This window comes from Cryobacterium sp. TMT1-66-1, from assembly GCF_004403435.1.
GTDB classification, from domain to species: domain Bacteria; phylum Actinomycetota; class Actinomycetes; order Actinomycetales; family Microbacteriaceae; genus Cryobacterium; species Cryobacterium flavum.
Map to the genome: position 1 here is coordinate 57672 of NZ_SOGP01000022.1, position 173176 is coordinate 230847.

A 173176-nucleotide genomic window follows, 5' to 3' on the forward strand; every position below is an offset into this window, starting at 1 on the left:
CGATCGCGTCGGCCAGGGTGCCGGTGCCGTCGGGCGAAGCGTCGTCGACGACCAAAATGTGCACCTCGGGCACGCTGGAGCGCAGTCGATCCACGATCGAGGCGATGTTTTCGGCCTCGTTATAGGTCGGTACGAGTACCAGCGTGGTGGTGGTGGTGGGCACGACGTTACCTCGTCATTTCGATGATGCGGGTGCGGTTGACCAGTGTCGTGTCGACGACGCGGAAACCCTGGAGTTGAAGCGTGTGGACATCCGTTTCTTTCCGCGAATCTGCACTCCCCGAGTATTGCAGCAGCCACACCGTGTTGAGGTTCACTACGCTCGGCAGCACGTCGGTCAGAGGTGCGACCTCGTCCCACAGCCAGGTCGTGTCAGCGTACGGGCGGGTCAGGGTCACGTCGCGCAGTCCGGCGAAAGCGTTGGGGTAGAGATGCATGGCTAACCGGGGCAGGCGTGACGGGCGCACGCTCTGGTCGAAGACCACACCGTCGTCCGGCGTTGCCCGGGCGGCGATGATGTCGGCTGCCTGGCGCCAGTCACTGCCCTCATTCTTGCCGTAGTCACCGCGTTGCACCGCATAGGCGGGCACGATCACGGCCACGAGGGCCAGGACACTCGCGACGCGCAACCAATTGCTGGCCAGTGCCGCCACGCCCACGGCGATCACAATGCCCACCGCCGGGGCGCAGAGCGAGAGGTAGCGCAACGAATACATCGGCGCGATCAGGTGGGTACCGATGAGCAGAATCGCGCTCGGCACCAGCATCCAGGCCAGAAAAATCGTCAGTCCGGCCGGGCCCGGCAGGCTGCCCGACCGATGCGTGCCGCGGCGCGGCAGGAATACCGCGATCACCGCTATGAAAATGAGCGACCAGGCCATGATCGCCACCGGAATGGTGTCGAACCACTGCATGACGGCCGCTTCGCTCACGCTGACCTGGGGTCGTCGGCCGATGAAAGCGATTTGTTCCCGCTGCGCTGAGCCCGCCAGCACTATGGGGGCGGCCAGCAGCAGCCCGATCGCGCTTGCACCGGCCCAGAAGAAAACGCTGCGCCACAGCGGATGCCGGCCGCCAAGAACGAGGACCGCCACCGCGTGTACCGGCAGCAGCAGCGCCAGGAACAGGAAGACGTAGATGCCGAGCGCGAGCAGCACGGAATAGGAACCCCAGAGCAGGATCTGCCGGCGCCGACTCCCGGCGCTGCTTCGGACAGCGTGCACGAGAAGCACGGTCAGCCAGACCCCGATGGCCGTGGCGATGGCGGTGGATCGCGCCTCGGAGCCCATATAGGTCACCCGCGGAATGATCGCGAAGACCAGTCCGCCGGCGATGGCAACCCGAGACCCCATGAAGAATCGCGCCAGAACCACCGTTCCCGCAGCCGCGACGCCGATCGCGATCGCGCTCGGCAGCCGGGTGGCGAGCTCGGACGCACCGAACAGGTCGATCCAGCCGTGCAGAAACAGGTAGTAGAGGCCGTGCACGGCATCGACGTTCTCGAGCATGCCGAACAGCGAGGGGAGCGATCGTTCGGCCGACATGACGCTGGCCGCCTCATCGCCCCAATACGACGGCTGCCAGGACCAGGCGAACGATACCAAAAAGGCCACGAGGCCCACGAGACCCGCCGACCAGGCGGGTGAAAGCCGTCGCCACAGGCGTCGTCCGGGCACCGGAGGGGCCGCAAGATGCGGAGCGATAACGGAAGTCACCCTATGAACCTACCCAGCAAATGTTAACGGGAGCCTTCGATAACCCCTCAGTTGACTGCGAAGATCAAACCTTTCGCCGGTTGGCATCGGTATCGGCATGCTGATCGAGCGGCCAGCTAGGCTTTCGCCATGACTCCAGGCGCCGCAACGCATGAATCCGCAACGATCGATTCCGATGCGGTCGGCGTGGCCGTTGCCCAGTTCGCCCCTGGGCCAGATCGGGCGCTTAACCTCGGCACCATGCGGCAGCTGGCCGAAACGGCCGCCGGTCGTGGCGCCCAACTCGTCGTTTTTCCCGAGTACTCGGCATTCTTCGAACCGAAACTCGGGCCGTCGTTTGTGGCGGCCGCCGAACCGCTCGACGGAGAATTCGTGACCGCGCTGGCCGCGCTCGCCGCCGAACTCGGCATCCACATCGTGGCCGGCATGCTCGAAACGACCGTGGACCCGGCCAGGTTCTCGAACACGCTCGTCACTCTCGATGACACCGGGCACCTCGTGGCGACCTACCGCAAGCTGCACCTGTACGACGCGTTCGGCGACCGTGAATCGGAGTGGGTGCTGCCCGGCACCGTGACCGACCCCGAGACCTTCGATGTCGGCGGCCTGCGGGTGGGGCTGCAGACCTGCTACGACATCCGCTTTCCCGAGGTCACGCGTCGACTCGTCGACGCGGGAGTCACCCTCGTGCTCGTGCCGTCCGAGTGGGTGCGTGGCCCGCTCAAAGAACACCACTGGCGTACCCTGCTGACGGCCCGGGCGCTGGAGAACACCGTTTTTGTGGCGGCCGCCGATCAGACCCCGCCGATCGGCGTTGGTACCAGCCTCATCATTGACCCGATGGGCGTTGCGCTGGTCAGCCTCGGCGAGGCAGCGGATGTCGCCGTCGCCTACCTCACACCGGCCAGAGTCACCGCCGTGCGCGCTCTCAATCCGGCCCTCGCACTCCGACGCTTCACCGTCGTGCCGCGCGAAGCGGCACCTATGAGAATCAGCGTTCGGTGACGCTGGCCTTGGTCGCGCGGGTCTGCGCGGCCGCTCGAATGCCGATGGCCGGTTCTAGCTTCGGGGTCGCATTGGCGTCAACGGCGGCGCTTTCTTCCGCGGTCACCACGAGCCCCTGCGAGCTGTTAGCCGAGCGGGTCAGCTGGGCGACCCAGTTCGGGTTGATGCTCGGTGCGTGGCCGCCGGCAAACTTGAAATAGAGCGGAATCGCCGGGTGCAGCCAGGCAGAGCTGCGGCCGTCGCCGACGACGGCGGCATCACGCCAGGACAACAGAAAACTTTCGCCGCGGCGAAGCTTTTGAATGATTACGAGCTGCAGGTGTGCCAGCATGCGATCTTCGAATTCCACGACGACACGGTCGTACGTGAGAGAACCCATGATTGCCACTTCCATTTCGCTGCGATCGGTTGCGCTCACTGAGAGCCGGGAGCCGGAACGAATGAAAGCGAAGAATGTACTTTGGAGTTGAACCGGGCACTGCTAACAACTGTCCTCCGTTTGGGGGGTAAAGACAAGGTTTTCAGGAAGTGCCCAGCTGACTCGAAGTCGATCCGATCGGTAGTGAGGCCGCGAATTCGAGCCGCAGCAGCACCTCGAGCGGGCGCTCGATCTGACCGAAATGCCCGGCGCTGGCAATCGTGCTGATCACGCACTGCGGCACGACTGAAAGGAGCTTTCGGTCGTCCTGGGCCGTGACGAACACGTCCCGGTCGCCGTGCACGGAGCGCACCGGGCAACTGATCTGCGCCCAGCTTGCGGAGGCGTCGTAGGCGCCGGCACGGGTCGCCGCCAGCACGAAACCGGCCGGCCGCATCTCGGCGCCGAGGGCGGCGACCACGCTGGCATCGACGGCTTGGCCGTACCGAAACAGTGGAGCCACCAGGAAGCGCAGCAGGCCGAAGCGCGTGACCGCCCGTACCAGGCCGCGGCCGAGCGGGCCAGCGAGCTGCAGCATCCGCATGGTCTGGAACAGCGCCGAGAAGGCGGGCAGCGCAAAGAACCGGCGAACTGGGTGCCGAACGCTGTCCTGGATCGAAAACGAGGTGGCCGAGACCAGGCCGACGGATGCCGTGGCGCGCGTTTCGCTCGCCGCCAGCGCCAGTGCGATGAACCCGCCCATGGAGTGACCCACAACGTTCCAGCGTTCGTAGCCGAGGGAGCGCGCCAGGTCGGCGACCAGCTCGGCCATCGATTCGAGGCCGAGCGTCGAACGGTCGGCCGGAAGTGGCGAGTCACCCCACCCCGGCAGGTCGGGGATGATGAGATCGGTCAGGTCGCGGGCGGTCGCATCGGCGGCCTGAAGCAGGGGTGTCCAGGTGGTCCATGATCCGGCGGCGCCGTGCAGCAGGATGGTCGCGGTCGTACTCGCGCTGCGGCGTCCGTGCCGTACCGTGACCGTTCCGCCCCTGAGTCGCATGGAACTCGTGGTGAGGCCGAAGTGGCGGGCATCCGAGTCGAGCGGGAACGGGCTGTAGCCCAGCACGGTGGCCGGTGGTGCCGGTTTTGGCCGGGCGGGAACGTGGGGGCCGGGGCGCGGACCGGGCTTCGGTGAGTCCAGAGCGCCGAGCGGTGCCACGGCGTGGTTTCGGATCGCTGGTCGGGACATCAAGATGCTCATGGTGGTAGTTCGGTGCCGCAGACCAACCGGATTGCCCGCCTGGCCATCCAACTGCACGCGGCCGTCCAGCCAATTGACAGGCAGGAATATCGCGCGCCTGTGGTCCGTTGCTGCCTACGGGCACCCAGGATCCACCTGGTGCCCCCCAACGAACGTGTCCGGTCTGATTGCCGGCTGATTGTGAAAGAAGTGCCCGTGAATCTCTTTTCTCCGCTGAACCTGGGCGACCTCGAACTCCCCAACCGTCTCGTCATGGCGCCGCTGACCCGCATCCGCTCCGGCCAGTCCGGTGTGCCCGGAGACCTGGTTGCCCTGCACTACACGCAGCGCGCCTCGCTCGGCCTGATCGTGAGTGAGGGCACCTACCCGAGCCACGCCGGCCAGGGCTTCCCCGGCCAGCCCGGGCTGGTCGAGCCGGAACAGTTGGCCGGCTGGAAAGCCGTCACCGACTCGGTGCACGCCGCCGGCGGTCGCATCGTCGCCCAGGTCATGCACGCCGGCCGGGTCACTCACGAGGCCACGAACGGCGGCTTCCCCGTCGTCGCGCCGAGCGCCATCGCCATCAATGGCACCACCCGCACCTACGACGGCAAGCAGGCTTACCCGGTGCCGCACGCGCTGACGGCCGAGGAACTGCCCGGCATCATCGCCGAGTTCGTGCTCGCCTCGCAGAACGCCATCGCGGCCGGATTCGACGGCGTTGAACTGCACGGCGCCAACGGCTACCTGCTGCATGAGTTCTTGTCACCGGCCTCCAACGTGCGCGACGACTCCTGGGGCGGTTCACCCGAACGACGCGCCAGGTTCGTCATCGACGTCGTGACCGCCGTCGCCGCGGCGATCGGCGCCGACAAGGTGGGCCTCCGCATCTCACCGGAACACAACATTCAGGACGCGCTCGAAACGGATGCCACCGACCTCGCGGCCACCTATGGTGCCCTCGTCGACGGTCTGGCTCCGCTCGGCCTGGCCTACCTCAGCGTGCTGCACGCCGACCCGCGCGGAGAATTCGTGCAGAACCTGCGCATCCGCTTCGGCGGCGTGTTCCTGGTCAACAGCGGATTCGGCGCCATCACTGCCCGCGACGAAGCCCTGGCCCTGGTGCGGGACGACGTGGCCGACGCCGTGGTCGTGGGGCGCGCCGCCATCGCGAACCCCGACCTGGTGCATCGCTGGCAGAACGACCTTCCCGTGAACGACCCCAACCCGCTCACCTACTACGCCGACGGTGCCGAGGGCTACACCGACTACCCCGCTCTAGCGTCGTAACCCCGCGTCACCCCGACTCAGGCGCTGGGGTGCATAACTCCTGCAATTCGTATGCCGTCAGCGAAAGTTCCGCGTCATTGCGGCGTTCAGAACCCGTTGTCGCAGAAATTGCAGGAGTTATGAACGGGAGAGGGCCGCCAGCTGGGCCGAGGCCTGCTCGAGCAGGGGCTCCTTCTTGCAGTAAGCGAAACGCACCAGGGGCGCGTACTCGGCCCGGTTGGCGGGGGAGCAGAACGCGGCTATCGGCACCGCGACCACCCCGGCCAGCCCGGGCAGCTTGCGGCACAGCTCGGCGCCATCGGTGAAGCCGAGCGGTGTCGCATCCGCCACGATGAAATACGAGCCCTGCGGCACACTGATCTCAAAACCGGCCGCCCGCAAACCGGTCGCCAGCACATCACGTTTGGCCTTCATATCGGTGGCGATTCCATCGAAGTATGTATCGGGCAGGCCGAGCCCCACGGCGATCGCCGGCTGGAACGGCGCCGCGTTCACGTAGGTGAGAAACTGCTTGACCGCGAGAATCGCCGTGACGATGGCGGCCGGCGCACTCAGCCAGCCCACCTTCCAGCCGGTGAGGCTGAACGTCTTGCCGCCCGAGGAGATGGTGACCGTGCGTTCCCACGCTCCCGGCAGGGTCGCGATCGGGATGTGCGGCGCGCCAAAGGTCAGGTGTTCGTAGACCTCATCGGTGACGATGAGTGCGTTGTGCTGCTGGGCGAGCTCCACGATCAGCTCGAGCGTTTCGCGGGGAAAGACCGATCCGGTGGGATTGTGCGGATCGTTCACGATGATCAGCCGAGTGCGGTCGGTGACCGCGGCCCGCAGCGCGTCCAGGTCCGGCTGAAAATCGGGGGCACGCAGCGGCACGGTGCGATGGATGCCTCCGCCCAAGCCGATCAGACCGCCATACGCGTCGTAAAAGGGCTCAAAGGTGACGACCTCGTCTCCGGGCTCGATCAGTGCCAGAATCGTCGCGGCGAGAGCCTCGGTCGCTCCCGCAGTCACCAGGATTTCGCTGCCCGCGTCGAGAGTCAGTCCGTAGAACCGCTGCTGGTGCCGGGCGATCGCCTCGAGCAGAATCGGCTGGCCTCGGCCCGGCGGGTACTGGTTTACTCCGTCGCTGATCGCTTGGCGGGCCGCCTCGAGCACCGCGGCCGGCCCGTCTTCATCAGGAAAGCCCTGTCCGAGGTTGATCGCACCGGTGCGCGCGGCGAGAGCGCTCATCTCGGCGAAGATGCTCGCCGCAACGCTGCCGTCCGCGGCGAGAAGTCCTGCACCTCTGGCTGTGCGTTGCCAGGCGCCGGAAATGGTCAGGGCTGGTTCGACCCATGAAGAGTGCTGCATGGTTTCCAAACTATCGCCTCGGCAACGTCTCGGCTTGATCATTGAATGCTCTCAGTGTGTACATATCGAACGTTCAGGTTTGGGCGCAAAGCTGGCAACGCTTGGAAGGAGCACCCGATGACTGACAACACCAATTATTCCGGCACCACCCCCGACAGGTCCGATGATGCCGCCGCTTTTGAAGTGAATAATTCCGGCGAGGCTACCCCGCCCAGCGAACCACCGACGGTGCCACCGACCGACGTACCGGCCGCGCCCTCGGTCCCGACTGCGCCGCCATCGAACGCCGTGCCGGTCGTTGCAGCACCGAGCCAGCCGGCAGCATCCGTTTCACCGGAGCCCGTCGTGAACGCATCCGCCGAGAACCGGCCCGCAGACAATGTCCCCGCTGACAGCTCTCCCGCCGCCAACCAAACGGTTGCCTACCCCACGGATTCCTACCCGACGGATGCCTTCGGTCGCCCGATCGAGACCCCCACAGCGTCGTCCTCCGCCTACGCCCCGAACGCCGCACCCCAGGCCTATGCGACAGCAGACTCCTACCCGACGGATGCCTATCCCAGCCAGCCCTTCGCCGCTAAGACCAAGGAATCCGGTCGCCGCAAGGGTAGTGTCGCGCTGATCGCGGCCCTCGCCATTGGTGCGCTCGTCGGCGGTTCGTCCGGCGCTGGCATTACCGCCCTCATGATGAACGGCCAGAACAACGGTGTACCCGTTAGCCAGGCCTCCGGCCCGAGCAACGTCGTGGTGAACAACACCAAGAGCGTCAACCAGATCACCGCCGTCGCGGCCAAGGCCTCGCCGAGCGTCGTGACCATCGACGTGTCCAGCAGTTCAGCGGGCGGAACCGGCTCCGGCGTCATTCTCACCGACGACGGCTACGTGCTCACCAACACCCACGTGGTCACCCTCGACGGCGCAGCCTCCGATGTGAAAATCGAGGTCAAGAGCAACGACGGCAAGCTCTACGCCGCGACCCTGGTCGGCACCGACCCCATCTCCGACCTCGCCGTGATCAAACTGACTGACGCGAGCGGTCTCACTCCCATGACCTGGGGCGATTCCTCCGAGCTCAACGTCGGTGACAGCGCCATCGCCATCGGCGCCCCGCTCGGCCTCTCCGGCACGGTCACCGACGGCATCGTCAGCGCTCTGAATCGCAGTATCACCGTCGCGAGCTCGGCCGCCCCCACCTCGCCAGACACCACAACGCCCGACGGAGGCCAAAGCCAGAACCCGTTCTTCTTCGACTTTCCGAACCAGGACGGCACCCCGTCGCAGGGCTCGCAGGCCGCCACCGCCAGCATCGCGCTCCCGGTGATTCAAACGGATGCCGCCATCAACCCCGGCAACTCCGGCGGCGCGCTGCTCAACGGCAGCGGTGAACTGGTCGGCATCAACGTGGCCATAGCGAGCGCCGGCAGCACCACCTCCTCGTCGGCCGCCGGCAGCATCGGCGTCGGGTTCTCCATCCCGTCGAACTTCGCCAAGCGCATCTCCGACGAGATCATCGCCAACGGAACGGCCACCCACGGCCTGCTCGGTGCGAGCGTGAAGGACGCGTCCAGTTCGACCAGCAGCACGGTTGGTGCGCTCATCAGCGAGGTCACCTCCGGTGGCGCCGCTGCCAAGGCCGGTCTGGCCGCCGACGATGTCATCACCAACTTCAACGGTGTGCCCATCACGGACTCGATCGACCTCACCGCGCAGGTGCGGGTGCTCCCGGCCGGCGGCAGCGCCGATCTCACCTACGTGCGGGACGGCAAGTCGATCACCGTCTCGGTCACGGTCGGCGAGCTCTCCAGCTAACCGCTCGCTTCTGTTCCTTCCCACATCGCGTCGCCGGCTGGTCCGGCGGCGCGATGTGTTTGTCAGTGGGTGCGTACCACCGGGCGCACGGCCATTTCGTGGGCTGGTAGGCTCGATCGTCCTACCCAATAACCGGAAAGCTGGCCAGCCAGGTGCACCAACGTGGTAAGGGTCTTCTTCCCGGGGTGTCGTATGTGATGCCCGTTCTCAACGAGGCGACGCACGTGCGAGCCGCCGTCGAAAGTCTGCTCGCCCAGGACTACCAGGGAACGTTCGAAGTCACTCTGGCGCTCGGACCGAGCATTGACGGCACGACCGAACTGGTCGAGGAAATGGCCGCCGTTGACGCGCGCATTCGGGTCGTAGCCAACGAGGTCGGATCAACTCCGGCCGGCCTGAACATCGCCATCCGTGCCTCCCAGTACGCAGTGGTCATCCGCGTCGACGCGCACTCCGTGCTGCCTCCTGAGTACGCCCGCATCGCCGTCGAGACCCTCGAACGTACCGGAGCAGACAATGTCGGCGGCATCATGGATGCCCGCGGCATCAGCGCATTCGAGCGCGCAGTGGCCCGCGCTTACGGCACCAGGATCGGGCTCGGTGGCACGCCCCATCACGTTGGCGGGGCGGAAGGCGCCGCCGAAACGGTGTACCTCGGCTGCTTTCGCACCGAGAGCATCCTGAACGTCGGCCTGTTCGACGAGGGCGTCAAACGGGGCCAGGACTGGGACCTGAACCGTCGCCTCCGCGAAGCAGGCGGCACGGTCTGGTTCACCCCGAAACTGCGTGTGCTCTATCGCCCGCGGCCGACCCTGGCCCAGCTGGCCCGGCAGATGCTCTCGACCGGGCTCTGGCGCGGTGAGCTGGCCAGGCGGTATCCGGCGGCCAACGGCATCCGCTATTTCGTGCCGCCGGCGATGGTGCTGGGAGTGGCACTCGGACTACTCCTGGGCATCGTCGGCGTGGTGCAGGCCGCCCTCGGTGCGGCGCCGTGGCTGCTGCTGGGCCTGATCGTTCCCGCCGGGTATCTGCTCATCGTGGTCGCTGCGACGCTCGCAGTTGCCCGGCCGGACGGATTTCGTGCGTCCCTCAATTTTCTCGTAGTCTTACCCTGCATTCACTTCTGCTGGGGGATCGGGTTCGTGCTCGGTTACCTGAAACTCACCAGCAATATCACGGCACACACGGGAAGGTGAGCAGATGACCAGTTCGCCCAATATCGCCCGCGACCCCGCTGCCAGGCCGGAGTCGATCGCGCATCTGCGCGCTGTCGCCCAGCCGCCGGAGGTGCGCCTGCGCGCCAACGCTGAGCACTGGACGGCGAGCCTATACCTGCGCGACCTGTCGCCGTACCTCACCTGGATGCTGCTGAAGACGCGTATCTCCGCTAACGGTGTGACCGCGCTGATGATCCTGGCCGGCTGGTCGACCGCTGCGGCCCTGCTGATCCCCGGAATCTGGGGGGCGCTACTCGCTCTCGCACTCAGCCAGGTGCAGATGCTCATCGACTGCTGCGACGGCGAGGTGGCGAGGTGGCGCGGTACTTCCTCGCCGGCCGGGGTGTTCCTGGACAAGGTTGGGCACTACTCCACCGAGTCGCTCATTCCCATCGCGCTTGGCATTCGGGCGGCCGCCTACCCGTTCGAATCGCCCGACGACTTTCTCTGGACCAGCCTGGCGCTGCTGCTCGCCCTGATCATCGTGCTGAACAAGGCGCTCAACGACATGGTGCACGTCGCCCGCTCCAATGCCGGCCTGACCAAGCTCGCCGATACCCACGGTGAGAAGACGCCCACCTCGAGCCTGATCGCCCGGGTGCGCCGGCTGGCCCGCTTCGTACCGTTCCACCGGCTGTACCACTCGGTCGAACTGACCATGGTGATCTTCGCCGCGGCCGTGATTGGGTTGTTCGTCGGGCAGCCGCTCGTCGACCGGGCCGTGCTGGTCGTTCTGGTTCCCCTCGCTTTCCTCTCACTCATCGGGCATTTCGTGGCCATCATGGCGTCCAAACGTGTCCGTTCCTAACGAGGCCGTCCCGACGGTCGGTGTTGTCGTGCTCACGCAGGGCACCCGTCCGGTCGACCTCGACCGGGGCATCCGCTCGGTGCTGGCGCAGCAGGGCGTGACGCTCGACGTGGTCTGTGTCGGCAACGGCTGGCAGCCGGTCGACCTGCCGGCCGGCGTGCAGACGCTCGGGCTCCCCAGCAACCTCGGCATTCCGGCCGGCCGCAATCGGGGGGTGTCGCGCGTCACCGGCGAGTACCTGTTTTTTCTCGACGACGATGCCAGCATTCCCGACCCGAATTTTCTGATCGAGGCGATCGGCAAGCTGCGCTCCGACCCGACGATCGGGCTGCTGCAGCCCCGCGTCGAAGACTCGGCCGGAATCGAATCGCCGCGGCGGTGGATTCCCCGCATCCGTAAGGGTGAAGCGACCACGCCCGGACCGGTGTTCTCGGTCTGGGAGGGGGCTGTGCTGCTGCCGCGCGCGGTTTTCGACGCGACCGGCGGCTGGGCCGAACCGTTTTTCTACGCCCATGAAGGAATTGAGCTGGCCTGGCGGGTCTGGGACCAGGGCCGGGTCGCCTGGTACGCGGGAGACCTGGTGGCCAACCACCCGGTGATCCTGCCCACCAGGCACGCCGACTACTACCGGCTGAACGCCCGCAACCGGGTCTGGCTGGCCCGCCGCAATCTGCCCGCCCTGTTGGTACCTCTGTACGTGGGCTCGTGGACGGCCATTCAGGTGCTGCGCTGGGCGCCCCGCAACCGGCCGGCGCTGCGCGCCTGGTTCGGCGGCTGGCGCGAAGGGTGGCAGAGCGATCCGGGGCCGCGGCATCCGCTCCGAGCCCGCACGGTCTGGCGGATGACCCGCGCCGGACGCCCGCCGATCATTTAACGGAAGGTAGTCTTGTTCGGTGGTAATTCGGAAAGACGTCAGGCGTGCAGTCAAACTGGTCAAGGATGTTGTGGCCTCCCGCAAGGCCCAACACAGACTCCGGGGTCCGCTGAAGGCGCGCGAGCTGCGCGAAGATAATCACTTCAAGATCGCCGTTTACTTTGCCGACGGGCCGGTCAACATGTACCAGATGCGGCAGTGGTACCAGCCGCTCGCCACACTCGCCAAGACCTGGCCGGTGCTCCTGCTCAGCCGTACCGGTGGCGGCACCCTCAAGCTCATGGATGAGTCACCGGTTCCCGTTGCCTATGTGCGCACGGTTCCACAGCTCGAGCAGATTGTGGCCGAGCAAGACATTCGCATCGTGTTCTACGTCAACCAGAACCCGCGCAACTTCCAGATGATGCGCTACGGGCGCTGCTGGCACGTTTTCATCAACCACGGTGAGAGCGACAAGATGTACATGATCACGAATCAGTTCAAGGCTTACGACTATTCCTTCGTCGCCGGGGACGCCGCTCTCGCCCGGCTGGACCGCGTGCTCTGGGACTACGACTTCGACAAGCGCGCCATCAAGATCGGGCGACCCCAGGCCGACTACTTCAGTGGTGAACTGCCGTACACGCCAGATGAACGCCAGGTCGTGCTGTACGCCCCCACGTGGGAGGGCGACCGGGGCGCTGCCGCCTACGGGTCAGTCGCGACCCACGGGGTCGCCCTGGTCACCGCCCTGTTGGCTACCGGCACCCACCGGGTCATCTACCGGCCGCACCCGCGCAGCGGCGTCGTCGACCACACCTACGGTGCCGCCAACAAGAGCATCATCGCCGCCATCGCTTCGGCCAACGCCCGCGACCCGCACGCGCAGCACGTCTACGACGCGGGCCCTGACCTCGGCTGGCAGCTGGCCGCAGCGGATATCGCCATCGTCGACATCTCCGCCATGGTCTACGACCGACTCGCCACCGGTAAGCCGCTCATCATCACCCGACCGGTGAACCCGACGGCCGTGATCGACACCAGCGGGTATCTCTCGGACTGCGAGTGGTTGCACGTCGAGAACGCCGCCGGCATCGCGGCTGCCGTCGAACGGCTCACGCACGATGAGGCTGTGGTGGAACGCCTGCAGGGGTGGGTGCAGCGCTACTTCGGCGACACCACGCCGGGCGTCGCGACGGAGCGACTGCACGCGGCCGTTGCGCACCTGATGGTGGAGTGGGATCGGTTCGCGGCCGTGCACGACGCTGATCTCGCGATTGTGCCCGATCCGGCGTCGATTCCCGACGCCGAGTAGTGAAGCGACGCGGCCAGGTGCTGCACGCGCGGTCCTCTGCTGCACGCGCGCGTGGCAGCGCGAGCATCCGCTCACAGCGCGTGCAGCAGGCGGGCGCGCGACGCTACGTGGCTGAGGGATCCGTCGGCCACGAAGCGGATGCCGGCGGCGCGGTCGGCACGGCGGCCACCGACCTGCCCCGTCGCGTTTCGCGTACCGTGATCTCGCGCACCCGGGGCTCCAGATCCGGCTGAAAACCGGCCGGTGCCGGGCCGAAGGCGAGGCGTGAGGCGTGCATGACCTTGTTGCCCAGAATATGGTTTCCGGCACCGCCGATCACGGCTCCGATGCCAAACGGCAGGGCCTTGCCGAGCAGGCTGGCGCTGCCGCGGGTGGCGAACTGGCGCAGAAAAGCACTCTTGAGCCGGTCGGTCAGCGGGCCGAGTATTGCGCGGGGCAGGCTGTTGGTGATGAGCTCACCCCAGTAGGTGTTTCGTGCGGTTCCCGAGCCGGTCACCTGCCCGGCGAGCTGCCGCACCAGATCGCTGCCCTCACGGCCGAGCATCATGGTCATGACGAGGGCGCGGGCCCGCTCCGGGTCTTCGACCGCGATGCCGTGTACCTCGCTCACCGACTGGGTGAACAGCGCGGTCGCCTCGAGAAAGCCGGCGGTCTCCACTCCAGACAGGGCAAGCGTGATGCCGGTGCCGACGCCGGGGATGACCGCGGTGGCGCCCACAGCCGCGCCGCCGGCCGTGACGGCTGCCAGATAGCGTTTTTCCAGAATGCGCACGATCTGCTCGGGGGAGGCGTAGGGATTGCGCCGTCGGATGCTGCGAATATGGGCGAGCACAACCGGTCGGTGAACGGCCAGAACCCGATCGAAGCCCTTGACGAACCCGCTCGGCAGAGCGCCGCCCTGTGGAGTACCGCCGGTCGACGACAGCATCGGTGTGCTCTTCCTGGCCATTGCTCGCTCTCCTCGGTTGCGTCTCGTCGAGTGTACGTGGTGCAGAGGGGCGCGCGTTGGACGCGCGGGCGGGCGCCGAACTACAAATACTATGTTTCGCCAAATGTCCACCCGCTAGTCAAGAGTCCTCTGTGCCACTACAACTGAGGAATGCTTGAGCCCAAATCAGAAGCCTCCCGACTGCTCGGCCTCCGCCTGCGGGAGCGCCGCCTGGCGCTCGGGTTCAATCAGGAGTCCGTCGCTCTGCTCGCCGGACTCAACGTTTCGAATTACGCCCGCATCGATCGGGGTCACGGCAACCCGACGATGTACACTCTTATTCGGCTGGCGGCCGTGCTGCAACTCGACTTGAGTGAGCTCGTGACCGGTCTCGCAGTTGAGCAGCTACCGCCGACTCGCGACGCCTACATCGCGATCGATTTTCGTCGTTCCCAGGAAGCTCTCGCGACTCGGCGACTGGGCTAGGGTCAGGCCGCCGGCTTGACGCCGTAGTCGGTGTTGTAGCGTGCGAGCACGTCGGTGATCGGCCCGTCGAGCACCAGGTCCCCCTTGTCGAGGTAGAGACCGCGGGTACAAAAGCGCCGCAGATCGCGTTCATTGTGCGAGACGATGAACAGGGTGCGACCACCCGCGAGAAGTTCTTCGATGCGGCGATAGCATTTCTCCCGAAAAGCCTTGTCGCCCACGGCCAACACCTCGTCGACCAGCAGAATGGGTTCTTCGAGTCGGGAGATCACCGCGAAGGCGATGCGCACCTTCATTCCGCTCGACAAATGCTTGTACGGGGTGTCGATGAAATCGGCGATCTCGGCGAATTCGATGATCTCGTCAAAGCGTGCGGCGATCTGCTTGCGGGTCATGCCGTGCAGGCCAGCGGTCAGATACACGTTGTCGCGCACGCTGAGGTCATCGACAAACCCGCCGGTGATTTCGATCAGCGGCGCGACGCCCGCGATCACGTGCACCGTACCCGTATCGGGCAGCACAACGCCGGTGACGAGTTTGAGCAGGGTGGACTTGCCCTGCCCGTTACGCCCGACGACACCGATGGCTTCGCCCGGTTGCACGCTGAAGGTGACGTGCTGCAGGGCCCAGAATTCGCCCGGCCGGCTGCGGCGTTTGCTGGCGCCGAAGAGATCCTTGAAATTGCGACGTCCGCGCCGATTCCTGCGAAAGCGGATGCCGACATCCTGTAGCGAGATCACCGGCATTCCTGGAATGGGCGCTTTCCCCTGGGCCACTAGATCTCCTTCAAAACGGCGCGTTCGGTGCGGCGAAAGACCAGGAGTCCGAGCCCGAGAAAGAGGAGGGACAGACCTGCGCTGATCGCGACCGCGAACCAGTCGAGTTGCTCGGGAAAGAACGCTGCCCGGTAGAGGCTGAAGATGCCGTTCAACGGGTTGAAGGCGGCCCAGAAGTGGAGTTCGGGCGGCAGGTCCGTGGTGCTGTAGATGATGGGGGAGGCGTAGAACAGAAAACGCAAAATGAGTTTGACGGCCCGCTCCAGGTCGCGAAAGAACACCACGAGCGGGGCGACCAGCAGGCCGACACCCGCAGTCAGGGCGGCCTGAATCAGAATGGCGAGGGGAAAGAACAGCGCGTCGGCGTTCAGCTCGGCGCCGTACAGAATGGCAAACAGGGCAAGCACCGGAATCGAGGCGAGAAACTCGATGCCTTTGGAGAGTACGAGGCGGTTCACCCAGATGGTGCGGGGGATGCGGGTGGAACGGATGAGCTTTGCCTCGCGCAGAAAAGCGCGGGTGCAGTCCGAGACGGCGCCGTTGAACCACATCCAGGGCAGCAGGGCGGCCAGCAGGAACACGATGTACGGGTCGGTGCCGACGTTTTTGTCAAACACCTGAGTGAAGACGAACCAGTAGATGCCGGCCATCACGAGCGGATCGAGAATGGACCAGAAGTAGCCGAGCACCGAGGTGGAGTAGCGCACGCGCAGGTCGCGCTCGGTCAGCAACCACAGCGAATGCCGATACCGTGCGATCGGCGTGCGCTGTTCTGGGCGCACCTGGGCGTAACTACTCACGTGGTCTATCGTATGGGAGCCTGACTTGGTCCCTTGCCAGCCGGCCCTTACTGGTCTCTTGCTCACACGCCCTCAAACGCTGGTCGTTAATCCCGCATTCGCGTAGATTGAGACTCTGCGCACAACGTCGATGCGTGATTGTCGACACCGGACCCGCACACGAGCAAGGGAGTCAATATGGCCTACAACGTCGCTCAGAAACTGATCGCCTCGCACTTGGTAGTGGGGGACATGGTTCCCGGCACCGAAATCGGCCTGCGAATCGACCAGACCCTGACCCAGGATGCGACCGGTACCCTGGTCATGCTCGAACTGGAGGCACTCGGTCTCGACTATGCACGCACGGAAGTGTCGGTGCAATACGTGGACCACAACCTGCTGCAGGCCGACAGCAAAAATGCCGAAGACCACGACTTTCTGCGATCCGCCTGCCAACGCTTCGGCATCTGGTTCTCCAAAGCCGGTAACGGGGTATCGCACCCGACGCACATGCAGCGCTTCGGTATCCCCGGCAAGACCATGGTCGGCTCGGACAGCCACACCCCGGCGGCCGGCTCGCTCGGCATGCTCGCCATCGGCGTCGGCGGTACGGAAGTAGCGCTCGCCATCGCCGGCGAACCGCTCTACATTCGCATGCCCCAAATTTGGGGCGTGCGCCTGACCGGGCAGCTGCCGCCGTGGACGAGCGCCAAGGACGTCATTCTCGAAATGCTCCGTCGCCACGGTGTGAAGGGCGGCGTCAACCGCATCGTCGAGTATTACGGACCGGGGCTGGCCACCCTGACCGCCATGGATCGGCACGTGATCGCGAACATGGGTGCCGAACTCGGCGCGACCTCGACAGTGTTCCCGGCCGATGACCAGGTGCGCACATTCTTACGCGCCGAGGCGCGCGAGGACGACTTCGTGGAATTACTCGCCGATGCTGATGCGACCTATGACGTGACCGAGGAGATAGACCTGGCCTCGATCGTTCCCCTGATCGCCCTGCCCAGTTCGCCGGGCAACGTCGTTCCGGTCAGCGAAGTCGCTGGCCGACCGGTCGAGCAAGTGGTGATCGGGTCATCCGCTAACCCAGGTCTGCGAGACTTCGCGATCGTCGCGGCGATCACCAAGGGGCGGCAGTCGTTCCCCGGGCTGTCCCTCGACGTCAACCCAAGCTCCCGCCAGATTTTGCAGGACTTGACCAAGATGGGCGCCACCCTCGATCTCATCGGGGCCGGTGCGCGGTTGCACCAGTCTGGCTGCATGGGGTGCATCGGAATGGGACAGGCCCCCGCCAACGGCAGCATCAGCCTGCGCACCATGCCGCGCAACTTCCCAGGCCGCTCGGGCACGCAAGAAGACTCGGTTTACCTCTGCTCCCCAGAGACCGGGGCTGCAGCCGCGCTGACCGGAAAAATCACCGACCCGAGAGATCTCGCTGACCTGTTTAACATGGACTATCCGTCGATCACCCTGCCGGAGTTCTCCAGCGTCAACCTGACTATGCTCGAGGCGCCGCTGCCCGCTGCGGAATCGCTCACCGTCGTGCTCGTCAAGGGCGAAAACATTTCGTCGCTGCCCGTCTTCGGTCCGCTCGCCGAACGCATCGAGGCTCCCGTTGCCCTGATCGTCGGCGATGATATTTCAACGGATGAGATTCTTCCGGCCGGTGCGCGCGTCTTGCCGTTTCGCAGCAACGTTCCCAAGCTCGCCGAATTCACCTTTGATCAGGTCGACCCTACCTACCCAACCCGCGCCGCACTCACCCGAGACACGACCGGTCACATGATCGTCGCTGGGGCGAACTACGGGCAAGGGTCTTCTCGCGAGCACGCAGCGATCACCCCGCGATTCCTCGGGCTGCGGGTTGTGCTGGCGGTTTCGTTTGCGCGCATCCACTGGCAGAATCTGGCGAACTTCGGCGCGCTCGCGCTGCAATTCACGGATGCCGCCGATCACGACCGCATTGGCCAGGGCGACGTGCTGGTGCTCGACGGTATTCGCGAGGCGCTCACCAACGGCACCGAGATTATCGTTCGCAACACCACCCGCGATGAGACTTATTCCGTGCGGCACGAGCTTTCGACCCGCCAGATTGAGATGCTCCTGGTCGGCGGCCTCATTCCGTGGCTGCGTGCCCGGCACGCGCAGGGCGAGCCCGCGATCGGCACGACCGAGTAGCAGCGAGAGGCAGAACGCGGTCGGCGCAGGTCTGCCCCGTTTGGTTTATTCGGCGCTGCCGACGACGTAGCGGTAGTACTCGACGCCCTCATCGAAGAAGTCCGGCCCATTCGACGTGCCGACGTGATCGATCACGAACTCATCGCGGGCGGGCGGGGCGATATTTTCGATGCGGCGTCCCTCGTGCACATCGATGTATTGCGCTTCGTTCAGATCGATCGCGCCAACCAAGGCTGACTCAAAATTGATTCGCCTGGCCGCTTCTTGCCAGCCGGCGACAACGCGCAGTGGCAGCGCCTCCGCAGCGTCGCCACTGCCGTAGCCGAGGGCCAACCAGTTCTGATCGGTCAGCTCGATGCGATCGGTCAGGGCCTCCTGCAGGCCAGCGGCGAGCCAGGCCGGAAGGGCAGCGGTGTAAAGATTGCCGAGGTCGCGCATGGCTTCGGAGCCCAGCCTGAGCTTGTCCTCGACGAGCGTGTCCCAGAGCGGGGTTTTGCGCAGCTGGTTGCGCACCTTGCGGGCCAGGGGAAAAACGTCGCCGGTGTTTTCGGCGAGATCGGCGCCGTTACCGTGAAACGGTGATGGCGCGAGCAGCTCCTCGAGGAGCAGATCGGCATCGACACCGGCGTCGGCAGCGAGTGCGCGCAATTGGTCATGACCGTCGTCATCATGAGCCAGAGCGAACAGGAAGGCCATGACCCACCCGGTCGTCGGCATCTGGTGGTATGGGCGGTGCATGAAAACCGCGTCGATGTCGTGAAAATAGTCGAGGCTTCGGCCGGGGCGTTTCTCCAGCATGGCCGTCATGGCGTGGTGGGTGGCATCGATGTAGCAGCTGGTGGAATAGTGCCCGTTGAACATGGGCAGATCCTGCACCTGTCCGTCATCGCGCGCCGGCTGATTGCGAAAACGGGCAAACGGCTTGCGAAAATCGGCCACGCGGTAGTCGGAGTCGCTGCCGGCTGCGGCGAGGTCCACTTCGAGCAGGCGCGCGTCGCTCTCCAGCAGCATCGCGACCGCGCCGGCACCCTGCGTGGGCTCTCCGCTGCCGCCGCGCGCGTACTCCGCAATATCGGCGCACACCACGATGGCCTGGCGACCGCGGCCATCCGTTGCCAGATAGCGCAGCGCAGCTTTCACGCCGTAGACGCCGCCCAGGCAGGCCTGTTTGAATTCGGGCACTTCGCAGTCCCGAGCCAACTGAGGCAGGCCGGCCGCGGCCAGGGCCTCATTGACCATGCCCTTGACGATGACCGCGCCGGCAGAATTGTCGGTGCTCGACTCGGTGCCGAGCGCGAGAAGCCCAACCTGGGACGGGTCGATGTCGTAGTCCCGAATCAGGCGCCACACCGCATTGGCGGCAAAGGTGTACACGCTCTGCGCGGGGGCGCGCATGCGAAAACTTCGGCCGACCACCGAGCGGAATTTCTCCCACGGCTGGTCATTCCAGGCACACCACGCTTCGAGCTGCACGCGATACGGCGGGAGATAGAGGGAAAAACCACTTATTCCAAGAGCCAACGGAGTCTACTTAACTTTTCAGGTGCTTGCTTGACCGCACCGGGTCGTGAACACACCGTCATTTTAGTCGGCGAAGCTGCGAGTAGTCCGGCGCGGGCTGGTTCGGCCGGATGCCGTCGGGGCTCCCGGCTAAAATAGAGGCAGAACCGATCGGAGCAGCCCTGTGTCACAGACCCTCGAGGCCGGCGCTACGGCGCGCGCCCGCGCACATAGCAATATCGCGCTGGTCAAATATTGGGGCAAGAACGATGTCGTTCTCAATACCCCCGCGGTCGGATCCATCTCCGTCACACTCGATGCCCTCTTCACTGATACCCGGGTGACCTTTCGTTCGGGTCTCGCTGCCGATGAATTCTGGCTGAGCGGATGCCGGCAGGAGGCCACCAAGGTCGCCCGCGTTCTCGATCTCGTGCGTCAGGCCCGAGGAACGCACCTGTTCGCCGTCGTGGAGTCCGCGAACAATTTTCCGACCGGAGCCGGGCTGGCCTCGTCGGCATCCGGTTTCGCCGCTCTCGCCGTCGCTGCCAGTGGCGCTGCCGGGCTCACGCTCACCGACCGGCAACTGTCGATTCTGGCCAGGCACGGCTCCGGTTCGGCCGCCCGTTCCATCTTCGGGGGCTACGCCCAGATGCATGCCGGCAGCGCCGCTGACGGCTCGGATTCCTACGCCGTGCAGCTGCTGACCGGCGCGGACTGGCCGCTCGCCGTGGTTGTCGTCATTACCGAGCTGGGTGCGAAAACGATCACCTCCACCGTCGGAATGGGGGCTAGCGCTGCCAGTTCACCGTTCTATCCGGCCTGGCTGGCGACGGCCCCCGGTGATCTCGCTGATATGCGGGCCGCGATCGCCGCCCGCGACTTCGTGCGGCTGGGCGAACTCTCCGAGTACAACTGCCTCAAGCTGCACGCCCTGATGCTGACCACCCGGCCGGCGCTGATCTATTGGAACGCCGCGACGGTCGCGGCGATGCACGCCGTTCGGGATCTGCGCGCGTCCGGCGTGCCGGCCTACTTCACCATCGACGCCGGGCCGCAGCTGAAGGTGCTCTGCCTACCCGGGGATGTGCCCCTGGTTCAGGAGGCGCTGTCGAACGTTGCCGGAGTGCACGAGGTACGCCCGAGTGCTCTCGGCCCGAGCGCCTACCGGTTGGACTGACGTGGCATCCTTTTCGTCGTCGGCACCCGGAAAATTGTTTCTGCTTGGGGAGTATGCCGTCTTGCACGGGGCGCCGGCGCTGCTGGCAGCCGTCGATCGTCGGGTGACCGTTACCGTCATACCTGCCGGGTCGTGGCGGCTGCACGCCCCCAGCGTGGGCATCCAGCATCTCGACCTCGATGAGGAAGGTCGTCTTCCCGCCACCCTCGACGCGGATACCCGTTCGACCCTGCGCCTGTTCGACGCGGTGCGTGTGGCGGTGCGGGCGGGTACAGCCGGCTCTGGCCCGTTTGAGATCAGCATGGACAGCTCGTCATTCGTGCGCGATGGCCATAAATTGGGGCTCGGATCAAGCGCCGCGGTGGCCAGCGCGCTCACTGCGGCCCTGGCAGAGGCCTCCGGGCTTCACCTCGATCGGGAGGCGCTGTTCACTCTGGCTCATTCGGCCCATCGGGCCGCGCAACACGGCACGGGCAGCGGCGGAGATGTCGCCGCGAGCGTGTACGGCGGTCTGCTCTCCTACACCGTCGAGACTCCGCCCGTGCAGATGCAGTGGCCCAGCGACCTCAGCCTTGTGGCCGTGGTTACCGGTGCTGGCTCGGCGACGACCGATCTGGTCGGTCGGGTCAACGATTTTGCCGTGCAGAATCCGGCGCAGCACGACCAGGACCTGGCGCGCCTGATCCGCCTCGCCCACTCGGCGCACTCAGCGCTCGCCGACCGCGACGGTTTTCTGCGCCTGGTCGATGACTACTTCACGGCGCTGGCCCTGCTCGACGCCCACGCCCAGGCCGGCATCGTGACCGAGCGCCACCTTGAGCTACGCGCGGTGGCCGAGCGTGCTGGCGGCGTGTTCAAGACCTCCGGCGCCGGCGGCGGCGACGTCGGGCTCGCCTTCAGCGCGAGCGGCGCGCCCGCCGAACGCCTCGAAAGTGCGCTGGCCGACGCCGGGGCATCCGTTGTGCCGTTGAAATTCGGCGCGCCAGGGGCCCGGTCATGACCGGCTCCCGCATCGCGAAGTTCTATCAGCTGTCGGTGCAGAAACGACTGGATTTGTTGCACAAACGCGGCACGTTGAACGATGCCGACTATGCCATGTTGCAGCCGGGTACCGGGCTGCTCGACGCCGAAACCGCTGACCGACTGACCGAAAACGTGATCGGCGTGTTTTCCCTGCCAATGGGGCTCGGGCTCAATTTTCAGATCAACGGTCGCGACTACCTGATTCCCATGGTGGTGGAGGAACCGTCCATCGTGGCGGCGGTCAGTTCCACCGCACTTCTGGTGCGCCAAAACGGCGGTTTTACCAGCACGGCCGATGAGCCGCTGCTAATCGGCCAGGTGCAGGTCGTTGACGTCGCCGACCCGGCGTTGGCGCGTCTAGCTCTGCTCGCGCAGACGGAACAAATTCTGCGGCTCGCCAACAGCGGCCACGCGAAGATGGTCGCCCGCGGCGGCGGCGCGCGCGGTGTCGAGGTGTATTTGCGGGGAGCGACGGCGCAGAACGGTGAGCTGCTGGTCGTGCACCTGCTGGTCGACACCCGCGATGCGATGGGGGCGAATCTCGTCAACTCAATGTGCGAGAGCATTGCGCCCCTGGTCGAGCAAATCAGCACGGGGCGGGTGTTCCTGCGCATTCTCTCGAACCTGACTGATCGTGCCCTCGTGCGTGCCCGCGCGGTTATCCCGCAGGCAGCGCTGGCCACCGGGGAGTACTCCGGTGACCGCGTTCGTGACGGCATCATTCTGGCTGCCGAATTCGCCGAGCTGGATCCCTACCGGGCTACCACCCACAACAAGGGCATCATGAACGGCATCGACGCCGTCGCGATCGCGACCGGCAACGACTGGCGAGCCATCGAAGCGGCCGCCCACGCCTATGCCGCTCGCGGTGAGCACTACGCGCCGTTGTCGACCTGGCGGGCGAACTCGGCTGGTGACCTGGTCGGCGAGCTGACGATGCCGCTCAAGGTGGGCACGGTCGGCGGGCAGGTGGAATCAAACCCGGCCGTGCGAATCGCCCACAGCATCCTGAGAATCGGGTCGGCGCGCGAACTGGCCGAGGTCATGGCGGCGGCGGGGCTGGCCCAAAACCTGGCCGCGCTCAAAGCGCTCTCCACCACGGGAATCCAACACGGGCACATGCGCTTGCACGCCCGGGCGGTCGCGGTGGCCGCCGGCACCAGCCCGGCGCGCTTCGATGAGGTTGTGGAGCAGCTCGTCGTCGGCGGCGAGATCAAGGTGTGGAAGGCGCGGCAAATTCTGGCAGACCTTGAAGCCCCGCCGCTGGCCGCCAGCGCCCCCGCCGCCGTAGTAACAGCCATGCCCCCCACGCGTGCACCGCAGGGTGCGGGCGGGCACGTCGGTTACGGCAAGATCATCCTGCTCGGGGAACACTCCGTGGTGTACGGTCGGCGGGCCATCGCCGCGCCCATCGGCCTCACGGTGCGCGCCGAGGTCGGGCGCGGTACGCCTGGGCAGGCGCCGATCATCACCGACTGGGACGCGGATGGTTCGGTGCAGGAACCGATCAGCGCCGACGTCTCGCACCGGGTCGCCACGTTGATCGCCGCACGTCTGGGTTTGCCGCAATCCGGCGTGCGGGTCGACGTGTTTTCTGAGCTGCCGCGAGCGAGCGGTCTAGGGGCGTCGGCCGCGTTCGCCGTCGCTCTCGTCCGGGCGACCGCCGAGTGCTTCTCCATTCGGCTCAGCGACGAGCAAGTGTCGAGTCTGGCATTTGAGTGCGAAAAGATCGTGCACGGCACACCGTCCGGCATCGACAACACCGTTGCCACGTTCGGCCGGCCGATTCTTTTTAAAAAAACGGATGCTCCGAGTGGTCACGAAATTCGCGACATCGTCACACCGAATCCGATCCCGATCGTGATCGGTCTCACCGGTATGCACGCCCTGACCTCGCACACCGTGGCCGCCGTGCGCGCGGCGTGGCAGCAGCGCCCCGCGCGTTACGATGCGATCTTCGATCAGATCGACTCCCTGGTCGGGGATGGGGCCGACGCCCTGCGCCGGGGCGACACTGTCGAACTGGGCGAGCTGATGAACATCAACCAGGGCCTGCTCAATGCCCTGCAAGTCTCGAGTCCCGAGCTCGAGCAGATGGTCGCCATCGCCCGCCGGGCCGGTGCTCTCGGTGCCAAGCTGACCGGCGGAGGCGGAGGCGGCGCGATGATCGCCGTGGCTGGGTCCGCTGGCGCCGAACCGATCCGTGCCGCCTTGCGCGGGGCCGGTTACACCACCTACCTGACCGAGATTCGGTAGATAGTTGGTGACGGTCATTTGCTGTCGCTGTTAAATTAGGACATGCTTACGTCATGTTAATAGCCCACCGCCAGGCGGAGTCAACATGCGTCACCGTTCGACCAGTACCTGAGAAGAGACCCCACCTATGCGCACTCGCGCACATTCAACATCCCGACTTCGCGCCGCCGCCGCCGTCATTGCCGCCATCGCTCTGGTTTCCGGATGCGCTGCCACCTCCCCGAATGCCCCCGCCAACGCGAATACGCTGACCTACGCCATCAACGGCGGCACGCTCAGCGGCGGCAAGATGGACATCCACTCGTCGGCGTTCCAGGCCACCGCCCTCGTGATGCGCAACTCCTTCGACTCCCTCGTCTATGAGAAAGCCGACGGCTCGTTCGTGCCATGGCTCGCCACGTCCTGGCAGATCTCGGACGACGGCCTGCACTACACGTTCGATCTGCGGGGCGATGTCACGTTCCACGACGGCGAACCCTTCAACGCCGAGGCCGTCAAGGCTAATTTCGAGCACGTCGTCGCCCCAGAGACGGCGTCAGCGGATGCTGCCAGTCTGATCGGGTACGCCGAAACCGGCGGCTTCTACGCTGGCACCGAGGTCATCGACGAATTCACCGTTCGGGTGAACTTCAGCCAGCCGTACGCGCCATTCCTGCAGGCGGTGAGCACCGCCAAGCTTGGCTTCTACTCGCCGGCCACTCTGCGGGACAACGCGGCGCAGCTTTCGGCCGGTGGACCGGGCATTTCGGTGGGAACCGGACCTTACGTGCTGAGCGAATATACGCCAGACCAGAGCATCGTCTTCACCGCAAATGAAAACTACGACTGGGCGCCGGAGGGCAGCTCTCATCAGGGCGCGCCCGCCATCGACACGCTCGAGTTCCGCATCCTTCCCGAATCCTCGGTGCGCACGGGCGCCCTCACGAGCGGCCAGGCGCAGATCGCCAGCGACATCACTCCGAACACAGTCAGCCAGATCGGCGACGACTTCTCCATCCAGAACGTGACGATGCCTGGCCTGCCGTACACCCTGTTCCTGAACGGGGCGCACGGCGTCTTCGCCGACGAGAACGTGCGCCGTGCCTTCGCGCTCGGGGTCGACATCGGTCCGGCCGTCGAGACCATCTACCAGGGACAAGCGGAGCGCGCCTGGAGTATCCTCTCCCCGGCCACGCCCAACTCCTACGACCCGAGCCTCGAAGACAGCTGGGCGTTCGACCCAGACCAGGCCAATGCGCTGCTTGATGCGTCCGGCTGGACCGAGCGCGACTCCGAGGGCTACCGCACCAAAGGTGGAGCCCGACTGAGCGCCCAGTGGCTCGCCTACACCCCGGTCTCCGACGCCAACGCAAGCCTCGGCGACGTGGTGCAGTCTGACCTGCGCGACATCGGGTTCGAAATCGTGCGCGACAACCGTGAGATCGCCCAATACTACGAGGCCTTCGAAGCACGCGACTATGACCTGTCCGACTGGAGTTTCCCCAGCGTCGACGCCGACGTCCTGCGCGCCCACCTGCACAGCGGCGGCTATAAGAACGGCTCGTCTACGGCCGACCCGGTCGTCGACCAGCTGCTCGACGACGCCATCGCCACGAGCGATCCGACCGAACGCGAAGCGCTCTACCAGCAGCTGCAGCAGTGGAACGCGACCCATGTGGTCATGGTGCCGATCACGGTACCCACCGCCATCACCGCCTACAGCAAGACCATCGAGAACCTGAGCTTCGATCTGTACGGGCAGCCGCTCTTCTACGAGGCGTCCCTCACGACCGCGCCGTGACCGCGCACCGCGAGGGCCGTGCGCGTCGATCCGGCCGACCGGGCGCCCGCCTGGCCGGCCGGATCGGCGGCATGATCCTCGTGGTGTGGGGCGCCGCCACCGTGGGCTTCTTCTCGCTGCGGTTGATCCCCGGCGACCCGGTGAACGTGCTCGTGGGGCTCGGCAACGTGTCGCAGCGAGTGCGCGACCAGATCCGAGCAGACTGGGGCCTCGCCGACCCGCTTCTCCTGCAGTATTTCCACTACCTCGGCCGCCTGCTGCAGGGTGACCTCGGCACGTCGTATCGCATGCAGCAACCCGTCGCCGCGGTGATCGGCCAGCAACTCGCGCCGACGATGCAACTGATGGGCCTCGCCATCTCGTTCGCCGTGCTGCTCGCGTTCGCGTCGGCGCTGCTCGGCCGCGGCAGGCGCACCGGCCCGGTGGCTGGCCTGCTCGAGCTCGTGGCGGTGTCCTCGCCCACGTTTTGGATCGGCCTGGTGCTGATTGGTGTTTTCGGCTTTGGACTGGGTTGGTTCCCCGTGGTCGCCACCGCCGGGTTCGGCGCGCTCGTGCTGCCCGCCGTGACCCTCGCCATTCCGGTGGCCGGCATTCTCAGCCAGGTGTTGCGCCAGGGCCTCGACGACGCGGCCGCTCTGCCCTTCGTCGACACCGTGCGCGCCCGTGGAGCGAGCCAGACCCGCCTCGTGCTGCGGCATACCCTGCGCCACGCCGCAGCGAACAGCGTCACCCTCACGGGTTACATCGTCGGTTCCTTGCTCGGCGGTTCGGTGCTGGTAGAGACCGTCTTCGCCCGTCCCGGACTCGGACGCGTGGCCCTGAACGCCATCGTCAATCGGGATGTGCCTGTGGTGCTGGGCATTATTGTGCTCGCCGCAGTGTCGTTCTCGTTGGTCAACCTGCTGGTCGACTTCGTGGCCGACCGTCTCGACCCGCGCCTGGCGACCGAGCAGGCCTACGCGTGAGCATTCTCGCCGCCGCGCGCTCCCGAACCGCCCGCACCCGACGCGTGACCCGGATGCCCACACCGGCCCTCTGGGTGGCCGCCGGCCTCCTACTGCTCCTCTTGCTGTCCGCATTGTTTCCTCGGTTGTTCACCGGGGCTGATCCCGTGCGCACGGACATCGGCGCTGCGCTGCTGGCGCCCGGCCCTGGGCATCCGTTTGGAACCGACCAGGCCGGCCGCGACGTGTTCGCACGTGTCATCTATGGCTCGCGCTACTCGCTCGCGATCGGCTTCGGGGCTACCCTGATTGCCCTCCTGGCGGGCCTGGTGATCGGCTCTCTGGCCGGGCTGATGCGCCGGGTCGGCGACGGTGTAGTGAGCCGGGCGATCGAGATCGTGATGGCGTTTCCGGAGTTTCTGCTAGCGCTGATCGTGATAGCGATCATCGGGCCGGGGGAGGCGAGTCTGCTGATCGCGGTCGCCATCGCGGTGATTCCGTCGTATGCCCGCGTCGCCCGGGTACAGACCCTGGTGGTGAAGCGGGCCGGCTACGTGGAGGCCGCCCGCACACTCGGGGTGTCGCCGGCGGTCACCGTGCTGCGGCACGTGGTGCCGAACACGCTCGGGCCGTTGCTTGTTATGGCCACAATGGGAATCGGCACAGCCATCACGGCCGCCGCCGGCCTCAGTTTTCTCGGCCTCGGACCGAAGCCGCCCACACCGGAGTGGGGGCTCATTCTCTCCGAGGGACGCAACTTTCTCGCTACAGCCTGGTGGATCGCTGTGTTCCCTGGACTCGTGATCACCGCGACCGTGGTCTCGACGAGCGTTCTCGGACGGCACCTGCAGGCCAGCGCGGCGGGGCGGCAACGATGAGCGTCGTGAGTGTGCGCAACCTGCGCGTCGTCGTGCCGGGCGGGGCCGCCGTGGTCGATGGGGTGTCGTTTCGCATCGAGGCTGGGCAGTGCCTCGGCATCGTGGGGGAGTCCGGTGCCGGTAAGACCCTGACCGCGCGTAGCCTGATCGGGCTCGCCGGCACCGGGGTCACCGCTGACGAACTGACGGTGGCCGGCGTCGACGCCCGAGCCCTCTCCCCGCAAGGCTGGCGGGGCCTCCGTGGGGCGCGGGTCGGGCTCGTGAGCCAGGACGCTCTGGTCTCTCTCGACCCGCTGCGCCGAGTGGGCGCCGAGGTGGCCGAACCGCTCGAGGTGCACGAACCGCAGCTCGGCCGTGTCGACCGTTCTCGCCGCGTGCTGCAGCTGCTCCGGCAGGTGGCCATGCCCGATCCGGCCCGGCGTGCCCGGCAGTACCCGCACGAGCTCTCCGGCGGGCTGCGCCAGCGCGCGCTTATCGCCGCGGCACTGGCGGCATCGCCGTCGCTGCTGATCGCCGACGAACCCACGACAGCTCTCGACGCGACGGTGCAGGCGCAGGTCGTGCGACTGCTGCGTGAGCTGAAGGAATCTGGCCTCGCCCTGTTGCTGATCAGCCATGACCTGTCGATCATCTGCCAGCTGGCCGACCAGGTGGCGGTCATGAAGGACGGCCGATTCGTGGAAGTGCAGGCCGCGGACGCCCTGTTTGCCGCGCCGCAGCATCCGTATACTCGTCAGTTGCTGGCCGCTGCCGCGCTGGGCACGGCCACGGCGCCGAAGCCGGGCCCCGTGGTGCTCGCTGCACACGACCTCGCCAAGGCATACGGAACGCTGACAGCCGTCGACGGGGTCTCGTTCGAACTGCGAGCAGGCCACACCGTGGGTATCGTGGGCGAGTCAGGCTCGGGAAAGAGCACCGTGGCACGGATGCTGCTGGGCACGCAGTCGCCCGACCACGGTTCGGTGCTGCTGCACGGCGAGCCCTGGAGCGGCCTGCCGGAATCCCAGCGCCGGGCCCGGCGGGGACGTCTCCAGATCATTCACCAGGACTCGCTGAGCGCCTTCGACCCGCGGGCGACGGTGCTGCAGATTCTGTCGGAGGCTATCGCTCTCGACGGGATTCCGCGCCGGTGGCGCACGGCTCGGGCGGTGGAATTGCTCGCGCAGGTGGCGCTGGCGACCGGGCTGCTTGGCCGGCGCGCGCACGAGCTCTCCGGCGGGCAGCGGCAGCGCGTGGCGATCGCCAGGGCGCTCGCCCGGCGGCCGAGCATCCTGGTGTGCGACGAGCCGGTCTCGGCGCTCGACGCGCAGGTTCAATCCCAGGTGCTCGCGCTGCTGGCCTCTCTCCAGGAATCCACCGGACTCGCCATGGTGTTCATCTCGCACGACCTCGCCGTGGTTCGGGCACTGAGCCACGAGATCCTCGTGATGAAGGAGGGCGTTGTTGTGGAGCAGGGGCCGGCGGTCGATCTCTTTGCGGCGCCGCAGCATCCGTTCACCCGCGAGTTGCTCGCCGCCCACCGGTAAAACCGGTGTTTCTGCGGTGACCCGGCGCTCGCGGCACGTGTTTGCGACCTCGGCACTGGACCCGGGCAGCAGTTCCAAACCAGCGGATTGTAATTCCACCGCAGTCACCGCGGCGTTCCCCAGTACTACATCGGTGCTCTCGCTGTCTGAGCGGACAGAGTCGACCCGGACACGTGGCGGGTCATGCCGTTGTGCGGCATCGTGCGCCAGGGGTGGTCGGCCGCTGGCGGCTGCGGATACCAGACGTCGCCGGCATATCCGGCGATTTGCCCGGACTCCAACGCGCGAACGATCGCGTCACGGTCGGTGATCTCGGCTCGGGCCGTGTTCACGATGTACGAGCCTCGTTTCATTGATGAGATCAGGGCGTCGTCGAAGAGGTGATGCGTCTGTGGATGCAGCGGTGCATGGATCGATACCACGTCGACGGCCCGCACGAGCGAGGCCGCATCCGGGTGGAAGGTCAGCCCAAGTTCGCCCTCGATTTCGGGGACAGCCTGTTCTTGTCGGTGTCGTGCAGGTGAACATCAAAGGGTGCGAGTCGGCGCAGAACGGCACGACCGATGCGGCTGGCCGCGATGACACCGACGTTCATTCCCTCGATGTCATAGGCGCGCTCGACGCTGTCGGCTATGTTCCAGCCACCATTGACGACCCATTGGTGCGAGGGGAGGTAGTTGCGAACGAGAGCGAGGACTTGCATGACAGCGTGCTCGGCGACACTGATGCTGTTGCTATAGGTCTCTTCGACCACGGTGATGCCGTGGCTGATTGTTGCGTCGAGATCAACGTGATCCGAACCGATGCCGGCCGTGATCGCGAGCTTCAATTTTGGCGCCTTCGCGATCCTTTCTGCGGTCAAATAGGCCGGCCAGAACGGTTGGGAAATCACGATGTCAGCGCTCGTGAGCTCCCGTTCTGGGTAGTTATCAAGTACAGGGATGCTGTCGCGTGCGCACTGCGGCGGGTACCCGGTGACGGAATCTGGGTAGAGGACGAGAAGAATCTTGGCCATGTGGCCTCTTTCTGTGACGCCGGTTTGGCAGGTGTCGCGCCCAGCGGATGCGCGGCACAGAACGCCGCAACCGGTAGCGCGACCGTTGTCGATGCGCTGGGCACGACGCCAAGACGCAGTACGCCGGTCACGCCGGATTTGAGAGCGTGAACCTCCGCCTTGAGCGTGTCACGCTCCGCCACAATCCGTTTGGCCCACATCACCACGAGTTCTCCCTCCGGCGTCAACCCCTCAAAAGCATGACCACGGTTGATCAGTGAGACATTGAGTTCCTGCTCCAGCTTGCTGATTCCCGCGGAAAGGGCGGGCTGGGAAACGTGACAGGCCGCAGCCGCGTGCGCGAAGTGTCGTTCCCGTGCGACAGCGACAAAATATTCCAGTTGGCGAAAAAGCACGCGTTCCCCTTTGACTCGAGGGTAACGACCCCACCGCCTGCTCGACTCTAGTTGCTGCCAGACGGTGGACCGGCGCGTTAACTTGCCAGCCGAGCTGAATTAGGACATGCTTATGTCATGTTAATAGCTCACCGCCGCGGAACCGCTGGCACAGACGGGTCGAACCCTGGAGCGAATGGTCTGGAGGAACGCACCTGGGACCGCGTGCGGCAGATGCTCGCCGAGGATGGCCCACTGACCGCAGCCGATCTGGCCGCGCGCTTGGGACTGACGCCCGCCGCCGTTCGCCGCCACCTCGACCAGCTCGCCGAGGAAGGGGCCGTCGAAGAACACGTGCCCGCTACGTCAGGTGGCCGCGGCCGGCCGGCCCGCGCCTATGTCCTCTCCGCGTCCGGTCATGCCGGTCTGGGGGCTGACTACGCCGATGTGGCGACCTCGGCGTTACGCTTTCTCGCCGAACGCGCCGGAGCGGATGCCGTTGGCGAGTTCGCCCGTGAACGCAGCGCACAACTCGAGCGAGGCTACGCCGCACAACTGCCCTCGACCGGCGGAGATGTCCGCGCCCGTGCAGAGGCACTGGCGTCGGTACTGAGCGATGAAGGTTTCGCGGCGACGATCCGGCCGGTCGGAGCTGACCTGCCAGCGAATGGTGTGCAGCTGTGTCAGGGGCACTGCCCCGTTCTGCATGTCGCGGCCGAGTTTCCGGAGTTCTGCGACGCCGAGACCGAGGCATTCTCCCGGCTGCTCGGAGTTCCGGTTCAACGACGCACGACTCTGGCTGGGGGCGCACACAGCTGCGCGACGTTCATCCCCCTTGACGCTCTGGCCACGACTACCAGCTCCGACACGAACAATTGTAACGACGGGACAAATGCATGAGTACCAGTGCAGGACTAATCACGGGAGTGCATCCGATCACCCGCCCCGAGGCCATCAATTCTGACGTCGGCGCGAACGCGGCATTCAGCATCGAGGAGTCGGCCGCCATCCGTAGCGATTTCCCGATTCTCTCGCGTCTCGTCCGTGGCGGGAAACCATTGGTGTACCTCGACTCCGGGGCCACGTCACACAAACCGCACCAGGTACTCGATGCCGAACGCACCTTCTATGAGCAACACAACTCCGCGGTTCACCGTGGTGCTCATCAGCTGGCCGAGGAAGCCACCGAAGCATTTGAATCGGCGCGCGCGACCGTTGCACGCTTCATCGGCGCACAAACTAACGAGGTGGTGTTCACCAAGAACGCTACCGAAGCCCTGAATCTCGTGGCGTATTCGTTCAGCAACGCGGCCGCTACCGGGGCCATGGACGGCGTCGAAGCGGATGTCGCGGCGCGCTTCAAGCTCGGCGTGGGCGACGAGATCGTGATCACCGAGATGGAGCATCATGCCAATCTCATTCCCTGGCAGGAACTTGCCCGGCGCAGCGGCGCTACCCTGCGGTGGATCGGTGTCACCGATGACGGTCGCTTAAACCTGAACGATCTGGAGACGGTGATCAGCGACCGTACCAAGGTGGTCGCCTTCACGCACGTGTCCAATGTTTTGGGTACCATCAATCCGGTTTCGGCCATTGTGGCTCGGGCCCGGAAGGTCGGGGCTCTGACCGTGCTCGACGCCAGCCAGTCGGTGCCGCACCTGGGGATCGACGTCGTCGATCTCGACGTCGACTTTCTTGCCTTCAGTGGCCACAAAATGTTCGGCCCCCTCGGGGTCGGTGTGCTCTGGGGCCGCTCTGGCCTCCTGGAAGCCATGCCCCCCTTCCTCACCGGAGGCTCGATGATCCACACCGTGCACATGGAAGGCTCAACCTACGCCGCGCCGCCGCAACGTTTCGAGGCGGGTGTCCCGGTGGCCGCGCAGGCCGTTGGCCTGGCTGCGGCCTGTGATTACCTGACCCGGTTGGGGATGCCACGGGTGAGCGCCCATGAGCAGGCCCTCACCGAAGTCCTGCTGGCCGGCCTGGCCCAACGCCCCTGGATCCGTGTCGTCGGACCGGCCGACGGTGCGGACCGTACCGGTGTGGTGTCTTTCGTGGTCGACGGCGTGCACGCGCACGACGTTGGCCAAATCCTCGACGATGCCGGAGTCGCGGTGCGAGTCGGCCACCACTGCGCCTGGCCATTGCACCAGCGTCTGGACGTGGCCGCGACCACGCGAGTGACCTTCGCGGCCTACAACACGGTGGCCGAGATCACCGTGTTGCTCAACGCTCTCGACCAGGTCCCGGCGGTGTTCGGGGTGGAGGTACTGTGACCTACGTCATCGCCTTGCCCTGCGTGGACGTCAAGGACAGGGCATGTATTGATGAATGCCCCGTCGATTGCATTTATGAGGGTGACCGGGCGCTCTACATCCACCCCGATGAGTGCATCGACTGCGGAGCCTGTGAACCAGTCTGCCCGGTCGAGGCGATCTTCTACGAAGATGACGTGCCGGAGCAGTGGGCCGACTACTACAAGGCCAACGTTGAGTTCTTCGACGACATCGGCTCCCCGGGTGGAGCGGCCAAGGTCGGCCCATACGCCAAGGATCACCCGCTGATCGCGGCACTTCCCTCACAGCGTCGCTGACCGAAACGATCGGGCTGCTCGCAGCCAACAACAACTGACATGGAGACGAAATGAGTGCACCCACAACCTCGACTGGTATCTCTGACGAGGTCCGCGAATTAGCGAACCAGGAATACCAGTATGGATTTGTGACCGATCTCGAAACTGACGTCGCACCCCGCGGGCTGAACGAAGACATCATCCGACTGATTTCGAGCAAGAAAAATGAGCCGGATTGGCTGTTGGAATGGCGGCTCCGTGCCTACCGGCACTGGACCACGCTCACGGCACCGACCTGGCAGCACGTGACCTATGGGCCGGTCGACTACCAGGACATCATTTACTACGCCGCTCCCAAGCCGAAAAAACGCGTGGAGAGCATGGACGAGGTCGACCCGGAGCTGCGGGAGATGTTCGACAAGCTCGGCATTTCGCTCGGTGAGCAGGAGCGTCTCAGCGGCGTGGCGGTCGACGCGATCGTCGATTCGGTCTCGGTTGCCACGACGTTCAAAGACAAGTTGGCCGAGGTTGGAGTGATCTTCTGCTCCTTCTCGGAAGCCGTTCAGGAGCATCCGGATCTGGTGCGTCAGTACCTCGGTTCCGTGGTTCCGTACAACGACAACTTCTTCGCCTGCCTGAACGCTGCGGTGTTCACCGACGGTTCGTTCTGTTACATCCCTAAGGGCGTGCGCTGCCCGATGGAGCTGTCCACCTACTTCCGCATCAACGCCGCCGACACCGGCCAGTTCGAGCGAACCCTGATCATCGCCGAAGAGGGCGCTTATGTCAGCTACCTCGAGGGCTGCACGGCACCCGTTCGTGACACGAACCAGCTGCACGCCGCCGTGGTTGAGCTGGTGGCACTGGACGATGCCCAGATCAAGTACTCGACGGTGCAGAACTGGTATCCCGGAGATGCCGACGGCAACGGCGGCGTGTACAACTTCGTCACCAAACGGGGTATGGCTTCCGGCCGCAACGCAAAGATTTCCTGGACCCAGGTGGAAACCGGCTCCTCGATCACCTGGAAGTACCCCGGCGTGGTTCTTAAGGGTAACAACTCGGTCGGCGAGTTCTACTCGGTGGCATTGACGGCCAGACGTCAGCAAGCGGATACCGGCAGCAAGATGGTGCACATCGGCAAGAACACCAAGAGCACCATCATCTCGAAGGCTATTTCAGCCGGTCACGGGCAGAACACCTACCGCGGTCTGGTGGACATGCGACATTCGGCCGTCGGAGCCCGCAACTTCACCCAGTGCGATTCGCTGTTAATCGGCAAGGACAGCGGTGCACACACGCTTCCGTACATCGAGGTGAAGAACCAGACCGGGCAGGTTGAGCACGAGGCATCGACCTCCAAAATCGGCGAGGAACAACTCCTGTACTGCCGGCAGAGGGGTATCCCGGAAGAAGAGGCGGTGTCGATGATTGTGAACGGTTTCTGCCGTGAAGTATTCAAGATGCTGCCCATGGAATTCGCCGTTGAGGCGCAAAAACTGTTAACCGTAAGCCTGGAAGGAAGCGTTGGCTAATGCTGAAAATCGAAGAACTGCACGCCAGTATCGAGGACAAAGAAATATTGCGAGGGGTGAACCTGCAACTGAAACCGGGTGAGGTGCACGCGATCATGGGCCCGAACGGTTCGGGAAAAAGCACCTTGGCCAGTGTATTGATCGGCCGCGAGGGGTACCAGGTCTCTGGCAGCGTCACGTATGAGGGTCAGGACCTGCTGACCTTGTCACCGGAAGAGCGCGCTGCCGCCGGTGTATTCCTGGCCTTCCAACATCCGGTCGAGATTCCCGGCGTCGGAAACATGTACTTCATGCGCACGGCCTTGAACTCCCTGCGCCGCCAGCGTGGAGAAGAAGAACTGGATCCGGTGGACTTTCTTGCGCTGGCTCAGGAGAAGATGAAGCTCGTTGAGATGGACCAGACCTTCATGAATCGCTCGGTCAACGAAGGATTCTCCGGCGGTGAAAAGAAACGCAACGAGATCCTGCAAATGGCGATCCTGGAACCCAAACTCGCGATTTTGGATGAGACCGACTCCGGTTTGGACATCGACGCTCTAAGGGTGGTCGCCAGCGGGGTGAACGCCCTCCGGAGCGAAGGCCGCAGCATGCTTGTCATCACGCACCACCAGCGCCTTCTGGACTACATCGTGCCCGACCAGGTGCACGTGATGACCGCCGGCCGGATCGTGCGTTCCGGGGGCAAGGACCTGGCCGTCGAGCTCGAAGCGCACGGCTACACCGGTACGCAGGAAGCTGACGCAGGTCGATTGAGCACGGCCGGGATATCGCGATGACCGTTCTGAGCGCGGCCAGCGGAGTGCTCGCTGGCTTCGAACCTCGGCTCGGCGCGCGTGATCCCGCCTGGCTCGCCGAGGCGCGGGTAGCCGCCCTCCAGTGGGTGGGTGAGCACGGCTTCCCGACCCACAAGGATGAGGACTGGAAATACACCGGGTTGGCCCCGATCCTCGCCGTACCGTTCGATGCCGCCACGGTGGCATCTGGCAGCCGGGTGACGGCAGAAATGATCGACGAGGCTGCGGTCGATCTCGGTGGTCCACGGTTGGTCTTCGTCAACGGCCATTTCTCGTCCGAATTCTCGCGAGTGACCGGGGTGCCGGCCGGTGCGGTCGTCACGACCCTGGCCGCGGTGCTGGCAGCCGGGCCCGACCGCCTCGAACCCTTTTTCGCGCATGCACCGGGAGTGCGTCACGCCTTCGCAGCATTCAATGACGCTCTGGCCGAGGATGGCGCATTCATTCATCTTCCCAGCGGCACCATCGTGGACGAGCCGATTCAGCTGGTCTACTTCTCCGACACCGGTGGAGTCCCGCTGATATCCAGTCCACGTTCGGTGATAATCGCCGATTCGCACTCTCGTGCCACGATCGTCGAGACCTACGCCGGGGTCGATTCCGACGTGTATTGCACCAACGCCGTCACCGAACTCCTCCTCGCCGAAGACGCCCACATTGAGCACTACAAGGTGCAAAACGAGCCGACGAGTGCTTTCCATGTGGCGCTGCTGTCCGTGCGGCAAGGGCGGGGCAGCCGATTCTCTTCCCGTTCCATCATGCTCGGCGCCAGCATCGCCCGGCACGAGGTGCGAGTTCAACTGGATGGCGTCGGCGCCGAGGTCAGCCTCGACGGCGTCTACCTGCCCCAGGGCGATCAACTCCACGACAACACGATCTTCGTCGATCACGCCGCGACAGACTGCACCAGCCACCAGCTGTATAAGGGAGTGTTGGACGGCCGGGCACACGGTGTGTTCAACGGCCACATTATGGTTCGCCATGGCGCTGACGGTACCGATGCGAACCAGAAGAACAAGAACTTACTGCTCTCCGACCGCGCCGAAGTTGACACCAGGCCCCGGCTGGAAATCTATACCGATGATGTGAAGTGCACGCACGGTGCTGCGGTGGGCCAAATGGATGAGGAGGCTCTGCTCTACCTTCAGACGCGTGCCATCCCGCTGGAAGCGGCCAGGGGCCTGCTCATCTACGCGTTTGTACACGAAATGGTGGACCGGATCGAGTTGGATCCACTGCGCGCCCAGTTGGAACGCGTGGTCGCCACCCGGTTCGGGAGTGACGCCACTGTGGTCGCTCCATGACGGCCGGCGCAGGGATCGCTTCGGTGAGTGCGGGAATCGCGGGTCTTTATCAGGAAATGATCATCGACCATGGCCGCCGGCCACGGAATTTTCGCACAATCGACCGTGCGACGTGCTCGATCGAGGCCGTTAACCCGCTATGCGGCGATCAGTTGACTCTCGCCATTCAACTCACCGACGGCGTCATCACCGACGTTGCCTTCACGGGGAGCGGATGCACCATTTCCCAGGCATCCGCTTCCATGATGACCATGGCCGTCAAGGGTCTGGCAGAGGAGGAAGCCCTGACGCTGTTCGCTCGCGTGCACACCATGCTCACCAGCGAATCCGAGGGGGAAGCGGCATTGGCCGAGGTGGGCAAGCTCGCGGTGCTCTCTGGCGTCTGGGAGTACCCGACCCGGGTCAAGTGCGCCTCCCTGGCCTGGCAGGCGTTGCGCAATGCGCTGGAAGGTGACGACCGCGCGGACGGCAGCCGTGTCGTCGGGACGGAGAAGTAGCCGATGGACTCAGGCCAATACAAGATCGTCGAACTCGAACACAGCTGCCAGGCGACGGTGATTCCGGGCGGGCAGCCGATGCTGCTTCAGGCCGGCGAGCAGGTTGTCATAACGCAAACCCTCGGTGCGAGCGTCACCGTCCAAACCGCAATGGGCTACCTCGTTCGGATCAGTGCCGAAGACTCGGCCGCGCTCGGTCTGAGCCGACCGGTCGCCGAAACCGTGAATATGAATGACGGTCCGTTTGACCTGGACCAGGTGCTCGATGCGCTCAAGAACGTGTTCGACCCGGAAATTCCGATCAATGTTGTCGATCTGGGTCTGATCTATCTGTGCCAGGCGGAGCCGCTGCCCGATGGCACCCACCGGGTCGAAGTCAACATGTCAATGACCGCTCCGGGCTGCGGCATGGGCGATGTGCTCAAAGAGGATGCCCGCACCGCAATTCAGGCGGTTCCGGGCGTCGGCGAGATCGATATCGAACTGGTCTGGGACCCACCGTGGGGCCAGGACAGGATGTCGGAAGCCGCTCGGCTCCAACTCGGAATGTACTAACCAGGCACGACAATATCGGGCAGTTGATGGCGCCCAATGGAGACAGATGAATTCAACGCAGGGAATGCTCGCTCCGCAGATCTCCGTCGGGAACGCGCCGGTCGTGTTCAACGAATTTCTGAACCGGCCCGGCGCGGTCGGTGCGAACCAGGCGGTCGATGCCGGAGTGGCCGCCCACTATGGGGACCCGCTCGCCGAGCAGCGCGCACTGGCTGCAGGAACCGCGATCGTGGACCTCTCACACCGGGCCGTGATTACCATCAGCGGTCCAGATCGCCTCAGCTGGATAAATTCATTGACCAGCCAGAGTGTCGCCGGTTTGGCGCAAGGCGAATCCTCGGAGACCCTTCTACTCAATATGACCGGGCGGATCGACTATGCGGTGCGCCTGTTTGATGACGGAACCGATCTGTGGCTGCTGCTGGAGCGAAACGAAGTAGCAGGGCTGCTCACATGGTTGGGCAGCATGCAATTCGCGCTGCGGGTAGAACTGATGGATCGTTCCATCGAATTCGCGACCATCGGCACCCTCGGCCAGCCGACGCTTCCGGTGACGGCCCCTCATGGGCTTCCCGTGGTCTGGCGGGACCGGTGGATGAGCGTTGGCCCGGGTGGATTTCAGTACGCGAAGGCGACCAGGCATCCGGCGGCGGGCTGGACCTACAGCGAGGTATTGGTGCCGCGAAGCGCCCTGGCGGGGATCGTCGCCTCCGATATTCCTGTCGCTGGACTGGACGCCCTCGAGGCCTTGCGCATAGCAGCCTGGCGGCCGCATTTTTCCTCGGAGGTTGATGAAAAGACGATTCCCCATGAACTTGATTGGTTGCGCACAGCCGTGCACCTGAACAAGGGCGGTTATCGCGGCCAGCAGACAGTGGCCAAGGTGCACAACATCGGTCATCCCCCGCGCCGGCTCGTGATGCTCTACCCGGAAGATGCGCACAGTATTGATAAACACAGTGTGCGGCCCTCGCGCGGCGACGAAGTTGTGGCACCGAACAAAGACGGTGCGGACCAGATCGTCGGGCGGGTGACTTCGGTCGCCCGGCATTTCGAATTAGGTACGGTCGCGCTCGCGGTCATCAAACGCGGCACCGATCCAACGGCCGAACTTTTGGTGCGAACGGCCGGCTGCGATATTCCGGCCAGGCAAGTCGTGATCGTCCCGCCAGACGCAGGCGCCGCAGCCACAGTAACCGTTTCTCGGCTGCCGCGCCGGGGCTCGGTGCCACGGTAATCACGCGCGTAAAATATTGGTTGATTGTTCTGGTCCAAGTGAAGTGGAAACCGTGTGGCCGAAGTTCCCGCAAATGTCAATCGAGCAGTGCCCGTGAACGTCCCGGCACGATTGACGCGTACCGCCCGATTGGATGCCCTGCCGTTTACGCGGGAGCATCGACGTCTTCTGGTCGGCTCCGGCCTGGGCTGGGCGTTGGATGCCATGGATGTGGGGCTCATCTCCTTCGTGCTGGCCCAATTAGCGGTGCAATGGAACACGACCGGCATGGAATTATCCTGGATCGCGTCCGCCGGTTTCGTCGGCATGGCAGTGGGCGCCGTTCTCGGTGGACTATTGGCCGACCGCATCGGACGCCGCCAGGTATTTGCGCTGACCCTCCTCGTTTACGGCGTGGCGACGGGAGCATCCGCTCTTTCCGGATCGGTGGCCGTGCTGATCGCCTGGCGATTCCTCGTGGGGCTCGGTCTGGGAGCCGAGCTTCCGGTCGCCTCGACCCTCGTTAGCGAGTTCGCGCCGCCACGGATTCGCGGTCGCATCATCGTGCTGCTGGAATCGTTCTGGGCGATTGGCTGGACCATAGCGGCCGTGATCGGATTTCTCGTCGTGCCGTCATCAGAGAACGGATGGCGCTGGGCCTTGGCTGTCGGTGCGGCCCCGGCACTCTACGCCGTGTTCGTGCGCCTGCGACTTCCGGAGTCGGTTCGTTTTCTCGAGTCGCGTGGGCGGTTTGTAAAGGCAGAGTCGACCGTTCGCCGATTCGAACTCTCGGCCAAAGTAACGGTTCCGCCCCCAGAATCGGACCCGGCCGTTCAGGGCGGAGTCGAACGAAAAGATTCCACAGGGGGCTTCGCCGCGCTGTGGTCGCCGAGCCTGCGTGGCCGAACGGCCGCCCTGTGGTTGGTCTGGTTCTGCGTGAACTTCTCCTATTACGGTGCTTTCATCTGGTTGCCTACCGTGCTGGTCGCCTCCGGCTTCTCGCTGGTGCGTTCCTTCGCGTATACGTTGATCATCACCGTGGCGCAGCTTCCGGGCTATGCCGCATCGGCGTATCTGATCGAACGGTGGGGCCGACGTAGCACCCTCGCTGTCTTCCTGATCGGCTCCGCCAGTTCGGCTGCCCTGTTTGGCATCGCAACGGATACCAGCCAAGTGATCGCAGCGGGCATGTTGCTCTCGTTCTTCAACCTCGGAGCGTGGGGAGCGCTTTACGCGGTGACACCGGAGGTTTATCCCACTCGCATTCGGGCTACTGGCGCGGGGTGGGCGGCCGGCAGTGGCCGCGTTGCCGCCATCCTTGCACCACTGGCCGTGCCCCTACTGCGCGAGGCCGGCGGGACGGGGCTGCTTTTCGCAGTTTTCGCGGGGTTCTTCGTGGTTGCCGCGCTCGGCACCTTCGGACTCCCTGAGAAACGAGGCCAGGCTCTGGCAGAATGATGGGCGGCATAGCCGCGAGCTGCTGTTGACACCGGTTAGAGTCGGGCGCGCCCGACTCGCGCAAAACAGTGGGCGGCCAGGCCGATGCCGACGGTCACCAGAATAATCTCGAGCCCAAGCGCGAAGCGGCGCACTGACCACAACATTGCGGGCAACTCCGGATGCCGATGCAGCGTTCACGTGGCCATTTTCGTCCCGGGCTGACTCTCGCGGGTGAAACAACCGAGTTCGATCGGGCCGAACTAGTCGTGCGGGAAGAGCAGGGGAAGTTGCAGGGTCAGCCAGGGGCTGAACGCCCACGGGGTGGTGCGCACCGCCATCACAAGGTCGTCGCGAGGCACCCACCGCCATTCCATGACCTCGTCGGCACGGGGCTCAACCGTCGAGTCCGTGACTGCCGTGAAAACCGGGCATATTTCGTTTTCCACGATTCCCGCCGCGTCGACTGCACGGTACCGAAAATCGGGCAAGACCAGGGTGAGTTCGGTCAGCCCGATGCCGAGTTCATGGCTCGCCCGGCGCAGGGCAGCATCCGCCAGGGTTTCACCGGGTGCCGGGTGACCGCAGAAGGAGTTTGTCCACACGCCGGGCCAGGCCTTTTTTATCAGCGCCCGTCTGGTGACCAAAATGCGCCCGTGCTCATCGAAGACATGGCAGGAAAAAGCAAGGTGCAGGGGAGTATCGAGGTCATGCACGAGCGCTTTGTCGGCCGTACCGATGGGCGTTCCGTCCTCGGCGACCAACACCACGGTCTCGACCTCTAGAGTGTCGCGGTCGTCGGTCAAGCTATCCTTCGCCACGTCGGTCCATCCTCTGAAAGTCTCCTCGTTCAAATCTACGCCAGCGGCGCGCTCACATTTTTGTTCGATCGTTCTGTCGACCCACTTCGACACCTTCATTCTCTACCTTGCGTGGAGCGAATCCGGCATCCGCCGGGCAAGCCGAAAGCAAAGACAGACCCTTCGCGGGGCCGACAGCCAAGTTGAGGGTCATGCCCCGAACGGCTGTTTCCAGTATCAACGTCAAGCTGTTTTGACTCACGTGGGTTGATTTCTGGCGATTTTCTCGGGCAAATTGATCCCGACGACGCCAGCTCGCGCGGGTGTTTTCGGTTGTGTGCGGAATCATTCCGGGTTCTTCTGGTGGTGGGCGTGTAGTGTGAGCTCACGCTTGCGGTCGGCCTCTCGCCACGCGGTCTCGAACATGTCCACCGCTAGATGGTTGCTCTCGCGCTTCTCGACCCGGAAGCCGACGATCTTGCGAGACCAGATGTCGAAGATCGAGTGGGCCTTGAAGGCTTCCCTCGCCACGGAGTGCGCAGATCGGCAATGTCCCACGACTTATGCCGACGTCGGCATACCACGACCGCACGTGCATGGGTCCCGTCGCGATCAGCACCGGCTTCACTCGGGGCGTCTTGTACCCGCGACGTGTGGGCACGATGGCAACGGTTAAACCTTTCCAGAACGACAAAACCCCCACGCCGAAGCGTGAGGGTTTTGTCGTGTGGTGTGTCGGTTAGACGAACAGGTTGGCGCGCTCAAGGTCTTCAGCGAAGTCCACCTCGACGGCGTAGAAATCGGAGATGTTCACCGGCTCCACCAGCATGCGGTTCTGCTCGATGGCCAGCTCGATGCCGCGTTCGAAGTAATCCTGGTCGGCCACCTTGCTTAGCTGTCGGATGAGGGTGGCCTTGTCGGCGCTCGACACGTAGTTGATGCCGACGGCTTCGCCGAGGCCGCCCTTGACGGTCTTGGAGAGTTCCTTGATGTAGCCTTCGGCACTCGTGGTGTACTTGACCTCTTCATCGGACACTTTGTCGGTGTTGACGGTGACGAAAGACTGGTCGCGGGCCATCATGGCGGCCGCGCGGTCGAGAATGGCCGGGTCAAAGACGACGTCGCCGTTCATCCAGAGCACTCCGCCGGGCTTCGACGCTTGCAGGGCGCGTAGCAGGCTCTTCGACGTGTTGGTCTGATCGTACTCTTCGTTGTAGACGAAGGAGGCCTGCGGGAACGCTTCGATGATGTGCTCGAGTTTGTACCCGACGACGATCGTGACCTTGGCAGCGTTGCCGAAGGCGTGGTTGATGTTGTCGAACTGCTGCTGCATGATCGTGCGGCCGTCGTTCAGTTCGGTGAGCGGCTTGGGCAGCGAACGCCCAAGGCGGCTGCCCATGCCGGCCGCCAGAATGACAACTTGCGTCTTGACTGCGCGCACTTTTGCCTGCGTCGTCACGATTATCTCCTCAAGAATGGTTGGGGCTACGCCGCAAAACCCACTCAGTTGCGAAGAGTTTGCTTAGGATTCACCCACATGTTCACGTAAAGACACACCGTTATGTCAATCTCACCATAACCTGTTGGGTCGTTCCGTAGGAAGAATCTGCTCAGCACGTGTCCATTTCGTGACCCGGCGTGGAGCGTGCTCACAGGTTGAAACGGTGGCTGCGACGTCTTCCGCGCCCCCGGGCAGCGGTCCTTGGTAGGTTAGCGGAGTGACTTTTATGCCGCCCAACCCCGAACGTGACGACGAGTCTGTCGCGAACCGCGCAGCCGAGTCGACGGCGCCGCTCGCCGCTAAGCCGTTGGCCAGCAAGCCAGCCGTGCGCAAACCAGCCGTGCGCAAACCGGCGGTGCGTGAGCCAGCCGTGCGCACGACGGCGACTACCAGGCCAGCTGCTGTCCGGCCTGCTGTTTCCAAGCCGACTGCCGACAAACCGGCAGCGGTGAAGCCTGCTGCCAAGCCTGCGGTGGCCAAGGCGGCTACTGTCAGGCCGGCTGCCGGCGTGCGTCAACCAGCAGCGCGCAAACCCGCGGTGCGTAAACCAGCGGTGCGCAAGCCGACCGTGAGCACGTCGACGACGCCGAAGAAACCGACGACGCCGAAATCCCCTGCCGTTGCCGGGTCGGTCAGGCCGAATCAACAGACGCTCGCCGAGAATTCCACCGACGAAACCACACGGCCCTACGCGACCCGCGATGCGCTCGTCACGATCGAAGCGGAAGCGTCGCTTGCCACGCCGGTGGCACCGCTGCCGGAACCGACCAGCGATCCGGCCGTCCAGACAACGCCCACCACGGACACTCTCAGCACGGCCGCACAGCCAGCCGTGAAGTCCGTTAGCCCCCGAGACGTGAAGCCGACCGTGCAGCCGGCCGCCGATGCGACTTCGATCGTGCAAGCCCCGATCGTCATTGAAGCCGTCGGACTCGTGAAGAGGTACGGTCACAACGTCGCGGTCGCCGATCTCGACCTCAGCGTTCGAGCCGGTTCGTTCTATGGCATCGTCGGGCCGAACGGGGCCGGAAAGACCACGACCCTATCGATGATCACCGGGCTGCTGCGGCCCACCGCCGGAAAAGTCCTGGTCCACGGTATCGACGTCTGGGCTCGGCCCAATGAGGCCAAGCGCGTGATGGGCGTTCTGCCCGACCGACTTCGCCTCTTTGACCGCCTCACCGGTGCACAACTCCTCTATTACGCGGGCACCCTGCGCGGCCTCGACAACGACACCGTGCGCGCCCGCTCGACCGACCTGGCAGCAGCGTTCGGCCTCGAGGACGCCCTCAACCGTCTGGTCGCCGACTACTCCTCCGGAATGACCAAGAAGATCGCCCTCGCCTGCGCCATGATTCATTCCCCGCGCGTGCTCGTGCTCGACGAGCCGTTCGAGTCGGTCGACCCGGTTTCCGCGGTCAACGTCACCGAGATTTTGCAGAAGTACGTCGCCGCCGGCGGAACCGTCGTGCTGTCCAGCCATGGCATGGACCTGATCCAGCGCGTCTGCGATCACGTTGCCATCATCGTGCAGGGCCGTGTCCTGGCGGCGGGAACCGTCGACGAGGTGCGCGGAGAGAAGACGCTGGAAGATCGGTTCGTCGAACTCGCCGGCGGGCGCAAGGTCGCGGAGGGCATGGAATGGTTGCACAATTTTTCGGACTGAAACTCCGGCTGCTCGCCAACCTGTTCCGTCGTAGTCCTTGGCAGGTCGTCGGCCTCGTCGTCGGACTGCTCTACGGCCTCGGCGTCGCCATCACAATTTTCGTTGCGCTGATCACCCTGCGGTTCGTCGGAGACCCCGCACTCATTCGTGATTCGCTCACTGTGGCCGGATCGGCCGTGGCGCTGGGCTTTCTGGTCATCCCGATCGTGGTCGGCATCGACGACAGCATGGACCCACGCAAATTTGCGTTCCTCGGAATTTCCAACCGTTCATTGTCGCTCGGTCTGGCCGGCTCGGCGCTGATCGGCGTTCCGGCGCTCACCCTTTCGATCGTGCTGCTCGGCACCATTTTCACCTGGTCGCGCGGCATCGGACAGACCCTGCTCGCTCTGGTATCCGCCGCGCTGATCCTCGCGACCTGCATTCTGCTGTCGCGGGTGAGCGCATCCCTGGCAGCCTTCCTCCTGTCGACCAGACGCTCGCGGGAATTCACCGGCATGATCGGTGTCGTCCTGCTGGTCGTGATTTCTCCACTCGTTGTGGTGCTGCTCAGCACGGACTGGGGTCGCCATGGCCGTGGCCTGCTGGCCACCCTCGCCACGATTTTGGGCTGGACGCCGCTCGGCGCAGCGTGGGCTGCTCCAGGGGATGCCTCCACAGGCGCCTGGGGCGCTGCCATTCTCAAGCTGCTCATCGCTGCGGTTTCTGCCTACACCCTGTGGCTCATTTGGCAGCTCGTCGTTGCCCGCATGCTGGTCTCGCCTGGCCGTGAGGCCGCGGCGAAGCAGTACTCAGGGCTGGGCTGGTTCGACCGGTTGCCGCACAGTTCCGTTGGCGCGATCGCCGCACGCACCTTCACCTATTGGGCGCGCGACTCGCGGTACTGGGTGTCGCTGATCATGATTCCGATCGTTCCGATCATCGCGATCCTGCCGCTGAGTATCGTCGGCGTGCCGCTGCACTACCTCGCTCTCGTGCCAGTGCCGCTCATGTGCATTTTTCTCGGCTGGACCATGCACAACGACGTCGCCTACGACAGCACGGCCATCTGGCTGCACGTGGCTTCCGGAACGCGCGGCGTGGCCGACCGTATCGGCCGGCTCGTTCCCGCGCTCGTCATCGGCATCCTGCTCATCGGTATTGGCTCGGCCATCAGTATTTCGTTCTACGGAGACTGGTCGGTGTTGCCGTCAATGCTGGGGGTGAGCACGTGCATCCTCTTGGCTGGTTTGGGTTTCTCCAGCTATACGTCCACCCGCTTTCCGTACCCGGTGACCAAACCCGGTGACAGCCCGTTCGCCCAGCCGCAGGCCTCAGAAACCGCTTCGGCGCTGGTGCAGTCGCTGACCTTCACCGGATCGATCGTGGTGGCGCTGCCCGCGCTCATCTTCGCCTACCTCGGAATCTTCGAGGATCCGGCCTGGCATCTGCGCGCGCTCGGCGCGGGCCTTGGCCTCGGCCTCCTCGCCGTGGTCGTGGGAATCTGGGTCGGATCTCGCGCCTTCGACCGGCGCGGTCCGGAGATGCTCGCCTCCGCCCAGCGCGCCTGACCGGCCGACTGCTTAGACTGTTCCCATGACTGAAATTCGTGCGAGCATTGCAGAACCCGGCCAGCCCGGCGGCGGAACGTCCACGCTCGACCGTGAGCTCGAAGAACTCCTGAACCAGGAGCAGATCGAGCCCGGCGATCACGAACGGTTCTCGCACTACGTCCCGAAAGACAAGATTCTCGAATCTGCCATTTCGGGCAAGCCGGTCAAAGCCCTGTGCGGCAAGAAATGGCTACCGGGCCGTGACCCGGAGAAGTTTCCGGTGTGCCCGACCTGCAAGGCCATCTACGAGAAGATGAAGGACAAGTAGCTCCGCGGCTAGCGGTATGAGGTGGGTATAACGGCTTCGCCGCGCCCCAATCGAAAAGCCTCGATTGGCAGTTCCTGCATAACGGATGCGTTGTGTGCGCGTGCGCGCAGCGTTCCGGCTGCTCCCAGGTACCGTTCGTCGACACGGCCGTCCTGGATCAGCGGAACCAGCAGCGCCCGCTCCAGGCCGCTGCCGGAGTCGGACGGGCTACCGGGGCCGTCGCCGAGCAGCACGATTTCTTCCTGGGCGGTACCGACGGCATCCACTCGGCGGAGTGCATCCTTGCGGCCGCCGATGGAGAACTTCGCGGTCGACGTTTTCGCGACGGAGATCCAGTCGTCGCCGTGGCCCTTGTGCGCGACCAGCTTGTAGACCAGGCCGGCGGCCGGTTCGCCCGACCCGGTGACGACGGAGGTACCGACGCCGAAGGCGTCCACCGGACTGGCGGACAGGGCCGCGATGGCGAATTCGTCGAGGTCGCTGGTGACCGTGATCTTCGTGTTGACCGCGCCGAGTGCGTCGAGCTGCGCGCGTGCTGCGGCAACGACGGTGGGCAGATCGCCAGAGTCGATGCGAATCGAGCCGAGGTCCGGCCCGGCGATTTTGACCGCCAGGGCGATGCCGGCCGGTACATCGTAGGTGTCAACGAGAAGTGTCGTGGCGGAACCAAAGGCATCCACTTGCGCCTGGAACGCTTCCTCCTCGCTGTCGTGCAGCAAAATGAACGAGTGGGCCGCGGTACCCATGGTCGGCAGACCCCACTGGCGGCCGGCCTCCAGATTGCTGGTCGATGCGAAGCCGGCGATGAAAGCGGCGCGGGCGGCGGCGACCGCCGAGTGCTCGTTGGTGCGCCGGGATCCCATCTCGGCGATCGGGCGGCCGAGGCTCACCGAGACCATGCGCGCGGCGGCGCTGGCAACGGAGATGTCGTAGTTGAGCACACTGAGAATGAGGGTCTCCAGAATGACGCCCTCGGCGAAGGTGCTCTCCACCAGTAGGAGGGGCGATCCGGGAAAATAGGCTTCACCCTCTTGGTAGCCCCAGACATTACCGCTGAAGGAATAATCGGCCAGATAGTCGAGGGTGGGAGTGCGTACGACCGAGTTCTCGGCGAGCCAGGTCAGCTCGTCGGTGTCGAAGCGAAACTGACGAATCAGCTCGAGCAGGCGACCGGTGCCGGCAACGATGCCGTAGCGGCGACCGGCTGGCAGGCGGCGGGCGAAGGCCTCGAACATGCAGGCACGATCGGCGGTGCCGCTCTGGATGGCGGCATCCACCATGGTGAGCTCGTACCGATCGGTGCGCAGTGCTGGTGTGAGGCCGGCTGGGCCACGGTGTGCTGGAGCGAGGAACGCGGGGGACGGGGTCACCCGGCACAGCTTATCCGCTTGGTCGGGCTAGGCTTGATCTCCGTGACGGATGCACCGATTGGTATTTTCGATTCCGGAGTGGGCGGCCTGACCGTCGCCCGGGCGATCAAGGACCAGTTACCCAACGAATCCATTCTGTATATCGGTGACACGGCCCACTCGCCGTACGGGCCGAAGAAGATCGCCGACGTGCGGGGATTCGCCCTCGACGTGCTCGACGATCTCGTGGCGCACGACGTGAAACTGCTCGTGATCGCCTGCAACACCGCGTCAGCAGCGATGCTGCGGGATGCCCGCGAACGCTACAGCGTGCCCGTGATCGAGGTTATTCAGCCCGCTGTGCGCCGCGCCGTCGCCACCACTCGCAACCAGCGCGTGGGGGTCATCGGCACCCTCGGCACCGTCAACTCGCGCGCCTACAATGATGCCTTTGCCGCCGCGCCCCAGATCACCCTGTTTAGCCAGGCCTGCCCGCGCTTCGTCGAGTTCGTCGAGGCCGGAGTCACGACCGGTGACGAGGTACTCGCCGTCGCCGAGGAATACCTCGCGCCGCTCCGCGCAGCGCAGGTCGACACCCTCGTGCTCGGCTGCACCCACTATCCCTTTCTGCGCGGCGCCATCTCCTACGTGATGGGGGAGGGCGTCACCCTCGTCTCAAGCGACACCGAAACGGCCAATGACGTCTATCGGGTGCTCGTGAGCCAAGGCCTGGAACGTTCACGCACCAGCCCGCCCAGCTACCGGTACGAGGCCACCGGCGACAGCGCCGAGGACTTTCTGGCCCTCGCCCATCGCCTGATCGGGCCGGAGGTCAGCCGGGTCGACCTGATCGAGACCGGCACGCTCAACCTCGCCGAGCTGGCAGTAGCCAGTGGCCTGCCCCCACAGTCCCCACTACACCCGAAACATTAGGAGTACACCGTGACCGAAACCCTGCGCGCCGACGGGCGCAGCAACGACGAACTGCGCCCGATCACGATCGAGCGTGGCTGGAGCGACCAGGCCGAAGGATCGGCCTTGATCTCCTACGGCCGCACCAAGGTGCTCTGCACGGCGTCGTTCACCAACGGCGTTCCGCGCTGGATGAGCGGCAAGGGCAAGGGCTGGGTCACCGCTGAGTACTCGATGCTGCCGCGTTCGACCAACAGCCGCATGGACCGCGAATCGGTCAAGGGCAAGATCGGCGGTCGCACCCACGAGATCAGCCGCCTGATCGGCCGCAGCCTGCGCGCCGTCGTTGACATGAAGGCGCTCGGCGAGAACACCCTCGTGCTCGACTGCGACGTTCTTCAGGCCGATGGCGGGACCCGCACCGCAGCCATTACCGGCGCCTATGTAGCCCTCGCCGACGCCCTCGAGTGGGGACGCACCAAGAAGTTCATCTCGCAGAAGGCGCAGCCGCTCATTGACAGTGTCTCGGCCGTGTCCGTCGGCATCATCGGCGGGGTGCCCATGCTCGACCTCGCTTACACCGAAGACGTGCGCGCCGACACCGACATGAACGTCGTCGTCACCGGGCGCGGCAAGTTCGTCGAGGTGCAGGGTACCGCCGAGGCTGCGCCGTTCGACCGCAGCGAGCTCGACACTCTGCTCGACCTCGCACTGAAGGGCGCCGTCACCCTGACCGAATTCCAGACCAGCGCGCTGGTGAACTGACCGTGCAGATCGTTCTGGCCACCCACAACGCCCATAAGGTCGAGGAACTTCGGCGCATTCTGGCCCCGCAACTTCCCGGTGTGGAGGTGCTCGCCTATGACGGCCCCGAACCGGTCGAGGACGGCATCAGCTTCACCGAAAATGCCCTGATCAAGGCTCGTGCCGCCGCAGCGCACACCGGACTGCCGGCGATCGCTGACGACTCGGGCATCTGCGTCGACATTCTCGGCGGGGCACCCGGAATCTTCTCGGCGCGTTGGTCGGGGCCAGCCAAGGACGCCGGCGAGAACCTGCGCCTGCTGCTCTGGCAGCTTAGTGACGTTCCCGAGGAACACCGCGACGCCCACTTTACCTGTGTGGCCGCCCTCGCCCTGCCCGACGGTACCGAGCGGGCCGTGACCGGCGAATGGCCGGGGCAGCTTCTGTTCGAACCGGCCGGCGCCAACGGGTTCGGCTACGACCCGATCTTTCTGCCCGAGGGCTACGCCATTTCGGCCGCCGAGTTGTCGGCCCACGTGAAGAACCAGGTCAGTCATCGGGCGATCGCGTTGGAGGGTCTCGTACCGGTGCTGCGCGAGGTTCTCGGTCAGGCCTAGCGTGCTGAGAACGGCATTCATTCCCAACTAGCCCAGCGGCTGGCGACCGGCCTCTCCCCGCCCTAATCTTGAGCCATGGGCCACGATCACGCGCACGGCACCGGCTCGAACAGGCGGCGACTGACCCTCGCCATCGGCATCGTGGCGTCCGTGCTGCTGCTCGAAGTGATCGGTGCCGCTCTGACCGGATCGCTCGCGCTGCTGGCCGATGCTGGCCACATGCTCTCCGACCTGTTCGGGCTCATCGTCGCTCTGACCGCTACCGTGGTCGCGGCACGTCCGGCGACCGACCGGGCCACCTTTGGCTTTCAACGGGCCGAGGTGTTCGGCGCGCTGATCAACGGTCTGATTCTGCTCGGCGTGGCCGGCGCCGTTTGGGTCGCCGCGATCGCGCGCCTCATTAGTCCGAGCGAGAGCGCGGTGCTGCCCACTCCCATGCTCATCTTCGCCATCATCGGGCTGGCGGCGAACATCGCCGGAATAATGCTGCTGCGCCCGGCGGCCGCTGGGTCGATCAACATGCGCGGCGCCTACCTCGAGGTACTCGGGGACGCGCTCGGGTCGGTCGCCGTGATCGTCGCGGCCATCGTCATCCTCCTGACCGGTTTTACCGGGGCGGATGCCGTCGCCTCGCTGGTCATCGCCGCCATGATCGTGCCGCGCGCCTTTGTGCTGCTTCGTGACGTGGTGCGCGTGTTCAGCCAATCGACGCCGGCCGACACGGATATTTCCGAGATTCGACGCCATCTCCTCGGCACTGCCGGTGTGGTCGCCGTGCACGATGTGCATGTCTGGGCCATCACCAGCGGAGCCCATGTGTTCACCGCGCACATTGTCGTGGAGGCGACGGTGCTCGCACGCGGCACTGACGCTCTGCTCGATGAGCTGTCCGGATGTCTCAGCACACACTTCGACGTGGCGCACTCGACGTTTCAGCTGGAACCGGCCGAGCATGCCGAGCACGAAGACCACCAGCACCGTTGAGTTGCTGGCGATCAGGTTCGGATCAGCCCTCGTGGCGTCCGTTGTGGTTGGTCTTGAACGTCTCGGGGTCGAGCAGGTGGCTGCCGGTCTCGCTCGTGGGCTGGCCGCGCAGCCGGCGGGCCTTCACGACGGACAGCACGTAGTGGTACACCGTGGGGATGAGGGTGACGACCACTGCGCCGAGCAGGATCAGGTCGATGTACTTCGTGACGAATTCGGCCACCGGTGGAATGTAGCCCAGGAAGTATCCGCCGAAGGTGAGGCCGGCGCCCCAGAGCAGTGCACCGATCAAGTTGTATAGGGTGTATTTACGGTAGTCCATGTGGCCGACGCCGGCGGCGACCGGTGCGAAAGTGCGCACGATCGGTACGAACCGGGCGACGATGACGGCGACGCCGCCGAATCGCACGAAGAATGCGTTCGTGCGGTCTACGTTCTTGATGCTGAACAGGCCGGATTCCTTGCGTTCAAAGACGCGGGGACCGAATTTATGCCCGATCAGATAGCCCACCTCACCGCCGAGGAAGGCCGCGAAGCCGATTGCCAGCGCCACCCACCAGATGTCGATCCGGATGACGCCGGCGGCGGGAAAGGCGAGCAGTCCTGTGATGACCAGCAGGGTGTCGCCCGGCAGCAGAAACCCGACCAGGAGGCCGGTCTCGGCAAAGACGATCGCGCAGACGACGAGCAGGGCCCAGGGGCCGGCCGACTCGATGATGTGCGTCGGGTCGAGCCAGGGAATCAGTGCGGTGTGAATCACGCGGGGAACTCCAGTCGGCGGGGGGCAGACGTTCGGGTAACGACGGCGGATGCCGAGACACAGGGTATCGCCTCATGGTGAGAAAATGCCGGGCCGCCACCCCCTGAAACAGGGGGTAAGTCAGCCGACTGGGGGGCTGATTTCGAGGTCTCTGGCCGTGGCATCCGCTTTACGCTGGGCGCGGTCGATGCGCCAGGTGCGAAACCCGACCACGATCGACGCCGTGATGAGCACGCCCGCGATAATGTACGCCGCACTCTTGACGCCGGGGATCGTCGCCGCGTAATAGCCGGTGAGGGTGAGCCCGACGCCCCAGGAGAGTGCTCCGAGCAGATTGCTGGTGAGAAATTTGTAGTAATTCATGCGGCCGACGCCGGCGACCACCGGAACGAAGACCCGAGCCCACGGCATGAATCGGGCGATGACCACCGACCACCAGCCGAACTTGCGGTAAAAGGATTCGGTTTTGATGATCGCGGACTGGGTACGTCGACCGCCGTGACGTTCGAGGTAGCCGCGCCCGTAGCGACGACCGAGCAGAAACCCTACCTGGTCGCCGAGGAGCGCCGCGATGCCGGTGCCGATGACCAGGATCACGATGTTGATGTTGCCCGTGGAAGCGGCCACGAGGCCGGAACCGAACAACAGCGAGTCACCGGTGATGAACGGAATGAACACGCCCAGAAAAAGTGCTGTTCCGGCGAAGACCAGACCCCAAATGAGCAGGTAGAACAGAACGGCGCCCGTATGTGAGAGTACGTCGTTCAACGTGCTGTCGAGTGCTGAAATAGGGACCATGTGCGGGAGAGGGGACTTGAACCCCCACGCTCGAAAGCACAGGAACCTAAATCCTGCGTGTCTGCCAATTCCACCACTCCCGCGGGTGTGTTCCTAGTCTAGATGGTGGGGTCGTTGCCGAGCAGCGCTGCCGCATAGGACTCCATCTGGGCGCGGAGCGCAGCGACGAGCGCCGCCACCGCCGGCAGCCGCAGTGACTCGGTGCGGAGGACCATCCAGTACGGCAGTCGTTCCTGAAAATCTTCCGGCAGCAGGCGCACTAGATCTTTGTGCTGATCGGCCATGAAGCAGGGTAGGAATCCGATTCCGGCGCCGGCCCTGGTTCCCTCGACATGCACGAACACGTTGGTGGAGCTGAGCGACTCCCGCATCTGCGGGACGAGCCGCCGGGGGGCGTCGAGGTCGTCGACCTGAAGCATCGAATCCACAAAATAGACCAGCGGATGCTCGGTCAGCTCGGCGATGGTGGTCGGTGTGCCGTGGGTCTTCAGGTACTGGCGTGAGGCGTACATTCCGAGGTTGTAGTAGCCGAGCAGAATGGACTCGGCCCGGTGCACCTGGGGTTCACCGACGACGATCTCGATGTCCAGCCCCGAACGGTGCTGCAGGGCGCGGCGGGTGACGGTGACGATTTCTACCCGCAACAGCGGATGCCGTCGCTGCAGGGTTGCCACGGCCGGAGCCGCGATGTAAGCGCTGAAGCCGTCCGTCGCCGACATACGCACCACCCCGGAGATCTGTTGGGCTTCACTGTCGGAGCCACGCAGCAGGGTGACGGCGGATTCCACTCCCTCGGCCGCGGTGCGTGCGCGTTCTCCGAGCTCGGTCAGCTCCCAGCCGCCGACTGCGCGCGCCAGCAGACGACCGTCGAGGGCCTTTTCGAGGGCCGCGATGCGCCGCGACACGGTGGTGTGGTTCAGGCCCAGGCTCTCCGCCGCGGTGGTGAACCGGCCGGTGCGGGCGACGGCCAGAAAGATGAGCAGATCGTCGGGATTGGGAGCGGTACCGATCGCTGGAAAGGTCATATCTGCAATTATGCACACGCGTTCTGTCGTTTTGGCTCTTGTTGCCCGCCCGTCGTGCGTGAATACTCAGTCAAGTCGTGCTTCTGTTGTAGACGACCGAATCCTTCCCGCACACCTCACGCCAAGTACGTGTCATTGACGACACAAAGGAGACAGACAATGAGTGTCAATCAACGCGTTGGGTCTGCCTGTTCCGGCAAGGCCACGCGCACCGCTGGCAGCGAAACCGAGAAATCCGGCCTCAAGAAGATTGTCGCCGCTTCCATGGTCGGCACGGTCGTGGAATGGTACGAGTTCTTCCTCTACGCGACTGCCGCCAGCCTGGTTTTCGGCACGGTCTTTTTTCCTAACGCCGGCAGTGAGCTTGACGGCATCATCGCCGCGTTCCTCACCTATGCTGTCGGATTCATCGCCCGCCCGCTTGGTGGCATCGTCTTCGGTCAGATCGGGGACAAGCTCGGACGCAAGCACACCCTGCAGGTGACGATCATCATGGTCGGTGCCGCCACCTTCCTGATGGGCTGTCTGCCCGGCTTCGACACCATCGGCTACTGGGCTCCGGCGCTGCTCGTGGCCCTCCGCTTCATCCAGGGCTTCGCCGTCGGTGGTGAGTGGGGCGGCGCCGTTCTCCTGGTCGCCGAGCACAGCCCGAACCAGTCCCGCGGTTTCTGGTCGAGCTGGCCGCAGGCCGCCGTTCCGTTGGGCAACCTGCTCGCCACGCTCGTGCTGCTCACTATGACGTGGATCCTTCCGCCCGAGCAGTTCCTCAGCTGGGGCTGGCGTGTGGCCTTCTGGCTCTCTGCGATCATCGTCGTGATCGGTTACTACATTCGCACCCATGTCAGCGAAGCCCCGATCTTTCTCGAGGCCCGCGCACAGGTCGAAGCAGAGAAGGCCGTCAACTACGGCGTGCTCGAGGTCGTGCGCAAGTACCCGAAGGGTATCCTCGGAGCCATGGGGCTGCGGTTCGCCGAGAACATCCTGTATTACATCATCGTGAGTTTCACGATCGTCTACCTGAAGACCGTGCACGAATACGACACGGGGCAGTTGCTGATCGCCCTGCTCATCGCGCACGTCGTGCACTTCATCGTGATTCCGCAGGTCGGCCGGCTTTCCGACCGCATCGGCCGCAAGCCCGTCTACCTGGCCGGTGCTGTGCTCGGTGCCACCTGGGCGTTCTTCGCCTTCCCGATGTTCGACACGCTGAACCCCGTGCTCATCATTCTCGCCGTCACGGTGGGCTTGTGCTTCCACGCCCTGATGTACGCGGGCCAGCCCGCCATTATGGCGGAGATGTTCCCGACCCGCATGCGTTATTCGGGGGTGTCGCTCGGCTACCAGGTCACGTCGATTCTGGCCGGCTCCATGGCGCCGATCATCGCGGCCGCCCTTCTGCAGCAGTACAACACCTGGGTTCCGGTTGCCATCTACATCATGGTCGCCTGCGCGATCACGGTGGTCGCCGTAGTCACTCTCAAGGAGACCAAGGGAGTGTCGCTGCGCGAGGTCGACGCCGTGGACGCCCGCAAGCACGGGCTCGAGCCCGTGAGTACCGGCAACTGACCCGGCTCGTGTAAGCCCGGTCAGAGAGGCGGGGCGCCGTTGGTGCCCCGCCTCTCGCCGACCCGCCCCGTGCAGCGATCGTGCAATCTAAGGAACATCATGACTGATCTCACCGACGCCGTCAGCGTCAGCGCTATTCCCAGCGCCGAACAGCCCCTCGCGGGGCGTCGCGCCCTGGTCACGGGCGGTGCGAGCGGCATCGGCGCCGCCGTCGTGCGGGCGCTCGCCGCCCGCGGCGCGCACGTCGTCGTTGCCGACATCGACACGGCTGGTGCTACGGCACTGGCCGAGGAGGTGGGCGGGTCGATCTGGACCGTCAACCTGATGGACACCGAGGCCCTCAGCGACGAGGCCCTGGCCACGGCGCTGAACGGCGTCGACATTCTGGTCAACAACGCCGGAATCCAACGGATCAATCCGATCCAGTCCTTTGCGCCGGCCGATTTTCACAATATTCTGACCCTCATGCTGGAGGCGCCGTTCCTGCTGATTCGGGCAGTGCTGCCGCAGATGTACGCGGCCAACTTCGGACGCATCATCAACGTATCGTCGGTGCACGGCATTCGCGCCTCGCCGTTCAAGAGCGCCTACGTGACGGCCAAGCACGGGCTCGAGGGCCTGTCCAAGGTGACCGCGCTCGAGGGCGGCGCCCACGGGGTTACGAGCAACTGTGTGGCTCCGGGCTATGTACGCACGCCCCTGGTCGAAAAGCAGATCACCGACCAGGCGCTCGTGCACGGTATTCCGGAGGCCGAAGTGCTCAGCAAGATCATGCTCACCGAGAGCGCGATCAAGCGGCTGGTGGAACCGGCCGAGGTCGGCTCGCTCGTGGCCTGGCTCGCCTCCGACGACGCCGCCATGGTCACCGGTTCGAGCTACACGATGGACGGCGGCTGGTCGGCCCGCTGACGCTGAGTCGGCATACTGCACCGGCCAGGCTGGCCCTGACGGATGATCGCAACGGATGCCCGACATCCGTTGCGATTATTTTTGCTGTTCAGGGAACAGAAAAACAAGCCCTGTGCATAACTTGCCCGAGAATTCTTAAAACAGGCCATCATTCGGGGATGACCGAAGCCGTTCGTATCATCACAGAGCAAGTGCGAATGCGGGTGCGCCGTGAAGGCGTCGACCTGGCAGCGAACAACACCCTGGTGGAGCAGTATGTGCGCGACGAACTGCGCCGCTACAGTGAGCGGGCGCTAGGCGGGCTCGCCCCAATGATCGCTGACGAGCACCAGGCCGCCCGCGAGGTTGTGGCAGCGCTCACCGGCTTCGGCGTGCTGCAGCCGTTTCTCGACGATCCGGAGATCGAAGAAATTTGGATCAATGGTCCGGCCCGAGTATTCGTGGCGCGCGACGGCGTGCCAGAGCTCACGACTTTGTTGCTCGCCGAGCAGGACGTGCGCGACCTGGTCGAGCGGATGCTGCAGGCCTCCGGCCGCCGCGTCGACCTCTCGTCGCCCTTCGTCGACGCCTCCCTGCCACCTGTTATCTAGCCACGCCCTAGTTATCCACACGAATGGGGAGGCGATTTTAGTCAGCGGATGTCAGTGTCACGTGACACGCTAGTTCGGACTTCTGCCATCTAGTCCGGACAGTCCGCCGATGTTTAGCGGCGAGTTCGCCCGGCCGCAGTCCTAGAACCGTCGCTCGTCTCTGTCTCACCGGCGGTCTGGCCTGGCATCAGTCCTAGGGCGCGTGCCCTGCCATAAAAGTAGCGCGGGCATTGCTGGCGCTTAGATACTCGGGCGCATCCGATCAGCTCTATCACGGCACTCTCGACCTGTCACATAACTAACGTTGGGTACCGAGATGGGAGCTAATGGTTGTGCGACGTAGTTACAAGACTTGGGGCATCGCAAAATCTTGCGGATCTGGGGAATGAACAGGTCTAGCCGATGAGGCGTCTCGTATCCCTAGGGTTTCGAGACAGCCGTTTCGTGGAATGGCGGAGTTTTCCAGGGCAGGGCAGTTGTCGCGACCGCAGTTGATGCCACGGTCGCGTTTACGCCGGCACGACAGTGTGCTTATGGGCCGAGAAATATTTCCGTCGTGAGGGGGGTGTTCGATTAACTGGCTGCGGCCGGTGGCCACTATGCGATCGCGGACATCGCAGGATCGAATAGGCCGCTTTTTGGCCTCCGGGCGAGGCACATCAAGGGCGACTTCTTGGCAGGTTCCTCTGACGAGTCAGACTACGGTGCTGACCAACGGGTGATAGCGGCAGCTAGCATAATTCTGCCGCATCACCGTGGGTCAGCATCCGCAGCCTGACAGGTGTTGTTCGTATCGGGCTAGATGAAGCTGTGTCGCGCGAGGCAGTCGAGGTAGTAGACGAAGGCTTCGTCGTTTACGTCGCCAGTTTTCATCGAGTAGTAATTTTGGTCAGTTTCTGTTCCAGTCTCTCTGTATCCGGTCAGCGCGGTCATGTACGTCGTTAGGTGGTCAGACATCCCATAAACCTTGGCACCAGTGACGAGGCCGTCTTCTTGCTCGAGCACGATGGAGGTGCGTTGGCCCACCAAATGTTGAGTGTTTAGAAGGTTGTATGCCAGCCAAGACGCGTCTCCAAGAGGCGCCGTTCCAAGATCGTCAGTGTCACTGCCCGAAGTTTCTTGAAGGAAGAGTCCCCGCCAGCTTTCATCGTACGTATCAGGACCAACATCTTTCATTTCCTTCTCTTCTGCGCTGTACAGGCGGGATAGGACGTCCGGATGAGTGATCGTGTAGAGCGAGTAGATCAAGTCCTCGCGGACTTCTCCATCGTTCGAATAGTCAGTGCGTGTAATGGCCTCGAGCGGGATTTCATATGCACAAAAACCCTGTTTCAAGTGTTCTTCAACGGCGTCCGTTGTCCATCGCTGAGGATTGGTCTTCTTCCACCGTGCCAGGAGGTCTGAACGGTCGTCAGCTTCGTGATTGTCCATCAATTGGGTAGTCCGAAAAAGGCGTGCATTGCGGGGGTGCGGTTGCTCGGGTGGAAGTGTGCGAATTTTCCGCGACCGCCCGAATCGCGCTCAGGTCCGACTACGGCCAGGCCGTTTTTGATTCCTTTCGCAACTGCGAGCGCGCCGGCCTCGCTGCGAGACCACGTGTCTTTCCCCCCGCGGCCCCATGTGATGGCCGCGGAAAGCGACATACCATTTGCAAGCACGAGTTTGCCGTTTAGAATCATTGCGCGGAAATGTTGGTAGCTTGATCCCTTTTTATTGAGGGCATCGATTGCGTTAGTGGCTGCGATCCACGTAACACCAGCGACGATGACAACTGCAGATGCCACCAGGAGTGTTTTCAAGATCTCTAGAGCGATAGGTATTCCCAGAACCAGTGCTGGCACGAAGGCGGCATAGCCCACGTCATCGGCATATGATTCTGTCTCACCAGTGGCCAGGTCTGTCATGGTGAACGAGGTGGCTTCGTCGTTCAACTCTTGTATCTGGATGGAGTAGTTGGCGTTGTAGTCGGTGTCGATGCTCCCTAGAGAAAAAAGAGCGCTACTGTCCTCAAACGACAACGTTGTCAGCGCCGTGACAGGTTCGCCAGATCCCAAATCCGATGTCGTCTCGACTGAGATTTTAGTGAGCGAGGCGTCCACGTCTTCCAGTGTCAATCCTGCGTCGTTGAAAGCGGATTCAAGCTTTTCCTCGTCAACCATCCCGCTGCCTGAAGCTTCTACCGGGGCAGAGCTGGTCTCTGCGAACGCGGGCGAGTAAGCGAATCCAGAGAGCAGCAGCGCCGCTACGACTCCGATGGCGATCTTTTTCATTGATTGTCTTCCTTTGATTGGTGAGCGATCAGTGCGGACAGGGTGGAATCGGGTTTAGCTACGCCGAGCAAGCTTTTCAAGATTTGATTCGAGGTCATTGCTGCAGCCGCTGACGTCCCGGTGACAAGCTGCCGGGCCCCCGTGCGGTCGACCGCGGGAATGTCTTCACCGGGTGCGAAGTAATTCACATGGTCAATAGCCGAGAAGCTTGATGGATGGCCCGCGGCATCTAATGAGCCGACGGAAATAACTCCCGGGTATCGGGCGGGGTAGCCCGCCCCCATCCCTTGGTTGTTTCCAGCAGCCGCGACCACCACGATTCCCGATTCAACGGCGCGTTTCACCGAGTCACGTAAGGCCCGGGTGTCCGTCCCGATCGCGATGCTGACGTTAATGACGTCCACCTGGTCCCGGATAGCTTGCTCTATAGCGTCCGCAACGTCCTCCGCCGACGCGGTTCCTGCAGTGAAGACGGAGTAACTAATCCAAGTGACTCGATGGGCCCACGCAGGACAGCTATCCTCATCGATTCCTGCTGCGATCGATGCGACTAAAGTGCCGTGCCCTTGGTCGTCGGCGTCAGTATCGAAAACATGAAAACAGCTAAAGTCGACGTTTTCATCGTTGAGGCCGCTATCGACGAGAGCGATCGCGACTGTGTCTCGAACCGCCGGCGTGATCGATGCCGATGAGCAACCTATCAACAGAAGGGCTGTGACGACAATGATTGACGTCGAAAGGAACGCGGGGCGTCTGCGGGGACCCCCTCGGAGAGAGGTCAAAACATGCGTTGCGTTGACTTCACGCGCGGAACAATTACCCCGGGCAGCGGTTCATTAAATGGCTGGTCTCGCAGGCGATACGATCCACCCGCCCATTTTCGAAACATCATTTTCCCCCCGATGCTCACGAACCAGATGTCGTGTGAAACTCAGATTGGCGGAGATAACTCGCGGCGTCAACTCCATCCGGAAATAGTCAACGGAATTTTCATGTGGGCGACGATTAAGCGGCTATTTGAGTTCCGTCCTCGCCCAGCATGGGCATCTCTCTTTTTTCGATGTCGGTGAGTACTGAGTATTTGAGGACTTGAGCACCCACTCAATCGTGCGGTTCAGCACCTACCGGTATCAGTCCCTCGACCGTGCGCGACAGTCTGTCATTTACAGCCATGCCGACTTCTACAGATCCGACCATCTCGTCATTCAGTGGGCGAAACCCTGACGCCCGACGAGCGGGTCCAACTTGTCAGCGACGGTTGAAATGTAGTCCAGAATCGACGGTTTAAAACTAGGCCACCCAAGCACGATAGATGGGTGATCACAGTGGAAGATTGGGCTTTGGTTCGTCGCCTTCACCTGAGCGAGGGCGTATCGCAACGCGAGATAGCGCGGCAGCTTGGCATCGCGCGCGACACGGTCGCCAGAGCGATCGCGTCAGATGAACCTCCGAAATATGACCGGCCCGACCGGCCCTCGGGGATGCGAGATCTGGAACCGCGATTGCGGCAACTGCTCGCTGAGTATCCCAAGATGCCCGCGACAGTGGTAGCTGAACGGTTGAAATGGACCGGGTCGATTTCCTGGCTTCGTGAGACGGTTGCCCGACTGCGACCGGAGTATGCGCCCGCCGATCCCGCAGACCGACTATTGCATTGCGCTGGGGACCAAACGCAGTGTGATCTGTGGTTCCCGCCGGTGAAGATTCCTCTCGGTGCTGGTCAGTTCGGCTCCCCGCCGGTGCTGGTGATGGTGGCAGGGTTCTCTCGCACCATTTGCGCGGTGATGTTGCCTTCTCGGACGACACCGGATCTGTTAGCGGGTATGTGGCATCTGCTCCTCACCCAACTACTGGCGGTCCCGCGACGGCTGATTTGGGACAACGAGGCGGGCATCGGCCGTGGTAACCATTTCGCTGCTGGAGTCAGCGCCTTCGTGGGAATGCTGGCCACCAAGATCGTGCAGCTGAAACCCTTCGATCCCGAATCGAAAGGCATCGTGGAGCGAGCCAATCAGTATCTGGAAACATCGTTCTTGCCCGGACGCACCTTCTTGTCTCCGGAGGACTTCAACGGGCAATTGGCTCGCTGGTTGTCGTCGAAGGCAAACCACCGGACCGTTCGCAGCCTCGGGTGCAAACCGGTTGATCTGATCGAACAAGATCGCGCCGCGATGCTCCCGCTTCCGCCGGTGGCTCCGGTGGTGGGATTCTCCTCGAGGGTGAGGCTGCCGCGAGACTATTACGTCCGCGTCGCCGGCAACGACTACTCCGTCGATCCGACCGGCATCGGTCGGATGGTCGACGTGTCCGCCGACCTTGCCCAGGTCATCGTGAAGCTCGACGACAAGGTCGTGGCCTGTCACTTGCGGGTCTGGTCCACCGCGCAGACCATTACCGACCCCGCTCATGTCACCCAAGCAGCGCGACTGCGGCACGCATTCCAACACCCTGCAGCTGCCACCGCGACCGAGTCGGACCTGCACCGAGATTTAGCTGACTACGACACCGCGTTCGGTGTCGACTTCGACACCACCATCCCGAACGTCAGCGACGAGGAGGTCGCGTGATGGGAAATCAGACCAGCAGCGAGATCGAGTACTTGGCCCGAGCGTTAAAAGCACCCCGCATTCGCGACTCGGCGACCCGGCTGGCCGATCAAGCCAGAGAGGCGTCGTGGTCCCATGAGGAATATCTCGCCGCGGTTCTCTCCCGGGAGGTCTCGGCGCGGGAAGCGTCGGGGGCAGAGATCCGCATTCGCTCAGCCGGGTTTCCTGCCCGCAAGTCCCTCGAAGACTTCAGCTTCGATCACCAACCTTCGCTGCGCCGCGACACGATTGCACACCTGGGAACCGGAGCGTTCTTGGCCGAAGCAAAGAACGTGGTGCTGCTCGGGCCGCCAGGAACAGGGAAAACGCATCTCGCGATCGGATTAGGGATCAAGGCCGCCCATGCCGGCCACCGGGTGTTGTTCGCTACTGCCGTCGATTGGGTGGCCCGGCTGCAAACGGCCCACCAACAGGGCCGACTCGCCCTGGAACTGATCAAGCTCCGCCGTTACGGCCTCATCGTCGTCGACGAGGTCGGCTACATTCCATTCGAACAAGACGCCGCGAACTTGTTTTTTCAACTCGTCTCCAGTCGCTACGAACACGCATCGCTGATCTTGACCAGCAATCTCGCGTTCGCCCGCTGGGGTGACGTATTCGGAGACCAAATCGTGGCCGCAGCCATGATCGACCGCATCGTCCACCACGCCGACGTCCTCACCTGCCTTCAGTCCGAGCCCAGAACGCGGCACAATAACAAGACAACAGTGGCCTAGTTTTCCACCGTCGTATTTGGCCTACTTCTTCACCGTCGCTGACAAACGCCCGGTCTCGTAACCAATGTGCCTCGGAACCCACGGGTTATGAGACGGTCTGAACGGTCGAAACCTTGTCGCGTTAAAGGCACCTGAGCGCGAATCCTTAACGGGCGGGTCTTACGGGCACCTCCCGCCCAAGCGCGATGCGGAGCCCAGTTGTCGCGAGGGAGCGTCCGTAGGGGGTCCGGCTTACGGACAGTGCTAGCGATGTTCGCTGACTGCGATCGAGGTAGTTGTGGTCATGCGGACGTTCGAGGGTCTGTCTGAGAGGTGGAGCTAGGCTCGGGTATTGAGCCGGGAGATGTGTGCGCGCGATTCTAGAACCGTTCCAGATAGTCGATGCGAGTGACCAGCGGTATCGGGGGAGACGTTCGGCCGGCCTGTTGGGCGTGTTTGCTGTCTCGGTCTCGCTGCTCGCCTCGGGGGTGCCGTCCTATTGGAGCGATGAGGTCGCCACTCTCCGCGCTGCACGGTTGAGCTGGGCAGAGTTGTTCGCGTTCCTTGGGCAGAAAGACGCGGTCCACACCGGGTACTACTCGGTCATGAAGGTGTGGGTGGGGGCATTCGGAGAGTCGGAGTTTTCGACGAGGTCGCTGTCCGCCCTCGCGGTCGGCGCCGCGGCGGCCGGTATCGTCCTGTTGGTCGCCTCTGTCGGGAGCCTCCGTGTGGGGGTGGTGGCGGGGGTTCTCTTTGCGATCCTGCCTCGCACTACCTACATGGGCATCGAGGCGCGGTCTTTTGCGTTGAGCGTGGCCGTGGCTGTCTGGGCCACCCTCATATTGCTGGTCGCGGCCCGTCGACCGTCCTGGCGTTGGTGGACTCTCTACGCGCTAGCCGTCGTCACTGGAACGTACTTGTTCCTGTACTCGGTTCTGCTTCTGGCCGTGCACGCGGTGGTGCTGCTGTTGGATCATCGCACCCGCAGGGTGCTGAGTAGGTGGGCGGTCGCAGCGCTCGTGGTGGTCGTCGCGTGTGTGCCGCTGCTGGTGGTGAGTGTGGGACAGAAGGAGCAGATCGCGTGGCTCTCGGATCAGCCCGTGGTGAATGTGTGGACGATCCTCGTCGAGCCCGCCTTCGACAGTTCCTGGCTGGTCGCGGCGATCGCGTGGGTCACGATCCTCGTCCTGGCGGTGCGCGGTCGCCGGGTCCTAGCCAGCCGAGACGGGGGCCTGCTGCGCTTGGCCGCCGTCTGGGTTGTACTCCCGCTCCTGCTGCTCCTGGTCGCGGATGCGCTCATCGGGCCGCTTTACACGGCGAGGTATCTGTCGTTCACGGTCCCGGGGATGGCTGTCGTCCTTGCGGTCGCGTTCACCCGCACGCCCCGCACCGTGGTGACGTGGATCCTCGTCGGCGCGGTCGCTTTGGCTGGTCTTCCGACTTACCTTGCTCAGCGCGGCCCGGTTGGAAAGAATGGGGGCAGCGACCTGGCCCAGATCGCCGACTACATCGACTCTCAGGCGCTGCCCGGCGATGCAATCTACTTGCAGGACACCGGCTCTGTCACGCTCCGGCCGCGGCAGGCGCTGTATGCGTACCCGGACCACTTCGCCCATGTGCAGGACATCGCCTTCATCGCCCCGTTCACCACGACCGGGACTTTCTCTGATGTGACGGTCGCGTGGCCTGACATCCGCTCGCACCTGGCAGACGTGGACCGCATCTGGGTGGTTCAGGCGGGTACTTCGATGGTCGACACCAACAACCTGCTGCTCCCTCTGGGATACGTCAAACAGCAACCCCACGAGACCAACCGTTCGGTCATCGCCCTGTACGAGCTCCCGCCGATCTCAGACGGGGACGGCTGACGCCGGCCGGGGATCTCCCGGAGGTCGTGTCGTAACCCGGTGGATCTTGTGGGAAAGAGCACGCTTCTCAACCAAGTGCCACGAGAATGCGGCGATGGCCGCGGTCGTCGCCGTCACGATGGTGATATTCATCGACCAGGACAGAATGCCGAACCAGTCGATGACGAGCTGCTGGACGAGGAACCCCCACAGGTAGAGGCCGTAGGAGAGGTCCCCGAATCGAGCGGCCCGGCAAACCCCCGGAGTCGACGCCCGTCCGGCCACAACGAGAACATACGGCAGAGCAAGCCAGGCCGCCGCGAGGGACACGATCGGGACGAGAAGCGCGATCGCAACCCACAGCGTCACGACCCCGATCGCCAGCCTGACATTGAGCAATCTTGCCGGAGCACGGCTCAGGAGGGCGCCGACGGCGAAGAACGCCCACGTGGTCCCGGCCGACCCCGCCCAAGCCAGAGCGGGACTTGCGACCGGAACTAGGGCGAACGTGAGCGCGAGAAGGCCGAAGACGAGGTACCCCCAGGAGGACCGGGTGCGTAGGAAGAGCCCGATGACGGCGACCACGAGGTAGCAGATGAACTCGAGCCCGAGAGTCCAGAGCACCCCGTTCACCGCGGTCGACCTATGCCCGGCCTCGAATACCCCGGGCAGCTCGTACTGGGCCGTCAGCAGCAGGTTGAGCAGGTACTGGTAGACCATCTGGTCCCGGAAGTACTGTCCGGGGGTCAACGTGCTGACAACCGGGCCGATCAGTAGGACGGTGACCATGACAACGACCACGAGTGCGGGGAAGATCCGCAGAGTCCGGTTGACCAGGAACGGCACGAGGGCTGGATTGTTCGCCCAACTGGTCGCGATCAGGTATCCACTGATCGCGAAGAACGCGTACAGGCCCAGGCTGTGGACGGGTATCCCGAGGACCCGGGGGGCCGCACCGAGGCCGGTGAGGGTGAAGGAATGGCCGACGATCACGGCCAAGGCGGACAGCAGGCGCAGCCCATCAAGGTTGTTCGTGGGTCTGATAACCGCACCCCCCGCCATCGGCTGACGAGGCGCTATGCCTCACCATCGAGTATGGCAGTGCGGATCATTCGCGCGAAAAGCGACCCTCGCTATGCCCTCGAGCGGTCCCGCAAAGGGTTCGGCTACCGGACTTCAATGACCGGACCGCTCCTAAACTCGATCGAGCGCGTGGTGTGGCTCTTGCGGGAGAATGACCGTGATTTTGTCGCCTGGTCGGACAATTCCGGAATGCAGCACGATTCCCATAATTCCGGTTTTGCGAACCACTCGTCCTTTGTCATCGTGTCCAACCATGGTCTTCAAGAGTCCAGGCTGGAAAGTGTTGATTTGAGCACATGGATTTCGTAGTCCGGTGACTTCGACCAGAGCGTCACGGCCGATCTGCAGCTGGGCACCTCGGGGCAGGGCTAAAAGGTCAATACCGGCGGTGGTCACGTTCTCGCCCATATCCCCGGGTCGAAGGTTGAACCCGGCGACGGCGACCTCTGTGAATAGTTCAGAGTGAATGAGGTGAACTTGACGGAGGTTTGGTTGTGTGGGATCGGTGGCCACTCGGGAACGGTGTTGAACGGTCGTCCCCATGTGGACGTCTCCTGCGACACCAAGTCCCGCCAGCAGCGTGATGATCTCACACGATGGTTTCGTAAATCTATGTGCGGAGTCGCGGCTCACAGACGACACGACGGCGGACAGTGTTTGCACCATGAATCTAATCATTCCAGCTGCTGTCAACTGCGCAATGAGGGTTGCCGCTACGGACAATCTTCGGACCTTCTGCCTTGATGGAGCATGCCGGGCTCTCTCGCACATGGTTCCTCTAAGGGCGGCGTTGTACACCGGATACCAGAGCGATAGTTTGAAACATGACGAGCACCGAGCTACCCGTTCCACGCCCGGCCGTGCTGCATCAGTTTGTCCAATCCCTCATAAGCCGGCCCTGGCCCCGATCGGATGCCGAACAGACAGTTTTCTTCAAGGAACTCGGCTTCGAAGACGTCGTCATCGACGAACGCAATGACGACGAAATCTCCGTGGGCGGCTCGATGCTCATCCCCGTGCTTGCGTCCGCGACGGCGTTCTGGACTGCATTTAAACACGAGCTCATTGGCGTCAGCGTCTTCATCTACGACTCGCCCGGCATGGCCCCCAGGGCCACGAAAGACGCGTACGCGGTATTGAGAGCCCATTTCACAGACAAGTTCGGCACGCCCACAGTTGATGACCCCGACACCGGGTCATCACTCGCGACCGTGTGGGCGGCCGATGGCTTCTTGCTGCAGATGTACTACTCGAGCCACCGGGCGAGGGCGTTTGTGCAAGTTGGCATCAGTCATTCGGGGCGTACTGCGATCTACGAAACCGCGGTAGGGGCAAACATCGAAGCCTCGTCGACTTAGGCGCGAATCACGTTTGGGTGTTCGACGGCAGATGGACCGTCCCGTAGAGGGTTCGGCAAACGCGTCATGCAGTCGGTCGCTTGAGCGTCAGGCGACGCTATGCTCGAGTTAGCCCGGTCCGCCGCGCATCAAAGGTGCTTCGGCGGAAGATGGGGAGTCATGAGGGACAGCAAGATCACTTCGGCGAATCGGGTACTTGCCGATTGCCGATCTCCCCTAGACATCGCCAATGGCCTTGGGGTTCCTGTCCCCGCTCCCTACCAGTGGATGCCCATGCACAGCTCGGCTTTCTCAAATGAAGTCGAGGCTTCCTCATGAGCAAGATCATCTGGGATCGATTGGACGAGGACACTTTCAATAAGTCGGTTGAAGCGCTGCTCGTCGCTGAGTACACCGGCGATGGTCTGCGCGCTCAGGCGATTGATGGTCGTGGCGGCGACGGCGGCATAGACATTGATGTGAGAGTCGGAAGGACCGACCAACTCACGCACATCTTTCAACTGAAGCACTTCCCGGAGGGATTTTCTGGGGGCTTTCGGCCACGTCGCAAACAGATCAAGAAATCCTTCGAGGACGCGATGGAGCATCAGCCGCCGGTCTGGACCTTGGTGTTCCCAAAGAACCCGACCATAAATGAACGCAAGTTTGTATCGAGCATGCGTGGCGATAGGAAAGTCACAATCCGCATCATGGGCGCAGCGGAGCTCGACGGGCTACTTAGCAAACATCCCAACATGGAGACCTACTTAAGTCGGGACGAAGCCGTGGAGGTGCTGCGGGCAGTGAACCGCCCAGAAGCGGCGCTTGCGAAGCCGGGAGACCTCCACGCCGAAATGGCCAGGATCCAGAAGGGGCTCGATGGGCGGAGCCAATACTGGCTGTCAGCAGTCACTATCGGACCTGACGGGACCTACGTCGAAACGCTGCACGCGAAGCGTGAGGACGCGTCCGAGAGAGAACCACTCTCCATCACCATCGAAGCTGAATTCGGGCCGGCCGATGAAAACCTCCGCAAACAGTTCGTAGACAAGCTGAAATATGGCGGCTCCGGAACAACCGTCTTACCGGAGAGAGTCATTAAACAGTTTCGCAAGATCGGCCCTGAATGGTTCGCCGAAACTTCCACGGGCGGGGAACTTCACATCGGCGGTGCAGGAGAGAGTGTCACCGAAACGATAAAGGCCGAGCTCTATGACAAGAAAAGCGTCTTCCTTGCGCAGCTTTCCGGAACAACGAAAGCGATTTTTCGAGGCCACGGAGGGGGCACTATTGAAAACACTTTTCTCGGGGGCTTGGACCTCCGTTGGCGGTTCTCCGACACCTTCGAGGAAGGCGGTAGCGTCGCACTCGAATTCGACCCAGCCGGCGCCACACCACGTGAAGTTCGCCACGCGCTCAGATTCCTCAAGAATCTGCAACCAGATACCGAAATCCGACTAACCGTTGCCGAACACCCGACCATACGTGTCAGTCTCTCTAACTCGATCGACGTCGACCCCGACCACGGGCTTATAGAGCTAGTGGAGGATCTGTGCATCATCGAGGACAAGCTCGACGTGACGTTTCGCTTCCCAGCTGAGGGAGCGGATCACACGGACAGGGTATGGGCACGAGCAGTGGTGAGCATGCTCGCTGGTAAGCCCGTGGCATTGCCCTTTAGAAATTCAATCACCGCCACCCTCTCGGGTACTAAGGATGAAGGGTTCGAGCTCCTGCTAGACAAGGGAGTAGCTATAGTCGTCAGTCATCCCGAGTGGGGATTGGAGATGTTTGGCGCGACCTTGCGCTTGGGAGAGGTCAGGCTTTACACCCATCATGCGATAGTCCCGGATCGCAAAAAAGTTGTCGCGGCCTTCGAGGCCGGAACGGCGACCGGAATGAAGCTGAACCTCCGGCCTGTCGATGGGCAGCCTTTCGTCATGTACGCGACTGCCTACATGAGTACGGATCCGGATGCGGTTGTTAGAACGTACCCGTGGGGGCTAACCGGTATCCCGGAGCACCCCAAGTATGACGCGCTGCCAAACCGCATACGGTCCGCATTCGAGAAGCCATCTAAGTCGCCGGTAAAGCTTAGCTAGGCACGCTGGCAGAACCACGGCCTCCGTGCTTGGCGACTGTAGGCGTCGGAAGGGTAGCCCGACGCACTTGGTCCAGAGGTCATCGTTTTACTATCGGCACACTGTCGCTAATTTAGTCGAGTCCCTGAGGTTTACATTCGCGCCTTTGCAATAGCGATTCCCGCTGAGGGTTCCCCCTACGCGCGTATCGACGCGCCAACAATCCAGGGACCGGCAACAAATCGACATCCTCGCCTCAGGGGTCCGGCGTGACGACCTCTACGTTGACAACGGCATCTCCGCTGCGCTCCGCGCAGCTCGGTGCGCGAGCGTCACGCCCGACTATTGATGTTGAGGCGTGGCGCCTCAAGTCTCCTGGTTATGGCCAGCTGGTCGGGAGGTCACCGCTAGCTACACTCGGGATTACGCCGGGTGTGCCTGGAAGCGCCTGTGGGCTGTCGCCGTCGCGCGCCAAGAATACGATGATTATGTCGCCGACAGATGGCACCTTTCCGGCGCAGTCGGGAATCGAGATTGTGGTCTTAAACCCCACCGCATCACCTTTATAGAGAGTCTGCCCCAAGGTATCGATTGTGACGGCGCGACTAGTTTCATTGACCGAAGTGACTTCAGCGCCATAAACACCATCCGAGGCTTCCAAAGCGTCTTGTGGCGTTGAGTATTCTGAGCAACTACCGGATGCCGTGCAGCCTGTCATAAGAAGTCCAATCAGCACGAGCGACGTCACGCCATGTGCGGTCCGAGTGTCCATCAGCTTCATACCCGCTCCCACCATTTGAAGAATTGGTCCTGAACGTACCAAGCGTTCTACCCCGGCGATACCCCATTAGGAGCACGTCACGAGAAGCGCGCAGCGACATCATTCGCTATATCGAGGGATACTACAACAGATGCCAGGCGGTGAGGTCTTCGCCAGTGGTGAAGTATTCGACGGCTGAGCTCATGAGCACATCCGTACCAAGCCCGCAAGCCGTTCGGCTTGCGGGCGACCCACGGCCTCAAACTGTCTCATAACCGAAGCGCCTCGAAACCCATGCGTTATGAAACTCTCAGGCCCAGCCGGCCTCAAGTGCGCTTTGTCCAAAGTAGGTTGACAAAATATCCGGCTCGCCGATCGCCAGATCTGCGTATTCACCGTGTCCAGGGATGGCAATTTATCCGAACTGGACTGTCACGTGACAGTCAGCGTCGATCTAGAGAGCGGGCGACGACGACGGCTTGGAGGGGGTCGACCTGCTGTTTCTCGGACGTTCGATCGAGACCACACCGCTCGGAAGGTCGCCCGTCGTGAGGGCCTGCGCCAGCGCCAAACGAGCGCCGCCTAGATCATCACGAAGTCGCGCAATCAACAACATCGCCTCATCGAGTTCGCCACGCAGCTGACCGTTGTCCGTTTGCAACCGTTCCATCGTCACAATGGTTTCCACATTGTCAACGCGCGGTGACGCATCCAAGAGCAGCAGCTGTTCGCCCAAGTATCGAGCCCTCCCCGCCTCCAGCTTGGCGACCTTCGCCAAGAGATCTTCGATCTCAGCACGTTGTCGAAGCACCTTGCGCATCAGCGTCGACTTGTCGGCCGAGCGGCCCGCATCCAGGTCGGCCTGGTCGCTCTGAACTAGGAGTTGGGCGGCGGATTGGCGGAGGGTCAGCTGTTTCACTCGGGTGTGGAGCTCGGTGTGGCTATGGATGAACTCGCGAGAGACCCCCGCGGTTCGCGCGACTGCCGCGACCGACACTATGGCGTCCTGATCGGCGAGGGTGTTAATCGCGGCCAGCACGGCTTCTTGTTTGGAAAGCGAGACTCGGGCGTGATGGGCGCGGAGTCCCTCTGTGCTGCTGTTAGTCATCAGGACTCTCGAAGAATCTGTCGCAGGTCGATCCGCCGGCTGGCGGTCGCTCGGCGGCGTATGCCGGCCATGTGGGTGAGCGCACTCTCGATCGCGAGCCGGTCTGGCTCGGGGAGCCCGGCGATGTAAATGTCGATGCCGGCGATGATTCGATCGCAGTCGCTGATGCGGGATGTGTAGTGGTCGATCATGTGGCTGTCGGGAGCGATGATCGAGACCCGCTCGACCTGCGCTTTCAAGTAGAGGCGTTTCGCCGCGAGACCATCTTTTTCGAATGGATCGATGAGGAAGAACGGGCACGATTCGCAAGCGTGCTCCAGAGCGCAGTTGTGTCCGCCCGCTGCGACGTTGCTCGCTTCGGAACAAGTGCCGAGAGAGACGGCGATTTTCCCGAACGCATCGCGTTCCCTGTCGATTACCACCGGTAACCCTAGGAAGTTCAGGCGCCGTGAGGGCAATGCAGAGAGCGCGTGCCGTTGACGTCTGGCTGTGATCCGGAAGTAGCCCATCGTGGTTTCGTAGCTCTTGTGGCCCATCCATCGTTGCAGGTCCTCGGCTTGAAACGTGGATCGACCGTTCTCATCAGTGGCATCCGCATGGCGTTGTGCGAATGCGTGTCGGAAAGCGTAGGGATCGATAGTCGAGAGGTCAAAGTAGATGAGGTTGCCCTCAACCCCTTCCACTTCGCCCGGGAACGGAGCTTCACGCTCGATCACGGAAACGAAGTCGCTCATGCGGTCGACCAGGAAGGAAGCAGATCGCGGCTTGTCCTTGCGGCTTTCGACGGCCGGGAATAGCCAGTCCGATTCGATTTCGTGTTCCTTCTGGATATTCACCCATTCTCGAATTGCATCGTGGACGTCTTGGTGGATCGGCAGCCTGGGCCCAGGCCCGTAAGGGGCCTTCACTCGGTCCCAGTCGAGGTAGGCCTGGCCCGCGCTGTCGTAGCTGATGCAGTCGCGTCGCAGCCGCATAGTCTCGCTTGTACGGCGCCCGCAGCGCTCCTGCATGTAGAGCATCATCTTCGCTTCGAGCGTCCGATAGGGCGTGGTTCGTCTAACGAGATGGAGGTGATCCATCATCCAGTCCACGATTGGTTGAGGAACGAATCGGAATGACTCGTCGCTATCTCTACCGCTTCCGCTTATGGTTCCGGTCGATCGATGACGCGCGGGATCGAGAGTGAAGTTCGCCGGAATCCTCGACCAGATGGGCAGGAATTCGGAGTTGAGCCGAGAGAACGAGAGAACGGCGCGCATAGCGGCGATGTGAGTTCTCTGCGACTGGTCTGATGGCCAGCGGGTCCGTATAGCGGCGACGACGGCGTCGATGTCTTTTCTGCCGAGCGCCGTGGGGGGTGTCCCGCGCTGGCTGAGGATTCGGTCGACCAGGGGCGCGAGCGCAACAGTGTTCTGGACGCGGTTTCTGCCGTGCGGGCCGGCTTCGAGGAGGTAGGAATGGATAGAGTCAGCCCACCAATCCAGACGGAGATGTGTCAGGTCGAAGCTAGCTGTGCGGCTAACTACCTTCACCGAGGGCGTCAGGTCGAGGTCACTGTAAAAGTAGAGCCCTCGGGGGCGGAGCTCGGCACCAAGCCACTCACGCTGAGCTTCGTCGATTCGGACCTGAAGGTCACGGATGAACCCAGCGAAGTTCGTATGGGTTGGTTCAAGCCCGAGCTCTTTTCGTCCCACCACGGTCGCGGTGTTAGAGCGTCTTAATGCTTGGTAGGCGGTGCGGAGCATGAGCGGGAGCATCTGAGTTTGGGCGTCGACGTCGCGTTGCTGGACGGCGAATAGCAGCTCGAGCCGAACGGTGGGGTTCAGCAAGTGGAATGGTGTCGCACCGAGTTCCGCATAGGAAGACGTTGCCTCAGAGTCGAGGGGCACTTCAAAATGATTGTTGAGCCAGAATTCAACGGAGTCGTCGTCGGAGGAAGGCTTTGGTAGCCGCTTTCGCCATTTCCGCCAAGTGCCCTCGTGCGGGTCGCAGAGGCCGCTGGAGTTGTGCGCATCGTGATGACACACCAGAGCAACGCAGCGCGGACGCGGAGGGAGTGGCTTTGGGTTGCGGTCCGCGATCCAGGCCTCTTTTGACTCTTCGCCGGTCTTCTTCCGCCATTGCCAAAACCCACTTCGGTGGGTGGAGCAAAGCCCGGTGGTGAGGGCTGTGCGCTGGCAGTCCAAAATTCCGCAGTCCATCACCCGAGCGTGGCGCACTCGTGGGATCGCAAGCCAAGCATCCAGATCGAACTGTGCACCAGCAATGTCTTTCGCTGCTTTTCGTTCGTTGAAGCAAATCGGGCACAGCTTTGACTGAACTCGCACGTCGCAGCCCGCTTTCGAGCATCGCGATAGAAAGGTGCTCGGATCATCGGGGTCGGGCACGTAAAGCAGTGTCTCGGGGTCGAATTCGCCAGGTCGCCAATCGAGCCGAATGCGCGACTGTAAGTAATCCGTCCACGACAAGCGCGGCCTCGGATTCGGGTGGTTGTCGAGCGGTGGGGCAACTGCAAGATCGGTCACGTCAATCGGCTTTCATGTCGAATCGGCGGGAAGGAAGGGTCATGAGCGCCTGCAGCTTCGCGGCCTCCATGTCGTGCGTGTAGACCTTCGTCGAATCCGCGCTGCGGTGTCCGAGTAGGGCTTGAATAACGGGAGCCGGCTGAGGCTCGCAATCGATACCGCGAGCTAGGCGGGTGGCGAACGTGTGCCGCAGCATATGTGGCCCGGTCAGCGGGAATCCGATCTCGCGCCCGCACCGCTTCACGAGGCTAAGAACCCTCGAATACTTCATGGCATCACCCTGGCTATCACTGGAGGTGTAGAGGTTCACAAGCATGTGCGGCGACGAATCACGACTCCCGAGGATCGCATCGCGCTCGATGACGTAGTCGATGTATGAGTCCACGAGGTGCTGCCGGGTGTACAGCGTGCGGGCCTGTCCCTTTGCGCGAGCGCCGTTGGTGACCGGGTTGTTCATCCGCACGTGAAAGTGCGGATCTCGCAAAGCACAGCCTGAGCTCTTGCTGCCTCCGCCGAGATGCATATCACGGGTGAACAGTGACAGTGCCTCGCCGGAACGTACCCCAGTGAAGTACATGAGATCGATCAAGAACCTGTCGCGTTTTCGCAGGGTGAGCTCTTCCAACCTTTCACGAGGTCCGGCTTCGCTGATCCATTCCTTGCCCAAGTCATCCGTTGAGTCGTGCCGGCTAATCAGACGAGGTGAAGTGACCCGGCGCCTACTTCCATGCTCGCCGCCGCCTGCCGTACCGGCCGCGTAATATTTCACCTCCGACATCTGAGGTACGACCCGGGACGTGATTAGATCCCGACTATCGGCCCACTCATAGAACGCACGCAGTGCGACAAAGGAGATGTCGACCGAGCGTGGTTTCAGGGCTCCATCGGCCGAGAGGGCTCGCCGCCACAGGACCATGTGAGCTAGGGAAGCAGCCCGCCAATCGACCACTGGCGATGTCCAGCTGAGGTAGGCAGCAACGCGACGGCCATAGCTCTTGATCGTGTTGGGTGATCGACCGAGATCCGCGAGCGACGTGAGCCAGGAGGACGCGATATGGAGATCGTCATTTCGGTCGAGGATCACGTAGCGATTAGCTCCGTCAGGGAGAGTCGCGACGTCCAAGTGGTAAGGATGAGCATCTCGCATCGTCCGACCGTAGCGTGCGGCGCCGACATCCGTCATCGACCGGGCCGATATTCATCGGTGCTGACTGTTGATGACGCCTCTTAAGGATGGCTAGATAACCGACGGTTCCCGTCTTCACGTGGTGATCCCCGACATAACGCGCAAATACTGGGCCGTGAATATTCGCAAGTTCACCCGGCGCATCCGCGACCTCAACCAATTGGTCGGGCTGGGTGCGCTCACCCAGCAGGCCGCTGATTTTCTGCGGATCTGCGTGCTCGGCGGGCAGAACATTCTGGTGTCCGGTGCCACGCAGACCGGCAAAACCACGATGCTGAACGCTCTGCTCTCCTCGACCCGGCCAGGCGAACGCATCGTGACCGTCGAGGAAACCTTCGAACTCGATCTGTGGGCGCGGGACGTCGTCGCCATGCAGTGCCGCCAGCCGAGCCTGGAGGGCACCGGGGAGATCACCCTGCGGCGCCTGATCAAGGAGTCGCTGCGGATGCGCCCCGACCGGCTCGTCGTCGGCGAGGTGCGCGAGGCTGAGAGTCTCGACCTGCTCATCGCCCTCAACAGTGGTCTGCCCGGGATGTGTTCGATTCATGCCAACAGTGCCAGGGATGCGCTCGCGAAGCTCTCGACCCTGCCGCTGCTGGCCGGCCGCAACATCGACTCCTCGTTCGTGCTCCCGACCGTGGCAGGCTGCATTGATATCGTGGTGCACTGCGAAATCGACCGGCACGGCCGAAGGCGAGCCACCGAGATCATCGCCCCGAGCGGCCAGCTGGCGGGGTCGACCATCGAGGCGAGCCCGCTGTTCCTCTCGCCGCACGGGCACCTCGAGCCCACCGGTTCGCACCCCACGAAGCTCGCCAAGTTTCGGGCGGCCGGCGTCGACCCTGCGTCGGTGTTGCGGCAGGGGGCCGCATGACTCTCGTACTGGGGTGCCTGCTGGGTAGCGGTCTCGTGCTCGTTCTCGCCCCGTTCCTCTGGCCGGCCGGATCCACGCCCAAACGTGCCGGAGTGGGGGAGCGGATGCGGGTGCGCCTGGTTCAGGGCGGCCTGCGGTCGGTGCCGGTGCCGGCGTTCCTGGCGCTGTCTGCGATCGCGGGGGTGGCATCCGCTGCCCTGGTGCACGGAATCTTCGCTGTTCTCGCGCTCAGCGCGGTCGCCGGGCTGGTCGGGCTGCTGCTGCCGTGGCTGATCGTGTCGTGGCGGGCGGCGGCCAGGCGTCGCGCCAACCGCACGGTGTGGCCCGACGTCGTCGACCATCTGGTGTCGGCTCTGCGCTCCGGGCTGGCGTTGCCCGACAGCGTGAGCAGCCTCGCCCAGGCCGGACCGCCGGCGACGCGCACCGCGTTCGCGCAGTTCGAGCGTGAATACCGCGCCACCGGCAATTTCACGTACTGCGTTGACGAGCTCAAACGTTCCCTCGCCGACCCGGTCGCCGATCGCATTCTGGAAACCCTGCGGATGGCGCGAGAGGTCGGCGGAAGCGACCTCATCCTCGTGCTGCGCAGCCTCGCCGCCTGGCTCAGGCAGGATGCCGCGGTGCGGCTCGAGGTGGAAGCCCGCCAATCGTGGGTGGTCAATGCAGCCCGCCTCGGCGTCGCAGCTCCGTGGATCATTCTGGTTCTGCTGGCCTCCCGCCCCGAAGCCGCCATCGCCTACAACTCGCCGGCTGGCATCGTGGTGATCGCGAGCGGCCTGGCCCTGTCTGTCATCGCCTACCGAGTCATGATCGCCCTCGGACGTCTGCCGGAGGAACGCCGATGGTTTTCGTAGGCGGGTGTCGTCGATGAGCGCCGCCCTGAGCTCGTCTGCCCTGAGTTCGTCTGCACTGGGCTGGGCCGTACTGTGCGGTACCGGCCTCGGGGTGGGGTTGTGGTCGCTCGTGAGCCTGACGCCGCGGCTGACCCGGCCCCGACTGATTGACCGCGTGGTGCCCTACATCCTCGATATTTCCCCGGAAGCGCGCCACATTGTGGCCCGGCGAACGGTGAACCCGCTTCCCGTGCTCGGCAGCCTGTTCGCCCCACTGTTCGGCGCGCTCACTCGGGGGCTGTCGAGTCTTCTCGGCGGCAGCGACACCGTTGCCCGGCGTCTGCACCAGTCCGGCTCGGCGAAAACTGTCCTGGAGTTTCGCTCCGTGCAATTGGTCTGGGCGTTGCTCGCGTTCGCTGTTGGAACGGTGGTCACCATCGTTGCCCTGCCCGAACTTTTGCTGCCCGCCCGTCTGGTTGTACCGTTCGTTGCAGCGATCGGCGGGGCGATGCTGCGGGATTGGCTGCTCCAGCGCGCAGCGACCGCACGCTTGGCGCGCATGCGCAGCGAACTGCCGACCATTCTGGAATTCCTCACCCTGTCCCTGTCGGCAGGGGAAGGCATCCTGGACTCGATCCGCCGGGTGTCGCGTACGAGCTCGGGGGAGCTGTCGCGAGAATTCGCCGGGGTCGTCGCCGACGTGCACATCGGGGTGCCGATCGGGGCGGCGTTGCAATCACTGTCGCGCAGCATCCAATTGCCGGAGGTGACCCGGTTTGTCGACCAGGTTACCGGTGCACTCGATCGTGGGTCGCCGCTGGCCGAGGTGTTGCGAGCGCAGGCGCAGGACTCCCGCGACCAAACCAAGCGCACACTGCTCGAGCTGGCCGGCAAGAAAGAAGTCGCGATGCTCGTGCCGCTGGTACGGGGATCATGATGCAAATTTTCAGGCTCTATTTTCTTTGAAGCTATCAAGCATCCGGTGAACAACCTTGATCACAAGGCGGGTGAAGTCTGAACTTATAGCCAAATTGGCCGGGATCGTCGCGAATGTGATACTGGGCTATGCCCAAATGTGAAGTGCATCTGACTATCCCCGCCCATGGATATCTTCTAGATGCCCGACAACATGGAGCAGCGCTCCAAAATTTTGGCCCGCAGGATTGCGAAGCGGACGTATGAAGCTCACAAGACTTAAGGTAGAGAATTACCGTCGGCTCGCCGATCTTCAAATTGAGGTGCGGGAGCATCTCGTGTTGGTGGGTGCCAACGACGTTGGCAAGTCGTCGCTCCTGCGTTGCCTCGAGTTTTTGCTCGGGGCGAGCACGGCTCAGCTCTACTCACAGATCAGCATTGATGACTTCAGAGATTCTGATCAACCTTTCGTGATCGAGGCGATGCTTGCGGATTTCACAACGGCTGACCAGGCCCTTTTTCCCGACGAGATTCACCATGACCCTGCGACGGCGTCATCGCGACTCATCATTCGGCTGACGGCGACGGTCGATGAAAGTGAGACTGTGACGATCGAACGTGCGGCACCTGAGGGTGGCACGGGACGCCAGCTGTCGCGTGACCAACTTGTGGGGCTAGGTTGGAAGTTCCTCAGCGCGACCGCTCAGACTCGGGACTTGCGAGAGGATCGTAAATCCGCCCTCGACGACATACTCAAAGCTGTCGACCTCGGGAGTGAAAAGGAAAACTTTGAGGCGATCGCTACCAGCCTCGCAGCCACGCTGAGTGATTCAAAGACGCTGAAAAAGCTGCGCAATTCACTCGCCGGCCAGCTCTCGAAAGCACTGCCCGAGAAGATCGATCGGGACGACCTTTCGTTCGTTCCCGGAGCCGCCGCTGACGATGATCCGCTCAGTGATGTGCGTCTTCAGGTAAGCAAGAATGGTGTTGCGCATGACCTCTCCGCGCAATCCGACGGAACCCGAGCGCTATACGCGATTGCGCTCTACGACCTCATGAGCGTCGGAGCCAATGTGGTGGGTATCGACGAGCCCGAGGTGCATCTACACCCGACGAGTCAGCGCAGCCTCGCGCGACTGCTTAAGAGCAATCCAAATCAAAAGATCATCGCGACTCATTCATCGGATATTGTCAGCGCGTTCGAAGCCGATTCTATAGTCGTTGTGCGCGCAGGCGGCGAGGTCGTTCAGCCCGCGGCAGGATTTTTGTCCGCAGACGAGAAGTTGGTCGTGCGCTGGTGGGTGCGCGATCGCCTCGAGCCGCTTACATCCCGTCGGGTGCTCGCCGTCGAAGGGCCGTCGGATCGGATCGTCGTTGAGCGCGCTGCCGATCTCACCGATCGCAATCTCGACCGCCTCGGCGTCTCGATCGTCGAGGCGGGGAGTAAAACTGCCATGCCGTCCGTCGAAAAGCTTTTCGGAACGACGGGATTCCGCGTCCCCCTCTCTCAGCTCGTTGACGAGGATGCCGAAGCCAGCACGGCCAAACGCCTCGGCGTGGCTGAAGCAGATCTACCCAGTCACTCCGTCTGGGTCTCGCGGATCGATTTGGAAGACGAGTACGTTCGGGCAATCGGTGCATCGGCAGTGTGGTCTGCGTTGCATGCGTCAACAATGTTCACCCCGAACCAGCTCAAAGCCTGCGCCGCAAGCGGCGCCGACGGCGCCTACACGGATCAAGATGTCGCTGGCTTCTGCCGCCGATACAAAGTCGAGGCGGCCATTGTCATTGCGGGTATGCTGACCGAGTCGACTGCCGTGGCGATCACCAGTATCGAAAACATTCTGCAAGAGGCGGCGAGCGTTTAGGTGTTCTCCCCAACACCAAAACAGCGAGAAATCCGAGACTATCCGGCTCTAGATCTCCTCATCGTCGCGCCCGCTGGATGCGGGAAAACTGAAGCGCTCGCCCTCCGCATTCAGGGCCTACTGACCCGAGGGGAAATCTCCGCGCCACAGAAAATCCTCGTCACCACGTTTTCCAACCGTGCACGGGACAACCTAAAGGAGCGGCTCAAGGCGTATTTGCCTCCGTCCATTATGAGAGATCGAGTGAGTGTCGCGAACTTCCACGGGCTCGCGGCGCGATTAATCAGGGCGCATGCAAACGTGATCGGTCTTGACCCTGAGCTGACGCTCCCCGAGAGCGATTGGGTTTCCGAACAACTCCGTACTCGCCGCGCTTCTTGGGACGATCAAGGCCAAGTGAAGGCCGCGCTTCAGAAGACAAAGCAGCAAGCGCTCACCGATGACCAAGTCGAGGTAGAACTCGAACGTTTGGGAACCGGCATGGCCCTAGACATCGAGCAGTTGAGGAAAGTGGAAGGCCGGCTGACTTACGACGACCTTCCACGACTGGCCGAACTCATACTCAGCAACGAACACGTAGCCGCGCTATACGTCGCGCATTTTGGCGCTGTCGTCGTCGACGAATATCAGGACCTTACTCCCCAGCAACTTCGTATTGTGAACTACATCGGTTACGGCCGGACGACCTATGCCGGCGACCTGGCGCAGGGCATCTATGGCTTCGCAGGTGCTGCCCCCTCGGAAATCGATAGCGCAGTCCGCGATGAATGCGCCACTGTTATTGAGTTCTCCGAGTCGCACCGATCATCCCCGGCCGTGATCAACATGGTGAACTCCCTGGCGTCGCTCACGGCGGGCCAGGCGCTCACGTGCGCCGACCCTACAACGTGGCCATCCGGCGGCCTGGCCGGGTCGGTATCCCACAGGAGTGCCGATGCGGAGGCTGCTTGGATCGTGCAGATCGCGCGCGCTCTTCTCCGCCGCGCCCCCGGTCAACGGATCGGGGTGATCGCTCGCACAGGACCGCGTCGCCGATTTGTCGACGAGGCAATCGCTCAAACTGACCTCCCACATTTCAGATGGGACGACGGGGTTCTTGATACGGACACGGCCAAGCTGATCAAGGCCATGCTCGCCAGATTCGATCTCGCAGGGTATTCGGGTGCCTCGGACAAAATGGCGTTCCTCCGCAAAGCAGCTGGCATCGAAACGATCGCGGACGTCGATATCCTGAAGGGTACCGTCGACGCGCTCGGATGGGTGGACGACCTGCTAAACGCTTCGGTCAGTCCGCAGGACATCCGTGGCCGCATCAAGATCGGCGACGAATCCACCCTTATTACGAGCGCGGGAGTTCACCTGCTGAGCGGCCACGTCGGGAAAGGGCAACAGTTCGACTGGGTTGTAGTGGTCGGTGTCGAGGAAGACTTCATTCCGTTTTCAATGGCGGCTACGCCGGACCAAATCACGGAGGAGGCGCGGGTCCTGTCCGTCATGGTATCCCGCGCCCGGCACGGAGTGATCTTGAGCCGAGCGACTTCCGTTCCAACAAATGCTGGGTACGCACGGGCGCGACAGCCGTCTCGATTTCTCGCGCAGATTGCTTCTAGCAATCCGCTAAATGCGGCCGACCTCGTCACGTGGTTCCGGGAGGCGGACTGGGACGCGATTTCGGTCCGCTGAGGATTGTCAAGCCCTGGGTCTAATGGAGGTCCTTGATCACCCGGAAAGTCTAGGGCCCGGCGATAACTCTGCGCGCAAGACGCGGTTGATGCCTGGTGGTATCGCCGCTCGACATGTTTGACTGCACGCTCATGGTGCTCATGACGGGAGGAGCCAAGTAGACGGCCCCCCAACAGAAATATTTCGTGGCCCCGAGCGCGCTGGCGGCCACATCGATCAGTGGCCTTGAAGGTCAATAACTGTGGCCCCAGACACACGAGTACTCAGGTTGCGAACGCCTCGGGGTAGCGCCGATCTCAGTGTCGAGTTTTGCTAATTGAACTCGCCCATTTGGCGCAGTGTTGCGTCTGCGAAGGCATAACAGAGGGGCTGGAACGACAGAGCCGGCCAATCCCGCCAAGCGCCCTTGAAATTGGTCGTGGTGAACTCGGCCGCAGCCGGCGTGCGTCCCGGTCCGAAGTAGGGCTCGTCGTACCGAGCGAACTGATGAAGGGTCGCGTCAATCGAGTATTCGACCTTGCCGCTATCTGAAGGATATTCCAGCCAGGCATGACCCGACGTCTCGCCGGGACGTCCAGCTTGAACAAAGGTCCAGTCGCCGAGTGCTCGCACTCGGAGCGCCTCTGCAATTGCTATGGAAGCGAACTCGCACCACATGCTTGGCCAGATCGTCTTGAAGTTGCGGCTCGGCTCGTATGGCATGGACAGCATGGCGTCGACGGCCTCTTGCGCTGTCCATTGGGCGGCCTTCCATTCCATCTCTCCACCGTACTGGAGTCCGCCTGAGAGGACTTGTAACTCAGGTCAGTCCACGCGTCAACAAGCGGCCGTGAGCCTGTCCTCAGTTCGAACCTCCGCCGGAGTTGCAGCCCGTACTAGGCGTCCGTTGAGGTTTAGATCGGAAAGGCGCTACTCCGAAGGAATGATCCCGATGCCGCTGTGGAGAGGGGGTACGCTCACCGCATGTTTTACGCAGCACAAAGTGCAGTCGCAACGACCGGAATTCCCACTTCACTGTTGTCGGCCCTCATCGGCGCTCTCGTCGTGGCACTGGCCGGCCTGTTGGGCGCCTTCATTCAGGGGCGGCGGGAACACTCGAAATGGGTGCGCGAGCAGCGGTACACGGCGTACACCGCGTTTGCTGCGGCCGTAGCTCATCTACGAGACGCCATGGAGGCTGAGCAGCCGCTACCTGATGCCGCCGTGATCCACGCCGCGGTCCAGGCGCTGTACATTCTGGGCCCCAGATCCATGAAGGATGCTGCGGTGCGGCTGACGGAAGCAGCGCGCGTCGACACCGGCTATCCGGACGCGCTCAATTCCTATTACGTCGAAGCGAACAGAGTCCTGAACATCGGTCTTTAGGCGTCCTCCATCGCACGGGCATGCAAGGCCGGCCTGGCGAACTGCGAAGTGCTGCGTTTGTGTGCCCAACAGCCGTTCAATAGGAAACAGGTACGGGACTGCGCGCTATCGCGCGCAGTCGGTCACACGGCAACATGTAGCGTGAGCGGCGCCGGCCGGAGAAGGGTGGCGAGCCGAGCCCGCCGTTCTTCGGTGAACGGCGGCGCTGTCGCAAGGTTGCGTGCCACCCACGCGGCTGCTGCCGCAGGTTGCATGATGTTGGCGACGGGTGCCGCGGTAGCGGTGTGGGAAGTTGCGGGCTCAGCAGCGATGTCTGCGGTGATCGTGTCCATACGGTCTCTATGCGCACAGCGCGGAATCGGCTGGAGCGCAGTTGCACACACGCGGGCCCCGGCCCGAATCCCGGCCCGAAGTTCATCGTCGACTCGTAACCCGACCCGTCCTTCCAGCCGATTTTGGTGAGTGCGCATAGAGATCACATGGGGGTCAACCGACCTCCGCTTCTCTATGCATCAAAGGACGCACCATGACTGCTGTAAATCCGACCACCCTGCTCATCGACGTCAGCGGCCGCGCTGACGCGTGCCTCATCGTCATTGACGGCGGCCACATCATTCTCGAGCAGATGGCGCGTGACCGTCCACCGGTGCTCGGCGCCGGCGTCACCGTTCACAGCGGAAGCTTCCGCGGCACCTCAGGGCCCGGGAGTTGCCCAACGTTTGGCCGCAACAGTGTCGTTCTCGAAGTTCGAGACGTGGAGCTGGCCGATGACCTGGCAGAAGAGCCCGGCCAGATTCTCAGGCCGGAAATGAATGAAGAGTGGGCGGCAGCTGTCGAGTGCCGGCATGAGCGCCGGGCAGGTGCTGGGCTGGTGTAGTTCACGCCGGCAGTTTTCGGTGCCCGGCCACCTCCGTCTCCGAAGATGGTGGCCGGGCGTGACGCCTACAGGTACGCGTCCTTGACGCGGCCGTTGCCTTGCACTCGTCCGGCATCGATCATCCCCAGGCGTTTCAGGCTGATGATTGTCTGTGCCGGATTCGAGCCGCCATCCAAGAGGAGGGTATTGCCTCCGGTTGTGATCCGGGTGCTTCTGTTTCGTGCACTGCCAGGTGCCTGGAGGAGGATTAGGGGCACCGCACATTCCCATGAACCGCCGCTCGGTGCACGCCCGCGCTTGGAGGCAAGGAGACGATCACGCTCCCATGTGGGCGCTGTGGCCGGGTCCCAGGTCCCTGCCTCTGTAGCCGCGAGTACCAAGCCCTCTTGCGCTGCCGTCGAGGCTTCCACTAAGAAGTCGTACCGCAGCCCGCCTTTTTCCATGGCTGACGCCGTGGCCGAATACCCGGGGATCAGAGCTTCCATCAACATCTCCGTGCTCTCGCTCAACCAGAGCTCGTTGTCAGTGAGGAGGCCGCAGCAGAAGTAGAGAGGATCGGTGGACGTCATGACCGTCGCATGCGCGGCAGGCCACTGCATTCGGACGGCAGCGCCGCAGTCCTTTCCCCATCTGGGGGTATACAACAGCGATGTGTTCCCTGTCCTCGCCGATACGCTTCGAATATGATTCAGGCAAAAATCGCATGGTCCGGCCGCTCGAAAATACTGGCATTCCTCGTGCTGCTGTTTGCGGTGCTCACGCTGTCGCTCATTCTCCTGCTTCTGACTCAAAGCGCCGGCGACCCAATCATGGTGATCATCTGCGCGCTGGCCACAGCCGGCTTTGTTGTCACAACGCGCCGATCCCGCAAGTTGGACTGGTCATCACCGGAGGAGAGCACACCTCAACTCCCGGTCCCAGGCCTCCTCGCCAAAGCAAACGTTTACGAGCGCATCCTGATTCTCGGAGGTGCCGGCACCTTGGTGATCGGCGGAATTGTTGCCGCTTCGGCGGCCTCCGCTAACAGGGATTCAAGACTCGACAATGAGTTGATGGTCACGCTTGGCGGTTTTAGATTCTTCGATTCCGCGGCCGGTTCCGAGTACACGGGGCTGATGTTTTTCGGGATCGTGCTCGCAATTGTTGGGCTGGTGGCGCTCGGCGCATTCGTGACGATCCGCGCCGCCGCGCGGTAGCTGCGTCATCGACCCGCGCCCACTTTGGGGGTGCCACGCCGGTGCTGTACGCCCAAACGCCCCGATAGGCTCCGAACATGAGCGAACCTGAAAGCGGCCTGGAATACGTAGCCCGGGATCTGGCCCGAGCGTACAAGGCAGTCAGGCGTGTGCTGATTGCAGGCCACCGTCATGTGGCAGCGTTTGAGCTGCGAGTGCTTGGTACGAAACGCCGTCGTTTTCTCGCCAGCGGGCTGACTGTCGTCCTGGTCGTGGCGATCATCGGAACGACCGTGACCGTCAGCACCATCAACGAGCAGAACCGCGCCATTGCCGCAGCTGCTGCGGAAAAGAAGGCGGACCTTGCGGAGGCGGCCGCGAAAGCCGCAGCCGAAGCGAAGGCAGCGGCCGCGAGGAAGGTCGTCGCCGCCAAAGATTTGGCCGATGCGAAAGCGCGATCGGTCACCGTTTCGGAAGACGCAGTTGCGCAATCAGCGGCAGCCGCCGCATGGGGCGACCCCGCTGTACTCGCCGAAATTGAGTCGGCACGCTTGGCACTCCTTGAATCGGCCAAAGGCTCTGATGCCCCCGCGATGAACGCAGCAGCAACCGCAGTAAACACAGCACTCGTAAAGATCGGAACTATAGAGGACTCACAGGACCGGGCATACGCCGCGGCACGGGCGGCTGTCGGCAGGCCCCTCACGGACTCCGGGTACGCCGTAACAACGGCACGCAGCTACTGCACGCAGCTTGACGCCAGCTACTCAGCTGATGTCATGGGTGCCGTCTATCGGTTTACAACGAATTGGAATTCGTCGAGCGAGGATCTGCAGGCGATCGCAATCCTCTGCCCGCAGTATCAGGCTGCTGTTGATGCCGCCATCTTCCAGGTTGACGACGGGAAATACTCTGTTGGCGCTGAGGCGACACCTTTTGGGGTCTCACCCAGAGTGATCGCTGCGGGCACCTACCGGATTGAAAGTGCGTCGGATTGCTACTGGGCCAGGAGTACAAGCAGCGGCGAACTGATCGACAACGATTTCATCAGCAACGCACCAGGCGCGGTGACGGTGCGAATCAACGCTGGCGAGGGCTTTGAAAGCAGTAGGTGCCCGGCGTGGGTCAAGCAGTAGCTAACCGGACTGGGTTGCGGCACTCCGCCACCTACCTTCTCATTCTTCGTCCGCCACCAACTCGCGGTATCGCTGCTCAAAAAGCGCGAGCAGCGCATTAATCTCGTCAGCCGTCTCCAAGTACGTGTCCCGAGAATCCCGCCAAACATCGGCGATCTGGTTGACGGCCACCTCATATGTGATCAGTTCCTCGTAAGCGCTGCGCGCATAGAAAGCCACCAGTCTGTTGGCAGCACCTCGCAGCCTGTGGATTGCGATATCCGTCGTACGGTAACAGGGGCTATCTGAATCGCTCATGCTCACCTCATGCGCGGCATCCCACCGCCGGAGCGCCGCGCATGACCTGTCCATGACCAACCCACCCCCTCCCAGCACTCCGGGCCGTTACACGACCAGCCGCGCGGTGACCGTAACCAAAGCCCTTGACGAACGTGTGGCCGAAGGTGAGCGGTGGACGGACGGCGATCCTCGGTACGGCCTCACCCAGGCGACGGCGACACGCGAGCAGGCCGCCGAGCTATTGGCTGGCGTCGTGTTCGCGCTTGCGATTGACGTGTGCGAAGAATACATGGTCCTCCTCACGCTGCGCGAGGAGTGATGAGCCGGCGGTCGGCTAACCCGGTCGTCGTCTACGACGCGATGCGTGAAGCAGCGACCCGGTTGATGGGCGTCTACCGCCGCCAGCTCACGATCGGCGGAGTCGAAGACCCAGCCATGATCCAGATGCGTGCGGTGCTCGCCGCCGTCGAAGCCGTCGACCCGCATGACGCCGAGGCTCAGCGGGCGGCTACGGACGAGTTTCGAGCCCGGTATGCGGAGCTGCGCGGGGAGTAGGGCGGGGTGGCTGGATCAGTGTGAGTGGCTGGATCCACGCGGCTGGCAGGAGCAGAACGGTGGGGGTTGTAATGCGGCCGGCAGGAGTAACGGACCGGGGACCGTCACGAAAAGCTTTCGTGACGGTCGGGCTTTCCGGGTGACATGCCGGCCGGGGTACCCGTGTTTCGCGCTAACCGCGTCCTGCCCGCTTCACGCGGCCCTCCCCAATACGTTTCGGACCTCAGCGAGACTGACCAGGCTTCCGTGGCGCTTCGGGTCTTTTTGCCGGCTCCACATCTCCGCATGCTGGGATGCGTGGACCTCTTCTGCACTGGGTTCTCGCCCCAGCTCGCCGTGCAACCGATCGATGACCTGAGGTATGCGTGCAAGGCGGCGCTCAATTGCCACGACCCCGGACAGCGGTGTGACTGCGGCCGATTTGAACCACTTGCTGATCATCTTGTTCAAGACGGCTCCAAGATATTTATCCCAATCGGGATTCTTAGGCGCCAAGCGCCCCGTGGCGACGTCGCCGAGCAGCCGGGTGACGATAACCGCCGCTTCCCCCTGAACATCGTCAAGATGGGTGTACCCACCATCTGCGTTTGCTCGACACCATTTCTTGGCCCGGCGCTTAATGACCGGCAACAGGCTCAAAATAATCGCGTCGCGAGCACCGCTCCGCTCGCCTATGGGGAGCGCCATCATCCGGCTGACGGCACCGTTTACGCGGATCATCGGGCTGGCCCGAGAAGTTCGCTGTCCGCGTGAAGCGTGGCCCGGATTGAGAGCCGGTTCTTCGCCTCATCGCGGATGGCACCCACCCGGTATTCGCTGATCCCGAGCTCAGAGGCGAGGCTCCGCAGGGTGCGAATGTCCCGGTCCTCGAAACCGAAGAGCCCCCGTATGACGACCTGCTCCTCGGCCGTCAGAGTGCTGACAATCTCGTTTATGCCTCGCGCTCGAATATCGGACACTTCCCGGTCCACCATGATGTCCTCGGGAGAGGGCGCTGTGCCGGGTTCCCGATACCGTGGTTGGCCGGTTTCCGTGATGTCATCGAGTGAGGCGAGGTAGAGCATGGTGTGATCCTTCGGTAGCTGAGCCGCCTGGTTGGCTGCTTCACTACATAGATGGGCTGGGCTGCGCACTTTTTTGACCCCAGTTCGGGGGGTCATTTTGCATCGTCAGAAAACGCCAGTCCGAGGGTCACTCCCTATCCCGCGGCCATCACTATGCCGTGGCTGCATCTCTGCCAGCCTTGACGCGAGCGGCGCTCACACTGAATTTTGTAGCCAAGCTCTTGATGGTCGGCAGGGGGCCATCAGCCAACGCGTACTCCGCCTGGATCTGCAGATCAAGGTCACGATCAGTAGTCGACCGGCCACGCGCCGCAGCCGGTTGTGCGGCGACCGCAGGACCGGAGTTCGCGAGCCGTGTTTTGGCGGCCGCTAGCTCAGCGGAATCTGTCGTCTCAGCGACGAGGATGCGGAGGAGACCATCGGTAGCCGTCAGCACGCCCAGCGGGAACAGGGTGCTGACGACAGCCAGGCCGATCTGCACCGGAAGCCCAGCATCCTTGGAGACCTCGAAGCCATGCCAGACGTTGAGTCCAATACTCGCCAGCGTCCACCCCCACATGAGCGCCCACTGCCGACCTTGCGCGCTGCGGAACCATGGCACTCGTGCACCGGGTGCCTGGGTGCCCTCGCGATCGCGGATGACAACGAGGGCGAGTGCGCTGGTCAGGATGAAGCTGTCGACGCCAGCCGGCAGCAACCAGACCATCCATCCGCTGAGGTGCATGAGCTCGGCAATGGCGACTTGAGCGGAAAACGAGAGCATGAAGCTGGCGGTCATCGCCAGGACAGTCACGAAAGTAGTAAGAGCAATAAAGCCAATAGAACGTGGTGAAAATTGGCGCGCCACGCTCCGAGATCCTGAGCTGCTGAAGCCTGTGTTAAAAGATGCCATGAGATTTCCGCCTCCGCAGATAAGTGATCCGACACCACCTGTGTGCGCGGCGCCAGCCCGCAGGACTGAAACCGGCAGCCCACCACCGCAGCACCCGCTGGCCGCCACCCTCAAGCGGCCCCGCACTTCACCAGCAACAACACCCAGGTCACCGCAGAGCACCACACCCAGATTCATAAGAGCGGCGGTTCGAACACCTGGCCGGGAAACGGGGAGATAAGAGGCGCGAAGCGCCGGTTTCCACTGCTCCTCTCCTCGCCGCGCACATAAGAGATATCCACTTCGCGGGTGCGCGTCGGCTCCGCCGCCCGCCCCGCGAATAGATCCCTATGTATGAGGAGATTTAGCATGGCCGTATTCTTCACCGAAACCCCGGACCTATCCCAGACCGAACCAATCAACCTGACTGCGCTTCTGCGTCCCCAACTCTTTTCTAAGAACGGTTCACCAGATGTCGAGCCAACGATTCTTCGATGCCTGACCGCAGCTCTCACCCATGACCTTTCACCGGCCCTATGCCGTCGTTGGCTCATTGCAAATGCTGAACCCTTGATCGTCACTGCTTGCTCCACAAACCCTCGTTGGTTCCGTCTGGTCGCCGCCTGCCGCGAGTACCTCGATTCCCAAAATTCGGAGAAGGGGGCGCAGGCACGCCGTTTCGAAGTCGCGCGGCGAATGGTCGCCCGGGTAACACAGCCGCTGCCCGCCGGGCGGCTCTCATGGCAGCGCGAGGTCAACGTCCGCGTCGCACTCGCGACCATGACAATGCGCCAGCTCGAGCAAGGCTTCGTCAGCGTTCTCGTTTCCGGCGGCTGGCTCGCGCTTCGAATGAATCTCGCTCGGCCCTCCGCCACTCACGTATTGAAGACACTGGAGAAGGACTTGCATTGGACGCGCCGTGTTGGCGCCCGTCACGGCGCACTCCAATGGAAGTTGCCGGCACTCAGCGGGCCGACAGGTGCGGAGCTGCGCGACCGCGCGTGGGAGCACGCCGCGACCATCGACGCACTGGCCAGCGGCAACTACAGCCAGCACCCTCTGGCCCAGGTCCTGGCCTCGGTCGCCCACCCGGCGTGGTCGTACTCACAGGGGTTGGCCGCAGAGGGATCCGAGAAGGTCGTCCGCATCCTCGGTCCCCGCGCCTGGGTCGCCCTGGTCCATGAACGTGCCGGCCTCCCGGAAGAGCAGGGCCTCGGCCTAACCAAGGGCGCGGTCCGCAAGACGAAGAAGCTTCTCTTCGCCGAGCTGCCGGAGGCTTTCGACACTGACGCCGATCTCGTAGCTGCGCTCGACACCAAAGCCCTGGCCACCGGCGCCATCGTTTACCGGGCGGAGAAAGCGCGAATCTGGGCGATCGAAACGAAGGAGACCGCTCGGCTGCTTGCCGAGTTCAAGGAGATGCGCGCTGCACGGGTTGTTGCGCGCCGCGCTGTCGGCGCCGTGCTTCGCAAAGCAGAGCACAACGAGGGAGTTCTCGGGCCGATCCCATACGATGTCGGTGCACTTCCAGCCTGGGCATCGGCTGCGGCCGCGCACTTCAACGGAGCGGTCGATCACCTTGGCGACCGTGAGCTCCTTCCGTTCGCCAGGGAGATGCTGGCAGAGCACGTTGCGGCTCGCGGGCATGATTCAGCAAAGGCCGAGAAGGTCGCTGGCTTCGTTTTTCGGGTCGCAGCATGATCCGCGAAATCCGCCGCACACGTAGTTACTGTGTGGCTGATCCCTCGCCGCGACCGCTGCTCGTGCCTCCTGCCGGGCAGCGGTCGTGCACACCCCCCTCCGATGACTTCGGACCCCGCCAATGACCGTGGCTGTCCCCGTTCGCTCAACAGGCGTCACCACCGCCGCCGGATCCAGCCGCAGCACGCAGCGAATCAAGTGGAACAAGCCTGCTGCCACCTTCACCGATCTTCCGGCCGCCGCACGGAGCGCGGCACCGGCACCCGGCGTTCTGGCGGAGGCTGTTGTGACGCTCCGTGGTGCGACCCGAGAATCAGGCCGGCTGATCCAGACGAGGCTCGGTTTTCGCGCCTACGCGGATCATGTTGTCGTTGTCACGGTCACCCGCCAGCTGCGCGCTCGGGCCGATGGCAGGCTGGCGCCGGTCGGGGAGTGGACGGTTGCCGAGGCTGTGACGCACAAGATTGCTGCGGGGACCGTGGCCGTGCACCAGACCGCGACGGTAGCCGCGGGTGCAGTTGGCCCGACTGTCGGTGGTTTGGCCGCTGTCGCACCGGGCCGCTCAGCTGCGGATGCCCTCGACGCCGAGAGCTACCTGCCGCCGAGCATCCGCCAGGACTTCGTGGCCGCGGTGCCGGGCCCGAGAACGCACATCGGGAATCTCCTCCGTTGGCCCACTACCCCTACAGCCCATCAGGAAGTACGTGTCCTGCGTCTGGCCGCGGGCAAAGCCGTGGTCGTTGCAGCCGACCGCCCCGATCGACATGAAGCCGTCTGGACCGTCACGAAATGGAGCTATGACTTGGCTTCCTCATACGCCGGGTCGAAAAGCCTGCCGACCCGTACCTCTTCACGGACCATTTGGCCGAAATAAAAGCGGCCTGCCTGCGGCCTTGCCGCAACGGTCACCGCCACGTTCATCACCCCGGCCATCGAACAGGGAGAAGGGGGCCGTGGTCTGCCGGTCACCCGCTGCCCCGTTATAACGCCGGCCGTCGTCACGTTGCTCATCCCGGCTACCGGACAGCGGGCGGCGAGCTCGGTAGGTCGCGTCAGGAAGTCAGTCCCTTTCGCGGAACTTTGACTCTATCGCCCAGCCAGAGGCGCCCGTCAGCTGCACCTGACTGATGCGCTTCAATCCATACGGGATGGCGCTCACCGGACGACGGGTAAAACTGCAGGCGTAGATGCCGGCGGACGATCCAGCGTTTCTCCGCTTTCCGGCCGCTCCTTTTTGAGGGCTCGCGTTCGTGCGTTTCGCCAGGCGCGTAGATCAAGGAGACGTGATCGGAGGGGCCGTCCTCGTCGTTGGCTGGGCTTCGCAGCGGGCGGCCGGGGGGAGCGGCTTTGTGCGGTCGTTGGGCGGGAATCGGACGGTCGGTGGTGTCTGACGATGGCGGCCGTCGCATTGCCCGAGCTATCGCCGCAACAAGGGCGAGTGCCTGATCGCCGCTCTCGCCTTGGACGGAGCCGACTTCGGCTGCGGCCACAGGCGGATGTTCTAGGAGCCCAGCGCGGATGTCTGCTATCGAGAGCAGTGCCGCGGTCAGCTCACGAGCTCCGTGACTCCAGAGGAGAATCCGGCCTCCAGGTCGGCCATCGGTCTTGCTCAGGAGGGCAAACCCGGTCGTCGACGGCAGCTCGTAATCCTCAGGTATCGGGATTCGATGGTCAATGTCGTCCTCGACAGTGAGGGTGGCAGCGGGCGAGAGATAGTAGAACTGCCGATCCCGAAGCGCGTCGTTGATGATGTTTGTAAACGGAAGCCGGCGGTTGAGCACGTGTCTGGGCAGATTGGTTAGGAGCTCACGCGTCAAGACTGGGTCTCTGAATACCCCGTGCGCTTCAGAGTAGAGCTTGACTGCAGGCCCGGGGCGATCGGGGTTCCGCTGTCCAGGGCGGCTGTTGTGCTCGCTTGCTCGGCGCTCTCGGTTGAACGTATCAATCGTTCGCTCATCTTGCGAGGGTCGGGTGAGTAGAAGGAGATAGTCGGCAATTTCTGGTACCCCGGTGGCTTCCAAATTTAGGGGAAACGCTGCGTTGCTTGTGAACTTCTCAGGTATGAAATCCCGGAGCACGGCGATCACACCAGTCAGGCTGGTGTCGTAGTAACCGGTGAAGTCCCGTTTGCGGATGGGGGAGAGCTGATCCATCACCTGCACAATATTTGACCCCGCCTCGAACTCTTGGCGCACGGTTCGGCCGTTGAGGAGGACAACTTTTAGGTGATCGGGTGTGACCGTCCAGCCACGTGAACCAAATGCCCGGCACATCGCGGGGATGTGGGCTTGATCATCTCTGAGCCCCGCGTGTATCCACTTCTCGCGTTCCTGTTTGCTGATTCCGTGAAAAGTCCACCGGGTGTCGCTGCGGGCGACAATGGCCCGCCGGGCGTTCCTCCGCGCTTGTTCGTCGCTAATCGCGGGCACCGGCGGTGCGCTGTTCACTCTCCGCCGATGCCCGCGTTCATCTCGTTCCGCCGACTCGCGGTCCGCTCTCGCTCTTCCCTTTCGCGCAATTTCCTCTATCCGAGCGGCCACCTCCGCCGCGCGGGGCTTGCCGAGTTCGATTGAGGCGGCATGCTTCTCGATATCTTCTTGCCTACGTTTGGCGATTGCGTCGACTTCTTCTTGTCTGCGTCTGGCGAATGCGCCAGCCGCCACTTGAAGGGCTTCTTTTTTCGCCCCAGCAAGTCGTGCCTTCCTGTTCGCGTCGAGGATAACGCGGGCGGCACGGAGCGCCTTCTGCTCTTCCCTGCCAGCGTCTCGAGCAGCTTGTTGGGAGGCGAGCAAAGCACGCTGCTCTGCACGTGCGGCACGAACTAAGCGTTCAGCTTCGGCGATCTCAGCGGGTGTAGCTGGCGGTGGTGGCGGTTGCTTGAACGCGATGAATGGCTCAGTGGCATCCCATCGTTTTCCGGGCGGTGCTGGGACGGGGTACGGGGTCGACCGTATTGGTGCCGGAGTCGGGCTGTGTGCGGGCATGATAGGCCGCGGCACCTGTTCGACATGGCCTTCAGCGATTAGCCGGGCGCGCACTCGCCGCGCCACCGGCGGCTCGATCGAGCTGGTCGGGCCTTTCAGAAACTGGCCGTCTTCTTTGAGCATTCGGAGAACGACTTTCCACTCAAGGCCGAAGGCACTCGCGATCTCATGAACTCTCGGTTTTGGTGCCACCAGATTCTCCCCATCCCCTACCCCGTGCTTCACTTCGATCCTATTGGGCCGCTCCGACGTCACCGCCGACCAGCACTCCGTCACGCCCCGCCGGGTAACCCCCGGCCTGCCTCCGGCTCCGCCGTCGACGAGAAGGCCACCGGGTTGTGTGGACCGTCATCTGGCGTCGCTGAACATAACCTTCAAACTCCACCACCACCGCCTGGCCGTGGATCGGGCCGAGTTTCGGAGCGCCCTTGGGTTTTCGCTGTTGGGGCGGGCGCCGCGCACATACGGGGTATGAAGACGACCTACTACGAGACTCTGAGCGTCGCGCCTGATGCGGCCGCCGAGGAGATCAAGAGCGCATATCGCCGGCTAATTCGGGCGTATCACCCGGACGCGGTCGGCGCCCGCGGGACGGAGATGACGCAGCGGCTGAACGCGGCCAACGATGTACTCAGGTCAGTGGAGCGGCGGGCGGCTTACGACCGGGAGCTGGCGGACTTGCGGGAGCCGGTTGTGGTTGAGCCCAAGTTCGTGCCTTCGCCGTACTCGGAGCCAGTCAGCGTCTCGGTGCCCCAGACGGCCACTACCCCGGCCAGAGACGCGGTCTGGTCGGCGGCCCGGTATACGGGGTTGCGGCGTGCTTGGTGGGTGGCGGTCGCCGGGCTCCTTGGTGCCGCGGTAGCCCTGCTAATTCTGCCACCCAGCAACTGGATTTTGCTGACGTTCACGGTGATCCTGGCCGCGGCGATCGTCGCCCTACGTCAGCGGTTGACGGTGTGGTGTGTCGTGGTGGTCGGGGTCGCTACGGTCACCTGGCCTCTCGCCGTTGGCGACGTCTTGTTTTTCCCTGCGTGGCTCGCTGACGCAGGATGGGCCGCCACACTCGCCCAGTCGCTCCTCGGTCCGCTGGCCCTAACCGTGAACCGACTTCGAGGATCTCTGGCCGTTCTCCAGGCCGACCGACCGCGCGTCTAAAAGTGGGTTTCCGCTGTCGGCCTCGGCGCCGCGCACATAAAGGGTATGAACTCCCACACGAAAAACTCACATAAGCTCACCGCTCGCCTGATTGGTGACGACACCTTCTCTGTTGAGACCAGCCGCACGAAGCAAACGTTGCCTTACGTCCTCCGTTGGACTCTGCGTTCCATGAGCCTCTCGGGTGCCTTCGGCGGTGCCGAGATCACCGAGATTCGCCCGGGCATCCTCGCGGTTCACGTTGAGGACTGCGAGGTGGTCGACGCATGGTTCCTCGAAACCTTGCTCTCGAGCCTGGCGGTTCGGTGGGCGTTGGTCCACGGACTGTCGATCTCCGACGTCGATCTTGACGTTCGCGGGGCTTGAGCGTGCAACGGTTCGCCAAAGATTCGGTGAAAACCATCGTGATCGCCGCCATCACCCTCACTATCTGCCTCTCGCTCGCCACGAGCTGGGGCTGGATGTAGCCGGGTTTCGGGGGTCGCCGCGCGCGCCGCACACATACACAGAGAGAAAGAAAGTTTGGGATCATGATCAGCACCGAATACCGCGGCGTCATCTCGGTTTGCGTCAACGATTTTGGCGGGCACCAGGAACTCTTGGAGATCCACGCGATACCGCGTGGCCCCGTCGATATCTTGGACGCTGACCTGACAGCGGCCGACATCGGCCGTCGCGGTCCGATCGCAGATGCGGTCACCGCTCACGGTGTTTACGCGGAGGTTCCCGCGTGCGGCGTCAAGCACGTCATCGCATCCCTCGTTGCAACAGGCTGGACGGTTTTCCACGACGGCGGGCTCAACTGATGGCCGCCTCACCAACCGCTCGCCGGGCCGGGCGCCACGTGCTTCAGATGGTTTTGCGTTCCGTGAAAAGATTCCTGGCTTTGGTGCCGGTCATCCGATACGACGGCATGGGGCCGGGAGCTGCCGGGTATCCGAGCAAGTTTGATCTGCAGGCGAGCCTTTTTATCTGGGTCGCTGTGCTGCCGTTCTTGGTTGTTGGAGCTGGCGCGATTAATCCTTGGGCCTACCTGGGGCTCATACCGCTGCTGCCGGCGGGGGCATATTTCGCGGCGAGACGATCGGCTGCCGCGCTCAACAGCGAGCCTCTGCGTCGTCGGGAGTGGGCGACTCGGTTCGCCGGGATGGTGAAAGCTACGCCGGCGACGGTCGAGGGTGGGGCGCCGAAAGTGCGAAGGTCCTTCTATGCGATTGCGGTCGCCGTCGTTCTGCTGGGTTTCGGTGCGGCGCTGCCTTGGCTCGTGAACGGGGCGTTTGCCGGTGAGCTGTCGTGGCTTCAGCCGTTCGCATCCAAATGGGCTCTCGTCTCATGGGCTGGATACGCCATCATGCTCGTCGTCAGCTGGATGGTCGGCCGGGCATACGGCCGCGAAGGCTCAGATGCTCGGCAGGTCGAAGCGCTCTGGACAGCGCAGGTCGCAAAGATTCTGGACGTGAGTGTCTCCGACTTTGTGGCCGGGTCAGGCGCTCTCGCCTGGAGCCGCGACCAAGAGAGCCTGACGGTCACCGTCCCAGTCGCCGCCAGAACGAGGTTGAAGGGAATCGATTTAAGGTGCGAATTAATCGCACCGGGCTGGTGTGTCGCCTCCGCCGGCTACGACATCGTCGAACTCGTGCGAGTGGAGAACCGGCCCGAAGTCATGCTCGGCCGCCAAGCGATGGCTGCTTCTGATGGCCTGGTTGTCGGCGTTGAAGACCTTCCAGACAGCGAGCTGCGCCCCCACGCCGCCAGCTGGGCGCTCAACCCCGATATCCGCGTCACCGTGGACCGGATCAGTTTCCTCGCCGCTGAGCAGGGCTCTCAGGTCGTCGAGTGGAGTGAGTGGAAGCGCGAAGCTATCATCGCAAAACTTTCCCCACGCGTCGTTCAGGTCCGTGGCCGTCTGGCCGAACTCTTGAACTGCGCACCGCACGCCATCGAACTTTCGATCACCATGCACCCGACCGCGCATCGTATCGAAACGGTAAGCATCATGCGCGCACCAAGCCTTGGTGTCGACTCGGAGAAACGACTCACGCTCTGGAAGAACCTGATTGCTGCTATCCCCGGTGGCTCAAACGGCTGGCGGATTGACGACGATGCGGTGACCGGTCGTGTTGTGCTCACGTACGGTGACCGACTTGCTCTCCGTCCGAGTGTGGCGATGGCTGAGATGTTGCCTGAGTCATTGGATCCCGAGGACTGGGCACGCTTGCCGCTGGGTGTCGGCCCCGATGGCGAGATCGTGAGCATCAACCTCAAAGCCGGCCCCCACACGATCGTCGCCGGCCCGACCGGGTCCGGCAAGACGGTCGCCCTCCTACAAATCATGGCCTCTGCTGTCGCCCGTGGCCACCAGGTCGTACTAATCGACCCAACCAAGGGCGGGCTGGACTTCCTGCAGATCCGTCGATGGACCGTTGCTTGGGCAACCGAAAGCCTCGAAGCAGCGCAGGCGGCAATGGAAGCAATCTATGCGGAAGTCGGGCGTCGCAAAGCGATTCTCCAAAAGCACGGCGAGGTGAAATGGAGTGACCTTTCGCCGGAGATTCGTGAACGTGAAAACGTTTACCCAGTGCTCATCGTCATTGACGAATTCGGGAGTCTCGTCCTCGGTGAAGACGTGCCGAAGGGGCTGCCAAAAGATAGCCCGTATGTCGTAGAAGCCGAGACGAAGAACGCTGCGAAATCCATCATCCGCACGCTCACCGGGCGCATCGCACGTGAAGCCCGGTTCGCCGGCCTCCACCTGGCTCTCGGTATTCAGCGCCCGGACGCCGCCATTCTCGGCGGCGAGCTGCGGAGCAACCTGACCAGCGCCGTGCAACTCGCTCCGCCGGGCAAGCCCATCTCTCGAGAAGCTATGACCATGCTCATCCCCGGTGACGCCGCGGCAATCGCGTCACAGACCCTCGCTGATCTTGACGACGGGCGGTCGCCAGGACTAGCCGTGGTCGCGGCCGACGGTGGCGGTGTTGCCGGCTTCCGCGTGGCATACGCGCCAGCTCGCGAGATCCCTGTGCTCCTCGAACGTTTGGGGGCACCGATCCCCGCACGGTGGACGATCGCCGCACCTGTCGCTGCGCCAGTGTTCGGGGTTCGGAAACCGAAGACCGGGGAGCCGGAGATCGTCGACCTCGGCACCGTCGTCGTCGATTTCGATTTCGAAGCCGCCGAGCCCGTGGTCACCGCTTGTCCATTCTCATTCGACGACTAACCAAAGGAATCACACATGCAGTTCATCATCCCGGCCGCCATTCTCGCCGTAGCCACCGCCCTTACACTGCAGCCCTGGCGCTGGCTGTGGCAAGCCAGATTGCTCGCGGCATTCCTGCCCTTCGCGGGCGCGGCACTGCTCCCAATGACCGGCGGACCGCTCGTGGGAATCGCACTCATCGTAGCCACCGGCTGGTTCAGCGTCCGTGTGTTCCAAGCCTTGATGCCCGTGTCGATCGCTCAGTTCGCCGCCGACATCAAACCACGTTCTGAGGGCAGCATCATCCGACCGATATTCCAAGGATTTGTGTGCCGGGTGCTGCTGATCGCCCTCCTCTTTCGCTCCGACGATGAACGAGGGAAGACAAAAGAGCAAGCCAAGGAAGCTGGCCGTGAGCAACGGAACCGCCTCCGTGAAGGCATCCGCGAGAGCCGGAAAGCCCTCCCCGCAGCTCTCGCCTGGCGCCGCTCACACTGGGCAGGGTTCGCCACGGTCGTCGGCGTCTGGGCTTTGCTCACCGTCACCCACCTCGGCGACCTAGCCTCCGTCATCCTGCTCGCGATCCCAGCAGCTCTTTTGACCGTCGCCCTCGTCGAGTATCGGCGAGTGGAACCCGTTCAGGTGGTGCCGCGAGGCCGTCGTGCAGCCGTCATCAAGACCATCGAAAACTAGGAGACAGAGATTATGGATAACGAAGAGCTTGAAATGACAGATCAGACGACGGGCGGCCGTGGCCCTCGGAAGGTGCGCGGCGATCGTGGTGCGGGCGGTGAGAAGGTGACACGGGTTCGCGCGCCTGTCATGCTAGCCGCCGGTTTCGTCGCAGGGGTCCTAATCACTGCGCTCCTCAGCTCGGGCATCGGGCAGGGGGTTGTGGGGGCGGTGGCCTCCATCGCCAAACCGGCGGCGACCGCTGAAGCCCCTGTGGAGCCTCAGGGACCTTCAGCCGAGGAGCTGGCCGCCGAGGCCGCAAACGCCGCTCTGGTCGCAGCTGTGGCCGCTAGTGGCATGACGATAACGCCGGCCATCGACGGACATCTGGCCGTCGTCACTGGGCACGCGAGCGTGACGTGCACCAGCTACGCCTGGGTCCGCTTCAACGTCGCCGGGCCCGGCATTGTTACGGTCACCACAGATGGCGCCACAGTTACTGGCGAGGGCGTGGCCAGCGGCTCACAAATGCTTTCGGAGGCCGGAACTGCCACGGCGTCGTTCTCTGCTGAGGGTGGGCTGCCCGTACTCACATGGGAGGCCGGCGAGCGAGGCGGTTGCGTACTGGGCTGAGCGTGAGCATGACAAAGCCCCTGGTGCCGATGGTGCCAGGGGCTTTTGGCTGCCCCGCAGTCACTATCCTAGAATCCGTAATCTTACGGAAATGGGGAAGAGGGTGCTGTGAAGAACTTGGAGATCGTCTGGCGGACGTTGGCCGACGCCGCCGTCACAGACGACAAACGGCGCTGGTCTGGCATTCGAGAACTCGCAGAAGACAGCGGCGTGCCGCTGTCAACCACCCACCAGTCGCTCCGCCGCCTTTACACGATCGGCGCTCTCCGCCCGAACCACGGCCAAGGGTTCAGCGTCATCAATCCAGAGAAAATTCTCACCCTTCTCGCCGCTGCCCGCGATCTTGGCGACGATCGGATCGGGTCCACGACTTGGGCGGGTGCAGAGGATCTGGCGGCGAAGGTTCGGGTTGTTGTCGGCGGCACCGACGCGGCTGTCGCGATCCTTGGCTGTAATACGGTCGCCGACCTCGGCCAGCGGATCGTCTACACGGCCGACCCGATCGACGCCCTGCCGGTGGGGGACGAGGTGCTCGTGCTCCGGCAAGACGCGACGGCCGCGGCCACGGGTTCCCGGCACACCAGCGTCGCGCAGACGTACGCCGATTTGTTTGCGCAACCAAGGTGGCAGGCGGCCGAATTCCTGGAGGCGCTGCGGCACCAGCTTTTCCCAACCGTGTAACACCGGCGGTCGGGCACGACGAAGCCTCGGCGCGGGATGCGCCGAGGCTATCTGTTCGGGGGTTTAGGTGGGCGACGACTATATGCCAGGAAGCCGGTATCCCATGAAATCGAAGTGGACGTCGTTGAACTCTTTGACCGCAGCCTGCATGAGCTCCCGCTGACCTTCCCACCGGTCGCTGTCGTGCAGCCATTCATGGGGGAGAATGAGGTCACCGTCAGCGTTCCTCTCGCCGTCAGCTTCCGCAGCGTCTTCAGTTTTCTGGCTGTAGTTCTTGGCGATAGCCGCCATCTCGTCGTCGCTGTAGTCAGGCGCCCAGTCATCGAGGTACTCGCGAACCTCCTGGGTTGCGTCACGAATCTGAAGTGCATCAGGTCCGAAACCACCGACAGGCATTCCGTCGTAGCCCGCCCATACCTCGCCGGAGGCCATATCGTCGTCATATCGAGCCTGCTGAGCTGCTTCTTCTGCCCTTAACTCGGCAATATCGGCCGGGTCCATGCTGGCATAGCCAGCACGTAGGTCGGCCACAGCTTCGGGGTTGGCTCGGAGTTTTTCGACGAGCCAGTCCGGCATCGTGTACGGAACTTCGGCCGTAACCGGCTCCACCACCGGCCTCGGCCCCGCACTCGGTGAACCGGGGAGGTTCCTCTCGGCCGGCACGAGGTTCTTATGCCTGATAGCGGTGCTCATACCCCCGCCATTCGGTAACCTGACCGGAACCCTAACAGGGCTGAGCTTGGACGATTTGATTTTTGCCATTGTCGATTTTCCTTCGTTGTGTTGCTGGGTACTGCTTCGGATGACCACCCACGCTCTCGCAGGCTTCGTTCTACTCATGCGCGGCACGCTGCCCGCCACCACCTCAAACCACGACCGCCGGCACGGGGTGCTTGCCGGGGCCGACACTCGCGCAGGGCGCTTAGTAGTCGCGGGCGTCGTAGTGATTCGGGTCGTTGGCCTCGTGATAGACACCTTGTGTGTCATAGCCGTACTGGTTGTGGTGGTCGCGCCATCCGCCACGGTCGTAGCCGCGATTGAAGCCCTCGGCGACGAAACCCGACCGGTCGAATCCGTCTGGGCCCGAGACATCGAAGCTGCTGTCAATTCGGGCCGTTCGTCGGCCGGAGAAGACGTTTCGTCCGTCGACGTCGAACCCGTGACGGTTGAGACCGGACCCGATGTTGAAAAGGGCGTCAGGGTTCTCCTGGTTGTCGCGGTCGTAACCTTCCGCGTCGTAGCCGTCGGAGTTGTAGCCATCCTCGTAGCATCCGGCTGCATCTAAGCCCTGACGGTTAAAGCCCTGACGATTACGGCCGGTGGCCGGGTTGTAGCCTGCCTCATCGTAGAAGTCGAGGTCGGCAGCGCGGATTTTGCCGCGAGCCTCCCACAGGTAGCCTTCGGAAGCCGGGTTGTCTGCGCACATGATGTCGGCGATGAAATTCGGGTCGAAGTTTCCTGACGCGTCGTAATGGCTGAGGTCGAAGCCGCTGATATCAAAACCGTGCACATCACGGCCGCGCATAAGGTTGCCGGCCAAGCCGGGCGCGTAGCCGTATCGTTCAGGAGTGAACGCGGTGCCAGTTGTCGTGTGGATGCCGTCCGCATCGAACCCGTCGACGTCGAGACCATTCTTGTCAACCCGGTAGTAGTCGAACCCGGCCTCGTCGTGTCCGTAGGCTTCGGCTCTGGCTCGCAGGCCGACGATGCTTTGCTGCAAGCGCCTACCGTAGGTCAGGGCCGCCTGGCTGCCTTGGATAATGCTGCCAGCCCCAGCCTGCCTAGGCCCAGCACTTGGCGAACCGGGGAGATTCCTCTCAGCCGGCACCAAATTCATATACCTGATGCCTGTGCCGGCGTCGCCATTGGCCAATTTCACCACACGTCGAACGGCCGTAAGCTTGCTGTTCTTGATTCGTGCCATGTTGATTTCCTTCGTTGTGTTGTTGGGTATTGCTTGGATAAAACCACCCGCTTTCGCAGGCTTCGGGCATATCATGCGCGGCGAATCTCGGCCTGCGACCGAAACGATGACCGCCGGCACGAGGTGCGTGCCGGGGGCTGGTTCGGGGGTTAGGAGGTGGTTGTCTTGCGACGGGCCAGCGTCGCTCTGGCGGCGGCTGCGATCGCAGGAATCGCGTCCTTCGCCAGCAACCGCAGCTCGGCGGTTGTCGACAGAGTGCTCGATGCGCGGTCGGCTCGGTACACAGCCTTGTGGCTCTGTGATTCCCAGCCGATCTCGTCGTGTGGTTCGCGCAGATTGAAGACTTGACGACGAAGGTCCAACGACTGTTGGTCGTCCGGCCACCCTTCGGGCAGGTGGTGATGGTGGGCATCGAGCAGGAGTTCGAGCCGGCGGGCCTCCGTGAGCGCCGCGACCTTCGCCCGGCTGTCGGTGCGGCGCCGGTTCGGGTAGCCGAGGTCCTTGAGCTCTTTGAACTCGGCGGCGGTTATCGGAGTTTCGGGCACCACGGTCTGTAATTCGGTGAGGGCGGCGATCAGGGTGTCGGTGTACGAGCCTTTGGATCCATCGGTCACCCACGCCTCCATGATCGGGTCCAGTGTGGGGTAGCGGTTCTGGAGCGTGTCCGAGGCCAAGGCCTCAGTGAGACGGTGCACAGGGTTTCGGCTGCCGGCGAGGGTCCGCATGATCGTGATCAGCTCACCATCTGTGCGGTCATCGAGCGACTCGGCTTTCGCCTGCTCGATGATCGCGTCCCTCGGGTCGACGGGCTTCGGGCCGGCAGACGGGGCGCCAGAGGCGGTCGTCGGTGTCAGGTTTTTGTAGCGAAGGCCGGTCGTCATTCCGGAAGCGTGACGGATTGGGACGGTCACGGGCGTGAGTTTTGGGTTGTGTTTAGCGATGAGCGTTTCCTTTGAATCGTGGTTGAGTGCTGCGTCGTGGTGCACCCGCTGGCGCGGGCTTTGCTCATGCTCGGCATGAGCAAAAATGTGGGTGGGGGTTTGGTGAGGAAGGGGCGTGACGGTGAGCGGTCCGGGGGTTGGGGAGGGGCGATCCTGCTAGGACCGCCGGAGCGAGGCGCTCCCTAAAGGACGCCCGCCGGCGGCTCCAGCAGATTCAAGGGCTACTGGAAGGTCCCAATCGGTGTTGGGCTGGAATTGCCGGAACCAATGTTGACATCCGACGTCAGGGCTGCTGTTGTTCCATCGAAGGTCCAGAGCTCATAGCCATGGGCCCCGTCGTTTGCTGGGAACAGCACTTGATCGCCGAGGAACAGGCTCCGGCTGAAGTCGGGGTTGGAATCTCCGGCACCGGAGTTGATGTCAGCGACGAGGGTGGACTCGGCATACGACGGGCCGTACTTGATGAGCTCGTTGCCGAACTCACCAATGTTGGCGGCACCGTAGAAAGATCCGTCGATGGTCACCCCTCCGCTGAAAGGGCGGGTGCTGACCAAGTTGAGGCCGGCCGACTCAGAGTAGGAGTACGTCCAATCAGGATTGCTGATGTACAACATGTCGCCTACGACGGTCAGAGGATCGGTCCGGTAGGTCGTCAGGTCGAGAGTCGACGAGGATGTTCCGTCGTAAACATGAATCAGGCCGCCCGAGTGGAAATACAGCTTCTCGTTGTAGATGGTGAACCCATCCACTTGCGTGTCAGCTCCGGGGGTATCAACCGCTTCGGCTGTCGAACCGTCGTACTTCCATAGGTTTTTTATGCCCTCGCTGTTGCTGGCGCTCAGGTAGAGAGCTCGATCAAATTCGACAGCTTCTGAGAGATTCGAGCCTGCTGAACCTGGGTTGATGTCTGCTGCCAGTTCAAACACGTCACCGTCAAAAGACCAGAGCTCGTCACCGTGCTCTACGTCCGACGCTTGGAACAGCAGCGTGCCCTCGAAGACGGTCAGAAGGCTCAGCTTGGAGTTGTCCCTGAGCATGGAGTCGTCGCCAGTCATCTCAGCCATCTCCACATCGTTCGGGTCGTAGGTTGGCGAGAACTGCTTCGCGATCTTTGACTCCGTCCCGTTGTACTCCCAGATCTGCTTGCCAATGCCGTCGAGACCGTCAGCGGTGAAGTAGAGGTTGCCGTTATACATCTGCGAGGTGGAGTAGCCGTCGAAGTTGGCGCCGACCGGGTCTTCTTTCGTGGTCACACCATCCTCGGAGTACGAGTACATGAACGTGTCTGTGCCATCAAAGGCGGTGAACAGAGCACGTTCTATGCCGACGTTGGCGATCTCAGGGAACACCTTTTCGTTGGTGTCCGCATCCACGCACGATGTTTCAGGGGCAGCCGCCCACGGAAGGATGACAGCGACGGTCGGGTTTGTCGATTCAGTCCAGAAAGTCTTGCCGCTGTCCGATTGGACGGCCGAAACGAAGCAGCTGCGTTCGTCGTTCACAGTCGTCTTCACCGCGTCGTCTGAACTCTCGCTCGGCGCGGGGGCCACAGCCGCACCAAACCGACCGGCTCCGGCGCCGCGTGCTGAGAGTGTTGGGGTGCCTTCGAGGTACCCCTGATCCACGAGCTCCTGCGAGGTCAGATACCCGCCGGTCTGGACGAATGCCACAGACTCAGCAGTTCTCGTCGAGTCGAGGTTTGCCTTGGCTGCTGTATCCTGCGACCACGGAATCACTGCGAACACAGTTGCGGCGATCGTCCCAGCGATTACGCCAGCGACTATGACGCCGACCATGATTGAGGCCAGGTCGATCGCACCTTCGCAGGTGCGCAGCCGCTGCCCCAATCCCAACCGAGCCCCATTCAAAACCTTCATTTACTGTCTTCCTTTTCGTTTTTCGTATCGGCCAGCAGGCCGAGGATCCAGGCGGGGGTGGGTTCATCGGGCGTGCAGAGGGGGGTAGTGGTGGGGGCGGAGGTGGAGGGGGCGGTGTAGAGAATAGTGAGGGCGCCGCGTTCGTCGGTGGTGAAGATGACGTCGAATTTGGTCCGGGCTCTGGACGAGGAGTGCTCTTCCGGCCAAGTGGCCTCCACGTACGTTTTCGCGCACACGACCGGGGGGATGGTGAGGGTGGCGTTCACATTGATCGGAGCGCCCCAGTGCTCCGCCGCCCACTGTTCGGCAACGCTCTGGAGGGCGAAAGCTGGGGGAGCGGCTTCGGCGATCGCCGCGGTTTTCGCTTCGGCTGCCGCCTGTTCGTGGAGGCTGATGCCGCCAGTCACCGCCACCGCACCAAAAGCGATGGCCAGGAGGCCATATATGGAAGCGGTGGCAAGCTGCCACGCGCGATATCTCTGCGTTTCTCTCATCGTGTTCCGATCCCTTTAGCCATTTTTCGGCCTCAGTAGGTATGTGTGCGGCAGAAAGGGCGAGGGCTCAAATTGGTCGGAAGAAAGGCGTGGATCTCCTGAAAGTGACCTCAAAAGGCCAAAATAACCCCCGAACTGGGGGTATATGAGAGCGATTTTGACCGATTTGCCGCACACCTATTCAGTAGAAGGAAGCCACCGGCTTCCTCATATGCAAGGGATCAACATCGTGAACGCACTCCAGATGACCGTCGCCGCTATGAAGCAGGATCAAGCGGCGCTTATTAATGCCCCAGCTAGCTCCACCACCAACGAGGAGTACCTGCGGATCACCGCAGCTATCGGCGAATTCGAATACATGATTTCCCAGGGGGAGGTGCTGAACCTGTTCCGAACACGCCAGGTCCGCCGCCACTCACGCCACTTCGGCGGCCGATTTGCGGTTGCGGCGTAGGTGACCGGGGAAGATAGAGGACGACAATCATGAACACGAACATCGCATTGCAGCCCGCACCGGCCACAGCCAACGAGAACCGCGCACGCCAGAGGTTGCAGGAACGCGTACTTGCGCGGTTCGATTTTGGGCCGTGCCCCGGTGGCGGAGATCAGCCGAGCGAGAAGTATTCTCGCGCCATCCACACTTGGCGAGTCCAGGTGGCCGCAGCGATCGACTTCTACGGCTCTGAGGCCGGCCGCGCAGCGTGGGCGGCGGCTGACGAGCGACTCGACGTGGACCTTTTCGATGCTTGGGAGGAAGTGCGACGTCGTCGGAACTTGCGGTCGTATTCAATCGTGCGGGATTCGACGAAGCCCAGTGAGGCGTTGGTTACGGCGTACGGTGCCCGGGTGAAGGCGGCGGGTGGGTGGCCGGTTCGGCCGACGGAACCAGCCAGCTTGAGTTAAACCTGGGTTGAAGTGAGCGGTCCGTGCCTTGGGTGCCGGCCGCTTTTTCGTTTGCGGGCGGGCGATCTTGACGGTCGACGATGACCGTCGGCAGTCTTGTTCGCGACATCTGAATTGAGGGGGTGTCTCAAGCGATGTTGCCGGAGAGCCGCAGACGCCTGCCTAAAGCGTTGTGTTGCAACGTTGGGGCGACTGCTGCAGTCCTCTCTATAGGGGCACTCCCGGCAGCGTGGTAGCGCGCCAGGACCGATCGCGACAGTGGGGTCGGTCGAGAAGCTGTTCGGAAGTTCCAGGTAACGGTGGACCGTAGTGAAATGGTCCGCCAAATGCCGACTGCTTCACCTATCTCGGACTGCTTGAAATACGGATCATCCCGAGATCCCTTTGTTTCGTTGGGACCTACGGCCTATTTCGCTCTTTCACTATTTCAGCGGCTGTGTGGGGTGTACCCATATATGTATGTATGTCTGTTTTTGGAAGAGCATACACATCTCTATGGGTGGGTCACACCTTCCTATTGATATATCTGTTTTATGAAATAGAAAGAGAGAAAGGCCCTACAGCCCAGTAAAACAAAGGGATCCACTATTTCATCCTTACTTCAGATCCGGGCCACTATTTCAGATTTCACCTCTTATTTCAGAATGGTGGTGATTTTCGCCTCTTTTTCGGGTCTGGCCCGGCGCCGTCTATGTACAGGCCTCCACACGTAGAGGCCCACAGGTCCTCGGAGGATCACATGGAATCTGCAGAACTTGCCACGGCAGCGTCGGTCTTAATTACCGAAGGGCACAAAATGCTGGCCGCGCACGTTGAGACGGTTCTGATCGTCGCCGGTGCCACCAGCTGGGAGATGGCCGTCGAAGCGAACGTGGCGGGCACTGTCATCGCAGGGATTCAAAGCCCGGCCGAGTGGATCTCCCAGGTGACAAAAGCCCCGCACCGGGAGTTGGAAGTTCTTGTGCGCCGCGACCGTAAATCGAACGTGGTCTTGGCCTTGGGGGCCACTGAAACCGACTCCGAGGTTTTCGACCAAGCCAAAGCCCTCGCTGCCCACCTTCTCCGCATCGGCGCGGCATCCGTAAAGTTCACCAAGCTCGCCTTCTTCACCCTGGACGCGGTGCTCGCCTCACGCCCGGAATCGGAACAAGGCCCATACCTCGAAGCGCTAATCGCTGACGCCGCCGACAAACTAGGTGCCCGGCCCAAAGCAACCGTCGCCGAGAAGGTCGCACCTGCAAGCATTGCACCAACCGTCGACACGGAGATGGGGCGCACATACATCCCGCGTGGTGACGCGCCCCCGCTCGTCATCATGGAAGCCGCCGCACGTCGACTACGCACCCACTCGGTCATTGACGACCTGCGCGACCCCCGCGGGATCAATGCCGACTTCACTCACGACCTCGAAATTTCGGTGATGACCGCTTCCGGGCTCAGGGTTTACGAGGTACCCGGTGTTCGCGACGCCGACCTGGTTACGCCCCGTAGATGGTTGAACCGAATCCCGCAAGGCACCTCAATCGTCGTTGCGACGGACGCATGGATTGGGAAGGCCATCGATGCTTCAATCCGTGCCCATAGAGCGGACGAGGTCATCGAGAGCCCGGTTCTCAAGCGCACTGGCTGGAAGCAGGTTGACGGCACCTGGGGCTTTCTCACCACGTCCGGATTCATGACGGCACAGGGCCTCACCAACCGGGCGCACTCCCAGCTTGCGACGGCATACAACATGATCGCGCTCAACGACCTCTCCGGTCTCACGGTCGACGATGAGCGAGACGCGGCCGCGAACACGCAGGCCATGGCAGCCGAGCTTACCGACACCAACTTCTGGGCCGGTATGTGGGGCCCGACCATCTGGAGTGCGGCCGGAATGGGCGTCGGTGCCGTCCCCTTCGTCGCTGGTCACCATGGCTGCGGCAAAACAACGATGGTTCAGGGCCTGACTGCGCACATCTCCGCAGCTTTTGCCCCGTCGGGCAAACCGATGGGCGTCATCGACGGGTCGGTCCCGAACGTCGGCCGCATGGGCGCGGGCTTAGATGGACTCATCGTAGCTATTGACGATTCACGGAAGCGCACAACCAGCCACGGTAATGAGGATCAGGAGAAGGCGCTCGAGCGTCTGGTTCGCGCGGGCTATGGCGGCGGTAGCGCTCGTCACTCCGTCTCCATGAAGAACACTCAGACGGGGGAGTGGGAGCTGGGTGTTCCTGATCTGTCATCGCCAACCGTCGTCATGGTGGGCGAGCAAATCCCCGACGCCGAGGAGCTTGACAGCTCCCGAGAACGCTTGTACCCGATCGTCATCGAGCCTGGATTCAACATTTTCCGCTCGGGAAACTCCGAAGTCTACGAATCACTCGCCAACAGCGGCTTGCCTGCCGTCACGTTCGCTGCCTTCCTTCGATGGGCCGCCGCTCGCATCGAGGAGGAGGGAATGGATGCATGGCGTGCCCGCTGGGCCAAGTCCCGCGTCGCCGCAATCGCCTTACTTGAGGACCTTCCGGTTTCCCGACGCGTTCGCGAGGTTGCAGCACTGGTCACGGCCGGGAACCTGATCTGGTTTGAGTACCTGCGGCATCTTGCCGTCATCACGGTCGAGGAGCAGAAGGTGTTGGTCATCGCTGTTCACCACGCGGTCAGGAAGACAGCCCTTTTTCACGGCACGACGAACATGACGAGCGGCGAGAAGCCAAGCTGGGAGCCGCTCCTTGACGCGCTCCGCGCTTCGGTGGCCGGCGGCCAGGCTTATGTCCAGATTGATGGCGCTGCCCCGATGAAGGATCTAAAAGGTCTGGTGATTGCCTTCGACGAGCGTAAGAAGTTGCTCGGCGTTCGGCGTGCTGGTCGCGGTGGCAATGTCGAGTTCCTCGCCTTTCAGGCGCGGGATGCTTCCGCCCTCCTTCGTATGGACCCCCGTCACCGCTCGATTACTGAAAAGGCGATCATCACGGCGTTTGCGCCGGTCGCGATCGTCGACTCGGGTCACAAGCAGAAGTTGGTGCGAATCAACAGCTTGAATGTGAACTGCGTTGCCGTGCCCTGGTCACTGTTCGCACCCTCCGAGACCGAGACCGAGACCGAGACCGAGACCGAGAGCACGACCGAGACCGGGGGGGAGTAGTCGATGACGACCGAAGAATTCCTAGTGGCCGCCTCCGGCCCGCTCGCCATCCGGTTCAGCAACGGCCGCGAGGCCATCCGCTTATACGGCGCCGACGGCCAGGTTTTCACTGCCGTCGGTGTTGAGGAAGGCCTGGATTTGTTCGCCGCGCTGACCGCTGCCGGCCGGTCGGTGTACTCCGAGGATGCGGCGATCATGGACCGCGAGCACGCCACGTTCCTCGCTGCTCTCGGCAACCCACGGATCACTAACGGCCGGGTCCTGGACCTGGCACTGGACCCCGTAAAAGGTAAGGACGCACCAGCGCCAGGATCAGCGCTCGCCTCGCTTATTCGGGCGCACAGCGCTGCTGCACCAACGGCCAAGCGCACTGCCCGGCACGTCGAAACCGAGGACCAGCTGTGGCGGAATGTTGCCCGCCGTGGGTATCGGATTGATCGATTCGCCATGCAGGAGCAACGCCAGATTCGCAATCGTGAGTTGGATACCGTCAAGCGTGAGCTCGGTGTTGACGTCCGAGTTTCGGATGCCCGGAAGTCGCAGTTCCTTGACTGCCTCGGAGTCACCTACACCCGCACGAGTGAGTATGGCTGGTCGCGCCCAAGCGAATGCGATATCACCGACATGCCGCTGATCCACACGGAGGCGTGGGATCGCTACACCAGAGCTCACAGCACTCTGAAGCGGGCGCAGATCCTCGACGGGATCGCTGGAAAGATGACGCAGGAGGGTCGTGTGCACCCGATTTGGCGAACGAACGCTGCGGCTACTGGCCGTATGAGCGGGCAGCTCCCCGGGCTCATGAGCGTGATGAAGGAGCTCAGATTCCTGTTCCTGGCCGAGGAGAATCACGACGTTGTCTCGGTCGACCATTCGAACCAGGAAGGGCGCGTCCTGGCCCGCTTGATCGGCTCGCCGTCGTTCACGAGCAGCGTGCTGGACGGCGACCCGTACGCCGACCTGGCTCTCGCCTCCGGCCAGGAGCGGAAAGCCGCAAAGGTGCAGTTCATCAGCTTCCTCTACGGCCAGAAGCAGGCAACGCTCGCAAAGACAGTTGGTGCCGACCAGGCCGCCGCAACGCACGACGCCATGAAACGCCTCTTTCCGGATGTCGTCGAGTTCTGCGCGGAGCAGACTGAACGCAGCCGCCGTGGCGAAGCCTTGACAACGTTGTGGGGCCGTCCGCTTCCACGTCTTGACGGTCTGACATACAAAACTCGCCACGCGATTGCCACGAACCTGCAGGTGCAGTCTTCGGCTCGTGACGCCTACGGTGTTGCGATCCGCGCGATCGCTGAGTCGGTGGGCCGCGAAGCGTTGTTCATCCCGCTACACGATGAGGCGTTCATCCTCTCGCCGACGGGCCGTTCAGCGGAGTATGCGGCGAAGCTGCTGAAGGCGATGACCGTTGACCTGGGTGAGGGCGTGGTGCTGACCGGCAAGGCGAAGGTCAGCTTCGGCCGTTGGGCGCAGCAGGCCTAGAACTCAACCTCGATTCGTGCCCGGTACCTGAGTGGTGCCGGGCTTTTTGCTGCGCCTAAAACCGAATGTAACAAATCTATAACGCTTTGTTATCGATCGCCGAATTTCAGGTTTTAGGCCCGTTTTCGGCCCCTCTTCGCCGCATGTCTCTTCAGTGAGGGCAAGCCACACACGACAAATTTTGCCCCGATCAGGAGGCATTTTCGTCATGGAACACAAGTTCTCGGTTAGCAACCCGCACCCGCTGGGCACCGAAGCCCACGAGTTCTTTGAACTCGCGGCGAGCATCGCAGCTCGTCGTATCGACCCGTCGTTCGCCGAGGAGCTCGACGCGGCACGCGCCATCGTCGAAGCGGCGGCCACCGTTGAGGCTCGTGCGCATGCGAAGATCGCCGAAAAGGCCGCGAAGAGGGCGCTTGAAGATGCCGAGCTCAGCTTCGAGCACTCCGCAATTCTCGACAGCCGGCACTTGACGTCGAAGAAGTCGACGTTGGGCCGCGAGAACACCAGGGTCTGGGGCAGCGTGCGCGGTCGGGCACTGCTCGAGCTGGGCGCCGAACGGTTTGGGTCGTTTGCCCGCCGGTACGACCTCGACCAGGCAGCAGCCGCAGAGCTCACGATGATGCGCACCGACTTAATTTCGCACATCTGGGAAATCTGGAACTCGGAGGCCTTCCTCGAAGCGAAAACCCCGTGGGGGTACACAAACGAGGTGCTGGGCAAGCGCCTCGGCTACGCCAACAAACTCGACCGCCTACGCACCAGCCACAGCGCAGATGAGCGCACTCCGATGACCGGCGAGGTCCCGGCGGACGGTTCCTACAACCCGATGACCGTGCTTTTCGCGGATAACGGTGGCGAAGCAATTACCAATGCGGAAGACGAAGTTTCGGCTGAAGCAGCCCGACGTTCGGCCGAGGCTGAGCTGGCATTCCGCTCACCGGCGCTGAACCGTGTTGTCGTGCTGCTTATTACCGTCGGCCTGGCGCCTGAGCAGGCATCTGCTCTCGTCGAATATGTCGTCGAGCGGGCGACCGCGGCGACGTCGCCGGTCCGCGCTTATGACGCTGCGGCGCGTGACGCCAAGGTCATCGCCGCCCGCCTCGAGATTCCTGAGGCCCTCTACCGGGCCACCGTCAACCTGGTTCTCGGCAATTCCAGCGGTGATATTGGGGTCATTGAAGCGGAATTACGGGGCATCGACCCGCTGGCCGTGAAGAACATCCTGAAAAACCAAAAGAAACTTTCGGCTTTCGCCCGATAACAGGCTCTTTTTCGGGTGGCGACCGGCGCCGTCTATATAGAGGGGAAATCGCCCCTCCTCAACCCAACAGTCAGAGGAAATTAAATGGCTTACTCAACACCATCGGCTGCGGTCGAGCTCAAAGCTCTCAAGGAGTTGCGCACACTCTTTCAGACCATTCGTGACGACGCTCAGGAGGATCTCTACCCGGTCCTCGTCCAAATTGGCAAACTCGAATACCGGATTGCTGTCGAAGAGGCCGCTGGCCTCACTGGAAGCAGACGGTCATGACCGAGACCACCGTCGTTAATAGCATCAAGTTCTTCCGCAGTTTGCACCGCGTTGTCCGAGACCAGGGCTATTACCGCCGCTATGAGGAGCGGAAAGCAGCGAGATGGGTTTCGTCCGTAAACGAGCTGATTCATTGTGGTTACGGCTGGGCGGTCCTCAACGAGGACGCCTGGGGCGAGCACCGGGTTACCGAGTTCGCCACGAACCACTACGGCGAAGGCCTGTGGGAGGACGACCAGCGAACCCTCGGCACGTGCGATCTCCGCCTACATGGCGACCGGCGCCGAATCCGAAGGGTGGTGCTGCCCCTGCACTTTCCGGCGTATTAGGCCGGGGTCCGAACATCTCACCAATCCCGCTCAAACCAAATTCAGCTCCACCCAACCGAAAGTAAAGCAATGATCACAACCACTAACCCGCTCACCCTGACCGAACCGATCATCAGAGAGCTGCGCACCGCATTCCTCGACAAAGGCCGCGCCGAGCTCACCGTGTCCTTCGATGGTTTGGCGCACAACGATTCCGGCCGACGTTGGATCGTTGACCAGACCGTCGTGTCGCTCGGATACGGAGCTGAAGACTCCGATCCGGTCCCCGTAAGCGATCTTCATGTCGGTTCGCTCACCGGCTACCGGCCGGGCCATTGGGACGAATCCTTCCTCAGTTACTCGTCCAGTTTTAAACACAAACTGATCATCCGCGTTGAAGACTTACTCCTGATGGAGCTGCGGCCTCACGGCCTCTACATCTGCGGTTCGGACGAAGATGACGCCGGCGACTTGCACATCAGCGTGGGCGAGACCACGGCAACTCATCAAATCTCTGATGCCCGAGGTTCCGGCACCTTGCGCTGCTCCATCTGCGGTCCGTTCTGCGTTGCGCGGGAGGACGACTGATGAGCGGCGCAACGTTCGGCGAAATGACCCGGCGAAATGACGCGGTGCTGAGAATCTCCCTCCACACACGGTTTGACAACGGCGCGTCCGCTGAAATCGCCGCGGAACGTGAGGGCGTCAGCCTCGCAGTGGCCGAGGCGGAGTACGACGTGTGGCTTGCCCTGGTCTTTGCCGCCTTACACACCCACCGGGTCCACGCCGGTGTCGATGACTCCGATTTCTAATCCAACCCAACCACATCAAAGGACCAAACAAATGTTGACCCAGACCAGATCGCCTCCCGCCTTTTGGCAGCTGCGGCACTTATGGAGGCCGTTCAGGCCGCCACCACCTCTTATGGCGAGGCAGAACAGGAGGCGGGCCGAACCACCTTCGTCACCTCCCGGCAGCAGGATTTCTACCGGGCCGCCCAGGCTGCGGTGCTCGCACACTGCCTGGAGGAGTGACCCCGAGATTGTCGCCACGCAGCATCCAACGATTCAGCACCATCCAACCGAAAGCCAGATTATGAAAACAGTTACTCTCTCCGAGCTCATTGTTCTGCTGACGGCAATTCGCAACAAACATGGGGAGGTTGAAGTCACGGCGATGAACATGCACGGCGAGGTCATCCAGGTGGCTCGAGCAAGGTACAGAGATGCGTTCACCAGCGTGCATGGGGACTTTCATAAGGCATCCGTGCGTATGGAGACCTACGACGGGCACTCCTACGGCGACTACGACGCTGACTTTTAGCACCCACGACCCCCGAACCCCGGCACGCAACCCGTGCCGGGGTTCTTTGCACCCGCCCGCCAGGCTTCTCAGCGCCGGCCACGCTTGGCCGGCAACGGATCCGCTTCACCGTTGACGTCGTTGGCGGAAACTACCGCCCATCCGAAGGTCTCTACCTTGAAGTTCCGCCCGCCGTCCGGTCGCGGTACTTGGGAGCAGCGCCCGCGACCATGGTCCTCGCAGAGGTGCGGCGCGACCAACAAAGTTTCGGGAAAGATCAGCTTTTCGCGCAACGGAATCCTGTATCGCTCCCAGTCATATGTTGATCCGATATGGCCGTCGCCTTGTACAACATGGCAGTGAGGGCAGACCTGGCCGATGTAAAAGGTGCCAGCCAGCTTGCTGTGCCGACGTTCGAAAACGGCGGGCGCCGGCCGGTCGCTGGCCATGATCTGCGTCCGAACCGTCTCCTGCACTCGCTGCTCAAAGCGTGCAGCCTGCCACGGGAGATACCCGTAAACGGCGTGGAGCGTTGCAACCCGCGAGCGCCGGCTCTCCAACGTCACGTTATCCACCGCCCACAAGCTGAGCCATTTCCCGCATTGGGGAGCCCAGCATTGACGCATAACGGTTCGAATGGTGACCGCGGTGAGCATCGGCTCGACGCGAACGCGCAGATAGGCATCCTGGGCGTACTTTTTAGGTGTCCCGTTTATCCCCCGCGGGATCCTATTGATCGAAGCAACACCTATTTTTAGGTGGTTTGAGATGCTTCATCGTTCGTCGTCGGCACTCCTTGCACGCGGGGTGTCCCGGTGGGCGTCCGGCTTACGGGATAGGCATCTTCTCGGCCCGTGGAACGGCGTATACATGACACGTGGAAGTGCTGGGCACTTCTCGCCGACAGTGTTAGGTGATTGACACGCGGCTTCCGGCCAAGCCGGTCGATGTTCTTTATGCTCACGGTGGAAGTCTGAAAGCCTGCCGGTGGCATTGCACAGTTGTCGGGGTGTCGCCTTGATCGATAGTCGTGTGCCGCGGCTAGTGGCCGCCGCCGAGGTTGCCGGCGAGGCGGTTGTGTAGTTCGTGGCTGGCCTCGTTGAGGCCTTCGATGACGACGTGCTTGTCGTGCCGCTGGTACTTGTAGGTGATGGCATCGAGCGTGGCGACGGTCGAGGCATCCCAGATGTGTGACGCCGACAGGTCGATCACGATGCGGTCGGGGTCGTCGGCGTACTCGAACTGGGTCATCAGGTCGTTGCTCGAGGCGAAGAACAGCGCTCCGGTCACGGTGTAGTACGCGGTCGGCACGGGCTGGTCGAGTTCGACGGTGCGTTCCACTCGGGCGAGGTGGGCGACGCGGCGGGCGAAGGCGACCATGGCCACGATCACGCCGACGACGACGCCGATGGCGAGGTTGTGGGTGAGGACGATGATGACGACCGTGGCGATCATGACGGTGGTCTCGCTTTTGGGCATCCGCTTAAGGGTGGACAAGCGGATGCTGTGCCAGTCGAAGGTCAGATACGACACGATGATCATCACCGCGACGAGGGCGGCCATGGGCACGACGGCGAGCACGTCGCCGAGGCCGAGTACCAGCACGAGCAGGAAGATGCCGGCGAGGAAGGTGGAGATGCGGGTGCGAGCGCCGGAGGCCTTGACGTTGATCATGGTCTGGCCAATCATGGCGCAGCCACCCATTCCGCCGAAGATGCCAGACATGACGTTTGCGACGCCCTGGCCCCAGGTTTCGCGGGTCTTGTTGGAGTGGGTGTCGGTGATCTCGTCGACGAACTTCGCGGTCATCAGCGACTCGAGAATTCCGACCAGGGCCATGCCGAGGGCGTAGGGGGCGATGATGGTGAAGGTCTCCCAGCTGAGCGGAATGTTCGGAAAGAACAGCTCAGGCAGACTCTGGGGGAGTTCGCCCTGGTCGCCGATGGTGGGCACGTTGATAGCCATCAGCACGGTGACGGCGGTGATGACGACGATCGCTACGAGTGGCGCGGGAACCACCTTGGTGATGCGAGGCATGACAACCATGATGATCAAACCTGCTGCGACGAGCGGGTAGACCAGAAAGGGCACACCGAGCAGCTGGGGCAGCTGCGAGGTGAAAATGAGGATGGCGAGGGCGTTGACAAAGCCCACCATGACGCTGCGCGGGATAAACCGCATGATCTTGGCGACGCCGATCACACTCAGCACGATTTGGAAGACTCCGGCGAGAATGACCGTGGCGATGAAGTATTCCATGCCGTATTCCCTGGCCACTGGTGCGATCACGAGCGCGATTGCGCCGGTGGCGGCGGTGATCATGGCGGGGCGTCCGCCGACGAAGGCGATGGTCACGGCCATGACGAACGAGGAGAACAGGCCGACGCGCGGGTCGACACCGGCGATGATCGAAAAAGCGATCGCCTCGGGAATGAGCGCCATAGCTACAACGAGACCGGCGAGTACTTCGCGGGTGAGCAGGCGGGGCGTGCGCAGAGCGGTCAGCACGGAGGGTTCCGCTCGGTAACGGTTGGCTGCAGCAGATTTTTGAACGATGGCCATGTGGCCTCCAGGAACGGGACCTCAGGGAGAAGCCAGATGGATGGGAGTGGCGATTGGGGCGCCGGATTCACGCGTCTCACCATTAAGGGTGCGGCGTGATGAGAGTCGACCCGAAGGATAATATGTGGCCCGTCGAAACACTCAACCATCGCAAGGTTACCTTAACGTAAGGGTTAAACTCCTTTCGCGCACAAATAGGTCGGGCCCCGCTGCGTGACGGGGCCCGACCTATTGCGGCGAAAAATCGGGGTGGATTAGTGACCCGAGCCCATATTTCCGGCGAGGCGGGCGTGCAGCAGGGTGCTGGATTCGTTGAGTCCGTCGATGGTCACAACCTTGTCATGGCGCTGGTACTTGTACTTGATGTCGTCGAGGGTGGCGACGGTGGAAGCATCCCAGATGTGTGAGTTCGTCATGTCGATGATGATCCGGTCAGGATCGTCGAGGTAGCTGAACTGGGTCTTCAGATCGTTGCTGGAGGCGAAGAACAGGGCGCCGGTGATCGTGTAGTAGGCGATGGGCCCATCGTCGTCGACGGTGAGGCTGCGTTCGACCTGGGCGAGGTGGGCGACGCGTCGGGCGAAGGCGACCATGGCGATGACGACGCCGATGACGACGCCGATCGCGAGGTTGTGCGTAGCGACGACGGCGACAACGGTGAAGACCATGACGGTCGTTTCGCTCTTGGGCATGCGCTTCAATGTTGAGAAGCGGATGCTGTGCCAGTCGAAGGTCAGCACGGACACGATGATCATGACCGATACCAGTGCGGCCATGGGTACAACGGACAGCACCGGGCCGAGGCCGAGCACGAGAACGAGCAGAAAGGCGCCGGCGAGGAAGGTGGAGATGCGGGTGCGGGCACCGGAAGCCTTGACGTTGATCATGGTCTGGCCGACCATTGCGCAGCCGCCCATGCCGCCGAAGAAACCGGAGAGCATGTTGGCAACGCCCTGAGCCCAGGACTCACGGGTCTTGTTGGAGTGGGTGTCGGTGCTCTCGTCGACGATCTTGGCGGCCATCAGCGACTCGAGAATTCCGACCATCGCCATTCCGAACGCGTAGGGAGCGATGATCGTCAACGTTTCCAGGTTGAGCGGGACGTTGGGGAAGAATAGCTGCGGGAGCGTCGTGGGCAGTTCGCCCTGGTCCCCAATAGTGGGGACATTGATCGACATCACGACGGTCAGCACCGTGAGTACGACGATCGCGACGAGCGGCGCGGGAACCACCTTGGTGAAGCGCGGCATGACGACCATGATGATGATGCCGACCGCGACAAGCGGGTAGACCATGAACGGGACGCCCAGCAGCTGCGGCAACTGCGAGGTGAAAATCAGGATGCCGAGGGCGTTGACGAATCCGACCATGACGCTGCGGGGAATGAAACGCATGATCTTGGCAACGCCGATGAAGGCGAAGACAATCTGGAAGATACCCGCCAGGATCACGGTAGCGATGAAGTAGTCGATGCCGTAATCCCGCGCGACCGGGGCGATCACGAGCGCAATGGCTGCGGTCGCACCGGTGATCATGGCGGGGCGGCCACCGAGAAATGCGATCGACACGGCCATGATGAAGGTCGAAAAGAGTCCGACACGCGGATCGACGCCGGCGATGATAGAGAACGCAATCGCCTCGGGGATGAGGGCCATGGCCACAACGAGGCCGGCGAGCACCTCCCGGGTGAGGATGCGCGGTGTGCGCAGAGCTTTCATCACGGTGGGATCGGCTTTGTACCGATTCTTCTCCGTGGTTTTTTCAATGATGGCCATGGGGCCTTCCTGGAGCGGGACACACGTATGGTGTCGGATGAGTAGAAGAAGTGAGTGTGGGCGCCCCGTCGCGCACCTCCACCAGTCATCAGGGACAATGGTGGGAGAGTGGGCTCACATGACAATGTCAGCCAACTTCTGCAACACTACTCTAACGTTAGGGTTGATTGCTAATCCGTTCGAGAAAAGGTATCAACTATGACTTCCCCAGCCGCCACGGCCAGCACGGGCACCATGCATATTGGAGAGCTCGCCGAGAAGACCGGTCTCTCGCTGCGCACCATTCGTCATTATGACGAAATCGGGCTGCTGAAGGCCTCTGGTCGTACCGAGGGCGGTTTTCGTCTCTATACGCAGGAAGATCATTCTCGGCTGATCTTGATTCGTCGTATGAAGCCGCTGGGGTTCTCTCTCGAAGAGATGATGGCGCTGTTGAAGATCATCGACACGCTGCAGGGCGGCGTGGCTGGTTCGGACAATCCGGATGTCCGCGCGGAGCTCGACACCTTCATTGCACAAGCGGTTGAGCGTCGGCAAAAACTCCAGGACCAGCTGGGAATGGCCGACGAGTTTCTTGAGGTTCTGCGCACTCAGTAGGGCTGATCGGTCGCGCTAGGCGCGCTGCGGCGGTCGCACGAAGAGGGCGACGCCGATGATGATGACGGGAATAAGTGCCAGCGCTAGCGCCGGCGTGGTGAAGCTGCCGGTCAGGTCGAACCCGAGTGAGAGCGCGACTGGACCGAAAGCCGTCGACGCGAGGCCGATGGCCGTAGCTACTCCTCGGATATTACCAATGTGTGCCAAGCCGTAATAGCGCACGTATGAGGCGGCTTCCATACCGCGCAGGCTTCCTCCGGCGGCTCCAAGAACGAGGCCATAGATGATGGCCGCCACTCCGCTGGTCACCCACGGCAGCATAACGAGAGCCGCGGCCAGCGTCACCATGGAAAACACGATGAAAACCTTGGGACTTACCCGGTCGACGAGGCTTCCTGTGAGCAGGGTGGCCAGGATTCCGGTCACGGTCTGCGGCAGGAAGTTCGCCGCCGCTTCTAACGGGGTCAGGCCTTGGGCGCCTAAAATGGCGATTTGGTGAAATGCCAGTGCCGTTGTCAGCATGCCCGAGGTTGCCAGGCTTGCGGCGATAACCCAGAACATGCCCGATCGGATGGCCTCCGGCAGCGTCCACGATTCCTTCTGAATGGTGAGCTGAGCCGTGGAGGGGGTCGATTCCGGATCGACGGCGGGGGCGCGCTTGGGAAAGACCAACGCCAGCGGAATGACCACCACGGCCACAAGCACCGCTTCCCACCGCCACGCATCATAAATACCCACGGATGCGATCAGCCGCTCCACGAAGATCGGTGCGAGTGAGATGCCGGCCGAGCCGATGGCACTCGCAATGCCGAGGGCTAGCCCGCGCCGATGGTGGATGGCCCGGGCAACCGCGGTGGTCGCGGCCAGGGTGAGCGCACCCTGGCCGGCCATCCGAACTCCGGTGAAGCCGGCGGTGAGCCCGATGATCTCGCCAACGAAGCTGAAGGCCAGAAGGATGACGGCGAAGCTAAGGCCAATTAGGACCGTGACGGACCGTGCTCCCCATCGGTCCAACGCCCGCCCAATAAACGGCTGCACGGACGCGCCAACGAGCGTGCCAATGAGGTAACTGAGCGAGACATCCGTTCGTGACAGTCCCAGGTCGACAATCAGGGGATCTGTGAAGACGGAGAGACCGGCAGTCTGGCCGGGGGCCGTCATGACCGAGATTAGTCCGGCGGCACCGATGAGGGCCAGCCAGGACCATGAGATTCGCGGATGCGGGCGCGGCGCTGTCCTTCGGTCGGACGGCGCGGGGGAGTGTGGTGTAGAAGATGACACGGAAGCTTTCACAAGAATGGGGCGGACGGCGCGCCAGCAGTGCGCTGGCTGCGACGTGCAAAAAGAGCGCATCTGGAAGGTTCGAACAGCTTTCGAATGGTGAGCGACACGCAAGCCCACCTACACTCTACTCTCACGTGAGAGGAAGGTGACCGATGGTGGATAGGAAATTGCCGTCAATTCATACTCTTCCCTTACGTTACGGTAGAGTTGCTGTAAGTGGTTGATAGAAAACCACTCGCACGGTCGCTGACCCGATCGCGGCCCCAACTTTCCCCGTTCTAGGTTCCCGAGAGGAGCACTTCATGTTCGTTCATCCCCTCGCTCGTACCGACCAGCACCTGATTCAGGATTTCATGCTGACCAAGATCACCCTCCTGCTGGCCCGCCACGCGGAACATGCGGAGTGGGAGTTTGAACTCACAGCCATGGACGACAAGTCCCGCGAAGGATCGTCGCAGGGACACGCATTCCTCTTCATCTACACCGTCGCGCGGTATTACGTCGCGGTCACGCGCGCCCACGCGGAGTCCAACACCTCCGAGACCGGTCCCGATCGCGACGATTCAACATTCTTCGGCGACTTCATCGATGCTGTCGCCAGCAACGACCCCAAACGAGCGTTGACACGGTGGTCCTCCACCGACATCAGCGCCGAAACCGATATCGCCGCTCCGGCAATTCGACAACTCGCCTTTGAATTTCTCGACCGGCTCACCATGCCGGCCTCGGATTTCATTGCCAGTGACGTGGCCGATTTCCTGCCCGACCCATACGAATCTGACCATTCCGTGGGCTGACGCCCGCGCCCCAAGAAAAGAGCTCCATGAGCACCCATCCACTGTCCCTTGCTGCACCGCCCGCACTTCCTGCGCGCGGCCTGCGCATCATCCCGCTCGGCGGGCTCGGTGAAATCGGTCGTAATATGACCGTGTTTGAGCACAAAGGCAAACTGCTCGTCATCGACTGCGGGCTGCTGTTCCCGAAAGACATTCAGCCCGGCATCAACGTGATCCTGCCCGATTTCTCGATCTTGCGTGACCGGCTCGACGACATCGAAGCCATCGTCCTCACCCACGGCCACGAAGACCACATCGGCGCCGTGCCCTACCTGCTCAAGGAACGCGGTGACATTCCCGTCATCGCCTCCAAGCTGACCCTTGCCTTCGTCGGAGCAAAATTTCAGGAACACCGCTTGCATCCCCCGGTCATTGAAGTTAGGGAAGGCGAACGCCGCTCTGTGGGTCCATTCAACCTTGAATTCCTGGCCGTGAACCATTCCATCCCCGACGGCCTCGCCATCGGCATCCGCACAGAAGCCGGGCTGGTCGTGCACACCGGAGACTTCAAAATGGATCAGTTCCCCCTCGATAACCGGCTCACCGACCTGCCCGGTTTCGCCCGGCTCGGCGACGAAGGCATCGACCTGCTGCTGATCGACTCGACCAACGCCGTTGTGCCCGGATTCACCACACCCGAAGCCGACATCGGCCCCGCCATCGACACCGTGTTTCGCACCGCGCCACGACGGATCATTGTCTCCAGCTTCGCCAGCCATGTCCATCGCATTCAACAGGTGATCGATGCGGCTGTACGCCACAACCGCAAGGTGGCCTTCGTCGGCCGATCCATGGTGCGCAACATGGGTATGGCCGCTGAGCTGGGGTATCTGCACGTCCCGAAGGGACTGCTCGTCGATGTCAAGGCCCTGGAGCGGATGAAAGATGACAAGGTCGTTCTTATCTGCACCGGTTCACAGGGAGAGCCGATGGCGGCTCTGGCCCGTATGGCGAACCGTGAACACACCATTCGCATCGGGGAGGGCGACACCGTTCTCTTGGCCAGTTCGGTCATTCCGGGAAATGAGAACTCCATCTACCGGGTCATCAACGGACTCACTCGCTGGGGTGCCAACGTCGTGCACAAGGCCAATGCCAAAGTCCACGTGTCCGGGCACGCCAGCGCGGGCGAACTCGTCTACTGCTACAACGTGATGCGCCCAACCAACGTGATGCCCGTGCACGGTGAATGGCGCCACCTCACCGCCAACGCGGATCTGGCCGTGCGCACCGGAATCAGTAAAGACCACGTTCTCGTCGTCGAAGATGGCATCGTGGTCGACCTGGTCGACGGACGCGCCACCGTCGTGGGCCGAGTGCCAGCCGACTATGTCCTCGTCGACGGAATGACTGTCGGAGGAGATGCAGCGGAAGCGATGGAAGACCGTCGACTCCTCGCCGAAGACGGTGCCATTACCGTTCTGGGAATTCTCAACACCGAGACGGGACGCCTGGCCGAACCGGTGGAGTTCATCTCCCGCGGCTTCAATCACGATGCTGACTGGGCAGCCAATGCCGCGCAGGTCATCGACAAGGCCATAGTTGCAGCAACCCAGAACAACGCGCTCGACGGAGCGGCCCTCGAGCGCATCTTCTCCGAGAGCGTGACTCGATGGATGCAACGCAAGTATCGGCGCAACCCGGTGATCACGGCGGTCGTCGTTGACGCATAGCGCTTAACGGAAGCTACGAACGCGAGCGGCCCGGCACATCGCGTGTGCCGGGCCGCTGCTGTTCTCGCCGTCAACTCACCTTCAGCGACGTTTATCGCCGCGGGCTGCGCTCTCGACAGACTCCGTTTCGACGGACGGGCTGAGGTTCGCCAGCACGATATCCGGGAACTCCCGAGCGACAGCCTGAAACCGCCAGAGGGTGCTGAACAAGGCCAAGAGTGTGTTGTCGGATCGAGTGAGCACTTCCACCTGGTGCAGCGACCCCAGTCTGCCCGCGCTTGCTCGATCGGTGCGGCGCGCGACTTGGTAGGGCAACGTTTCCATGCGGATATCAGCACCAAAATCGTGCGTCATGCGTTCCTCAACGACATCGAACTGCATCGGACCCACGGCCCCGAGTACCGGAGCCTGGTCGCCTCGCAGGTCAGACCGCATGACTTGAATGACCCCTTCATGGTCGAGCTGATCGATTCCACGACGGAATTGCTTGTGCTTGCTGGTGTCGGCGAGGCGTACGGCACGAAAATACTCGGGGGCGAACACCGGCAGGGGCGGGTATTCGACGGGTTCGGAATCATAGAGTGAATCGCCCACCCGAAGAGAGGCTGCGTTGATCAACCCGACGATGTCGCCGGGCCAGGCCTGCTCCGCCATGGTGCGTTCCCGTCCGAACATCTGTTGCGCATACTTCGTGGCAAACGGACGGCCGGTCGATGCCTGCGTGAGTACCATCCCGCGGTGGAACATGCCCGAACACACCCGCACGAATGCGACGTGGTCACGGTGCGAGGCGTTCATGCCGGACTGAACCTTGAAGACAAATCCGGAGAAGTCACCGTTGACGGGCCGTTGTCGACCGGTGATATCTGCCCGGGCCAGAGCGGGCGGAGCGGATTCCACGAGAGCGTCCAGCAGCTGGTGAACACCAAAATTGAGGACGGCAGCGCAAAAAAGTACCGGCGTGGTCGTCGCGCGAAGAAAGAGTGCCTCGTCGTGGTCTTGCCCTTCGGCATGGAGCAGTGCTGATTCTTCGGCAGCATTAGTCCAATCCTGGCCGAGTTCCGCGGCAGCGGCCGTCGCCGTGGTGCGAGTTTCAATGGCGGCGGTCGCGCCTCCTGGGGTTCGGGTGAAACGTACAAATCCGGGGGATTGTCGATCCAGAACTCCGTGAAATTCGCCGGCGAGTCCGACAGGCCAGGTGAGCGGTGTGGGCAGAAGCCCGGTGCGGTCGTGGATCTCGTCCATGAGATCCAACGCGGACTTTCCGGGGCGATCCCATTTATTGATGACCGTGATCACGGGCAGGCCGTGTTGTCGGCACACCTCGAACAGTTTCATGGTTTGCGGCTCGAGGCCCTTGCTGGCATCGACGAGCATCACAGCGGCATCAACAGCGGAGAGGACCCGGAAGGTGTCTTCGGAGAAATCGGCGTGACCGGGGGTGTCAACGAGATTGATCACGGTGTCGCGATACTCAAACTGGATAGCGGCGGACGTCACGGAAATACCGCGGGCCTGCTCCATGGCCATCCAGTCAGACACGGTGCCTCGCCGGCCAGCTTTGCCGTGTACCGCACCCGCCCGATCGATCGCGTGCGCGTGCAGCAGGAGTGCTTCGGTCAGGGTGGACTTGCCGGCATCCGGGTGAGAAATAACGGCAAAGGTGCGCCGTTTGTGGGCTTGGGCGAGGACGTCGAGGTTAGAGACGGTGGGTGTGGTTTGATGCGTCACGGTGTTCCTGTCTGTGCGTGATCACGAGATGGGCGTGGTTGATTCACAGACTTCGTAGCAGGTCGACGAACCCGCTGGCTACGCGAACCTGTTCGCGCAGTGAGCATTCACGCGCTTCGATATCGCTGATCAGGATGGCGAGATCGCGCCGGATTGTTGACACCGTCGCGTCCGGGTCGGAGTCGACCAGATCAAGCGTCGTCAGGGCGTCCTTGATTTCCGGATGGGTGAGAGACAACGCTCGGAGGCTGCGGATGATGCGTGCCCGGTCGAGGTCGGCCGGGGCATAGAGCCGATAGCCGGAATCGCTGCGCCCTGACGCTTGCAAAATGTGGATCTCGTCGTAGTGCCGCACGGTGCGCTGGGAGAGCCCAGTCCGTTCGGCGAACTCACCGATAAGCATGAATGCCACCTCGTCTCGTACGGGAATAATCGTATATCTCTACTCTAACGTAAGAGTAGAGTTAGTGGTAATAGGCATGAGGCATATGATCAACGCATATCTGAACTACCCGTGGACGCGATATGTCGCGCTCGGCGACTCCTTTACCGAAGGCATCGGTGACCCCGAGCCAGAGAGTGTGGGCGGGAATCGAGGCTGGGCCGACCGGGTCGCCGAGGTACTCAGTGACGGCCAACCGGACTTCAGCTACGCTAACCTCGCGGTGCGCGGCAAGATCTTGAGCCGGATCAGCGACGAACGGGTGGAACCTGTGCTACAACTGCGCCCGGATCTCATCACCATCTCCGCTGGCGGTAATGACGTGATTCGTCCCGGTGCCGACCCGGATGATATCGCGGCTCGGTTCGATGATGTTATCTCGCGTCTGTCCCGGTCCGGCACCACGATCGTCCTCTTCACCGGGCCCGACCTCGAATTCTCACCATTATTTCGGGGCATGCGGGGAAAAGTCGCGATCTACAACGAGAACTTGCGCTCTGTGGCAGCACGGCACGGCTGCCTGGTCGTTGACCTCTGGTCACTGACGGCCATCCAGGACGCGGGTATGTGGGCTCTGGATCGGTTGCACTTCCACTCACTGGGTCACCACACGATTGCACGCAGCGTTCTGAGCGCTCTCCGTGTCGAGAACTCATTGCAGCCATCCCAGATCGAGCAGTTGCCAATGTCGTCCTGGCGGAGCGCACGAACGAGTGATGTCGCGTGGGCCCGCACTTATCTGGTGCCGTGGGTCCTGCGCCGTGCTCGGCACCAATCCTCGGGCGATCACATTCTGCCCAAACGCCCCGAGGCCAGCCGATTGGGCCGGACTCGGTTCTGACGCTGTCTGTGTCCGGCGGCTACTCCGCGGATTTGACCGCGTGGCCACCGAACTGGTTGCGCAGTGCGGCGACGGCTTTCATCGCCGGGGAATCTTGCTGGCGAGATTCAAACCGGGCGAAGATTGACGCGCTGATGGCGGGAACGGGCACGGCATTAGCCAACGCTTCTTCGATGGTCCACCGGCCTTCGCCGGAGTCATCGACGTAACCTTCGATTCCGGCCAGCGCCGGATCCTCCTCGAGCGCCTGAACGAGAAGCTCGAGCAACCAGGACCGCACGACAGTACCGCGCTGCCAAGCCTTGAACGTTCCGGGAACATCCTTGATGATGTCGTCGCGCTTGGCCAGCAGCTCGTAGCCCTCGGCGTAGGCCTGCATGAGGGCGTATTCGATGCCGTTGTGCACCATCTTGGCGTAGTGACCGGCACCGACTTCGCCGGCGTGCACGAAGCTTTCCTCGCGCGGGCCGGTCGGACGCAGGGCGTCGAATACCGGCATGAGCCGGTCAACGGATGCCGCGCTGCCGCCGACCATAAGTGCAAAACCGTTCTCCTGGCCCCAGACTCCGCCGGAAACGCCGGCGTCGATGTAGTCGATTCCTTTCTCAGCGAGAAGGGCCGCGTGCACGAAGTCGTCGCTGAAACGGGAATTGCCGCCGTCGATGACCAAGTCGCCGGTGGTCAAAAGGACTCCGACCTCGGTGATGACGGTCTTCGTGATGGCGCCGGAGGGGACCATTACCCAGACGGTTTTGGGCGAGGGAAGGGCGTCGACGAGGTCTTGGAGGGTCGCGACGTCGGTGACGTCAGGGTTGCGGTCGTAGCCGGTTACTGTCACGCCGTTTTCGCGGAGTCGGGTGCGCATGCTGGCACCCATTTTTCCGAGGCCGATGAGGCCGATATGCATGTTCATGGTGCTCATTTCAGTAGTGTCTTGTGGGGCGGAGGTGGCTTGAGGTGCGCTCATCAAACATATGCATATGGACTGACGCCTTCGGGGATTTGGGTGTTTTCGTGCTCCCTACGATCTGGATCCGCAGAACTTGACGTAGACTCCAGCTTAAATCGAACCTAACGTAGGGGTTGATTGACGTGCAGCGAATTCCTAGGGCGCATGCAGAGTTGGCCCCTTTGGCGTTGCACCTCGGTCTGTTTTTGTGCCAGAGCGCGCAGTCGTAAGGGGATGCGGTCGTGCGAGATTTCGTCGATCGCCTCCTCGTAGCTGATGTCACCGCTCAATATGCGCCCGCACCGATCGAGCGCCTTATCGCTAAGTGGATGCCCCATGGCCCGAAAAGGCGCCTGTATCTCTGCGACACGCTCCTCAAGCTCGGCGCCCGAAAACTGGCGATCTGAATCCTCGTCCACTAACCCCTCCGCTCCGTCACCAATCCCATGCGCGGCACCTAACCACCCCGTCCCGGTCTCCGGCCCGCCCCTCTGACCGGCGTGTGCCGCGCATGATGAGGGTATGACTAATGATCTGACGCTTTTGGGAGAGACTCGCGTGGCCCTGGCCGGTGACTGGCACGGCGACACTTCCTGGGTTTCTAAGGCGATCCCCTATCTTGCTCGGGCTATGCCAGGTGTTCGAACGATCTTGCACGCCGGCGATTTCGGCTTTTGGGGCGGATCCGGGTTCCTAAAAACTGTTGATTACTGGTGCGAACGAGCAGGCCTTCAGCGCGTCATGGTCACACCTGGAAACCATGAGGACTGGCCAGCGCTCGTCGAAGCTTTCTCGCGAAATTTTGGGCAGCCGGTCCAACTCTCGGCCGCCGTCTGGATGATGCCGCGCGGTTTCCGGTTCACGCTCGCCGGCCGCTCGTTTATGAGTTTCGGTGGTGCGGCGAGTCTGGATTACGCCGATCGAACGAGCGGCCGGGACTGGTTTTATGAGGAGGTGGCCACTGATTCTGAAGTCGACGCGGCGATCGCCGGCGGTCCTGTTCAGACCCTGCTCCTGCACGAAACCGTCGATGGGGGCACGCCACTCGTCCAACGAATCATCAACGCAAATCCGATGGGCTGGAATTCTGAGGAACTCGCCTACTCAGCGGCGAGCCGTGCGCGGGTCACACGACTCGCTGTAGCTGTCTCGCCGGAGATCGTGGTCCACGGCCACATTCACGTAAAGGATGAGGCGGTTAGAGTCACTGGAACGCGCATCTACTCACTCAATTGTGAGGATGGCACCGGGAATCTCGCGTCCCTCGATCTGCTGTCGGGCGATTGGGAGTGGCTGGGGGACCCTCGCCGCCGATGAGACCTCTATTTGCCGCTTAGGTCGTAGCCGGAGTAAGGGAGACGATCTATCGTTTTTACAATCCCGCCAGTAAAGGGGATCGGACGGTCGCCGTCCTCGACGTCGACAAATGTGACGGAGGCCGCTTCGCCGGGCACCATGCGGACCGCGTCGACTATTGCATAAGGCAGGTCTTCGCCGGGCGAGACAATCGATTTGCCCGTCACCCAATTGCGGGCGACCAGGATCACCTCCGTGGTCGTGACGATTTGATAGAGCGAAACGGTGGGCTGGTCGGTGGTGTTCATGAACCTTTCATGCGCGGCACCTGGGCGGGGTGCAACGTCGACCGTTGGACAGGCCGGCACACAGTCTGCTAGTTTTCGGGAAGCCCGGCGCACCGTCGGCCGTTGAGCTTTTCCGCAACGGATTTTCTGTGCGCCCGTTGCCCTCGCGTCCCGCAGCCAACGCCTACCGGTCGAGCTGAGGCCGTCGAAGCTGACTGCTCGAAATCCAGTCGATTCGATATGCGGGTGCCTCCATCGAAAAACCCGGAACACCTTCGTCCGGGTCGAGACCGGCCCAGGTGAGCGACCCGCGTGCGCCAACGGCAAAAACGAAGCCCGAGGTTTCGTGGGCACGCCCGTCACCCTGGTACTCTCGGCCTTCCGTTTCAAGTGTTGGCGCCCGAGCCGCCCGCGCGCCGTCACTGGTCAGCCAGACGACAACGTGCTCCTTAAAACTGAAAATACGATATCTGCCAAATGGAGAGCCGGGCAGCAGCAGATCGACCGTCTGCTCGACGGCTTCGATCGACAACGTAATGCCCATATCCACAGTGACTGTGCCGCCGCGAACCTCCGCCGTCATTTGCCAACGGCTGCCCAATTCGATTAATGGTGAAACGAGCATTTGGCCCGCCCATGAGACCATCGGTCGTATCAGCGGCTCCGGCGTCGCCCACGCGACGCCGCCCGGCATCACCTGAACGAGGACCAGCGGCCGGCCGGCGCACTGAACCAGATACTCACCGACCCGAGTTCGGTCGTCGATCCGCGATTCGAAGGTCATGACGCGGGTCGAGGCTGAGGGCCGAGGATGTGGACCGCGTTCTCGAGGACGAGGCCTCCGATAAAGCAGCTGCTCTCAAAGCTGACGATGGCCGGTGACCCAATCTCGAAGAAGGCGCCAGTGCACGGTTGCCACAGAGCGCCGGGGGTTGTGGAGACCGAAGCGGAGCCGTTCACGTTGAGCGCGTAGAAAATCGGCCCGCTGTCGGTCGTAGTTATCGCGTACGCGTAGATGATGGGTGGCCGGGTCATGGTGAGGTCATGCGCGGCAACGACGTCGCCGCGCATGATGGCTGTATGAGGATCCCGCCGGTTTACGATCGCAGCCATCCGGTTCCACCCGGAATCTTCCCTGGGCCTGGCTTCTGGGAGCTTCGCAGCATATTTGTAGCTGACAGTCTCGATGATCTGGTCGGGCCGAGCAGCGGCACGCTGATCTTGCCGCCGCACCTCAACTGGTCGAGCCGTCGGCCGGTGCGCCTAAATGATCCGGCGTCGGTGGCCGAATGGTATGCGTGCATCTTGCGAGAGTCTTTGGGAGACGACGACCTCATCCTCATGAACCGCGGCCTGTTCTTGCGCGTCTGGCCGGATCTCTTCTTGCCGGGCAGGATTCGGGAAGCCTGGCAAAATCTGCATCCGGAGCTGCGCTGAACTGTGGGTGACGCTCGGGGGCGGTTTGGCGCCCCGGATAACAGGTGCTTTCCGCGCATGTTAGGTCCATGACCACCACCACCGACCCGCTCACCCTCCTCGATACCTTCGACCCGGCGCTCAGCGCCCTCCTCGATGAGCAGCCGGAAACAGAGTCGTCGCTCTGGTGGCTGGCAGATCACACACCGCACAAGCAGACGGCGTGGTCCGTCGGTTTCCTTCACGATCTGATCGATGTCGTTTCAGCTGATCGCGGTTTTCCCTTTGCCGTGGTTGGCGACCATCAAAGCGGGAGGTGGGCGCAACTCTTCGGTACGCCGACCCGGGGATACCTGGTGGAGCTTGGGAATATGACCGATGATACAAATGACATGGGGATCCTCGCCGTGCCTGGCGGGAACGGTGCTCAGGCCACGATCACGGGCACCGACTCTTTCGTCAGCTGTAAACTGCGGCAGATCGTGCCGATCGCCGGCGCGCACGAGGCACTCGATTTTTGGGTAATTCGCGGAACGCTTCCCGCAGGTTTCGATGTCGAAATCACGAAATATTAGCGGCGACCGGAATCGCAACTAGAACCCATTCACAGTAGCGGTGCACGCAGCCCCGAGTGTCCTGGGTTTTGGGCGCCGTCCACATTCCAAACAGATTCGATGTTCGAAGTCCGCACCACCAGTCGGTTCGAACTCTAGTGCCGCGGCTGTTGCTAAAACGGTCGTATTTGGGATTGTCCGCGCATGTACGCGTCAGGAGCCAAATCGAGTTCCAGAAGCAGTCCCGATATCGGCTCACTCCCGGAATCGGCGAATGGCGTTTTAGGGAGTGGATCAGCATGGCACTCATCGGGTACGTGAGAATTTCTTCAGTTGAACAGAAAACCGACTTGCAATATGACGCTTTGGCGAAGGCTGGTGTGACCAAAGTTTTTGAAGACGTTGGTGTCAGCGGTTCGGTCGCCGTCCGCCCAGGCCTGACCGCGGCGCTCGAGTTTCTGCGTGACGGAGACCAGCTCGTGACATTCCGCCTGGATCGCCTCGGGCGCAACACGTTAGCGGTCCTGCACCTCATGGAAGAGTTGGACGTGAAGGGCGTGACGTTCCGTTCTATTACTGAAGGCATCGACTCCGCGACGCCAGCCGGCCGTATGCTGCAGACACTGCTCATTTCCTTCGCAACTATGGAGCGGGAGATCTTGATCGAGCGCACGAACGCCGGACTTCGGGCCGCACGGGAGCGGGGTCGTGTCGGCGGTCGACCGCGTGCGCTGAACGATGCGAAGACGGAGTTAGCCAGAGTCATGTACAAGCGTGGGTCTTCGGCGCGCGAGATCGGTGCCGAGCTCGGGTGTTCACGCAGCGTGGTGTACCGGGCTCTCGAGTTGAACCCGGCCTAGTCCTTCCACTTCACTTCGATCAGGTCGGGGTCGAATCGTTTGCCGGACCCCGCCGGCAGGATGGTGACCGTTATGAGATCAGTGACAACGTCTCGTTGAGCATCGATCGGCAGAGCGCCCCAGTTTTCGCGCACAGCACCACCATCGGTGAGTGAAGAGAGCAGTGTTCGCGGGCGGGCGCCGTCCAAGTCGCGCTCCGCATCAAGGCGCCTTCGGCGCAGCTTCTCGTTCAGGCGTTTGAATTGTTCAGCGTCGAGATCATCGTCCGCGTACTGGTCAACGGCCAGAGCGAGTTTTGCATTGATGGCCTCAATAGTCACCTGCGCTTCATCTGCCAGAACGGAATCACCGGTCTGGTGGAATGTAGCGGCGTCAGGCATCGACAACCGCCCGATGATCAACTCGACGATGAGTTCGTCGACTGCCTCTTGGTGACGGCGCACCTTGAAGCACACGGAGCAGTTGTAAGAAGGGGGTTGGCGTTTGGTCGCACCGGTTCTCTTGCTCGTTTCTTCACGGCCGATCTGCCGGCGCATCGGTCCGCCGCACAGTCCGCAGATCGCCAGACCGCTCAGAAGGTATTTGTAGCTGGAGCCGGAGAAGTTGCTGCGACGGCTGGGATCTTTCAATAGTGCGACCAGCCGATCGTGTGTGCCTGTGTCGTAGAGCGGCTCGGTCGTTGACGGCCCGAGCACCTTGCCTTGATACTGCCGGAGGCCGGCGTTGGTCGGCCGTAACAGGATCTGCCTGAGAATCGTTGAGTTCCACTTGACGGCCTGTGGTCCGTGGATGTTACGGAGGTTGAAATCGGTGACGATTGAGCGAAGCGATTCACCTTTCAATGTTCGCCTCGCCGCCTCCCGCACGACCTCGCCGTGTTCCTGGTGGATGATGTCTTGCCCGATCTTGTCCGTGATGCCGTTGGCGTCGACCGGTTTAACTCGCGTGTAACCGTACGGACTGAAACCGTGCGGCTCACCGTTCTGCGCCTTCTCCAAAAACTTGCGTTTGAGGCGCTGGCTCATCTTTGAGGTTTCGTAGGAGGCAAGAGCACCCATCGTTCGCGCGAGCATGCGATCCTCTGTGGTGGCGATGTGGATGCCACCGCTCACCGTCGCCATCTCGAAGAAGTAGATGTCAGCCAGCGCGATTATCGCTTCAAGCTCGACAGGGCGTCGGGTCAGACGATCGATACTGTAAATGACTATGGCGTCGATTTTCCGTAGCGCGATGTCCGCAAGCATGCGCTCATATTCGGGCCGCCTTTTTGAGCGAGTGGCGGACACGTCGTTGTCGATGTAATACGCGACAACATCCCAGCCCTTCTCGCGTGCGACCTTCTCGCAGTCCTGTTTTTGACGGCCGACGCCGAGAGCTTTGCCGCCCGCGTCCTCACTGATCCGGGCGTAAATTCCTGCTCTCATATGTTGCATCATAGTCCGGGTACCAGCCCACTGGTCTTTCTGATTTTGCCGATGACCGTTCTGTTCGCAGTTTTTCCCGGGCTGGTTGTTCTGCAGGCCGGGTTCTGAACGCACCACCCGTACCTCCCTCCCACCAGAAAAGAGAATGCTATGAACCGAATCATGCTTCGCCTCCAGGGTCTGCTCCGCGATGAAACGGGTGACGTGCCCGGCTGGGTGCTGATCACGTTAATGACGGCCGGATTGGTACTCATAATCTGGGGACTCGCCGGCCCCGCCCTCAGCGGGGTGTTCCAGCAGGCCATGGATCGCGTCAGTAGTTTCTGACCGGTCGGCGTGGACAAACTCGGTAACCGGATGCGACACCTCGCCTGGCCCGGCCCTCAGCGGCTGCGGGACGAGGCTGGTTCCGTCGTGGCCGAATTTGTCATGGTGGTGTCGCTGCTGACCTTTCTGACGCTCATGGTCATGCAGCTGGCCCTCGCGCTGCACATTCGCAACACCGTGCTCGACGCTGCCGCCGAGGGTGCCCGCTACGCGACCCTCGCCGACAGCAGTCTGTCCGCGGGGGCAGAGCGCACGCGCGATCTGATCACGACGGCCATTGGCGCGAGCTATGCCACCGATGTCGTGGCCCAGTTCGGAGTGAGCGCCGGGTTTCCCAGTGTCGAAGTGCGGGTGATCGCACCGCTGCCGCTCATGGGGCTGCTCGGTGCTCCGCGCGGATTGGAGGTGGTCGCTCATGCTGCGGTCGAATCGTTGGAGTAGCCGCTCTGAGGCTGGCTCTGCCTCACTGGAGTTCATCACGGCCGGGATGATTCTGTTGGTTCCCCTGGTCTATCTGGTGCTCGCACTGTCAGCCCTGCAGGGTGGTGCTCTCGCCGTGGAGGGCGCCGCCCGGCAGGCAGCCAGGGTCTACGTACAGTCCCCGGACGAGGCCACGGCCACGGTGCGTGCCCGCCGAGCCGTCGCATTCGCGCTCGAGGACTACGGCCTTTCGGCCGGGGACGCCGAGGTGCAGATCGAGTGCGCTGGCGGTTCGAGTCACTGCCTGACTCCACGGGGGGTCGTGACGGTCACCGTGCGCATCGGCATCGCGCTGCCGCTTGTGCCCGATCTGCTCGCCCTGAACCAGAGTGCGAGTGTGCCCATGACTGCGGAGTCGTCGCAGCTCGTGTCCCGTTTTGGCAGCCTCGGATGAGAAGACGTCTGCCGCCCGCGTCGAACGAGGACGGCTCCACCCTGTTGCTCATTATTTTCTACGGCTTTCTGGCGCTCTGCCTCGTACTCGTGGCCCTGTCAGCGACGTCGCTCTATCTCGAACACAAACGGCTGCTCGGCCTCGCCGACGGTGCGGCGCTCGCCGGGTCCGAGGCGTTCACCCTCGATGCGGTTCAGGTCGGGGTGGTCGGGCCGCGGCCATCGCTGCGCTCGGACGATGTTTCCGCGGCGGTCGATGAGTACCTGCGGCTCGTTCCGCACGACTCGTTTGAGGCGCTGGCCGTGACGAGCGCGGTATCCGCTGACGGGCAGAGCGCGTCGGTGACGCTGCGATCCTGGTGGCGCCCACCGGTACTCACCCTCGTCGTGCCCGACGGCGTGCCGTTGGAGGTGACGGTGGTCTCCCGAGCGGTCTTTCACTAGTTCTGCCCGTGAGGTCGCGAAAAGTCGCACTGGTAATTTCAGAATAGAAGCGTAGGATGCACAGATCACGTAGTCGACAATGGAAGCCTCCTACCTCGTAGGGGGCTTCACTTTTTTGCACGAAGTCGACACTCGTGCCAACCCCGGTCCCGGTTGGTAGTGCCGGCGATCGCGGGTCGTCGTTCATCCGGGCTGGTCGCCGTCGGGTGACGTGGCCCAGGATGGCGGCTGAGTAACACCAAGATCGGCTGTGAAATCATGGATGCACTACTGGACGCTCAGATTGTGGAGCAGCTCGACTTCGAGTCCCTTCTCCCTTGTGAGGGAGTGCACCACGACCGCGGATTGAGTGGTCATGATCCGGCCGAGTCGGGCGGGTTCATGGTGATTTCACCGTGCTGCGGTCCCAAAGTGATCCAGTGTTCCTCTCGCGTTGACGCGATGCGGGTGTCGGGCGTGCTGTACTGCGGTGCTTGCCAGCACGAGCACCTGACCAGCGAATACCAGTTCATTCCGCTGCAACTGTAGACCCAAGTTTGCGCCCGAATTTCAGAGCGGATGCCGCGAGCGGTACTGTCGAGAGGTGCCTCGACGGCCCCGACAGGAGCAGTGTGCGAACCAGGCGGGACAAACTGAGCGGTGCGGGAGCTCAGCTCGCCACCGAGGTCAGCATCAATTTCGGCTCCTCACTGGCCGGAATGCTCATTCCGGTCGTCGGTTCGCCCATCGTCGTCGCGGCCCGCCAGATCGTCATGGTCATCGTCGTGCTGCCGCTCGCCCGGCCCCGGCTGAGAAATCTGACCTGGGCCCGAATCTGGCCAGCGCTGGCCCTCGGCGTCGTGCTGGCCGTGATGAACCTCACCTTCTACCAGGCCGTCAACATGCTGGGACTCGGCATCGCGGCGACGATCGAATTTCTTGGACCCTTCGCCCTGGCCCTGGTCACCAGCCGCCGCATCCTGGACTTCGTGTGTGCTGCGGCCGCCGCCGGGGGAGTGTTCCTCTTGACCTGGTCGGACGGCACGCTCGACCCGCTCGGCATCCTTCTCGCGCTCACCGCGGCGGCCTCGTGGTTCTGCTACATTCTGCTGACCCGCAAAGTGGCGACCGAATTCGCCGGCCTAGAGGGTATCTCGATCGCCAGCCTGGTCAGCCTCGTGATCGTGGTGCCCATCGCCCTGTCCACCCTGGATCTGTCGGCCTTCACCTGGGGTATCGTCGGGCTGCTGCTGCTCGTGGGCGTCGTCTCCTCGGCCTTTCCGTACACCCTCGACACCTACATTTTGCGTCGGATCAGCCCCCGCCTGTACGCGATCATCACCAGCTTCGGCCCGGTCATCGCGGCCGGTTTCGGCGCGCTCGTGCTCGGTGAGACCTTCACCCTGCTGCAGCAGATTGCCATCGTGGTCGTGTGTGTGGCGGCCGGAGCGGCCATCGCGACCCAGCGCGAACGGCCGACGTCCGACCTCGAGCTGACCGCGACCGCCATTCCCTGAGCCGGTCTCAGCTGCGTGGTCTATCGGGCGCTGGTGTCCGGCCGTGCTATTCGATGCGCAGGCCCAGGTGGGCGGCGAGCAGCGGCGCCAACAGGCTCAGCTGGGCGTCGTCGATGGTGGCGCCGCGCAGTCCTTCGAGGCCGCGCACGGCCGAGAAATCACTGGAACGCAGGTCGACATCTTTGAGCTTGGCACCACCGACATCGAGCGTGCCGATGCGGCAATTCTGCAGTTCCAGGCGCTGCACGGTGGCACTACCGAGGTCAAGCTCCTCGATGATGCAGTTGCTCAGGAGTACATCGGTGAGCGTGGCGTTGCGCAGGTTCACGAAATCGAGCTTCGAGCCGTCAATGTGCACCGACCGGAGTGTCGCCTCATAGGCCTCGACCGAGCCAAGCCGGGCGTGCTCGATGCGCACGTCCCGCCAACTGGAGCGCGGCGCGCTGAACACCGGTGCGTGCAGGTCGGTCAGGAGGCACTCCGAGAAGGATGCCCCGCGCAGTTTGGCCTCGTGCAAAGACACCTTGCCGAATTCGCACTCCCCGAAGGAGATGCCGGTCAGGTCGCGGCCATCGAGGTCGACGTCCGTGTAGCGTTCGGCCTCCCGACCGTCGCCGGAGCGCAGCCGCGAACCGTCGTCGTCGGTCAGGTCAGGCAGGGTGATGCGGTCGATGGACGCCTTGCGGGTGCTGGCCTTCGCCACCCTCAGGCGGTGGGTTCGAGTACGAAGACGGGAATCTCGCGGTCGGTCTTGACCTGGTACGCCGCGTAGTCGGGGAATGCCGCCACGGCGCGCTCCCACCAGACGGCCTTCTCGTCGCCGGTGACCTCGCGGGCGCGCATGTCCCACTTCTGCGGGCCGTCCTGCAGCTCGACCTCGGGGTGCGCCACAACGTTCGCGTACCAGACCGGGTTCGTGGGGCTACCGCCGAGCGAGGCGACAGCGGCATACTGGCCGTCGTGCTCAACGCGCATGAGCGGAGCCTTGCGCAGCTTGCCGCTCTTCACTCCGACGGTCGTCAGCACGATGACGGGCATGCCGCGCAGGGTCGTGCCCTCGGTGCCGCCGGACTTCTCTATCTGGTCGACCTGGTCGCGCACCCACTGGGAGGTGCTTGGTTCGTATTCTCCGATGAGAGGCATGCCTGCCGTAACGCGCGGGCCGCCGGGAACATTCCGCCCGGCTGGCCACGGCGAGTCGTACTAGAGTCGAGACACTCCTCGTAACGCGGCCTGGGCAGCATAACTCCTGCAAATCGTGGGGCCTGATTTGTGGATGCCTGTAATCTCCCGGAAGTCTTCTGGCCGGCGCGCAAATTGCAGGGGTTATTCTGCCTGAGCAGGTGGAGTGGGGTACGGCAGGTTGGCTAGAGCAGGTGGCCAGGGCGGTGCGGCGCGTATCGGGGAATGTAGCGGCGCAGCAGAACGGCGCCACAGAGGCCGATAGCGCCCATGACCCCGCTGGCCACCGACAGGGACACGAGGGCGGTGATCCCAGCAACGGCCAACGGTGCCGCGGCGCTGCCGAAGTCGGCGGTGAACCGCCAGGCGCCGAGGAACGGTGCCGGATGCGGGCGCGGCGCCAGGTCGGCGCCGAGCGTCATGAGCAGGCCGCTGCCGATCCCGTTGGCCAGCGACAGGAACATGGCCACGCCGATGAACCACTCCACGTTGCTCGGCAGGTCGTGGGTGAAGGCGAGCGCCAGGTGGCCCGCGCCGAGCCCGATCATCGAGGGCAGGGCGCTCCAGATGCGGCCGAACCGGTCCATGATCTGGCCGCTGACATAGAACAGGGCGAAGTCGATTGCGCCGGCGATGCCGATGATCAGCGCGGTGTCGGGGGCGCTGATGCCGATGCTGACCGCCCAGAGCGGCAGCATCACCGTGCGGCTGGCTCGCATCGCCCCGATCAGACCGGCGCCGGTGCCGAGCCGCAACAGCACGTCACGGTGACTCCAAATGGTCTGGAATAATCCCTGCACCGGCACGGCCGGCCGCGCCGTTCCGGTGCTGCTGATGGCGCCCGTGCTTGTGTCGGTGGCGTCGAATACAGTCTCATCAGCGGACGGAGTGGCGAAGGTTTTCGACGGGTCCGGCAACAGCAGCAGCATGACCGACGCGCCGACGCAACAGACGATGAACACCCAGAACACGGCCTGGGTGCCACCGGTGAGGTGAATGAGTCCGGCCGAGAGAAAGGGGCCTACGAACCAGCCAGCCCGAAATACACCGCCCAGGGTCGAGAGCGCCCGCGCTCGATAGACCAACGGCACATAGTTGGTCATGAAGGCGTGCCGGGCCAGGGCGAAGATCGCCGTGGCCAGTCCAACCAAAAAAATACCGAGACCCAGCACGAGCGGGTTGGGAGCCACAATGCAGACGATCACGGCACCGATGGTCAGAGCGGATGCCCCGATCATCGCGTTGCGCTCGCCGATACGCGAGACGATCCATCCGCTGGGAATGTCACCGACGAGTTCGCCGAGCATGACCATCGCCGCGATGACGCCGGCGATGGCGAGAGACGCCCCGAGATTGCTCGCCACCACCGGAATCAAGGGGATGATCGAGCCCTCACCGATCGAAAAGAGCAGGGTCGGCAGAAACGCCACCAGGGCGACCGAGCGCAGGCTGAAGGGGCGGTCGGCGTTGCTCATCGGTTTCGATGCTACTCCCGGCGACCCGGACCCGCCGCAAACTTCGCCCGGTAGGCTGAACGGAACATGATTGACTTGGATTTCTCAGTACAGATCGCCGCGCTGCGGACCACGTTCGGCGACATCCGCTCGGTGATCGACATTGATCGACTGCGCGCGGACATCGACGACCTCAGCGGCGAGGCCGGTATGCCCGATTTGTGGGACGACACCGACCACGCCCAGAAGGTGACCAGCGACCTCAGCCACCGGCAGGCGCAATTGGCGCGCATCGAGAGCATCACGACCAGGCTCGACGACCTTGAGACTCTCGTCGAGATGGCCAACGACGGCCAGGGCGATCAAGAACTGGCCGATGAGGCCACCGTCGAGCTCGCGAGCCTGCAGAAATTGCTCGGCGAGCTCGAGGTGCAGACCCTGCTCAACGGTGAGTTCGACGAGCGCAACGCCGTCATCACCATTCGCGCCGGCGCCGGGGGAGTGGATGCCGCCGACTTCGCCGAGATGCTGCTGCGTATGTACCTGCGCTACGCCGAACAGCATGACTACCGCACCACTGTGCTCGACATCAGTTACGCCGAAGAGGCCGGCATCAAGAGCGCGACCTTCGAGGTCGACGCCGCCTATGCCTTCGGCACGCTCAGCGTCGAGGCCGGCACCCACCGCCTCGTGCGGATGAGCCCGTTCAACTCGGCCGGCAAACGGCAGACCTCGTTCGCCGCGGTCGAGGTGGTGCCGTTGATCGAGCAGACCGAGTCGATCGAGGTGCCCGACGGTGACATTCGCGTGGATGTCTTCCGTTCGAGCGGTCCCGGCGGCCAGTCGGTCAACACGACGGACTCTGCCGTGCGCATCACCCACCTGCCCACGGGCACCGTGGTGAGCTGCCAGAACGAGAAGAGCCAGATTCAGAACCGCGCCGCCGCCATGCGCGTGCTGCAGTCGCGCCTGCTCGTGCTCGAGCGCGAGAAAGAGGCAGCGACCAAGAAAGAGCTGGCGGGCAACATCACCGCGAGCTGGGGCGACCAGATGCGCAGCTACGTGCTCGCGCCCTACCAAATGGTCAAGGACCTGCGCACCGAGTACGAGGTGAACAACCCCAGCAACGTCTTCGACGGTGACCTCGACGGATTCATCTCGGCCGGCATCCGCTGGCGCAAGAAAGCTCCCGAAGACTAAACGGATGCTGAGGCTTCGGCCCCTCGGGTATGTCGCTGTAGGGAAAACGCCAACGGATGCCTAGGCTCTAAGAGCTATGATCCGTTTTGATCACATAACCAAGAAGTACCCCGGCACCACTCGGCCGGCACTGAACTCGATCGACGTCGAGATTTTGCGAGGCGAATTCGTCTTTCTGGTCGGCGCCTCCGGATCGGGCAAATCGAGCTGCCTGCGGCTCGTGCTCAAGGAGGAAAAGCCCACCAGTGGCAGCATTCACGTGCTCGGCCAGGACCTACGGTCGATCTCGAACCGCAAGGTGCCCTACTTTCGCCGCAACATGGGCGTGGTCTTTCAGGACTTTCGCCTGCTGCCGAACAAGACGGTGTTCGACAACGTCGCGTTCAGCCTGCAAGTGATCGGCAAGAGCCGCGGCTTCATTCAGGAAGCCGTGCCCGACACCCTCAAAATGGTCGGGCTGGCCGAAAAGGCCCAGCGCCTGCCGCACGAACTCTCCGGTGGTGAGCAGCAGCGCGTGGCCATCGCCCGCGCCATCGTGAACAAGCCGCAGATTCTGCTGGCCGACGAGCCCACCGGAAACCTCGACCCCACCACGAGCGCCGAGATCATGTCGCTGCTCGCGAGCATCAACGCGGGCGGCACTACCGTGATCATGGCCACCCACGAGGCCGGCATCGTCGACAAGATGCAGCGCCGCGTGATCGAACTCGTGAACGGCGAGATCGTGCGTGACGAACGCCAGGGCGGCTACGCCACCGCGTCTATTCCCGTCGTACTTCCCGCAGCCACAGCGGATGACCCCACCAGCGCCCCCGCGCCCGTCGCGTCGGTCTACGCCCGGCCGGCTGCTGCACCCGAACCAGCGTTGACGCATCCGTCTGCCCCGGTTCCGGAGACCAGCGTGTCGCTGCACCAGGCTGCGGCAGCTGCCGTCGCGGCGGCGTCGACCGCGGAGCCCGAGCCGGTCGCCGCGACCCGCGTGGCCCCGGTGCCCGCCGTTGACGACGAGGTTCCGCCGATGACGCGCCCGGTGCTTCCGGTTGCCCCAAACGATGCCCCAGAGCAGCTCACCCTCGCCGAGAAACTCGGCCTGCGGGCGCCGGGGGAGAAACCCGACCAAACGGGCGAGCAGAACGTGGGGCCGACCCGATGAGGCTCGGTCTGGTGCTGTCCGAGGCTGCGAACGGTCTGCGGCGCAACGCCTCGATGGTCGTCTCCGTCGTGCTCGTCACCTTTATCTCGCTCACTTTCGTCGGTGCGGCCATTCTCATGCAGATGCAGATCGGCCAGATGAAGAACTTCTGGTACGACAAAGCTCAGGTCGGCATCTACATGTGCTCCGACATCTCGCCCGGAGAAACCTGCACCGGCGGCGACGCGTCGCCGGAGCAGATCGCCGCGGTCGAGGCTCAGCTGAAGTCGCCGACCCTGGCGCCGTTCATCGACAACTACTATTTCGAGACGCACGAGCAGGCGTTCGAGAACTTCAAGAAGCAGTTCGCCGGCAACCCGGTCGCCGACTATGTCACGGCCGACCAGCTCAACCAGACCTTCTGGGTGAACCTGAAGGATCCGTCGCAGTCGGCGGTGCTGGTGGAGAGCCTATCGGGGGTCGCTGGTGTTGAAAATGTCGCTGACCAGCGTAAATACCTTGACCAGATCTTCTCAGTGCTCAACGTGGCCAGCTATACGGCCATCGGAATCGCCGGGTTGATGCTGATTGCGGCGGCGCTGCTGATTGCCACGACCATCCGTTTGTCGGCGTTCTCCAGGCGGCGAGAACTCGGCATCATGCGGCTGGTCGGTGCCAGCAACCGCTTCATTCAGACACCCTTCATTCTGGAGGGCGTGTTCGCTGCCCTGCTTGGCTCGCTGCTGGCGGGAGGTGCGATCGTGGCGCTCGTATACTTCTTCGTGCAGGGCTATCTCGGCGCGAGGCTCACCGGCTTCGCCCTGATCGGCATGGATGACGCGCTCGTCGTGGTGCCGATCCTGCTCGTGGTCGGTGCGGTGCTGGCCGCGTTCTCGGCGAACTTCGCGATCACCCGCTACCTCAAGGTCTAACGTTTAAGCGGATGCCGCTAGACTGGTGGGTTGTCTGCCGGATCGGCCGGCGGCATCCGTTTGAATGAAAAGAATTGAGGTGAGGTGCATGCCCAGGGAACGTGGCGAAAAGGTCGTGGCGACCAACCGCAAGGCCCGACATGACTACCTCATCAGTGACACCTACGAGGCCGGGATGGTCTTGAGCGGCACCGAGGTGAAGTCCCTGCGCGCCGGGCGAGCGACCCTCGTCGACGGCTACGCCTTCATCGAGGGCGGCGAGGCCTGGCTGGATGCGGTGCACATTCCGGAGTACTCCGGCGGATCGTGGACCAATCACCCGCCGCGTCGTAAGCGCAAACTCCTTCTGCACAAGAAAGAGATCGTGAAGATCAGCCACAAGACCAAGGAGGGCGGTTACACGCTCATTCCGCTGCGAATTTACTTCGCGGACGGTCGGGCCAAGGTGGAGATCGCCGTGGCCAAGGGCAAGAAGGAGTACGACAAGCGCCAGACGTTGCGCGAACGCACCGACAAGCGCGAATCGGATCGCGCCATGTCGGCGCAGCGCCACCTGGGCGACTAGGCACCCCAGGCCTTCTGTTGTAAGATAGGGGGCTGCACCGAAACTGGTGCAGATTGGTAACTCAACAGCGTGTGACACGAACCCGTCGCTCTGCGCTTTAAGGCGTGCGATGTGTATGGGGATGATCGGTTTCGACATTGTTTGCGCAATTGTGAGAAGCGGGTCGAGGATGCAGGGTTATCTCGTAAACGATCTCTGCAAAACAATAAGTGCCAAATCAAACCGCACTGACTTCGCTCTCGCTGCCTAAGCGAAAGCACTAACGAAGTCCGCCAGACCGGGAATGCTCTCTACCCGGATCCTGACGCCATTTAGAGAGCTTGCTTCTACATTGAGCCACGGGGCGTAGAGGGACTTAAACGAAGGCTGGGCCTGTCGGAGTAGATGCCAGTGGCAAATTCCGGGGCCGAGAAAGCGATTTCACTGGATACACCCGTAGAAGGCATATGACCACAGCAGTGGACCGGGGTTCAATTCCCCGCATCTCCACCATAGGTTCTGTCACACGCTGTTGAGCTTCCGCGCTCTACTGAGGCCGCCCAATTGGGCGGCCTCAGTAGTTTCAGCGCAATATTTCGGCACCCTGATCGTGCCGGGACAGTCTTGGTAGCGGTGGTGGCGTTCAGAACTGCGGAAATTTCTGTCCAGAGCTGTGGATTTCGGCAATTCCAGGCCGATTTCGCGGAAATCTCCGCAGTTGCAGCGTTCAGGGCGTGGTGGGTCAGCGCAGGCGCAGGCCGATCGCGGTGCGGATGGGTTCGCGCTGGCCCCCGGAGTGCACGATGAAGTCGCCGTCGACCGTGAGCTGGCTCGCGTGGCAGCGCAGAGCCGCCGCGACGGTGTCGTGTTGGGCCTCGAGGTCGAACCATTCAGCATCCGCTGTGGGGGTGTCGATGATCTCGGCGTAGGGGATCGCGAGGCTGCGGCTGGCGCGGAGGGCGGCGTCGTGCACGCGCACGTGATCGGGATGGCCATAGCCGCCCGTGGCGTCGTAGCTGATGACGAGGCTCGGTCGCACGTGTCGGAGAATAGCGACGAGGTCAGTGGTGATCTCGGAGAGCGGTGCGCGAGCGAGGGCATCCGCTTCTGAACCGGCGGCCGGGCCGGCCAGCCCGGGACGTATCCACTCCATGCCGGAGTCACGGTAGCGGCGTGCGGGCAGCCCGGGCGCGCGGGCCGGTTTGTCGCCGAGCCAGAAGCCGTCGTTGATGCCGAGGGTGAAGGCGGCGCGTTCGAGTTCGCGCTCGCGCTCTTCCGCCAGGGCGGGGGTGCCGGCAAGCACCGAGAGCGACCCGGCAACGACTTCACCGCGCTCACCGCGCGTGGCGGTGACCAGGCTGATGCGGATGCTGCGGCTCGCCAGATACGCGATCAGCCCGCCGGTGCTGATGGTCTCGTCGTCGGGGTGCGCGTGTACGAACAGCACCGAGGTGACGGAGTCGAGAATGCTCATACGTCAATCAATCGGTGGCCGGACGGCGGGTTCGGATCGACGAGGTCGTCGTGGTGGATGGCGTCGACGAGGGTGTGCAGAGGCTCGCCGCTTCCGCCCCACTGCAGCGAGATGATCTCGGCAGCGATCGAGACGGCCGTCTCTTCGGGCGTGCGCGAGCCGAGGTCGAGCCCGATCGGGCTGCGCAGCCGGGCGAGCTCGGTGTCGGTCACGCCGACCTGGCGCAGGCGTTCCAGGCGGTCGAGGTGCGTGCGCCGCGATCCCATCGCACCGATGTACGCCACCGGTGGGCCGTGCAGGGCCGCTTCGAGCAGGGGAACATCGAATTTAGGGTCGTGGGTGAGCACACAGATGACGGTGCGGGGGTCGATGAGGCCGCCGACGATCTGCTCCCGCAGGTAGCGGTCTGGCCAGCTGACGATGACTTCGTCGACGCCGGGAAACCGGGCATGGGTGGCAAAGACCCCGCGGGCGTCGCAGACCGTGACCCGGTAGCCGAGAAAGGTGCCGAGGCGGGCCAGGGCGGTGGCGAAGTCGATCGCCCCGAACACGAGCAGGCGGGGCCGGGGCGCGTAGCTCGCGAAGAACACCTGCATGCCCTCGCCGCGTCGCTCGCCATCCGCGCCGTAGGTCAGCGTCGTGTTGCGCCCGGCGGCGAGCAGTCCCTGGGTGTCATCGCCGATCGCGTGGTTCGCACGATCAGAGCCGAGGTCACCCTCGAACCCGTCCGGCCGCACCACGAGGTGTCGGCCGATCCAGGCGGCGTCCGGATGCTCGATCACCGTCGCGACGCCGACCGGACGCCCGGCAGCCACGTCGTCGTGCACCCCTTCGAGCAGGCTGAAGGTGTCGCGCGAGACGGGTTCAACGAAGACATCGAGGATTCCGCCGCAGGTGAGCCCCACCGCGTACGCGTCGTCGTCGCTGATGCCGTAGCGCACGAGCTGCGGCACGCCGTCTTCGGCCACCTGGGTGGCCAGTTCGTAGACGGCGCCTTCGACGCAGCCGCCCGAGACCGAGCCGGCCACGGTGCCGTCCGCGCTGACCAGCATGGAGGCACCGGCCGGGCGCGGCGCGGACTGGAAGGTGCGCACAACCGTGGCCAGACCGGCGGTAGCACCGTTCTCCCAGCCGCTGAACAGAGTATCCAGTACTTCACGCATCGTGGTCTCCCTTCGCTCTAGCGGCCGGACGCGCGCCGACCGATTTGGTATGCGATGAACGCTACCGTGGCCAGCAGTCCCAGAAGTTTCACCGGGTCGCTCAGCTGGTCGGTGATGACGCCTTTGACCAGGGTCATGGCGTCCAGGCTCGGCGCCGCAGCGGGTGCCGAACGGTGCGGCACCGGGCGGGGCGGCAGGCCGGGCCGGGCCGGGGCCTCCGCTGTGACGTCGGGCAGCGTGTCGGCGGCGGGGGCGTCTCCCGGCGGAATGTCGGTCACATCGGTGACCGCCCGCGGGGAGGCCTGCGCGAGGGTGGCTGGTTCGTCGACGTGGTCGCCGACGGGAGTTGCAGTGCTGCCGTCGTCAGACCCGCCGCTCTCGATCAGCTCCTGCAGATTGCCGGCAAACAATCCCATCATCTGCTCGGTGACGCTGCTGATGACGCCTTTACCCATGGCCGCAGCCTTGCCCGACAGGGACAAGTCAGCACTGACCGTGCCCTGGGTCACGCCGTCGGTTTCGACCAGCACGAGCGTGACCGTGGCCTGGGCCGTGCCCTGCCCGCGAGTTTCCTGAGCCTTGCCCGAGAAGACGGCGCGGTGCGTGTCAGCGTCGCGCTCGTCGACATTCATCTGGCCGCGGTATTGCATGGTCACTGGGCCGAGTTTGACCTTCATACCCACCTGGTAGTTGTCATCGGAGAGCTTGTTCAGAATCTGCGCTCCCGGGACACAGCCGGCGACACGCTCGAAGTCCATCAGGGTGTTCCACACCGTGTCGACGGGGGCGGCGACGGTGAAGGTGGTGTCGATTTGCATCAGGGTGTCCTCTGCTGAGTCATGACGATTGGGTGGGAAGTTGGTCGGCGAGCGGATGCCCGCGGGTTGTTCTCGGATAGGTCGCCGCGAATTGCGGCCGCCACTTCGGCGAGGGCGACGTAACTGTGCCCGCTGACGAAGGCGTCGCAGTAGGGCAGGGCGGCGGCCATGCCCCCGACCAGTGGCCGGTAGTCCACGGCGGCCTTGCGCGGATTCACCCAGACGATGCGGTGCGCGAGACGGCGGAGCCTCGCCATCTGAGCGTCGACGTCGGCCGGGTCGTCCTGCGCCCAGCCGTCGGAGAACACCACGACCACCGCTCCCCGGGCCAGGCCGCGGCGTCCGAAGTCGTCGATGAACCGACGGATGCTGGTCGCCAGCCTGGTGCCGCCGGCCCAGTCGGTCGCGGTGGCGGCCGCCTGCGCGAGCGCCTGGTCCGGGTCGCGCAGCGCGAGCTGCCGGGTCAGGCGGGTGAGGTGGGTCGAGAACACGAAGGCTTCGGCGCGGGCGCCGGAGGCAGCGCCCTGCAACAGCGAGAGGAACACCCGGGTATACGGCTCCATCGAACCGGACACGTCGCAGAGCAGTACGAGCCGTCGTGGTTTCGGGAGGCGCCGCGTGAAGTGCAGGGCGATCGGGTCGCCGCCGCTGCGCTGCGCGGCCCGAACAGTGCGGGCCAGATCGAGCCGGTCACGGCTGTGTGGCGTCGGATGCGCGCGCCGGCTGATCCGGGTCGGCGTCGACAACACGATGCGGGCCACGAGCTGGCGCAACCGGGCCAGCTCCTCGGGCGCGAGATCGGCGAAGGCCATCTCGTGCAGGTGCTCGTCACGGGACGCCATGGCGAGAATGGCATCACGCTCGGGGCCGTCGCTGTCGTCGCTCGAGCCCGCGCCGGGCAGCGGCGCGGGCGGGCTGGCCTCGGATTGAGGCTCGGGAGCGCCGGCCGGTCGGTTGGTCGGCGGGGCGGCCTTCGTGCGGGTTTCGGAGCCGATCGCCGGGGGAGCGTTGGGGTCGCCGCGGCTTTCGGCCGGGTCGAGCCGGCCGTCGAACACGGCGCTGAACACCGCGTCGAAGCGGTTGAGGTGCTGCTGCCGGGAGACGAACACGATGCGGCAGGCCCAGTACAGGGCGGCCCGGTCGGTCGGGGGGATGAGTCGAAGCGCCTCGGCCAGCCGGGCGGCCCGGTCGGGCGAGACCGGAAGCCCCGCCCGGTGCAGGGCGGTGCTGAAGCCGGCGGCGAGAGCCGCCGCTTCGACCGGTGGATGCCGCACGCGGTCAGGCACCGGCAGCCTCGGCGACCCACGCGGAGCCGCGGGACGCTGCCAGGCCCTGATCGTCCCGGTTCTTCAGCACGAAACCCCAGGTCTGCTCGACCGCGCGGGCGCTGAGCTGTTCGATTCCGAGCACGCCGAGGGCGCTCACCCAGTCGATGGCCTCGGCGATTCCGGGCGGTTTGACCAGGTCGAGCGAGCGCAACCGGGTGATCGCGGCCGCGGCATCCGTCGCGATGGCCTGCGAGCTGCTGGGCACCCGACGCCGCACGATCTGCGCGATCCGCTCCGGACCGGGGTAGTCGATCCAGTGGTACAGGCAGCGCCGGGTGAGGGCATCGTGCAGGTCGCGGGTGCGGTTGCTGGTGAGAATCACGATCGGCGGGTGGGTGGCCTCGACGGTTCCGAGCTCGGGAATGGTCACGGCCGCCTCGGCAAGCAGCTCGAAGGTGAAGGCTTCGAACTCGGCGTCGGCGCGGTCTATTTCGTCGAGCAGCAGCACGGCCGGGCGCGGGCCGGCATGCTCGATCGCCCGCAATAGCGGGCGGCGAAGCAGGTAGTCCCGCCCGAACAATTCCGTTTCGGCCAGTTCAACGCCGCGCGCCTCCGCCAAACGGATACCGAGCAGCTGCCGCGGGTAGTTCCACTCGTACAGGGCTTCTCCGGCGCTGATTCCCTCGTAGCACTGAAGCCGAAACAGTTCGGTGTCGAGCATCCGGGCCAGCGCCTTGGCAATCTCGGTCTTGCCGACCCCGGGTTCGCCCTCGAGCAGCAGCGGCTGCCGCATGCGCACGGCCAGAAACACCGCCGTTGCGAGGCCCTCATCGGCCAGGTAGTCCTCGGCGTCGAGGGCGCTCTGCAGCGCGGCGACGGAGGGCACCAGTTCGGCCACGGAATCCGCGCTCATTGCTCGCACCATTGGCGACAGGCCAGGGCTCTAGCGCGCGGTCGCATACCGCTCCGGATTCGCCAGAAACGCTCTGCGGCATCCCGCCGCACAGAAATACACGGTCTCGCCGCCATGCTCCACCTGCAATGACGAGGTCAGCGCGGCCACCGTCATGCCGCAGACCGGGTCGATCGCGTTGCCAGCCGGTTCAGCGGCGCTCGCCGCGTCAACTGCAGCAGCATGAGACGGATACCCGCGCCCGGCCCGTTCCTGCACCAGCTGCGCGAAAATGGACACCGCGATCTCGCCGGGCGTGCGCGCCCCGAGGTCGAGCCCGGCCGGACTGAACACCCGCGCGCGCTGTTCGGGCGACACGTCGAGCGAGGCGAGTACCGCCGCGCCCCGCTTCGGACTGGCCACGAGCGCGATATAGGGCACCCCGGCAGCCAGGGCGGCGAGCAGCGCCGGCTCTTCGTCGCGGCCGTGGGACGCGACGATGAGGGCGGCGTCGCCGGCCTGCGGGGCGGCGGTCGCGCCATCCGCTTGCACGAGGTCGAAACCCACGAGCGGTGCCAGGGCGGCGAGTGCGTCGGCGTCGGGGGTCGACCCGACGACGACGAGGCTCGGCAGCGGAATGCGCGGTTCGAGAAAGATCTCGATCGCACCATTGCTCACGCAGGGGTTGGAGACCTCGACGGCGCCGTCTTCCACAATGCTCGACGGCACACCCGCCACGACCCTCAGCAGCAGCGGCTGGCGGCTTTCGAGTACCTGCAGACTGTACAGGCGAACGGATGCCTCCACGCACGTTCCCCCGACGAACCCGTCAATCTCGCCGGTCGCGCGCACAAGCGCCGTGTCGCCGGCGTGCGCGCTCGTGGGGCGCTGGGCGCGCACGACCGTCGCGTGTACGAAGGCCTCACGGCGTGCAACGAGCTCCCGCTCCAGGGTTGCCTGGCCCACGGTTTACACCGGAGGTCTCGTGCGGCCTTGCATGGCCTCCCACACGCGGGCGGGCGTGCACGGCATATCCATGTGCACGACGCCAAACGGGGCGAGGGCGTCGACGACGGCGTTGACGACGGCCGGGGGAGAGCCGACGGTGGCCGATTCGCCGACGCCCTTGGCGCCGATCGGGTGGTGCGGCGACGGGGTCACCGTGAAGCCGGTCTCCCAGTCGGGCACCTCCATGGCGGTGGGAATCAGGTAGTCCATGAACGAGCCACCGAGGCAGTTGCCCTCGGCGTCGAATTCGATGAATTCCATCAGCGCCATTCCGACGCCGTCGGTGAGGCCGCCGTGAATCTGCCCCTCGATGATCATCGGGTTGATTCGGGTGCCGCAGTCGTCGACGGCGATGAACCGGCGTACCTTGACGTGTCCGGTGCCCGGATCGACGTCGACGACGCAGATATAGGCGCCGAACGGAAAGGTGAGGTTGGGCGGATCGTAGGTGACCTCGGCGTCGAGGTTGCCGTCGATGCCCTCTGGCAGCGCGACCGTGCCGTGGGCGCCCATCGCGATCTCGGCGATGGTTTTGCCCACGCTCGGGTCGCCCTTGACGAACCAGCGGCCCTTCTCCCATTCGAGGTCTTCCGGGCGGGTTTCGAGCATGGCCGCGGCGATGAACCGGGCCTTCTCCCGCACCTTGCGGGCCACGAGGGCCACGGCGGCGCCACTGACCGGGGTGGACCGGCTGCCGTAGGTGCCGAGGCCGAACGGGGTCTGGTCGGTGTCGCCGTGCACGACGTCGATGTCCTCCGGCGGAATGCCGATCTCCTCCGCCACGATCTGCGCGAACGTCGTTTCGTGGCCCTGCCCCTGGCTTTGCACCGAGATGCGCACGACCGCCTTGCCGGTGGGGTGGATGCGCAGTTCGGCGCCGTCGGCCATGCCGAGGCCGAGAATGTCCATGTCCTTGCGGGGGCCGGCACCGACCGTTTCGGTGAAGAAGGAGATGCCGATGCCCATCAGTTCGCCGCGTTCGCGTTTTTCCTTCTGTTCGCGGCGCAGTTCGTCGTAGCCGGCCATCTTCATCGACAGCCGCATGGTGGGTTCGTAGTTGCCGGAGTCGTACTCCCAGCCGGTTTTGTTGGCGTAGGGAAACTGCTCCGGTTTGATGAAGTTCTTCAGCCGCAACTCGGCGGGATCCATCTCGAGTTTGCGGGCCAGGATGTCGACCATCCGCTCGACCAGGTAGACCGCTTCGGTGACCCGGAACGAACAGGCGTAGGCCACGCCGCCGGGTGCCTTGTTGGTGTACACGCCGGTGACGGTGCAGTGCGCAGCGGTAAGATCGTAGCTGCCGGTGAAGATGTGAAAGAAGCCGGCCGGATACTTGGTGGGCTGGGCGGTGGCGTTGAAGGCACCGTGGTCGGCGAGCACGTTGGTGCGCAGGCCTAAGATCTTGCCGTCCTTGGTCGCCGCGATCTCGCCCTGCATGATGTAGTCGCGGGCGAACGAGGTGCTCATCAGGTTTTCGGAGCGGTCCTCGACCCATTTCACCGGTTTGCCGGTGACGATCGAGCCGACCACGGCGAGAATATAGCCCGGGTAAATGCCGACCTTGTTGCCGAATCCGCCGCCGATGTCGGGGGAGACCACGCGAATCTTGTGCTCCGGAATGCCGGAGACCATCGCGAACAGGGTGCGGTGGGCGTGCGGGGCCTGCGTGGTTTCGTACAGGGTGAGGCGGCCGTCGATGGGGTCGAAGTCGGCGACGGCGCCGCAGGTTTCCATCGGCGCCGGGTGCACGCGCGGGTAGACGATCTCCTGCGTGACCACGACGTCGGCGCTGGCGAAGACGGCATCCGTTTCGGCCTTGTTGCCGGCTTCCCAGTCGAAGATGTGGTTGTCGGTGCGGCCTTCGAGGTCGTCGCGAATGACCGGAGCGCCCGGATCCATCGCCTTGCGGGCGTCGACGACCGGCGGCAGTACGTCGTACTCGACCTGGATCAGTTCGAGGGCGTCGCGGGCCGCATAGCGGTCTTCGGCGACGACGAACGCCACCTCCTGGCCCTGAAAGCGCACCTTGTCGGTGACGAGAACGGCCTGAACGTCCATCGACAGGGTCGGCGCCCAGGCCAGGCCGAGTGCCTGCAGGTCGCTGCCGGTGATCACGGCGAGCACCTTGGGGTGCGCGAGGGCCTCGGTCGTGTCGATCGAGACCAGCCGGGCGTGGGCGACGGGAGCGCGCAGAATGGCACCGTGCAGCATGCCGGGCAGTACGATGTCGTCGACGTAGTGGCCCTTGCCGCGCACGAAGCGCGGGTCTTCCTTGCGCTGCATGCGGCCGTGGCCGACGGGCCGATCGTGGTCGCCGGCGGCCGGGTTCGACGGGCGGTCCTCAAGGATAGTCATGCGTGCACCTCTTCATCAGTTGTTTCAGCGGTGGCCCCGACCGGATGCTCGGCCGCCCACTGAATGGACCGCACGATGGTGGCGTAGCCGGTGCAGCGGCAGATCTGGCCGGAGATGGCTTCGCGAATCTCCAGTGGTTCGGGATGCGGGTTGTGGTCGAGCAGCGCGCGGGCGGTGAGCATCATGCCGGGAGTGCAGAAACCGCACTGCAGTCCGTGCTCCTCCATGAAGCCCTGCTGCACCGGGTCGAGGGTGGCGCCGTTGGCGAGTCCCTCCACGGTCGTGATCGCATGCCCGTCGGCCATGGCCGCCAGTACCGTGCAGGATTTCACCGGCTGGCCGTCCATCAGCACCACGCAGGTGCCGCAGTTGGTGGTGTCGCAGCCCCAGTGCGTTCCGGTGAGTCGCAGGTCGTCGCGAATGAAGTGCACGAGCAACACCCGCGGTTCGATCTCGCGAGTGACGAAAGTTCCGTTGATGGTCATGCTGATCTGCATTGGGCTCAACTCCTAAATCGTAATCTCGGAAACGGATGCCGCGGCGCGACGACAGGCCGCCCGCAAGACCCGACGGGTCAGTTCGTCGGCGAGGTGCCGCTTGTAGTCGATCGGGCCGCGCTGGTCGGCGAGGGGATCGCAGGCGAGGGATGCGAGGCGCCCGGCCTCGGTGAAGATTTCCTCGGTGGGAGCCTGGCCGACCAGCACCGCTTCGACCTCGGTGACATTGCGGTCAAGTCCGACGGCGGTGAGTCCGACGGCCACCTGGCTGATCGCGCCGGCGGAGTCGAGGCTGACCGAAGCGCCGGCCGCGGCGACGGCCCAGTCGCCGACGCGGCGCTCGACCTTTTCGTAGGCGCTGCTCGAGTCGGAGCGAATGGGTATGCGCACCTCGATCAGCAGTTCGTTCTGGGCAACGGCCGTCTCGTAGGGGCCGCGGTGGAAGTCGGCCATGGACAGCATCCGCTCACCGGCCGGACCGCGAACGACGGCCACCGCTTCGAGAACGTGACAGACCGTGGAGAGATCTTCGGCCGGGTCGGCCTGGCAGAGCGAACCGCCGATGGTGCCGCGGTTGCGCACGATCGGGTCGGCGATGACCCGTTCGGCGTCGGTGATGATGGGAAACAGGCGCTTGACGTCGTCGGATTCCAGCAGGGTCGTGTGTCGGGTCATCGCGCCGATACGCAGCACGTCCTTATCGACGAGCAGGTAGTCGAGCTCGAACAGGTCGTTGATGTCGATCAGCCAGTCGGGGCGGGCGAGGCGCAGCTTCATCATGGGGAGCAGGCTGTGGCCGCCGGCGACGACCCGGGATTCGGCCCCGTGACGGTCAAGCAGGGCGAGAGCGTTGTCGACCGAACTGGCGCGAACATAGTCGAACGGAGCCGGAATCTGCACGGGCTTCTCCTCACTGAGAAGTTTCCATGGCGCCGCGCATCGTTGCGCGACACCGTTATGTGCCACAGCTTGCTCCCCGCCGCCGAGACTGTCAATATCGACCTAAGCGAAAGGTTATGAGCTGTGGCAATGACGCTGAATCAGCTGCGGGCCTTTGCCCTGGTGGCCCGACTCGGGTCGCTGCGTGCGGCCGCGGCCGCCCTGAACATCAGCGAACCGGCGGTGTCGTCGTCGCTCGCCGCGCTGCGCCTCGACCTCGGCGACGCCCTGTTTGTGCGTGCCGGCGCCGGCATCGCCCTGACCGCCGGCGGGCGGGCGCTCGCCGACCACGCCCAGGAGATCGTAGGCCTGGCCGACCGGGTGCGCTGGGAGGTGTCGCACGCCGAGGAATCCACCGCGAACCTTCGGGTCGTCGCCACGGCCGGGTTCGCCGAGCACGCGGCCGGTCGGCTGCTCGACGCGTTCACCCGTCGGGTGCCCGGTCATTTTGGCGGCATCGATGTGGTGGTCGAGTCCGCCGATGACGTGGGGTCGCTGCTGCAGGACCACGCCTACGACGTGGCGCTCGGAGCGAGGCCGCCGCAGGGAAACCAGCTGGAAGTGGTGCCTTTTCTGCGCTACCAGCGGGTGCTGGTGGCCGCGCCGGAGCATCCGCTCACCCGGCTGCCGCCGTCGCTCACCGCACTCCTGAAAGAACTGTGGTTCAGCGGTCCGGCCGGGGTGGAGGAGTTCACCGCCGAGAGCCGCTGGTTGGCGGCATCGTTTCTCGCCTCAGCGCTCGGAGTGCCAGAGATCGTGCCGCTCAGCAGCGAAACGGATGCCCTCGCCGCGGTTCGCGACGGCGAGGGCATCATGCTCGCGTTCATGCACATCGTGCGGGCCGAGGTGGCGGCCGGATCGCTCGTGGTGCTGCCGGTGCCGAACACGCCGATTGCCGGGTTGTGGTGTGCGAGCACCCTCGATCACGGTCGGGCACCGGCCGCAGCGCGCACCCTGCAGCGGTTCGTGACGACCGCCGAGGCCACCGCAGCGATGCTCGCTCCTGGCGGTTCCCGCGGGGTCGCGCGTCGCGGCAGCAAGGTGCACGTGGCCCTCTGGAGCTGAGTCTGAGTAGACTGGGATGTATGGCAAACTCACAGCTTCGTGACAATTCAGTGTCCGCGGCCTCCCTCACCGGGTTCGTCGGCGGGGGACTGCTGCTCGCCTCGGTCGTCGTCACGGTGATCTCGCAGCCCGCACTGTTCGCCTATATCGGACTGATCGGCCCGGCTCTGTTCGCCGCGGCCCTACTGGTGTTCGCCTTCGGGGTGCGGGGCGTGGGCAGCGTCACAGCGCGCCGTCCGGTGGGCACGACAGCTCTGGTTCTGCTGGCGTTCTGGCTGTTTCTCGGGTCGGTGCAGAGCGTCGTCATCAGCGACTTCTTCTCGAACGATCCCGCTCCGACCCTGCTGATGGCCTTCTCCTACGCGGACTCGTACGTGCAATTCGCCCTCGCGCTGGTGGCCGTCATGCAGATCGCCCGGATCGGCGCCGTGCCGTCCCCGTTCAACTGGGTGCCGGCCTGGGTGGTAGGCGCGGCCACCGCAACCTGGCTGCTCTCCCAACTGCTGGGCGCGGGCTTGGCCACCTTGACCGGACCGAATCTGGTGGTCTGGGTTCTGATCGGACTGGACGGCCTGGTGCGGATCGGCGGCATGATCCTGCTCGGTGTCATCGCCATCGTTCTCGCCGATCGGGTCAATCGCAGCACCGTTGCCGCCCCGCCCCTGATCGGGGCCGACCAGGTCTGATCCAGCGCCTGACAGCGTCAGGGGCGCCGCGACCATGCTTTCCAGAAGCGGGCTTGGGCGCTTGAAGCCTGCTCCTGCTCCTTCGCGTGCAGCCGGCCATAGCTGAAGGTGTTCTCCCCGCGCAGGTAGGCCTTGACCCCGCCGCGCTTGAGCAGGCGATCACGGGCGATGACGCTGTCGTGCTGTTCGCCCAGGATGGTCTGCAGCTTCTGGGCGAAGCGGCTCACGCGGGCCGAGCGCTTGGGGCTGAGCGGATGCGCCGTCTCGGCCGCGTAGCGCAGCCGCTTGGCACGCTTACGAGCGGTGTGCAGGGCGAGATCCCGTTCCGATCCCGGCACGGTCTTGGCGGCCAGGCGCACGGCTCGGCGCAATTTCTTCCACTCCTTGGTGACCAGGGCCGGTACGACGACCCGGGCGTCCTGGTCGGCCGCGGCGGCGAACGGCGCAGTGGCGACGAGGGAATCGAGGGCATCGAGCAGTCGAAAGTAGCGGTGGCTGTCGAGGGCGGTGACGAGCGTGAGTTGCGCGGAGTGGGCATCCGTTTCGGAGCGGCTTTCGAGGCGTTCGCGAATCGGGCCGAGGAGCAGCGCGGGGGATTCGCGATCGAGCAGGCCGACCAGGCGCTGCTGCAGTACCTCTTCGTCGCGGGAGCCGCCGAGCACGGCGGCGAGCCAGCCGAGTTCGGTGCGGAGGTGCTGCACGACCCCGGGATCGACGAGCGAACGATAGGTGGCCAGCACCGAGCGTAGCCGACGGGTGGCCACGCGCATCGCGTGCACAGAGCCGGCAGCGTGCTGGCGAACCTGCGGGTCGTGCCGGCGGATGACACCGATCTGCTCGGTCAGGCTGGCCAGCAGAACGTTGCTGGCCGGGCCGTTCGGGGTGGGACGGCGCTGCTTTGTGCTGCTCTCTGCCGGGAACCGGTCGCCGAGGGCGCGGGCGAGCTTGGAGGCGTGCTGCGACACGAGGATGCCGCCGCTCGCGAGCACAGACTGGCCAGCATCGAGCAGGTCCTCCGGTCCGTCGACGAGTTCGATCTCCCATTCACGCCAGGCGGCCGAGGCGGGTTCGTGAATGAGCCGTTGGGCCTCGACCCGGTCGTCGCAGAGCACGGCGAGGGTTTCGCCGCCGGCGCCGATCAGGGCGTGCACGACGCGGGTGGTGCCGAGGTGCACCACGGGAACGAGCGGAGAGTCGCGGGTGTAGACCCGCACGAGCTGGGCGAGCGACTCGGGTACGGCATCCGCTTCGTCCTGCAGGTGTTTGCCGATGGGAGCGTGTACTTCGCGTCGGCGTCCGGCGCCCTGCGGCAGTTTGAGGTGCCAGCCCGCGTCGTCGCCGCCGGTGCGGCGGCGCAGGGTGATGTGCGCACGCGCTAGCACGAGGTCGTTCGTGTCGAAGTAGACGGCCGCGAGGTCATGAGTTACCGGTTCGGCGACGGCCTGCACGCCGGGCAGATCGTTCAAGCGCGGCAGCAGGGCCAGCTCGCCGATGTCAAACTTGCGTTCTATCTCGATACCACCATTAGCGTCCACGGTTCAAACCTAGCGCGGTCGCGCCAGGCTTGAACCGTGCGGTGGGTCAGGCGTTGGCGAGCCACAGGTCGGGGCCGAAGATTTCATAGTGGATGCGATCGGCTGGCACGCCGGATTCCAGCGCCTGCGAGCGCAGGCTGCGCATGAACGGGAGCGGTCCGCACAGGTAGACCGAGGCATCCGCCGGGATGGTCACGTTCGCCAGGGACATGAAGCCCTCGTGGTGGCCAGCGCTCGGGATCTCCAGCCACAGCTCGAGTTCGGCCGCCTCGAGCAGGGCGACGTCTTCGTTCATCTGGTCGCGCAGCGCCCAGCGCTCGAGGGTGCTCTCGGCGTGCAGCACGAGCACCTCACGCTTCGATCCGGTGTCCACCAGGGAACGCAGGATGGAAGCGCTGGGCGTGCAGCCGATTCCGGCCGAGGCCAGGATCAGCGGGCCGGTGCCGTGGTCGAGGGTGATGTCGCCGCACGGCACGGAGAGGATGAGCGTGTCGCCCACCTGCACATCGCGGTGCAGCACGGGCGAGACCTCGCCATCGGCGTCGAGCTTGGTGGTGAAGACGCGGGTCGTGGCGGTGCCGGCCGAGAGGGAGTATTGACGCACCTGACGGATGCCGTCGGGCATGGTGGCGGTGACGCTGACGTACTGGCCTGGCAGGGCGGGCGTCACGGGGGTGTCGTCGGCGGGTTCGAGGGTGAACGTGATGGCGTCGGTTCCGGCCGCTTCCTTCTTCACGACGATCCACGGGGCGAGCGGCTTATCGCTGGCGAGGCCGGAGTAGAGGCCCTTCTCCATCTTGATCAGGGCGTGGGCCATCAGCCAGTACACCTCGGTCCAGGCGGCGGCGATCTCGGCGGTGATGACGTCGCTGAGTTCGTCGGCGATGCCCTCGAAGAGGTACTTGTAGACGATGTCGTACTGCTCGGGCTGAATATCGAGGGAGACATGCTTGTGGGCGATGCGGGAGAGCATGGCCTCCGGTGTGGTGTCGGGGTTCTGCAGCAGGTAGGTCGCGAAGACGGCGATGCTGCCGGCCAGCGCCTGCTGCTGCGAGCCATTCTTCTGGTTGGACCGGCTGAACAGCCCGTCGAACAATTCGGGGTGGGCCGTGAGCATGCGGTGGTAGAAGTTTTTCGCGATCTCGGGCATCCGCTCGCCGACCAGCGGCAAGGTGGCTTCGATGAGGGGTGTGGACTGGGGCGAAAGCATGAATACTCCTTCTGCGTGTCGGCACCCGTTTGTGGGGGCCTTCATTAAAAGTAGCATTTGATATACCAATTAAACGGCTGTTTTCTACGAGTCGTAGAAATTAGGGACTTTAGTCCTACCGCACCAAACCCAGTTCGACCAGCACTGGACCGTTCGCTTTTCCGTGCGGGAGGCTGGAGATAACGAGGTCATCCAGCTCGCGGTAGAAGGCTTCCCGCGCGCGGCGCAGGGCGCCGCGGAGACCGCATCCGCTGATCAACGGGCAGGGACCGTTGGGGGTGTCGCAGGCGGCGAGGTCGGTGCGCGTGTCGAGGGTGCGCAGGAGCGCTCCGACCGTGATCTCACGGCCGAGCGCGCTGATACGCACGCCGCCGTTTCGGCCGCGCAGCGCCTCGACCAGACCGAGTTCGCGCAGGCGCAGCAGCGCCTTGCTCACGTGGTTGTAGGGCGTGCCGACCTCGGCGGCGACGACCCGCGAGGTGAACGTCACGCTCTCCGGTGCCGCTGTCAGCAGCATGACCACCCGCAGGCAGACGTCGGCAAAAGCGTTGATCCTCATGCCTTAACTGTAGGGGCGACGGTTCCACTGTCGATATGAGAGAGAATGGGGCAAGTGAACACTGAGTCGGAGACGCTGTTTGAGATAATCCGCTTTGTGGACCTGGCTGGCGTGCTGGCCAACGCCATTCTTGGCGGCGTCGCGGCCCGCACCGCACGCCTCGACATTGTCGGTTTCGTGGTGCTCGCGATTATGAGCGGGCTCGGTGGCGGAATGATTCGCGACACCCTGTTGCAGCAGGGCACCCCGGCCGCCCTGCTTGACCCGGCCTACCTGATCTGCGCGATTCTCGGCGGGGTCATCGCGTACTTCGTCACGTTCAACGGCCGCTGGACCCGACGCGTGCTGCTGCTGCTCGACGCGCTCGCCGTGGGCTGCTGGTCGGCGGTGGGTGCCCAGAAAGCGCTCGAGGCCGGTCTCGGCTGGCTGCCGGCCATTCTGCTCGGCATCATCACCGCGGTCGGCGGCGGCATGGTGCGCGACATTATGCTGCTCAAGGTGCCGACGATTTTCGGTGGCAACACGCTCTATGCCACGAGCGCCCTGCTGGCGAGTACCGAGATGGTCATTCTAAGCAAGCTCGGGTTCGTGGCGATCGGAACCGCCGTCGCCATTCTCAGCGGCTCGGGGCTGTCGCTGCTGGCCAAACGCTACGGCTGGATTCTGCCGACCGGCTACGCACTGCGCATACCGAAGCCCATTCTGCTGCTGAATCCCCGGGCCTGGCGCCAGCGCCGGCTCGACGCGCGCAACGCCCGCAACGGCATTTTCCCCGACGATCCGGGTGCGTCGGTCTAACTGGGCTGCGTGGGATTCAGAACAGCGAGCGTCGCCGCGTGCAGCAGGCCGTTGGTGGCCAGGGCGCTGCCGTGCCACGGGCCGGGCTGGCCGTCGACCGAGGTAAAAGTGCCGCCGGCCTCCTGCACGATCGGGGCCAGAGCCGCCATGTCGTAGGGCTGCAGGTCGAATTCGCCGGCCACGTCGAGGTGGCCTTCGGCGAGCAGCATGTACGACCACATATCGCCATAGGCGCGGGTACGCCAGACCTGGCGGGAGAGCGTCACGAGCTCGTCCAGGTGCCCGGCTTGGTCCCACTGCTGCAGGCTGCCATAGCTGATGGATGCCTCGGCGAGGGTCTCGATGCCGGAGACGTGCAGGCGGGTCGGGGTGGCATCCGCTTGTTGGAGGTCACTGGACCAGGCGCCGCTGCCGGCCGCTGCCCACCAGCGTCTGCCGAGGGCGGGGGCGCTGACCACGCCGAGAACGGGCACGCCGTCAATGGCGAGGGAGATGAGGGTGGCCCAGATCGGGATACCACGCAGGAACCCGGCGGTGCCGTCGATGGGGTCGATGATCCACTGGCGCGTGGTCGACCCGGCCGTGCCGAACTCTTCGCCGAGGATGCCGTCGTCGGGGCGGTGCTCGGCGAGCAGGGCGCGGATGGCGTGCTCGACGGCCTGGTCGGCATCCGTTACCGGGGTGCGGTCGGGTTTGGTCGTCACGACGAGGTCGAGCGCGGTGAAGCGGGCGCGGGAGATGGTGTCGGCGGCGTCGGCGAGGGCCAGGGCCAGCTGGAGGTCGTCGGAGAGGGCGTAAATTCGCGGTTCGGTCACCCTTCCAAGAATAGTAATTTCGTGAGCGGATGCCGGTCACGGTCGCTTTCCCGCCTCGATTGGCATCGAGCCCCCGTAGGGTGTTAGGGTTACACGTTGCCGCGGGTCATTCCCGGCTTTCATACGCACCTCTAGCTCAATTGGCAGAGCAACTGACTCTTAATCAGTGGGTTCCCGGTTCAAGTCCGGGGGGGTGCACCACCAGCCCCGTCGTCACTGCTTGTGCAGTGCGGCGGGGCTTTTTTGTGCCCGTTTCGAGCCGGCGCGTCGGATCTGCGCTCGTGGCACGTGTTTGCGAAGGTTGCACTGGTTTGAACACGTGCCAACTTCTCAAACGCGGGCCATGAAGAATGTCGCGCCACCGCACCTCGTTAGACTAGGCCGCACCGCACCTCCGACCCGCAGCGACGCGGAAAGGTCCCTATGCCCCGCACGGATTCGATCACCACAACCTCCGATGACAGCACGAGGGCGGCGTCGGCGACCGGCGCCGGCGCATCCGCTGTCTCGGCCAACGAGGTGCTGCTGCAGCGGGACGGCCCGCTGGCCCGCATCGTCCTGAACCGGCCGAAAGCCCTCAACGCTCTGACGCACGGCATGATCCGCACCATCGCCGCAGCCCTCACCGACTGGGCCGACGACCCCGCCGTGCAGACCGTGCTGCTCACCGGCAGCGGTGACCGCGCCCTCTGCGCCGGCGGAGACATCGTCTCGATCTACCGCGACGCCCGCACCGACCCCGACGAGAACGCCCGATTCTGGGCCGACGAATACACCCTGAACGCCCAGATCAAGCGGTACCCCAAACCGTTCGTCGCCCTGATGGATCGCATCGTGCTCGGCGGGGGAGTCGGCCTGTCTGGTCACGCTTCGCACCGCGTCGTCACCGAACGCACCAAACTGGGAATGCCGGAGACCACCATTGGCTTCGTACCCGACGTCGGCGGCACCTACCTGTACTCGCGGACCCCCGGCGAACTCGGCACCCACCTCGCCCTCACCGCCGCAACCATGACCGGCGCCGACGCCATCGCTCTCGGCCTCGCCGACAGCTTCGTCGAATCCACCCAACTCGAATCCCTCGCCGACGCCCTCAAGCGGATGCCCGCTGCCGCGGCCATCGCCGAGCACGCGTCGACCGTGCCGCCGGCCCCACTGCTGGCCGAGCGCGCCTGGATCGATGAGTGCTATGCCGGCAACGACGTGGCCACGATCATCGACCGGTTGCAGGCATCATCCGTCACTGCGGCCGATGACGCGGCCGCCGCGATTCTGGCCAAGTCGCCTACCGCGCTGCGCGTCACCCTCGAATCCCTGCGTCGCGCCCGCGATCTCAGAACCCTCGAAGAGGTGCTCGAGCAGGAATACCGAGTGTCGCTGCGCATGGTGGCCGGCCACGATGTGATCGAGGGTATTCGCGCCCAGGTCATCGACAAGGACCGCAACCCGGCGTGGCAGCCGAGCACGCTGTCCGACGTCTCCGACGCCGACATGCAGGCGTACTTCGCACAGCTGGGAGAGCGCGAACTGCGCTTGCCGCGCAGTAAGACCCACGAAACCAGACAGACCACCGAACGAGAGGCCACCGCGTGAGCGACAGCAGCGAGACCAACACCATCGACACCTACGACAACATTCTGCTCGAACGCCACGGCCGCGTCGGCGTCATCACCCTGAACCGCCCGAAGGCGCTGAACGCCCTCAACTTCGCCACCATGCAGGACGTCGTCGGTGCCGCGACCCGGCTCGACGCCGACCCCGAGATCGGCGCCATCGTCATCACCGGCTCGGAGCGGGCCTTCGCGGCCGGCGCCGACATCAAGGAGATGTCGACCATGAGCTACATGGACATGTACCTCAAAGACTGGTTCGCCGGCTGGGACCGCCTCGCCGCCGTGCGCACCCCGGTCATCGCCGCTGTCTCCGGCCACGCCCTCGGCGGTGGCTGCGAACTCGCCCTGATCTGCGATTTCATCATCGCTTCCGACACCGCCACCTTCGGCCAGCCCGAGATCAAGCTCGGCGTCATCCCGGGCATGGGCGGCTCCCAACGCCTCACCCGCGCCGTCGGCAAGGCCAAGGCCATGGAAATGATCCTCACCGGCCGCACCATCGACGCCGTCGAAGCCGAACGCGCCGGCCTCGTTGCCCGAATCGTGCCGGTCGCCGACCTCCTGGCCGACGCCCTCGCCACGGCGACCGAGATCGCCGCCAAGTCAGCGCCCATCACCATGCTCGCGAAGGAGGTCGTGAACGCGGCCTACGAGACGATGCTGGGGGCCGGCGTCCACTTTGAACGTCGCCTGTTTCACTCGGTCTTCGCCACCGACGACCAGAGCGAGGGAATGGCCGCCTTCGTCGAGAAGCGCCCCGCGGTCTTCACGAACCGTTAGCGGTCTTCCAGCTGTATTCGTTCTCGGGACGCCCCGGCGTGCCGTAACGGGGAGCGCGCAGCACGAGACCGGTGTCGGCCAGATACTCCAGGTACCGCCTGGCCGTGACGCGCGACAAGCCGAGCGGCTCCATCAGCTCACTCGCCGACACCGGCGCGACCTGCTCTTGCAGGAAGGCGACGACCGGGTTCAGGGTCGACTCGGCCAGCCCCTTGGGCCTCGGTATGTCGGTCGGAGCCCGCAGGCTCGCAAAGGCATGGTCGACCGCTGACTGCGTCACAACGGATGCCTGCCCGTTTAGTTCCGAACGAAAGTCCCGGTAACTGGATAATTTCGAGGCGAAGGTGGAGTAAGTGAATGGCTTGATCAGATACTGCACCACCCCGGCCGCGATCGCCCCGCGCACATTCTCCAGGTCGCGCACCGCGGTGATAGCGATGATGTCCGTGGCCAGACCGGCCGCCCGAATGCGCCGACTCACGTCGAGCCCGTGGCTGTCGGGCAGGTTCATGTCCATGAGCACGAGGTCGATCGGAGTGCCGGCGGAAGCGGCCGCCGCGACCCGGCGAAACGCGTCCTGCCCGGTACCGGCCGTGCCGACGAGCTCGAACCCGGCCAGCCGCCCGACATAGACGGCATGGGCCTCGGCCGCGAGCGGTTCGTCCTCGACGACGAGCACGCGAATGCGCGGCAGCGATGACTCAGGCATGGTCGACCTCGGCAGGATATGCACGAATGACAGCGGGAATGACGACCGTGAAGACGGCGCCCTCACGTCGCCCGATTGTCAGCGTGCCACCGAGGCGAGTCACCGCCTGCCGAACCAGTGCGAGGCCGAGACCCCGACCACCCACCGACCGACCCGGCGTCGTGGTGAATGTGCCCGTGGCGCCGGCGCCCTTGGTGCTGAAACCCAGCCGCAGCACGTCGTCGATCACCTCGGGTGCCACACCGGCGCCGCTGTCGGCCACCTCGATCGTGACGGCCTGCTCGGTCGATGACACGGAGACCGACACCCGACGCGGGTCCGCGCCGGCGGCCGCCGCGTCGAGGGCGTTATCGACCAGGTTGCCGAGCACCGTGACCAAGTCCTGAATGGACAGCCCCGACTCGGCGAGCGTGCCAGACGCCGTCACGGTAAGGGTGATCCCCAGCTCGTTGGCCTGCGCCGATTTGCCCATGATCAGGGCACTGATCACCGGTTCGTCGACCGACCCGACCATCTCGTCGGCCAGCCGCTGACTCAACTCGAGATCCTTGGTGGCGAAGTCGAGAGCCTGATCGGTGCGACCGAGTTCCATGAGCGACACGATGGTGTGCAACCGGTTGGAATGCTCGTGGGTCTGCGCCCGCAACGCGTCGGAGAGGGTCTGCATAGACTGCAACTCGCTGCCCAGGGTTTGCAGATCAGTGTGGTCACGAATCGTCGCTACGTATCCCATCGGGGTCGCCCTGGAGCGACTCGCCGAAGCCACGGCCGGTTCCTGGCTGACCACCAGCACCCTCGTGCCGGTCACATGAATCTCATCGTGTACGGAACGACCACTGCGCAGCAACTCACCGAGGCTCGGCGGCAGGCTCAACTCGGCCAGGGCGGGCGGGGGAGTGGCGCTGTCAGCAGCCGGCCGCGGCGGAATGCCGAGCAGCTGCGCCGCTTGGTCGTTGTAGAGCACGAGGTCGCCGTGCAGGTCGACGAGCACGAGTCCCTCCCGCACCGAGTGCAGCACCGAGTCGTAGTAGACGAACAGCTGCGCGAGACGTTCCGGACCCCACCCGAGCGTGACTCGCCGCAGGTAGCGGCCGAGCAGCCAGGTCACTACCGATCCCGAGGCGAGCAGCCCGAGCGCCAGCCCCAGTACCGACGGCAGCCGGGCGTTCAGGGCGATCGTGATGTTGCTGGTCGTGGTGCCCACCGCGACCAGCGCGCGAACGGTGCCGCCGGCATCCGTCACCGGCACGACGGCGCGAACGGATGGCCCGAGCGTTCCCGTGCTGATTTCTGTGAAGGCCGTTCCGGACAGAGCCGGTTCGACCGCACCGATGTAATCCTTGCCGATCTCGGTCTGGGTCGGGTGGGTCCAGCGGGTGCGGTCAGGGGCCATGATCGTGATGAAGTCGAGGCCGGCATCCTGGGTGAGATCGAGGGCATAGGGCTGCAGCGTCGCGCTCGGGTCGGTCGACTCGCTGGCCGCGAGTACCAGCGGACTGTCGGCGATGGCGGTGGCGACCGCGAGCATCCGGTCACTGGTTTCGTCGTAGCCGCGATCGCGGGCATCCACGAAGAATGCTGTTCCGACGAAGACCGTGAGCACCACGATGAACAGCGCGTGCGCGAAAAAGAGCCGCTTGGCGATGCTCCATTCCCTACGCAATCCGTGCTCCTTCGTGAACTCGTGAACAATATGACCGCAACCGTGACGTGCCGGGCAGCAGCGACCAGTCTGGAGGGCATTGCAATAGCCGGAGCCCGTGGTGGGCCAGGTAAAGCCTAGACATAGGAGTCTGACATGGCATCGACGCCATCAACCCGTACCAAACCCAAATCGAAGAAGAAGATCGACTCGTCGCACTACCTCTACATGGCCGTCATCGTCGCGGTCGTGCTCGGCATCGCCGTCGGCCTGGTCTGGGGCGGACCGGACGGCTTCGCGGTTTCGCTCAAGCCGCTCGGTGACCTGTTCATCGCCCTGATCAAGATGATGATCGCTCCGATCATCTTCTGCACGATCATCCTGGGCATCGGCTCGATCGCCAAGGCCGCCACCGTCGGCAAGATCGGCGGACTGGCCCTCGGCTACTTTCTGATCATGTCCACCTTCGCGCTCGGCATCGGCCTGGTCGTTGGCAACATAATCCACCCGGGTGAGGGTATCAACCTCTCGGATGCCACGTTCAAGGCGACGGAATCTGCCGACACCCAGGGGTTCCTGCTCGGAATCGTGCCCGCCACCCTGTTCTCGTCGCTGACCAGCGGCAACATTCTGCAGACGCTTCTCGTGGCCCTGATCGCGGGCTTCGCCCTGCAGCGCATGGGGCCGGCCGGCAAACCGATCCTTGAGGGAATCGCGCACGTGCAGGCCCTGGTCTTCCGCATTCTGATCATGGTCATGTGGCTCGCTCCGATTGGTGCATTCGGCGCCATCGCCGCGGTCGTGGGCGCGACGGGTATCCAGGCCGTGATCAGCCTGTTCACTCTCATGGCCGCCTTCTACATCACCTGCATCATCTTCATCGTGGTCATCCTCGGCGGGCTGCTCAAGATCGTCACCGGCGTGAACATCTTCAAGCTGATGCGCTACCTCGGCCGGGAATACCTGCTGATCTTCTCTACCTCGTCCTCCGAGGCCGCCCTGCCGCGACTGATCGCCAAGATGGAACACCTCGGCATCTCCAAGCCCGTGGTCGGTGTCACCGTGCCCACCGGGTACTCGTTCAACCTCGACGGCACCGCAATCTACCTCACCATGGCGTCGCTGTTCATCGCCAACGCGCTCGGCCAGCCTCTCGCCCTCGGTGAACAGATTGGCCTGCTCGTTTTCATGATCATCGCCAGCAAGGGAGCCGCCGGAGTCTCCGGTGCCGGTCTCGCAACGCTGGCCGCCGGACTGCAGGCACACGCCCCGCAACTCGTCGGCGGCGTCGGCTTCATCGTGGGCATCGACCGGTTCATGTCCGAGGCGCGCGCACTGACCAACTTCACCGGCAACGCCGTGGCGACCGTCATGATCGGCTCCTGGACCAAGGAGATGGACCGGGTGCAGGTGGATCGCGTGCTCGACAAGCTTGAACCGTTCGATGAGCGCACCATGCTGACCCACGGCCACGTGAGCGCCGCCGAGACCCAGCGCAGCACTGAGCAGGCCGCGCAGTCGCAGATCCTGGACCGCGTCTAGCAGAAATCGCTGGCTGAAAAATAGCCAGCACTAGACTCGCGCTAAGGGTGCCGTCCGGAGGAGTCCTCCCGGGCGGCACCCCCGTTTAAGCGGTGATTTCGGCATGCCTCAAAGTCAGTGTGTTAGGATTGGCTACGGTCTTATAACCCTTCACCAGGACGCGCACGCGTAGCCCCCATTTGAGATGGAACGGCCGCCTTCGTATGGTGTGGTACCGAAGGATGCGATCCCATGATTGCTCCAGCCCGCGGGCCGCTCGGCGCCAACCCGTCCGCCAAGAGAGCTCGCCCCATTGTCAGTCGTGAAATTGGCTACGTTCGGCGTGCACCGGAGAACGCGTGACCGAGAGTATTCCTCTTCAAGAAACCATTGCCGTCAAGGCAGATCACCTCTACAAAGCATTCGGACGCCGTCCGCACGAGATCGTCAAGAAGCTCAAGGCCGGCAAGAGCCGCGCTGAGATCTCGTCGCACGGAGTTGCCGCCGTCATCGACGCCTCCTTCGAGGTCAAGAAGGGCGAGATCTTCGTCGTGATGGGCCTGTCGGGATCGGGCAAATCCACCCTCATTCGCATGCTCAACGGACTCTGGGACACTACCTCCGGCACCGTAAGCGTCGGCGGCACCGACATCACCGACGTGTCCGCCAAGGAACTGCGCGATGTACGCCGCAAGAGTATCTCCATGGTGTTCCAGCACTTCGCCCTGCTGCCGCACCGCACCGTGATCGACAATGTCGCCTACGGTCTCGAAATTCAGGGCATGAATCGGGCGGATCGCCTCGCCAAGGCGCGGACGATCATCGATCTGGTCGGCCTGGCCGGCTGGGCCGACAACCTGCCCTCCGAATTGTCCGGTGGCATGCAGCAGCGGGTCGGGCTCGGCCGTGCCCTCGCCGCCGACACCGACGTACTGCTCATGGACGAAGCCTTCTCGGCTCTCGACCCGCTCATTCGCCGCGAGATGCAGGAACAGCTGATCGAGCTGCAGGCCGCGCTCGGCAAAACCATCATCTTCATCACGCACGACCTCAACGAGGCCATGTTCCTCGGCGACCGTATCGCGGTCATGCGCGACGGCCGCATCGTTCAGATCGGCACCCCGGAAGAGATCCTCACCGACCCGGCGAACGACTACGTCGCCCAGTTCGTGCAGGACGTCGACCGGGCCCGCGTGCTCACCGCCGCGAGCGTGATGGAACCCGTGCGAGCGGTCATCACCAAGACAGCCGGCCCCCGGGCCGCGCTGCGTACAATGCGCGACCTGCAGACATCCGTCACCTTCGTACTCAACCGCGATCGCAGCTTCGCCGGCATCGTGCGCGATCGCGACGTTCTCAAGCTCGTCAAGCGCGGCGAGACCGACCTGCGCGCCATCATCCGCGATGACGCCACCGCGGTCTTGCCCGAAACCGCCCTGGTCGACTTGGTCGAACCGTCGGTCGAGAGCGAACTGCCCATCGCCGTCGTCGATGAGAAGAACCGCCTGCTCGGCGTGATTCCGCGAGTCACCCTGCTCGCCGCGATCGGCAACGTCACGACCAATACCGGCCCGTTGCCCGTCGTGATGCCACCGGCCACCATCTCGGTCAGCCAGATCGCCGAGATTCTGGGCGACACCGCGCTGGAAGGAGTTGAAGCGTGAACGAGTTCCGAATCCCTGTGGGTTCCTGGGTCGAAGTCTTGTTTGATTTCGTAACCGAGCACTTCAGCTTCTTCTTCGACTTCGTTCGTCTTGCCTTTACTGGCGCTTTTGAGACCGTCGACTATCTACTGGTTTCCCCGCCGTTCTATGTGATCATCGGTCTGGCCGGTCTGCTGGCCGTGGCGGCTCGGGGGTGGAAGTTCTTGGCCGGGACAGTCGTCGGCCTCCTGCTGATCGTTGGCATGAATCAATGGGAAAATGCCATGGACACGCTTGCCCTCGTGCTCGTTGCGAGTGTGATCGCCATTGCGATGAGCATCCCGCTCGGTATTCTGGCGGCCAAGTCGAAGGCAGCCTCGAGCGTCATTCGTCCGGTGCTCGACTTCCTGCAGACGATGCCCGCCTTCGTCTTTCTGATTCCGGCGCTCCTGTTCTTCCGCGTCGGTGAGGTACCGGGAATCGTAGCGACTATCATCTTCGCGATGGCGCCGGGGGTGCGCCTGACAGAGCTGGGGATTCGCGGGGTCGACCCAGAGATCGTCGAAGCCGGGTCTGCCTTCGGTGCCTCACCGGGGCGCATCCTGCGCCAGATCCAGCTACCCCTCGCCCTGCCCACGATCATGGCTGGCATCAATCAGGTCATCATGCTGTCACTCTCGATGGTCGTCATTGCTGGAATGGTCGGCGCCGGCGCCCTCGGTGCGGAGATCATGACGAGTCTTAGCCGGATCGATATCGTGCTTGGTTCCGAGGCTGGTCTGGCCGTCGTAATTCTCGCCATATTCCTCGACCGAGTCACCGCCGCGTTCGGTACCGGCAAGACGCCCATCAGTCGCTTCATCGCGTTGCGCAAGAGCCGCGCGCCGGCATCCGCTTCGGTGGAAACCGCAGCTCCGGTCGAACCCGAATCGGTTCGTCTGTAACCCACACACTCACGGGCGAGCGAGCGCCCGTGTCCATCGGCGGTTGTCATAGCACTCAGATCGGCCGCCAGCACCAAGAGCCAACCCTGCCACCCTTCGCGGGTGTCGAGAATGGAAACACATGAAAATTCGTACCAAGTCATTCATTGCAGGAGGAGCCATTTCGCTCCTCGCCCTCAGCGGGTGCGCTTCCGCTGAAACTGCCACTGTCTCCAACGGCGACAACGCGGATATGAGCCTGGCTGTATTCAACGGCTGGGACGAGGGCATCGCCGTTTCCGAGCTGTGGAAAGCCATTCTCGATGAGAAGGGCTACAACGTCGAGCTGGAATACGCCGCGGAGGCCCCCGTCTACTCGGGCCTGGCCACCGGCGATTATGACCTCAGCATGGACATCTGGCTGCCTGACACCCACGCGTCCTACCTCGAAAAGTATGGCGATGACATCGTCGACCTCGGTGCATGGAATACCGAATCCAAGCTCACCGTCGCGGTGAATGCGGATGCCCCGATCGACTCCCTCGCGGAACTGGCCGAAAACGCCGACCTGTTCTCCAACCGGATCGTCGGCATCGAGCCCGGTTCAGGACTCAATGAGGCCATGGAAGAGCGGGTCATCCCGACCTACGGCCTCGACGGTATGGATAACGTGACGTCGTCGACCGCGGGGATGCTCTCCGAACTCACCAACGCGACCGACAACGGCGAGAACATTGTCGTTACCCTCTGGGAGCCGCACTGGGCCTACGGAGCGTTCCCGATCAAGAACCTTGAGGATCCCGAGGGAACTCTCGAGAACATCGAGAGCATTCACTCCTACGGCAGCACCGAGTTTGAAGCTGACTTCCCGCAGGCCGCCGAGTGGATCAATAACTTCGAGATGGACCTCGATACGCTGTATTCCCTTGAAGAGGAAATGTTCGTCAACTACGACGGTCAGGACTACGCGCCGATCGTCGCCAAGTGGATCGAAGACAACCAGGAATACGTAGACGGCCTCACCAGCTAGTCACGGATTCTGCACGAAGAACGGCCCGCGTCCTTGGACGCGGGCCGTTCTATTTAATTTTTACGCGGATTCGAGCTCGCGCAGCTGCTGCAGCCAGCCGTTGAAGAGATCGCTGTCGAAATCATCCACGCCGCGCAGCTTGTACTCACTCATCTCTGCCGACCCACTGGCATTGAGCTTGCCCGAGTCATCGGTGATGGCCTGGCCGCGCCAGAACAACACCGTGACGAAGGCGGGGTAGGCCTTGAATCCGGCTACCGGCAGCTCGTCGTCGAGCCAGACCGGATGCCCGTGCCACAGTTCCGTCGACGTCTCCGGCAAGGCCAAGTCGAAGGTGTCGCGGAGCAGGGAGACGACGCTCGCGAGCGGCTCGGCCGGAGCGGCGACGTACTCGTCGATCGTGGTCGGCTTGTGAGCGGATGCGTCGGTGGCGGGAACGGGCGTTGAGATGAGTGTGGAAGTCAGGTGAATAGCCTCTTTCGTGGTGGAGTTGGCGTACGGCGCTGGCCGAACGGATGCGTTTCTCCCTCCACACTCTCATGCCGTTCCCATTTGCGGCTGGGCAGACACTCAGGAACCGGAGCAAAAAACACCGCCCGCCGACCCGAAGGTCGACGGACGGTGCCAGGGAGACAATGCTACGCGGCGGGCGTCGCTGCCGTGCCGACGATGTCAACGACGAAGACGAGAGTGTCCGTGCCGCTGATGCCAGCCTGGGTGTTGCCCGCTTCGCCATAGCCCTCGCTCGGCGGCAGAACGGCGATGACCTGGGATCCGACGGTCTGGCCGACGAGTGCAGCACCGAAGCCCGGAACGACCTGGCTGGTGACGAACGTGGTCGGGCCAACGGTGGTCCAGGATGAGTCGAAGGTTTTGCCGGTACCCCAGATGACTCCGGTGTATTCGACCGAGACGGTGTCGCCGTCGGCGACGACGGCGCCGTCACCGAGCTTCGTCGTGGCGATCTGCAGATCGGTCGGCGGGTCGGTGTCGGGGATGGTGATGGTGGGAGCGCCATTATCGGCGAGCTCAACGGTGGGCAGGCCAGGCACGACCGGCTGGTCCACCCCGTCAGCGCGGTCGGCGAGGTTCGTGATCGAGATGACGTCGGTGACGAAAACGACCGAGTCCCCGGCGGCAATTCCGAGCTGGGTGTTTCCGTCTGCGCCGAACGCGTCGTCCGCAGTGCTGACGGTGACGATGCGGTCGCCTTCAACGGAACAGTTGACGGCCCGTACCAGCCCCTTGAGGAACGTTTCGCCGACGGTGATGGTCTCGCTGGTACCGCTGGTCGGGTAGGTCGTTTCCTGCACCGTAGCGCCGGTCGTCCCGTTGTAAACCGAGAGTGACACTCCAACCAACGAGCCGGCACCAGCCTCGGTGGTGCCCGTTCCCTTGATCGCCACGGTGCGCTGAGTGGCCGCCGGCGTCAACGGCTCGGCGAACTTGAACGCGGGCACGGCGCCGAAGTCGCCGGTCACGTCGACACCATCGGACACAGCGCCGGGCGCGGTGCACTCGCTGAAGGCGGCATCCGCTGCAGGGGCGGAACTGGTTGCCTCGGGAGTACCGCTGCTTCCGCAGGCGGTCAGCGCGAGCGTGAGGCCCACAACGGTCAGGAGCGCGGGAATTTTCGACACGGGGCCTCTTTCGAGAACGTAGCTGTGGGCAAGCACTGATTGGTGAATGTCTTGGTGGCGCAGACGGCCAAGTGCCCACTCTGCCACGGTTCGCCTATGAACCGGCTGAGTGGATGCGACGGCGCGCCGCCCAGCACACCTCAGTCGTCGAGACCGCGGGCGATCAGGGCCTCGCCCAGGGCATCCGCTGCGTAGAGCGAGCGCACGACCACCGGAACGGCGATCGACAAGAGCGAGCCCTGGGTACCGCGGGCCGTGCGGGCCTCGAGAACCTCGCGAACGATGTCGGAGACAAGAGGAATGCAACGGATGGTCAGGGCCACCAGCAGCCCCACCCGGTCGGCGTCGATGAACCGATTGAACGGACGCAGCAGGGTCTGGAAAGCTTCCAACACCGCGGTGACCGTGGTCGTCATCGTGAACAGGGCGGCCAGGGCGACCGCAACGACAAGGCGGCCGGCCATCAGTGCGGCGACAGTCCAGCCCGAGAGCAGACCCTGAATCGGTACGGCCACCAACAGAATCAGCAGAATCGGCGCGATCTGCGCGACGGCCGCGCGGAGGGGAACTCGGGCGATCACGAACATCAGCACGACTCCTGCCGCAGCGCCGCTGACTACCCACGGGTCAGACGAGGTGCCGATCAGCAGCACGCAGAGCGAGAGCAGAAGCAACTTGAGCAGTGTCGGTGCCCGGTGAATCAGTGAGGTTCCGGGGCTGTAGAGGCCGATCACGCGCGGCTTCTCACTGCAACAGGGCGCGGTAGGCGGCGAGGGAGTCGGCGGGCGCGCCATCGGCGACCACGGCACCCTCTTCGATCACGATCACGCGGTCGAACTCGTCGACCAGGTGCAGGTGGTGGGTGACAACGATGACCTGTTGGGGGAGCGTCTGCAGCAGTTCGGAGATGCGTCGGGCATTGCGGGCGTCGAGCAGGGTAGTCGGTTCGTCGGCCACGATTGTGGCCGGCTCCGCCACCAGTACGGCCGCGAGGGCGAGCAACTGCTTCTGACCGCCGGAAAGACGGTGCGCCGGATGGTCGGCGTGCTCGCTCAGCCCGAACTGTTCGAGGGCCGCCGCCGTGCGCTCGGCGATTTCGGCGGCAGACAGACCGCGACGGCGCAGGGTGAATGCCACGTCCTCCTGCACGGTGGGCATCACGATCTGATTGTCGGGGTTGGTGAAGATGAACCCGACCTTGCGGCGCACCTCGCGGGCGTGGCGGGCCACATTCTGCCCGTCGACCGTCACGACGCCGGTGGTTGGCGTGACGAGCCCATTGATCATGCGCACGAGCGTGGACTTGCCCGAACCGTTCGCACCGACAATGCCGATACGATGCTCGGTCAGGCTGAGGTTCACATCGTGCAGCACGGTGCGGTCGCCGAAGGACTGCCCGACCTGCTCGAAGTGGATAATGCTCACGCTCGGGCCTGACGACCCTTCGGCAGCGCGATCAACCCGGGGTAGGCCTTGTGTACCTGGCCGGCGACGAGCACGGTCAGCACGACCTTGATCAGGTCGCCGGGGATGAACGCGACGTTCAGGCCCAACGTGGTCCACAGCGGCAGGCCGAGGTTCAGGGCCATGACCGGAACTCCAACCAGATAGACGGCGACGATCCCGCCCAGAATCGTGGCACCGAGAGCCAGCCAGAACGGATACTTCGGCAGCAGCCGGGCGGTGAGGTAACCGGTGACGAAGGCGCCGAGCAGCCAGCCGTAGAGATAGCCGGCCGCCGGGCTCACCGTGAACACGCCGATGCCGCCGCGCGCGCCGGCCAGCAGGGGGAGTCCAACAGCCGTGAGCACGAGAAACAACAGCACGGCGAGGGTTCCCTTGCGCGGGCCGAGGATGGCCCCGGCGAACATCACTCCGAGTGACTGCAGGGTGATCGGTACCGGCCCGATGTTGAGCGGTCCGGCCAGGCCGAGCGCCGCGATGAGGGCGGCGAAAATGGCGATCTGGGCGAGATCGCGGGCGGGCAGAATACGTCGAGAACGGGTGCTCGAGAGAACGGTATCGGTCATGGTTCCAAATCTAGAATTCGGTGCCCACCGGCCGCTGAAGAATACCTACAACAAAATGCCGGGAACTGTAGAGGTCGTGATTTGAGCGCCTCAGCAGCCGGGGCCGTGGGGGTTGGTGTTGCAGTCTTCGGCGACGAGCACGGTGGATTCCTTCGCTGCGACGACGGTGAATGGGGCGGAGGGGACGGTGACGATGCCTTCGACGGGTCGCCAGCCCTGGTCGCCGAAGCTGTAGTCGGCGCGGTATTCGACGGTGAGGGTGACCGCGTAGGTGCCCTTCTTCGTGTATTTGTGGCTGGTGGGGGTGGTGGAGAATTCGGCGACGGCGAGGTCGGCCCAGCTGGCTCCACCGGTCGGGGTAGAGGCGGTGCTGCCGTCGCCGTAGTTCCAGCGGTACCCGATCGGGGTAAACATGACCTGTGCGGGTTGTCCGAGTAGTACCCCGTCGCCGATTTGAGCGGATGCCCCGGCCCAGAAATTCGCTGGCAGTCCGACGATGGCCCAGCCGTTGGGTTCCATGCCGGTGGCGGCGGCGTAGGCGGGGAAGTTCTGCAGGTCGGAGACGCGCACGATGGTCGAGGGGGAGCAGACCGTGCAGGGGGTGCCGGCCACTTGGGGACGCATCAGGGGCAAGTGTAAGTCGTTACCGCACGGAGCCCAGGTCACGCCGAGCATTTTCGGGTCGCCGTTCGCGCACACCCTCGGGACTGCGGGTGCGGGGTCTCCGGCCCGCCACCGACGGACATGGGGTGAATGTCCCGAGCCTTTCGAGGTTTCGGTTTGATCGGCGGTCAGGTCAACGCTCCCACCGTTTGCCTTACCGCCGGTCTCGGGCGCCTCCGGGCAGACACCCGCCTTCTGCTCGGCAGGAGTGCACCCCGGAGCGTTGGCGTGAGAAGGCGATGATGGTGCGAGGCTAAGCACCATCACCGTGGAAAGGCCGATTACGAGCAGAAGTTTGAACCGGACCATATTGGAGACTCCGAAATCAGTAGTTGTTGGGAATTCCGATTCGGCGCAACGAAAACGACAACCATGGGTGATCGTCCGGGGCGATCTGCTTTGACAACAGATTCACCCAACGTATTGACCGTGTCAGAGGAGCTGAGATCTAGGCAGAGATAAGTGCGAATCTCCCAGGTGGAATCTGCCAAGGCTTGGGACGATTGAATGGTCATCGAATCAAACAGGGTGACCCCCGTGAATGACCAGCCGTTTTTGTCCATCAGATCTCTAGCTCGCTCGACACCTTGCTTTTCCGAACCCGTCGTGAGGGACAAATACTCCTTCCACGAGCCGGAATCGGTTCCATCGGCCGTGTCACCGAGCGCGAGGTATTTTTGTGTATGTCGCCTTCGCGGCCACGAGGGCATCTTCGTTCGAGGCGAACACTGGGGGAGTCTCGGTCGGCGCTGCCGTCGCCTCGGCGGCGGGTTCCGACGAGCCGTGGGGAGACGGAGTGGGAGCGGCCGAGCATCCGCTCAGTGTGCCGGCGGCGAGAAACACCATTGAAGCGATATGCACGGCTTTGTGCATGGGGCGACGACGCGGTCGGGTTCGCATGCGGTCACCCTAGACCGGATTGCTATAATCCCGTTTAAGTTATGCACAGGCGTGGTGCACGCGCCGAATTCAGGATAAGAGTGCGGCAGACAGCGATGTGTTCGGTGTCGGTGCTCGTCTTTCAACGAGAACACGATAGGCCCGGACGTGACCGTGCCAGCCTTATGGCGGTGGCTCCGGTGGCCCGTTGGAATCAGCTCGTTGAGTCTTCTTTGGCGGGGTCTGCCTATTTAGTGCTTATATGCGTGACATTTCCTCGTGTCGGTGGTCGGGTGTTGTCTTAGATCATGACCAGCATGGCGATGGAGCTCACCCGGGCAGCGGCCGCTGTCGTAGCGCTGGGCGGGTCCAGTGCTGAGTTCGCCGGTCTCTCCGATGCGGAGGTGCTGGCGGCGCGCG

General features: G+C 63.6%; 176 protein-coding genes, 2 tRNA genes, 1 other RNA gene and 1 pseudogene (1 of these 180 running past the window's edge). 101 read left to right on the forward strand and 79 right to left on the reverse strand.

Annotated features, from left to right (window positions below; genetic code table 11):
• Window positions 1-163, reverse strand: partial view of a polyprenol monophosphomannose synthase gene (locus E3T29_RS15430; RefSeq protein WP_198417772.1) — the beginning only. 602 nt of this gene lie to the left of the window's left edge; only the first 163 of its 765 coding nucleotides appear in the window; it begins with the start codon at window positions 161-163; its stop codon lies beyond the left edge, outside the window.
• Window positions 164-167: 4 nt separating this feature from the next.
• A complete protein-coding gene (locus E3T29_RS15435) occupies window positions 168-1715 on the reverse strand; it encodes a glycosyltransferase family 39 protein (protein WP_134346456.1) in 1548 nt (515 codons plus the stop codon).
• A gap of 129 nt (window positions 1716-1844) precedes the next feature.
• Here E3T29_RS15435 and E3T29_RS15440 point away from each other — a divergent pair, with 129 nt between their 5' ends.
• Window positions 1845-2720, forward strand: coding sequence for a carbon-nitrogen hydrolase family protein (locus E3T29_RS15440; protein WP_134346457.1), 876 nt, complete (start codon window positions 1845-1847; stop codon window positions 2718-2720).
• Here the strand turns inward: E3T29_RS15440 and E3T29_RS15445 are convergent.
• On the reverse strand, window positions 2707-3099 hold the full coding sequence (locus E3T29_RS15445; protein ID WP_233197407.1) for an ATP-dependent DNA ligase: 393 nt from the start codon (window positions 3097-3099) through the stop codon (window positions 2707-2709). The two genes, E3T29_RS15440 and E3T29_RS15445, sit on opposite strands and share 14 nt — an antisense overlap.
• Before the next feature lie 142 nt (window positions 3100-3241).
• The gene (locus E3T29_RS15450; protein ID WP_134346458.1) at window positions 3242-4339 is read right to left on the reverse strand and encodes an alpha/beta fold hydrolase; all 1098 of its coding nucleotides are present in this window, start codon (window positions 4337-4339) and stop codon (window positions 3242-3244) included.
• Between the two features lie 195 nt (window positions 4340-4534).
• Here E3T29_RS15450 and E3T29_RS15455 point away from each other — a divergent pair, with 195 nt between their 5' ends.
• Window positions 4535-5608: an alkene reductase gene (locus tag E3T29_RS15455; protein ID WP_092341502.1), complete on the forward strand. Its 1074-nt coding sequence runs from the start codon at window positions 4535-4537 to the stop codon at window positions 5606-5608.
• Window positions 5609-5725: 117 nt separating this feature from the next.
• On the opposite strand, the gene E3T29_RS15460 is transcribed toward E3T29_RS15455, so the two are convergent.
• A complete protein-coding gene (locus tag E3T29_RS15460; RefSeq protein WP_134346596.1) occupies window positions 5726-6925 on the reverse strand; it encodes an aminotransferase class I/II-fold pyridoxal phosphate-dependent enzyme in 1200 nt (399 codons plus the stop codon).
• 147 nt (window positions 6926-7072) lie between these two features.
• Here E3T29_RS15460 and E3T29_RS15465 point away from each other — a divergent pair, with 147 nt between their 5' ends.
• The 5 genes from E3T29_RS15465 to E3T29_RS15485 all read left to right on the forward strand — a co-directional run bounded on the left by E3T29_RS15465 (window position 7073) and on the right by E3T29_RS15485 (window position 12957).
• Window positions 7073-8764 (forward strand): S1C family serine protease, encoded by a 1692-nt coding sequence (locus E3T29_RS15465; RefSeq protein WP_134346459.1) that lies wholly within the window; start codon window positions 7073-7075, stop codon window positions 8762-8764.
• A gap of 140 nt (window positions 8765-8904) precedes the next feature.
• On the forward strand, window positions 8905-9960 hold the full coding sequence (locus tag E3T29_RS15470; protein ID WP_370449189.1) for a glycosyltransferase family 2 protein: 1056 nt from the start codon (window positions 8905-8907) through the stop codon (window positions 9958-9960).
• Window positions 9961-9964: 4 nt separating this feature from the next.
• Complete coding sequence (locus E3T29_RS15475; RefSeq protein ID WP_134346460.1) at window positions 9965-10789, forward strand: CDP-alcohol phosphatidyltransferase family protein; 825 nt, start codon at window positions 9965-9967, stop codon at window positions 10787-10789.
• Window positions 10776-11663, forward strand: a complete 888-nt coding sequence (locus E3T29_RS15480) for a glycosyltransferase family 2 protein (RefSeq protein WP_134346461.1) — start codon at window positions 10776-10778, stop codon at window positions 11661-11663. The genes E3T29_RS15475 and E3T29_RS15480 overlap by 14 nt, the downstream gene beginning before the upstream one ends.
• Before the next feature lie 19 nt (window positions 11664-11682).
• Window positions 11683-12957, forward strand: a complete 1275-nt coding sequence (locus E3T29_RS15485) for a CDP-glycerol glycerophosphotransferase family protein (RefSeq protein ID WP_134346462.1) — start codon at window positions 11683-11685, stop codon at window positions 12955-12957.
• A 103-nt stretch (window positions 12958-13060) separates the two neighbouring features.
• On the opposite strand, the gene E3T29_RS15490 is transcribed toward E3T29_RS15485, so the two are convergent.
• Window positions 13061-13906, reverse strand: coding sequence for a hypothetical protein (locus E3T29_RS15490; RefSeq protein ID WP_370449184.1), 846 nt, complete (start codon window positions 13904-13906; stop codon window positions 13061-13063).
• A 150-nt stretch (window positions 13907-14056) separates the two neighbouring features.
• On the opposite strand from E3T29_RS15490, the gene E3T29_RS15495 reads away from it, so the two are divergent.
• Window positions 14057-14371, forward strand: coding sequence for a helix-turn-helix domain-containing protein (locus tag E3T29_RS15495; protein WP_134346463.1), 315 nt, complete (start codon window positions 14057-14059; stop codon window positions 14369-14371).
• 2 nt (window positions 14372-14373) lie between these two features.
• Here E3T29_RS15495 and E3T29_RS15500 read toward each other — a convergent pair whose 3' ends face one another.
• Both E3T29_RS15500 and E3T29_RS15505 read right to left on the reverse strand, forming a co-directional pair.
• Complete coding sequence (locus E3T29_RS15500) at window positions 14374-15117, reverse strand: ABC transporter ATP-binding protein (protein ID WP_174776436.1); 744 nt, start codon at window positions 15115-15117, stop codon at window positions 14374-14376.
• 29 nt (window positions 15118-15146) lie between these two features.
• Window positions 15147-15947, reverse strand: a complete 801-nt coding sequence (locus E3T29_RS15505) for an ABC transporter permease (protein WP_233197408.1) — start codon at window positions 15945-15947, stop codon at window positions 15147-15149.
• Between the two features lie 177 nt (window positions 15948-16124).
• Here E3T29_RS15505 and E3T29_RS15510 point away from each other — a divergent pair, with 177 nt between their 5' ends.
• The gene (locus E3T29_RS15510) at window positions 16125-18113 is read left to right on the forward strand and encodes an aconitate hydratase (RefSeq protein ID WP_134346464.1); all 1989 of its coding nucleotides are present in this window, start codon (window positions 16125-16127) and stop codon (window positions 18111-18113) included.
• A 45-nt stretch (window positions 18114-18158) separates the two neighbouring features.
• Here the strand turns inward: E3T29_RS15510 and E3T29_RS15515 are convergent, their stop codons facing one another.
• Window positions 18159-19634 (reverse strand): hydroxymethylglutaryl-CoA synthase family protein, encoded by a 1476-nt coding sequence (locus tag E3T29_RS15515; protein WP_134346465.1) that lies wholly within the window; start codon window positions 19632-19634, stop codon window positions 18159-18161.
• Between the two features lie 163 nt (window positions 19635-19797).
• Here E3T29_RS15515 and mvaD point away from each other — a divergent pair, with 163 nt between their 5' ends.
• The 7 genes from mvaD (at window position 19798) to E3T29_RS15550 (ending at window position 29197) form a co-directional block, all read left to right on the forward strand.
• Window positions 19798-20790, forward strand: a complete 993-nt coding sequence (gene mvaD / locus E3T29_RS15520; protein ID WP_092341493.1) for a diphosphomevalonate decarboxylase — start codon at window positions 19798-19800, stop codon at window positions 20788-20790.
• Window position 20791: 1 nt separating this feature from the next.
• Window positions 20792-21790, forward strand: coding sequence for a mevalonate kinase (locus E3T29_RS15525; RefSeq protein WP_166789935.1), 999 nt, complete (start codon window positions 20792-20794; stop codon window positions 21788-21790).
• Window positions 21787-24069, forward strand: coding sequence for a hydroxymethylglutaryl-CoA reductase, degradative (locus E3T29_RS15530; protein WP_134346467.1), 2283 nt, complete (start codon window positions 21787-21789; stop codon window positions 24067-24069). Before E3T29_RS15525 ends, E3T29_RS15530 begins: the two co-directional genes overlap by 4 nt.
• 127 nt (window positions 24070-24196) lie before the next feature.
• Window positions 24197-25849, forward strand: coding sequence for an ABC transporter substrate-binding protein (locus E3T29_RS15535; protein ID WP_134346468.1), 1653 nt, complete (start codon window positions 24197-24199; stop codon window positions 25847-25849).
• Window positions 25846-26814 carry an ABC transporter permease gene (locus E3T29_RS15540; RefSeq protein ID WP_241987851.1) on the forward strand — a complete coding sequence of 323 codons (969 nt, stop codon included), beginning with the start codon at window positions 25846-25848 and terminating at the stop codon, window positions 26812-26814. Before E3T29_RS15535 ends, E3T29_RS15540 begins: the two co-directional genes overlap by 4 nt.
• Window positions 26811-27671, forward strand: a complete 861-nt coding sequence (locus E3T29_RS15545; RefSeq protein ID WP_241987852.1) for an ABC transporter permease — start codon at window positions 26811-26813, stop codon at window positions 27669-27671. Before E3T29_RS15540 ends, E3T29_RS15545 begins: the two co-directional genes overlap by 4 nt.
• A complete protein-coding gene (locus E3T29_RS15550) occupies window positions 27668-29197 on the forward strand; it encodes an ABC transporter ATP-binding protein (RefSeq protein WP_134346469.1) in 1530 nt (509 codons plus the stop codon). Before E3T29_RS15545 ends, E3T29_RS15550 begins: the two co-directional genes overlap by 4 nt.
• 125 nt (window positions 29198-29322) lie before the next feature.
• Here the strand turns inward: E3T29_RS15550 and E3T29_RS20505 are convergent, their stop codons facing one another.
• From E3T29_RS20505 to E3T29_RS15560, 3 genes are read right to left on the reverse strand one after another with little or no spacing between them, the layout of a single operon-like run.
• Window positions 29323-29634 (reverse strand): NAD(P)-dependent oxidoreductase, encoded by a 312-nt coding sequence (locus tag E3T29_RS20505; RefSeq protein WP_370449185.1) that lies wholly within the window; start codon window positions 29632-29634, stop codon window positions 29323-29325.
• 26 nt (window positions 29635-29660) lie between these two features.
• Complete coding sequence (locus E3T29_RS20510) at window positions 29661-30026, reverse strand: NAD(P)-dependent oxidoreductase (RefSeq protein WP_255575342.1); 366 nt, start codon at window positions 30024-30026, stop codon at window positions 29661-29663.
• 59 nt (window positions 30027-30085) lie between these two features.
• Complete coding sequence (locus tag E3T29_RS15560; RefSeq protein ID WP_304997044.1) at window positions 30086-30607, reverse strand: LysR family transcriptional regulator; 522 nt, start codon at window positions 30605-30607, stop codon at window positions 30086-30088.
• A 117-nt stretch (window positions 30608-30724) separates the two neighbouring features.
• Here E3T29_RS15560 and E3T29_RS15565 point away from each other — a divergent pair, with 117 nt between their 5' ends.
• The 10 genes from E3T29_RS15565 (at window position 30725) to E3T29_RS15610 (ending at window position 40517) form a co-directional block, all read left to right on the forward strand.
• Window positions 30725-31486, forward strand: a complete 762-nt coding sequence (locus tag E3T29_RS15565) for a metalloregulator ArsR/SmtB family transcription factor (RefSeq protein WP_092341488.1) — start codon at window positions 30725-30727, stop codon at window positions 31484-31486.
• Window positions 31483-32862 (forward strand): SufS family cysteine desulfurase, encoded by a 1380-nt coding sequence (locus tag E3T29_RS15570; RefSeq protein ID WP_134346470.1) that lies wholly within the window; start codon window positions 31483-31485, stop codon window positions 32860-32862. Before E3T29_RS15565 ends, E3T29_RS15570 begins: the two co-directional genes overlap by 4 nt.
• The gene (gene fdxA, locus E3T29_RS15575; protein WP_092341486.1) at window positions 32859-33179 is read left to right on the forward strand and encodes a ferredoxin; all 321 of its coding nucleotides are present in this window, start codon (window positions 32859-32861) and stop codon (window positions 33177-33179) included. The genes E3T29_RS15570 and fdxA overlap by 4 nt, the downstream gene beginning before the upstream one ends.
• 50 nt (window positions 33180-33229) lie before the next feature.
• Window positions 33230-34693: a Fe-S cluster assembly protein SufB gene (sufB, locus tag E3T29_RS15580; protein WP_134346471.1), complete on the forward strand. Its 1464-nt coding sequence runs from the start codon at window positions 33230-33232 to the stop codon at window positions 34691-34693.
• On the forward strand, window positions 34693-35469 hold the full coding sequence (gene sufC, locus E3T29_RS15585) for a Fe-S cluster assembly ATPase SufC (RefSeq protein ID WP_092341484.1): 777 nt from the start codon (window positions 34693-34695) through the stop codon (window positions 35467-35469). Before sufB ends, sufC begins: the two co-directional genes overlap by 1 nt.
• On the forward strand, window positions 35466-36791 hold the full coding sequence (sufD, locus tag E3T29_RS15590; protein WP_198417773.1) for a Fe-S cluster assembly protein SufD: 1326 nt from the start codon (window positions 35466-35468) through the stop codon (window positions 36789-36791). Before sufC ends, sufD begins: the two co-directional genes overlap by 4 nt.
• Complete coding sequence (gene sufU, locus E3T29_RS15595) at window positions 36788-37288, forward strand: Fe-S cluster assembly sulfur transfer protein SufU (protein ID WP_174776434.1); 501 nt, start codon at window positions 36788-36790, stop codon at window positions 37286-37288. The genes sufD and sufU overlap by 4 nt, the downstream gene beginning before the upstream one ends.
• 3 nt (window positions 37289-37291) lie before the next feature.
• Entirely contained in the window at window positions 37292-37843 is a 552-nt protein-coding gene (gene sufT / locus E3T29_RS15600) for a putative Fe-S cluster assembly protein SufT (RefSeq protein ID WP_092341482.1), read from the forward strand.
• A gap of 64 nt (window positions 37844-37907) precedes the next feature.
• A complete protein-coding gene (locus tag E3T29_RS15605) occupies window positions 37908-39080 on the forward strand; it encodes a folate-binding protein YgfZ (protein ID WP_134346472.1) in 1173 nt (390 codons plus the stop codon).
• Between the two features lie 87 nt (window positions 39081-39167).
• Window positions 39168-40517: an MFS transporter gene (locus E3T29_RS15610; protein ID WP_370449186.1), complete on the forward strand. Its 1350-nt coding sequence runs from the start codon at window positions 39168-39170 to the stop codon at window positions 40515-40517.
• A gap of 242 nt (window positions 40518-40759) precedes the next feature.
• Here E3T29_RS15610 and idi read toward each other — a convergent pair whose 3' ends face one another.
• The 4 genes from idi to E3T29_RS15625 all read right to left on the reverse strand — a co-directional run bounded on the left by idi (window position 40760) and on the right by E3T29_RS15625 (window position 42755).
• Entirely contained in the window at window positions 40760-41317 is a 558-nt protein-coding gene (gene idi / locus E3T29_RS15615) for an isopentenyl-diphosphate Delta-isomerase (protein WP_241987854.1), read from the reverse strand.
• A gap of 52 nt (window positions 41318-41369) precedes the next feature.
• Window positions 41370-41645: a hypothetical protein gene (locus E3T29_RS19745; protein ID WP_166792429.1), complete on the reverse strand. Its 276-nt coding sequence runs from the start codon at window positions 41643-41645 to the stop codon at window positions 41370-41372.
• A complete protein-coding gene (locus E3T29_RS15620) occupies window positions 41642-41827 on the reverse strand; it encodes a hypothetical protein (protein ID WP_134346474.1) in 186 nt (61 codons plus the stop codon). Before E3T29_RS15620 ends, E3T29_RS19745 begins: the two co-directional genes overlap by 4 nt.
• A gap of 208 nt (window positions 41828-42035) precedes the next feature.
• Entirely contained in the window at window positions 42036-42755 is a 720-nt protein-coding gene (locus tag E3T29_RS15625; protein WP_255410035.1) for a phosphocholine cytidylyltransferase family protein, read from the reverse strand.
• Window positions 42756-43365: 610 nt separating this feature from the next.
• Between E3T29_RS15625 and E3T29_RS20355 the strand changes: the two genes are divergently transcribed.
• Genes E3T29_RS20355 through E3T29_RS15640 form a run of 3 tightly spaced genes read left to right on the forward strand, consistent with a single transcriptional unit; the run spans window position 43366 to window position 46323 of the window.
• Window positions 43366-44463, forward strand: coding sequence for an ABC transporter ATP-binding protein (locus tag E3T29_RS20355; RefSeq protein WP_166792440.1), 1098 nt, complete (start codon window positions 43366-43368; stop codon window positions 44461-44463).
• A complete protein-coding gene (locus E3T29_RS15635; RefSeq protein ID WP_134346475.1) occupies window positions 44439-46013 on the forward strand; it encodes a hypothetical protein in 1575 nt (524 codons plus the stop codon). Before E3T29_RS20355 ends, E3T29_RS15635 begins: the two co-directional genes overlap by 25 nt.
• 25 nt (window positions 46014-46038) lie before the next feature.
• A complete protein-coding gene (locus E3T29_RS15640; protein WP_134346476.1) occupies window positions 46039-46323 on the forward strand; it encodes a DUF3039 domain-containing protein in 285 nt (94 codons plus the stop codon).
• 8 nt (window positions 46324-46331) lie between these two features.
• On the opposite strand, the gene E3T29_RS15645 is transcribed toward E3T29_RS15640, so the two are convergent.
• On the reverse strand, window positions 46332-47693 hold the full coding sequence (locus tag E3T29_RS15645) for a nicotinate phosphoribosyltransferase (RefSeq protein WP_255575345.1): 1362 nt from the start codon (window positions 47691-47693) through the stop codon (window positions 46332-46334).
• 42 nt (window positions 47694-47735) lie between these two features.
• Here E3T29_RS15645 and murI point away from each other — a divergent pair, with 42 nt between their 5' ends.
• From murI to E3T29_RS15665, 4 genes are all read left to right on the forward strand, one after another.
• Window positions 47736-48605 carry a glutamate racemase gene (murI, locus tag E3T29_RS15650; protein ID WP_134346477.1) on the forward strand — a complete coding sequence of 290 codons (870 nt, stop codon included), beginning with the start codon at window positions 47736-47738 and terminating at the stop codon, window positions 48603-48605.
• A 9-nt stretch (window positions 48606-48614) separates the two neighbouring features.
• The gene (gene rph / locus E3T29_RS15655; RefSeq protein ID WP_134346478.1) at window positions 48615-49349 is read left to right on the forward strand and encodes a ribonuclease PH; all 735 of its coding nucleotides are present in this window, start codon (window positions 48615-48617) and stop codon (window positions 49347-49349) included.
• The gene (rdgB, locus tag E3T29_RS15660) at window positions 49346-49945 is read left to right on the forward strand and encodes an RdgB/HAM1 family non-canonical purine NTP pyrophosphatase (RefSeq protein ID WP_134346479.1); all 600 of its coding nucleotides are present in this window, start codon (window positions 49346-49348) and stop codon (window positions 49943-49945) included. The genes rph and rdgB overlap by 4 nt, the downstream gene beginning before the upstream one ends.
• A 75-nt stretch (window positions 49946-50020) precedes the next feature.
• The gene (locus E3T29_RS15665; protein ID WP_134346480.1) at window positions 50021-50929 is read left to right on the forward strand and encodes a cation diffusion facilitator family transporter; all 909 of its coding nucleotides are present in this window, start codon (window positions 50021-50023) and stop codon (window positions 50927-50929) included.
• Window positions 50930-50951: 22 nt separating this feature from the next.
• Here E3T29_RS15665 and E3T29_RS15670 read toward each other — a convergent pair whose 3' ends face one another.
• The 4 genes from E3T29_RS15670 to E3T29_RS15685 all read right to left on the reverse strand — a co-directional run bounded on the left by E3T29_RS15670 (window position 50952) and on the right by E3T29_RS15685 (window position 53512).
• Window positions 50952-51686, reverse strand: a complete 735-nt coding sequence (locus E3T29_RS15670) for a DedA family protein (protein ID WP_174776437.1) — start codon at window positions 51684-51686, stop codon at window positions 50952-50954.
• Window positions 51687-51809: 123 nt separating this feature from the next.
• Window positions 51810-52487 (reverse strand): DedA family protein, encoded by a 678-nt coding sequence (locus tag E3T29_RS15675; protein WP_134346482.1) that lies wholly within the window; start codon window positions 52485-52487, stop codon window positions 51810-51812.
• A 1-nt stretch (window position 52488) separates the two neighbouring features.
• Window positions 52489-52570: transfer RNA gene (locus E3T29_RS15680), tRNA-Leu, on the reverse strand.
• A gap of 15 nt (window positions 52571-52585) precedes the next feature.
• Complete coding sequence (locus E3T29_RS15685; protein ID WP_134346483.1) at window positions 52586-53512, reverse strand: LysR family transcriptional regulator; 927 nt, start codon at window positions 53510-53512, stop codon at window positions 52586-52588.
• Window positions 53513-53671: 159 nt separating this feature from the next.
• Between E3T29_RS15685 and E3T29_RS15690 the strand changes: the two genes are divergently transcribed.
• The 3 genes from E3T29_RS15690 (at window position 53672) to E3T29_RS15700 (ending at window position 56577) form a co-directional block, all read left to right on the forward strand.
• On the forward strand, window positions 53672-55078 hold the full coding sequence (locus E3T29_RS15690) for an MFS transporter (protein ID WP_134346484.1): 1407 nt from the start codon (window positions 53672-53674) through the stop codon (window positions 55076-55078).
• Window positions 55079-55177: 99 nt separating this feature from the next.
• Window positions 55178-55987 carry a 3-hydroxybutyrate dehydrogenase gene (locus E3T29_RS15695; RefSeq protein ID WP_134346485.1) on the forward strand — a complete coding sequence of 270 codons (810 nt, stop codon included), beginning with the start codon at window positions 55178-55180 and terminating at the stop codon, window positions 55985-55987.
• Between the two features lie 158 nt (window positions 55988-56145).
• A complete protein-coding gene (locus E3T29_RS15700; protein WP_134346486.1) occupies window positions 56146-56577 on the forward strand; it encodes a Flp pilus assembly complex ATPase component TadA in 432 nt (143 codons plus the stop codon).
• Window positions 56578-57375: 798 nt separating this feature from the next.
• On the opposite strand, the gene E3T29_RS15705 is transcribed toward E3T29_RS15700, so the two are convergent.
• The 3 genes from E3T29_RS15705 to E3T29_RS15715 are packed head-to-tail and all read right to left on the reverse strand — an operon-like array spanning window position 57376 to window position 59629.
• Complete coding sequence (locus tag E3T29_RS15705; protein WP_092452073.1) at window positions 57376-58008, reverse strand: hypothetical protein; 633 nt, start codon at window positions 58006-58008, stop codon at window positions 57376-57378.
• Window positions 58008-58847 (reverse strand): hypothetical protein, encoded by an 840-nt coding sequence (locus tag E3T29_RS15710; RefSeq protein ID WP_134346487.1) that lies wholly within the window; start codon window positions 58845-58847, stop codon window positions 58008-58010. The genes E3T29_RS15705 and E3T29_RS15710 overlap by 1 nt, the downstream gene beginning before the upstream one ends.
• Window positions 58844-59629 (reverse strand): S8 family serine peptidase, encoded by a 786-nt coding sequence (locus tag E3T29_RS15715; protein ID WP_104082777.1) that lies wholly within the window; start codon window positions 59627-59629, stop codon window positions 58844-58846. The genes E3T29_RS15710 and E3T29_RS15715 overlap by 4 nt, the downstream gene beginning before the upstream one ends.
• A 534-nt stretch (window positions 59630-60163) precedes the next feature.
• Here E3T29_RS15715 and istA point away from each other — a divergent pair.
• The 3 genes from istA to E3T29_RS15730 all read left to right on the forward strand — a co-directional run bounded on the left by istA (window position 60164) and on the right by E3T29_RS15730 (window position 64016).
• Window positions 60164-61414, forward strand: coding sequence for an IS21 family transposase (gene istA / locus E3T29_RS15720; protein ID WP_104134113.1), 1251 nt, complete (start codon window positions 60164-60166; stop codon window positions 61412-61414).
• Window positions 61414-62169, forward strand: coding sequence for an IS21-like element helper ATPase IstB (gene istB, locus E3T29_RS15725; RefSeq protein ID WP_134346605.1), 756 nt, complete (start codon window positions 61414-61416; stop codon window positions 62167-62169). The genes istA and istB overlap by 1 nt, the downstream gene beginning before the upstream one ends.
• A gap of 347 nt (window positions 62170-62516) precedes the next feature.
• Window positions 62517-64016: a glycosyltransferase family 39 protein gene (locus E3T29_RS15730; RefSeq protein WP_134346488.1), complete on the forward strand. Its 1500-nt coding sequence runs from the start codon at window positions 62517-62519 to the stop codon at window positions 64014-64016.
• Here the strand turns inward: E3T29_RS15730 and E3T29_RS15735 are convergent.
• A complete protein-coding gene (locus E3T29_RS15735) occupies window positions 63999-64988 on the reverse strand; it encodes an acyltransferase (protein ID WP_166792431.1) in 990 nt (329 codons plus the stop codon). The two genes, E3T29_RS15730 and E3T29_RS15735, sit on opposite strands and share 18 nt — an antisense overlap.
• A 201-nt stretch (window positions 64989-65189) precedes the next feature.
• Window positions 65190-65849, reverse strand: a complete 660-nt coding sequence (locus E3T29_RS20360; RefSeq protein WP_370449187.1) for an MOSC domain-containing protein — start codon at window positions 65847-65849, stop codon at window positions 65190-65192.
• Between the two features lie 53 nt (window positions 65850-65902).
• Here E3T29_RS20360 and E3T29_RS15745 point away from each other — a divergent pair, with 53 nt between their 5' ends.
• Window positions 65903-66436, forward strand: coding sequence for a hypothetical protein (locus E3T29_RS15745; protein WP_134346490.1), 534 nt, complete (start codon window positions 65903-65905; stop codon window positions 66434-66436).
• A 314-nt stretch (window positions 66437-66750) separates the two neighbouring features.
• Window positions 66751-68517, forward strand: a complete 1767-nt coding sequence (locus E3T29_RS15750) for a hypothetical protein (protein ID WP_134346491.1) — start codon at window positions 66751-66753, stop codon at window positions 68515-68517.
• A 358-nt stretch (window positions 68518-68875) separates the two neighbouring features.
• Here E3T29_RS15750 and E3T29_RS15755 read toward each other — a convergent pair whose 3' ends face one another.
• The 4 genes from E3T29_RS15755 to E3T29_RS15770 form a co-directional block, all read right to left on the reverse strand.
• On the reverse strand, window positions 68876-69277 hold the full coding sequence (locus E3T29_RS15755; RefSeq protein ID WP_134346492.1) for a hypothetical protein: 402 nt from the start codon (window positions 69275-69277) through the stop codon (window positions 68876-68878).
• 433 nt (window positions 69278-69710) lie between these two features.
• Complete coding sequence (locus tag E3T29_RS15760; RefSeq protein WP_035879849.1) at window positions 69711-70364, reverse strand: DUF6262 family protein; 654 nt, start codon at window positions 70362-70364, stop codon at window positions 69711-69713.
• Window positions 70364-72889: a tyrosine-type recombinase/integrase gene (locus E3T29_RS15765; protein WP_134346493.1), complete on the reverse strand. Its 2526-nt coding sequence runs from the start codon at window positions 72887-72889 to the stop codon at window positions 70364-70366. The genes E3T29_RS15760 and E3T29_RS15765 overlap by 1 nt, the downstream gene beginning before the upstream one ends.
• Before the next feature lies 1 nt (window position 72890).
• The gene (locus E3T29_RS15770) at window positions 72891-73973 is read right to left on the reverse strand and encodes a tyrosine-type recombinase/integrase (protein ID WP_166789936.1); all 1083 of its coding nucleotides are present in this window, start codon (window positions 73971-73973) and stop codon (window positions 72891-72893) included.
• Window positions 73974-74130: 157 nt separating this feature from the next.
• Here E3T29_RS15770 and E3T29_RS15775 point away from each other — a divergent pair.
• The 5 genes and pseudogenes from E3T29_RS15775 to E3T29_RS15795 form a co-directional block, all read left to right on the forward strand.
• Window positions 74131-74949, forward strand: a pseudogene (locus E3T29_RS15775) (CpaF family protein); the annotation flags it as partial.
• Entirely contained in the window at window positions 74946-75803 is an 858-nt protein-coding gene (locus E3T29_RS15780) for a type II secretion system F family protein (protein ID WP_134346495.1), read from the forward strand. The pseudogene E3T29_RS15775 and the gene E3T29_RS15780, both read left to right, overlap by 4 nt.
• 13 nt (window positions 75804-75816) lie before the next feature.
• Window positions 75817-76719 carry a type II secretion system F family protein gene (locus tag E3T29_RS15785; protein ID WP_092341467.1) on the forward strand — a complete coding sequence of 301 codons (903 nt, stop codon included), beginning with the start codon at window positions 75817-75819 and terminating at the stop codon, window positions 76717-76719.
• 241 nt (window positions 76720-76960) lie between these two features.
• Window positions 76961-78565 (forward strand): ATP-dependent endonuclease, encoded by a 1605-nt coding sequence (locus tag E3T29_RS15790; RefSeq protein ID WP_134346496.1) that lies wholly within the window; start codon window positions 76961-76963, stop codon window positions 78563-78565.
• Window positions 78566-80248 (forward strand): UvrD-helicase domain-containing protein, encoded by a 1683-nt coding sequence (locus E3T29_RS15795; protein ID WP_134346497.1) that lies wholly within the window; start codon window positions 78566-78568, stop codon window positions 80246-80248. It abuts the gene before it with no gap.
• 312 nt (window positions 80249-80560) lie between these two features.
• On the opposite strand, the gene E3T29_RS15800 is transcribed toward E3T29_RS15795, so the two are convergent.
• Entirely contained in the window at window positions 80561-81007 is a 447-nt protein-coding gene (locus tag E3T29_RS15800; RefSeq protein ID WP_134346498.1) for a hypothetical protein, read from the reverse strand.
• A 204-nt stretch (window positions 81008-81211) separates the two neighbouring features.
• On the opposite strand from E3T29_RS15800, the gene E3T29_RS15805 reads away from it, so the two are divergent.
• Window positions 81212-81613: a hypothetical protein gene (locus E3T29_RS15805; protein WP_134346499.1), complete on the forward strand. Its 402-nt coding sequence runs from the start codon at window positions 81212-81214 to the stop codon at window positions 81611-81613.
• A gap of 122 nt (window positions 81614-81735) precedes the next feature.
• Here the strand turns inward: E3T29_RS15805 and E3T29_RS15810 are convergent, their stop codons facing one another.
• Window positions 81736-81945, reverse strand: coding sequence for a hypothetical protein (locus E3T29_RS15810; RefSeq protein WP_134346500.1), 210 nt, complete (start codon window positions 81943-81945; stop codon window positions 81736-81738).
• A 194-nt stretch (window positions 81946-82139) separates the two neighbouring features.
• Between E3T29_RS15810 and E3T29_RS15815 the strand changes: the two genes are divergently transcribed.
• Complete coding sequence (locus tag E3T29_RS15815; protein WP_134346501.1) at window positions 82140-82490, forward strand: hypothetical protein; 351 nt, start codon at window positions 82140-82142, stop codon at window positions 82488-82490.
• Window positions 82491-82555: 65 nt separating this feature from the next.
• Here the strand turns inward: E3T29_RS15815 and E3T29_RS15820 are convergent, their stop codons facing one another.
• Window positions 82556-83059 carry a hypothetical protein gene (locus tag E3T29_RS15820; RefSeq protein ID WP_134346502.1) on the reverse strand — a complete coding sequence of 168 codons (504 nt, stop codon included), beginning with the start codon at window positions 83057-83059 and terminating at the stop codon, window positions 82556-82558.
• Between the two features lie 114 nt (window positions 83060-83173).
• Between E3T29_RS15820 and E3T29_RS15825 the strand changes: the two genes are divergently transcribed.
• Entirely contained in the window at window positions 83174-83686 is a 513-nt protein-coding gene (locus E3T29_RS15825; RefSeq protein ID WP_134346503.1) for a hypothetical protein, read from the forward strand.
• 77 nt (window positions 83687-83763) lie between these two features.
• Entirely contained in the window at window positions 83764-84801 is a 1038-nt protein-coding gene (locus E3T29_RS15830; RefSeq protein WP_134346504.1) for a DUF732 domain-containing protein, read from the forward strand.
• A gap of 39 nt (window positions 84802-84840) precedes the next feature.
• Here E3T29_RS15830 and E3T29_RS15835 read toward each other — a convergent pair whose 3' ends face one another.
• Window positions 84841-85098, reverse strand: a complete 258-nt coding sequence (locus E3T29_RS15835; RefSeq protein ID WP_134346505.1) for a hypothetical protein — start codon at window positions 85096-85098, stop codon at window positions 84841-84843.
• Between the two features lie 52 nt (window positions 85099-85150).
• Here E3T29_RS15835 and E3T29_RS15840 point away from each other — a divergent pair, with 52 nt between their 5' ends.
• Entirely contained in the window at window positions 85151-85399 is a 249-nt protein-coding gene (locus E3T29_RS15840; protein WP_134346506.1) for a hypothetical protein, read from the forward strand.
• Complete coding sequence (locus E3T29_RS15845; RefSeq protein WP_134346507.1) at window positions 85399-85635, forward strand: hypothetical protein; 237 nt, start codon at window positions 85399-85401, stop codon at window positions 85633-85635. Before E3T29_RS15840 ends, E3T29_RS15845 begins: the two co-directional genes overlap by 1 nt.
• Window positions 85636-85827: 192 nt before the next feature.
• Here the strand turns inward: E3T29_RS15845 and E3T29_RS15850 are convergent, their stop codons facing one another.
• From E3T29_RS15850 to E3T29_RS15860, 3 genes are all read right to left on the reverse strand, one after another.
• Window positions 85828-86355 carry a hypothetical protein gene (locus tag E3T29_RS15850; protein WP_134346508.1) on the reverse strand — a complete coding sequence of 176 codons (528 nt, stop codon included), beginning with the start codon at window positions 86353-86355 and terminating at the stop codon, window positions 85828-85830.
• Window positions 86352-86699 carry a hypothetical protein gene (locus E3T29_RS15855; protein WP_134346509.1) on the reverse strand — a complete coding sequence of 116 codons (348 nt, stop codon included), beginning with the start codon at window positions 86697-86699 and terminating at the stop codon, window positions 86352-86354. The genes E3T29_RS15850 and E3T29_RS15855 overlap by 4 nt, the downstream gene beginning before the upstream one ends.
• 151 nt (window positions 86700-86850) lie before the next feature.
• Window positions 86851-87492: a DUF2637 domain-containing protein gene (locus E3T29_RS15860; RefSeq protein WP_166792433.1), complete on the reverse strand. Its 642-nt coding sequence runs from the start codon at window positions 87490-87492 to the stop codon at window positions 86851-86853.
• Window positions 87493-87939: 447 nt separating this feature from the next.
• Here E3T29_RS15860 and E3T29_RS15865 point away from each other — a divergent pair, with 447 nt between their 5' ends.
• Complete coding sequence (locus E3T29_RS15865) at window positions 87940-89271, forward strand: hypothetical protein (RefSeq protein ID WP_134346511.1); 1332 nt, start codon at window positions 87940-87942, stop codon at window positions 89269-89271.
• Window positions 89272-89392: 121 nt separating this feature from the next.
• Window positions 89393-90145 carry a hypothetical protein gene (locus tag E3T29_RS15870; protein WP_134346512.1) on the forward strand — a complete coding sequence of 251 codons (753 nt, stop codon included), beginning with the start codon at window positions 89393-89395 and terminating at the stop codon, window positions 90143-90145.
• Between the two features lie 178 nt (window positions 90146-90323).
• On the opposite strand, the gene E3T29_RS15875 is transcribed toward E3T29_RS15870, so the two are convergent.
• A complete protein-coding gene (locus tag E3T29_RS15875) occupies window positions 90324-92378 on the reverse strand; it encodes a hypothetical protein (protein WP_134346513.1) in 2055 nt (684 codons plus the stop codon).
• Window positions 92379-92726: 348 nt separating this feature from the next.
• Here E3T29_RS15875 and E3T29_RS15880 point away from each other — a divergent pair, with 348 nt between their 5' ends.
• The 7 genes from E3T29_RS15880 (at window position 92727) to E3T29_RS15910 (ending at window position 98595) form a co-directional block, all read left to right on the forward strand.
• Window positions 92727-93410 carry a J domain-containing protein gene (locus tag E3T29_RS15880; protein ID WP_174776435.1) on the forward strand — a complete coding sequence of 228 codons (684 nt, stop codon included), beginning with the start codon at window positions 92727-92729 and terminating at the stop codon, window positions 93408-93410.
• Window positions 93411-93581: 171 nt separating this feature from the next.
• Window positions 93582-93776 carry a hypothetical protein gene (locus tag E3T29_RS15885; RefSeq protein ID WP_134346515.1) on the forward strand — a complete coding sequence of 65 codons (195 nt, stop codon included), beginning with the start codon at window positions 93582-93584 and terminating at the stop codon, window positions 93774-93776.
• 164 nt (window positions 93777-93940) lie between these two features.
• Window positions 93941-94216, forward strand: a complete 276-nt coding sequence (locus E3T29_RS15890; RefSeq protein ID WP_134346516.1) for a hypothetical protein — start codon at window positions 93941-93943, stop codon at window positions 94214-94216.
• Entirely contained in the window at window positions 94216-96630 is a 2415-nt protein-coding gene (locus E3T29_RS15895) for an FtsK/SpoIIIE domain-containing protein (RefSeq protein WP_134346517.1), read from the forward strand. The genes E3T29_RS15890 and E3T29_RS15895 overlap by 1 nt, the downstream gene beginning before the upstream one ends.
• Window positions 96631-96645: 15 nt before the next feature.
• Window positions 96646-97302 carry a hypothetical protein gene (locus E3T29_RS15900; protein WP_134346518.1) on the forward strand — a complete coding sequence of 219 codons (657 nt, stop codon included), beginning with the start codon at window positions 96646-96648 and terminating at the stop codon, window positions 97300-97302.
• Between the two features lie 33 nt (window positions 97303-97335).
• Window positions 97336-97914, forward strand: coding sequence for a hypothetical protein (locus E3T29_RS15905; RefSeq protein WP_134346519.1), 579 nt, complete (start codon window positions 97336-97338; stop codon window positions 97912-97914).
• Between the two features lie 108 nt (window positions 97915-98022).
• Window positions 98023-98595 (forward strand): hypothetical protein, encoded by a 573-nt coding sequence (locus E3T29_RS15910; RefSeq protein WP_134346520.1) that lies wholly within the window; start codon window positions 98023-98025, stop codon window positions 98593-98595.
• A 78-nt stretch (window positions 98596-98673) separates the two neighbouring features.
• On the opposite strand, the gene E3T29_RS15915 is transcribed toward E3T29_RS15910, so the two are convergent.
• From E3T29_RS15915 to E3T29_RS19755, 5 genes are all read right to left on the reverse strand, one after another.
• Window positions 98674-99357, reverse strand: coding sequence for a hypothetical protein (locus E3T29_RS15915; RefSeq protein WP_134346521.1), 684 nt, complete (start codon window positions 99355-99357; stop codon window positions 98674-98676).
• 160 nt (window positions 99358-99517) lie between these two features.
• Entirely contained in the window at window positions 99518-100519 is a 1002-nt protein-coding gene (locus E3T29_RS15920) for a hypothetical protein (protein WP_134346522.1), read from the reverse strand.
• Between the two features lie 149 nt (window positions 100520-100668).
• Window positions 100669-101400 carry a hypothetical protein gene (locus E3T29_RS15925; protein WP_134346523.1) on the reverse strand — a complete coding sequence of 244 codons (732 nt, stop codon included), beginning with the start codon at window positions 101398-101400 and terminating at the stop codon, window positions 100669-100671.
• Window positions 101401-101681: 281 nt separating this feature from the next.
• Complete coding sequence (locus E3T29_RS15930) at window positions 101682-103256, reverse strand: hypothetical protein (protein ID WP_166792434.1); 1575 nt, start codon at window positions 103254-103256, stop codon at window positions 101682-101684.
• Window positions 103257-103333: 77 nt separating this feature from the next.
• A complete protein-coding gene (locus E3T29_RS19755) occupies window positions 103334-103831 on the reverse strand; it encodes a hypothetical protein (protein WP_166792435.1) in 498 nt (165 codons plus the stop codon).
• A 157-nt stretch (window positions 103832-103988) separates the two neighbouring features.
• Here E3T29_RS19755 and E3T29_RS15940 point away from each other — a divergent pair, with 157 nt between their 5' ends.
• The 10 genes from E3T29_RS15940 (at window position 103989) to E3T29_RS15980 (ending at window position 112511) form a co-directional block, all read left to right on the forward strand.
• Window positions 103989-104285, forward strand: a complete 297-nt coding sequence (locus E3T29_RS15940) for a hypothetical protein (protein WP_134346526.1) — start codon at window positions 103989-103991, stop codon at window positions 104283-104285.
• A 1188-nt stretch (window positions 104286-105473) separates the two neighbouring features.
• Window positions 105474-107864, forward strand: a complete 2391-nt coding sequence (locus E3T29_RS15945; RefSeq protein WP_134346527.1) for a hypothetical protein — start codon at window positions 105474-105476, stop codon at window positions 107862-107864.
• Between the two features lie 3 nt (window positions 107865-107867).
• Window positions 107868-109346 (forward strand): DNA polymerase, encoded by a 1479-nt coding sequence (locus tag E3T29_RS15950; RefSeq protein WP_134346528.1) that lies wholly within the window; start codon window positions 107868-107870, stop codon window positions 109344-109346.
• Between the two features lie 208 nt (window positions 109347-109554).
• The gene (locus E3T29_RS15955) at window positions 109555-110610 is read left to right on the forward strand and encodes a hypothetical protein (protein ID WP_134346529.1); all 1056 of its coding nucleotides are present in this window, start codon (window positions 109555-109557) and stop codon (window positions 110608-110610) included.
• Window positions 110611-110694: 84 nt separating this feature from the next.
• Window positions 110695-110880 (forward strand): hypothetical protein, encoded by a 186-nt coding sequence (locus tag E3T29_RS15960; protein ID WP_134346530.1) that lies wholly within the window; start codon window positions 110695-110697, stop codon window positions 110878-110880.
• The gene (locus E3T29_RS15965; protein WP_134346531.1) at window positions 110877-111209 is read left to right on the forward strand and encodes a hypothetical protein; all 333 of its coding nucleotides are present in this window, start codon (window positions 110877-110879) and stop codon (window positions 111207-111209) included. Before E3T29_RS15960 ends, E3T29_RS15965 begins: the two co-directional genes overlap by 4 nt.
• Window positions 111210-111278: 69 nt before the next feature.
• Window positions 111279-111776, forward strand: coding sequence for a hypothetical protein (locus tag E3T29_RS15970; protein WP_134346532.1), 498 nt, complete (start codon window positions 111279-111281; stop codon window positions 111774-111776).
• Window positions 111776-112000: a hypothetical protein gene (locus E3T29_RS15975; protein ID WP_134346533.1), complete on the forward strand. Its 225-nt coding sequence runs from the start codon at window positions 111776-111778 to the stop codon at window positions 111998-112000. The genes E3T29_RS15970 and E3T29_RS15975 overlap by 1 nt, the downstream gene beginning before the upstream one ends.
• An 81-nt stretch (window positions 112001-112081) precedes the next feature.
• Window positions 112082-112222, forward strand: coding sequence for a hypothetical protein (locus tag E3T29_RS19760; RefSeq protein ID WP_166792436.1), 141 nt, complete (start codon window positions 112082-112084; stop codon window positions 112220-112222).
• A 61-nt stretch (window positions 112223-112283) separates the two neighbouring features.
• A complete protein-coding gene (locus E3T29_RS15980) occupies window positions 112284-112511 on the forward strand; it encodes a hypothetical protein (RefSeq protein ID WP_134346534.1) in 228 nt (75 codons plus the stop codon).
• Between the two features lie 68 nt (window positions 112512-112579).
• Here E3T29_RS15980 and E3T29_RS15985 read toward each other — a convergent pair whose 3' ends face one another.
• From E3T29_RS15985 to E3T29_RS15995, 3 genes are all read right to left on the reverse strand, one after another.
• The gene (locus E3T29_RS15985; protein ID WP_134346535.1) at window positions 112580-113146 is read right to left on the reverse strand and encodes a hypothetical protein; all 567 of its coding nucleotides are present in this window, start codon (window positions 113144-113146) and stop codon (window positions 112580-112582) included.
• Window positions 113147-113531: 385 nt separating this feature from the next.
• A complete protein-coding gene (locus E3T29_RS15990) occupies window positions 113532-115052 on the reverse strand; it encodes a SulP family inorganic anion transporter (protein ID WP_134346536.1) in 1521 nt (506 codons plus the stop codon).
• Window positions 115053-115306: 254 nt separating this feature from the next.
• Complete coding sequence (locus tag E3T29_RS15995) at window positions 115307-116827, reverse strand: SulP family inorganic anion transporter (protein ID WP_134346537.1); 1521 nt, start codon at window positions 116825-116827, stop codon at window positions 115307-115309.
• 198 nt (window positions 116828-117025) lie between these two features.
• Here E3T29_RS15995 and E3T29_RS16000 point away from each other — a divergent pair, with 198 nt between their 5' ends.
• Complete coding sequence (locus E3T29_RS16000) at window positions 117026-117424, forward strand: MerR family DNA-binding transcriptional regulator (protein WP_134346538.1); 399 nt, start codon at window positions 117026-117028, stop codon at window positions 117422-117424.
• 15 nt (window positions 117425-117439) lie between these two features.
• On the opposite strand, the gene E3T29_RS16005 is transcribed toward E3T29_RS16000, so the two are convergent.
• Window positions 117440-118705 (reverse strand): MFS transporter, encoded by a 1266-nt coding sequence (locus E3T29_RS16005; RefSeq protein WP_241987856.1) that lies wholly within the window; start codon window positions 118703-118705, stop codon window positions 117440-117442.
• A 356-nt stretch (window positions 118706-119061) separates the two neighbouring features.
• Here E3T29_RS16005 and E3T29_RS16010 point away from each other — a divergent pair, with 356 nt between their 5' ends.
• Together E3T29_RS16010 and E3T29_RS16015 are read left to right on the forward strand one after the other, a co-directional pair.
• Entirely contained in the window at window positions 119062-119505 is a 444-nt protein-coding gene (locus tag E3T29_RS16010; RefSeq protein ID WP_134346539.1) for a hypothetical protein, read from the forward strand.
• 26 nt (window positions 119506-119531) lie between these two features.
• Complete coding sequence (locus E3T29_RS16015; protein ID WP_134346540.1) at window positions 119532-121217, forward strand: ribonuclease J; 1686 nt, start codon at window positions 119532-119534, stop codon at window positions 121215-121217.
• Between the two features lie 81 nt (window positions 121218-121298).
• Here the strand turns inward: E3T29_RS16015 and E3T29_RS16020 are convergent, their stop codons facing one another.
• Both E3T29_RS16020 and E3T29_RS16025 read right to left on the reverse strand, forming a co-directional pair.
• On the reverse strand, window positions 121299-122948 hold the full coding sequence (locus E3T29_RS16020) for a peptide chain release factor 3 (protein WP_134346541.1): 1650 nt from the start codon (window positions 122946-122948) through the stop codon (window positions 121299-121301).
• A gap of 43 nt (window positions 122949-122991) precedes the next feature.
• Window positions 122992-123351: a MerR family transcriptional regulator gene (locus E3T29_RS16025; protein WP_134346542.1), complete on the reverse strand. Its 360-nt coding sequence runs from the start codon at window positions 123349-123351 to the stop codon at window positions 122992-122994.
• An 85-nt stretch (window positions 123352-123436) separates the two neighbouring features.
• Here E3T29_RS16025 and E3T29_RS16030 point away from each other — a divergent pair, with 85 nt between their 5' ends.
• Window positions 123437-124231 carry an SGNH/GDSL hydrolase family protein gene (locus tag E3T29_RS16030; protein WP_134346543.1) on the forward strand — a complete coding sequence of 265 codons (795 nt, stop codon included), beginning with the start codon at window positions 123437-123439 and terminating at the stop codon, window positions 124229-124231.
• Between the two features lie 19 nt (window positions 124232-124250).
• Here E3T29_RS16030 and gnd read toward each other — a convergent pair whose 3' ends face one another.
• A complete protein-coding gene (gnd, locus tag E3T29_RS16035) occupies window positions 124251-125198 on the reverse strand; it encodes a phosphogluconate dehydrogenase (NAD(+)-dependent, decarboxylating) (RefSeq protein ID WP_134346544.1) in 948 nt (315 codons plus the stop codon).
• A gap of 224 nt (window positions 125199-125422) precedes the next feature.
• Between gnd and E3T29_RS19765 the strand changes: the two genes are divergently transcribed.
• Window positions 125423-125587, forward strand: a complete 165-nt coding sequence (locus E3T29_RS19765; RefSeq protein ID WP_166792437.1) for a hypothetical protein — start codon at window positions 125423-125425, stop codon at window positions 125585-125587.
• Between the two features lie 115 nt (window positions 125588-125702).
• Complete coding sequence (locus tag E3T29_RS16040; protein ID WP_134346545.1) at window positions 125703-126497, forward strand: metallophosphoesterase; 795 nt, start codon at window positions 125703-125705, stop codon at window positions 126495-126497.
• Between the two features lie 5 nt (window positions 126498-126502).
• Here the strand turns inward: E3T29_RS16040 and E3T29_RS16045 are convergent, their stop codons facing one another.
• The 3 genes from E3T29_RS16045 to E3T29_RS16055 all read right to left on the reverse strand — a co-directional run bounded on the left by E3T29_RS16045 (window position 126503) and on the right by E3T29_RS16055 (window position 127798).
• Window positions 126503-126784: a hypothetical protein gene (locus tag E3T29_RS16045; RefSeq protein WP_134346546.1), complete on the reverse strand. Its 282-nt coding sequence runs from the start codon at window positions 126782-126784 to the stop codon at window positions 126503-126505.
• A gap of 163 nt (window positions 126785-126947) precedes the next feature.
• Window positions 126948-127547: a hypothetical protein gene (locus E3T29_RS16050; RefSeq protein WP_134346547.1), complete on the reverse strand. Its 600-nt coding sequence runs from the start codon at window positions 127545-127547 to the stop codon at window positions 126948-126950.
• Window positions 127544-127798, reverse strand: coding sequence for a hypothetical protein (locus tag E3T29_RS16055; protein ID WP_134346548.1), 255 nt, complete (start codon window positions 127796-127798; stop codon window positions 127544-127546). Before E3T29_RS16055 ends, E3T29_RS16050 begins: the two co-directional genes overlap by 4 nt.
• 9 nt (window positions 127799-127807) lie before the next feature.
• On the opposite strand from E3T29_RS16055, the gene E3T29_RS16060 reads away from it, so the two are divergent.
• The 3 genes from E3T29_RS16060 (at window position 127808) to E3T29_RS16070 (ending at window position 129593) form a co-directional block, all read left to right on the forward strand.
• Window positions 127808-128200: a hypothetical protein gene (locus E3T29_RS16060; RefSeq protein ID WP_134346549.1), complete on the forward strand. Its 393-nt coding sequence runs from the start codon at window positions 127808-127810 to the stop codon at window positions 128198-128200.
• A 68-nt stretch (window positions 128201-128268) separates the two neighbouring features.
• Window positions 128269-128754 (forward strand): hypothetical protein, encoded by a 486-nt coding sequence (locus tag E3T29_RS16065; RefSeq protein ID WP_134346550.1) that lies wholly within the window; start codon window positions 128269-128271, stop codon window positions 128752-128754.
• Between the two features lie 278 nt (window positions 128755-129032).
• Window positions 129033-129593 carry a recombinase family protein gene (locus E3T29_RS16070; RefSeq protein ID WP_134346551.1) on the forward strand — a complete coding sequence of 187 codons (561 nt, stop codon included), beginning with the start codon at window positions 129033-129035 and terminating at the stop codon, window positions 129591-129593.
• Here E3T29_RS16070 and E3T29_RS16075 read toward each other — a convergent pair.
• Window positions 129590-131134, reverse strand: coding sequence for a recombinase family protein (locus E3T29_RS16075; RefSeq protein ID WP_134346552.1), 1545 nt, complete (start codon window positions 131132-131134; stop codon window positions 129590-129592). The genes E3T29_RS16070 and E3T29_RS16075 overlap by 4 nt on opposite strands.
• A 33-nt stretch (window positions 131135-131167) precedes the next feature.
• Between E3T29_RS16075 and E3T29_RS19770 the strand changes: the two genes are divergently transcribed.
• From E3T29_RS19770 to E3T29_RS16100, 6 genes are all read left to right on the forward strand, one after another.
• A complete protein-coding gene (locus tag E3T29_RS19770) occupies window positions 131168-131344 on the forward strand; it encodes a hypothetical protein (protein ID WP_166789937.1) in 177 nt (58 codons plus the stop codon).
• Between the two features lie 30 nt (window positions 131345-131374).
• Window positions 131375-131785 (forward strand): TadE/TadG family type IV pilus assembly protein, encoded by a 411-nt coding sequence (locus tag E3T29_RS16080; RefSeq protein WP_166792438.1) that lies wholly within the window; start codon window positions 131375-131377, stop codon window positions 131783-131785.
• Window positions 131760-132218 (forward strand): hypothetical protein, encoded by a 459-nt coding sequence (locus E3T29_RS16085; protein WP_134346553.1) that lies wholly within the window; start codon window positions 131760-131762, stop codon window positions 132216-132218. The genes E3T29_RS16080 and E3T29_RS16085 overlap by 26 nt, the downstream gene beginning before the upstream one ends.
• A complete protein-coding gene (locus tag E3T29_RS16090; protein WP_134346554.1) occupies window positions 132215-132661 on the forward strand; it encodes a pilus assembly protein TadG-related protein in 447 nt (148 codons plus the stop codon). Before E3T29_RS16085 ends, E3T29_RS16090 begins: the two co-directional genes overlap by 4 nt.
• 258 nt (window positions 132662-132919) lie before the next feature.
• The gene (locus tag E3T29_RS16095) at window positions 132920-133189 is read left to right on the forward strand and encodes a hypothetical protein (RefSeq protein ID WP_134379365.1); all 270 of its coding nucleotides are present in this window, start codon (window positions 132920-132922) and stop codon (window positions 133187-133189) included.
• An 83-nt stretch (window positions 133190-133272) separates the two neighbouring features.
• On the forward strand, window positions 133273-134157 hold the full coding sequence (locus E3T29_RS16100; protein ID WP_241987857.1) for a DMT family transporter: 885 nt from the start codon (window positions 133273-133275) through the stop codon (window positions 134155-134157).
• A 46-nt stretch (window positions 134158-134203) separates the two neighbouring features.
• On the opposite strand, the gene E3T29_RS16105 is transcribed toward E3T29_RS16100, so the two are convergent.
• The 3 genes from E3T29_RS16105 to E3T29_RS16115 all read right to left on the reverse strand — a co-directional run bounded on the left by E3T29_RS16105 (window position 134204) and on the right by E3T29_RS16115 (window position 136814).
• Complete coding sequence (locus tag E3T29_RS16105; protein WP_134346556.1) at window positions 134204-134860, reverse strand: pentapeptide repeat-containing protein; 657 nt, start codon at window positions 134858-134860, stop codon at window positions 134204-134206.
• 2 nt (window positions 134861-134862) lie between these two features.
• Window positions 134863-135300, reverse strand: a complete 438-nt coding sequence (locus tag E3T29_RS16110) for a nitroreductase family deazaflavin-dependent oxidoreductase (RefSeq protein ID WP_092341370.1) — start codon at window positions 135298-135300, stop codon at window positions 134863-134865.
• A 224-nt stretch (window positions 135301-135524) separates the two neighbouring features.
• Complete coding sequence (locus E3T29_RS16115; protein WP_134346557.1) at window positions 135525-136814, reverse strand: MFS transporter; 1290 nt, start codon at window positions 136812-136814, stop codon at window positions 135525-135527.
• Window positions 136815-136880: 66 nt separating this feature from the next.
• On the opposite strand from E3T29_RS16115, the gene prfB reads away from it, so the two are divergent.
• The 5 genes from prfB (at window position 136881) to ssrA (ending at window position 141114) form a co-directional block, all read left to right on the forward strand.
• The gene (gene prfB / locus E3T29_RS16120; protein ID WP_092341372.1) at window positions 136881-137993 is read left to right on the forward strand and encodes a peptide chain release factor 2; all 1113 of its coding nucleotides are present in this window, start codon (window positions 136881-136883) and stop codon (window positions 137991-137993) included.
• Window positions 137994-138069: 76 nt separating this feature from the next.
• A complete protein-coding gene (ftsE, locus tag E3T29_RS16125) occupies window positions 138070-139146 on the forward strand; it encodes a cell division ATP-binding protein FtsE (RefSeq protein WP_134346558.1) in 1077 nt (358 codons plus the stop codon).
• Window positions 139143-140057, forward strand: coding sequence for a permease-like cell division protein FtsX (ftsX, locus tag E3T29_RS16130; protein WP_134346559.1), 915 nt, complete (start codon window positions 139143-139145; stop codon window positions 140055-140057). The genes ftsE and ftsX overlap by 4 nt, the downstream gene beginning before the upstream one ends.
• Window positions 140058-140145: 88 nt before the next feature.
• Entirely contained in the window at window positions 140146-140622 is a 477-nt protein-coding gene (gene smpB, locus E3T29_RS16135) for an SsrA-binding protein SmpB (RefSeq protein ID WP_092108491.1), read from the forward strand.
• 117 nt (window positions 140623-140739) lie between these two features.
• Window positions 140740-141114, forward strand: a transfer-messenger RNA (tmRNA) gene (ssrA, locus tag E3T29_RS16140).
• Between the two features lie 229 nt (window positions 141115-141343).
• Here the strand turns inward: ssrA and E3T29_RS16145 are convergent.
• The 9 genes from E3T29_RS16145 to E3T29_RS16185 are packed head-to-tail and all read right to left on the reverse strand — an operon-like array spanning window position 141344 to window position 150976.
• Complete coding sequence (locus tag E3T29_RS16145) at window positions 141344-142075, reverse strand: PIG-L family deacetylase (protein WP_134346560.1); 732 nt, start codon at window positions 142073-142075, stop codon at window positions 141344-141346.
• Window positions 142072-143238, reverse strand: coding sequence for an XdhC family protein (locus E3T29_RS16150; protein WP_134346561.1), 1167 nt, complete (start codon window positions 143236-143238; stop codon window positions 142072-142074). Before E3T29_RS16150 ends, E3T29_RS16145 begins: the two co-directional genes overlap by 4 nt.
• Before the next feature lie 17 nt (window positions 143239-143255).
• Window positions 143256-144056, reverse strand: a complete 801-nt coding sequence (locus tag E3T29_RS16155; RefSeq protein ID WP_134346562.1) for an SRPBCC family protein — start codon at window positions 144054-144056, stop codon at window positions 143256-143258.
• On the reverse strand, window positions 144056-145342 hold the full coding sequence (locus tag E3T29_RS16160) for a VWA domain-containing protein (protein ID WP_241987858.1): 1287 nt from the start codon (window positions 145340-145342) through the stop codon (window positions 144056-144058). Before E3T29_RS16160 ends, E3T29_RS16155 begins: the two co-directional genes overlap by 1 nt.
• Window positions 145335-146237 carry a MoxR family ATPase gene (locus tag E3T29_RS16165; RefSeq protein WP_134346564.1) on the reverse strand — a complete coding sequence of 301 codons (903 nt, stop codon included), beginning with the start codon at window positions 146235-146237 and terminating at the stop codon, window positions 145335-145337. Before E3T29_RS16165 ends, E3T29_RS16160 begins: the two co-directional genes overlap by 8 nt.
• A 30-nt stretch (window positions 146238-146267) precedes the next feature.
• Window positions 146268-147182, reverse strand: coding sequence for an XdhC family protein (locus tag E3T29_RS16170; protein WP_134346565.1), 915 nt, complete (start codon window positions 147180-147182; stop codon window positions 146268-146270).
• Between the two features lie 3 nt (window positions 147183-147185).
• A complete protein-coding gene (locus E3T29_RS16175) occupies window positions 147186-149579 on the reverse strand; it encodes an aerobic carbon-monoxide dehydrogenase large subunit (protein WP_134346566.1) in 2394 nt (797 codons plus the stop codon).
• Complete coding sequence (locus E3T29_RS16180) at window positions 149576-150076, reverse strand: (2Fe-2S)-binding protein (RefSeq protein WP_134346567.1); 501 nt, start codon at window positions 150074-150076, stop codon at window positions 149576-149578. The genes E3T29_RS16175 and E3T29_RS16180 overlap by 4 nt, the downstream gene beginning before the upstream one ends.
• A gap of 12 nt (window positions 150077-150088) precedes the next feature.
• The gene (locus E3T29_RS16185; RefSeq protein ID WP_134346568.1) at window positions 150089-150976 is read right to left on the reverse strand and encodes a xanthine dehydrogenase family protein subunit M; all 888 of its coding nucleotides are present in this window, start codon (window positions 150974-150976) and stop codon (window positions 150089-150091) included.
• A 129-nt stretch (window positions 150977-151105) separates the two neighbouring features.
• Here E3T29_RS16185 and E3T29_RS16190 point away from each other — a divergent pair, with 129 nt between their 5' ends.
• Together E3T29_RS16190 and E3T29_RS16195 are read left to right on the forward strand one after the other, a co-directional pair.
• Window positions 151106-152080 carry a LysR family transcriptional regulator gene (locus E3T29_RS16190; RefSeq protein WP_134346569.1) on the forward strand — a complete coding sequence of 325 codons (975 nt, stop codon included), beginning with the start codon at window positions 151106-151108 and terminating at the stop codon, window positions 152078-152080.
• A 20-nt stretch (window positions 152081-152100) separates the two neighbouring features.
• A complete protein-coding gene (locus tag E3T29_RS16195) occupies window positions 152101-152766 on the forward strand; it encodes a hypothetical protein (protein WP_134346570.1) in 666 nt (221 codons plus the stop codon).
• Window positions 152767-152783: 17 nt separating this feature from the next.
• On the opposite strand, the gene E3T29_RS16200 is transcribed toward E3T29_RS16195, so the two are convergent.
• The 3 genes from E3T29_RS16200 to E3T29_RS16210 all read right to left on the reverse strand — a co-directional run bounded on the left by E3T29_RS16200 (window position 152784) and on the right by E3T29_RS16210 (window position 156070).
• Complete coding sequence (locus E3T29_RS16200) at window positions 152784-154301, reverse strand: CYTH and CHAD domain-containing protein (RefSeq protein ID WP_134346571.1); 1518 nt, start codon at window positions 154299-154301, stop codon at window positions 152784-152786.
• Window positions 154302-154347: 46 nt separating this feature from the next.
• Complete coding sequence (locus tag E3T29_RS16205; protein WP_134346572.1) at window positions 154348-155511, reverse strand: globin domain-containing protein; 1164 nt, start codon at window positions 155509-155511, stop codon at window positions 154348-154350.
• Between the two features lie 115 nt (window positions 155512-155626).
• Complete coding sequence (locus tag E3T29_RS16210; RefSeq protein WP_134346573.1) at window positions 155627-156070, reverse strand: Rrf2 family transcriptional regulator; 444 nt, start codon at window positions 156068-156070, stop codon at window positions 155627-155629.
• 54 nt (window positions 156071-156124) lie between these two features.
• Between E3T29_RS16210 and E3T29_RS16215 the strand changes: the two genes are divergently transcribed.
• Window positions 156125-156868 carry a trimeric intracellular cation channel family protein gene (locus tag E3T29_RS16215; protein WP_092341389.1) on the forward strand — a complete coding sequence of 248 codons (744 nt, stop codon included), beginning with the start codon at window positions 156125-156127 and terminating at the stop codon, window positions 156866-156868.
• Here E3T29_RS16215 and E3T29_RS16220 read toward each other — a convergent pair.
• Window positions 156865-157683 carry an inositol monophosphatase family protein gene (locus E3T29_RS16220; RefSeq protein WP_134346574.1) on the reverse strand — a complete coding sequence of 273 codons (819 nt, stop codon included), beginning with the start codon at window positions 157681-157683 and terminating at the stop codon, window positions 156865-156867. The two genes, E3T29_RS16215 and E3T29_RS16220, sit on opposite strands and share 4 nt — an antisense overlap.
• Window positions 157684-157808: 125 nt before the next feature.
• Here E3T29_RS16220 and E3T29_RS16225 point away from each other — a divergent pair.
• The 3 genes from E3T29_RS16225 to E3T29_RS16235 all read left to right on the forward strand — a co-directional run bounded on the left by E3T29_RS16225 (window position 157809) and on the right by E3T29_RS16235 (window position 160076).
• Window positions 157809-157884 (forward strand) — tRNA-Lys (locus E3T29_RS16225).
• A 222-nt stretch (window positions 157885-158106) separates the two neighbouring features.
• Entirely contained in the window at window positions 158107-159276 is a 1170-nt protein-coding gene (locus E3T29_RS16230) for an enoyl-CoA hydratase/isomerase family protein (protein WP_134346575.1), read from the forward strand.
• 23 nt (window positions 159277-159299) lie between these two features.
• On the forward strand, window positions 159300-160076 hold the full coding sequence (locus E3T29_RS16235) for an enoyl-CoA hydratase (protein ID WP_134346610.1): 777 nt from the start codon (window positions 159300-159302) through the stop codon (window positions 160074-160076).
• Here the strand turns inward: E3T29_RS16235 and E3T29_RS16240 are convergent.
• Both E3T29_RS16240 and E3T29_RS16245 read right to left on the reverse strand, forming a co-directional pair.
• Window positions 160063-160770 (reverse strand): response regulator, encoded by a 708-nt coding sequence (locus tag E3T29_RS16240; RefSeq protein ID WP_134346611.1) that lies wholly within the window; start codon window positions 160768-160770, stop codon window positions 160063-160065. The two genes, E3T29_RS16235 and E3T29_RS16240, sit on opposite strands and share 14 nt — an antisense overlap.
• 7 nt (window positions 160771-160777) lie before the next feature.
• Window positions 160778-162448, reverse strand: a complete 1671-nt coding sequence (locus tag E3T29_RS16245) for a sensor histidine kinase (RefSeq protein ID WP_134346576.1) — start codon at window positions 162446-162448, stop codon at window positions 160778-160780.
• 135 nt (window positions 162449-162583) lie between these two features.
• On the opposite strand from E3T29_RS16245, the gene E3T29_RS16250 reads away from it, so the two are divergent.
• The 4 genes from E3T29_RS16250 (at window position 162584) to E3T29_RS16265 (ending at window position 167544) form a co-directional block, all read left to right on the forward strand.
• Window positions 162584-163969, forward strand: coding sequence for a cation:dicarboxylate symporter family transporter (locus E3T29_RS16250; RefSeq protein WP_134346577.1), 1386 nt, complete (start codon window positions 162584-162586; stop codon window positions 163967-163969).
• 338 nt (window positions 163970-164307) lie between these two features.
• Window positions 164308-165612, forward strand: a complete 1305-nt coding sequence (locus tag E3T29_RS16255; protein ID WP_194088295.1) for a glycine betaine/L-proline ABC transporter ATP-binding protein — start codon at window positions 164308-164310, stop codon at window positions 165610-165612.
• Window positions 165609-166535 (forward strand): proline/glycine betaine ABC transporter permease, encoded by a 927-nt coding sequence (locus E3T29_RS16260; RefSeq protein WP_134346578.1) that lies wholly within the window; start codon window positions 165609-165611, stop codon window positions 166533-166535. Before E3T29_RS16255 ends, E3T29_RS16260 begins: the two co-directional genes overlap by 4 nt.
• 121 nt (window positions 166536-166656) lie before the next feature.
• The gene (locus E3T29_RS16265; RefSeq protein ID WP_092341395.1) at window positions 166657-167544 is read left to right on the forward strand and encodes a glycine betaine ABC transporter substrate-binding protein; all 888 of its coding nucleotides are present in this window, start codon (window positions 166657-166659) and stop codon (window positions 167542-167544) included.
• Window positions 167545-167604: 60 nt separating this feature from the next.
• Here E3T29_RS16265 and E3T29_RS19775 read toward each other — a convergent pair whose 3' ends face one another.
• The 7 genes from E3T29_RS19775 to E3T29_RS16300 all read right to left on the reverse strand — a co-directional run bounded on the left by E3T29_RS19775 (window position 167605) and on the right by E3T29_RS16300 (window position 172777).
• Window positions 167605-168015, reverse strand: coding sequence for a DUF1801 domain-containing protein (locus tag E3T29_RS19775; protein WP_134346579.1), 411 nt, complete (start codon window positions 168013-168015; stop codon window positions 167605-167607).
• A gap of 167 nt (window positions 168016-168182) precedes the next feature.
• The gene (locus E3T29_RS16275) at window positions 168183-169184 is read right to left on the reverse strand and encodes an FKBP-type peptidyl-prolyl cis-trans isomerase (RefSeq protein ID WP_134346580.1); all 1002 of its coding nucleotides are present in this window, start codon (window positions 169182-169184) and stop codon (window positions 168183-168185) included.
• A gap of 140 nt (window positions 169185-169324) precedes the next feature.
• Window positions 169325-169918: an energy-coupling factor transporter transmembrane protein EcfT gene (locus tag E3T29_RS16280; RefSeq protein ID WP_134346581.1), complete on the reverse strand. Its 594-nt coding sequence runs from the start codon at window positions 169916-169918 to the stop codon at window positions 169325-169327.
• 10 nt (window positions 169919-169928) lie between these two features.
• The gene (locus tag E3T29_RS16285) at window positions 169929-170609 is read right to left on the reverse strand and encodes an energy-coupling factor ABC transporter ATP-binding protein (protein ID WP_134346582.1); all 681 of its coding nucleotides are present in this window, start codon (window positions 170607-170609) and stop codon (window positions 169929-169931) included.
• Complete coding sequence (locus E3T29_RS16290; RefSeq protein WP_092341399.1) at window positions 170606-171214, reverse strand: biotin transporter BioY; 609 nt, start codon at window positions 171212-171214, stop codon at window positions 170606-170608. Before E3T29_RS16290 ends, E3T29_RS16285 begins: the two co-directional genes overlap by 4 nt.
• A gap of 90 nt (window positions 171215-171304) precedes the next feature.
• Window positions 171305-171838, reverse strand: a complete 534-nt coding sequence (locus tag E3T29_RS16295; RefSeq protein WP_134346583.1) for a PKD domain-containing protein — start codon at window positions 171836-171838, stop codon at window positions 171305-171307.
• Window positions 171839-172534: 696 nt separating this feature from the next.
• Window positions 172535-172777, reverse strand: a complete 243-nt coding sequence (locus E3T29_RS16300) for a hypothetical protein (RefSeq protein WP_134346584.1) — start codon at window positions 172775-172777, stop codon at window positions 172535-172537.
• Window positions 172778-173176 lie beyond the last annotated feature (399 nt).

Excerpts from the sequence above, each read along its gene's own strand:
- E3T29_RS15915 (WP_134346521.1), bottom strand. The coding sequence starts at position 99,357 with ATGGCAAAAATCAAATCGTCCAAGCTCAGCCCTGTTAGGGTTCCGGTC.
- E3T29_RS16175 (WP_134346566.1), bottom strand. The coding sequence starts at position 149,579 with ATGACTATCCTTGAGGACCGCCCGTCGAACCCGGCCGCCGGCGACCAC.
- E3T29_RS19760 (WP_166792436.1), top strand. The coding sequence starts at position 112,082 with ATGGAGGCCGTTCAGGCCGCCACCACCTCTTATGGCGAGGCAGAACAG.
- E3T29_RS15885 (WP_134346515.1), top strand. The coding sequence starts at position 93,582 with ATGAGCCTCTCGGGTGCCTTCGGCGGTGCCGAGATCACCGAGATTCGC.
- sufC (WP_092341484.1), top strand. The coding sequence starts at position 34,693 with ATGCTGAAAATCGAAGAACTGCACGCCAGTATCGAGGACAAAGAAATA.
- E3T29_RS16265 (WP_092341395.1), top strand. The coding sequence starts at position 166,657 with ATGAAAATTCGTACCAAGTCATTCATTGCAGGAGGAGCCATTTCGCTC.
- E3T29_RS15445 (WP_233197407.1), bottom strand. The coding sequence starts at position 3,099 with ATGGGTTCTCTCACGTACGACCGTGTCGTCGTGGAATTCGAAGATCGC.
- E3T29_RS15490 (WP_370449184.1), bottom strand. The coding sequence starts at position 13,906 with ATGGCCAGGAAGAGCACACCGATGCTGTCGTCGACCGGCGGTACTCCA.
- E3T29_RS16045 (WP_134346546.1), bottom strand. The coding sequence starts at position 126,784 with ATGAACACCACCGACCAGCCCACCGTTTCGCTCTATCAAATCGTCACG.
- E3T29_RS16290 (WP_092341399.1), bottom strand. The coding sequence starts at position 171,214 with ATGACCGATACCGTTCTCTCGAGCACCCGTTCTCGACGTATTCTGCCC.
- E3T29_RS15510 (WP_134346464.1), top strand. The coding sequence starts at position 16,125 with ATGGCCTACAACGTCGCTCAGAAACTGATCGCCTCGCACTTGGTAGTG.
- E3T29_RS15945 (WP_134346527.1), top strand. The coding sequence starts at position 105,474 with ATGGAATCTGCAGAACTTGCCACGGCAGCGTCGGTCTTAATTACCGAA.
- E3T29_RS16065 (WP_134346550.1), top strand. The coding sequence starts at position 128,269 with ATGACCACCACCACCGACCCGCTCACCCTCCTCGATACCTTCGACCCG.
- E3T29_RS15535 (WP_134346468.1), top strand. The coding sequence starts at position 24,197 with ATGCGCACTCGCGCACATTCAACATCCCGACTTCGCGCCGCCGCCGCC.
- E3T29_RS16145 (WP_134346560.1), bottom strand. The coding sequence starts at position 142,075 with ATGAGCATTCTCGACTCCGTCACCTCGGTGCTGTTCGTACACGCGCAC.
- E3T29_RS15440 (WP_134346457.1), top strand. The coding sequence starts at position 1,845 with ATGACTCCAGGCGCCGCAACGCATGAATCCGCAACGATCGATTCCGAT.
- E3T29_RS15705 (WP_092452073.1), bottom strand. The coding sequence starts at position 58,008 with ATGGACAATCACGAAGCTGACGACCGTTCAGACCTCCTGGCACGGTGG.
- E3T29_RS15990 (WP_134346536.1), bottom strand. The coding sequence starts at position 115,052 with ATGGCCATCGTTCAAAAATCTGCTGCAGCCAACCGTTACCGAGCGGAA.
- E3T29_RS16165 (WP_134346564.1), bottom strand. The coding sequence starts at position 146,237 with ATGAGCGCGGATTCCGTGGCCGAACTGGTGCCCTCCGTCGCCGCGCTG.
- E3T29_RS15955 (WP_134346529.1), top strand. The coding sequence starts at position 109,555 with ATGGAACACAAGTTCTCGGTTAGCAACCCGCACCCGCTGGGCACCGAA.
- E3T29_RS15675 (WP_134346482.1), bottom strand. The coding sequence starts at position 52,487 with ATGGTCCCTATTTCAGCACTCGACAGCACGTTGAACGACGTACTCTCA.
- E3T29_RS15825 (WP_134346503.1), top strand. The coding sequence starts at position 83,174 with ATGATTCAGGCAAAAATCGCATGGTCCGGCCGCTCGAAAATACTGGCA.
- E3T29_RS16030 (WP_134346543.1), top strand. The coding sequence starts at position 123,437 with ATGATCAACGCATATCTGAACTACCCGTGGACGCGATATGTCGCGCTC.
- E3T29_RS15760 (WP_035879849.1), bottom strand. The coding sequence starts at position 70,364 with ATGACTAACAGCAGCACAGAGGGACTCCGCGCCCATCACGCCCGAGTC.
- E3T29_RS16060 (WP_134346549.1), top strand. The coding sequence starts at position 127,808 with ATGCGCGGCAACGACGTCGCCGCGCATGATGGCTGTATGAGGATCCCG.
- E3T29_RS19755 (WP_166792435.1), bottom strand. The coding sequence starts at position 103,831 with ATGAGAGAAACGCAGAGATATCGCGCGTGGCAGCTTGCCACCGCTTCC.
- E3T29_RS15550 (WP_134346469.1), top strand. The coding sequence starts at position 27,668 with ATGAGCGTCGTGAGTGTGCGCAACCTGCGCGTCGTCGTGCCGGGCGGG.
- E3T29_RS15835 (WP_134346505.1), bottom strand. The coding sequence starts at position 85,098 with ATGAGCGATTCAGATAGCCCCTGTTACCGTACGACGGATATCGCAATC.
- E3T29_RS15925 (WP_134346523.1), bottom strand. The coding sequence starts at position 101,400 with ATGACGACCGGCCTTCGCTACAAAAACCTGACACCGACGACCGCCTCT.
- gnd (WP_134346544.1), bottom strand. The coding sequence starts at position 125,198 with ATGAGCGCACCTCAAGCCACCTCCGCCCCACAAGACACTACTGAAATG.
- E3T29_RS15810 (WP_134346500.1), bottom strand. The coding sequence starts at position 81,945 with ATGGACACGATCACCGCAGACATCGCTGCTGAGCCCGCAACTTCCCAC.
- E3T29_RS15995 (WP_134346537.1), bottom strand. The coding sequence starts at position 116,827 with ATGGCCATCATTGAAAAAACCACGGAGAAGAATCGGTACAAAGCCGAT.
- E3T29_RS16210 (WP_134346573.1), bottom strand. The coding sequence starts at position 156,070 with ATGAGGATCAACGCTTTTGCCGACGTCTGCCTGCGGGTGGTCATGCTG.
- E3T29_RS15900 (WP_134346518.1), top strand. The coding sequence starts at position 96,646 with ATGCAGTTCATCATCCCGGCCGCCATTCTCGCCGTAGCCACCGCCCTT.
- E3T29_RS16015 (WP_134346540.1), top strand. The coding sequence starts at position 119,532 with ATGAGCACCCATCCACTGTCCCTTGCTGCACCGCCCGCACTTCCTGCG.
- E3T29_RS15850 (WP_134346508.1), bottom strand. The coding sequence starts at position 86,355 with ATGATCCGCGTAAACGGTGCCGTCAGCCGGATGATGGCGCTCCCCATA.
- E3T29_RS15845 (WP_134346507.1), top strand. The coding sequence starts at position 85,399 with ATGAGCCGGCGGTCGGCTAACCCGGTCGTCGTCTACGACGCGATGCGT.
- E3T29_RS16080 (WP_166792438.1), top strand. The coding sequence starts at position 131,375 with ATGCGACACCTCGCCTGGCCCGGCCCTCAGCGGCTGCGGGACGAGGCT.
- E3T29_RS15930 (WP_166792434.1), bottom strand. The coding sequence starts at position 103,256 with ATGGTCGGCGTCATAGTCGCTGGCGTAATCGCTGGGACGATCGCCGCA.
- E3T29_RS15905 (WP_134346519.1), top strand. The coding sequence starts at position 97,336 with ATGACAGATCAGACGACGGGCGGCCGTGGCCCTCGGAAGGTGCGCGGC.
- E3T29_RS15875 (WP_134346513.1), bottom strand. The coding sequence starts at position 92,378 with ATGCTCAAAGAAGACGGCCAGTTTCTGAAAGGCCCGACCAGCTCGATC.
- E3T29_RS15690 (WP_134346484.1), top strand. The coding sequence starts at position 53,672 with ATGAGTGTCAATCAACGCGTTGGGTCTGCCTGTTCCGGCAAGGCCACG.
- E3T29_RS15755 (WP_134346492.1), bottom strand. The coding sequence starts at position 69,277 with ATGAAGCTGATGGACACTCGGACCGCACATGGCGTGACGTCGCTCGTG.
- E3T29_RS15450 (WP_134346458.1), bottom strand. The coding sequence starts at position 4,339 with ATGAGCATCTTGATGTCCCGACCAGCGATCCGAAACCACGCCGTGGCA.
- E3T29_RS15665 (WP_134346480.1), top strand. The coding sequence starts at position 50,021 with ATGGGCCACGATCACGCGCACGGCACCGGCTCGAACAGGCGGCGACTG.
- E3T29_RS15495 (WP_134346463.1), top strand. The coding sequence starts at position 14,057 with ATGCTTGAGCCCAAATCAGAAGCCTCCCGACTGCTCGGCCTCCGCCTG.
- E3T29_RS16055 (WP_134346548.1), bottom strand. The coding sequence starts at position 127,798 with ATGACCCGGCCACCCATCATCTACGCGTACGCGATAACTACGACCGAC.
- ftsX (WP_134346559.1), top strand. The coding sequence starts at position 139,143 with ATGAGGCTCGGTCTGGTGCTGTCCGAGGCTGCGAACGGTCTGCGGCGC.
- E3T29_RS16110 (WP_092341370.1), bottom strand. The coding sequence starts at position 135,300 with ATGCCTCTCATCGGAGAATACGAACCAAGCACCTCCCAGTGGGTGCGC.
- E3T29_RS15695 (WP_134346485.1), top strand. The coding sequence starts at position 55,178 with ATGACTGATCTCACCGACGCCGTCAGCGTCAGCGCTATTCCCAGCGCC.
- E3T29_RS15780 (WP_134346495.1), top strand. The coding sequence starts at position 74,946 with ATGACTCTCGTACTGGGGTGCCTGCTGGGTAGCGGTCTCGTGCTCGTT.
- sufT (WP_092341482.1), top strand. The coding sequence starts at position 37,292 with ATGGACTCAGGCCAATACAAGATCGTCGAACTCGAACACAGCTGCCAG.
- E3T29_RS15700 (WP_134346486.1), top strand. The coding sequence starts at position 56,146 with ATGACCGAAGCCGTTCGTATCATCACAGAGCAAGTGCGAATGCGGGTG.
- E3T29_RS15870 (WP_134346512.1), top strand. The coding sequence starts at position 89,393 with ATGACCGTGGCTGTCCCCGTTCGCTCAACAGGCGTCACCACCGCCGCC.
- E3T29_RS15565 (WP_092341488.1), top strand. The coding sequence starts at position 30,725 with ATGTTAATAGCTCACCGCCGCGGAACCGCTGGCACAGACGGGTCGAAC.
- sufU (WP_174776434.1), top strand. The coding sequence starts at position 36,788 with ATGACGGCCGGCGCAGGGATCGCTTCGGTGAGTGCGGGAATCGCGGGT.
- E3T29_RS15635 (WP_134346475.1), top strand. The coding sequence starts at position 44,439 with ATGGTTGCACAATTTTTCGGACTGAAACTCCGGCTGCTCGCCAACCTG.
- E3T29_RS16300 (WP_134346584.1), bottom strand. The coding sequence starts at position 172,777 with ATGCGAACCCGACCGCGTCGTCGCCCCATGCACAAAGCCGTGCATATC.
- sufB (WP_134346471.1), top strand. The coding sequence starts at position 33,230 with ATGAGTGCACCCACAACCTCGACTGGTATCTCTGACGAGGTCCGCGAA.
- E3T29_RS15950 (WP_134346528.1), top strand. The coding sequence starts at position 107,868 with ATGACGACCGAAGAATTCCTAGTGGCCGCCTCCGGCCCGCTCGCCATC.
- E3T29_RS15965 (WP_134346531.1), top strand. The coding sequence starts at position 110,877 with ATGACCGAGACCACCGTCGTTAATAGCATCAAGTTCTTCCGCAGTTTG.
- E3T29_RS16295 (WP_134346583.1), bottom strand. The coding sequence starts at position 171,838 with ATGCGTCCCCAAGTGGCCGGCACCCCCTGCACGGTCTGCTCCCCCTCG.
- E3T29_RS15840 (WP_134346506.1), top strand. The coding sequence starts at position 85,151 with ATGACCAACCCACCCCCTCCCAGCACTCCGGGCCGTTACACGACCAGC.
- E3T29_RS16050 (WP_134346547.1), bottom strand. The coding sequence starts at position 127,547 with ATGACCTTCGAATCGCGGATCGACGACCGAACTCGGGTCGGTGAGTAT.
- E3T29_RS15865 (WP_134346511.1), top strand. The coding sequence starts at position 87,940 with ATGGCCGTATTCTTCACCGAAACCCCGGACCTATCCCAGACCGAACCA.
- E3T29_RS15980 (WP_134346534.1), top strand. The coding sequence starts at position 112,284 with ATGAAAACAGTTACTCTCTCCGAGCTCATTGTTCTGCTGACGGCAATT.
- E3T29_RS16025 (WP_134346542.1), bottom strand. The coding sequence starts at position 123,351 with ATGCTTATCGGTGAGTTCGCCGAACGGACTGGGCTCTCCCAGCGCACC.
- E3T29_RS15710 (WP_134346487.1), bottom strand. The coding sequence starts at position 58,847 with ATGAAAAAGATCGCCATCGGAGTCGTAGCGGCGCTGCTGCTCTCTGGA.
- E3T29_RS16090 (WP_134346554.1), top strand. The coding sequence starts at position 132,215 with ATGAGAAGACGTCTGCCGCCCGCGTCGAACGAGGACGGCTCCACCCTG.
- sufD (WP_198417773.1), top strand. The coding sequence starts at position 35,466 with ATGACCGTTCTGAGCGCGGCCAGCGGAGTGCTCGCTGGCTTCGAACCT.
- E3T29_RS16195 (WP_134346570.1), top strand. The coding sequence starts at position 152,101 with ATGGCAAACTCACAGCTTCGTGACAATTCAGTGTCCGCGGCCTCCCTC.
- smpB (WP_092108491.1), top strand. The coding sequence starts at position 140,146 with ATGCCCAGGGAACGTGGCGAAAAGGTCGTGGCGACCAACCGCAAGGCC.
- E3T29_RS15805 (WP_134346499.1), top strand. The coding sequence starts at position 81,212 with ATGTTTTACGCAGCACAAAGTGCAGTCGCAACGACCGGAATTCCCACT.
- E3T29_RS15855 (WP_134346509.1), bottom strand. The coding sequence starts at position 86,699 with ATGCTCTACCTCGCCTCACTCGATGACATCACGGAAACCGGCCAACCA.
- E3T29_RS16095 (WP_134379365.1), top strand. The coding sequence starts at position 132,920 with ATGGATGCACTACTGGACGCTCAGATTGTGGAGCAGCTCGACTTCGAG.
- E3T29_RS15830 (WP_134346504.1), top strand. The coding sequence starts at position 83,764 with ATGAGCGAACCTGAAAGCGGCCTGGAATACGTAGCCCGGGATCTGGCC.
- E3T29_RS15880 (WP_174776435.1), top strand. The coding sequence starts at position 92,727 with ATGAAGACGACCTACTACGAGACTCTGAGCGTCGCGCCTGATGCGGCC.
- E3T29_RS15500 (WP_174776436.1), bottom strand. The coding sequence starts at position 15,117 with ATGCCGGTGATCTCGCTACAGGATGTCGGCATCCGCTTTCGCAGGAAT.
- E3T29_RS19745 (WP_166792429.1), bottom strand. The coding sequence starts at position 41,645 with ATGATTCCGCACACAACCGAAAACACCCGCGCGAGCTGGCGTCGTCGG.
- E3T29_RS15605 (WP_134346472.1), top strand. The coding sequence starts at position 37,908 with ATGCTCGCTCCGCAGATCTCCGTCGGGAACGCGCCGGTCGTGTTCAAC.
- E3T29_RS16040 (WP_134346545.1), top strand. The coding sequence starts at position 125,703 with ATGACTAATGATCTGACGCTTTTGGGAGAGACTCGCGTGGCCCTGGCC.
- E3T29_RS15640 (WP_134346476.1), top strand. The coding sequence starts at position 46,039 with ATGACTGAAATTCGTGCGAGCATTGCAGAACCCGGCCAGCCCGGCGGC.
- E3T29_RS15785 (WP_092341467.1), top strand. The coding sequence starts at position 75,817 with ATGAGCGCCGCCCTGAGCTCGTCTGCCCTGAGTTCGTCTGCACTGGGC.
- E3T29_RS15960 (WP_134346530.1), top strand. The coding sequence starts at position 110,695 with ATGGCTTACTCAACACCATCGGCTGCGGTCGAGCTCAAAGCTCTCAAG.
- E3T29_RS15745 (WP_134346490.1), top strand. The coding sequence starts at position 65,903 with ATGACGAGCACCGAGCTACCCGTTCCACGCCCGGCCGTGCTGCATCAG.
- istB (WP_134346605.1), top strand. The coding sequence starts at position 61,414 with ATGGGAAATCAGACCAGCAGCGAGATCGAGTACTTGGCCCGAGCGTTA.
- E3T29_RS20360 (WP_370449187.1), bottom strand. The coding sequence starts at position 65,849 with ATGTGCGAGAGAGCCCGGCATGCTCCATCAAGGCAGAAGGTCCGAAGA.
- E3T29_RS16230 (WP_134346575.1), top strand. The coding sequence starts at position 158,107 with ATGCCCCGCACGGATTCGATCACCACAACCTCCGATGACAGCACGAGG.
- E3T29_RS15920 (WP_134346522.1), bottom strand. The coding sequence starts at position 100,519 with ATGGCACGAATCAAGAACAGCAAGCTTACGGCCGTTCGACGTGTGGTG.
- E3T29_RS15970 (WP_134346532.1), top strand. The coding sequence starts at position 111,279 with ATGATCACAACCACTAACCCGCTCACCCTGACCGAACCGATCATCAGA.
- E3T29_RS16115 (WP_134346557.1), bottom strand. The coding sequence starts at position 136,814 with ATGAGCAACGCCGACCGCCCCTTCAGCCTGCGCTCGGTCGCCCTGGTG.
- E3T29_RS15750 (WP_134346491.1), top strand. The coding sequence starts at position 66,751 with ATGAGCAAGATCATCTGGGATCGATTGGACGAGGACACTTTCAATAAG.
- ftsE (WP_134346558.1), top strand. The coding sequence starts at position 138,070 with ATGATCCGTTTTGATCACATAACCAAGAAGTACCCCGGCACCACTCGG.
- E3T29_RS15465 (WP_134346459.1), top strand. The coding sequence starts at position 7,073 with ATGACTGACAACACCAATTATTCCGGCACCACCCCCGACAGGTCCGAT.
- E3T29_RS15890 (WP_134346516.1), top strand. The coding sequence starts at position 93,941 with ATGATCAGCACCGAATACCGCGGCGTCATCTCGGTTTGCGTCAACGAT.
- prfB (WP_092341372.1), top strand. The coding sequence starts at position 136,881 with ATGATTGACTTGGATTTCTCAGTACAGATCGCCGCGCTGCGGACCACG.
- E3T29_RS15820 (WP_134346502.1), bottom strand. The coding sequence starts at position 83,059 with ATGACGTCCACCGATCCTCTCTACTTCTGCTGCGGCCTCCTCACTGAC.
- E3T29_RS16190 (WP_134346569.1), top strand. The coding sequence starts at position 151,106 with ATGACGCTGAATCAGCTGCGGGCCTTTGCCCTGGTGGCCCGACTCGGG.
- E3T29_RS19770 (WP_166789937.1), top strand. The coding sequence starts at position 131,168 with ATGAACCGAATCATGCTTCGCCTCCAGGGTCTGCTCCGCGATGAAACG.
- E3T29_RS15685 (WP_134346483.1), bottom strand. The coding sequence starts at position 53,512 with ATGACCTTTCCAGCGATCGGTACCGCTCCCAATCCCGACGATCTGCTC.
- E3T29_RS15530 (WP_134346467.1), top strand. The coding sequence starts at position 21,787 with ATGACCGGCTCCCGCATCGCGAAGTTCTATCAGCTGTCGGTGCAGAAA.
- E3T29_RS15985 (WP_134346535.1), bottom strand. The coding sequence starts at position 113,146 with ATGCTCACCGCGGTCACCATTCGAACCGTTATGCGTCAATGCTGGGCT.
- E3T29_RS16205 (WP_134346572.1), bottom strand. The coding sequence starts at position 155,511 with ATGCTTTCGCCCCAGTCCACACCCCTCATCGAAGCCACCTTGCCGCTG.
- E3T29_RS15790 (WP_134346496.1), top strand. The coding sequence starts at position 76,961 with ATGAAGCTCACAAGACTTAAGGTAGAGAATTACCGTCGGCTCGCCGAT.
- E3T29_RS16180 (WP_134346567.1), bottom strand. The coding sequence starts at position 150,076 with ATGCAGATCAGCATGACCATCAACGGAACTTTCGTCACTCGCGAGATC.
- E3T29_RS16085 (WP_134346553.1), top strand. The coding sequence starts at position 131,760 with ATGCTGCGGTCGAATCGTTGGAGTAGCCGCTCTGAGGCTGGCTCTGCC.
- E3T29_RS16250 (WP_134346577.1), top strand. The coding sequence starts at position 162,584 with ATGGCATCGACGCCATCAACCCGTACCAAACCCAAATCGAAGAAGAAG.
- E3T29_RS16070 (WP_134346551.1), top strand. The coding sequence starts at position 129,033 with ATGGCACTCATCGGGTACGTGAGAATTTCTTCAGTTGAACAGAAAACC.
- E3T29_RS15800 (WP_134346498.1), bottom strand. The coding sequence starts at position 81,007 with ATGGAATGGAAGGCCGCCCAATGGACAGCGCAAGAGGCCGTCGACGCC.
- E3T29_RS16155 (WP_134346562.1), bottom strand. The coding sequence starts at position 144,056 with ATGCAAATCGACACCACCTTCACCGTCGCCGCCCCCGTCGACACGGTG.
- E3T29_RS15815 (WP_134346501.1), top strand. The coding sequence starts at position 82,140 with ATGACTGCTGTAAATCCGACCACCCTGCTCATCGACGTCAGCGGCCGC.
- E3T29_RS15895 (WP_134346517.1), top strand. The coding sequence starts at position 94,216 with ATGGCCGCCTCACCAACCGCTCGCCGGGCCGGGCGCCACGTGCTTCAG.
- E3T29_RS15475 (WP_134346460.1), top strand. The coding sequence starts at position 9,965 with ATGACCAGTTCGCCCAATATCGCCCGCGACCCCGCTGCCAGGCCGGAG.
- E3T29_RS16000 (WP_134346538.1), top strand. The coding sequence starts at position 117,026 with ATGACTTCCCCAGCCGCCACGGCCAGCACGGGCACCATGCATATTGGA.
- E3T29_RS16150 (WP_134346561.1), bottom strand. The coding sequence starts at position 143,238 with ATGCGTGAAGTACTGGATACTCTGTTCAGCGGCTGGGAGAACGGTGCT.
- E3T29_RS16010 (WP_134346539.1), top strand. The coding sequence starts at position 119,062 with ATGCTGACCAAGATCACCCTCCTGCTGGCCCGCCACGCGGAACATGCG.
- E3T29_RS15975 (WP_134346533.1), top strand. The coding sequence starts at position 111,776 with ATGAGCGGCGCAACGTTCGGCGAAATGACCCGGCGAAATGACGCGGTG.
- E3T29_RS15570 (WP_134346470.1), top strand. The coding sequence starts at position 31,483 with ATGAGTACCAGTGCAGGACTAATCACGGGAGTGCATCCGATCACCCGC.